Origin of the sequence: [Micrococcus luteus] ATCC 49442 (genome assembly GCF_010367585.1) — a bacterium.
Taxonomy (GTDB): domain Bacteria; phylum Actinomycetota; class Actinomycetes; order Actinomycetales; family Micrococcaceae; genus Arthrobacter; species Arthrobacter luteus_A.
On the sequence record NZ_JAAAXP010000001.1, the window covers coordinates 570,777 to 799,494 of the forward strand.

At 65.2% G+C, this 228,718-nt stretch carries 218 protein-coding genes and 1 tRNA gene (1 of these 219 running past the window's edge); 123 read left to right on the forward strand and 96 right to left on the reverse strand.

The features are described from left to right. The first annotated feature begins 104 nt into the window (after nt 1-104). Nucleotides 105-1,361 carry a coiled-coil domain-containing protein gene (locus tag GUV69_RS02655; protein WP_244292595.1) on the forward strand — a complete coding sequence of 419 codons (1,257 nt, stop codon included), beginning with the start codon at nt 105-107 and terminating at the stop codon, nt 1,359-1,361. Nucleotides 1,362-1,394: 33 nt separating this feature from the next. On the opposite strand, the gene GUV69_RS02660 is transcribed toward GUV69_RS02655, so the two are convergent. Then, entirely contained in the window at nt 1,395-1,772 is a 378-nt protein-coding gene (locus tag GUV69_RS02660) for a cupin domain-containing protein (protein ID WP_164199474.1), read from the reverse strand. Between the two features lie 218 nt (nt 1,773-1,990). Here GUV69_RS02660 and GUV69_RS02665 point away from each other — a divergent pair, with 218 nt between their 5' ends. The 3 genes from GUV69_RS02665 to GUV69_RS02675 are packed head-to-tail and all read left to right on the forward strand — an operon-like array spanning nt 1,991 to nt 3,376. After that, a complete protein-coding gene (locus tag GUV69_RS02665) occupies nt 1,991-2,365 on the forward strand; it encodes a TraR/DksA family transcriptional regulator (protein WP_164199476.1) in 375 nt (124 codons plus the stop codon). Further along, nucleotides 2,362-2,904: a DNA alkylation repair protein gene (locus GUV69_RS02670; RefSeq protein WP_164199478.1), complete on the forward strand. Its 543-nt coding sequence runs from the start codon at nt 2,362-2,364 to the stop codon at nt 2,902-2,904. Before GUV69_RS02665 ends, GUV69_RS02670 begins: the two co-directional genes overlap by 4 nt. A 31-nt stretch (nt 2,905-2,935) precedes the next feature. Next, nucleotides 2,936-3,376 carry a DUF1810 domain-containing protein gene (locus GUV69_RS02675; protein ID WP_164199480.1) on the forward strand — a complete coding sequence of 147 codons (441 nt, stop codon included), beginning with the start codon at nt 2,936-2,938 and terminating at the stop codon, nt 3,374-3,376. Nucleotides 3,377-3,422: 46 nt separating this feature from the next. On the opposite strand, the gene GUV69_RS02680 is transcribed toward GUV69_RS02675, so the two are convergent. Then, on the reverse strand, nt 3,423-3,929 hold the full coding sequence (locus GUV69_RS02680; RefSeq protein ID WP_164199482.1) for a metallophosphoesterase family protein: 507 nt from the start codon (nt 3,927-3,929) through the stop codon (nt 3,423-3,425). 72 nt (nt 3,930-4,001) lie between these two features. Here GUV69_RS02680 and GUV69_RS02685 point away from each other — a divergent pair, with 72 nt between their 5' ends. Together GUV69_RS02685 and GUV69_RS02690 are read left to right on the forward strand one after the other, a co-directional pair. Further along, complete coding sequence (locus GUV69_RS02685) at nt 4,002-4,202, forward strand: DUF1918 domain-containing protein (RefSeq protein WP_164199484.1); 201 nt, start codon at nt 4,002-4,004, stop codon at nt 4,200-4,202. A gap of 53 nt (nt 4,203-4,255) precedes the next feature. Continuing rightward, the gene (locus GUV69_RS02690; protein WP_164199486.1) at nt 4,256-4,789 is read left to right on the forward strand and encodes an NUDIX domain-containing protein; all 534 of its coding nucleotides are present in this window, start codon (nt 4,256-4,258) and stop codon (nt 4,787-4,789) included. 6 nt (nt 4,790-4,795) lie between these two features. Here GUV69_RS02690 and GUV69_RS02695 read toward each other — a convergent pair whose 3' ends face one another. Next, complete coding sequence (locus GUV69_RS02695; RefSeq protein WP_164199488.1) at nt 4,796-5,473, reverse strand: endonuclease/exonuclease/phosphatase family protein; 678 nt, start codon at nt 5,471-5,473, stop codon at nt 4,796-4,798. Nucleotides 5,474-5,647: 174 nt separating this feature from the next. Between GUV69_RS02695 and GUV69_RS02700 the strand changes: the two genes are divergently transcribed. From GUV69_RS02700 to lepB, 4 genes are all read left to right on the forward strand, one after another. Next, nucleotides 5,648-6,451, forward strand: a complete 804-nt coding sequence (locus GUV69_RS02700; RefSeq protein WP_164199490.1) for a thioesterase family protein — start codon at nt 5,648-5,650, stop codon at nt 6,449-6,451. Between the two features lie 54 nt (nt 6,452-6,505). Continuing rightward, nucleotides 6,506-7,000 (forward strand): SRPBCC family protein, encoded by a 495-nt coding sequence (locus tag GUV69_RS02705; RefSeq protein WP_164199492.1) that lies wholly within the window; start codon nt 6,506-6,508, stop codon nt 6,998-7,000. 107 nt (nt 7,001-7,107) lie between these two features. Next, nucleotides 7,108-7,701, forward strand: coding sequence for a DUF6448 family protein (locus GUV69_RS02710; protein WP_164199494.1), 594 nt, complete (start codon nt 7,108-7,110; stop codon nt 7,699-7,701). A gap of 14 nt (nt 7,702-7,715) precedes the next feature. Beyond that, on the forward strand, nt 7,716-8,276 hold the full coding sequence (gene lepB / locus GUV69_RS02715) for a signal peptidase I (protein WP_164199496.1): 561 nt from the start codon (nt 7,716-7,718) through the stop codon (nt 8,274-8,276). On the opposite strand, the gene GUV69_RS02720 is transcribed toward lepB, so the two are convergent. The 3 genes from GUV69_RS02720 to GUV69_RS02730 form a co-directional block, all read right to left on the reverse strand. Further along, entirely contained in the window at nt 8,203-9,897 is a 1,695-nt protein-coding gene (locus GUV69_RS02720; protein WP_164199498.1) for a SulP family inorganic anion transporter, read from the reverse strand. The two genes, lepB and GUV69_RS02720, sit on opposite strands and share 74 nt — an antisense overlap. A gap of 22 nt (nt 9,898-9,919) precedes the next feature. Then, nucleotides 9,920-10,624, reverse strand: a complete 705-nt coding sequence (locus GUV69_RS02725) for an endonuclease/exonuclease/phosphatase family protein (RefSeq protein ID WP_164206165.1) — start codon at nt 10,622-10,624, stop codon at nt 9,920-9,922. A 122-nt stretch (nt 10,625-10,746) separates the two neighbouring features. Then, on the reverse strand, nt 10,747-11,136 hold the full coding sequence (locus GUV69_RS02730; protein ID WP_164199500.1) for a DUF2177 family protein: 390 nt from the start codon (nt 11,134-11,136) through the stop codon (nt 10,747-10,749). Here GUV69_RS02730 and GUV69_RS02735 point away from each other — a divergent pair. Continuing rightward, entirely contained in the window at nt 11,129-11,911 is a 783-nt protein-coding gene (locus GUV69_RS02735) for a lipoate--protein ligase family protein (RefSeq protein WP_431197092.1), read from the forward strand. The genes GUV69_RS02730 and GUV69_RS02735 overlap by 8 nt on opposite strands. 41 nt (nt 11,912-11,952) lie before the next feature. On the opposite strand, the gene GUV69_RS02740 is transcribed toward GUV69_RS02735, so the two are convergent. The 3 genes from GUV69_RS02740 to GUV69_RS02750 all read right to left on the reverse strand — a co-directional run bounded on the left by GUV69_RS02740 (nt 11,953) and on the right by GUV69_RS02750 (nt 14,057). Continuing rightward, complete coding sequence (locus tag GUV69_RS02740; protein ID WP_164199502.1) at nt 11,953-12,633, reverse strand: MBL fold metallo-hydrolase; 681 nt, start codon at nt 12,631-12,633, stop codon at nt 11,953-11,955. Next, nucleotides 12,630-13,715 (reverse strand): S-(hydroxymethyl)mycothiol dehydrogenase, encoded by a 1,086-nt coding sequence (locus GUV69_RS02745; protein ID WP_164199504.1) that lies wholly within the window; start codon nt 13,713-13,715, stop codon nt 12,630-12,632. The genes GUV69_RS02740 and GUV69_RS02745 overlap by 4 nt, the downstream gene beginning before the upstream one ends. Nucleotides 13,716-13,799: 84 nt before the next feature. Next, the gene (locus tag GUV69_RS02750) at nt 13,800-14,057 is read right to left on the reverse strand and encodes a mycoredoxin (protein WP_164199506.1); all 258 of its coding nucleotides are present in this window, start codon (nt 14,055-14,057) and stop codon (nt 13,800-13,802) included. A 131-nt stretch (nt 14,058-14,188) separates the two neighbouring features. Between GUV69_RS02750 and GUV69_RS02755 the strand changes: the two genes are divergently transcribed. After that, nucleotides 14,189-14,938 (forward strand): SOS response-associated peptidase, encoded by a 750-nt coding sequence (locus tag GUV69_RS02755; RefSeq protein ID WP_164199508.1) that lies wholly within the window; start codon nt 14,189-14,191, stop codon nt 14,936-14,938. Nucleotides 14,939-14,982: 44 nt separating this feature from the next. Here the strand turns inward: GUV69_RS02755 and GUV69_RS02760 are convergent, their stop codons facing one another. Continuing rightward, a complete protein-coding gene (locus GUV69_RS02760; RefSeq protein ID WP_164199510.1) occupies nt 14,983-15,405 on the reverse strand; it encodes a VOC family protein in 423 nt (140 codons plus the stop codon). Nucleotides 15,406-15,424: 19 nt separating this feature from the next. On the opposite strand from GUV69_RS02760, the gene GUV69_RS02765 reads away from it, so the two are divergent. Further along, entirely contained in the window at nt 15,425-15,745 is a 321-nt protein-coding gene (locus tag GUV69_RS02765; RefSeq protein ID WP_164199512.1) for a chorismate mutase, read from the forward strand. A gap of 2 nt (nt 15,746-15,747) precedes the next feature. Here GUV69_RS02765 and GUV69_RS02770 read toward each other — a convergent pair whose 3' ends face one another. After that, the gene (locus tag GUV69_RS02770) at nt 15,748-16,137 is read right to left on the reverse strand and encodes a hypothetical protein (RefSeq protein ID WP_164199515.1); all 390 of its coding nucleotides are present in this window, start codon (nt 16,135-16,137) and stop codon (nt 15,748-15,750) included. A gap of 166 nt (nt 16,138-16,303) precedes the next feature. Between GUV69_RS02770 and GUV69_RS02775 the strand changes: the two genes are divergently transcribed. The 6 genes from GUV69_RS02775 (at nt 16,304) to pdxS (ending at nt 24,567) form a co-directional block, all read left to right on the forward strand. Continuing rightward, nucleotides 16,304-16,624, forward strand: a complete 321-nt coding sequence (locus tag GUV69_RS02775) for a DUF6504 family protein (RefSeq protein WP_164199517.1) — start codon at nt 16,304-16,306, stop codon at nt 16,622-16,624. Continuing rightward, nucleotides 16,621-20,109 (forward strand): DNA polymerase III subunit alpha, encoded by a 3,489-nt coding sequence (locus GUV69_RS02780; RefSeq protein WP_164199519.1) that lies wholly within the window; start codon nt 16,621-16,623, stop codon nt 20,107-20,109. Before GUV69_RS02775 ends, GUV69_RS02780 begins: the two co-directional genes overlap by 4 nt. Nucleotides 20,110-20,267: 158 nt before the next feature. Beyond that, entirely contained in the window at nt 20,268-22,277 is a 2,010-nt protein-coding gene (thrS, locus tag GUV69_RS02785) for a threonine--tRNA ligase (protein WP_164199521.1), read from the forward strand. A gap of 20 nt (nt 22,278-22,297) precedes the next feature. Then, nucleotides 22,298-22,882 carry an HIT family protein gene (locus tag GUV69_RS02790; protein ID WP_164199523.1) on the forward strand — a complete coding sequence of 195 codons (585 nt, stop codon included), beginning with the start codon at nt 22,298-22,300 and terminating at the stop codon, nt 22,880-22,882. Further along, a complete protein-coding gene (pgsA, locus tag GUV69_RS02795) occupies nt 22,875-23,498 on the forward strand; it encodes a phosphatidylinositol phosphate synthase (RefSeq protein ID WP_164199525.1) in 624 nt (207 codons plus the stop codon). The genes GUV69_RS02790 and pgsA overlap by 8 nt, the downstream gene beginning before the upstream one ends. A gap of 142 nt (nt 23,499-23,640) precedes the next feature. Next, nucleotides 23,641-24,567, forward strand: a complete 927-nt coding sequence (pdxS, locus tag GUV69_RS02800; RefSeq protein WP_164199527.1) for a pyridoxal 5'-phosphate synthase lyase subunit PdxS — start codon at nt 23,641-23,643, stop codon at nt 24,565-24,567. Between the two features lie 222 nt (nt 24,568-24,789). Here the strand turns inward: pdxS and GUV69_RS02805 are convergent, their stop codons facing one another. After that, nucleotides 24,790-26,802, reverse strand: a complete 2,013-nt coding sequence (locus GUV69_RS02805; RefSeq protein ID WP_164199529.1) for a M3 family metallopeptidase — start codon at nt 26,800-26,802, stop codon at nt 24,790-24,792. A gap of 82 nt (nt 26,803-26,884) precedes the next feature. Here GUV69_RS02805 and GUV69_RS02810 point away from each other — a divergent pair, with 82 nt between their 5' ends. Beyond that, nucleotides 26,885-28,174 carry a CapA family protein gene (locus GUV69_RS02810; RefSeq protein WP_244292596.1) on the forward strand — a complete coding sequence of 430 codons (1,290 nt, stop codon included), beginning with the start codon at nt 26,885-26,887 and terminating at the stop codon, nt 28,172-28,174. A gap of 4 nt (nt 28,175-28,178) precedes the next feature. Here GUV69_RS02810 and GUV69_RS02815 read toward each other — a convergent pair whose 3' ends face one another. Both GUV69_RS02815 and GUV69_RS02820 read right to left on the reverse strand, forming a co-directional pair. Continuing rightward, on the reverse strand, nt 28,179-28,931 hold the full coding sequence (locus GUV69_RS02815; RefSeq protein ID WP_164199531.1) for a type 1 glutamine amidotransferase: 753 nt from the start codon (nt 28,929-28,931) through the stop codon (nt 28,179-28,181). Then, nucleotides 28,928-30,223, reverse strand: a complete 1,296-nt coding sequence (locus tag GUV69_RS02820) for a Mur ligase family protein (RefSeq protein WP_164199533.1) — start codon at nt 30,221-30,223, stop codon at nt 28,928-28,930. Before GUV69_RS02820 ends, GUV69_RS02815 begins: the two co-directional genes overlap by 4 nt. 91 nt (nt 30,224-30,314) lie before the next feature. Here GUV69_RS02820 and pdxT point away from each other — a divergent pair, with 91 nt between their 5' ends. The 9 genes from pdxT (at nt 30,315) to GUV69_RS02865 (ending at nt 40,213) form a co-directional block, all read left to right on the forward strand. After that, complete coding sequence (pdxT, locus tag GUV69_RS02825; protein ID WP_164199535.1) at nt 30,315-31,025, forward strand: pyridoxal 5'-phosphate synthase glutaminase subunit PdxT; 711 nt, start codon at nt 30,315-30,317, stop codon at nt 31,023-31,025. A gap of 3 nt (nt 31,026-31,028) precedes the next feature. Next, nucleotides 31,029-31,784, forward strand: coding sequence for a YebC/PmpR family DNA-binding transcriptional regulator (locus tag GUV69_RS02830; protein ID WP_164199537.1), 756 nt, complete (start codon nt 31,029-31,031; stop codon nt 31,782-31,784). A gap of 35 nt (nt 31,785-31,819) precedes the next feature. After that, nucleotides 31,820-32,398 (forward strand): crossover junction endodeoxyribonuclease RuvC, encoded by a 579-nt coding sequence (ruvC, locus tag GUV69_RS02835; protein ID WP_164199539.1) that lies wholly within the window; start codon nt 31,820-31,822, stop codon nt 32,396-32,398. 91 nt (nt 32,399-32,489) lie between these two features. Beyond that, complete coding sequence (ruvA, locus tag GUV69_RS02840; RefSeq protein WP_164199541.1) at nt 32,490-33,134, forward strand: Holliday junction branch migration protein RuvA; 645 nt, start codon at nt 32,490-32,492, stop codon at nt 33,132-33,134. Next, nucleotides 33,127-34,215, forward strand: a complete 1,089-nt coding sequence (gene ruvB, locus GUV69_RS02845) for a Holliday junction branch migration DNA helicase RuvB (protein WP_164199543.1) — start codon at nt 33,127-33,129, stop codon at nt 34,213-34,215. Before ruvA ends, ruvB begins: the two co-directional genes overlap by 8 nt. Nucleotides 34,216-34,398: 183 nt before the next feature. Then, complete coding sequence (yajC, locus tag GUV69_RS02850) at nt 34,399-34,794, forward strand: preprotein translocase subunit YajC (protein ID WP_164199545.1); 396 nt, start codon at nt 34,399-34,401, stop codon at nt 34,792-34,794. 114 nt (nt 34,795-34,908) lie between these two features. Beyond that, the gene (gene secD, locus GUV69_RS02855; RefSeq protein WP_164199547.1) at nt 34,909-36,666 is read left to right on the forward strand and encodes a protein translocase subunit SecD; all 1,758 of its coding nucleotides are present in this window, start codon (nt 34,909-34,911) and stop codon (nt 36,664-36,666) included. Further along, nucleotides 36,666-37,685: a protein translocase subunit SecF gene (gene secF, locus GUV69_RS02860; RefSeq protein WP_164199549.1), complete on the forward strand. Its 1,020-nt coding sequence runs from the start codon at nt 36,666-36,668 to the stop codon at nt 37,683-37,685. Before secD ends, secF begins: the two co-directional genes overlap by 1 nt. A 134-nt stretch (nt 37,686-37,819) precedes the next feature. Next, the gene (locus tag GUV69_RS02865; RefSeq protein ID WP_164199551.1) at nt 37,820-40,213 is read left to right on the forward strand and encodes a RelA/SpoT family protein; all 2,394 of its coding nucleotides are present in this window, start codon (nt 37,820-37,822) and stop codon (nt 40,211-40,213) included. On the opposite strand, the gene GUV69_RS02870 is transcribed toward GUV69_RS02865, so the two are convergent. The 3 genes from GUV69_RS02870 to GUV69_RS02880 all read right to left on the reverse strand — a co-directional run bounded on the left by GUV69_RS02870 (nt 40,094) and on the right by GUV69_RS02880 (nt 43,460). After that, a complete protein-coding gene (locus GUV69_RS02870; RefSeq protein WP_164199553.1) occupies nt 40,094-40,780 on the reverse strand; it encodes a type IV toxin-antitoxin system AbiEi family antitoxin in 687 nt (228 codons plus the stop codon). The genes GUV69_RS02865 and GUV69_RS02870 overlap by 120 nt on opposite strands. A gap of 94 nt (nt 40,781-40,874) precedes the next feature. After that, nucleotides 40,875-42,587 (reverse strand): DUF349 domain-containing protein, encoded by a 1,713-nt coding sequence (locus GUV69_RS02875; RefSeq protein ID WP_244292597.1) that lies wholly within the window; start codon nt 42,585-42,587, stop codon nt 40,875-40,877. A gap of 66 nt (nt 42,588-42,653) precedes the next feature. Next, nucleotides 42,654-43,460, reverse strand: a complete 807-nt coding sequence (locus tag GUV69_RS02880; protein ID WP_164199555.1) for a peptidylprolyl isomerase — start codon at nt 43,458-43,460, stop codon at nt 42,654-42,656. A gap of 233 nt (nt 43,461-43,693) precedes the next feature. Between GUV69_RS02880 and hisS the strand changes: the two genes are divergently transcribed. Then, nucleotides 43,694-45,064: a histidine--tRNA ligase gene (hisS, locus tag GUV69_RS02885; RefSeq protein WP_164199557.1), complete on the forward strand. Its 1,371-nt coding sequence runs from the start codon at nt 43,694-43,696 to the stop codon at nt 45,062-45,064. A gap of 34 nt (nt 45,065-45,098) precedes the next feature. Here the strand turns inward: hisS and GUV69_RS02890 are convergent, their stop codons facing one another. Next, nucleotides 45,099-46,346 carry an APC family permease gene (locus tag GUV69_RS02890; RefSeq protein WP_164199559.1) on the reverse strand — a complete coding sequence of 416 codons (1,248 nt, stop codon included), beginning with the start codon at nt 46,344-46,346 and terminating at the stop codon, nt 45,099-45,101. A 112-nt stretch (nt 46,347-46,458) separates the two neighbouring features. Between GUV69_RS02890 and aspS the strand changes: the two genes are divergently transcribed. From aspS to GUV69_RS02905, 3 genes are all read left to right on the forward strand, one after another. Further along, nucleotides 46,459-48,246 carry an aspartate--tRNA ligase gene (gene aspS / locus GUV69_RS02895; RefSeq protein WP_164199560.1) on the forward strand — a complete coding sequence of 596 codons (1,788 nt, stop codon included), beginning with the start codon at nt 46,459-46,461 and terminating at the stop codon, nt 48,244-48,246. Between the two features lie 81 nt (nt 48,247-48,327). After that, nucleotides 48,328-49,239: a GNAT family N-acetyltransferase gene (locus GUV69_RS02900; RefSeq protein ID WP_164199563.1), complete on the forward strand. Its 912-nt coding sequence runs from the start codon at nt 48,328-48,330 to the stop codon at nt 49,237-49,239. 146 nt (nt 49,240-49,385) lie between these two features. Continuing rightward, a complete protein-coding gene (locus GUV69_RS02905; RefSeq protein WP_164199565.1) occupies nt 49,386-50,183 on the forward strand; it encodes a dioxygenase family protein in 798 nt (265 codons plus the stop codon). Between the two features lie 3 nt (nt 50,184-50,186). Here the strand turns inward: GUV69_RS02905 and GUV69_RS02910 are convergent, their stop codons facing one another. After that, nucleotides 50,187-50,885 (reverse strand): acVLRF1 family peptidyl-tRNA hydrolase, encoded by a 699-nt coding sequence (locus GUV69_RS02910; RefSeq protein ID WP_164199566.1) that lies wholly within the window; start codon nt 50,883-50,885, stop codon nt 50,187-50,189. Between the two features lie 56 nt (nt 50,886-50,941). Here GUV69_RS02910 and GUV69_RS02915 point away from each other — a divergent pair, with 56 nt between their 5' ends. From GUV69_RS02915 to nusB, 14 genes are all read left to right on the forward strand, one after another. Beyond that, nucleotides 50,942-52,357 (forward strand): replication-associated recombination protein A, encoded by a 1,416-nt coding sequence (locus GUV69_RS02915; RefSeq protein ID WP_164199568.1) that lies wholly within the window; start codon nt 50,942-50,944, stop codon nt 52,355-52,357. A 222-nt stretch (nt 52,358-52,579) separates the two neighbouring features. Next, nucleotides 52,580-53,206 (forward strand): 30S ribosomal protein S4, encoded by a 627-nt coding sequence (gene rpsD / locus GUV69_RS02920; RefSeq protein ID WP_111905420.1) that lies wholly within the window; start codon nt 52,580-52,582, stop codon nt 53,204-53,206. Between the two features lie 145 nt (nt 53,207-53,351). Continuing rightward, on the forward strand, nt 53,352-53,726 hold the full coding sequence (locus GUV69_RS02925) for a DUF948 domain-containing protein (RefSeq protein ID WP_164199570.1): 375 nt from the start codon (nt 53,352-53,354) through the stop codon (nt 53,724-53,726). Between the two features lie 18 nt (nt 53,727-53,744). Next, the gene (locus GUV69_RS02930) at nt 53,745-53,975 is read left to right on the forward strand and encodes a DUF6167 family protein (RefSeq protein WP_223883678.1); all 231 of its coding nucleotides are present in this window, start codon (nt 53,745-53,747) and stop codon (nt 53,973-53,975) included. 114 nt (nt 53,976-54,089) lie between these two features. Then, nucleotides 54,090-56,768, forward strand: a complete 2,679-nt coding sequence (alaS, locus tag GUV69_RS02935; protein WP_164199572.1) for an alanine--tRNA ligase — start codon at nt 54,090-54,092, stop codon at nt 56,766-56,768. A 6-nt stretch (nt 56,769-56,774) separates the two neighbouring features. Next, entirely contained in the window at nt 56,775-57,386 is a 612-nt protein-coding gene (gene ruvX, locus GUV69_RS02940) for a Holliday junction resolvase RuvX (RefSeq protein ID WP_164199574.1), read from the forward strand. After that, on the forward strand, nt 57,370-59,091 hold the full coding sequence (gene mltG / locus GUV69_RS02945; RefSeq protein ID WP_164199575.1) for an endolytic transglycosylase MltG: 1,722 nt from the start codon (nt 57,370-57,372) through the stop codon (nt 59,089-59,091). Before ruvX ends, mltG begins: the two co-directional genes overlap by 17 nt. Next, on the forward strand, nt 59,088-59,948 hold the full coding sequence (locus GUV69_RS02950; RefSeq protein ID WP_164199577.1) for a shikimate dehydrogenase: 861 nt from the start codon (nt 59,088-59,090) through the stop codon (nt 59,946-59,948). Before mltG ends, GUV69_RS02950 begins: the two co-directional genes overlap by 4 nt. Before the next feature lie 26 nt (nt 59,949-59,974). Continuing rightward, nucleotides 59,975-61,174, forward strand: a complete 1,200-nt coding sequence (gene aroC / locus GUV69_RS02955) for a chorismate synthase (protein WP_164199579.1) — start codon at nt 59,975-59,977, stop codon at nt 61,172-61,174. Then, nucleotides 61,174-61,743, forward strand: coding sequence for a shikimate kinase (locus GUV69_RS02960; RefSeq protein ID WP_488759601.1), 570 nt, complete (start codon nt 61,174-61,176; stop codon nt 61,741-61,743). The genes aroC and GUV69_RS02960 overlap by 1 nt, the downstream gene beginning before the upstream one ends. Continuing rightward, the gene (gene aroB, locus GUV69_RS02965) at nt 61,740-62,831 is read left to right on the forward strand and encodes a 3-dehydroquinate synthase (protein ID WP_164199581.1); all 1,092 of its coding nucleotides are present in this window, start codon (nt 61,740-61,742) and stop codon (nt 62,829-62,831) included. The genes GUV69_RS02960 and aroB overlap by 4 nt, the downstream gene beginning before the upstream one ends. After that, nucleotides 62,831-63,349, forward strand: coding sequence for a tetratricopeptide repeat protein (locus GUV69_RS02970; RefSeq protein ID WP_164199583.1), 519 nt, complete (start codon nt 62,831-62,833; stop codon nt 63,347-63,349). The genes aroB and GUV69_RS02970 overlap by 1 nt, the downstream gene beginning before the upstream one ends. Nucleotides 63,350-63,502: 153 nt before the next feature. Next, nucleotides 63,503-64,066 carry an elongation factor P gene (gene efp, locus GUV69_RS02975; RefSeq protein WP_164199584.1) on the forward strand — a complete coding sequence of 188 codons (564 nt, stop codon included), beginning with the start codon at nt 63,503-63,505 and terminating at the stop codon, nt 64,064-64,066. After that, nucleotides 64,066-64,476 carry a transcription antitermination factor NusB gene (nusB, locus tag GUV69_RS02980; protein ID WP_164199586.1) on the forward strand — a complete coding sequence of 137 codons (411 nt, stop codon included), beginning with the start codon at nt 64,066-64,068 and terminating at the stop codon, nt 64,474-64,476. Before efp ends, nusB begins: the two co-directional genes overlap by 1 nt. A gap of 87 nt (nt 64,477-64,563) precedes the next feature. Here the strand turns inward: nusB and GUV69_RS02985 are convergent, their stop codons facing one another. After that, nucleotides 64,564-65,832: a PrsW family intramembrane metalloprotease gene (locus tag GUV69_RS02985; RefSeq protein WP_164199588.1), complete on the reverse strand. Its 1,269-nt coding sequence runs from the start codon at nt 65,830-65,832 to the stop codon at nt 64,564-64,566. 99 nt (nt 65,833-65,931) lie between these two features. Here GUV69_RS02985 and pyrR point away from each other — a divergent pair, with 99 nt between their 5' ends. The 13 genes from pyrR (at nt 65,932) to GUV69_RS03050 (ending at nt 81,013) form a co-directional block, all read left to right on the forward strand. After that, nucleotides 65,932-66,519 (forward strand): bifunctional pyr operon transcriptional regulator/uracil phosphoribosyltransferase PyrR, encoded by a 588-nt coding sequence (pyrR, locus tag GUV69_RS02990; protein ID WP_164199590.1) that lies wholly within the window; start codon nt 65,932-65,934, stop codon nt 66,517-66,519. Continuing rightward, complete coding sequence (locus GUV69_RS02995) at nt 66,516-67,556, forward strand: aspartate carbamoyltransferase catalytic subunit (protein ID WP_223883677.1); 1,041 nt, start codon at nt 66,516-66,518, stop codon at nt 67,554-67,556. The genes pyrR and GUV69_RS02995 overlap by 4 nt, the downstream gene beginning before the upstream one ends. After that, on the forward strand, nt 67,556-68,908 hold the full coding sequence (locus tag GUV69_RS03000; protein ID WP_164199592.1) for a dihydroorotase: 1,353 nt from the start codon (nt 67,556-67,558) through the stop codon (nt 68,906-68,908). The genes GUV69_RS02995 and GUV69_RS03000 overlap by 1 nt, the downstream gene beginning before the upstream one ends. Next, nucleotides 68,908-69,438 (forward strand): PH-like domain-containing protein, encoded by a 531-nt coding sequence (locus tag GUV69_RS03005; protein ID WP_164199594.1) that lies wholly within the window; start codon nt 68,908-68,910, stop codon nt 69,436-69,438. Before GUV69_RS03000 ends, GUV69_RS03005 begins: the two co-directional genes overlap by 1 nt. Next, on the forward strand, nt 69,419-70,678 hold the full coding sequence (gene carA / locus GUV69_RS03010; protein ID WP_164206177.1) for a glutamine-hydrolyzing carbamoyl-phosphate synthase small subunit: 1,260 nt from the start codon (nt 69,419-69,421) through the stop codon (nt 70,676-70,678). The genes GUV69_RS03005 and carA overlap by 20 nt, the downstream gene beginning before the upstream one ends. Then, nucleotides 70,678-74,010, forward strand: a complete 3,333-nt coding sequence (gene carB, locus GUV69_RS03015) for a carbamoyl-phosphate synthase large subunit (protein WP_164199595.1) — start codon at nt 70,678-70,680, stop codon at nt 74,008-74,010. Before carA ends, carB begins: the two co-directional genes overlap by 1 nt. Continuing rightward, the gene (gene pyrF / locus GUV69_RS03020; RefSeq protein WP_164199597.1) at nt 74,003-74,875 is read left to right on the forward strand and encodes an orotidine-5'-phosphate decarboxylase; all 873 of its coding nucleotides are present in this window, start codon (nt 74,003-74,005) and stop codon (nt 74,873-74,875) included. The genes carB and pyrF overlap by 8 nt, the downstream gene beginning before the upstream one ends. A 135-nt stretch (nt 74,876-75,010) precedes the next feature. Beyond that, complete coding sequence (gene mihF, locus GUV69_RS03025; protein ID WP_191078979.1) at nt 75,011-75,328, forward strand: integration host factor, actinobacterial type; 318 nt, start codon at nt 75,011-75,013, stop codon at nt 75,326-75,328. 45 nt (nt 75,329-75,373) lie between these two features. Beyond that, on the forward strand, nt 75,374-75,949 hold the full coding sequence (gene gmk / locus GUV69_RS03030) for a guanylate kinase (protein ID WP_164199601.1): 576 nt from the start codon (nt 75,374-75,376) through the stop codon (nt 75,947-75,949). A gap of 36 nt (nt 75,950-75,985) precedes the next feature. Further along, on the forward strand, nt 75,986-76,246 hold the full coding sequence (gene rpoZ / locus GUV69_RS03035; protein ID WP_003800778.1) for a DNA-directed RNA polymerase subunit omega: 261 nt from the start codon (nt 75,986-75,988) through the stop codon (nt 76,244-76,246). Between the two features lie 27 nt (nt 76,247-76,273). Continuing rightward, entirely contained in the window at nt 76,274-77,521 is a 1,248-nt protein-coding gene (gene coaBC / locus GUV69_RS03040) for a bifunctional phosphopantothenoylcysteine decarboxylase/phosphopantothenate--cysteine ligase CoaBC (protein WP_164199603.1), read from the forward strand. 79 nt (nt 77,522-77,600) lie between these two features. After that, the gene (gene metK, locus GUV69_RS03045; protein ID WP_164199605.1) at nt 77,601-78,836 is read left to right on the forward strand and encodes a methionine adenosyltransferase; all 1,236 of its coding nucleotides are present in this window, start codon (nt 77,601-77,603) and stop codon (nt 78,834-78,836) included. Between the two features lie 11 nt (nt 78,837-78,847). Then, complete coding sequence (locus GUV69_RS03050) at nt 78,848-81,013, forward strand: primosomal protein N' (RefSeq protein WP_164199607.1); 2,166 nt, start codon at nt 78,848-78,850, stop codon at nt 81,011-81,013. On the opposite strand, the gene GUV69_RS03055 is transcribed toward GUV69_RS03050, so the two are convergent. Genes GUV69_RS03055 through GUV69_RS03070 form a run of 4 tightly spaced genes read right to left on the reverse strand, consistent with a single transcriptional unit; the run spans nt 81,010 to nt 84,893 of the window. Continuing rightward, nucleotides 81,010-82,101, reverse strand: a complete 1,092-nt coding sequence (locus GUV69_RS03055; protein ID WP_164199608.1) for a glycosyltransferase family 4 protein — start codon at nt 82,099-82,101, stop codon at nt 81,010-81,012. The genes GUV69_RS03050 and GUV69_RS03055 overlap by 4 nt on opposite strands. Next, nucleotides 82,098-83,027 carry an alpha/beta fold hydrolase gene (locus GUV69_RS03060; protein ID WP_164199610.1) on the reverse strand — a complete coding sequence of 310 codons (930 nt, stop codon included), beginning with the start codon at nt 83,025-83,027 and terminating at the stop codon, nt 82,098-82,100. The genes GUV69_RS03055 and GUV69_RS03060 overlap by 4 nt, the downstream gene beginning before the upstream one ends. Before the next feature lie 11 nt (nt 83,028-83,038). Continuing rightward, complete coding sequence (locus GUV69_RS03065) at nt 83,039-83,908, reverse strand: aldo/keto reductase (RefSeq protein WP_164199612.1); 870 nt, start codon at nt 83,906-83,908, stop codon at nt 83,039-83,041. 10 nt (nt 83,909-83,918) lie between these two features. After that, nucleotides 83,919-84,893 carry a sugar-binding transcriptional regulator gene (locus tag GUV69_RS03070; protein WP_164199614.1) on the reverse strand — a complete coding sequence of 325 codons (975 nt, stop codon included), beginning with the start codon at nt 84,891-84,893 and terminating at the stop codon, nt 83,919-83,921. A gap of 161 nt (nt 84,894-85,054) precedes the next feature. Between GUV69_RS03070 and GUV69_RS03075 the strand changes: the two genes are divergently transcribed. The 7 genes from GUV69_RS03075 to GUV69_RS03105 all read left to right on the forward strand — a co-directional run bounded on the left by GUV69_RS03075 (nt 85,055) and on the right by GUV69_RS03105 (nt 96,006). Beyond that, entirely contained in the window at nt 85,055-86,830 is a 1,776-nt protein-coding gene (locus tag GUV69_RS03075; protein WP_164199616.1) for a glycerol-3-phosphate dehydrogenase/oxidase, read from the forward strand. A gap of 95 nt (nt 86,831-86,925) precedes the next feature. Next, the gene (locus tag GUV69_RS03080) at nt 86,926-87,675 is read left to right on the forward strand and encodes an MIP/aquaporin family protein (RefSeq protein WP_164206179.1); all 750 of its coding nucleotides are present in this window, start codon (nt 86,926-86,928) and stop codon (nt 87,673-87,675) included. A 42-nt stretch (nt 87,676-87,717) separates the two neighbouring features. Continuing rightward, the gene (gene glpK, locus GUV69_RS03085) at nt 87,718-89,232 is read left to right on the forward strand and encodes a glycerol kinase GlpK (protein WP_164199618.1); all 1,515 of its coding nucleotides are present in this window, start codon (nt 87,718-87,720) and stop codon (nt 89,230-89,232) included. Nucleotides 89,233-89,580: 348 nt separating this feature from the next. Next, a complete protein-coding gene (leuS, locus tag GUV69_RS03090; protein ID WP_164199620.1) occupies nt 89,581-92,112 on the forward strand; it encodes a leucine--tRNA ligase in 2,532 nt (843 codons plus the stop codon). Nucleotides 92,113-92,179: 67 nt separating this feature from the next. Continuing rightward, nucleotides 92,180-93,181 carry a DegV family protein gene (locus GUV69_RS03095; protein ID WP_164199622.1) on the forward strand — a complete coding sequence of 334 codons (1,002 nt, stop codon included), beginning with the start codon at nt 92,180-92,182 and terminating at the stop codon, nt 93,179-93,181. A gap of 49 nt (nt 93,182-93,230) precedes the next feature. Next, nucleotides 93,231-94,112, forward strand: coding sequence for a ComEA family DNA-binding protein (locus GUV69_RS03100; protein WP_164199624.1), 882 nt, complete (start codon nt 93,231-93,233; stop codon nt 94,110-94,112). Nucleotides 94,113-94,233: 121 nt separating this feature from the next. Next, nucleotides 94,234-96,006 carry a ComEC/Rec2 family competence protein gene (locus GUV69_RS03105; protein WP_244292598.1) on the forward strand — a complete coding sequence of 591 codons (1,773 nt, stop codon included), beginning with the start codon at nt 94,234-94,236 and terminating at the stop codon, nt 96,004-96,006. Between the two features lie 46 nt (nt 96,007-96,052). Here GUV69_RS03105 and GUV69_RS03110 read toward each other — a convergent pair whose 3' ends face one another. Both GUV69_RS03110 and GUV69_RS03115 read right to left on the reverse strand, forming a co-directional pair. Then, a complete protein-coding gene (locus tag GUV69_RS03110; RefSeq protein ID WP_164199628.1) occupies nt 96,053-96,274 on the reverse strand; it encodes a hypothetical protein in 222 nt (73 codons plus the stop codon). 419 nt (nt 96,275-96,693) lie between these two features. Further along, nucleotides 96,694-98,901 (reverse strand): M1 family metallopeptidase, encoded by a 2,208-nt coding sequence (locus GUV69_RS03115; RefSeq protein ID WP_208786571.1) that lies wholly within the window; start codon nt 98,899-98,901, stop codon nt 96,694-96,696. A gap of 267 nt (nt 98,902-99,168) precedes the next feature. Between GUV69_RS03115 and holA the strand changes: the two genes are divergently transcribed. Further along, complete coding sequence (gene holA, locus GUV69_RS03120; protein ID WP_164199630.1) at nt 99,169-100,185, forward strand: DNA polymerase III subunit delta; 1,017 nt, start codon at nt 99,169-99,171, stop codon at nt 100,183-100,185. A gap of 116 nt (nt 100,186-100,301) precedes the next feature. Here the strand turns inward: holA and rpsT are convergent, their stop codons facing one another. Then, nucleotides 100,302-100,562: a 30S ribosomal protein S20 gene (rpsT, locus tag GUV69_RS03125; RefSeq protein WP_011692086.1), complete on the reverse strand. Its 261-nt coding sequence runs from the start codon at nt 100,560-100,562 to the stop codon at nt 100,302-100,304. A gap of 169 nt (nt 100,563-100,731) precedes the next feature. Then, nucleotides 100,732-101,280 (reverse strand): type II toxin-antitoxin system PemK/MazF family toxin, encoded by a 549-nt coding sequence (locus GUV69_RS03130; protein WP_164199632.1) that lies wholly within the window; start codon nt 101,278-101,280, stop codon nt 100,732-100,734. 163 nt (nt 101,281-101,443) lie between these two features. Between GUV69_RS03130 and lepA the strand changes: the two genes are divergently transcribed. Further along, a complete protein-coding gene (gene lepA, locus GUV69_RS03135; protein ID WP_191081741.1) occupies nt 101,444-103,300 on the forward strand; it encodes a translation elongation factor 4 in 1,857 nt (618 codons plus the stop codon). Nucleotides 103,301-103,324: 24 nt separating this feature from the next. Beyond that, on the forward strand, nt 103,325-104,554 hold the full coding sequence (hemW, locus tag GUV69_RS03140) for a radical SAM family heme chaperone HemW (RefSeq protein WP_164199634.1): 1,230 nt from the start codon (nt 103,325-103,327) through the stop codon (nt 104,552-104,554). A gap of 146 nt (nt 104,555-104,700) precedes the next feature. Here the strand turns inward: hemW and GUV69_RS03145 are convergent, their stop codons facing one another. Beyond that, entirely contained in the window at nt 104,701-105,111 is a 411-nt protein-coding gene (locus GUV69_RS03145) for a DUF4870 domain-containing protein (protein ID WP_164199636.1), read from the reverse strand. Between the two features lie 146 nt (nt 105,112-105,257). After that, entirely contained in the window at nt 105,258-106,106 is an 849-nt protein-coding gene (locus tag GUV69_RS03150) for a DUF3097 domain-containing protein (protein ID WP_164199638.1), read from the reverse strand. Nucleotides 106,107-106,279: 173 nt separating this feature from the next. Between GUV69_RS03150 and hrcA the strand changes: the two genes are divergently transcribed. The 3 genes from hrcA to GUV69_RS03165 all read left to right on the forward strand — a co-directional run bounded on the left by hrcA (nt 106,280) and on the right by GUV69_RS03165 (nt 109,279). Beyond that, on the forward strand, nt 106,280-107,293 hold the full coding sequence (gene hrcA / locus GUV69_RS03155) for a heat-inducible transcriptional repressor HrcA (RefSeq protein ID WP_164199639.1): 1,014 nt from the start codon (nt 106,280-106,282) through the stop codon (nt 107,291-107,293). 73 nt (nt 107,294-107,366) lie between these two features. Continuing rightward, nucleotides 107,367-108,494: a molecular chaperone DnaJ gene (gene dnaJ, locus GUV69_RS03160; protein ID WP_164199641.1), complete on the forward strand. Its 1,128-nt coding sequence runs from the start codon at nt 107,367-107,369 to the stop codon at nt 108,492-108,494. Between the two features lie 2 nt (nt 108,495-108,496). Then, nucleotides 108,497-109,279, forward strand: coding sequence for a 16S rRNA (uracil(1498)-N(3))-methyltransferase (locus tag GUV69_RS03165; RefSeq protein WP_164199643.1), 783 nt, complete (start codon nt 108,497-108,499; stop codon nt 109,277-109,279). A gap of 3 nt (nt 109,280-109,282) precedes the next feature. Here GUV69_RS03165 and GUV69_RS03170 read toward each other — a convergent pair whose 3' ends face one another. Further along, entirely contained in the window at nt 109,283-110,242 is a 960-nt protein-coding gene (locus GUV69_RS03170) for a GerMN domain-containing protein (protein ID WP_244292599.1), read from the reverse strand. Between the two features lie 371 nt (nt 110,243-110,613). Here GUV69_RS03170 and GUV69_RS03175 point away from each other — a divergent pair, with 371 nt between their 5' ends. The 5 genes from GUV69_RS03175 (at nt 110,614) to GUV69_RS03195 (ending at nt 116,122) form a co-directional block, all read left to right on the forward strand. Further along, nucleotides 110,614-111,699, forward strand: a complete 1,086-nt coding sequence (locus tag GUV69_RS03175) for a PhoH family protein (protein ID WP_164199645.1) — start codon at nt 110,614-110,616, stop codon at nt 111,697-111,699. Next, nucleotides 111,696-112,169 (forward strand): rRNA maturation RNase YbeY, encoded by a 474-nt coding sequence (ybeY, locus tag GUV69_RS03180; RefSeq protein ID WP_164199647.1) that lies wholly within the window; start codon nt 111,696-111,698, stop codon nt 112,167-112,169. Before GUV69_RS03175 ends, ybeY begins: the two co-directional genes overlap by 4 nt. Continuing rightward, nucleotides 112,166-113,497 (forward strand): hemolysin family protein, encoded by a 1,332-nt coding sequence (locus tag GUV69_RS03185; protein ID WP_164199650.1) that lies wholly within the window; start codon nt 112,166-112,168, stop codon nt 113,495-113,497. The genes ybeY and GUV69_RS03185 overlap by 4 nt, the downstream gene beginning before the upstream one ends. Continuing rightward, nucleotides 113,481-114,455 carry a GTPase Era gene (gene era, locus GUV69_RS03190; RefSeq protein WP_164199652.1) on the forward strand — a complete coding sequence of 325 codons (975 nt, stop codon included), beginning with the start codon at nt 113,481-113,483 and terminating at the stop codon, nt 114,453-114,455. Before GUV69_RS03185 ends, era begins: the two co-directional genes overlap by 17 nt. 95 nt (nt 114,456-114,550) lie before the next feature. Next, complete coding sequence (locus GUV69_RS03195; protein WP_164199654.1) at nt 114,551-116,122, forward strand: LCP family protein; 1,572 nt, start codon at nt 114,551-114,553, stop codon at nt 116,120-116,122. Nucleotides 116,123-116,182: 60 nt separating this feature from the next. Here GUV69_RS03195 and GUV69_RS03200 read toward each other — a convergent pair whose 3' ends face one another. Continuing rightward, a complete protein-coding gene (locus GUV69_RS03200) occupies nt 116,183-118,135 on the reverse strand; it encodes a M13 family metallopeptidase (RefSeq protein WP_164199656.1) in 1,953 nt (650 codons plus the stop codon). A gap of 254 nt (nt 118,136-118,389) precedes the next feature. Here GUV69_RS03200 and leuA point away from each other — a divergent pair, with 254 nt between their 5' ends. From leuA to GUV69_RS03215, 3 genes are all read left to right on the forward strand, one after another. Further along, entirely contained in the window at nt 118,390-120,132 is a 1,743-nt protein-coding gene (leuA, locus tag GUV69_RS03205) for a 2-isopropylmalate synthase (RefSeq protein ID WP_164199658.1), read from the forward strand. Nucleotides 120,133-120,218: 86 nt separating this feature from the next. Then, entirely contained in the window at nt 120,219-120,971 is a 753-nt protein-coding gene (gene recO / locus GUV69_RS03210) for a DNA repair protein RecO (protein ID WP_164199660.1), read from the forward strand. 2 nt (nt 120,972-120,973) lie between these two features. Then, nucleotides 120,974-121,798: an isoprenyl transferase gene (locus tag GUV69_RS03215; RefSeq protein ID WP_164199662.1), complete on the forward strand. Its 825-nt coding sequence runs from the start codon at nt 120,974-120,976 to the stop codon at nt 121,796-121,798. Here GUV69_RS03215 and GUV69_RS03220 read toward each other — a convergent pair. Further along, nucleotides 121,759-122,835 (reverse strand): alpha/beta hydrolase, encoded by a 1,077-nt coding sequence (locus tag GUV69_RS03220; RefSeq protein ID WP_164199664.1) that lies wholly within the window; start codon nt 122,833-122,835, stop codon nt 121,759-121,761. The two genes, GUV69_RS03215 and GUV69_RS03220, sit on opposite strands and share 40 nt — an antisense overlap. Then, a complete protein-coding gene (locus GUV69_RS03225) occupies nt 122,832-123,902 on the reverse strand; it encodes an alpha/beta hydrolase (protein ID WP_164199666.1) in 1,071 nt (356 codons plus the stop codon). Before GUV69_RS03225 ends, GUV69_RS03220 begins: the two co-directional genes overlap by 4 nt. 75 nt (nt 123,903-123,977) lie before the next feature. On the opposite strand from GUV69_RS03225, the gene GUV69_RS03230 reads away from it, so the two are divergent. Then, entirely contained in the window at nt 123,978-125,048 is a 1,071-nt protein-coding gene (locus GUV69_RS03230) for a quinone-dependent dihydroorotate dehydrogenase (protein WP_164199668.1), read from the forward strand. Nucleotides 125,049-125,162: 114 nt separating this feature from the next. On the opposite strand, the gene GUV69_RS03235 is transcribed toward GUV69_RS03230, so the two are convergent. Further along, nucleotides 125,163-125,765 carry a DUF3043 domain-containing protein gene (locus GUV69_RS03235; protein WP_164199670.1) on the reverse strand — a complete coding sequence of 201 codons (603 nt, stop codon included), beginning with the start codon at nt 125,763-125,765 and terminating at the stop codon, nt 125,163-125,165. A 53-nt stretch (nt 125,766-125,818) separates the two neighbouring features. Here GUV69_RS03235 and GUV69_RS03240 point away from each other — a divergent pair, with 53 nt between their 5' ends. The 5 genes from GUV69_RS03240 to GUV69_RS03260 all read left to right on the forward strand — a co-directional run bounded on the left by GUV69_RS03240 (nt 125,819) and on the right by GUV69_RS03260 (nt 131,030). After that, the gene (locus tag GUV69_RS03240; RefSeq protein ID WP_164199672.1) at nt 125,819-127,255 is read left to right on the forward strand and encodes a dipeptidase; all 1,437 of its coding nucleotides are present in this window, start codon (nt 125,819-125,821) and stop codon (nt 127,253-127,255) included. 186 nt (nt 127,256-127,441) lie between these two features. Beyond that, nucleotides 127,442-127,831, forward strand: coding sequence for a HesB/IscA family protein (locus tag GUV69_RS03245; RefSeq protein ID WP_164199674.1), 390 nt, complete (start codon nt 127,442-127,444; stop codon nt 127,829-127,831). 190 nt (nt 127,832-128,021) lie between these two features. Then, a complete protein-coding gene (gene ctaC, locus GUV69_RS03250) occupies nt 128,022-128,894 on the forward strand; it encodes an aa3-type cytochrome oxidase subunit II (RefSeq protein ID WP_164199676.1) in 873 nt (290 codons plus the stop codon). A 10-nt stretch (nt 128,895-128,904) separates the two neighbouring features. Next, nucleotides 128,905-130,632, forward strand: coding sequence for an aa3-type cytochrome oxidase subunit I (ctaD, locus tag GUV69_RS03255; protein WP_164199679.1), 1,728 nt, complete (start codon nt 128,905-128,907; stop codon nt 130,630-130,632). Next, entirely contained in the window at nt 130,629-131,030 is a 402-nt protein-coding gene (locus GUV69_RS03260) for a cytochrome c oxidase subunit 4 (RefSeq protein ID WP_164199681.1), read from the forward strand. The genes ctaD and GUV69_RS03260 overlap by 4 nt, the downstream gene beginning before the upstream one ends. 146 nt (nt 131,031-131,176) lie before the next feature. On the opposite strand, the gene GUV69_RS03265 is transcribed toward GUV69_RS03260, so the two are convergent. Next, nucleotides 131,177-131,470 carry an HPr family phosphocarrier protein gene (locus tag GUV69_RS03265; RefSeq protein WP_164199683.1) on the reverse strand — a complete coding sequence of 98 codons (294 nt, stop codon included), beginning with the start codon at nt 131,468-131,470 and terminating at the stop codon, nt 131,177-131,179. A gap of 179 nt (nt 131,471-131,649) precedes the next feature. Here GUV69_RS03265 and GUV69_RS03270 point away from each other — a divergent pair, with 179 nt between their 5' ends. Further along, the gene (locus GUV69_RS03270; protein ID WP_164199685.1) at nt 131,650-132,441 is read left to right on the forward strand and encodes a GntR family transcriptional regulator; all 792 of its coding nucleotides are present in this window, start codon (nt 131,650-131,652) and stop codon (nt 132,439-132,441) included. A gap of 62 nt (nt 132,442-132,503) precedes the next feature. Here GUV69_RS03270 and qcrB read toward each other — a convergent pair whose 3' ends face one another. From qcrB to ctaE, 4 genes are all read right to left on the reverse strand, one after another. Next, on the reverse strand, nt 132,504-134,177 hold the full coding sequence (gene qcrB / locus GUV69_RS03275) for a cytochrome bc1 complex cytochrome b subunit (RefSeq protein ID WP_164199687.1): 1,674 nt from the start codon (nt 134,175-134,177) through the stop codon (nt 132,504-132,506). Beyond that, complete coding sequence (qcrA, locus tag GUV69_RS03280; protein ID WP_164199689.1) at nt 134,155-135,231, reverse strand: cytochrome bc1 complex Rieske iron-sulfur subunit; 1,077 nt, start codon at nt 135,229-135,231, stop codon at nt 134,155-134,157. Before qcrA ends, qcrB begins: the two co-directional genes overlap by 23 nt. A gap of 99 nt (nt 135,232-135,330) precedes the next feature. Continuing rightward, a complete protein-coding gene (gene qcrC, locus GUV69_RS03285) occupies nt 135,331-136,119 on the reverse strand; it encodes a cytochrome bc1 complex diheme cytochrome c subunit (RefSeq protein WP_164199690.1) in 789 nt (262 codons plus the stop codon). Nucleotides 136,120-136,206: 87 nt separating this feature from the next. After that, entirely contained in the window at nt 136,207-136,845 is a 639-nt protein-coding gene (ctaE, locus tag GUV69_RS03290) for an aa3-type cytochrome oxidase subunit III (protein ID WP_191081727.1), read from the reverse strand. 147 nt (nt 136,846-136,992) lie between these two features. Between ctaE and trpD the strand changes: the two genes are divergently transcribed. After that, nucleotides 136,993-138,051 carry an anthranilate phosphoribosyltransferase gene (gene trpD / locus GUV69_RS03295; RefSeq protein WP_164199692.1) on the forward strand — a complete coding sequence of 353 codons (1,059 nt, stop codon included), beginning with the start codon at nt 136,993-136,995 and terminating at the stop codon, nt 138,049-138,051. Nucleotides 138,052-138,120: 69 nt separating this feature from the next. Here trpD and GUV69_RS03300 read toward each other — a convergent pair whose 3' ends face one another. The 5 genes from GUV69_RS03300 to GUV69_RS03320 all read right to left on the reverse strand — a co-directional run bounded on the left by GUV69_RS03300 (nt 138,121) and on the right by GUV69_RS03320 (nt 141,731). Next, nucleotides 138,121-138,402 (reverse strand): Lrp/AsnC family transcriptional regulator, encoded by a 282-nt coding sequence (locus GUV69_RS03300; protein WP_056340053.1) that lies wholly within the window; start codon nt 138,400-138,402, stop codon nt 138,121-138,123. Between the two features lie 112 nt (nt 138,403-138,514). Then, nucleotides 138,515-138,913, reverse strand: a complete 399-nt coding sequence (locus GUV69_RS03305; protein ID WP_164199694.1) for a DUF3054 domain-containing protein — start codon at nt 138,911-138,913, stop codon at nt 138,515-138,517. Nucleotides 138,914-139,002: 89 nt separating this feature from the next. Continuing rightward, a complete protein-coding gene (locus GUV69_RS03310; RefSeq protein WP_164199696.1) occupies nt 139,003-139,254 on the reverse strand; it encodes a hypothetical protein in 252 nt (83 codons plus the stop codon). A gap of 238 nt (nt 139,255-139,492) precedes the next feature. Beyond that, nucleotides 139,493-140,527, reverse strand: coding sequence for an NAD-dependent epimerase/dehydratase family protein (locus GUV69_RS03315; protein ID WP_164199698.1), 1,035 nt, complete (start codon nt 140,525-140,527; stop codon nt 139,493-139,495). Nucleotides 140,528-140,636: 109 nt separating this feature from the next. Then, nucleotides 140,637-141,731 (reverse strand): ATP-binding protein, encoded by a 1,095-nt coding sequence (locus tag GUV69_RS03320; RefSeq protein ID WP_164199700.1) that lies wholly within the window; start codon nt 141,729-141,731, stop codon nt 140,637-140,639. A gap of 277 nt (nt 141,732-142,008) precedes the next feature. On the opposite strand from GUV69_RS03320, the gene GUV69_RS03325 reads away from it, so the two are divergent. From GUV69_RS03325 to GUV69_RS03335, 3 genes are read left to right on the forward strand one after another with little or no spacing between them, the layout of a single operon-like run. Further along, nucleotides 142,009-143,226, forward strand: a complete 1,218-nt coding sequence (locus GUV69_RS03325) for a type III polyketide synthase (protein WP_164199702.1) — start codon at nt 142,009-142,011, stop codon at nt 143,224-143,226. 13 nt (nt 143,227-143,239) lie between these two features. Beyond that, nucleotides 143,240-143,932 carry a methyltransferase domain-containing protein gene (locus GUV69_RS03330; RefSeq protein WP_164206189.1) on the forward strand — a complete coding sequence of 231 codons (693 nt, stop codon included), beginning with the start codon at nt 143,240-143,242 and terminating at the stop codon, nt 143,930-143,932. Then, entirely contained in the window at nt 143,895-145,067 is a 1,173-nt protein-coding gene (locus tag GUV69_RS03335; RefSeq protein WP_244292600.1) for an FAD-dependent oxidoreductase, read from the forward strand. The genes GUV69_RS03330 and GUV69_RS03335 overlap by 38 nt, the downstream gene beginning before the upstream one ends. A 57-nt stretch (nt 145,068-145,124) precedes the next feature. On the opposite strand, the gene GUV69_RS03340 is transcribed toward GUV69_RS03335, so the two are convergent. Further along, entirely contained in the window at nt 145,125-145,544 is a 420-nt protein-coding gene (locus GUV69_RS03340) for a nuclear transport factor 2 family protein (RefSeq protein ID WP_164199704.1), read from the reverse strand. 59 nt (nt 145,545-145,603) lie between these two features. Here GUV69_RS03340 and GUV69_RS03345 point away from each other — a divergent pair, with 59 nt between their 5' ends. Continuing rightward, complete coding sequence (locus GUV69_RS03345) at nt 145,604-146,269, forward strand: peptide deformylase (protein WP_164199706.1); 666 nt, start codon at nt 145,604-145,606, stop codon at nt 146,267-146,269. A gap of 13 nt (nt 146,270-146,282) precedes the next feature. On the opposite strand, the gene GUV69_RS03350 is transcribed toward GUV69_RS03345, so the two are convergent. Further along, a complete protein-coding gene (locus GUV69_RS03350; RefSeq protein WP_164199708.1) occupies nt 146,283-148,265 on the reverse strand; it encodes a S9 family peptidase in 1,983 nt (660 codons plus the stop codon). Between the two features lie 110 nt (nt 148,266-148,375). On the opposite strand from GUV69_RS03350, the gene GUV69_RS03355 reads away from it, so the two are divergent. The 4 genes from GUV69_RS03355 to GUV69_RS03370 all read left to right on the forward strand — a co-directional run bounded on the left by GUV69_RS03355 (nt 148,376) and on the right by GUV69_RS03370 (nt 151,446). Next, entirely contained in the window at nt 148,376-149,260 is an 885-nt protein-coding gene (locus GUV69_RS03355; protein ID WP_164199710.1) for a putative RNA methyltransferase, read from the forward strand. A 103-nt stretch (nt 149,261-149,363) separates the two neighbouring features. Then, nucleotides 149,364-149,828 carry an NfeD family protein gene (locus GUV69_RS03360; RefSeq protein WP_164199712.1) on the forward strand — a complete coding sequence of 155 codons (465 nt, stop codon included), beginning with the start codon at nt 149,364-149,366 and terminating at the stop codon, nt 149,826-149,828. Nucleotides 149,829-149,883: 55 nt separating this feature from the next. Further along, nucleotides 149,884-150,825, forward strand: coding sequence for an SPFH domain-containing protein (locus GUV69_RS03365; protein WP_164199714.1), 942 nt, complete (start codon nt 149,884-149,886; stop codon nt 150,823-150,825). A 273-nt stretch (nt 150,826-151,098) separates the two neighbouring features. Beyond that, complete coding sequence (locus tag GUV69_RS03370) at nt 151,099-151,446, forward strand: RNA polymerase-binding protein RbpA (protein ID WP_003802221.1); 348 nt, start codon at nt 151,099-151,101, stop codon at nt 151,444-151,446. 154 nt (nt 151,447-151,600) lie between these two features. On the opposite strand, the gene GUV69_RS03375 is transcribed toward GUV69_RS03370, so the two are convergent. The 18 genes from GUV69_RS03375 to GUV69_RS03460 all read right to left on the reverse strand — a co-directional run bounded on the left by GUV69_RS03375 (nt 151,601) and on the right by GUV69_RS03460 (nt 172,030). After that, nucleotides 151,601-152,344: a polyprenol monophosphomannose synthase gene (locus GUV69_RS03375; protein WP_164199716.1), complete on the reverse strand. Its 744-nt coding sequence runs from the start codon at nt 152,342-152,344 to the stop codon at nt 151,601-151,603. Between the two features lie 105 nt (nt 152,345-152,449). Beyond that, the gene (locus GUV69_RS03380; RefSeq protein WP_164199718.1) at nt 152,450-154,108 is read right to left on the reverse strand and encodes an amidohydrolase; all 1,659 of its coding nucleotides are present in this window, start codon (nt 154,106-154,108) and stop codon (nt 152,450-152,452) included. 63 nt (nt 154,109-154,171) lie between these two features. Continuing rightward, nucleotides 154,172-157,111 (reverse strand): DEAD/DEAH box helicase, encoded by a 2,940-nt coding sequence (locus GUV69_RS03385; RefSeq protein ID WP_164199721.1) that lies wholly within the window; start codon nt 157,109-157,111, stop codon nt 154,172-154,174. Nucleotides 157,112-157,135: 24 nt separating this feature from the next. After that, nucleotides 157,136-157,930 carry a twin-arginine translocase subunit TatC gene (gene tatC, locus GUV69_RS03390; RefSeq protein WP_164199723.1) on the reverse strand — a complete coding sequence of 265 codons (795 nt, stop codon included), beginning with the start codon at nt 157,928-157,930 and terminating at the stop codon, nt 157,136-157,138. Between the two features lie 48 nt (nt 157,931-157,978). Then, nucleotides 157,979-158,269, reverse strand: coding sequence for a Sec-independent protein translocase subunit TatA (tatA, locus tag GUV69_RS03395; RefSeq protein ID WP_164199725.1), 291 nt, complete (start codon nt 158,267-158,269; stop codon nt 157,979-157,981). 32 nt (nt 158,270-158,301) lie between these two features. Further along, nucleotides 158,302-158,646: a hypothetical protein gene (locus GUV69_RS03400; protein ID WP_164199727.1), complete on the reverse strand. Its 345-nt coding sequence runs from the start codon at nt 158,644-158,646 to the stop codon at nt 158,302-158,304. Between the two features lie 10 nt (nt 158,647-158,656). Further along, nucleotides 158,657-160,642, reverse strand: a complete 1,986-nt coding sequence (locus GUV69_RS03405; protein ID WP_164199729.1) for a helix-turn-helix transcriptional regulator — start codon at nt 160,640-160,642, stop codon at nt 158,657-158,659. 106 nt (nt 160,643-160,748) lie between these two features. After that, nucleotides 160,749-161,144, reverse strand: coding sequence for an FKBP-type peptidyl-prolyl cis-trans isomerase (locus tag GUV69_RS03410; RefSeq protein WP_164199731.1), 396 nt, complete (start codon nt 161,142-161,144; stop codon nt 160,749-160,751). A 60-nt stretch (nt 161,145-161,204) separates the two neighbouring features. Then, nucleotides 161,205-162,116: an FKBP-type peptidyl-prolyl cis-trans isomerase gene (locus GUV69_RS03415; RefSeq protein ID WP_164199733.1), complete on the reverse strand. Its 912-nt coding sequence runs from the start codon at nt 162,114-162,116 to the stop codon at nt 161,205-161,207. Between the two features lie 110 nt (nt 162,117-162,226). Next, nucleotides 162,227-163,591 (reverse strand): Pup--protein ligase, encoded by a 1,365-nt coding sequence (gene pafA / locus GUV69_RS03420; protein WP_164199735.1) that lies wholly within the window; start codon nt 163,589-163,591, stop codon nt 162,227-162,229. A 1-nt stretch (nt 163,592) separates the two neighbouring features. Further along, nucleotides 163,593-164,312: a proteasome subunit alpha gene (gene prcA, locus GUV69_RS03425; protein ID WP_164199737.1), complete on the reverse strand. Its 720-nt coding sequence runs from the start codon at nt 164,310-164,312 to the stop codon at nt 163,593-163,595. Between the two features lies 1 nt (nt 164,313). Further along, a complete protein-coding gene (gene prcB, locus GUV69_RS03430) occupies nt 164,314-165,135 on the reverse strand; it encodes a proteasome subunit beta (RefSeq protein WP_164199739.1) in 822 nt (273 codons plus the stop codon). 80 nt (nt 165,136-165,215) lie between these two features. Continuing rightward, nucleotides 165,216-165,419, reverse strand: a complete 204-nt coding sequence (locus GUV69_RS03435) for a ubiquitin-like protein Pup (protein WP_164199741.1) — start codon at nt 165,417-165,419, stop codon at nt 165,216-165,218. Nucleotides 165,420-165,504: 85 nt separating this feature from the next. Further along, nucleotides 165,505-167,181, reverse strand: coding sequence for a depupylase/deamidase Dop (gene dop, locus GUV69_RS03440; protein ID WP_164199744.1), 1,677 nt, complete (start codon nt 167,179-167,181; stop codon nt 165,505-165,507). After that, the gene (gene arc, locus GUV69_RS03445; protein ID WP_164199745.1) at nt 167,178-168,929 is read right to left on the reverse strand and encodes a proteasome ATPase; all 1,752 of its coding nucleotides are present in this window, start codon (nt 168,927-168,929) and stop codon (nt 167,178-167,180) included. Before arc ends, dop begins: the two co-directional genes overlap by 4 nt. 83 nt (nt 168,930-169,012) lie before the next feature. After that, on the reverse strand, nt 169,013-170,074 hold the full coding sequence (locus tag GUV69_RS03450; protein WP_164199747.1) for a tRNA (adenine-N1)-methyltransferase: 1,062 nt from the start codon (nt 170,072-170,074) through the stop codon (nt 169,013-169,015). A gap of 106 nt (nt 170,075-170,180) precedes the next feature. After that, entirely contained in the window at nt 170,181-171,347 is a 1,167-nt protein-coding gene (locus GUV69_RS03455) for a site-2 protease family protein (protein ID WP_244292601.1), read from the reverse strand. Beyond that, nucleotides 171,344-172,030, reverse strand: a complete 687-nt coding sequence (locus GUV69_RS03460; RefSeq protein WP_244292834.1) for an HAD family hydrolase — start codon at nt 172,028-172,030, stop codon at nt 171,344-171,346. Before GUV69_RS03460 ends, GUV69_RS03455 begins: the two co-directional genes overlap by 4 nt. A gap of 196 nt (nt 172,031-172,226) precedes the next feature. Here GUV69_RS03460 and GUV69_RS03465 point away from each other — a divergent pair, with 196 nt between their 5' ends. Further along, the gene (locus GUV69_RS03465; protein ID WP_164199751.1) at nt 172,227-173,132 is read left to right on the forward strand and encodes a PAC2 family protein; all 906 of its coding nucleotides are present in this window, start codon (nt 172,227-172,229) and stop codon (nt 173,130-173,132) included. A gap of 49 nt (nt 173,133-173,181) precedes the next feature. On the opposite strand, the gene mshC is transcribed toward GUV69_RS03465, so the two are convergent. Continuing rightward, the gene (gene mshC, locus GUV69_RS03470; RefSeq protein WP_164199753.1) at nt 173,182-174,453 is read right to left on the reverse strand and encodes a cysteine--1-D-myo-inosityl 2-amino-2-deoxy-alpha-D-glucopyranoside ligase; all 1,272 of its coding nucleotides are present in this window, start codon (nt 174,451-174,453) and stop codon (nt 173,182-173,184) included. A 15-nt stretch (nt 174,454-174,468) separates the two neighbouring features. Next, the gene (locus GUV69_RS03475; RefSeq protein ID WP_164199755.1) at nt 174,469-175,302 is read right to left on the reverse strand and encodes an undecaprenyl-diphosphate phosphatase; all 834 of its coding nucleotides are present in this window, start codon (nt 175,300-175,302) and stop codon (nt 174,469-174,471) included. Nucleotides 175,303-175,352: 50 nt separating this feature from the next. Here GUV69_RS03475 and GUV69_RS03480 point away from each other — a divergent pair, with 50 nt between their 5' ends. Continuing rightward, complete coding sequence (locus GUV69_RS03480; protein ID WP_164199757.1) at nt 175,353-176,288, forward strand: aldo/keto reductase; 936 nt, start codon at nt 175,353-175,355, stop codon at nt 176,286-176,288. A gap of 24 nt (nt 176,289-176,312) precedes the next feature. Here GUV69_RS03480 and GUV69_RS03485 read toward each other — a convergent pair whose 3' ends face one another. Beyond that, nucleotides 176,313-176,579 carry a hypothetical protein gene (locus GUV69_RS03485; RefSeq protein WP_164199759.1) on the reverse strand — a complete coding sequence of 89 codons (267 nt, stop codon included), beginning with the start codon at nt 176,577-176,579 and terminating at the stop codon, nt 176,313-176,315. Between the two features lie 39 nt (nt 176,580-176,618). Between GUV69_RS03485 and GUV69_RS03490 the strand changes: the two genes are divergently transcribed. After that, on the forward strand, nt 176,619-176,852 hold the full coding sequence (locus GUV69_RS03490; protein WP_164199761.1) for a DUF5703 family protein: 234 nt from the start codon (nt 176,619-176,621) through the stop codon (nt 176,850-176,852). A 22-nt stretch (nt 176,853-176,874) separates the two neighbouring features. On the opposite strand, the gene GUV69_RS03495 is transcribed toward GUV69_RS03490, so the two are convergent. Next, a complete protein-coding gene (locus GUV69_RS03495; protein WP_164199763.1) occupies nt 176,875-178,035 on the reverse strand; it encodes an acyl-CoA dehydrogenase family protein in 1,161 nt (386 codons plus the stop codon). 12 nt (nt 178,036-178,047) lie between these two features. Further along, on the reverse strand, nt 178,048-179,352 hold the full coding sequence (locus GUV69_RS03500) for a M20/M25/M40 family metallo-hydrolase (protein WP_164199765.1): 1,305 nt from the start codon (nt 179,350-179,352) through the stop codon (nt 178,048-178,050). A gap of 172 nt (nt 179,353-179,524) precedes the next feature. Here GUV69_RS03500 and GUV69_RS03505 point away from each other — a divergent pair. Then, nucleotides 179,525-179,607 (forward strand) — tRNA-Leu (locus GUV69_RS03505). Between the two features lie 80 nt (nt 179,608-179,687). Here the strand turns inward: GUV69_RS03505 and GUV69_RS03510 are convergent. The 5 genes from GUV69_RS03510 to GUV69_RS03530 are packed head-to-tail and all read right to left on the reverse strand — an operon-like array spanning nt 179,688 to nt 185,558. Beyond that, nucleotides 179,688-180,545, reverse strand: a complete 858-nt coding sequence (locus GUV69_RS03510; protein ID WP_164199768.1) for a sugar phosphate isomerase/epimerase family protein — start codon at nt 180,543-180,545, stop codon at nt 179,688-179,690. Nucleotides 180,546-180,578: 33 nt separating this feature from the next. Then, nucleotides 180,579-181,799, reverse strand: a complete 1,221-nt coding sequence (locus GUV69_RS03515) for a substrate-binding domain-containing protein (RefSeq protein WP_164199770.1) — start codon at nt 181,797-181,799, stop codon at nt 180,579-180,581. After that, nucleotides 181,799-182,911, reverse strand: a complete 1,113-nt coding sequence (locus GUV69_RS03520) for an ABC transporter permease (RefSeq protein ID WP_164199772.1) — start codon at nt 182,909-182,911, stop codon at nt 181,799-181,801. The genes GUV69_RS03515 and GUV69_RS03520 overlap by 1 nt, the downstream gene beginning before the upstream one ends. Further along, the gene (locus GUV69_RS03525) at nt 182,908-183,945 is read right to left on the reverse strand and encodes an ABC transporter permease (RefSeq protein ID WP_164199774.1); all 1,038 of its coding nucleotides are present in this window, start codon (nt 183,943-183,945) and stop codon (nt 182,908-182,910) included. Before GUV69_RS03525 ends, GUV69_RS03520 begins: the two co-directional genes overlap by 4 nt. Further along, the gene (locus GUV69_RS03530; RefSeq protein ID WP_164199775.1) at nt 183,942-185,558 is read right to left on the reverse strand and encodes a sugar ABC transporter ATP-binding protein; all 1,617 of its coding nucleotides are present in this window, start codon (nt 185,556-185,558) and stop codon (nt 183,942-183,944) included. Before GUV69_RS03530 ends, GUV69_RS03525 begins: the two co-directional genes overlap by 4 nt. Nucleotides 185,559-186,023: 465 nt before the next feature. On the opposite strand from GUV69_RS03530, the gene GUV69_RS03535 reads away from it, so the two are divergent. Continuing rightward, the gene (locus GUV69_RS03535) at nt 186,024-186,326 is read left to right on the forward strand and encodes a DUF4193 domain-containing protein (RefSeq protein WP_056339942.1); all 303 of its coding nucleotides are present in this window, start codon (nt 186,024-186,026) and stop codon (nt 186,324-186,326) included. 135 nt (nt 186,327-186,461) lie between these two features. Here GUV69_RS03535 and GUV69_RS03540 read toward each other — a convergent pair whose 3' ends face one another. Further along, nucleotides 186,462-186,926, reverse strand: a complete 465-nt coding sequence (locus GUV69_RS03540; protein WP_164199777.1) for a GatB/YqeY domain-containing protein — start codon at nt 186,924-186,926, stop codon at nt 186,462-186,464. 110 nt (nt 186,927-187,036) lie between these two features. Between GUV69_RS03540 and GUV69_RS03545 the strand changes: the two genes are divergently transcribed. The 4 genes from GUV69_RS03545 to GUV69_RS03560 all read left to right on the forward strand — a co-directional run bounded on the left by GUV69_RS03545 (nt 187,037) and on the right by GUV69_RS03560 (nt 191,206). Continuing rightward, nucleotides 187,037-187,780: a M50 family metallopeptidase gene (locus tag GUV69_RS03545; protein WP_164199779.1), complete on the forward strand. Its 744-nt coding sequence runs from the start codon at nt 187,037-187,039 to the stop codon at nt 187,778-187,780. Between the two features lie 58 nt (nt 187,781-187,838). Beyond that, nucleotides 187,839-188,933: a glutathione S-transferase family protein gene (locus GUV69_RS03550; RefSeq protein WP_244292835.1), complete on the forward strand. Its 1,095-nt coding sequence runs from the start codon at nt 187,839-187,841 to the stop codon at nt 188,931-188,933. Nucleotides 188,934-188,950: 17 nt separating this feature from the next. Beyond that, nucleotides 188,951-190,060, forward strand: a complete 1,110-nt coding sequence (locus GUV69_RS03555) for a serine hydrolase domain-containing protein (protein ID WP_164199783.1) — start codon at nt 188,951-188,953, stop codon at nt 190,058-190,060. A 93-nt stretch (nt 190,061-190,153) separates the two neighbouring features. Then, nucleotides 190,154-191,206 (forward strand): FUSC family protein, encoded by a 1,053-nt coding sequence (locus tag GUV69_RS03560; RefSeq protein WP_164206195.1) that lies wholly within the window; start codon nt 190,154-190,156, stop codon nt 191,204-191,206. On the opposite strand, the gene GUV69_RS03565 is transcribed toward GUV69_RS03560, so the two are convergent. From GUV69_RS03565 to GUV69_RS03575, 3 genes are read right to left on the reverse strand one after another with little or no spacing between them, the layout of a single operon-like run. After that, on the reverse strand, nt 191,203-192,117 hold the full coding sequence (locus GUV69_RS03565; RefSeq protein WP_164199785.1) for a MaoC family dehydratase: 915 nt from the start codon (nt 192,115-192,117) through the stop codon (nt 191,203-191,205). The genes GUV69_RS03560 and GUV69_RS03565 overlap by 4 nt on opposite strands. Next, nucleotides 192,114-193,454 (reverse strand): 3-oxoacyl-ACP reductase, encoded by a 1,341-nt coding sequence (locus tag GUV69_RS03570; RefSeq protein ID WP_164199787.1) that lies wholly within the window; start codon nt 193,452-193,454, stop codon nt 192,114-192,116. Before GUV69_RS03570 ends, GUV69_RS03565 begins: the two co-directional genes overlap by 4 nt. A 9-nt stretch (nt 193,455-193,463) precedes the next feature. Beyond that, nucleotides 193,464-194,831: an acetyl-CoA C-acetyltransferase gene (locus tag GUV69_RS03575; RefSeq protein ID WP_164199789.1), complete on the reverse strand. Its 1,368-nt coding sequence runs from the start codon at nt 194,829-194,831 to the stop codon at nt 193,464-193,466. Between GUV69_RS03575 and GUV69_RS03580 the strand changes: the two genes are divergently transcribed. Next, on the forward strand, nt 194,830-195,618 hold the full coding sequence (locus GUV69_RS03580) for a TetR/AcrR family transcriptional regulator (RefSeq protein ID WP_164199791.1): 789 nt from the start codon (nt 194,830-194,832) through the stop codon (nt 195,616-195,618). The genes GUV69_RS03575 and GUV69_RS03580 overlap by 2 nt on opposite strands. 1 nt (nt 195,619) lies before the next feature. Beyond that, nucleotides 195,620-197,746, forward strand: a complete 2,127-nt coding sequence (locus GUV69_RS03585) for an acyl-CoA dehydrogenase family protein (protein WP_164199793.1) — start codon at nt 195,620-195,622, stop codon at nt 197,744-197,746. Nucleotides 197,747-197,842: 96 nt separating this feature from the next. Here the strand turns inward: GUV69_RS03585 and glgA are convergent, their stop codons facing one another. After that, nucleotides 197,843-199,036, reverse strand: coding sequence for a glycogen synthase (gene glgA, locus GUV69_RS03590; protein WP_164199795.1), 1,194 nt, complete (start codon nt 199,034-199,036; stop codon nt 197,843-197,845). 102 nt (nt 199,037-199,138) lie between these two features. On the opposite strand from glgA, the gene glgC reads away from it, so the two are divergent. The 3 genes from glgC (at nt 199,139) to GUV69_RS03605 (ending at nt 202,597) form a co-directional block, all read left to right on the forward strand. Further along, on the forward strand, nt 199,139-200,551 hold the full coding sequence (gene glgC / locus GUV69_RS03595; RefSeq protein WP_164199797.1) for a glucose-1-phosphate adenylyltransferase: 1,413 nt from the start codon (nt 199,139-199,141) through the stop codon (nt 200,549-200,551). A 65-nt stretch (nt 200,552-200,616) separates the two neighbouring features. Beyond that, the gene (locus GUV69_RS03600) at nt 200,617-202,080 is read left to right on the forward strand and encodes an SDR family NAD(P)-dependent oxidoreductase (RefSeq protein ID WP_164199799.1); all 1,464 of its coding nucleotides are present in this window, start codon (nt 200,617-200,619) and stop codon (nt 202,078-202,080) included. Nucleotides 202,081-202,129: 49 nt separating this feature from the next. Beyond that, entirely contained in the window at nt 202,130-202,597 is a 468-nt protein-coding gene (locus GUV69_RS03605; protein ID WP_164199801.1) for a pyridoxamine 5'-phosphate oxidase family protein, read from the forward strand. 18 nt (nt 202,598-202,615) lie between these two features. Here GUV69_RS03605 and GUV69_RS03610 read toward each other — a convergent pair whose 3' ends face one another. From GUV69_RS03610 to GUV69_RS03620, 3 genes are all read right to left on the reverse strand, one after another. Next, a complete protein-coding gene (locus tag GUV69_RS03610; protein ID WP_164199803.1) occupies nt 202,616-203,467 on the reverse strand; it encodes a transglutaminase family protein in 852 nt (283 codons plus the stop codon). After that, complete coding sequence (locus GUV69_RS03615) at nt 203,464-204,390, reverse strand: alpha-E domain-containing protein (RefSeq protein WP_164199804.1); 927 nt, start codon at nt 204,388-204,390, stop codon at nt 203,464-203,466. The genes GUV69_RS03610 and GUV69_RS03615 overlap by 4 nt, the downstream gene beginning before the upstream one ends. Nucleotides 204,391-204,465: 75 nt before the next feature. Further along, the gene (locus GUV69_RS03620) at nt 204,466-206,022 is read right to left on the reverse strand and encodes a circularly permuted type 2 ATP-grasp protein (protein ID WP_164199806.1); all 1,557 of its coding nucleotides are present in this window, start codon (nt 206,020-206,022) and stop codon (nt 204,466-204,468) included. A 179-nt stretch (nt 206,023-206,201) separates the two neighbouring features. Between GUV69_RS03620 and GUV69_RS03625 the strand changes: the two genes are divergently transcribed. Together GUV69_RS03625 and pepN are read left to right on the forward strand one after the other, a co-directional pair. Next, entirely contained in the window at nt 206,202-207,200 is a 999-nt protein-coding gene (locus GUV69_RS03625) for a YeiH family protein (protein ID WP_280113776.1), read from the forward strand. A gap of 62 nt (nt 207,201-207,262) precedes the next feature. Next, complete coding sequence (pepN, locus tag GUV69_RS03630; RefSeq protein ID WP_164199809.1) at nt 207,263-209,941, forward strand: aminopeptidase N; 2,679 nt, start codon at nt 207,263-207,265, stop codon at nt 209,939-209,941. Between the two features lie 101 nt (nt 209,942-210,042). On the opposite strand, the gene lplAB is transcribed toward pepN, so the two are convergent. The 5 genes from lplAB to GUV69_RS03655 all read right to left on the reverse strand — a co-directional run bounded on the left by lplAB (nt 210,043) and on the right by GUV69_RS03655 (nt 214,041). Next, the gene (gene lplAB / locus GUV69_RS03635) at nt 210,043-211,137 is read right to left on the reverse strand and encodes a lipoate-protein ligase LplAB (RefSeq protein WP_208786573.1); all 1,095 of its coding nucleotides are present in this window, start codon (nt 211,135-211,137) and stop codon (nt 210,043-210,045) included. A 106-nt stretch (nt 211,138-211,243) separates the two neighbouring features. After that, the gene (locus tag GUV69_RS03640) at nt 211,244-211,501 is read right to left on the reverse strand and encodes a type B 50S ribosomal protein L31 (RefSeq protein ID WP_028267311.1); all 258 of its coding nucleotides are present in this window, start codon (nt 211,499-211,501) and stop codon (nt 211,244-211,246) included. Between the two features lie 121 nt (nt 211,502-211,622). After that, nucleotides 211,623-212,447 (reverse strand): TrmH family RNA methyltransferase, encoded by an 825-nt coding sequence (locus GUV69_RS03645; RefSeq protein WP_164199813.1) that lies wholly within the window; start codon nt 212,445-212,447, stop codon nt 211,623-211,625. A gap of 7 nt (nt 212,448-212,454) precedes the next feature. After that, a complete protein-coding gene (locus GUV69_RS03650) occupies nt 212,455-213,240 on the reverse strand; it encodes a sulfite exporter TauE/SafE family protein (protein ID WP_164199815.1) in 786 nt (261 codons plus the stop codon). 15 nt (nt 213,241-213,255) lie between these two features. After that, nucleotides 213,256-214,041, reverse strand: a complete 786-nt coding sequence (locus GUV69_RS03655; RefSeq protein WP_164199817.1) for an ABC transporter ATP-binding protein — start codon at nt 214,039-214,041, stop codon at nt 213,256-213,258. Nucleotides 214,042-214,173: 132 nt separating this feature from the next. On the opposite strand from GUV69_RS03655, the gene serB reads away from it, so the two are divergent. Further along, nucleotides 214,174-215,067 (forward strand): phosphoserine phosphatase SerB, encoded by an 894-nt coding sequence (gene serB, locus GUV69_RS03660; protein ID WP_164199819.1) that lies wholly within the window; start codon nt 214,174-214,176, stop codon nt 215,065-215,067. Between the two features lie 74 nt (nt 215,068-215,141). Here the strand turns inward: serB and GUV69_RS03665 are convergent, their stop codons facing one another. After that, entirely contained in the window at nt 215,142-215,894 is a 753-nt protein-coding gene (locus tag GUV69_RS03665) for an SDR family oxidoreductase (protein WP_164199821.1), read from the reverse strand. A 159-nt stretch (nt 215,895-216,053) separates the two neighbouring features. Between GUV69_RS03665 and GUV69_RS23075 the strand changes: the two genes are divergently transcribed. After that, a complete protein-coding gene (locus tag GUV69_RS23075) occupies nt 216,054-216,425 on the forward strand; it encodes a DUF5655 domain-containing protein (protein WP_164199823.1) in 372 nt (123 codons plus the stop codon). Between the two features lie 35 nt (nt 216,426-216,460). Here GUV69_RS23075 and GUV69_RS03675 read toward each other — a convergent pair whose 3' ends face one another. Beyond that, nucleotides 216,461-217,186, reverse strand: coding sequence for a beta-ketoacyl-ACP reductase (locus GUV69_RS03675; RefSeq protein ID WP_164199825.1), 726 nt, complete (start codon nt 217,184-217,186; stop codon nt 216,461-216,463). Nucleotides 217,187-217,329: 143 nt separating this feature from the next. On the opposite strand from GUV69_RS03675, the gene GUV69_RS03680 reads away from it, so the two are divergent. Genes GUV69_RS03680 through GUV69_RS03690 form a run of 3 tightly spaced genes read left to right on the forward strand, consistent with a single transcriptional unit; the run spans nt 217,330 to nt 218,930 of the window. Then, nucleotides 217,330-217,764, forward strand: a complete 435-nt coding sequence (locus tag GUV69_RS03680) for a DUF3099 domain-containing protein (RefSeq protein WP_208786574.1) — start codon at nt 217,330-217,332, stop codon at nt 217,762-217,764. Further along, nucleotides 217,761-218,036, forward strand: coding sequence for a hypothetical protein (locus GUV69_RS03685; protein ID WP_164199829.1), 276 nt, complete (start codon nt 217,761-217,763; stop codon nt 218,034-218,036). The genes GUV69_RS03680 and GUV69_RS03685 overlap by 4 nt, the downstream gene beginning before the upstream one ends. Next, nucleotides 218,037-218,930: an SURF1 family cytochrome oxidase biogenesis protein gene (locus tag GUV69_RS03690; protein WP_164199832.1), complete on the forward strand. Its 894-nt coding sequence runs from the start codon at nt 218,037-218,039 to the stop codon at nt 218,928-218,930. A gap of 87 nt (nt 218,931-219,017) precedes the next feature. Here the strand turns inward: GUV69_RS03690 and GUV69_RS03695 are convergent, their stop codons facing one another. Continuing rightward, on the reverse strand, nt 219,018-219,317 hold the full coding sequence (locus tag GUV69_RS03695) for a helix-turn-helix domain-containing protein (protein ID WP_164199834.1): 300 nt from the start codon (nt 219,315-219,317) through the stop codon (nt 219,018-219,020). A gap of 67 nt (nt 219,318-219,384) precedes the next feature. Here GUV69_RS03695 and map point away from each other — a divergent pair, with 67 nt between their 5' ends. Further along, nucleotides 219,385-220,164 carry a type I methionyl aminopeptidase gene (gene map, locus GUV69_RS03700; RefSeq protein ID WP_164199836.1) on the forward strand — a complete coding sequence of 260 codons (780 nt, stop codon included), beginning with the start codon at nt 219,385-219,387 and terminating at the stop codon, nt 220,162-220,164. Here the strand turns inward: map and GUV69_RS03705 are convergent. Continuing rightward, a complete protein-coding gene (locus GUV69_RS03705) occupies nt 220,161-221,759 on the reverse strand; it encodes an ABC-F family ATP-binding cassette domain-containing protein (protein ID WP_164199838.1) in 1,599 nt (532 codons plus the stop codon). The two genes, map and GUV69_RS03705, sit on opposite strands and share 4 nt — an antisense overlap. A gap of 271 nt (nt 221,760-222,030) precedes the next feature. Here GUV69_RS03705 and GUV69_RS03710 point away from each other — a divergent pair, with 271 nt between their 5' ends. From GUV69_RS03710 to GUV69_RS03720, 3 genes are read left to right on the forward strand one after another with little or no spacing between them, the layout of a single operon-like run. Then, nucleotides 222,031-222,660, forward strand: a complete 630-nt coding sequence (locus GUV69_RS03710) for a biotin transporter BioY (protein ID WP_164199840.1) — start codon at nt 222,031-222,033, stop codon at nt 222,658-222,660. 7 nt (nt 222,661-222,667) lie between these two features. Then, nucleotides 222,668-223,384: an energy-coupling factor ABC transporter ATP-binding protein gene (locus tag GUV69_RS03715; protein WP_164199842.1), complete on the forward strand. Its 717-nt coding sequence runs from the start codon at nt 222,668-222,670 to the stop codon at nt 223,382-223,384. Then, nucleotides 223,381-224,004, forward strand: a complete 624-nt coding sequence (locus tag GUV69_RS03720) for an energy-coupling factor transporter transmembrane component T family protein (protein WP_164199844.1) — start codon at nt 223,381-223,383, stop codon at nt 224,002-224,004. The genes GUV69_RS03715 and GUV69_RS03720 overlap by 4 nt, the downstream gene beginning before the upstream one ends. 72 nt (nt 224,005-224,076) lie before the next feature. Here GUV69_RS03720 and GUV69_RS03725 read toward each other — a convergent pair whose 3' ends face one another. Both GUV69_RS03725 and GUV69_RS03730 read right to left on the reverse strand, forming a co-directional pair. After that, nucleotides 224,077-225,258, reverse strand: a complete 1,182-nt coding sequence (locus GUV69_RS03725) for a thiolase family protein (RefSeq protein ID WP_164199846.1) — start codon at nt 225,256-225,258, stop codon at nt 224,077-224,079. Continuing rightward, nucleotides 225,248-226,651 (reverse strand): class I adenylate-forming enzyme family protein, encoded by a 1,404-nt coding sequence (locus GUV69_RS03730; RefSeq protein ID WP_164199848.1) that lies wholly within the window; start codon nt 226,649-226,651, stop codon nt 225,248-225,250. Before GUV69_RS03730 ends, GUV69_RS03725 begins: the two co-directional genes overlap by 11 nt. 61 nt (nt 226,652-226,712) lie before the next feature. Here GUV69_RS03730 and ypfJ point away from each other — a divergent pair, with 61 nt between their 5' ends. After that, complete coding sequence (gene ypfJ / locus GUV69_RS03735; RefSeq protein ID WP_164199850.1) at nt 226,713-227,594, forward strand: KPN_02809 family neutral zinc metallopeptidase; 882 nt, start codon at nt 226,713-226,715, stop codon at nt 227,592-227,594. Between the two features lie 96 nt (nt 227,595-227,690). Here ypfJ and GUV69_RS03740 read toward each other — a convergent pair whose 3' ends face one another. Together GUV69_RS03740 and sufC are read right to left on the reverse strand one after the other, a co-directional pair. Beyond that, entirely contained in the window at nt 227,691-228,023 is a 333-nt protein-coding gene (locus GUV69_RS03740; protein ID WP_164199852.1) for a metal-sulfur cluster assembly factor, read from the reverse strand. Between the two features lie 12 nt (nt 228,024-228,035). Continuing rightward, on the reverse strand, nt 228,036-228,718 hold the 3' portion of the coding sequence (gene sufC, locus GUV69_RS03745; protein WP_164199854.1) for a Fe-S cluster assembly ATPase SufC. 103 nt of this gene lie beyond the right edge of the window; only the last 683 of its 786 coding nucleotides appear in the window; its start codon lies off the right edge, out of view; it ends in the stop codon at nt 228,036-228,038.

Genomic DNA, 228,718 nt, shown 5'->3' on the forward strand with positions numbered 1-228,718 from the left:
CCTGGTTGTGGTAATAGCATCGCAGGTCAGGCCCCGAAACCGATATATGCCCGGTAAGCTCACCAACTATGTGTCCGATCCCACAAAACAGGCGGCCGTCCGCAGTGGCCGCAGTCCTCGTACTGGCCGTCGCCGGTTCGTTATGCGGCACGCATGCATACGCGGCAGCCGACACCCCGCCCGATGGATACCCCTCATGGCAGGACGTGGAGAAAGCCAGGCAAACCGAGGCCGGCACCGCAGCGGAAGTCGCCAGGATTGGCGACCTGCTGGGCGGATTGCAGACCCGGTCCGAAGCCCTCGGAAATGCCGCCGTCACCGCCGCCGCCGAGTATGCGGTGACCGGGGCTGAGCTTCAGGCGGTCAGTTCGAGGGTGGATGCCCTGGCCGCGCAGGTGGCCCGTGCGCAGGAGGATGCAACCCGTCATAAGAAGGAAATTGGTGCGCTCGCAGCACAGTCGTACAAGACCGGCGGGACAAACATCGGGTTCTTCGTGGCGCTCGACGCCGTGCAGACCAACAGCATGCACGGGCTGAACATCGTCCGGATCGTCAGCGACAGGACGGCGTCCCTGGTCCACAAATCAGCAGAGGCTGAGAAGGCGGCGGAGGCGCTCGCCGGCCAGGAGCGCGCGGCCAAAGCCGAACGCGAACGGCTGGCCGGGGAAGCGCAAACGAAGCTGGCCGCAGCCCGGTCGGCCCAGCAGGCGATGTCGCAGCAGGTCGCGGAGCAACAGGAACGCAGCACCGAACTCACCGCCCAGCTCGCCTCGCTCAAGGGAACAACGGCTGCAGTGGAGGGTGAGTTCCGTCAGGGTCAGGCCGCGCTGGCAGCCTTCGAAGTGTCGCAGGCGGCAAAGCGTGCGGCGGCGGAAGAGCAGGCACGCCGCCAGGCAGCGACCGCAGCGGCCCAGACCCCGGCGAAGCCAGCCCCGGCCGCCCCTGCCCCGCAGAATCCTGCTCCCGGAGTGCCTGCCCCGGCACCTCCTGCTGAAAGTCCGACGCCGAAGCCGCCGCCCGTCGTCGTCCCCTCTGTTCCGGGCGGCGGGGTCAACGACCCCGCAGGCGCCAGGAGCTACGCTGCCGGGAGGCTGTCCGCCTACGGGTGGGGCCAGGACCAGTTCCAGTGCCTGGCGCAGCTCTGGACGAAGGAATCCAACTGGCTGACCACGGCCACCAACCCGGACTCAGGTGCGTACGGCATCGCCCAGGCGCTGCCGGCCAGTAAGTATGCGAGCGCGGGAAGCGACTGGCTCACCAGCTACCGGACCCAGGTGGACTGGGGACTCGCCTATATCCTTGACCGCTACAATTCACCTTGCGCCGCGTGGAACCACTCGATAATCAGGAACTGGTACTGACCGCCTCCCGCCGCCGACCGATCCCGGCCGCGCTCAGCCGCCGGCCGGCTTGGCGAACTCCGCAGCGCTGAGGAATTCGATGCCGACGAATGGCTGGTCGCCGTCTACCCAGGCGTCATGGCCGGGCGGGATGGTGTACGAATCACCGGCGCTGATATTGATCTGGCTGTCTTCGGTTTTTACCGCAAGGGCCCCGGACACGCAGTACCCCACATGGCTGTTCTGGCACGATTCGGTTTTCACCACCGGCTTGATGCACTCCGACCAGCGCCAGCCGGGCTGGAACGTAAACCGGCCAATGGTGTAATCGCCGAGGTTGACGACGTCCACTTCTGTTTTGTCCGGGCGGCGCTTCTCGTCGGGAGCGTCATGGGATTTCGATGCCAGCTGGTTGACGTGGTTTATAGGCATGGTGTGCCGACCTTTTCCTGGGATGGTGCGCTTGCCCGCCGCCTGTCCCTGGCTGCCAGACGGTATCTGCGGCTCTTACGAGTGCCAGCATGCTCCGTGGCGGGACGCTTGTCGATCCCCAATTTCCGCCGGCGCTTCCGCGGGCACTTTCGCGGGCGCGCGATCGTTTGCGGCACAGGATGGGAGAACGGCGGACGGGGCCGCGTTAGGCTTTTCCCATGGCTGACTTCGAACGGTTCCGGGTCCTGCTGGAGGAAGAGCGCGGCAGGAAACTGGCGCTGCTTCCGGCCCTCCGCGCGGACATCTCGTCGGCCAATGCCGCCCGCCAGGATTCCAATGTTGACGATGAACATGATCCGGAGGGTGCCACCATAGCCTTCGAGCTGTCCCAGGCCTCGGCACTGCTGGATCAGAGCAGCGCCGGGCTGGCTGAGGTTGAATCCGCGCTGCAGAGAATTTCCGAGGGCACGTATGGGATGTGTGCCGTCTGCGGCCGGCCGATCGCCGAGGGCCGCCTGGAGGCGCGCCCGTGGACGCCGTACTGCATTGAGCACGCCGCAGCCGGGCGCCGGGACCGGTACGGGCACCCATGAACCAGACAGTCCAGGACGCTGCAGGTTTTATCGACGCCACCCTGCAGAACGAGGGCGCCTGGTACCGGGCTGAGGAAGTGGAATCCCGCCTGGGCGGCACACTGGGTTCCTACGGGTCGTCTGTGGGGGCTGTGCGGGGAACCATCCGGGACGCCGGCAGGAAGTTCAAAGGCCTAGGCCACGACGACGTGACAGCGCTGGCATCGCGCCTCTGGGGACAGCCGGGTCCCGGCCGCCGGCCCGTTTATGAGCGCCGGCTCGCCGCCGTGGTCCTGCTGCAGTCACGGGCGGCACTGCTTCGCCACTCCGACCTGACCCGGCTGGAGGGTTTTATCCGGTCGGCACACACTGCCGAGCTGGTGAACCCCCTGACCGCCGACGTCGTTATTCCCCTGCTTGCAGCGCTCGATGGTGCCGACCGCCAGCGGGCCGCCGTGGTGATGGCGCGCTGGCACGATGACCCTGACCCCTGGGTCCGCCACGCGGCGGCCCTGATCGATGGGATCACCGCTGGAACTGCCCGGCCACGCACCGCCTGAGACCACGCACGCCGACGACAAGGAGACGCACATGGAACACCCCTTCAACATGGAACGCTTCGTTGAGGCCCAAGACAGCGGAGGAACATACCAACAGGCACTGTCCGAGCTGCAAATCGGCGACAAGAGGGGCCACTGGATGTGGTTCGTCTTTCCGCAGATTGCAGGCCTCGGCAGCAGCCCCACGTCCCGGAAGTACGCCATCTCCTCCCTCGCCGAGGCACAGGCGTACTTGGAGCATGACGTCCTGGGGCCGCGGCTGCTCGAGTGCAGCACGGCAATAGCCGCCCACACAGGGCGCTCCGCCGTCGACATCCTCGGCAGGACTGACGCCATGAAGCTGCACTCCTCCATGACGCTGTTTCTGCGGGCGGCACCCGGCGAGACTGTTTTCAAAACGGTCCTGGCGAGGTTCTTTGACGGCGAACCTGATGCCGCCACCGACGAACTGCTCGCCGCGGCCAGGGACTGACCCGCGCGTTCAGGTCAGCCCTTTTCCGCAGGGCTGCGAAGCCGGATCAGTCCTTCCGGACTTCCACCAGTTGAACCTGCCGCAGGCGTCCTGCGTCGACCAGCGCAGTCATGTACGTGCACACAGGCTGCCTCCGGCGGTCAGTGGGGGAGCCGGGGTTGAGCAGACGCAGTCCCCGCGGCGACGTTGTGTCCCACGGGATGTGGCTGTGGCCGAAAACCAGCACATCCGAATCCGGGAAGAGTTCCTCCGCGCGTTCGTTCCTGCCCTTCGCCGTGCCTGTCTCATGCACCATGGCGAACCGCACGCCTTCCAGCACTACGCTCACTGTTTCGGGAAGCCGCCGGCGGAGTTCCTGGCCGTCATTGTTGCCGTAGACCGCCACGAGGCGGCGGCTCCGCCGTTCGAACCCGTCCAGCAATTCCGTGTTCACCCAGTCACCGGCATGGAACACCACATCAGCGCTGTCGACGGCGGCCCACACCTGGGCGGGCAGTTCACGGGCCCGCTTGGGGACGTGCGTGTCTGAGACGAGGAGGAGGCGCAGCGGCATATCTGAATCCTGCCATGCAGCCCCTGTTACTGCCCGCTGCGGCGTCGTACTCTGGGGCTGGAGGTGATTGCCATGGAGGCAGCGCAGGGCGACAGGATCATTGTTCACGGACGGACAGTCGGCTCGTCGGACCGGCACGGGGTGATCGTGGAAGTTCGCGGTCAGGAGGGACACCCGCCGTACGTCGTCCGCTTCGACGACGGACACGAAACTGTAATGTACCCCGGCGGTGATTTCGCCGTCGAACGCGGTCAGGGAGGCCAGCCGGGCTGAGCCAGTGTGACAGGTGCCCGGCACAGCGGCCGGGCACCTGTCAGACTGGAGCTATGGATCACTCCCTGACTGTCACGACCCCTGACGCTAACCGCCAGTCTCCGCCGCCGCACAAGGGTCCGCGGAATCCCGGTGATGCATGGGTGGAGGGGGACCGCGGCAGGTTCTGGGGCAGGTTCGGCGCGGCAGGTGTCCTGGCCTACGATCCCCGCAAGGGGGTCCTCCTCCAGCACCGCGCCCTATGGAGCCACAACGGCGGAACCTGGGGGCTGCCCGGCGGTGCCCTGCACCAGGGTGAGGATGCCGTGATCGGCGCCCTCCGCGAAGCATACGAGGAGGCTGCAGTGCCGGCGGATAATGTGGACGTGCTTTGGACCTCGGTGCTGGACCTCGGCTACTGGAGCTACACCACCGTTGTGGTCCTGGTGACTGAGCCCTTTGATCCCGTGATCAGCGATCCGGAAAGTCTCGAACTGGAGTGGGTCCCGCTGGATGACGTGGAAGGCAAGGAACTGCATCCCGGTTTCGCCAAAGCCTGGCCGGATCTGCGGCCCGGCCTCCTGAATCATTCGGGGCGTGGCCTGTAGCCGGCGTCAGTGGTCTTCGCCGTACTCAGCATTAACCAGGATGGGCAAATGATCGGACTTGCCCCGCGGAAGGGTTTCAACGCTTGTGATGTCCAGTCCCAGTGACGTGGCAAAGTCGAAGTGCCCCTTGAACACCTTGTAGCGGGTGTAGGTCCGGCGGTTGCTGAGCGAGAGCGCGTACCCGGAGTTCTTCATGTGCGCGTGCAGGTTCCTGGTGAAGAACGGGTAGTTGAAGTCGCCAACCATCAGTGTCATCAGGCCGCTGCCCATGCTGAGCAGCTCCGCATGGGCGGCGTGGATCTGTTTCCGGCGCAGCGAATTTGACGCGGTCAGCGGCGCCGCATGGAACGAGCCGATCACCAGCTCGTGCCGGGTCTCGTTGTCCACTACCCGCGTGCCGATCAGGCGTTCATGGGCTGGTGCAAGCACCCTGTCGTGGACGGATTTCTTCAGAGCGAAGGACTGCGTGTCAAGCGCTGTGAACCGGCTGCTGCGGTAGTAGATGGCCAGGCCCAGCCGGTTGCCCTTGGTGGTGTCCGCCAGGTGCAGCGGCCCCAGCGTGTCCGGCAGGTCGGCCGAGTCGACTTCCTGGAGGCACAGCGCGTCGATGGCAAAATTCCGTGCAAGCGCGAGGAGTTCGCCGCTCGCTTTGTGCTTGCGAAGGTTGTAGCTGATGACGCGCATTGGTGGGAGCACCTCGCTTCGAGGGTCGCGGACAGGGCCAGTTTCAGAGTCTAGCGCCAGAGCTTTCCTCTGGCCGCCTGTTTCTTGTCGTCTTTGCCGCCCTCGTCACCGCGGCTCCGTTGGCACCGGGTTAGAGTTAATAATCATTCACCCAACCGTCAGAAGGGGTCACCGTTGACCAAGGAACTGCCTGAGCTTGCCCAGGGAAACTTCTACTACGAGTTGCTGGGCGACGGCCGCTTCCGTTCCACCATCCACGCCCAGGGGGCATGGAACGAGCACGAACAGCACATGGCGCCGGCCGCAGGACTGATGGCTGACAGCCTGGAGCGGCACGAGCCCCGCACGGACATGCGGATGGCCCGGTTGAGCTACGAGATCCTGGGCCTCATTCCCGGAGGCTCCTTCCACATCGAAACCACCACGCTCCGCCCCGGCCGGACCATTGAGCTGCTGCAGGCAGAACTCGTGGCGAACGGGCGTGTGGCCATCCGGGCGACAGCATGGCGGATGATCACCAGTGACACGTCGGCGGTGGCCGCCGTCGAGGACATCACTATCCCCGCGCCGGATGACTGCAAGCCGTTCGACGGCGCCGTCATCTGGCCCGGCGGCTACATCCGGTCATTGGAGATGCGCGTGGCCGAGGGGCACCGGCACGGAGCCGGCACAGTGTGGCTGAGGACCGGGCACCCGCTGACGGACAAGGCGGACAGCAGCGACTTTGTCCGCCTGATGGGCCTGGTGGACACGGCCAACGGGATCGCCGCCAGGGTTATGCCGGGCGAGGGGAGCTATGCCTTCCCCAACCTGGACCTGCAGATCCACATGTACCGCAGGCCCGGCGGCCAGTGGCTTGGGCTGGACAATGCCGTCTCCTTCGGCAACGACGGTATCGGCCTCACGTCCACTGTCCTCCATGACCTCCAGGGACCCTTTGGCCGTGCCGAACAGATCCTGACCCTCCGCCGTACCTGACCTTACTGAACGAACTCCACAAGAACCCCGTCATTCCATCACGCAGGGGCGCTCATGCTGGCCGTCACATCAAAAGTTAAGGTTCCAGGGCTGACAGGCCGCGATGTCAGTGGCTTCATGATGTCCTGCACGGATGAGCAGTACCGGCAGTGGTGGCCGGGCACCCACCTCCGGCTGCATGTGCTCAACGGCGCCACGGGCGGCGAAGGGGATGTCATGGTGATGGACGAATTCGTCGGCCGGCGCCGGCTGCGCCTGCGCGGAGTTGTGGAGGCCTTCGAGCCGGGACGGCGGATAGTGTGGCGGTTCCATAAGATCGTGCCTCTTCCCGCGAGGTTGTCCCTGGCGTTCTCGCCGACACAGGACGGCGTGTGTGTGCAGCACACCGTGACAGCCGGCTGGCCAGGGATCGGACGGGTGCTGGATCCGCTTCTTCGGCTGTACTTCACAGCCGAATTCACGGCGGACCTGGACGACCATGTGCGAATCGAATTCCCCCTGCTGCGTAAGTACCTCCGTGACCGGCCCAAACCTGAAACCCATGATTGAGGCCCGGTCCGGTGGATTGTTGGGCGAGGGCCAGGGACTGGTCGCAGCGGTGAGATCGATGCACACTGATAGCACCTGCCGGTCCCACTCAGGTGAGGAGAAGACACGTGACGGCTCTGTTCCTGGTTCTTATTGCATCCGTGGTAATCATTGCGGTGGTGGTCCTCAGCCCGGTGCGGGCCAGTGCGCACTGCGACACCCTTGACGGGCCCGCCGCCCAGGACGGCAGGCGGGCGCTGGAGACCGGCAATCCCAATCACGCCCTGAAATGGATCGACGCAGGCCATGAGGGCGAGCTGCTCGAGATTTTCACTCTCGCGAAGGCGGCACGGGCACACGGTCAGGAAGCTCAACAGGTTGCCGACCGCTGGTTCCTGGAGAATCTTGTGCGCATCCACCGTGCTGGTGAAGGCGAACCCTATACGGGCCTGAAACCTTCGGACGGGTCCATCGATGAAAAGGTGCTCGCCGCGGACCGCTGCGTCGAAACCGGAACCCTGCAGGCCTTGGACGGCCTGATGCCGGCTGAACGACTCCGGCAATTGGAGGCGCCCCTGGCGACGGTGCTGGCGCACAGGAATTACGACGTGGACGATCTTGACGCCGGCCGGGCCTACGTCGGTGCCTACGTCAGCTTCGTTAAGCTTGCTGAAGGCGAGGAAGCCGGCGGCCACCACGTACACGCCGGACACGGGCACTGACGGGATGGTGGCCCGTGGTTGTTGAGCCGGCCATTGCTTCAGCCGTCGTGCTGGCCGCCTTGCTGACCGCCGTCCTGGCCGGACTGGCGGTGCGCCGGTGGCTGGTGTTTCTGACGAAAATAGAGTCGGTATCAATGGTCCCCGCCCTGGCACCGGGACGTTACGTGCTGACCCGGCGTCTGACGCATCCGGGGCTGATCCGGCGCGGTGATGTCCTTGTGGTCAGTTCCCAGGAGCTGGGCCGAACCGTCGTTAAGCGGGTCCTGGGCCTGCCCGGGGAGCAGGTGGTGATCGAGGCCGCCGGCGGCATCCGGGTCAATGGGCGCCTCTTCCCCGAGCCTTATGTTATGCACACCGGAGGCCCGTGCGGCACTTTCCGGATCCCGCCCGGGCACCTGCTGCTGCTTGGCGACAACCGCGCCTGCTCCAGCGACGGCCGGCATTGGCAGGCCCCCTATCTGCCCCTGGATGCCGTCCAAGGGACAGTTATTATGGGTGGACCTAATCCATTCCTGTCGCTTCCCGGTAAGCGCGGACGGCGTTGTGGACAGTGGGATAGAAATGGTCTGCGCTGAACCTTGAACTGGCGCCGAAGCGGACCAGACGGTCCTTAATGGGTCCCTTCATTTCGGCAAAGACCAGGCTAATGCCTTCCCGGGCAAGTTCATCGTCCAGTTGCACCACCTCCTCAAGTGCAGTTGTGTCCAGGCCGGTGATGGGCTCGGCGGCCACAAGCACCCATTTCACCGGCCACGGGGCACCGTCCACCAGGCTGCGGATGTGGTCCGCGAACACTTCGCCGTTGGCAAAAAACAACGGGGCGTCGAAGCGTGCGATCACCAGGCCCTTAACCCGCTTCCCCTCAGGGTGCCGGTCGAGGTCGTGGAAGCCGGGGATGCCGTCAACGCTGGCGAGTTCGGTCCGGTACGGATCCCAGGCGCGCCGGACGAAGGCCACCAGGGACAGCCCGATCGCCACCACGATTCCCTCCAGGACCCCCACAAAGGCGACGCCCAGGAAGGTGACCACCAGCAGGAGCGTTTCCATCCGGCTCATCCTGACCAGCCGGATGAGCGTCTTGACGTCTACGAGCGACGCAGCGGCGACGATCACCAAGGCAGCGAGCGTCGCGGTGGGCAGGAAAGCCGTGATGCCCGGGATGAGGATCATGAACAGCACCACCAACAGAGCCGCTACCACTCCGCTGAGCGGTGACTTCCCGCCCGCATCGAGCACAATGGGCGTGCGCGATGAGCTTCCGCTGACCGGGAAGCCACTAAGCAGGCCGGTGGCAATGTTGGCGATCCCCAGTGCGCCCATTTCCTCGTTGCCGTTGACTCTCAGTCCGCGCCGCGCCGCGAGGCTCTTGGACAGAGTTGAGGTGTCCGCGAAGGCGATCAGGGCGATGCCCGCTGCCGGGCCCAGGAGCGAGAGGACATCGTCCATTCCAATGCCACCCAGGGAAGGGTTAGGAAGTCCTTGCGGCAGTGCGCCGACTATGGGGAGTTGTCCGGCCAGTCCCATGGCTGCCACCACGGCGATGGAGCCTCCGACGGCAAACAGCACGCTCGGTACTTTCCATGGGAGGAATCGTCCGGCCACAATGACGGCCAGGCTCCCTGCTCCGACGGCCAATGCGACGGGGTTGATGCCGCCGCTGAGGACGGCCCCGGCCAGGGAGCCGAGGCGATCCACCAGGGAATCTCCGGAGCTGTCGATGCCCAGCAGCCTCGGAAGCTGGCTGACCGTGACGGCCAGCGCAATGCCGTTCAGGTAGCCGACCCGGATCGGTTTGGAGAGCAGGCCGGTGACGAATCCCAGATTGAACAGACGCCCGGCAAACAGGAAAGCGCCGATCAGGATAGCGAGGACTCCTGCCATGGGTACGGCCTGCTCCGGGTCACGTCCGGCCAAGGGAAGAATTGCGGCGGCGATCATGGGTGCCAGCGATGAGTCAGGCCCAACAATGACCACCCGTGACGGTCCGAACAGCGCGTAGAAGATCATCGGCACCACGGAGGCGTACAGCCCGTTTACCGCCGGAAGGCCGCTGGCCTCGGCGTAGGCCATGCCGGCTGGCACAAGGGCCGCGCTCAAGGCTGCCCCGGCCACCAGATCAGGCTTCAGCCAGGCCTTCTTATAGCTGCGGGCCACGCCAACGCCAGGAACCGCCCTGCTGATCCAGTCGCGCCGCACGCCCGCCTCCAAACAGATTAGGTCAGGAAGCCAGGGGCTCCTGCGCGGGACTTGATTCCTGACCGTATTCGGCCGCGACCAGGATGGGCAAGTGGTCGGAGGCGCCGCGGGGCAGCGTTTCCACGTTGTCAATGTTCAGGCCCAGGGAGGTGGCGAAGTCGAAGTGGCCCTTGAACATTTTGTACCGCGTATACGTCCGGCGGTTGCTCAGGGAGAGTTCGTAGCCGGAGTCCTTCATGTGTTCGGTGAGGTTCTTCGTAAAGAACGGGTAGTTGAAGTCACCCACCATGAGCGTCATCAGGCCCGTCCCCATGCCCAGCAGCTCCTTGTGCGCGGCGTTGATTTGGTTCCGCCGCAGCGAGTTGGTGGCCGTCAGCGGCGCGGCGTGGAACGAGCCGATGACAAGCTCGTGATCGGTCTCGTTGTCCCTAACCCGGGTGCCGATCAGCCGCTCATGCGCAGGGGCCAGCACCATGTCATGCAGTGATTTCTTCAGCGCAAAGGTCCTGGTGCCGTGAGAGGTGAACCGGTCCTTGCGGTAGTAGATGGCAAGCCCGAGCCGGTTTCCCTTGGTTGAATCGGCCAGCTGCAGCTGACCCAGGGTGTCCGGCAGGTCGGTGGTGTCGCATTCCTGCAGGCACAGCGCGTCCACGCCGAAGTCCTCGGCCAAGGCAACCAGCTCCCCGCTGGCCTTGTGCTTACGAAGGTTGTAGCTAATGACTCGTATCAGTGGATTGCCTCTCCTGAGGGAGTATGTGGGGTTGCATCCGGTTTCCGAGTTTAGTCACCGGGCGATGGGATAAAGCGTAAAAGTCCGTTCGTGTCAGGCCGCTTTTGCCGGGAGTACCGTCAGGCGGTGCGGAACACCAGCCAGCCTGCGAGCGTGGACAGCGCGGTTAGTACGGCGCCCCAGAGGATGTCCACCACGATGAGCTGTAGCGGCCACGTCTTAAGCGTGGCGGCGTTGGTGAGGTCATAAGTGGCGTAGGCGAAGGCGCCCAGGGCCGCTCCGTAGCCGAGGGCAGTCAGCCAGCTGCCGCCGTCGAGCGCCGGCCGCAGTGCGAAGAAGAGGATCCCGGCGATGTACATGACATAGAAAGCCACGGCGTAACCTAAGTGTGGCTTGTCAGCGAGCAGGTCACCGGTGTGGCTGCGGTAGAACGGGTTCATTGTCTTGAGCCAGATGGCATCAATAACCGCGAATGCCGCGGCGACAACAAGGAATTGCAAAATGACCATAAGGGAGCTTAGCAACATGCAGGACGTCGAAGCGGGACTCCGGACGCTCACCGTGGTGCGGCAGGATCATACGCTGGGCGCCGCCCGGGACTTGGAATTCGGCCTCGAACTGCTGGCCATGGCGAAGACCGGCAGGATCGGCCCCACCCTTCGGCTGTACCGTCCGGCCCCGACTGTCGCCTTCGGCCAGCGCGACACGCGGCTGCCGGGCTTTGATGCGGCCGCCCGTGCCTGCCGGGACCACGGCTTTGAACCCCTGGTGCGGAAGGCCGGCGGCCGGGCCGCCGCCTACCATGAGGGCACCCTGGTGGTAGACCACATCATGCCCGACGCGGATGCGATAGCCGGTTCCCGGAGCCGGTTCAGTTTCTTTGGTGAGCTGCTGGCCACGGCCCTGCGGAACGTCGGGGTGCAGGCCGCCGTCGGGGAGATCCCGGGCGAATACTGCCCGGGGGAGTACAGCGTCCACGGCGCCGGCACCGCCGACCCCGCGCACCGGATCAAACTGATCGGCACCGCCCAGCGTGTGGTGAGCGGCGGCTGGCTGTTCAGCTCAGTGATTGTGGTGGAGAATTCCGCCCCCATTCGCGCTGTCCTGACGGACAGCTATGCGGCGCTGGGCCTGGACTGGGACCCGGCCACTGCCGGGGCAGCGAACGATCTTGTGCCCGGGCTCACTGTGGGGGCTGTCGAAGATGCGGTGCTGGCCGAGTACGCGGGCCACGCTTCCCTTCGCCACGCCGACTTCAGCAGCGTGTACGGCAGGGAAGCGTAGCCCGCTTCGGCTGGCCCTCTGTGAGGGGCATTTCGCCCGGCCTAGTGGCCGCGGGCGATCCACTCCTCCAGGTGCGGGGCTTCGGCCCCGATGGTGGTGGTGTCTCCGTGCCCGGTCCGGACCACCGTGCCGGCCGGGAGCGGCAGCAGCCACGTCCTGATCGATTCGATGATGGTGGGGAAGTCGCTGTAGGACCTTCCGGTGGCTCCCGGGCCGCCCTGGAACAGAGTGTCGCCGCTGAAAACGGTGCCCTCGCCGTCGGGTCCGTCAGCCAGGTGGAAGGACACCGAACCCGGCGAGTGCCCCGGCGTGTGCAGGGCGGTCAGGCTGGCGCCGGCCACGTCCACCACGTCGCCGTGGCTGATGCGGACATCCGGTTCCATATCCGGGTAGACGTTCTTCCAGAGCATCCAGTCCGCCTCGTGCAGGTGGATGGGTGCCTGGACGAGGTCCCGGAAGTCGGCCACCGAGCGGATGTGGTCGTCGTGGCCATGGGTCAGCAGGATGGCCTTGAGCTTTCGGCCGGCCACCGCCCCGGCAACGGCTTTGGCATCGTGTGCCGGGTCGATCACGACGCATTCGGCGTCGTTGCCCACGATCCAGACGTTGTTGTCCACATCCCAGGTGCCGCCGTCGAGGGAAAACGTGCCGGAGGTGACCAGGCGGTCGATCCGGAGCGGGCCGCCGGTGCCGGCCGCGCCGCCGGCAGCGGGTGCGGTCACAGCTCTACCACCGAACGCAGTACCGAACCTGAATGCATCTTCCCGAACGCTTCCTCCACCTGGTCGATGGTGATCCGCTCGGTCACAAAGGCATCCAGATCGAGCTTGCCCTGCCGGTAGAGGCTGATCAGCATGGGGAAGTCCCGGGACGGCAGGCAGTCACCGTACCAGGAGGACTTCAGCGAACCGCCGCGGCCGAAGACATCCAGGAGGGGCAGCTCGAGGGTCATGTCCGGCGTCGGGACGCCCACCAGTACTACAGTGCCGGCGAGGTCGCGGGCGTAGAACGCCTGCTTGTACGTTTCCGGGCGGCCGACGGCGTCGATCACCACGTCAGCGCCGAACCCGCCGGTAAGCTCCCGGATTTTCTCCACCGGGTCAGAGTTCGAGGAGTCCACGGTGTGGGTGGCGCCAAGTTCAAGGGCGCGGTCCAGCTTCTTGGCGTCGATGTCGACGGCGATAATGGTGGTGGCGCCGGCGAGCGCGGCGCCGGCGATGGCCGCAACGCCCACGCCGCCGCAGCCGATGACGGCGACGGAATCGCCGCGCTTGACGCCGCCGGTGTTAATGGCGGCGCCGATGCCGGCCATCACGCCGCACCCGAGCAGGCCGATGGCGGCAGCATCGGCGTCGGGATCCACTTTGGTGCACTGGCCGGCGGCCACGAGGGTCTTCTCGATGAACGCACCGATGCCGAGAGCGGCAGAGAGTTCTGTGCCGTCCTCAAGGGTCATCTTCTGGGTGGCGTTGTGGGTGTTGAAGCAGTACTGGGGCTGTCCCTTGGCGCAGGCGCGGCATTCCCCGCAGACGGCGCGCCAGTTCAGGACAACACGGTCGCCCGGGGCCACGTTGGTGACGTCGGGTCCTACGGCGCTGACCACGCCGGTGGCCTCGTGTCCCAGGAGGAACGGGAAATCATCGCTGATTCCGCCGAGTTTGTAATGCAGGTCGGTGTGGCAGACGCCGCTGGTGAGGATGTCCACCAGGGCCTCGCCCGGACCCGGCTCCGGGACCAGGATGGTCTCCAGAGTGACCGGGGCGCCCTTGGTACGGGCTACGACACCTTTGACTTTATGGACCACGGAAGGCTCCCTCAATGCAGATAGACAAGAACGGGACCAACGCTGAAGTTGGTCCCGTTCTGTCTACCACATGAGCTGACGGACTCAGGCTGCGAGGCGGCTCTTTACCTCAGCCAGGGAAGGGTTGGTGGCGGCGGTGCCGTCCGGGAAGAGCACGGTGGGGACGGTCTGGTTGCCGCCGTTGAGCTGTTCCACGAGTTCGGCGGTGCCGTCCACCTCTTCGATATTGATTTCCGTGTAACCGATGCCCTGGGCGTCCAGCTGCTTCTTCAGCCGGGTGCAGTAGCCGCACCAGGTGGTGGAAAACATGGTGATGGTGCCGTTCTCGGGGGTAAAGTCCACGGAGCTCTCCTGTGTAAGTTGAAGGGGTTCAGTCTCCACAACCGTAACCCGGGGCAGGCTATTCCCCCGCGGCAGCGACGACGGATGACAGCAACGCTGACAAGGCATACCGGTAATGGCATGCTGGATCCATGTGTGGACGCTATGTGATGGCCCGGGCCGTGGGTGACCTGCTGGCCGAATTTGATGCCGGCCTGGAGGAGGATGTTCACCTTCCTCCATCGTGGAATGTGGCGCCCACCGACGATGTGCCCATTGTCCTGGAGCGGCTGATCGAGGACAACACGGTGCGGCAGCTGCATGTGGCCCGCTGGGGCCTGGTGCCCTCCTGGGCCAAGGATCCGCGAATCGGTGCCAAGATGATCAACGCCCGGAGCGAGAGCGTGCTGGAAAAGCCGGCGTTCCGCAAAGCCGTCAAGTCACGCCGGTGCGCTGTGCCGGCCGATGGATATTACGAGTGGAAGCAGGGGACCGGGAAGGCGAAGCAGCCCTACTACGTGCATCCGGGGTCTGAGCAGGGGCTGGTTTTCGCCGGCCTCTATGAGTGGTGGAAGGACCCTTCCAAGGCCGACGGCGATCCTGGCCGGTGGCTGCTCTCCACATCCATCCTGACGGCTGACACCCCGCCGCCGGGTGCCGAGTCCACGGTGTTTGGCAAACTCACGGAGCTGCATGACCGGGTGCCGCTGCCAATGGACCGGGCCACGATGGCGTCGTGGCTGGACCCGCAGATCGATGACGCCGCCTTCCTCGTGGACCTGGTCCGGGCCCATGTGAAGGAAGTCGCCGCCGACTGGCATGTGGACTCAGTAGGTACCGAGGTAGGGAACGTACGTAACAATTCCCCGGAGCTCATCCGGCCGGTAGAGGCGCTTTTCTGATCCGCTGACCGTTGCCGCCGGCAGGCTGCGGACGCTCCCTGTTTCTAGACGGTGACCTTGCCGTCGTCGTCCACTGCCCACGCGGGGTTGTACGCAACCTCCCAGCGGAAGCCGTCCGGATCAGCGAAATAGCCGCTGTACCCTCCCCACGGCTGGGTGACAGGATCGGCAACGATCTCCGCGCCGGCCGCCCGGGCTTCGGCCATCACCTGGTCCACTTCCTCCGTGGTGGCCAGGTTATGGCTAAGGGTGATGCACGGGACCGGTCCCGGGGTGCCAACCCCGGCTTCGGCGTGCATCTGCCCGGCATCCCACAGGGACAGAATGAGGCCGTGGTTGACCTGGATGAACACCACATCGCCGGGCATTTCACGGTGCACCGGCCACCCGAGTCCCTCCACATAGAAGCGGCGGGAGGCGTCAACGCTGCGGACGCCTAGTGAGATGAAGTCGACTCTGGGCTGCATGCTTCGATACTGTCAGAAGATGGCAACTATTCAAGGAAACGACCGGGATGCTTTGGCGGACAAAGAGCAGCTCGCTGCCGTGCGGATTGCGGTGGATGAAGTTGACGATCAGATTGTCACCCTCATTGCCCGGCGGGAACGCCTGATCCGGATCGCCGGAACCCTCAAGGGGGACGACGCTGAAGTCCGGGCCCCGGGCAGGGTGGAGCGGGTCATTGAGCACGTCCGCGGTGCCGCAGAAAAGAAGGACATCGACCCGGACATCGTTGAATCAACATACCGGGCCATGATCTCGGGGTTCATTGAACTCGAGATGAAGGTCCACAAAGAGAACAGCTGAAGCTAGAGCGCTTCTTCGACCGGGACGCCGCCCTGGAAATCGCGGCCATCAGCCTCGCTGAACGCTGTCATGTTGTGCCCTTTGCCCAGCCCCTGAATGGCTGCCATGGGAAAGTTTCCAGTGATGGTGTTGCCTGAATGGGTCACTCCGGACAGGTCATAGTTTTCTTCGGTGGTCTGGTCATGGCAGAACGAGTAGAAGGCGATCGCCTCCCCGTTCAAGAATTCAATGCCTAGCCGTCTTTGGGACGAATAGTCCGGGCTTGAAGCCACCAGTCCCACTACGTACGCACCTGCCCCCGGTATGTTGCCGTCGATATCAAAGTTGGCCACGAGCGTGTTGTCCTGGGCTTTGATGCTTACGTGCTTGAGGAGTGCGTTCTGGGAGCTCATGCCACAATCCTGCCCCCCTGTTGGCCGTCCGTCCACCCCTGTCTAGGTTTTGCCGGGGTGCCGTCGTAGACTGGATTTATTCGAACATGTATTCGAATGCCTGTTTTTTGCGGCAGCCTTGTGCAGCAGCATTTTGCATCGGCTCAGTTCAGTTCAGGAGGCGCCCATGGGTATGTTCAGCGAGTCCCTGGATGTCGTCTGCACCCCTGCAGGGCAGCCGCTTGAACTTCAATGGGCCGGGCGGCACTATACGGTGTGCGCCGAACCTGTGCGGTGGTACGAACGCAGGCAGTGGTGGGCTGAGGAGCGTCGGGCTCCGCTGGGCAGCGGACCGGGACTGGTGGACCATGAGATCTGGCGCGTCCAGGTACGGGCAGATTCCCTCGATACCGCGGAGACGCTAACCCTGGACCTCAGCAGGCACCTGGGCAGCGGCCGCTGGCGGCTCATGCGTCTCCACGACGGACTCCACCCCAAAACCGCATGAGCTTCACCCATCTCCACGTTTCCACCGCCTTCAGCGCGCACTATGGAGTGTCCTGGCCTGAGGAACTGGCCCAGGCAGCCGCCGCGGACGGCGCCACAGCGCTTGCCTGCACGGACCGGGACGGACTGTACGGCACAGTCAAGCACCTCAAAGCCTGCATGGAGGCAGGCATCGACCCCATAGCGGGGGTGGACCTTGCGGTCTTCGACGACGACGGCGACCACCGTACGCAGCTCGCCGGCCGGGTGGTGGTACTCGCCCGGGGCAATAACAACGGAGCGGGCTACCGCGCCCTGTGCAGGCTTGTCTCCGATGCCCATGCCCGCACCACAGGAAAAGCCGGGGGAGCGGTGCCTGTTGCGGTCACCCGTGCCGAACTCGCCTCACGGACGCTTGACCCCAACACCTTGAAGCCGGTGCTGACAGTCCTGATCGGACCGGATTCCGACGTCGGACGAGCCATGGGCGGGCGGCGCTACCTTCGCCCGCGCACACTGTTCAAACGATGGCTTGACGCCATGCCGGCAGGAACCCTCGTTGCCGAAGTGGTTTCCCAGCTGACTGCCCCGGGAGCGCCCCTGAGCACTGCCCATGCGGTGCGGATGCTCAAACTCGCCGAAGAACACCATGTCCCGGCTGTGCTGACCAACGCAGTCCGTTATTGCGCCGAAGACGGTGCCGCCACGGCTGACGTCCTCGACTCCGCCCGGACCCTGAAATCACTGCCGGAACTTGCTGCCGAACCGCTGCTGCAGCCCAACGGGCAGGGCTGGCTCAAATCCGCAGGGCAAATGCTTCTGCTGGGCAAGGAAATCATCCGCGCTGCGGGGTATGGCACAGCAGACCTAAAACAGCTCATGGCCCAGACCGAGGCGCTCGCCGACTTCTGCAGGATAGACCCGGTGGCTGATATGGGATGGAAGCAGCCTGTGGTCCCTGAGGCATCAGTCATAGGCATCAGCCAGGATCCGCATAGAGAATTGGTCCAGCGCTGTGAGGCCGGGATCAGCAGGCGGTTCCCGGGAATATCCGGCGCGGCCGGCAAGGACATGCGCTCGCGGCTGGAGCACGAGCTGGGGATCATCCGGAACCTCGGCTTCTCCTCCTACTTCCTGACTGTCGCCGAGGTCTCCCGGATGATCCTGGATATGGGGGTCAGGGCGGCTGCCCGCGGCTCGGGTGCCTCCAGCCTGGTCAATTATCTGATCGACGTCAGCCAGGTGGACCCCCTGCAGCACGATCTGATCTTTGAACGCTTCCTGTCGCAGGACCGGGCCACACTGCCTGACATTGACATCGACGTCGAAAGCGCCGAGCGGCACAACGTGTACCGGAGGATCTTTGACCGGTTTGGTGCCGAGCGGGTGACCCTGATGAGCATGCAGAACGGGTACCGGGCCCGCGGTGCCGTCCGGGATGCAGGCATGGCGCTGGGCATGGATGATGGCGACGTCGGTGAGATCGCCAAGCAGCTGTGGCGGTTCTCAGCCCGCAAATTCCGTGAAGCCCTGGTGGAAAAACCTGAGCTGCGGGAGTTCGCCGGCAGGGTGGAGCAGCGCGGCAAGGCTGAAAACCAGCAGCTTGACCTGCTGGTGGACCTCACCGAACGGCTGGACCGGCTGCCCCGCCATATTTCCATGCATCCCTGCGGGGTGATCCTGGGCGACGCCACTCTCCTTGACCGGACCCCTGTCCAGCCCAGCGGGCTCGGGCTGCCCATGAGCCAGTTCGACAAACACGACATGGATCCCATGGGCATGCTCAAGCTGGATGTTTTGGGGGTGAGGATGCAGAGCGCCATGGCGTTTGCCGTCCGGGAAGTCATCCGGATCCATCCATCCAAAGCAGAAGTGGTCGCGGCCGGGGCCCACCCCGCCGGGCCTGAAGGTACAGGTCCGGACTACATCGCCGACAACGGCCACATCGATCTGAACGCCGTGCCGCTGGATGATGAGCCCACCTTCGAACTGATCCGCAGCACCCACACCCTGGGATGCTTCCAGATCGAGTCACCGGGACAGCGTGAGCTGATCGGCAAGATGGCCCCGCGTGACTTCAATGACCTCATCATCGACATTTCGCTGTTCCGGCCAGGGCCGATGAAATCTGACATGGTGCGGCCGTTCCTGGAACACAGGCACGGATTTGCGCCGGAGGTCTATCCGCATCCTGACCTGAAACCCGTGCTGCAGGAGACACATGGTGTCACCGTCTTCCATGAGCAAATCCTGAAAACGTTCAACGTGATGACCGGGTGCGGGCTGGCAAAGGCAGACGAGTTCCGGCGGGCTCTCGGTAACGAGGTCCTCGAACTGAAAGTGGAAGAGTTCTTCCGCAGGGAGGCCAGGATCAAGGGCTATTCCCCGGACGTGGTGGACAAGGTCTGGGGGACCTTGAAGGCTTTTGGGAGTTTTGGTTTCTGCAAGGCGCATGGAGCGGCCTTTGCCGTCCCCACCTACCAGTCAGCCTGGCTGAAAACGCATCATCCCGAGGCGTTCCTGGCCGGGCTGTGGGAGCACGATCCCGGGATGTATCCAAAGCGGCTGCTGGTTGCCGAAGCCCGAAGGCTTGGAATACCCATCCTGCCGCTGGATATCAACCGCAGCCATGCCGAGTACCGGGTGGAACGGGTTGCGGACGGGCCGGATGCGGGCAAGCTGGGGATCAGGCTGAGCCTCAACGGGATTTACGGCCTCTCCGGGGCTGAGCTCAAGAGGATTGTCGCCGGCCAGCCCTACGACTCCCTGGCGGATCTCCGGGCACGGTCCAGGCTGAGCAAACCGAGCATTAAGCGGCTCGCCCAATTAGGCGCCTTTGATTCCCTGCACCGGGAGGCGGGCAGCGGGGCAAACCGTGCAGACCTCGTCCAGCATCTGAACCAACTCCATGCTGCCGGCGGTACCCGTAAGGGCGCTGAGGTCATGGAAGGGCAGCTCTCATTGCCGCTGGGGGACGTGGAACTGCGCAACGTCAAGCCCGGGCTTCCCGAGCCAACCCTGGTGGAAAACGTCCGGGCCGAACTCGACCTTATGGCCCTCGACGTCAGCGGCCACCTGATGGAAAGCCACCGCCCCATGTTGAACAGGCTGGGGGTCACCACTGCGGACAAACTGCTCAGCCTCCGCAACGGCACCGAGGTGCTGGTGGCCGGCGTGCGCATTGCCACCCAGACCCCTCCCATGCGCGGCGGCCGCCGGGTGGTGTTCATCAGCATCGATGACGGCACGGGCTGCATCGACTCCGTGTTCTTCCACGAAGCCCAGGAACAGGCGGGCCAGCTCCTGTTCGGAACCAGGCTGCTGCTCATCCGCGGCACCACACGCCGGACCGGTCCACGCGGAATCAGCCTGAGTGCCAGCATGGCCTGGGACCTTAGCCGCGTGGAATCCCTGCCGTTCCCCGGCAACCCGGTGGAAAGCACGGATGTCCCGCATCCGTTGGACGGGATCAGCCGGAGCCTCTCCATCACCGGGATGGGCGGCTGAGGCGCTGCTGCCACGCTGGAAAGGTCATCCTGTAGGTCGGCGGAGCCCGCGGGTCCCGTTGGTCGGCCTCTGGCGGAACCGATAGCATTGACGATGGCTGGCTGTGGTCCCCGTATGCCGCAAGCTATGAAGCCTAAAACTTTGAATAGGAGACACCCGTGTCAGATGCCCAGCAGATCACCCTCATCGTCGATGGCGAAGAGACCAAGGTGACTACCGGGACAACCGGTGCGGAACTCTTCTTTGAGCGCCGCGAAGTTGTTGTGGCCCGCGTTAATGGCGAGCTGAAGGACCTGGACCAGGAGCTGCCCGAGGGCGCGGAGGTTGAGGGCGTCACCATCGATTCCCCGGACGGCCTGAACGTGCTGCGCCACTCCACCGCCCACGTCATGGCCCAGGCCGTACAGCAGCTCCGACCCGATGCCAGGCTTGGCATCGGGCCGTACATCACCGACGGTTTCTACTTCGACTTCGACGTTGCCGAGCCGTTCACCCCCGAGGACCTCAAAACCCTCGAGAAGATGATGCAGAAGATCATCAACCAGAACCAGAAGTTCGTCCGACGCGTGGTCAACGAGGATGAAGCCCGCGAGGCCATGAAAAACGAGCCCTACAAGCTCGAACTCCTGGGTAAAAAGAATGAGGCCGCCGAAGCAGCTGAAGGCGTTAACGTGGAGGTCGGGGCCGGCGACATCACCATCTACGACAATGTGGAGCGCAAGGAAGGGACGACCGTCTGGTGCGACCTCTGCCGCGGCCCGCACCTGCCCAACACCAAGCTCATCTCCAACGCGTTCGCCCTCACCAGGTCATCCTCCGCTTACTGGCTGGGCAACCAGAAGAACCAGCAGCTGCAGCGCATCTACGGCACAGCCTGGCCCACCAAGGACGCGCTGAAGGCCTACCAGGAGCGCATCGCCGAAGCTGAGCGGCGCGACCACCGCAAGCTCGGCGTCGAACTTGACCTTTTCTCCTTCCCGGACGAGCTTGGCTCCGGCCTGCCGGTCTTCCACCCCAGGGGCGGGATCATCCGCAAGGAAATGGAGGACTACTCCCGGCAGCGCCATGTCGACGCCGGGTACGAGTTCGTCTACACCCCGCACATCACCAAGGGCCACCTCTACGAAGTCTCGGGACACCTGGACTGGTACAAGGAGGGCATGTTCCCGGCCATGCGAGTGGACGAGGAACTCAACGCAGACGGTACGGTCCGCAAGCCTGCCCAGGACTACTACCTCAAGCCGATGAACTGCCCCATGCACAACCTGATCTTCCGTTCACGGGGACGTTCCTACCGTGAACTGCCGCTGCGGCTCTTCGAATTCGGCGCCGTCTACCGGTACGAAAAATCCGGTGTAGTGCACGGCCTGACCCGCGTCCGGGGCATGACACAGGACGACGCCCACATCTACTGCACCCGCGAGCAGATGAAGGATGAACTCACCAAGACCCTGACGTTTGTGCTTGACCTGCTGAAGGACTACGGCCTGAACGACTTCTACCTCGAGCTCTCCACCAAGGACCCGGAGAAGTTCGTCGGCGAGGACGCCGCATGGGACGAAGCCACCCGGACCCTGGCCGAGGTGGCCGAGGAATCCGGCCTGGAATTGGTCGCCGATCCGGGCGGGGCTGCCTTCTACGGTCCAAAAATCTCCGTCCAGGCGAAGGACGCCCTCGGCCGGACCTGGCAGATGTCCACCATCCAGCTGGACTTCAACCTGCCCGAACGGTTCGAGCTGGAATTCCAGGCAGCCGACGGCACCCGCCAGCGGCCCGTCATGATCCACCGCGCACTCTTCGGTTCCATCGAGCGGTTCATGGGTGTGCTCACGGAGCACTACGCCGGTGCCTTCCCGGCGTGGCTTTCCCCCGTCCAGGTGGTGGGCATCCCGGTGGCCGAAACCTTCAACGAGTACATGTTCGACGTCGTTGACCAGCTCAAGGCGGCGGGCATCCGCGCCGAGGTGGACACGTCGTCGGACAGGTTCCCCAAGAAGATCCGCACCGCCAGCAAGGACAAGATTCCCTTTGTCCTGATCGCCGGCGGAGACGACGCCGAGGCCGGGGCGGTGTCCTTCCGGTTCCGGGACGGCAGCCAGGACAACGGCGTGCCCGTGGCCGAGGCCGTCAAGCGGATCACGGAAGCCGTCCGTAACCGGACCAGCTAGCGGAAACGGAAAAGAACACGGTGCAGGAGAACACAGGCGCAGGATATCCAGGGGATGCCGGCGTGACCGATGACTTTGATCTCGCGGGCGTACCGGACGCGTTCCAGCGCCTGTGGACTCCCCACCGGATGGCCTATATCAAGGGCGGGCAGCACCAGTTCAAGAGCGAGGATGACTGCCCGTTCTGCGTGGGGCCGCGAAGGACCGACGAGGAAGCCCTCATCGTCTACAGGGGCAAGACCTGCTATGTGGTCCTCAACCTGTTCCCGTACAACCCGGGCCACCTCCTGGTCTGTCCGTACCGGCACGTCCCGGATTACACGGACCTCACCGTGGAGGAGACTGCGGAGTTTGCTGACATCACCCAGACGGCCATGCGGGTCCTCCGTAAAGTCTCCAACCCGGGCGGCTTCAACCTGGGCATGAACCAGGGGGTGGTGGGTGGCGCCGGCATCGCAGCCCACCTGCACCAGCACATCGTTCCGCGGTGGGGCGGCGACGGGAACTTCTTCCCGATCATCGCCCAGACCAAGGCCATCACGCAGACCCTCGATGAGGTACGTCAGCTAGTTGCCGAAGCCTGGCCCGGGGAGACGGATGCTTAATAGGCACGCGCGCGGGTTTTTCACCGCGCTGTTCACTCCTCTTGCCCGCTGGCTCCTGAAAATCGGTGTTTCTCCGGATGCGGTGACCATCATCGGCACCGCCGGCGTGGTGGTAGGCGCCCTGGTGTTCTACCCCCTTGGCCAGCTCTGGTGGGGCACGCTGTTCATTACGGCGTTCATCTTCTCGGATGTGCTTGACGGCATCATGGCCCGCATGCGTGACGCCGGGGGACGGTGGGGCAATTTCCTGGATTCCACGCTGGACCGGATCGCTGACGGCGCGCTGTTTGCGGGCGTGGCTATCTGGTTCTTCACCGGGGGAGCGGACTACGCGATCGCCGTCGCGGCCATGCTGTGCCTCGTTTTGGGCATGGTGGTCTCGTACGCACGGTCCAAAGCTGAGTCCCTGGGCTTCACGGCAAATGTAGGCATCGCCGAGCGCGCCGAGAGGCTCGTGTCGGTTCTTGTGGTCACCGGGTTCACCGGCCTCGGGCTGCCTCCGGTGGTTCTGCTTGTGACACTCGGACTGCTGGCCCTGGCAAGCCTCATCACAATTTGCCAGCGCATAGGGACCGTTCACCGCCAGGCCATGGCAGCATCCGCCGCCTCTGATTAAGCGTGATTAAGTCCGCTGCCCGCGGTGGGACTAGTATTGTGACTGCCCGGTCAATGGATCCGGCAACCCGGTGCGTGTACTCCTCGGCTTCCTGCCGCCTTCACGTCCGGCGAAGATCATCTATCTACCCATAGGGGTTTTTGTGTCTACACCTGATGTAAGCAGCGACGCCGGTTCGTCCGCGAACGGCGTCACGGGCAGCAACCGCGTCAAGCGGGGCATGGCTGAGATGCTCAAGGGCGGCGTCATTATGGACGTCGTTAACGTCGAACAGGCCCGCATCGCCGAAGATGCCGGTGCCGTTGCAGTGATGGCGCTGGAACGCGTTCCGGCCGATATCCGAGCCCAGGGTGGCGTGTCCCGCATGTCCGATCCGGACATGATCGACAAGATCATCGACGCCGTCTCCGTCCCGGTCATGGCCAAGGCCAGGATCGGCCACTTCGTGGAGGCGCAGGTCCTGCAGTCCTTGGGCGTGGACTACATTGACGAGTCCGAGGTCCTGACGCCGGCCGACTACGTCCACCACATCGACAAGTGGAACTTCAAGGTTCCCTTCGTCTGTGGCGCCACCAACCTCGGTGAGGCGCTGCGCCGCATTAACGAGGGCGCGGCCATGATCCGATCCAAGGGCGAGGCCGGCACCGGCGACGTCTCCAATGCCACCGGCCACATGCGCCAGATCCGCGCCGAGATCGCCAAACTCGCAGCCCTGCCCGAGGATGAGCTCTACGTCGCGGCCAAGGAACTGCAGGCCCCGTACGAACTGGTCAAGGAAGTCGCCGCCGCCGGCAAGCTCCCCGTGGTGCTGTTCACCGCGGGCGGCATCGCCACCCCGGCCGACGCAGCCATGATGATGCAGCTCGGCGCCGACGGCGTGTTCGTCGGATCCGGCATCTTCAAGTCCGGCAACCCGGCCCAGCGTGCCGCTGCCGTGGTCAAGGCCACCACGTTCTTCGATGACCCCGACGTCATCGCCAAGGCATCCCGCGGCCTGGGCGAGGCCATGGTGGGCATCAACGTGGACGAGATCCCGCAGCCGCACCGCCTCGCTGAGCGCGGCTGGTAACTCGCGCCTTTGGTGCTAGGAGCGGCGTCATCCTCGGCGCGCTATTCCCCGCGCGTTGTTGGCAGCTGAGTAGCTGCTTCCGGCGCGGGGCCCCTTTTACGCGCGCTGCCGGATAACGCCGTCCCTTGCCTTTTCCGCTCCTTATGTACGAAGCCGGGTGGTCGCCTTTTCGAAGGCGGCCACCCGGCGTCGTTGTTGGTTGAGCTTGTCGAAACCTGGGTTTTAGTCGAGGCCGCGGCGCTTGAGGAGAGGCTCCAACGTCGCTTCGCGGCCCCGGAGCGTTCGGAAGGATTCCAGCGGGTCCCGGCTGTTGCCTCGGGAGAGGAGTTCCTGGCGGAAGCGTTCGCCATTGGTGCGGTCCAGGCCGCCGTTCTCGGTGAACCAGTCCACTGTTTCAGCGTCCAGGACCTCGCTCCAGATGTACGAGTAGTAGCCGGCAGCATAGCCGTCGCCCGCGAAGATGTGCTGGAAATAGCCCGTCCGGTAGCGCGGTGGAATCAAGGCGTGGGCCACGCCCGCTGCGGCCAGCGACTTAGCCTCGAAGGCCACCACATCGTCCGGGACTCCCGCTTCATCCAGCACATGCCAGGCCAGGTCCAGCAGCGCTGCGCCCAGGTATTCGGTGGTGGCGAACCCTTCGCCCCACAGCCGGGATTCATTGAGCCGGTCCACGGTGTCCTGGGGGAGCGCCTCGCCCGTGAGATGGTGCCGGGCATAGTTCGCCAGCACCTCAGGCCAGAGGATCCACATCTCGTTGACCTGCGAGGGGTATTCCACGAAGTCCCGGGGGACCGCGGTTCCGGAGAACCGCGGATACGTCACATTGGAAAACAGGCCATGGAGCGCGTGGCCGAACTCATGGAAGGTGGTCCGCAGCTCGTCCAGCGTCAGGAGGGTCGGCTCATCCGCCGGGGGCTTGGAGATGTTGAGGTTGTTGATCACCACAGGTTTATTGCCGAGCAGGGCCGACTGTTCCACCAGCGAATTCATCCACGCGCCGCCCCGCTTGGTTTCGCGGGTGTAGTAGTCGCCCAGGAACAGTCCGAGGCCCTCACCGTCCTGGTCCCGAACCTCCCAGACCCGGACGTCGGGGTGGTATCCGTCAAGGTCATGGCGTTCATGGAAGGTAATGCCGAAGAGGGATGTGGCAGCGAAAAAGACGCCGTCCCGGAGGACGCGGTCCAGCTCGAAGTAGGGGCGGAGCCCCTGCTCGTCCACGGAGTATTTCTCCCGGCGGACTTTCGCTGAGTAGAACGCCCAGTCCCAGGCCTCCAGCGGGTGCCCGGCAACCTCGGCCAGGGCGGCCGCCTCTGCGTCGGCATTGCGGACGGCTGCAGGGGCCATCCTGTTCAGCATGGACTGGACCGCCTCGAAGCTGGGGGCCGTCTGGCGTTCCACCACGAGTTCGGCATAGTTGGCGAAGCCAAGAAGGGCGGCCTTTTCAGCCCGCAGCCCGGCCATGGACCTGACCAGGTCCAGGACGTCCAGGGTGCCGCCGTCGCTGCCCCGGGCCAGCGATGCTTCAAACAGCCGACGGCGGACGTCCCGGTTTTCGAGCGCAGCCATCGCGGGCTGGTTGCTGGGCTGGATCAGTGTCAGGAGGAATTTGTCCCCGTGGCCGGCCTCGCGGGCCGCCTCAGCGGCGCTGGCGAGATCGTCCGCGGGCAGCCCCGCCAGTTCCCCGGCGCTGTCCACCAGCAGGGCCGCGGACTTCATGCCTTCCTTGACCCGCTGGCCAAACTCCGTGCCAAGCCGTGACAGCTCTGCGTTGATTCCTTTCAGCCGCTCCTGCCCGGGCGGATCGAGCTGGATGCCGGTCTGGCGGAACTCTTTCAGGTATTCCTCCACGAGGCGTACGGATTCAGGATCCAGACCGGAGACATCAATGGCGGCGAACCGGTCAAAGAGGGCCCGGTTGAGGTAGACCTCGTCCTGGTGGGCAGAGAACCGGGGGGAAAGTTCGGTCTCCAGGTCCCGGATCGCGTCAGTTGCATCGGCGGAGACAAGGGTGAAGAAAGCAGCCGCGGCCCGCTGCAGCAGCTGGCCGGATTTCTCCATGGCCACGGCGGTGTTTTCGAAGGTCACGTCCGCGGTGTTGTCCACGATCGCCTGGATTTCGGCCAGGTGTTCTGCAAAACCGGCGGCCACTGCCTCGGAGTATTCGGCTGGTTCGAGCCGGGCAAACGGCGGCAGCCCGTAGGGCAGGTCACTGGTGCTGAGGAGTGGATTCGTCATCACGCTAACCTTTCATACCGGCGCATCCTTCTCAATGCGCGGCGTCCCGGTTTTGCGGGTGGCCAAACCTACAATGGCGCGTATGGGGAACACATCCGGCACTGCCGCTGCCCGAATCCGGGCCGTGCTCATGGCTGTCACGATGGCCGTGCTGCTTGCGGCGTGCGGCCTGGTTGCCGAACCGAACCCGCCGTCCTCCAGCACGGTGCCAGGCGCCCGTTCCGGGACGGAACAACAAACCCCGACGCCCTCACCGGTTCCGACCCCCACCCCCACGCCGGGTGCAGGACCGGCGTGCCCAACGCTCCGGTGCACGTCCGTCCTGATGACCGGGGACATGCTGGTCCATGCCGGGCTCTGGCAGCAGGCCGGCGACGACGCCGCTGCGGCAGGCAAACCCGGCCTCGATTTCACCCCGCTCCTGGCAGGCCAGCGCCGGTACATCCGGGGAAGCGACCTGGCCATCTGCCATCAGGAGACACCCGTGGCCGGGCCCGACGGCCCGTTCGCGGCGTACCCGTCCTTCAACGTTCCGCCGCAGGTCATCACTGCCGCAAAGGCGGTGGGGTACCGGGCCTGTACCACCGCGAGCGAGCACAGCATCGGCCGGAGCACGGACGGACTGCTGCGCACCCTGGACGCTTTGGACGCTGCCGGGCTTAAACACACCGGATCCTACCGCACCGAAACCGAATCGGAGGGGATCCTGATTCTGCAGACCGGAGCCGCGAAAGTCGCCATCATCCAAGGAACTTACGGGCTCAACGGGGTGTACCCGGAGTACAGCTGGCAGGTGGACATGCTGGACGCGCCCACCATGATAGCCAAGGCCGTCAAGGCACGTGCCCTCGGCGCCGACATTGTGCTGGGCGCCATGCACGCGGGGGATGAGTACGCCGGCGCAGCGAATACCCAGCAGCAGGAAACGGCCCGCGCCCTGGTGGACAGCGGCCAGTTCAGCATGATCTACGGCCATCACACACATTCGGTGCTGCCGATCGAGAACTACAAGGGCACATGGATCGCCTACGGCCTGGGCAACGGGGTGACCGAACTGTCGCCTTGGTACGCGGTGAACAACGAGGGCCTGCTGGTCCGTGCGCAGTTCAGCCAGGATGCGGCCGGCAACTGGACGGCGTCGGACCTTGCCTGGGCTCCGTCGGTCATCGTCCGCGATCCGTACCGCTGGTGTTCAGTGGCATCCGACGCCCCACAGGGTGTCTGCGCAGCGCCCGATTCTGACGCCGCCACGAGGCTGCGGACCAGCACCGTGGTGGAGTCGATGGGCGCGGCGGCTGCCGGTGCGCACGAACTGCTGATCACCAAGGAACCCGCAGCCCAGCCCCGTGTGCGGCCCGAACCGCTGCCCTAAAGAGTCAGCGCGGACGCCGGGCGGCGTGTTCGCGGGCCAGCACCGCGAAGCTGTCATCAGGAGTGCCCGGGGCGAAAGCCCCGAACTTGCGTTCCGCAGCGGTACGGATCAGGAAGTCGGCGATGGCGGGGTTCTTGGGCAACAGGGAACCGTGCAGGTAGCTGGCCACCACATTCTTGTAGCGGGCGCCTTCGTGGCCGTCACTGCTGTTATTGCCGGTCCCCTTGGCCACGGTTCCGAGGGGCCGGACGCCGGGCCCGAGCGTTGTCTGACCGCTGTGGTTTTCGTAGCCCAGCACCTCGCCGAACTCCGGGGTGGACACCTTGACGTTGCCGATCAGGCGTTCGTCCGTGCCGTGGGTTTCGACATCCAGGATACCGATGCCCGGAATGACCGTACCCAGGTGGGTCTTGAAAAAGCGCCCGAACAGTTGGTAAAGCCCGCAGATCACCAGTATGGGTGCGCCGTCCTCGGCGAGTCCGGTCAGGACGTCGGCCCGTGAATGCAGGTCATTCTGGATGACCAGCTGACCGCTGTCCTGGCCGCCGCCGCCCACGATGAGGTCCACGTCGGCGGGAAAGTCGTCACCCACGTTGTACTCAAGCAGTTCAGGCGTATAGCCGTGCCAGCTGATCCGCTGCTTCAGGACCAGGGCGTTGCCCCAGTCACCGTAGATGTTCATGTCGCGCGGATACAGCTGCAGGACGCGAAGGGTGCCCTTGCTCTCCGGAGCGGTTCCGCTTGGTTCGATGCTCACGAGACCACCTCCACTTCGGTTATTTTGGACAGCTCGCGGCGGATGGCCAGCATGGCTGTGTACGTGCAGAAAATCCGCTTCGGCTTGCCCCTGCCTTCACGGATGAAAGCAGCAAGTGCCGGGGCGATGTCCGTCTGGACCGCGCCGATCGGCACCTCGTCATACTGCAGCCGCAGGGCCATGTCGTACGCTCGGGATCCGGTCAGCTGGTCAACGCCGCCCTCGCGAAGTGAATCGAACTCCACGTCCCACAGCCAGGACATGTCCCGGCCGTCGGCGTAGTTGTCGTTGATGGCGATCATGGTGGCGTAGCCGCCTGCGGGGAATGACTTCAGTCCCAGCCGGAAACCGCTGGGGTTTTTGACCAGCACCAGGTCCAGGGGCTGGCCGTCCACCGTGAGGCTTTCGCCGCGGCCGAACGCGGGCTCCACCTGGGAGAGCGCGGTCAGCAGTGTTGCGTGGTCTGCCGTGGCGGCGCCGCCGCCGCAGATGCTGCGCGCCAGGACCAGCGCCGCCGCGGCATTAAAGATGTTGTAGACGCCGCGGAGCTTCATCGCTGTGGTGACGGTGACGCCGTCGTACTCGAAATCTGCGGTGTCCGGACCCACCCTCCGGAGTACGACGTCGGCGGGCGGCTTGTGGGAGGGCGCTGCGGGAGCGGGGCTGCCGGGGGCTGCCCGCATGTCGTCGTCGTTCGGAAAGGTGCTGAGGAGCGAATCGTCGAGGCCGAAGTACTGGACGTCCTGGCCGCCGGTCAGTGTGTCCGCGATGCGGGCCACGCGCGGGTCCTCCCGGTTGAGGACCACCGTTCCGGTGGTTTTGGCAGCGATGTGCTGCAGGAGCTGGGCCGTTTTGTCGATTTCACCAAAGCGGTCCAGCTGGTCCCGCAGGACGTTGAGCAGGAGGCTGTAGCGCGGCGGGACACGGTTCACGAAATGCACGGCGTGGGCTTCGTCCAGTTCCAGGACGGCGACATCGGCCTTGAGCCGGCCGCGCCAGTCCACCTCGCCGAGCAGCGCAGCCGCCACGCCACGGGTGAAGTTACTGCCGGTGCGGTTGGTGAATACCTTCAGGCCCTGGCTTTCCAGGAGTTCCACCACCATTTTGGTGGTGGTGGTCTTGCCGTTGGTTCCGCTCACGACGGCCACGCCGTGAGGGAGGGTGGCGAGTGTCCGCTGCATAAAGCCGGGGTCGATTTTTTCGACCACCAGCCCGGGCAGGGCGGAGCCGCCACCCCTGAGCCGGGACACCCGGCGGACCAGCTTGCCGAGCGGAACACTGATGTAAAGCATGCTCTGTAATATATCCCAGCAACGGCATAGAACCCTGCGCGGGGAGGGCGGCCCGCACGGTTCCGGGCCGATGGCACATTATGCTGAATGGATGACAAACCCCCTTTCGGCCGCTTCCGCACGCCTGGGCGCAGGCCTTCGGATCGGTGTCCTGGCGCTCCAGGGTGACTTCCGCGAACACCTGCGTGCCGTCGAAGCGTCCGGCGCTGCCGGCGTCGGGATCCGCAGGCCCAAGGAACTGGACGGCCTGGACGGGCTCATCATTCCGGGCGGCGAATCCACAGCCATCGACAAGCTGGCGCGCGCCTTTGAACTGGCCGAACCCCTGAAGGACCGCATCCGTGAAGGACTGCCGGTGTACGGTTCCTGCGCCGGCATGATCCTCCTGGCCAACGACATCGCAGATCCGGCCACGGACCTTGCCGGCAACCCGCAGCAGACCTTCGGCGGCCTGGACATTACGGTGCGGCGTAACGCGTTCGGCCGGCAGCGCGAATCATTCGAAACCGACCTGGACTTCAAGGGCCTGGACTTCAGCGCCACCGAATCAGGCGTGGCGCCGGTGCACGCGGTGTTCATCCGTGGACCGTGGGTGGAGCGGGTCGGAGCGGGCGTGGACGTGCTCGCCCAAGTGGAACCGGCGGATCCTGAACACGCGTCCCACGCCGCGGCCCTGCCCGGGACAGCTAGAATTGTTGCAGTGCGTTCCGGCCACCTGCTGGCCACCTCCTTCCACCCGGAAGTGACTGGGGAGAAACGCGTACACGAACTTTTTATCCGGATGATCAGAGGAGACGCGTAAAGCATGTCGGGCCACTCCAAATGGGCAACAACAAAGCATAAGAAGGCCATCCTCGATAGCCGCCGCGCCAAATCGTTCGCCAAGCTGATCAAGAACATCGAAGTTGCCGCCCGGATGGGCGGCCCCGACCTCCAGGGCAACCCGGGGCTGGAACTGGCCGTGACCAAGGCCAAAAAGACCTCAGTACCCGCGGACAACATCGACCGCGCCATCAAACGTGGCGCCGGGCTTACCGGTGAAGTAGTCGACTACACCGAAATCATGTACGAATGCCGTGGCCCGCAGGGCTCGGCACTGCTCATCGAATGCCTGACGGACAACAAGAACCGTGCGGCCTCCGAGGTCCGCCTGGCGATTTCGCGCAACGGCGGCACCATCGCGGATCCCGGTTCCGTCAGCTACCTGTTTAGCCGCAAGGGCGTGGTAACCCTGCCCAAGAAGGACCTCACCGAGGACGACGTCCTGATGGCAGTCCTGGACGCCGGCGCCGAGGAAGTCAAGGACAACGGCGAGACCTTCGAAATCCATTCGGATCCCAAGGACCTCCAGGCCGTCCGCGACGCCCTCACCGAGGCCGGGATCGAGTACGACACCGACGAGGCCGAGTTCGTCCCGTCCATGGAAGTGCCCCTTGATCTTGAGGCCGCCAAGAAATTCATGAAACTGGTTGACGCACTCGAAGAGCTCGACGACGTCCAGAACGTCTATAGCAACGCCGACCTCAGCGACGAAGTCCAGGCCGCCCTGGAATCTGAGTGAACCACCGCCTTGCAGCCTAGGGCGGTTGGGGGAGCGTGACGCTGCGCGTACTCGGCGTTGACCCGGGCCTGACCCGCTGCGGCATCGGTGTGGTGGACGTCGAGCGGAACAGGCGGGCCACGATGGGGGCCGTCGGCGTAGTGGGAACCTCCCCGGAGGAAACCCTTGACCAGCGGCTTCTTGTCATTGCCCTCGCCATCGACGACTGGCTGGACCGCTACGAACCCCAGGTCCTCGCCGTCGAACGCGTCTTCTCACAGCTGAATGTCAGTACCGTGATGGGCGTGGCGCAGGCGTCCGGCGTGGTGATTGCCGCGGCGGCCCGCCGCGGGATCCCGGTGGCGCTCCACACGCCGTCGGAAGTTAAAGCGGCTGTCACCGGCAGCGGCACGTCCAATAAGGACGCGGTGACCAAGCTCGTCACCAAGATTCTCCGGCTGGATGCGCCGCCCCGCCCGGCCGATGCCGCGGATGCACTGGCGCTGGCCATCACCCACGCCTGGCGGGCCGGCAGCGGGGCCGCCATAGCGACAACCGGCCCGGGCAGCATGTCCCTGACACCGGCGCAGCGCGCATGGGCCGATGCCGAGGCGAAGGCGCGCCGCGCACGCTGAATGTCCGCGGTGCTTGCTAGGGTATTCGTAGATATGTTCGGATAGCCGGTTGCGCCCCTCGGGACCCGGCAGTACACCAGGAGCCAGGGTTTTGATCAGTTTCCTTCGCGGGACCGTGGCGCACGTTGGCCTTTCCACAGCAGTGATTGACCTCAACGGCGCCGGAATGAGTGTCAACGCAACGCCCCAGACGCTGAGCGGCCTCCGTACCGGCGAAGAGGGCAAGCTCTTCACGTCGCTGATCGTGCGCGAGGATTCGCTGACCCTGTTCGGTTTTGCCTCCGACGACGAACGCGAAGTCTTCGATGTCCTGCTCAGCGTCAGCGGCGTGGGTCCGCGTCTTGCGCTTGCCGTCCTTGCGGTCCACGAGCCCGAAGCCATCCGGGTTGCGGCCCACACCGGCGACAGCAAAACGTTCACCAAGGTGCCCGGTATCGGTCCGAAAGTGGCTGGCCGGATTGTGCTGGAACTCGCCGGCAAGCTGGTGCCGCACGGCACTGCCGGTACGGCCGCGCCGGCCACCGCTGCCGAAGCCGCCTGGAAGCCCCAGGTGGTGGCCGCCATGACCAGCCTCGGCTGGTCCGAAAAAGATGCCACGGCCAGTATCGACAAGGCCCTGGCTGACGATCCCGAGGTGTCGTTCCGCGGAAATGTCGCTGAAATCCTGCGGACCACGCTCCGCTGGCTCGGCCAGGATGGCGCGCGGGCCGGCAACCGCGTAGGCAGCCGTGGCTGAGCCGTCCGTTGTGGCGGCGGGGGAAGAGCCCGAGGAACGGGTCATCGAAGCTGCCCTCCGGCCAAAGAACCTTGACGATTTTGTGGGCCAGCACCGGGTCCGCAAGCAACTCTCCCTGGTGCTCCAGGCCTCCCGGATGCGCAACCGCAGCGCGGACCACGTGCTGTTTTCCGGCCCGCCCGGGCTGGGTAAAACCACCCTTGCCATGATCGTGGCGGCCGAGATGAACGCGCCCCTGCGGATCAGCAGCGGCCCGGCCATCCAGCATGCCGGTGACCTCGCAGCCATCCTCTCCTCCCTATCGGAAGGGGAGGTCCTCTTCCTGGACGAAATCCACCGGATGTCCCGGCCTGCTGAGGAAATGCTCTACATGGCCATGGAAGATTTCCGGGTGGACATCGTGGTGGGCAAAGGGGCCGGGGCCACCGCCATCCCGCTGGAACTCCCGCCCTTCACCCTGGTGGGAGCAACCACCCGCGCCGGGCTGCTGCCGGGCCCGCTGCGGGACAGGTTCGGCTTCACCGGGCACCTGGAGTTTTACAGCGTGGCTGAACTCGAGCTGGTGCTTCGCCGTTCCGCCGGCCTGCTGGATCTCAAGGTCAACTCCGCGGGGTTCAGCGAAATAGCCGGCCGTTCCCGCGGCACGCCCCGAATCGCCAACCGCCTGCTGCGCCGGGTCCGGGACTGGGCCCTGGTGCACGGGATAGAGCAGATCGATTCACGTGCAGCATCAGCAGCCCTGGACATGTACGAAGTGGACAAACGGGGCCTGGACCGGCTGGACCGTGCCGTCCTCGAAGCCCTGATCACCAAATTCGGCGGCGGGCCCGTCGGACTGTCCACCCTGGCCATCGCCGTGGGGGAGGAAACCGAGACCGTCGAAACCGTGGCCGAGCCGTTTCTGGTCCGTGAAGGACTCCTGGGCCGGACACCCCGGGGCCGCATCGCCATGGCCCCGGCCTGGACCCATCTGGGTTACGCCGTACCGGCCGGTGTGTTCGGCCAGGAACCCCTGGACCTCTTCGAAACGGACCCGGACAGCAGTGACGTCGAGGCCGGCTGGGCGCCGAACAGCCAATAAGCCCGTCCTTTCAGCTTTTCCCTTTAGACTGGGTATGACACCCGGCACGTTCGGGTCTTTGTTCCCGCCGGCGGCTCCGAGGGGCCGTAGCCGGCCAGCACGAACATCTGCATGGCGGAACGAAGCGGACGCTGCCACACACCAGATACGCCAGTACAGATCGGAAACTTCCCTGTGGATCCCATGAACATCGTCTTGTTCGCAATGCTCGGCATCTTTATCTTTATGATGTTCCGCCGCAACAAGAAGACCAAGGAGCAGCAGGCCACGCTGCAGTCCCAGTTCGCTCCCGGTGTCGAGGTCATGACCAGCTTTGGCCTCTTCGGCCGGATCGTCTCCATGGACGACGCCGAAAACAAGGTGGTCCTGGAGCTTTCTCCCGGAAACCTCGCCACAGTTCACCGCCAGGCAGTAACCAAGATCGTGGAACCTGCCGTCGTCGCCGAGGACGAGCCCGCTGTTGTTCCCGATGACGCTTCGTCACTGACTTCCCAGGACCTGGGCACGCCGGCCGCGACCGCCGAAACCCCGGACGAGACCCTGAAGCGCCTCAATGACGAGGGCAAAAAGGACAACTAGCCCCGCTGCCTCCCGGCACCAGGCTTCACAACACCTCTACGGCCGCGGACCCGCCGCCGGTGGGAGCAACAGGCTCGCATCGGCGGTTCCTCCGTAATAAGAGAAAGATCGACAATGGCACGAACTGGCCCCAAAATCCCAGGCCTGCGGGTACTGGTGTGGCTCGGCGTAATCCTCGCCGTGCTGACCGCTGTCCTGGCAGGTGGCAACCTCGCCGGTCAGGCCAGCTGGGCACCAAAGCTCGCCCTGGACCTCGAAGGCGGCACCCAGATGATCCTGGCGCCCAAGGTTGAGGGCGGTTCGGACATTAACGAAGAGCAGCTCAACCAGGCCGTGGCCATCATCCGTCAGCGCGTTGACGGCTCCGGTGTTGCCGAAGCCGAGATCAGCACCCAGTCCGGACGCAACGTGGTGGTCAGCCTTCCCGGCACACCCACCAAGGAAACCCGCGACCTCATCCAGGCTTCCGCGGACATGAATTTCCGCCCGGTCCTGCTCAACGGTGACGGCGCAGCCGTCCCTACTGAGGCCCTGACGCCCGAGGACCAACTGCCCAAGCCCACTGCGGAACCCGCCAACAGCAGCGACGTCAACTGGATCACCCCCGAGGTGTACCGTCAGTTTGAAACCCTGGACTGCAACAACCCCGGACCGGAAAGCCCTGAGGCCTCCGATCCCGCCAAGCCCCTTGTGACCTGCGAACCGGCTACCGCCACGACGCCTGCGATCAAGTACATCCTTGGACCTGTGGAGGTAAAGGGCGGCAACATCGTCACGTCCTCCTTCCAGCTGCAGCAGGGTGCCCAGGGCGCCGTCACCAACGAGTGGGCCGTCAACATCCAGTTCGACGACGAAGGCACCGCCAAGTTCAAAGAGGTCACCGAGCGGCTGAACCAGTTCTACGTGGCCGCCGGCGGCGAGACCGGCACCGATCCGAAGGCGCAGTTCGCCATTGTGCTCGATGACCAGGTCATTTCCGCGCCCCGGTCGCTTGCAGTCATCACCGACGGTCGTCCGCAGATCACCGGTGGCTTCACCGAGCAGACGGCCAAGGCCCTCTCGGACCAGCTTCGCTTCGGTGCGCTGCCCATCAGCTTCGAAATCCAGAGCGACCAGCAGATCTCCGCAACACTCGGTGGCGAACAGCTGCGCATGGGCCTCCTCGCCGGCGTCATCGGTTTGCTCCTGGTTGTGGTCTACTCCCTCTTCCAGTACCGCGCCCTGGGCTTTGTCACTATCGCCTCCCTCGTGGTGGCAGGGGCACTGACCTACCTGGCCATCGCCATCCTGGGCTGGACGGAGAATTACCGGCTGTCTCTCGCCGGCGTGGCCGGCATCATCGTGGCCATCGGCCAGACCGCTGACTCGTTCATTGTGTACTTCGAACGCATCCGTGATGAGCTCCGCGAAGGCCGCGGCCTTGTCTCCGCAGTGGAGAACGGGTGGAAGCGAGCCAAGCGGACCGTGCTGGCCTCCAAGGCCGTCAACCTGCTCGCCGCCCTGGTGCTCTACTTTGTGGCCGTCGGGAACGTCCGCGGGTTCGCCTTTACGCTGGGCCTGACAGCCATCGCCGACCTCATCGTGGTCTTCATGTTCACCCACCCGACCCTGCAGCTCCTGGCCCGTACCAAGTTCTTTGGGGAAGGCCACCCGTTCTCCGGCCTTGACCCCAAGCGCCTCGGTGCCGTCCCGCTGTACCGCGGCGCAGGCCGCCTCCGTACGCCGGAGGCAAAGCCTGCCGTGGTCCGGGCAAAGAACACCGGCGCGGCCGCGGAAGCTGAGCGGCGCATGACCATCGCGGAACGCCGCCTCGCGGAAAAGCAGGAGCAGCTCACCGGCTCCTCCAAGAGCGCAGCCAAGGAGAACAAGTAATGTCCAGCTTTTCCACATTCGGTAACGAGCTCTACACGGGCAAGCGCTCCTACAACTTCGTGGGGGCCAAGAAGATCTGGTTCCTGATCGCGGCTGTCCTGGTTGCGCTGTCCATTCTGATTCCCCTGGTCAAAGGCGGCTTCAACCTGGGCATCGAATTCCGGGGCGGTTCGGAATTCACCGTGTCCAACGTGAAGGACACCGACTCCGCGCTTGGGGAAACTGTGGTCGAAGACGTGGTGGCCGGCAGCGTGCCCCGGGTTGCGAATGTCGCAGGCACCACCATGCGGATCCAGACCGACAAGCTCACTGATGACGAGACGCTCAGGATCAAGGAAGGCCTCGCTTCCGCCTACGGCGTCACGGACAACGAAGTGACCTCGACCTTCATCGGCCCCACATGGGGTGCGGATGTGACAAAGCAGGCGCTGATGGGTCTGCTCGTCTTTGTGGCCCTCGCGGCCGTGCTGATGGCCCTCTACTTCCGGACCTGGAAGATGTCGGTGTCAGCCCTGACGGCCATGCTCGTCACCATGTTCGTGACCGCGGGCGTGTACGCCCTGAGCGACTTCGAGGTGACACCCTCAGCCATCATCGGGTTCCTGACGGTGCTTAGCTATTCGCTGTATGACACGGTGGTGGTCTTTGACAAGATCCGGGAAAACACCGCCGACCTGGATGCGTCGACGCGCCGGACCTTCGCAGAGGAGGTCAACCTCGCGGTGAACCAGACCCTGGTCCGTTCCATCAACACCATGATGGTGGCCATCCTTCCGGTCGGCGCCATCCTGTTCATCGGAGCCGGCCTCCTCGGGGCGGGCACGCTGCGTGACTTGTCGCTTGCCCTGTTCGTTGGCATCTTCATCGGAACGGCTGCAACGATCTTTGTGGCAGCCCCCATGTATGCGTGGCTGCGCCAGAACGAACCCGACCTGGTGAAGCAGGCCAAACGCGTTGAACACCGCCGCGCCGGGACCGCTGTCCGGACGGAAGAACCGGCAGCACCCGCAGGGGCCTGACGACAAAAAACGCTACGGGCCGGGCGGCGATGGAAACCACGCTGCCTGGCCCGTACGCATTTAAGCGCCGGTTACAGAAGTGAACGGGCGGAGGAATAGACTGGGTAGTTAAACAGGTCGTGAGGGGTGCTTCATTGGAAGAACGTTCGGCATCGGTGCCAATGGCAGGCGGGGACGAGACATCCGGCCGCGGAGTACAGGCCGGGTTGACGGCTTCCCCACGCCCTGCTCCGGTTGTCCCGGTGGACAATTCGGGTGCCCGGCCAACGTTCCCCGGCCGGCGGGAACGCACGCGCTCCCGCTTGGCCCGCCTGACCGGCCGCGGAGCCCCCACGTATTCACCCATCCTTGAGCCGCTGCTCCGTACCGTCCGGGCGAACAACCCCAAAGAGGATTTCGACCTGATCCAGCGCGCCTTTGACGTCGCTGAGAACAGCCACCGCGGGCAGAAGCGCAAGAGCGGTGATCCGTATATCACCCACCCCGTCGCTGTCGCCACCATCCTTGCCGAACTGGGCCTCAGCGGCACCACCCTGGCCGCTGCCCTGCTCCATGACACGGTTGAGGACACCCCGTACACCCTGGCGGACCTCAAAAGGGACTTCGGGCCCGAAGTCGCCATGCTGGTGGACGGCGTCACCAAACTGGACAAGGTCAGCTTCGGTGAGGCCGCCCAGTCCGAGACCGTCCGCAAGATGGTTGTGGCGATGGCCAAGGACATCCGGGTCCTGATGATCAAGCTTGCGGACAGGCTCCACAACGCCCGGACCTGGCGTTTTGTCTCAGCAGAGTCATCGGCCCGCAAAGCACGTGAAACCCTGGAAATTTTCGCGCCCCTTGCCCACCGCCTCGGCATGAACACCATCAAGTGGGAGTTGGAGGATCTGTCCTTCGCTGCGCTGTACCCGAAGGTGTACGAAGAGATCGTCCGGATGGTGGGGGACCGCACGCCGGAGCGTGAGAAGAGCCTCGGCGTCATCCGTGACCAGATTACCGAGGACCTCCGGGAAGCACGGATCAAGGCCACTATCACCGGCCGGCCGAAGCACTATTACTCGATCTACCAGAAGATGGTGGTCCGGGACAAGGACTTCGACGATATCAACGACCTCATGGGCGTCCGTGTGCTGGTCGATTCGGTGCGGGACTGCTATGCAGCGCTGGGCACCATGCATTCTCGTTGGAACCCGCTGCCGGGGCGGTTCAAGGATTACATTGCCATGCCCAAGTTCAACATGTACCAGTCCCTGCACACCACGGTGATCGGCCCGGGCGGCAAGCCTGTTGAGATCCAGATCCGCACGCACGAGATGCACCGCAGGGCAGAGTATGGTGTGGCCGCACACTGGAAGTACAAGGACCAGCCCAACCGCACGGCCGTTGGCCCCGGAAGCCCCCGCGACGGCGACATGGGGTGGCTGAGGTCCCTGGTTGACTGGCAGCAGGAGACCTCGGATCCGGGTGAGTTCCTGGATTCCCTGCGGTTCGAGATCAACGCGCGTGAAGTGTTTGTCTTTACTCCCAAGGGTGAAGTCATGGCCCTGCCTGCCGGCTCAACCCCCGTCGATTTCGCGTACGCCGTCCATACCGAAGTGGGCCACCGGACCATCGGCGCACGGGTCAACGGCAAACTGGTTCCGTTGAACAGCGAGCTCAACCACGGCGACTGGGTGGAGATCTTCACGTCCAAGGCCGAGGGCGCCGGCCCGAGCCAGGACTGGCAGCATTTCGTCAAGAGTGCCCGCGCACGGAACAAAATCCGTCAATGGTTCAGCAAGGAACGCCGCGAAGAGGCAATCGACCGGGGGAAGGAGCTCCTCACCCGGGCCATGCGGAAGCAGAACCTCCCCCTGCAGCGCCTGATGACACACGAGGCCCTCGCCACGGTGGCCGCCGAGTTCAAGTATGTGGACATCTCCGGCCTCTATGCCGGTGTTGGCGATGGACACACCTCAGCCCAGTCCGTCATGGAGAAGCTTGTCGAAAGCCTGGGCGGCAACGAGAGCACCGATGAGGACATCACCGAAGTCAGCATCCCGACGCAGGTGGCCAAGACCAAGTTCTCGGACTCCGGCGTGGTGGTGCGGGGCGTCGGCGATGTCTGGGTAAAGCTCGCCCGCTGCTGCACGCCCGTTCCGCCGGACCCGATCCTGGGATTCGTCACCCGCGGCTCCGGTGTTTCGGTGCACCGTACGGACTGCACCAACATCTCGGACCTCAAGGACCAGCCGGACCGGATCGTGGATGTTGACTGGGCCCCCACGCAGTCGAGCGTTTTCCTGGTGGAGATCCAGGTTGAGGCGCTGGACCGTAAGTCGCTGCTCTCGGACGTGACGCGGGTCCTGTCGGAGAACCACGTAAACATCCTGGCCGCCAGCGTGAACACCTCCAGCGACCGGGTGGCCATCTCACGGTTCGCTTTCGAGATGGGCGACCCCAAGTACCTCAGCCACGTCCTGAGCGCCGTCCGGCGCATCGACGGGGTGTTCGACGTCTACCGGACGACCGGCAACAAGCGCCGGAGCTAGCAGGGCGAGCTTCTCCAGGGCTGCGCGCTTGTGCGGGACCCGGGGCGTAGCTTCGATGGCGAGGACGAGCAGGCGGAGCCGTACGTCCTTTTGCGGGCGCGCCAGCAGTCCCGCCAGTGCGGGTATGGCGCGGTGTGCGTCAACGTGCAGCGCAATATCCACGGCCGTCCTCAGCGGGCTTGAGACCATCAGCCCGCCCATGCTGACGACGTCGAAAGGGCCGAGCCTGACTTCATGGAGTGTGCAGCCCCGGGTGTTGCGGAGACTCGAAATCCGCCGTTTCGCATCCACAAGCAGCGCCAACCGGTCCGGTTCGTCAGCGCAGCCGTAGATCCAGGCCGCCGTCATCCTGCCGGCCACTACCCGCTGCCGGACAGCAGCCGGGACCGCAGCGGCCGCGGCCCTGGCCCTGAGCTGGGCTGAGACCTGGACATCGGGCAGGGTGTAGCCCTGGTGGTGGAACTTCGACAGGACACCATCCGTCGCCAACGTCTGCAGTTCGGTCCACGTAAAGGGTTGCCCTGGCGAGTACATGTCCGGGTGCTGGGGCAGTGACGTGGTGGCCATTCACCCATCCTGCCGCGCGGGTCCTTAAACACACAGGCCCCGTTCCGGTTATGTGGATAACCGGAAGGGGGCCTGTGCGGTACTGCCTGGCGCGTTAGGAGAGCTCGCTGGCGGAACGCTGGATCTGGTCAAGCCAGGCCTGCCTCGCCTCGAGGGCTTCGCGGGCTGCCTTGATCTTGCGCTGGTCGCCGGCGTTCTCTGCCTTGGCGAGATCGTCCTGGAGGCCGGAGATTGCTGCTTCCAACTGCGAGAGTGCGCTGTTGGTGCGCGCTTTGGTCTCTGGGTTGGAGCGCTGCCAGTTTTCCTCTTCAGCGTGACGGACAGCGTCCTCCACCTTGCGCAGGCCGGCTTCGATCCGTCCCATGTCGGCGCGGGGAACCTTCCCGGCCTCTTCCCAGCGGTCACGGATGGACTGGAGCGCCTTCTTGGCGGCGTTCAGGTCCTTGACCGGCAGGATGGCGCCGGCCTCCACCAGGAGGGCTTCTTTCACAGTCAGGTTGGCCGCGTATTCCTGGTCGATCTCCTCGTTGGCTGCCTGCCGGGACGTGAAGAACACGTCCTGGGCCGCCCGGAACCGTGCCCACAGGGCGTCATCGTCCTTGCGGCTCGCGCGCGGCGACGCCTTCCACTCGTCCATCAGCCTGCGGTACTCGCCGGCGGCGAAGCCCCAGTCGGTGGATGAGGACAGTGCCTCCGCCTCGGCGATGAGCTTTTCCTTGGCCGACTTCGCCGCGGAGTTGGTGCTGTCCAGCTGAGAGAAGTACGCGCGGCGGTGGCGGTCGAAAACAGTCCGTGCAGCACGGAACCGCTTCCACAGTGCGTCCTCGTTGCTGCGGCCAAGCCGGACGCCGCTCTTCTGGGCCGTCTTCCAGCTTTCGAAAAGTTCATTCATGCGCGCGCTGGAGGTTTTCCACTGGATCTGCGCCGGATCCTGGCCGGAGATGCTTTCGGCTTCGGCAACGATTGCTTCGCGGGCTGCCAGCTCGGCAGTGCGAACGGCATCATGCTCCGCCTTCTCTGTCTTCTCCAGCTCGGTGATCTGGGCGGAAACGGCATCCAGGCGGGCTTCCGCCGAGCGGAGATCCCCCACCATGTTCCGCTCTGCAAGCTGCTCACGCAGGTGGGTGACAGTCTTTTGCATGTCGGTGCTGGGCGCCTTGGAACTGACACGCTGCTCGAGGAGCAGGACCTGCGCCACGATGTCGTCATATTTCCGCGCGAAATACCCCAGCGCCTCGTCATTGCTTACGCCGGGGTACTGGCCCACCGGGTGCTCTTCGCCGTCGATCGTCAGGAACACGTGGCCGTCGCCTTCGACGCGGCCCCAGCGTGCAGCTTCGGCCAGCGAGGTCGCAGACGCGACGGGCGCAGCGGCTGCAGCCGGTGCGGCAGCGGCCGGCTTGGGCCTGGCGGCGAAGGCGGCAGGTGACGGAGCCGGACGGGGAGCGGGGGCGGGTGCAGCGGGCTGCCCAGCCGCGGGCTCTTCCGCGACGGACGCGTCAGCTGCGGACTCTTCGGCCGCAGGCTCTCCACCCACGGACGCGTCAGTGGCGGCCTCTTCGACCACCGCTTCGTCCGCCGTGGCTTCGTCAGCCGCTGTTTCGTCAGCCGCAGGCTTGTCAGCGACGGGCGCCTCAACTGGTGCTTCCTCAGTCACCGCCTCATGGGCCACGGGTGCCTCCGCGGCGGCGTCATCGGCCGTTGCGTTATCGGCCACTGCCTGGTCAGCTACTGACTGCTCGGCCCCGGGGGCCGTTGCGTCGGTCAGGTCTGCTGCTGTTTCGTCGGATTTCTGACTGTCTGTCACCGCTAAAAGTCTTTCGCTTGGAGGAAAATACTCACATACTGCACCGCAGCCGTGAGGCCGGGCTTCCTACTTCAGAGAGAACGAGTCTATCGTGACTGGTTCGACGGGGGCGCCGTCCGTGTCGCTGCTGCCCGGAGTAATACCTGCCGCAGCGATTCCGGACACCACATCCAGTCCCGACGTCACCCTGCCCACCACGCTATAGCCGCCGGCAGCATCCGCGGGAATCGTTGTGTCTTTATAGACGATGAAGAACTGCGTCCCGTTTCCGTAGGCATTGTTGCCGGTCCTCGCAACGGCGATGGTGCCGGCGGGATAGACGTTGTCGGCCGGGACGTTTTCCAGCGGACCCCAGGTATAGTCGGGATTTCCGCTGCCTTGGCCATCGGCGGATCCGCACTGCAGGACGCCGAAGCTTTCACTGGTGGTCAGCCGGTGGCACGTTTTGCCGGTGAAGTAGCCTTCGTCGCTGAGGGACTTGAAGACTGCGGCAGCCTGGGGCGCTTTGGTGCCGTCAAGTTCGACGCCCACCGCACCCCGGTTCAACGCCAACTCCCCGGTGAACACCTTCCCGGCGGCTGTTTCAGGTGCCGGTATGTTGGCAGCATTGGTGGGCGGCGCCGAGGCAGTGGGGGAAGCTGAGGGCGTGGTGAGCCCTGCCTCAAGAGCTGCGAATTCGTCTTCCGTGGGGTTGCCTGCAAAGGCAGTGAGTTGAAGCACGACGGCGAGCACCACGGCGGCGGTTCCGGCACCGGCCGCGATAATATTGTCGCGTTTACGCCGTGCTTCCTGGTCCCGCCGCAGCCCGCGCTTCGCCTCCATCTGCTGGATGCGCCGTTTGGCCTCGCGTGCACTGCGTGAACTGGCCGCCAAGGGTCCTCCTGTATGTCGGTCTGCGGCCCGGCCGGCAAGGTCCGGGCACAGTTGTCTGCCGGCAGTCATCGCAGCACCCTGCCGGCGTATTAGAGATGCAGGCGGAAGGCGCATAAACTGACTGCCGCACATAGTTTATGCACGAGTTGCTGGACAGCCGCCGTTCCTGGCCCGTTTCGGGCGGAATGCCGGGAAAGTCCCAGGCGCCCTTCATCAAGAGGAGAACTTCCACCATGGCACGCACCGCCTCCCTGTCCGGATTCCCAGAGTGGCTTCCCGAGGAGCGGCTGGTGGAGCTGCACGTGCTGGACACCCTGCGCAAGGTTTTTGAATTGCACGGGTTCGCGTCCATCGAGACCCGCGCCGTGGAAACCGTCAGCCAGTTGCTCCGCAAGGGCGAGATCGACAAAGAGGTTTATGGCCTCAGCCGGCTCCAGGATGACGAGGCTGACTCGGCAGAAGGAACCAAGGCGGGAAAGTCCGATCCGCACGCCCTGGCCCTGCACTTCGACCTGACGGTGCCCTTTGCCCGCTACGTCGTCGAAAATGCCGGCTACCTGGCGTTCCCGTTCAGGCGTTACCAGATCCAGAAAGTCTGGCGCGGCGAACGCCCGCAGGAAGGCCGCGCCCGTGAATTCACGCAGGCTGACATCGACGTCGTAGGGGACGGCGAGCTGCCCTTCCGCTATGACGTGGAGATTGCACTGGTGATTGCCGAGGCCCTCAGTGCCCTCCCCATCCCGGACTTCCGCCTGCGCATCAACAACCGTAAACTCGCCGAAGGCTTCTACCGCGGGATCGGCCTGGACGACACCGCCGGCGTGCTTCGCAGCATCGACAAGCTCGAAAAAATCGGTCCGGCCAAGGTCGCTGAACTGCTCAAATCGGAGCTCGGTGCCACCGACGGGCAGGCAGAGCTGGCCCTGAAGCTGGCCGGGATCCGCACTGAAGACGCTTCGTTTGTGGCACAGGTCCGCGCGCTCGGCGTAACCAATGACCTGCTGGAAGAGGGCCTCAACGAACTGGAGCAGGTCATCGACGCCGCCGTGCAGCGCGCGCCCGGCAAGGTGATTGCCGACCTCAGCATTGCCCGCGGGCTGGACTACTACACGGGCACCGTGGTTGAGACTGTCCTGGTGGGCCACGAGCAGCTCGGATCGATTTGCTCCGGCGGCCGCTATGACGCCTTGGCGAGCAAGGGTAACCGCAAGTTCCCCGGCGTCGGACTCTCCATCGGCGTCACCCGGCTGGTGTCGCGCATCCTCAGCCAGGACCTGGCCAAGGCCTCGCGGTCCGTTCCCACCGCCGTGCTGGTGGCATTGACCACGGACGATAGCTGGGGCGCCGCGCAGGATGTCGCGGCTCAGCTCCGAAGCCGGGGCATCGCCACGGAAGTTGCGGCGAAGGCTGAGAAGTTCGGCAAGCAAATCAAGTTCGCGGACCGCCGGGGCATCCCGTTCGTCTGGTTCACGGACGACGACGGCAATCACCAGGTCAAGGACATCCGCTCCGGAGACCAGACCCCTGCCGATCCCGCACTATGGACACCGCCGTCGGAAGACCTGACCGTTCAGGTAACAACGGCAGCAGCCCTCCCCGCCTGACCAGACGGTTCCTGCGGCGCGCCCATAACGCCGGCTAGCGGCGCAGCTTGAGCACGAGGAACCTCACGGCCACCCCCAAGGCAAGGACTGCCGCCATCCCCAGCACCGAAGCGGGCGGCAGTGTGAACGCCAGCAGCAGGCAGCTGGCAAAGCCAACAACGTTCAGCCATCTGGGCGCATGGTAGGGGTGTTCATCCAGTGTGTAGGCCGCAGCGTTGGTGACGGCGTAATAGATCAGTACACCGAAGCTGGAGAAGCCCACCACGGTCATCACGTCGGTGGTCAGGAGCAGCAGGATGACGATGGCGGCTACCGCGAGTTCCGCGACGAACGGCACCGTGTGCCTGCCGCCCACCCGCGCCAGCGGCGAAGGCAGGTCCCGCTCCCGTGCCATCGCCAATGCAGTTCTGCCCACCCCTGTGATGAGCGCCAGCAGTGCTCCGAGGCACGCCGCTGCGGCGCCGGCCTGGACCAGCGGGGCACCGGCCTCGAACCGTGAATTGACCACGGCCTCCAGAAGCGGAACCGCGCTTGCCGCCAGGCGGCCGTCCGGCAAGTGGGTTTGAAGCACAACGGCAAGTCCCAGATAGATGACGAACGCCCCGCCCAACGCGGCAAGGATGGCGCGTGGAATGGTCTTGGCCGGATCCTTGACTTCCTCGCCCAGCGTGGCGATGCGGGCGTAGCCGGCAAAAGCGAAGAACATCAGGCCGGCCGCCGGCAGAACGCCGCCGAGCCCGCCCGTGGAACGGCCCGGGGCGGAGGGGGCCCCGGATGGCTGCGGCCCCACGAGGGCGGCGACAGCCACGAACACCAGGGTTGCCAGCACCACGCACAGTAGGATCCGCGTGAGCAATGCCGTGCGTGTGATCCCGAAGAGATTGACCGCCGTCAGCACAACCACTGCTGCCACCGCAACGGGAACCGCGTAGCCAGGGGCGACGTAGTGGCCGAAGGTGAGGGCCATGGCAGCGCAGGAAGCCGTCTTTCCGCTGACAAATCCCCAGCCGGCCACGAATCCGGGCCACTCGCCGAGCCGCTCCCGGCCGTAAACGTAGGTCCCGCCGCTGGCCGGATAGCGGGCAGCCAATTCAGCCGACGCCACAGCGTTGCAGTACGCAACGGCTCCCGCGAGGAGTACGGCCAGCACAAGGAAATTTCCGGCCAGGCCGGCCGCCGGGGCGAAGACAACAAAAACTCCGGCGCCGAGCATGGAGCCGAGTCCGATGGAGGTGGCGTCAAACACGCCGAGCCTCCGTTGAAGCTGGCGGTGCTGGTTCATGGGGGAGGCGGGCCTTTCCAGCGGGTAAACTCGAACGGGATTGTTCCCGGAATGATCCTATGCATCTTTAAGTCTTTAGTTTTCCCTGCTGTCTCTTTCAGAAAGGCGTGCTGTGCTGCGCACACATGACCTCGGATCGCTTCGCTCCGAGCACATTGGACAAACCGTAACCCTGGCCGGCTGGGTAGGCCGCCGCCGCGATCACGGTGGTGTTGCATTCGTGGATCTCCGCGATGCGTCCGGCGTGGCCCAGGTTGTGGTCCGTGAAGAAGAGGTCTTCCACGGCCTGCGCAACGAGTACGTTCTGCAGGTCACGGGCACCGTTTCCCAGCGCCCCGAGGGCAACGAGAACCCCGCCCTGGCCACCGGCAGCATCGAGGTCATGGCGGATAAGGTGGTCATCCTGAACACCGCTGATCCGCTGCCGTTCCAGATCGACGAGCACGTCGAAGTAGGCGAGGAAGCCCGCCTGAAGCACCGCTACCTGGACCTTCGCCGCCCCGGCCCCGCCCGGAACCTGCGGCTGCGCTCCGAAGCCAACCGGGTTGCCCGCGAACTGCTGCACCAGGACGGTTTCGTCGAGATCGAGACGCCCACGCTGACGCGTTCGACGCCGGAAGGCGCCCGCGACTTCGTGGTCCCCGCACGCCTGGCACCGGGTTCCTGGTATGCACTGCCGCAGTCCCCGCAGCTTTTCAAGCAGCTGCTGCAGGTGGGCGGTTTCGAGAAGTATTACCAGATCGCGCGCTGCTACCGCGATGAGGACTTCCGCGCCGACCGCCAGCCGGAATTCACCCAGTTGGACATCGAAGCCAGCTTCGTGGACCAGGACGACATCATTGCCCTCGGCGAAAACATCGTCAAGGCCCTGTGGAAGCTGATCGACGTCGAGATCCCCACGCCTATCCAGCGCATCACGTACGCGGATGCGATGGCACGGTACGGCTCGGACAAGCCCGACCTTCGCTTCGGCGTGGAGCTGACGGAGCTTACGGACTTCTTCAAGGACACCAACTTCGGCGTTTTCAAGGCCCCGTATGTCGGTGCAGTGGTGATGCCCGGCGGTGCTTCCCAGCCCCGCCGCACCCTGGATGGCTGGCAGGAATTTGCCAAGCAGCGCGGCCACAAGGGCCTGGCATATGTCCTCTTCAAGGAGGACGGCGAACTGGCTGGTCCGGTAGCCAAGAACCTGACAGACACTGAGCGTGCCGGCCTGGCCGACGCCGTGGGCGCCAAGCCGGGCGACTGCATCTTCTTCGCCGCGGGCGAGAAATCTGCCGCCCGCGGCCTTCTCGGCGCCGCGCGCGTGGAGATCGGCCACCGCACCGGCCTGATTGACCCCGAGGCATGGGCCTTCTGCTGGGTGGTGGACGCGCCGATGTTCGAGCCTGCTGCCGCTGCGGTTGCCTCCGGCGACGTGGCCGTTGGCGGCGGCTCCTGGACTGCCGTCCACCATGCCTTCACGTCGCCCAAGCCGGAGTTCATGGACACGTTCGACAAGGACCCGGAATCGGCGCTGTCCTACGCTTACGACATTGTCTGCAACGGCAACGAAATCGGCGGCGGCTCCATCCGTATCCACGAGCGCGACGTCCAGGAACGCGTGTTCGAACTTATGGGACTGGACCGGGCAGACGCACAGACGAAGTTCGGATTCCTGCTCGAAGGCTTCAAGTTCGGCGCCCCTCCGCACGGTGGCATCGCTTTCGGCTGGGACCGCGTTGTGGCACTGCTGGCCGGCGTCGAGTCGATCCGCGACGTCATCGCGTTCCCGAAGACCGGCAACGGCTATGACCCGCTGACCCAGGCTCCGGCGCCCATCACGGCGCAGCAGCGCAAGGAAGCCGGCGTGGACTTCAAGCCACAGACGAAACCGGACGAGCCCAAAAAGGCCGAGTAATTCAGGCACGGTAATGACCAAGCCCCCGGGTGTGAACTGGACCAGTTCACACCCGGGGGCTTTTCGCCGCGGAAGGATCACATGACAGCTCCATCTTTGCGGGACCTTGAAGCGCTGATGGACGCTGCCTGGCCTGCTCCGGACCGTGCTGAAGCCAACGGCTGGGTGTTGCGGGCGGCATCGGGAGTGACGCAGCGTGCCAACTCGGTCTGGCCGCGCGAGCCGGGCAGCGATTCCCCTGGTCGCCATGCGGCACTGCGGGCGGCCCGGCTTTGGTACCGCGACCGCCGGCTGCCGCTGATCTTCCAGCTGTTTGATGATCCCCGCTCCGCCGGGCTGCATGCTTTCCTGGACGCGGAAGGCTTCACCCGCCAATCCGAAACCCTGGTGATGTGGCGGGACGCGGGGACAACACCCGCCAGCGCGGACAGCGCCGTGCCCCAACCAGCCGTGCCCCAACCAGCCGTGCCGCAACCAGCCGTGCCCCAACCAGCCGTGCCCCAACCGGCGGTGCCGGTGTCCGGCGTCGAACTCTCCGCAGAACCCTCGCCCGAGTGGCTGGAACTGTGGTGGCAGGTGGACGGCCGCGGCGGCGGTGCCGAGCTCGCCACTGCGCGCACGATTCTGACGGGCTGCCCCGCGATATACGCGCTGGTGAGGTCCGATGACGGGGTTGCCGCCGCCGTCGGCCGCCTCGCCCTGCCGCCTGGCCGGCCCGGTGGCAGGGGAGAGGTCCTTGGCGGCGAAGCAGCTCGTTGGGGCGGGCTGTATGGCATGGCCACCCGCCCCGATGCCCGGCGCCGCGGCTACGCCCGTCAGATCATGCGGGCACTCCTGAACGAAGGCACTGCACGCCGGCTGGCCGGGTACTGGCTGCTGGTCACTGCCGCGAACCAGGGAGCGCAGCAGCTCTACGCCGGCGCGGGATTCAGCGAAGCCGGGCGCTATCTCTACCGCCAGGACCGGCTGAAGCGGCACCTGACCGGCTGCTGAAACCGGGCCGGCGCCCGCTGTCGGATGCAACCCGGGGTCACTTTCCGCCCCCTAAGCACCGCCTATCCGGCGACAAATGACTCCGCATTGGATGAGGGGATCTTCTTATACTTGAAGCTTCAATGAAAACCGGCTAGTATGAATCCATGACACAGACACTTGGCCAGCCCCCGGTTCTCTTCCTCAGCCACGGTGCGCCGCCGCTTGCCGACGACGCCACCTGGACCCGCCAGCTGCACGACTGGTCCGGCACCTTCACGAAGCCCAAGGACATCCTGATGGTCTCGGCACACTGGGAGAATGCCCCCGTAACCCTGAGTGCAACGCAGCGGGATCCCGGCCTTGTGTATGACTTTGGCGGTTTCGCCCAGAAGTACTACGAGGTTCAATACGACGCGCCGCAGGCTCCGGAGCTCGCTGCGGAGGTGGAGCGGCTTGTTGCCGTCCACGGCCACCACGTCGAGCGCGATGAGAGCCGCGGGCTCGACCACGGCGCCTACGTGCCGCTCAAGGAGATGTTCCCGGACGCCGATGTGCCGGTCGTCCAGATGTCCATGCCCACGCTGGATCCGCAGGGCCTGTTCAACCTCGGCATGACGCTGGCACCGCTGCGCGATCGCGGCACCCTGATCGTTGGTTCGGGGTTCACGACGCACAACCTGCGCTGGTTCAACCCTGCCGGCGGCCCGGACAGTGCTCCGCCGGCGGCCTCCAGCGAGTTTGACCACTGGGCTGAAGAAGCCATGGCGCGGGGCGACGTTGATGCAATCCTCGACTTCCTGAACAAGGCCCCGGCCGCCCGTCAGGCGCACCCGCGCAGTGAGCACTGGGCTCCGCTGTACGTGGCGCTCGGCGCAGCCTACGGCTCCGGTGACCTCAATGCTAAAACTGCCATCGACGGCTTCTGGTACGGCTTGTCGAAGCGCTCCTGGACCCTGACGTAGGAGTCACGGGTCCGTAACCTGGATCCGCACGGCGCAGACATCCGATGCGGCCTTCTTCAGGACTGAGCCGTTGGGGTCGGCCACATCCAGGAACGCCAGCCGGGAGAGTGAGGCGCAGGGCCTCATGACAGGTTCGTCCATGACCAGACCCGCCAGGGTCCGGTCACCGCCGGGGGCCAGGTACTCGATGACGTGGCCGCCAAAGACTGCTGCCGCGTGGACTGCCACCTTCTCCACCAGCCCGTCGGCCTGATTGGCCCGGCGGCGGGCTAACCGCTGCTGGGACTGGCCGCCGGCCGCGGACCGCGACTGCACATAGCCGGACCCGGTCTTTGACGCCAGCACGGCGCCTTCCTGCACCACGGCCGCTGCATAGCCGCCGCGCCGCACCAGCACCAGGCCCACAGTCCGGGGCTGGCCGGCCGCGGACGCCAGGCGCTCCAGCGGATCGGCGCCGCGACCCGGCCGCCCGTCTGCCGGCCACGGTGCCTGGAGCAGCGCGACGGTGCCGTCGGCCGCCAGAAGCCGCACGCCGTCGTCGTCATCGCTGAGCCGAAAGCCGCCGTGCGCGGCGCTGAAGCGCCCGGTCCACCCGGCGAGGCGCGCGGCCGGCACAAAAGCCGTCCTGACCGACCCCGCGCGGCCGGAGCCCGCGCCACCGAATCCCGCACGGCGCGGACTGTCGGTGCTGCGAGCGGTCATGGCGGTCCTTTGAGGGGTGCGAAATCGTAGTGGTGAACTATGAGTAGCCTATCTATGTGGATGATCTCTTCGGCCAAGTGCCCGGCAATGACGACGACGGCAGTGACGAACCGTCGCCGGCCGACCGCGCGGCGGCAAGCCGCAGTGCGGCGCAGCGCAGCCCGCTGGCCGTCAGGATGCGGCCGCGCACCCTTGACGACGTTGTGGGACAGCAGCACCTCCTCGGCCAGGGCTCGCCACTTCGTCAGCTTGCGGCCGGTACCGACGCCGTTGGGCCTGCGGGACCGAGCTCGCTGATCCTCTGGGGACCTCCGGGGACCGGAAAGACCACGCTGGCGCATGTCATTGCCAAGGGCAAGGGCCGGAAATTCGTGGAACTCTCCGCGATCACCGCCGGTGTCAAGGATGTCCGGCGCGTGATGGACGAAGCCCTCACTGCGCGTGACCTCTACAAGACCACCACCGTGCTGTTCCTGGATGAGATCCACCGATTCAACAAAGCACAGCAGGATGCGCTCCTGCCCGGCGTGGAAAACCGCTGGGTTGTCCTCGTGGCGGCAACGACGGAGAACCCTTCCTTCTCAGTGGTCTCGCCGCTTCTGTCCAGGTCGCTCCTGCTCACGCTGAAACCACTGACGGACGCGGACATCGAGGGGCTTTTGCAGCGCGCCGTCGCGGACGGGCGGGGCCTGAACGGGAAGGTGGAGCTCAGCCCGGAGGCGCTGGGCCACCTCGTCAGGCTGTCCGGCGGCGACGCCCGGCGGGCGCTGACCGCCCTGGAGGCAGCCGCCGGAGTCGCATTCGGTGACGCCGATGACGCCGACGCGGACTCGCCGGTCACCGTTGAGCTCAAGCACACCGAACGCGCCCTGGATGTGGCGGCCGTGCGGTACGACCGGGCCGGCGACCAGCATTACGACGTGGCAAGCGCCTTCATCAAATCAGTCCGCGGCTCCGACGTGGACGCCGCCCTGCACTACCTGGCCAGAATGCTTGAGGCGGGGGAGGACCCCCGCTTTATTGCCCGGCGCATTGTGATTTCCGCCGCAGAGGACGTGGGCATGGCCGACCCCACCGCCTTGCAGACGGCCGTGGCCGCGGCCACCGCCGTGCAGCTGATCGGCATGCCTGAAGGCCGGATCGTCCTGGCCGAAGCCGTGGTGCATCTCGCCACGGCACCGAAATCGAACGCTGCGTACATGGGGATAAACAAGGCCATCGCGGACGTCCGCGCGGGCCTGGGCAATGGAATTCCGGCGCACCTGCGCGATGCGCATTACCCGGGCTCGAAACAGCTCGGCCACGGCAAGGGCTACAAGTACGCCCACGACGCGCCGCACTCAGTGGCAAGCCAGCAGTACCCGCCGGACGACCTCGTGGGCCGTGACTACTATGAGCCCACCGCCAACGGCGCGGAGCGGGACATCGCAGTCCGCCTGGACCGGCTGCGGAAGATCATCCGCGGCACCTGAGCCTGGCAGCACCTGGCAGGGGCGAATGGGGGATTGCAGGGGAATCCTGCTAAGATGGTTCGTTGTCTGGCAAGGCACGGACGCAATCTCCCACATTTTTCAGTATTCACTGCTTCATGTCGGGGTAGCACTGTGCCCAGTAGCAAAAGGCAGCGGTTGGCCGATGCTCTCCATCGTGGAGGCCAGTAACACTGACACACCGCAGATATTGGAAGGACACAAGTGGCTAACAACACTCGTGCTCGCCGTACAGCACGCCTCTCGCGTGCACTCGGCATTGCTCTGACCCCCAAGGCCGCCAAGTACATGGAGCGCCGCCCGTACGGCCCCGGTGAGCATGGCCGTGCCCGCAAGAAGCAGGACTCCGACTACGCCGTACGCCTGCGCGAAAAGCAGCGTCTGCGCGCCCAGTACGGCATTCGCGAAGCCCAGATGACCCGTGCCTTCGAAGAAGCACGCCGCACCAAGGGCCTGACCGGTGAAAACCTGATCGAACTGCTCGAAATGCGTCTCGACGCCCTCGTGCTGCGTGCCGGCTTCGCCCGCACCATCGCCCAGGCCCGCCAGCTGGTTGTGCACCGCCACATCCTGGTTGACGGCATCCGCGTTGACCGCCCGTCCTTCCGCGTCGGCGAGGGCCAGCTGGTCCACGTCCACAGCCGCAGCGAAACCATGGTTCCGCTCCAGGTTGCAGCAGCCGGCGCGCACCGCGACGTCCTGCCCCAGGTTCCGGCCTACCTGGACGTCAAGCTTGACGCCCTGCAGGCACGCCTGGTCCGTCGCCCGAAGCGCTCCGAGGTTCCCGTAACCTGCGAAGAGCAGCTCGTCGTCGAATTCTACGCACGCTAAATCCCAGCAGCGTATACAAAGAAGCCCGTGGCAAGCGCCACGGGCTTCTTTGTATGTAAGGTACTTGGGGGACATCTGCGGAACGCAAAAAGGCAGCGTGCGCGGTGCGAAGAAATCCACGTCAGTTTCAAGGAGTTGAACGTCTATGTCTGGTGGCGATATTGCCGGCCTGATCGCGGCCGGGGTGTTTGCACTCCTGGTGCTGCTGCTCGCCGTACCGATCCTGAAGCTGGGCAGTGTCCTGGAAGAGATCCGGACCTCCATCCGGTCCATCAGCGACGGCGCCACGCCCCTGATGGACGAGGTCACCGCCACAGTCACCACCACAAACCAGCAGCTGAAGAAGGTGGACGGCATCGCCTCCAACGTTTCTGATGCGTCAGCAAACCTCTCCGCGCTGTCCTCCCTCGTTGCAGCGACGGTGGGCTCGCCGCTGATCAAGGTGGCCGCCTTCAGCTACGGCGTGCGCACAGCCCTTGCCAACCGCAAGAAGCCCGCGGCCGGCCGCCGCAGCCGCTAAGCGACGGAAGAACAGAACATGAAACGACTTGTCTGGATGGGAATCGGCGTCGCGATCGGAGTCATCGCGTTCCGAAAGGTCACCGAAGCCCAATCGAATTTGGGGCCCGAGGGCCTGAACAGGGCTGTGGGCCGCCTGGCCGACGGCCTCTACGACTTTGCCGACGCCGTCCGGTCCGGCATGCACGAGCGTGAAGCGGACCTCCGTACCGCCCTTGGTGTTGAATCCCAGGAAGTGGCCCGGCGCTAAGCGGCCGGAAAACGCGCGAGAATTAAACCAGCAGTTTCCGGTTGCCGGTACTGCCGTCTGAATCAAACCGTCACGCGTCTGTCCGCGTGATCCAAGAAGGGTAATAAACAGCTCATGAAGTCGCAGGAGATCACAAAGCGCTGGGTGGACTTTTTTGTCAGCAAAGGCCACACAGCGGTTCCCTCCGCCTCGCTGGTCTCCAGCGACCCCTCCCTGCTGTTCACCGTTGCCGGCATGGTTCCGTTCATTCCGTACCTGACTGCCCGCGAAGAGGCCCCGTACTCGCGCGCCACCAGCATCCAGAAGTGCATCCGCACCGGTGACATCGAGGAAGTGGGCAAGACTGCCCGCCACGGCACGTTCTTCCAGATGTGCGGCAACTTCTCCTTCGGCGATTACTTCAAGGAAGACGCCATTAAGTTCGCCTGGGAACTGCTCACCAAGAGCGTGGACGACGGCGGCTACGGCCTGCCGCCCGAACTCCTGTGGGTCACCGTCTACCAGGATGATGACGAAGCCCGGGACCTGTGGCTGAAGAACACCGGCGTCCCGTCTGAGCGGATCCAGCGCATGGGCAAGGCTGACAACTACTGGCACACCGGCCAGCCCGGCCCCGCCGGCCCGTGCTCGGAAATCTACTACGACCGCGGACCCGCGTACGGCGCTGAAGGCGGCCCGCTCGCGGACGAGAACCGCTACGTCGAAATCTGGAACCTCGTCTTTATGCAGTACCAGATCGACAATGTCCGCTCCAAGGACGACTTCGACATTGTGGGTGAACTGCCCAAGAAGAACATCGACACCGGCCTGGGCATGGAACGACTTGCCATGATCCTGCAGGGCGTCGAGAACATGTACGAGACCGACCAGGTCCGGCCTGTGATCGACAAGGCCGCCGAGCTGTCCGGCCGGGAGTACACCTCAGCCGAAACGGCGGACGATCCGCACCACACGGACGATGTCCGCATGCGTGTAGTGGGCGACCATGTCCGCTCCGCCCTGATGCTGATCGCCGACGGCGTGACGCCCTCCAACGAAGGCCGTGGTTACGTCCTGCGCCGCCTCATCAGGCGTGCAGTCCGCTCGATGCGCCTGCTCGGCGTCGAAAAGGCCTGCCTGCCGGACCTTCTGCCCGCCTCGCGCGATGCGATGAAGGGCGTCTACCCGATCGTGGAGACGGACTTCGACCGCATCAGCCGGATTGCCTATGCCGAAGAGCGGGCCTTCCTGCGGACCATTGCTTCGGGCACGGCCCGCCTCGAGGATGCCGTGACGGTATCCAAGGCCGCCGGCACACCGCTGTCCGGCGCCGATGCGTTCGCCCTGCACGATACCTATGGCTTCCCGATCGACCTCACCCTGGAGATGGCTGAGGAAGCCGGGCTCAAGGTGGACGAGGCCGGTTTCCGCGCCCTCATGCTGGAACAGCGCCAGCGCGCCCAGGCCGATGCCAAGGGCAAAAAGGGCGGCCACGCCGACCTCAGCGCGTACCAGGAGATGCTGGGGGAGGGCGAGACCGTCTTCACCGGCTACGGAGAGCTCGACGGCGAATCCCGCGTCCGCGGACTCCTCAGCGGCGGCCAGCGTGTTGCCCACGCCGCTACCGGAGACGAAATTGAACTCGTCCTCAACGAAACCCCCTTCTATGCCGAAGCCGGTGGCCAGTCCGCTGACACCGGGCTCATCACCGGAGACGGCTTCGTCGTGGAAGTCCTGGACGTCCAGCGCCCCGTCAAGGGCCTGAGCGTGCACAAAGCGATTGTCCGCGAAGGCGAGATCTCCTCGGACGCCCTGGTGCGCGCCGCCGTCGACCGTGAACGCCGCCACGCTGCAGAGCAGGCCCACACCGGTACGCACATCGTGCATGCAGCCCTCCACCAGATCCTCGGCCCGCAGGCCACCCAGCGCGGTTCCTACAACAAGGCCGGGTACCTGCGCTTCGACTTCGCCTGGGGCGAAGGCCTGAGCACCGCCACCCGCTCGGAAATCGAGGAAGTGTCCAACCTGGCCATCCGCAACAACTTCCGGGTGGACACCAAGGTCATGGGCCTGGCCGAGGCCAAGGCCCTGGGCGCCATGGCGCTGTTCGGCGAGAACTACGGCAGCGAAGTACGTGTTGTGGAGATCGACGGCGCGTGGTCCCGTGAGCTCTGTGGTGGCACGCATGTTGCCAACACGTCACTGATCGGCAGCCTGTCGCTGCTCGGTGAACAGTCGGTCGGTTCAGGCAACCGCCGTGTTGAAGCCTTCGTGGGCATGGATGCCTTCCGCCACCTGGCCGCCGAGCGCGCGCTGGTGACCGAGCTCACCGAGATGCTCAAAGTCCCGTCCGGGCAGCTCGCCGACCGGATCGCCAGCACGCTGAACAAGCTCAAGGCCACCGAGAAGGAACTTGACCGTCTCCGCAAGGAACAGCTCACCGCTGCGGCAGCCAACCTTGTGGGCACGGCCAGGGATGCCGCCGGGGTTAAGGTCATCGCGCACGACGCCGGCCAGATTGGCGGTGCCGACGACGTCCGCAACCTTGCCCTTGACCTGCGCAACCGGCTCGGTTCCGAAGCGTCCACCGTGGCAGTGGCCGGTGTCAGCAATGACCGTCCCATGATCCTGGTGGCCACCAACGAGGCCGCCCGGGCAGCAGGCGTGAAAGCAGGCGCCCTGGTGCGGCTCGCGGCAGGAATCCTGGGCGGCGGCGGCGGCGGCAAGGACGATGTGGCCCAGGGTGGCGGCACTGACGCTACCAAGGTTGCCCCGGCGCTTACCGCCGTCGTGGACGCCATTACCCGGCGCTAGGGCCCCATGACTGAACCCGTTGCAGCCGTCGGCTACCCCCAGGGCATCAAACTGGGGGTAGACGTGGGCACCGTCCGGGTGGGTGTCGCCATCTGCGACCGCGATGCCATCCTGGCCACGCCGTACAAGACCCTGGACCGGAATGCGAAAAAGAACTCCGACGTCAGGGTGATCGCCTCGCTCGCGCAGGAACTCGGCGCCCGCCAGATCTTCGTGGGACTGCCCCGCACCATGAAGGGGGAGGAGCACGCCTCCGCCCGGATGGCCACCGAGTACGCGGAGCTGCTTGTTGCGGAACTGGCAGGCCGCGGCCTGGACGTGCCCGTCAACCTCGTTGACGAGAGGCTCAGCAGTGTCACGGCCCACCGTAACCTGCACGAAGCTGGCATGAGCAGCCGGAACCACCGTAAAGTAGTGGATCAGGTTGCAGCGGCAGGTATTCTCCAGCACGCCATTGACATGCAAAAAGCCAGGGGAACGGACGTTGGGAGCCGCGTGAGCGTGCCGCCCCGTCCGCAGCCTTCCGGGCCGGGGGAGTCAGCGCACGCTGGCACCGCGGCCGCCGAAGGCAAGTCTCGATCTCAGAACACGGAAGGCTACAGTGAGCCCGTCCAATAACGACGACGCCTCAGGCGCCACCAACCACGATGGCGCCAGGCCGCTGACCCGAAAAGAGCTCCGCGCATTGGAGAAGCACACCGACGACACCAACGCGGTTCCGGAACAGGCCTACCAGACAGGCCAGTACCCGCCGGTACCAGCGCACGAGCCTGACGCTTTCGACGCTCCAGCTCCAGCTCCAGAGGATGCTGCACCGGAGGTGCCGGCGCGCGAACCTGCTGTGCCTGCCCAGCCGGTTGCCGAGACGGTGGCAGGGCAGGTCGCCGAGCCCGTTCAGGCACCCCAGCCGGTTGTGCCCTCGTTGCCGGATACTCAGCCGTCCATCCAGGAAACCGCACCCGGCGGGGAAGACCACCAACCGGAAACCGTTCATGATGTCCACCCTGAGCCTGTGGAGGAATTCCACGCCGGGCCGGCCGCCTACGCCCGGGATGCCGAGCCCTTCGAGGGGCACCCGACCGGCTACGCCCACGCTGAGGACGGTCACGTCTACCAGGACCCGCACTACGCTGACGCCCATTACGAGGACCACCATTACGACGAACACGATCCCCATGGGCATTTCGTCGACGACACACATGAGACCCACCCTGACACCGGGCTTCTCGGCGGTGCGGCCGGTGCGGCAGTGGTAACAAAGCCCTCGAAGAAGGTACGGCGCAGGCGGCGTCTCCTGGCCCTGTTCCTGACGCTGGTGGTGTTTGTGGCCGCTATTGCCGTGGGTGCGCAGTTCCTGAAGCCCCTGCTGGGAAGTGACAAGGCGAGTGACTATCCCGGGCCCGGCTCCGGCGAAGTCATGGTTTCGGTCGAGCCCGGCGAGGGCACGCGCTCGTTGGCCGCCAAACTGGAAGCCAACAGGGTCGTGGCAAATGCAGACACTTTCCTGCAGGCATTCACAGCCTCAGGCGCGACGCTGTCACCGGGGGACTTCACCTTCAAGTCTGAGATGAAGAACTCCGATGCTGTAGACGTGCTGCTTGGCCAGGACAAGGCCAAGGTCATCTACTTCGCCCTGAGCGCGGGCCTGCGGATTGACGAATCCCTGCAGGCGATTTCCGATGGATCAGGCATCCGGGTGCAGCAGCTGAAGGAATTCAGCGACTCCCCGCAGCAGTTTGGCCTCCCGGCCGGCGCGAAGAACCTGGAAGGCTTCCTCCACCCCGGGGAGTACAGGTTCCCGCTGGGTACGCCGGCAAAGGACATCCTCCAGACCCTGGTCAAGACGACCACCGACGAACTGGTGGCCCAGGGCATCACCGATCCCGCCAAGCAGTACGAGGCGGTCATTGTGGCCAGTATTGTTCAGGCCGAAGGCGGCCAGGCCGAGTACGGCGACGTCGCCGGTGCCATCTACAACCGGCTCAAGCCCAATGACCAGACGTCCGGTTTCCTGCAGGTGGACTCCGCCGTGACCTACGGCCTGGGAACCAGGAGCTTCAACTTCACGGAAGAAGAACGCCAGGACAAGTCCAACGTCTACAACACGTATGCCAACCCGGGCCTGCCGCCGGGCCCCATCGGCTCGCCCGGCAAGACCGCTATCGATGCCGCTGCAAAGCCGAAGACCAACGACTACCTGTACTGGGTGACCATTAACCTGGACACCAAGGAGACGAAATTCTCCAAGACCCTCGCTGAGCACAACACGTACGTCGAGCAGTACAACACCTGGTGCAAGGCCAACGTGGGCCGCTGCGCATGAGCCTGCGGGCTGCCGTCCTGGGCCATCCGATCAGCCACTCCAAGTCACCGGCCCTGCACCTGGCGGCGTACGCCAAACTGGGGGTGGACATCGGGTACACGGCTGTGGACCTGACCGAGCAGGCGTTGCCGGCCTTTATGCAGCGGGTAAGGAACCAGGACGGGTGGTGCGGACTTTCAGTCACCATGCCGCTGAAAACCGGCATGGTTTCGGAAGTCGACGAAGTCCGCGGCGTGGCCGGCACCCTGGGCGTGGTCAACACTGTGGCCTTTGAGGAAGCCGGCGGTTCCGTCCGGCGGATCGGCTACAACACCGACGTCGCGGGAATCGTCAACGCGGTCCTCAACGCCGGGGTGGTCTCCAGCCCGTCAGCCGTCATCCTGGGCGGCGGCGGAACGGCGGCGGCCGCGGTCGCCGCGCTGAAGGAGCTGGGTACGGCAAAGGCTCAGGTGTTCGTCCGGGACACGTCGCGGGCAGCCGAAGCGCGGGCTGCCGCCGCAGGCGTCGGCCTTGCCATCGACGTCCGGCCGATGACGCAGGCTGCCACGCCCACGGCCAGTGCCGACGTCGTCATCTCCACGCTCCCGCCGCGCGCAGCGGACAGCCTGGCTGATGAGATCGCCGGATTGGGAACCGGAACCCACGGCGTCCTGCTCGACGTGGCCTACGATCCCTGGCCCAGCCGGATTGCCACGGTGTGGCAGGAAGGCGGCGGTGCTGTGGTGCCGGGCCTGGAAATGCTGCTTTACCAGGCGGTGGAACAGGTTCGCCTGTTCACTGGCCGCGGCGAAGAGGTTAATGCGGCTGTCATAGATGTGATGTGCGACTCAGTCGGCCTTCCCCGACGGGCGTTCTAACGGCCATACGTGGCAGGATGGAAATTATGTTGCGTTGGTTGACAGCCGGTGAATCCCATGGTCCGGCTCTGATGGGAATTATTGAAGGCGTCCCCGCCGGTGTTGAGATCACCAGCGGTCAGATCGCCGAATCACTGGCTCGCCGCCGCCTGGGCTATGGCCGGGGCGCCCGGATGAAGTTTGAGCAGGACGTGGTGACTATTTTGGGCGGCGTCCGCCACGGCCTCACGCAGGGCGGGCCGGTTGCCGTCCAGGTGGCCAACACCGAGTGGCCCAAGTGGGAACAGATCATGGCTGCCGACCCCGTTGACCCTGAGATCCTTGCCGACCAGGCGCGCAACGCACCGCTGACCCGGCCCCGCCCGGGCCACGCAGATTTCACCGGTATGCAGAAGTATGGCTTCGACGAAGCCCGTCCGGTGCTGGAGCGCGCCAGCGCCCGGGAAACGGCAACCCGGGTGGCCATGGGGACCGTGGCGTCCCGGTTCCTCAAGCAACTGGGGATCGAACTGGTCAGCCACACCGTCTCGATCGCCAGCGTCACCGTTCCGGAAGGCCGTCCGCTGCCTGTTCCGGCTAACGTGATCGCCCTCGACGCAGACCCGTTGCGCTGCTTTGACCGCGAGACCTCCGACGCCATGGTGGCCGAGGTGGACGCCGCCCACAAGGAAGGCGAAACCCTCGGCGGAGTGGTAGAGGTCCTCGCATACGGCCTGCCGCCGGGACTGGGCAGCTACGTCCATTGGGACCGGCGGCTCGATTCACGGTTGGCAGCCGCCCTCATGGGCATCCAAGCGATCAAGGGCGTGGAAGTCGGCGACGGGTTCCTGACAGCGGCGCGCCGCGGCTCGGCTGCCCACGACGAAATCGTCAAGGATTCGGACGGCCGGATTATCCGCACCAGCAACCGTGCGGGCGGCATCGAAGGCGGCATGAGCATCGGCGATGTCCTGCGCGTCCGCGCCGCCATGAAGCCGATCGCAACGGTGCCGCGCGCCCTGCGCACCGTCGACGTCAGCACAGGGGAGCCCGCCAAAGCCCATCACCAGCGTTCCGACGTGTGTGCCGTCCCGGCTGCCGGCGTGGTCGCCGAGGCGATGGTGGCCCTGGTCCTCGCGGAAGCCGTGACGGAAAAGTTTGGCGGCGACTCCGTTGCGGAGACCGCACGCAACATCAAGGGTTACCTGGACAACATTCCGGCATCCCTGGACTCGATCGGCCAGTAGTGCCCCGGGGCAGCAAAAACGGTGTGCCGGGTAACCGGCCCATCGTCCTCATCGGGCCCATGGCAGTGGGCAAGTCCGCGATTGCCCACGAACTGGCCAAACGCCTGGACGTGCCGCACGTCGATACGGATGTTCTCATCGTGGAGGCTCATGGCAGCATCCCGTCCATCTTCGCCGGCCGCGGTGAGCACGCATTCCGGGAAATTGAAGCCCGGACAGTTGCCGGCGCCGTGGAGCATGCTGAGGTCACACCCGCCGTGATTTCCCTTGGCGGCGGGGCCGTGCTTGACTCCGGGACCCAGCAGGTCCTGGCCCGCTGCACCGTGGTGTATCTCGAATGTGATGCGCAGACCGTTGCTTCGAGGATCGCCAGGAACTCGGGGCGCCCGCTGCTGGCGGGCGATGCCATGGCCCGCTGGTCAGCACTCTTTGCCACCAGGAAACCGGTCTACGAACGGCTGGCCGACCTGGTCCTGGACGTCCGTCACGGCTCCATCACCGAGTTGGGACACCGGCTTGAAGTTGCGCTGCGTGAATACGCAGCTGCCAAACAGGAAGTTGAACATTGAGCGTCGAATCAACCATCATCAAGGTCACCGGCGAATCCGCAGGGCAGAATTACGACGTCGTCGTCGGCCGCGGCCTGCTGGGAGACCTTCCGGCCCTGCTGGGCGAGCGGGTCCGCCGGGTGCTGGTTATCCACCCCCGCGCTCTGCGCCTCACCGGGGATACCGTCCGTGATGAACTGGCAGCTGCGGGTTTCACCTCGCTGACCGCCGAAATTCCGGATGCCGAAGAGGGCAAGCACGTCCAGGTTGCCGCGTTCTGCTGGCAGGTACTGGGACAAAACGACTTCACCCGCTCCGACGCCATCGTGGCCGTGGGCGGCGGTGCTGTCACGGACCTCGCCGGATTTGTGGCGGCAACGTGGCTGCGCGGCGTGAAGGTCATCCACATGCCCACCAGCCTGCTGGGCATGGTGGACGCTTCCGTGGGCGGCAAGACCGGCATCAACACCGCAGAAGGCAAAAACCTGGTGGGCTCCTTCCACCCGCCGGCCGGAGTGCTGGTGGACCTGGACACGCTGAATACCCTGCCCCGGAACGAGATCATCTCCGGGATGGCCGAAGTCATCAAATGCGGCTTCATTGCAGATCCCGCCATCCTCGAGCTTGTGGAAAAGGATGCCGCGGCGGCCACCGATCCGGGATCGGATGTCCTGCGTGAACTTATTGAACGGGCTATCGCCGTCAAGGCAAAAGTGGTTTCCGAAGACCTCAAGGAATCCGGCCTGCGCGAGATCCTGAACTACGGCCACACCCTGGGCCACGCCATCGAGCTGGTGGAGCGCTACTCCTGGCGGCACGGTGCGGCCGTGTCTGTGGGCATGATGTTTGCCGCTGAGCTTGCACGCAGCGTGGGCCGCCTCAGCGACGCCGACGCCGACCGCCACCGCAGCATCCTTGATACCCTCGGGCTCCCGGTCACGTACCGCAGGGACCGCTGGCAGGGGCTTTTGGACGGCATGCGCCGGGACAAAAAGTCGCGTGGAGACCTCCTCAGGTTCGTGGTGCTCGACGGAATCGCCAAGCCGGGCATCCTGGATGTCCCGGACACCTCCCTGCTTTTTGCCGCCTATCAGGAAATTGCCTCCTGATGCAGGGCGACCTGGCCGGCACCAGCGAATGGCCTGAGGCAGGTTTCCCGGGCGTCAGGATCAACCCGATGACCCTGCTGCCCGAGGTCGTCAACGAGGATGCCTGCAGCGCGGCCCTCGCGGGGTCCACCGACCCCGCGGACCACATCTTCGTCCTCATTGTGGAAGGACATGCCGCCGAGGCAGCCGAGCTGCTGGCGGAAGCCCGGTTCAAGGACCCCGAGTCGTTCCGGCTGAGGGCTTTTGAGGCCGAAGTCCTGCGCGTCTCGCACCGCCCTGACCGTGCACTGGAGCTGTTCCGCCAGCTGCTTGCGGAGTTCCAGGGAACCGACCGCGAAGCACTGATCCTGCACTACATGGGGAAGGTCCAGTACTCCTCGGGCCACATCGCCGCCGCCGTGGAGGCCTTCGCCCGGGCTTTGGACCTGCGTGTGGCGCAGTCGGCAGATGCCGCCCAGATTTACTCGTCCACGGTGGCTTTGCAGCGGGCCCGTGACGTCCTGGACCTCGCCTGCTGAGCAGCCCCCGGACCCCGGAACACGGGCACTACCCGTTTTACCGGTAGAATAGTTCTTGGATTTTTGACAAACACGCGCTGGCTGGCCTTCTGGCTTGTCCGGCCGGCATAAACGTCTGATAACTCACCGGACTGTAGAAACCAAAGGAAACCTGTGGCAACCACTAACGACATCAAGAACGGCACCGTCCTGAAGCTCGAGGGCCAGCTTTGGAACGTCATCGAATTCCAGCACGTCAAGCCCGGCAAGGGTGGCGCCTTCGTACGGACCAAGATGCGGAACGTGATGTCCGGCAAGGTTGTGGACAAGACGTTCAACGCCGGCCTCAAGATCGAGACCGCCACGGTTGACCGCCGCGATTACCAGTACCTGTACCAGGACGGCGCCGACTTCGTGTTCATGGACACCTCCGACTACGACCAGATCACCGTTCCCGGTGCAACTGTGGGCGATGCCACCAACTTCATGCTGGAAAACCAGATGGTCAACATTGCCATCCACGAAGGCAACCCGCTCTACATCGAACTCCCTGCCAGCGTTGTCCTGGAGATCACCTACACCGAACCCGGCCTGCAGGGAGACCGCTCCTCGGCCGGCACCAAGCCCGCAACCCTGGAAACCGGTTACGAAATCCAGGTTCCGCTGTTCGTCGAGAACAACACCAAGGTCAAGGTTGATACCCGCGACGGAAGCTACCTCGGCCGGGTCAGCGAGTAGTGAGCGCCCGCGGTAAGGCCCGGAACCGGGCTCTGGATGTACTTTTCGAAGCTGAGCAGCGCTCGGTTTCGGCTTTTGACGTGCTGCGGGCGCGGCGGGAAAAGACTGATCAGATCATCAACCCGTACACCCTCGAAATCGTCGAGGGCGTCGTCTCACAGCAGACCGCCATTGACGAATTCCTGGAAACCTATTCCCAGGGCTGGACACTGGAACGGATGCCTTCTGTGGACCGGATCATCCTGCGGATCGGCACCTGGGAACTGCTCTACAACGACGACGTGCCCGACGGCGTTGCCGTCAGCGAGGCAGTGGCATTGGCCAAGACGCTCTCAACTGACGAATCGCCGTCGTTCATCAACGGCCTCCTGGGCCGCCTGCAGCAGCTGAAGCCCTCACTGCTCGCCTGAGGATTCTTCAGAACCACAACACCACAAATAGGGACCAGTGGCCACCGCACGGTGGACGCTGGTCCCTTCTGTTTGGGTGGGCGGGGTTTAGCCCGCGACGGCGGCGCGCAACGCCAGGATCCGCTGCAGCTGCTGCTGTTCCTCGGCCTGGTGGAGCGGGACGTCCCGGCCGCTCAGGATCCGCTGCCTGATGAACGCAAGCTGGGTTGCGGCGTGCAGGAAGGCCTTCATCTGGGGCCTGCGGTTGTAGCCGGCTGCCCAATGCAGGGCGGTACGCCGCCCGCGTGGCGTTGCCAGCAGGTCCACCTCCGCGGGGCTGAACCAACCGGCCGCGGAGTACTCCATAAGCCGCTGGCGCGTGAGCCGGTTTTCCGCGACGCGCAGCAGGATGATTCCCACCACGGCCAGCACAAAAATGGGCACCTGGATGAGGATGTACTCGGCCAGGAACCCTGCACCCATGCTGTTCCACCGGTTGTGCAGGATCATCGCCGGGACCAGTCCTACGAAAAAGGCCAGCACAGAGGCCCCCGAATGCCAGCGCCGTGCCGCGAAACCCATGATGAGGCCCGTTGTCCCCGTGAAGATCGCGTGCGCAAAGGGCGACATCACACCTCGAAGCAGGAAGATCTGGGCCAGGTCAGTGGCCGGGCTCACTGATTCCGCGATGGCGCGGCCAAAGTAGAGGATGTTTTCCGTGAAGGCGAAACCGCCGGCGATGGTAAAAGCGAATACCACACCGTCCACCGGGCCGTCGAAGTGTTTCCGGGCCAGCAGCAGGAGCAGCAGAAGGCCCGAAGCCTTGGCGAACTCCTCCACCACCGGGGCCTGGACTGTGGCCATGTAGGTCGGCAGGTCAGCCACGTCACTGAACTGAAAGGTCAGGGCAAAGAACGGCTGGATCAGGAGTGTGACGGCAACTGACACCGCCGCGCCCCAGGTGAACGCGAAGAAGAGGAGCCGTTTGGGTTCCGGTTCCCAGCGGTCGATGGCGTGGACGGTCAGGAGCACAGCGGACAGCGGGATGAGCGAAACCACAAAGCCCACAATGAACCCGCCCACACCGGTGTTCGCCACCAGGAACGGAACCACCAGCAGCAGGCTCAGGAACGCCAGCATGGCGCCCCCTATCGTGAGGGCCAGCAGGCCGCCCGCCCGCATGCCTGAGCCGGCCCTGCCTGGCTGCGGAGGTCCCAGGGCGGGCAGGGGAGCCGTGTAGGTTCCCGGCGCCGGCCGGTAGTACTCGGGCTCGATCCGGCCCATCCAGCTGGGGTTCGCCTGGCCGGGGAAAGGTTCCCGGGGTCCGGCGGGGCCGCCTGGCTGGCCGGGGCCCTGCTGATAAGGGTTGGTGGACATACGGGAAAGCCTAATGCCCGGCGCCAATGTGGTAATTTTGAACCGCACATGATCCTTTTTTAATTCCGTCCTGTGAGGCGGGGAAAGGGGAGACGAGCGTTGACTTCAGTCACAAGCGCACCGGTTCCAGCCAGGGTTGTCCTCAACCAGGCCGATATTGACCGTGCCCTTACTCGTATCGCCCACGAAATCCTCGAAGCCAACAAAGGCTCCAAGGACCTGGTCCTGCTGGGCATCCCGCGCCGCGGTTACCCGCTGGCACTTCGCCTGGCCCGCAAGATCGCAGCAGCGGACCCCACCGTGGACGCCACGGCAATTGTTGGCCAACTCGATGTCACCATGTTCCGCGACGACCTCTCGCACCAGCCCACCAGGCCGCCGTACCCCACCCAGCTCCCGCGCACGGGAATCGATAACAAGGTTGTGGTGCTCATTGATGACGTCCTGTACTCAGGCCGCACCATCCGGGCCGCCCTGGACGCCATCATCGACCTGGGCCGTCCCAGGATTGTCAGGCTTGCCGTGCTGATCGACCGCGGCCACCGTGAACTTCCCATCCGGGCCGACCACGTGGGAAAGAACCTTCCCACCTCGTCCGCCGAGAAGGTACGGGTCCGGCTCGAGGAAACGGACACCGCCGCTGACGGTGCCAAGGTCAACGAAGTGGTCATTGAGGGCGGCGCGTGAAACACCTCCTCTCCACCGAAGACCTCAGCCTCACCAACGCCATCCGTATCCTCGACACCGCCGAAGAAATGGCAGCCGTAGGGGACCGCGAAGTCAAGAAGCTCCCGGCCCTGCGCGGTCGCACCGTGGTGAACCTCTTCTTCGAAGACTCCACCCGGACGCGGATCTCCTTCGAAGCGGCCGCCAAACGGCTCTCCGCTGACGTCATCAACTTCGCCGCCAAGGGCTCCTCCGTCTCCAAGGGCGAATCCCTCAAGGACACCGCCCAGACGCTGGCAGCAATGGGCGCGGACGCCGTCGTCATCCGTCACTGGGCCTCCGGCGCCCCGCACCGGCTCGCCGCGACCGACTGGATCGACGCCGCCGTGATCAATGCCGGCGACGGCACCCACGAGCACCCTACCCAGGCCCTCCTGGACGCCTTCACCATGCGCCGCCACTGGGCCAGGCTGTCCGGCAACGGGTCCATCGGTGCGGACCTCAAGGGAATGCGCGTCGCCATCGCCGGCGACGTCCTGCATTCCCGCGTGGCGCGCTCCAATGTCTGGCTGCTCCGCACACTGGGTGCCAAGGTGACCCTCGTGGCGCCGCCCACCCTGCTGCCCATCGGCGTCGGGCACTGGCCCTGCAAGGTCAGCTACAACATGGACGAGACCCTCGAAAAGGGCGTGGACGCGGTGATGATGCTCCGTGTGCAGGGCGAGCGGATGAACGCCTCATTCTTCCCGTCCACCCGCGAATACTCCCGCCGCTGGGGCTTTGACGACAACAGGCTCCGGGCCCTGGACAGCCTCGGGCTGAAGGACACCATCATCATGCATCCCGGCCCGATGAACCGCGGCCTGGAAATTTCAGCAGCGGCCGCCGATTCGCCCCGCTCCACCGTGCTCGCACAGGTGCGCAACGGCGTCTCGGTCCGCATGGCCGCCCTGTATCTGCTGCTTTCCGGGGACACCCGCGAGCCGGCCACAGCGGGCGCAGCCCACATCGGCACAGCCCCCACCAACGCATACCGTTCCACAGAGAAGAGCAACTAATGGCAGTCAACAACGGAACGTACCTGATCCGCGGTGCGGCCATCCTGGGCGGCGACGCCGAGGACCTGCTCATCCGTGACGGCGTGATCGCCGCCCGCGGCGCCGTCGCGGCCACGCACCCCGACGCTAAGGACGCCACCGTCATCGAAGCCGCCGGCCTGGTAGCCCTGCCCGGCATGGTGGACGTGCACACCCACCTGCGCGAACCCGGCCGGGAAGACGCTGAAACCGTCGAGACCGGAACGCGCGCCGCAGCCCTGGGCGGCTTCACCGCCGTCCACGCCATGGCCAACAGCAACCCGGTGGCAGACACGGCCGGCGTGGTGGAACAGGTCCACAGCCTGGGCCGCGCAGCCGGCTGGGTGGACGTCCGTCCGGTCGGTGCCGTGACCGTTGGCCTGGCGGGGGAGCAGCTCGCCGAACTTGGCGCCATGGCTGATTCCCGCGCGCAGGTACGGATGTTCTCCGACGACGGCATCTGCGTCCACGATCCGGTGCTGATGCGCCGCGCCCTGGAGTACGTCAAAGCGTTCGACGGCGTGGTGGCCCAGCATGCGCAGGAACCCCGCCTCACCGCCGGGGCACAGATGAACGAGGGCGCCGTCTCCGCAGTCCTGGGCCTCACCGGCTGGCCCGCAGTGGCTGAGGAAAGCATCATCGCCCGCGATGTCCTGCTGGCACAGCACGTGGACTCCCGCCTGCACGTCTGCCACGTGTCCACCGCCGGTTCCGTGGAGATCATCCGCTGGGCCAAAGAACGCGGCATCAACGTCACGGCCGAAGTCACCCCGCACCATCTGCTGCTGACCGATGACCTGGTCCGCAGCTACAACCCCGTCTACAAGGTCAACCCGCCGCTGCGCACGGACGCCGATGTGCAGGCCCTGCGCGCCGGCCTGGCCGACGGAACCATCGACGTGGTGGGCACCGACCACGCCCCGCACCCCAGCGAGCATAAGGAATGCGAGTGGGCGCAGGCCGCCATGGGCATGACCGGACTGGAAACTGCCCTGTCCGTCGTCCAGCACACCATGATCGAGACCGGCCTGATGACCTGGGCCGACTTCGCCCGCGTAACCTCCAGCGCGGCCGCCAGGATTGGCCGGGTAGCGGACCAGGGCCGTCCGCTGGACGCCGGCGAGCCCGCCAACGTCATCCTGGTGGACCCCGCCGCACGCTGGACCGTTGACCCCGCCACCATGGCAACCATGGGCCGCAACTCCCCGTTTGCCGGCCTGGAGCTGCCGGGCAAGGTGGTGGCCACCTTCTACAAGGGCCACCCCACTGTGCTGGACGGCCGCCTCAACACCCCGTACCGGGAATCGGCGGCAGCTGCGGCAGGCGCCTCCTGATGGACACCCAAATGCTTACGCTGGTCAGCACCCTGGCGATCATCGCCGTTGTGCTGGTCATGATCGGGTTCGGCTGGCGCAACCGCCTCAGGCGGCAGGCGGACGTCGACCCCTTGCCCGAGGTGCCCCTGGAACCGGGCGTGCCAAGCGCCCGGGCCGAAGGCCAGTACGTTGCCTCCACCACCGCCGGTGACTGGCTTGACCGGATCGCCGTGCACAGCCTCGGCATCAGGACCAACGCCGTACTCAGCGTGTACTCTCACGGCGTGCTCCTGGACCGGTCCGGTGCCCCCGCCGTTTACATCCCGGCCGCGAGCCTGACCGGTGTCCGCCAGGAAAGCGGCATGGCCGGCAAGTTCGTGGAAAAGGAAGGCCTCCTGGTCCTGACCTGGGACCTCGGAACCCACACCCTTGACACCGGCTTCCGGACCCGCAGGGCGGCCGACAAAGAAGCCCTCCATGACTCCCTGCGGCAATTGATCGCCGCAGCCCGCCAGGAACATTCCCAGGATCCCCAGAGTGGAAAGTAAGACAGTGACAGAAACAGTGACAGCAAACCCAGCGGCTTCGGCTCCGTCCACCCCGGCGGTTTTCGTCCTGGAAGACGGCCGCATGTTCCGCGGCACCAGCTACGGCGCCCAAGGCACCGCCCTGGGCGAGGCCGTGTTCGCCACCGGCATGACCGGCTACCAGGAAACCATCACGGATCCGTCCTACGCCCGCCAGCTCGTAGTCCAGACGGCCCCGCACATTGGCAACACCGGCGTCAACAGTGACGACGCCGAATCGCGCCGGATCTGGGTGGCCGGCTACATCGTGCGCGACGCCGCCCGGCGCCCCTCCAACTGGCGCTCCGAACGGCCCCTGGACGAGGAACTCATTGAGCAGGGGATCGTGGGCATCCAGGGTGTGGACACCCGCGCCATCACCCGCCACCTGCGCGAGCACAAGACCATGCGCGCCGGCATCTTCTCCGGCGACGCAGCCAAGGTCGCGGACAAGGAACTCCTGGACGCGGTCCTGGCCAGTGCCCCGATGGAAGGCGCCCGCCTCGCCGAGGAAGTAAGCGTCGATGAGGCCTACGTTGTGGACCCCAAGGACCACGGCTGGGAAGGCGAGCCCGCCTTCAGCATCGCCGCGGTGGACCTGGGCATTAAATCCATGACCCCCGTCCGCTTCGCCGAGCGCGGCGTGCGTGTCCACGTGCTGCCCGCCACGGCCACCCTTGAGGACGTCAAGGCCGTCAGCCCTGACGGTTTCTTTATGTCCAACGGGCCCGGCGACCCCGCCACCGCCGACCCGCAGGTCAAGCTGCTCCGCTCGGTCCTGGACGCGAGAATCCCGTACTTCGGGATCTGCTTCGGCAACCAGATCCTTGGCCGCGCGCTCGGTTTCGGCACCTACAAGCTCCGCTACGGCCACCGCGGCATCAACCAGCCTGTGATGGACCGCCGCACCGGCAAGGTGGAGATCACCTCCCAGAACCATGGCTTCGCCGTCGATGCCCCGCTGGACGGCGCCACCCAGGCCCCTGAAGAGCGTTACGGCCGGGTTGAGGTCAGCCACATCAGCCTGAACGACGACGTCGTGGAAGGCCTCGCCTGCCTGGACATCCCCGCCTTCTCGGTCCAGTACCACCCGGAAGCCGCCGCCGGCCCGCACGACGCCGCCTACCTGTTCGACCGCTTTATCGACCTGATGGCGGAAACCAAAGCAATTACCGACGGCGCAAAGAACACCACCGACTCCAAGACTGAGGACAAGAAGTAATGCCGAAACGTACAGATCTCAAGAGCGTCCTCGTCATTGGTTCCGGCCCCATCGTCATCGGCCAGGCCGCTGAGTTCGATTACTCCGGCACTCAGGCACTGCGTGTCCTGAAAGAGGAGGGCCTCCGGGTCATCCTGGTGAACTCCAACCCGGCCACCATCATGACGGACCCCGAGTTTGCCGACGCCACGTACATCGAGCCCATCACCCCCGAGGTGGTGGAGAAGATCATCGCCAAGGAACGGCCGGACGCCATCCTGCCCACCCTGGGTGGCCAGACCGCGCTGAACACCGCCATCGCGCTGGACAAGAACGGTGTGCTGGAAAAGTACAACGTGGAGCTCATCGGCGCCAACATCGCCGCCATCGAGCTCGGGGAGGACCGCGAAAAGTTCAAGGGCGTGGTGGAACGCTGCGGCGCCGAATCGGCCCGCAGCCACATCATCCACACCATCGACGAGGCACTCAAGGCGGCCGAGGACCTCGGCTACCCCATGGTGGTCCGTCCCTCCTTCACCATGGGCGGCCTCGGCTCCGGCCTGGCCTATGACGAAGGCGACCTCCGCCGGATCGTCGGCCAGGGCCTGCAGTACAGCCCCACGTCCGAGGTGCTGCTCGAAGAGAGCATCCTCGGCTGGAAGGAGTACGAGCTCGAGATGATGCGGGACAAGAACGACAACGTGGTGGTTGTCTGTTCCATCGAGAACTTCGATCCCGTAGGCGTCCACACCGGCGACTCCATCACCGTGGCCCCCGCGCTGACCCTCACCGACCGCGAATACCAGCGGCTGCGTGACATCTCCATCGCCGTCATCCGCGAAGTGGGCGTAGACACCGGCGGCTGCAACATCCAGTTCGCCGTCGAGCCCGACACCGGCCGTGTTGTGGTCATCGAAATGAACCCGCGCGTTTCCCGCTCCTCTGCGCTGGCCTCGAAGGCCACGGGGTTTGCGATTGCCAAGATCGCCACCAAGCTCTCCCTCGGCTACACGCTGGATGAGATCCCGAACGACATCACTCAGAAGACCCCCGCGTCCTTCGAGCCCACCCTGGACTACGTCGTGGTCAAGGTCCCGCGTTTCGCCTTCGAGAAGTTCCCGGCGGCAGACGACACCCTGACAACCACCATGAAGTCGGTCGGCGAAGCGATGGCCATGGGCCGCAACTTCACCGAAGCCCTGCAGAAGGCACTGCGCTCCCTCGAACAGAAGGGCTCGCAGCTGGACTTCAGCTCCGTCCCCGAATGGGAAGTCCCTGAGCTCATCGAGAAGGCCAAGCGCCCCACCACGGAGCGCCTCCACCAGGTCCAGCGCGCCATGCTGGGCGGTGCCACTGTGGAACAGCTCTTCGAAGCCACCAAGATCGATCCCTGGTACCTGGACCAGCTGCAGCTGCTCAACGAAATCTCGCACGAGATCCGCAAGGCCGGGGCCCTGACCGTGGAGATGCTCCAGCGCGCCAAGCGCCACGGCTTCTCGGACGAGCAGATCGGTGCCCTGACGCACAACTCCGAAGCCGTGGTCCGCGGTGTCCGCCAGGCCCTCGGCATCCGCCCGGTCTACAAGACTGTGGACACCTGCGCCGCCGAGTTCGCTGCGTACACCCCGTACCACTACTCGTCCTACGACGAGGAGGACGAGATTGCGCTGCACTCCAAGCCCTCCATCCTGATCCTGGGCTCCGGGCCCAACCGCATCGGGCAGGGCATCGAGTTCGACTACTCCTGCGTGCACGCCTCCATGGCGCTGCGCAAGGCCGGCTACGAGACCGTGATGGTTAACTGCAACCCGGAGACCGTCTCCACCGACTACGACGTCTCCACCCGCCTGTACTTCGAGCCGCTGACGCTCGAAGACGTCCTGGAGGTCATCGCCGCCGAAGAGCGCACCGGCGGCGTGATGGGTGTGTTTGTCCAGCTGGGCGGCCAGACCCCGCTGAAGCTGGCGCAGCAGCTTGCCGACGCCGGCGTCCCCATCCTGGGCACGTCCCCGGAAGCGATCGACCTCGCCGAGCACCGCGGCGAATTCTCCCGCGTCCTGGACAACGCCGGCCTGATTGCCCCGAAGAACGGCACCGCCGTGTCCTTCGAAGACGCCAAGAAGATCGCCGACGAAATCGGCTACCCGGTCCTGGTCCGTCCGTCCTACGTTCTTGGCGGCCGCGGCATGGAGATCGTCTACGACGAGCCCAACCTCTCCCGCTACATCGCGAACGCCACCGAAATCACCCCGGACCACCCGGTCCTGATCGACCGGTTCCTGGAAGACGCCGTCGAAATCGACGTCGACGCACTCTTCGACGGCACGGACATGTACCTCGGCGGCATCATGGAGCACATCGAGGAAGCCGGTATCCACTCCGGTGACTCCGCCTGCGTGCTGCCCCCGATCACCTTGGGCAACAACGTGATCGAGCGTGTCCGGACGGCAACCCGCGCCATCGCCGAGGGTGTGGGCGTGCGTGGCCTGATCAACATCCAGTTCGCGCTGGCCTCGGACGTGCTCTACGTCCTGGAAGCGAACCCGCGTGCTTCCCGGACCGTGCCGTTCGTCTCCAAGGCCACCGGCGTACAGATGGCCAAGGCCGCTGCCCTGATCGGCACCGGCGTCACCATCAACCAGCTGCGCACCGCGTACAAGATGCTGCCGGAGACCGGCGACGGCTCCACACTGCCGCTGGACGCTCCCGTCTCGGTCAAGGAAGCCGTGCTGCCGTTCAGCCGCTTCCGCACGCCTGAGGGCAAGGTGGTGGATTCGCTGCTCGGCCCTGAGATGCGTTCCACCGGTGAAGTCATGGGCATCGACAAGCACTTCGACACCGCTTTCGCCAAGAGCCAGGCAGCCGCAAACAACGCGCTGCCCACTGAGGGCAAGATCTTTGTCTCCGTGGCCAACCGGGACAAGCGTGCGGTCATCATGGCCATCAAGCGCCTTTCGGATCTTGGCTTCGAGATTGTCTCCACCGGCGGCACCGCCGATGTCCTGCGCCGTAACGGCATCCAGGCCAGCACGGTCCGCAAGGTCGCCGAAGGCAGCAGCGCCGAAGGCGAGGGCACCATCGCGGACCTGGTGATCGCCGGCGAGATCGACATGGTGTTCAACACGCCCTCCGGCGGGGAAGCGCGCAGCGACGGCTATGCCCTGCGCGCCGCGGCGACGTCCATCGGCATTCCCTGCATCACCACGGTGGCCGAGATCAACGCAGCGGTGCAGGCCATCGAGGCCATGCGCACGTACGAGTGGTCAGTGACCAGCCTTCAGGAGCACGCGGCCGCGCTGATCGCGTCCACGGCCGCTGCGCAGTCCGCCGCCCGGGTAACGCAGAATGCCTGAGCACGGCTTCCCACCGGCAGCTGCCCCCGGCCGGGAGTCCTTCGGCTCCCGGCTGCGGGCAGCCATGGCTGCCCGCGGCCCGCTCTGTGTGGGCATTGACCCGCACCCCGCACTGCTGAAGAGCTGGGGACTGGACGACGACGCCGCCGGGCTGCGGCGGTTTTCGCTGACCGTCCTGGAGGCGGTGGGTTCGCTCGCTGCCGCGGTCAAGCCGCAGGTGGCGCTTTACGAGCGCCACGGATCTGCTGGGATGGCCGTCCTTGAGGAACTCCTTGCCGAAGCCCGGGACGCATCGGTGCTCACCATCGCCGACGCCAAGCGCGGAGACATTGGCTCCACGATGGCCGCCTACGCGGATGCGTGGCTCCGGGACAGCTCGCCGCTGGCCGCCGACTCGGTGACACTCAGCCCGTACCTGGGCTTTGAGTCACTCCGCCCGGCCCTGGACCTGGCAGCGGAGTCCGGCCGGGGTGTGTTTGTCCTGGCCTTGACCTCCAACCCGGAGGGCGCCTCCGTCCAGCACGTTGGCGGCAGCGATTCCGTGGCGCGCCGGATCACGGAAGCGGCCGCAGCAGAAAACGGCCGGTACGAAGGGTCCTTGGGCTCGGTGGGACTGGTAGTCGGCGCAACAGTGGGCTCTGCATTGACTGACCTGCAGTTGGACCTGGAAGCCGTCCGCGGCCCCATCCTGGCGCCGGGGCTGGGCGCACAGGGGGCAACCCCGGCCGACCTTCGCCGAACGTTCGGCGCTGCGTACCCGCAGGTACTGGGAACATCGAGCCGGGACATCCTGGCCGCCGGTCCTGGTGTCCAGGGCCTCCAGAGTGCGGCGCGGCGGACCCTGGATGGGCTTTGCGCGGGCTGACCTGCGGTTGTGCCGCTTGACGCCCTCCCCGTTATTGCCGCGGTCCATTGATTCAAAGGGCACCAAAGGGTAGTTTCAGGACATGTCCAACGGCGGCCGCCTTGGACGCATCTGAACTCCCCGGGGGTGTCCGCCATGAGCCTGCGACCCTTATCCGCGTCAGAACGCGCTGATGCCTTGCAGAAGGCTGCTGCGGCCCGGGCAGCCCGTGCCGCAGTCAAGGAGCGACTCAAGAACGGTGAGACCTCAGCAGCGGACATCATCAGCTCGGCAGCCACGGACGATGCCTTGGCCCGGATGCGGGTGGCCGAACTGTTGGAGGCCCTGCCCGGCATTGGCAAAGTCAGGGCAGCGGCAATCATGGAACAGCTGGGGATCGCGGCGTCCCGGCGGGTCCGGGGCCTGGGCATCCACCAACGCCAGGCGCTGGTAGATTTTATAGACGAGAAGTAGGGCGAACCACTCTTCGCCGATTCATATACCGCCGCAAAGGAATACGTGAGCAAGAAACCGGGACTGACAGTCCTCGCTGGTCCGACGGCTGTTGGCAAAGGCACCGTGTCCACCTACATCCGGGATAACTACCCCGAAGTCTGGCTTTCCGTATCAGCCACCACGCGCGCTCCGCGCCCCGGTGAGCAGGACGGGGTCCATTACTTCTTCAAGTCCAAGGAAGAGTTTGAAGCCCTCGTGGCGGCGGGCGAACTGCTGGAGTGGGCTGTGGTCCACGGCGAGAACACGTACGGCACACTCAAGAGCACGGTGAACCAGGCCATTGCGGATGGAAAGTCCGTGCTGCTGGAAATAGACCTGCAAGGTGCCCGCCAGGTCAAAGCGGCCGTTCCGGACGCGCAGTTCGTCTTCCTGGCGCCACCCACGTGGGATGAAATGGTGCGCCGGCTTGTGGGCCGCGGCACCGAAAGTGCCGACGAGCAGCAGCGACGCCTGGAAACCGCTAAACTGGAACTTGCCGCTGAGCCGGAGTTTGACTACACCGTTATTAACGATGACATTCGCCGGGCAGCGGACGAGCTTGTTTCACTCATGGGGCTGACCCCGCACCCGCACCAGTAGCCGGTCCGGGCCAGCCCGTTAGAATTTGGAGAATTCGTGTCCACGAACCTTGAAGGCATCATCAACCCGCCGATCGACTCACTGCTGGAGGCAGCTGATTCCAAGTACGGCCTGGTGATCTTCGGCGCCAAGCGTGCACGTCAGATCAACGCTTACTACGCGCAGCTGCACGAGGGCCTGTTCGAGTACGTTGGCCCCCTGGTCGACACCAAGCTGAACGAGAAGTCGCTGTCCATCGCCCTGCGCGAGATCAACGAAGGCAAGCTCGTTTCCACGCCGATCGAAGCTGCAGAGTAAGTAAGACTGCCTGTTGACGGAGGTCACGTGCGCATAGTCCTCGGAGTCGGGGGAGGGATTGCGGCCTACAAGGTCGCATCGCTCCTCCGGCTTTTTACTGAAGCCGGCCACAACGTCACTGTGATTCCCACCGAGGCGGCCACCCGCTTCGTGGGTGTCGCAACGTGGGAGGCTTTGTCCGGCAACCCGGTCAGCAACAGCGTCTTCGACGACGTCCACCAGGTCAACCACGTCCGGCTCGGCCATGAAGCCGACCTGATCGTGGTGGCACCGGCAACGGCTGACCTGCTGGCCCGCGCTGCAACCGGGCAGGCCAATGACCTCCTCACCAACACGCTCCTCATGGCGGGCGGACCAGTCCTTTTCGCGCCGGCAATGCATACCGAAATGTGGCAGCACGCCGCTACCCGCGCCAACGTTGAAACCCTGCGGAGCAGGGGCGTCGCCGTCCTGGAACCGGCCAGCGGCCGGCTCACCGGTACGGATTCCGGTCCCGGCCGCCTGCCCGAGCCGGAGGCCATCTTCGACGCCGCCATGGCCCTTGCCCATGGCCAGGCCGATTACCAGCTGCCACTGGCGGGCCGGACAGTGACCATCAGCGCCGGCGGCACCAGGGAACCCCTGGATCCCGTCCGCTTCCTCGGCAACCGCTCCTCAGGCAAGCAGGGCGTCGCACTGGCCGTAGCGGCCCGCAACGCCGGTGCCACCGTGCGGCTCATCACCGCCCACATGGATGTACCGGCCCCGGCCGGCGTCGACGTGATCAGGGTCGAAACGGCCCTGCAGCTTCGCGAAGCCGCGCTGGCGGCGGCTGCCGGTTCCGACGTCGTAATCATGGCTGCCGCGGTGGCGGACTTCCGCCCGGCGGAGATCTCCGGCACAAAAATCAAAAAACGCGATGACACTGCGGACCCGGTCATTACCTTGGTCCGCAACCCGGACATCCTGCAGGAGCTGGTGGAGGCGCGCAACGCCCCGGAAAACCAGGCAGCCCGGCGCAGCCAGCTGATTGTGGGTTTTGCGGCGGAAACCGGTGACGGGCAGGGAGATGTCCTGGCCTATGCCGAGGCGAAGCTGAAGCGTAAAGGCTGTGACCTCCTGGTGGTCAACCATGTGGGCACAGACAAGGTCTTTGGCCAGGACACCAACTCGGTAGTCATCCTTGCCCGCTCGGGCGCCGAACCACAACAGACGGCCGGCTCCAAAGCGGAGGTCTCGGCCGCCGTGATCGCGAGGGTCAGCCAGGAGCTGGCCCACGTTTCACCCCGCGCCTAACCGGACCGCCATGCCACGTTTCCTTAGCACGGGGACACACGCCGCCGGACGCCCGGTTCCCAACCAGTAAGGTAGTTGAGTGACTTTACCGCTGCACATTCCCCACACCCACGGGGCCACGCCCTCCGCCCTCCGGCTCTTCACGTCCGAGTCCGTGACCGAGGGCCATCCGGACAAGATCTGCGATCAGATCAGTGACGCCATCCTCGATGCCCTGCTGGCCGCCGATCCCGAGTCGCGCGTTGCCGTCGAGACCATGGCCACCACCGGCCTGGTCCATGTTGCCGGTGAGGTTACCACCGACGCCTACGTCGAAATTCCGCAGATTGTCCGCGAGACCATCCTCGGCATCGGCTACGATTCCTCGGCGAACGGCTTCGACGGCGCCCGGTGCGGTGTCTCCGTGTCCATCGGCCAGCAGTCCAACGACATCGCAGGCGGCGTCTTCAACTCCCTTGAAGCCCGCGAAGGCCGCCAGGAGGACGACTACGACCTCCAGGGCGCCGGCGACCAGGGCCTGATGTTCGGGTACGCAAGCGACGAAACCCCCTCGTACATGCCGACGCCGATCTGGCTGGCGCACCGCCTCTCCGAACGCCTCACCGAAGTGCGCAAGTCCGGTGAACTGTCCTACCTCCGTCCCGACGGCAAAACCCAGGTCACCGTCGGCTACGACAAAGACGTGCCCGTCTCCGTTGAGACGGTTGTCATTTCCAGCCAGCATGCCGAAGGCACCAGCCTGGACAGGCTGCGCGCCGACCTCGCCTCGTTCGTGATTGCGCCCGTGCTGGCCGCCGCCAACCTGGACATCTCCCGGGCAGCCAACATCCTCAACCCGGCCGGCGAGTTTGTCATCGGCGGACCCGTGGGTGACGCGGGCCTGACCGGCCGCAAGATCATCGTGGACACCTACGGCGGCATGGCCCGCCATGGCGGTGGCGCCTTCTCCGGCAAGGACCCGTCGAAGGTGGACCGTTCCGCGGCCTACGCGATGCGGTGGGTTGCGAAAAACGTGGTGGCTGCCGGCCTGGCCAAGCGCGCCGAGATCCAGATCGCCTACGCGATCGGCCAGGCCCGCCCGGTGGGTACCTATGTGGAGACCTTCGGTACGGAAACTGTGGACCCCGCACGGATCAGTGCTGCCATCGCGGAAATCTTCGACCTCCGCCCGCGCGCCATCATCGACGCTTTGGACCTCAAGCGCCCCATCTACGCCAAGACTGCCGCCCACGGCCACTTCGGCCGCGACGATCCCGATTTCACCTGGGAGCGGCTGGACCGCGTGGACGACCTGAAGGCCTTCTTTAACGCGTAGGCTGCGCTGTTATGGCCTCTCGTGAGACTGCCCTTCCCGGCTTAGCCCAGCCGTCGCTGCTGCAGGGGTTTCCGTCCGCCGCCCGATCGGACGGACCCCTGCTGGCCGCGCACCTTCCGGTTGCCAGGGTCATCGTCGAGACGCCCCTGCCGCACCTGGACCGGCCGTTTGATTACAGTGTGCCCGCCGACCTCGATCAGGCTGCGCAGGCGGGTGTCCGCGTCAAGGTCCGGTTCAGTGGCCAAGAACTCAGCGGCTTCATTATTGAACGGACCGCAGAGTCCGACGCCGGCCACACCCTGGTGCCGCTGCAGAAAGTGATTTCCCCGGTCGCCGTCCTCACGCCCGCCGTGCGGGATCTGGTGTCCGCTGTTGCGGCCCGGTACGCCGGAACGGTGAGCGACGTCCTGCGCGTTGCCGTGCCGCCGAGGATGGCACGGCTGGAGAAGGACTTCCTCGCCGGTGCTGCGCCGTACGGTGCCGTGCCTTACGGCGCTGCGGAAAACGCATCCGAAGCAACCGCCGCACCGGAAGCATCAGCAGTATCCGCTGGCCCCGCCGCCGATGCCCCGCCCGCCACTGGCTGGACGGGCTACCGCAACGGGCCCGCCTTTGTCCGCCACCTGCGGGAGGGCGGATCCCCGCGGGCAGTCTTCAACCCTCTCCAGGGGTACGGTCCCGGCGCCTGGCCGCGGCTGATCGCGGAGGCAGTGGCCGCGGTGCGTGCCTCCGGCCGCGGCGCCGTGGTGGTGGTGCCCGACTACCGCGATCTCAACCAACTCGAACAGGCACTCCTCGAGGTGCTGCCCGAAACTGACATCGCGCGCTTGACCGCAGACGACGGACCAACTCCCCGCTACCGGAATTTCCTGCGCCTGCTGGCCGGATCCGCGCGGGTGGCTATCGGGACCCGTTCCGCAGCGTTCGCTCCCGTCCGGGACCTCGGCCTTGTGGCCTGCTGGGATGACGGCAACGACCTCCACATCGAACAGCGGGCCCCGTACGCCCACGCCCGGGAGGTACTCCTGCTGCGCGCTGACCAGGACGGCACGGCCTGCCTGATGGCAGGTCACGCACGGAGCACCGAACTGCAGCGGCTGGTGGAGGCTGGATGGGCAATGCCCGTCGAGGCGGAGCGGACCATCGTCCGCCGGACGGTTCCGCGCGTCCTGAACACCGCCGACAGTTTTGAACAGGAACGCGACCCGCTGGCCCTGGTGGCGCGTCTTCCCGGCGCCGCCTGGCGGGCCGCCAAGGACGGCCTGGAGCGCGGGCCGGTGCTGGTCCAGGTGGCCAGGGCCGGCTATGCGCCCTCGCTGGTGTGTGAGACGTGCCGCGAGCCTTCGCGCTGCCAGTCCTGCCAAGGGCCACTGGCCCTGGCCGGCGCCACGGGGAGCTCGGCCATCCCGCAGTGCCGCTGGTGTTCAACCCCGGCTCCGGCCTGGCAGTGCCCGCACTGCTCGGGGCGCAGGCTGCGCAAAGGCGCCACCGGAGTCCTGCGGACCGCCGAGGAACTGGGCCGTGCGTTCCCGGGAAAGCCCGTCATCACATCCTCCGGCGACCATGTCAAGGCCGCTGTCGGCAGCGCCGGTGCGCTGGTGGTGGCCACCGTCGGAGCCGAGCCCGTCGCGTTGGGCGGCTACGCTGCTGCGCTGCTGCTCGACGGCGACTCGCTGCTGCGCCGGGAGAACCTCAGGGCCGGCGAGGACACCGTGCGCCGCTGGTTCAACGCCGCAGCGCTGGTCCGTCCGGCATCCGACGGTGGCCTGGTGGTCATCACGGCAACGGAGAGCGCAGCCGTGGGTGCGCTGCTGCGGTGGGACCCGGCCGGGTACGCCAGGCGTGAGCTGGAGCTCCGGATGGAACTCCAGCTGCCGCCTGCTGTCCGGATTGCTTCCGTAACGGGCCCGCGGACCGCCGTCGCGCATTTCACTGCGGCGGTGCAAAAGCAGCTGGCCGGGTCCGGCGTGACGCTGCGGAGCGTCGGTCCGGCACCGGTGATCCTCGTCGGCCCTGCGGCGGCTCTGCAGGGTGACGACGTCCGCACCCTGCTGTTCTTTCCCTACGGCCAGGCCGGGACGGTAACGCGTGTACTGCGCGCCACAAAGGCTGCCGCGGCCGCCAAGAGGAGCGACGAACCGGTGCAGGTCCGGCTCGACGGCGTGGACGTCCTTTAGCGCGGAAGCTTGCGGGGTGAACGGGTGGCCACAATGTCGCGGGCCACGTCAACGAGCTGACGGGCCGACTCGTCCCAGCTGAACTCCGCCGCGCGGGCCACGGAACGGCGTGACACGTCCTGCCAGTGCTCTTCATCCCGCAGGGTCTTGACGGCGGCTGCGAAGTCCGTGGCGGAGCCGGGCTCAACGTAGGAGGCCGCGTCGCCGCCGACTTCCCGAAAAATCGGGATATCGCTGGCGATCACGGGTGTGCCCAAGGACATGGCCTCCACCAGGGGCAGCCCGTACCCTTCGGCGCGGGAGAGGCTCACCAAGGCGGTGGCGCGCTTGAGCAGGACAGCGTATTCGTCGTCAGTAACACCGTTGTGGAAGACCACCTTGGCGCCGGCGGGAACCATGATTTCCAGCTGGGCCCGCCGTTCAGGCGTGATCCTGCTCAGCAGGTGCAGGGTGAAGTCGGGCAGCCCGGCCATGCCGGCCACCATGGTCTCCACGTTTTTGTAGGGCATAAACGAACCCATGTACACGAGCGAATGGTCCGCCCCGGCCGCAGGATCACGAGGGTCCTGCGCTGGCTGGGGAGCATTGCTGATGATCCGCACGGGCCGCTTCGTCAGCCGGTATTTGGCCATCAGCGCTTCAGTGGTGCGGCTGATGGTGGCCACGGTGTCTGCGCGGTTGAGCAGGAGGCGCTGGGGCCAGAAGGCCTTGTGGTACAGCCGCCACAGCACCCGCACCGGTGCCGGAAGGAAGCCCGGGGGAGCGGGGTGCTCATAGTAGATGAGGTCGTGCAGGGTCAGCACCAGGCCGTACCTGCGTCCCCAGCTGCCCATGGTCTGCATGGGGCAGACCACCACATCCGCGCCGAGGGGATTGATTTTGCGTGCCACAAACAGCTCCAGCGGAGACAGCGGACTGTTGATCAGCGTGTACGGAACGTCGGGGAGCAGGGGCAGCTGCCGCGTATCGCTGATCAGCATGGAGACGTCGGCCAGCTTGGCCGCCGCGGCAATCAGGCTGGCCCCGTAACGGCTGATGCCGTCATGGTGGTCAAGCCTGGTGAACCGTGCATCGATGACAATCTTCACGCGGGGTGGTCCTTAAGGAAGCTGCGGATGAAACCGGCGGCGGGTCCCGGCGTCTCGTAGTGAATGAGATGGCCGACGCCGGGAATGACTTTGAGGACCCCGTCCGGGAGGAGCGTGGCAAGGTGGTGCTGGTCCGGGAGGGTGGCAATTTCGTCTTTTTCCCCGGCCACCAGCAGGACGGGCAGCGTGAGCTTCGCTGCGACTTCAGCGACGTGGCCGCTGACAGAGGCCGTAAATGACTCAAGCAGGCTGTCCCGGTCCGCGAATGCGCTGAAGTAGGAGTGGTGCTGGCCATGGATGAACCGGCGCAGGTCCTTGTCGCCGGTCTTGGCCATGGCCTCGCTCATGACCCGGACAATCAGCGGGCTGCGCAGCAGCGCCAGCCCCAGTGTGCGGGGCAGGCGGGCAGCCAGCCGGTAATAGAGCACGGCGAGCTTGGTCATAATGCCCTTGGGGCCTTCCAGGGCCGGCGCGGCGATTGGATTGATGAGGATCAGCGGCGTGACCGTCCCGGGATGGGCAGCCACGAAGTGGGCGGCGACGATTGAGCCAAAGGAATGCCCCAGCAGGACGGTTTCGGGTCCCAGCCCCAGCGCAGCCATGAACCTGCTGATGAACGCGCCGTACTGTTCCACCGAATGTTCAACGGCCGCGAACGCGGCGGAGCTGCCGAAGCCCGGGAGGTCGGGCATGATGATGCGCATTTCCGGCAGCCGGTCTGCCACGCGGAGCAGGCCGTGGTGGTCGCCACGGAATCCATGGATGACAAGGATGGTGCGGGTGTCGTCGGTGGCCTGCACTGGTTCGTAGGTCCAGTAGGCCACGGTGCTGCCGTTAAGTTCGATCTCGGCGGCCCGGGTGCGGGCTGCCAGCCCGGCACTGAAGTAGGACGGCGCGTCGGATGGCCGGTGGGCAGTTGTTTTCATGACCCTCGGTCCTAGTTGACGTTATCAGGGTGGGAGCCGGTGCGCTGCCCGCGGTCAAGTTCAGCCAGGGCTGCCATGTCGCGGTCTGACAGGGCAAAGCCGAAGACGTCCAGGTTTTCCCGGATCCGGGCCTCGGAGCTTGCTTTGGGGATGGCGATGTTCCCGAGCTGGATGTGCCATCGAAGGATGATCTGGGCAGCTGTCCTGCGGTGTTCAGCCGCCAGGGCCAGCACCACGGGATCTGCCAGCACCTGCCCGCGGCCCAGCGGGCTCCAGGCTTCCGTCAGGATCCCCAGACTGTGGTGCTTTTCCCTGAGTTCCGCCTGCTGCAGCCAGGGGTGCAGTTCAATCTGGTTTACCGCCGGCACCACTTCAGCGCTCTCGAGCAGCCGGTCCAGGTGCACCGGCTGGAAGTTGCAGACCCCGATGGCCCGGACCTTCCCTTCACGGTAAAGCGTTTCCATGGCCCTGTACGTCTCGGCGAAAAGACCCCGCCGGGCGCAGGGCCAATGGATCAGGTACATGTCCACGTAATCCAGGCCCAGGTTGATCATGGAGGTGTCAAAGGCCCGGAGCGTGGCGTCGTACCCGTGGTCATCGTTCCAGACCTTGGTGGTGACAAAGACGTCCTCACGCCGGAGCCCCGGCGAGGCTTCCCCGGAACCTCCGCTGCCGCCGTCGGCATCAATCGCCGCGCCCAGTGCTTTCGCCACACCGCTTTCGTTGCCGTACATCGCGGCGGTGTCGAGATGGCGGTAGCCGGTGCCCAGGGCAATGGCCACCAGCGATGACGCGTCGTGGGCCGGAACCTTGTAGAGCCCGTAACCCAACTGGTCGATCAGCACGCCGTTGTTGAGACTGAGGCGGGGAGAGGGTTTCATACGACTGACTTTACCCATTCGATGACAAGACCCCGCCGAAACCCACCAGTCGGCGCGCTGTGGCTTCGTCCAGGATCAGGTCCGTGGCGAGGCCTGCGGAGAGTGCACCACGGAGCCCGTTGATCTTCGATGCCCCGGACACAACGCAGATCCGGCGCCGGACCTGCCGCAGCTCCGAGAGTGCCGGTCCTGTTGAGCGTTCGTTGAGCACAATGCCGTGGGAGGATCCGTCGCGCCGGAAGAACACGGTGGCAACATCGCCCACCACATCCGAACTGGCCAGCATCCGAAGGTCGTTTTCGTCCAGGTAGCCGCCGGCGTATACGTGGCTGGGGTAGTCGGCTTCAACGGAACCAACCCCGAAAATGGCGATGCTCATCCGGGCCTGCAGGGCAAGGATGCGCTGCACACTGCGCTCATTCCACATGGCGGTCTTGGTGGCGGCGTGGTCAAAAAAGGCCGGCACGGGGAACTGTTCCACCCGGGCGCCATAGGCACTGCCAAAGCGGCGCATGATGTCGCTGGCGTATGTAATGCCAGTGGTGTGCATGTTTCCGGCTCCGTTCAGCTGGACCACCACCGTGTCATGGGTGATCTTCCGTGTCAGGTGCCTGCTGACGGCGCTGAGCGTGGACCCCCAGGCGACGCCGATGATCGCGTTGGAGTCGACGAGCGGGCCGATGGTGCGCGCGGCCTGCAGGGCCACCCGGTCCAGGGTTTCGGCCTCGTTGAGGGATTCAAGCACCGGGACAACGTGGACGTCCACGTTGTACTCCCTGCGGATGATGCTCTCCAGCTCGGGGCCCGTGTCCAGGGGGTTGCGGATCTGGATCTGGACAAGGCCTGTGTCGCGGGCGGCGGAAAGGAGCCTGGAAACAGTGGACCGGGACGTTCGGAGCTCCCTGGCGATCGCATCCATGGTCAGGTCCTGCAGGTAATACATCTGTGCAGCCCGGAGCGCATCCGAGTGGCGTGAGAGCGTCATATCGCTTCCATTCTGCACGTTTGTGCATAGAGCTTGACTCCATTTTCCATTAGTCCAAACAATAGTTGAAGAAGGGCGGCTGACCTGCGAAGGTAGCCCCAAGGACTAAACCCAAGGAGCAGTTTTTGGGACCCAGGAACTTATTCGGCCACGGTGGAGCCATGCCGTCTCCCGCCAAAAATGCACGAGCCTCGCTGGAGGCACTCCGGGATCGGCCGCACGCTAAAGTGCTGATCATCGGCGGCGGTATTAACGGCGTCGGCACGTTCCGGGACCTGGCCCTGCAGGGTGTGGATGTTGCCCTGGTTGAGCGCGGCGACTACTGCCAAGGTGCCAGCGGCGCCTCGTCCCACATGATCCACGGCGGCATCCGCTACCTCGAGAACGGTGAATTCCGCCTGGTCCAGGAATCGGTGGTGGAGCGTAACCGGCTCCTGCGGATTGCCCCCCACTACGTCAAGCCGCTCCAGACCACCATTCCCATCTTCAGCACCTTCTCCGGCGTACTTTCGGCACCCGTGCGGTTCCTGACCCACAAACAGGGCAAGCCGAAGGAGCGCGGCGCTTTCCTGATCAAGCTGGGGCTCAGCCTGTACGACTCGTTTTCCCGCGACGGCGACACCGTCCCGCGCCACCAGTTCCGCGGCCGGAAGCGTGCCCTGGCCGAACTCCCGCGCCTCCACCCCGGCATCAAATACGCCGCAACCTACTTTGATGCCTCCGTGCACAATCCCGAGCGGCTCACCCTCGACGTGCTCCAGGACGGCGAAAAGGCCGGACAGTCCCGCGGTGTTTCCGCGCAGACCGGGGCGCGGGCCAGCAACTATGTGTCGCTCCAGTCCATGGTTCCGGGCACCGCCGGGGCTGCTGCCGGCAGCAGCCCCTCCGGCAGCACGGTCCGGCTCCGTGACGAACTCACCGGCGGCGTCTTTGATTTCACGGCGGACGTCATCGTCAACACCACCGGGGCGTGGGTGGACCTGACCAACCAGGCCATGGGCGCCGCGTCGACGTTCATGGGCGGCACCAAGGGATCGCACATCGTGCTGGACCACCCGGAACTTCTTGACGCGTGCCAGGGCCGGGAGATCTTCTTTGAACACACCGACGGCCGGATTGTCCTGATCTATCCCATGGGGGACCGGGTCCTCGTGGGCACCACCGACGTGGATGCCGACATGGGCGAGGACGCAGTGTGCACGGACGGGGAAATCGACTACTTCCTCGAACTCATTGGCCACGTCTTCCCGGACATCCCGGTAAAGCCTGAAGATATCGTCTACACGTTTTCGGGTGTCCGCCCGCTGCCGCGCCACGACGCAACCCAGCCCGGATTTGTCTCCCGGGACTACCGCATCGAGCGGCAGGACAGCGTCACAGGCGCCGTCGTACTCAGCCTGGTGGGCGGCAAGTGGACAACCTTCCGCGCCCTCGCCGAACACCTGACAGACAAGGTGCTGGCAGAGCTGGGAACCGAACGGACCGTATCGACGGCGTCGCTGGCCATCGGCGGCGGCGCCGGATTCCCCGCGGACCAGGCCGGGATCCAGAAATGGATCAAGGCCCACGTATCGGAGACCCGCGACGCCGCAAGGACTGAGGTCCTGCTGACGCGCTACGGCACCCGTGCCGGAGACGTCATCCGCTACCTGGACGGCGGTCCTGACCGGATGCTCTCCTCAACCCGTGAGCTCAGCGTCCGCGAACTGGAGTACATGGCCGGGCATGAGCAGGTCGGACATCTTGTTGATGTCCTCATCCGACGTACGTCCCTTGCCTTTCGGGGGCTGGTCACGGGCGAGCTGCTCAACGAGGTGTGTGAGGTGCTCGCCGGTCCGCTGGGCTGGGACGCAGAAAAACGCTGGGCCGAAATCCGTCACGCCAGGGAGGTGCTAGAGCGGTTCCACCGCGTACAGATCCACAGCCTGGTTGCCTAGGCGGTTCCAGGCTGCAACCGGCACGCTAAAGCGCGTTCCGGTGAACGGTCCTTCAACCCGCGAGGGACCGCAACAGAAAACAAAAGGAGTCAATGATGTCTCTTGGAATTGTGTTTCTATCCGAGGTGTTCGGAACTATGATGCTCACCCTGCTGGGTTGCGGCGTCGTAGCCAATGTGGCGCTAAAAGGCACCAAAGGTAACAGCGGCGGATTCCTGATGGTCACCTGGGGATGGGGTATTGCCGTCTTCGCGGGCGTTTTCGTCGCAGCCAAGTCCGGTGCGCACCTGAATCCCGCCGTGACCCTGGGGCTGCTGGTCAATGGCAAGGCGGAGTATGCGCCGGACGTACCCGTCGACGTGGCGTCTACGCTGACCTACTTTGGCGGCGAGATGCTGGGTGCCTTCCTGGGTGCAGTGGTGTGCTGGCTCGCCTATAAGCAGCACTTCGACGCCGAAGAGGCGGTCGCCAGCAAGCTCGCTGTGTTCTCCACCGGCCCCGCGATCCGCTCCACCCCGTGGAACCTGATCACCGAAATCATCGGCACGTTCGTCCTGGTGTTCGTGATCCTCACCTTTGGCGGGACACCCTCCGGCCTGGGGCCGCTCGCAGTAGCACTCCTGGTGGTCGGCATCGGCGTTTCCCTGGGCGGGCCTACCGGCTATGCCATCAACCCCGCCCGTGACCTCGGTCCGCGCATCGCCCACGCCCTGCTGCCCATCCGGGGCAAAGGCTCAAGCGACTGGGGCTACTCCTGGATCCCGGTCGTCGGCCCGCTCGTTGGCGGCGCCCTGGGCGGAATCGTTGCCAAGCTTGCTCCGATCATCATCACCGCCGCAGCCTGACCGTTCAGCAACCAAACCCTGCATACAGACAAGGACGTCACCATGAACCAGTACGTAATCGCCATCGACCAGGGCACCACCAGCTCACGCGCCATCATCTTCGACCACAGCGGCACCATCGTTTCGTCCGGCCAGATGGAGCACGAACAGATCTTCCCGCAGGCGGGCTGGGTGGAGCACAACCCCGCCGAGATCTGGAACAACACCCGGGAGGTCATCGGTTCAGCCCTCTCCAAGGCGAACCTGACGCGTCACGATATCGCCGCCGTCGGGATCACCAACCAACGCGAAACCGCGGTGGTGTGGGATAAGACCACCGGCGAAGCCGTATACAACGCCATCGTGTGGCAGGACACCCGTACGCAGAGCATCGTGGACGAACTGGCGAAAGACGGCGGTCCGGAACGGTTCAAGCAGAAGGTGGGCCTTCCCCTGGCAACCTACTTCTCCGGAACCAAGATCAAGTGGATTCTGGATAACGTGGATGGTGCCAGGGCCAAGGCAGAGGCCGGTGACCTGGTCTTCGGCAATACGGACTCCTGGGTCCTCTGGAACCTGACCGGCGGCGTGGACGGCGGAGTGCACGTGACAGACGTCACCAACGCTTCCCGCACCATGTTTATGGACCTCGAGACCCTGAGCTGGGACGAAGAGATCCTGGGGATCTTCGGAGTTCCGCTGAGCATGATGCCGGCCATCAAGTCCTCCTCCGAGGTCTACGGCACCGTGCACACATCCCAATTGCTGCGCGAGGTGCCGGTAGCCGGCATCCTCGGTGACCAGCAGGCTGCGACGTTCGGCCAGGCGGCCTTCGAAGCCGGTGAGGCTAAAAACACGTACGGGACCGGCTGCTTCCTGATCTTCAACACGGGCGAAGAGATCATCCACTCGAAGAACGGCCTGCTGACCACTGTGGGGTACAAGCTCGGCGACGCCCCGACGCACTATGCGCTGGAAGGCTCCATCGCGGTCACCGGTTCCCTGATCCAGTGGCTGCGCGACAACCTTGGCCTGATCAGCAGCGCCCCGGAAGTGGAGACCCTGGCAGCCTCCGTCAAGGACAACGGCGGTGTCTACATCGTTCCGGCATTCTCGGGGCTCTTCGCGCCGTACTGGCGTTCGGATGCCCGCGGCGCCATTGTGGGCCTCACCCGGTTCGTCAACAAGAACCACATTGCCCGCGCCGCGCTTGAGGCCACTGCGTTCCAGACCCGCGAGGTGCTCGACGCCGTCAACGCGGACTCCGGCGTGCCGCTTACAGAGTTGAAGGTCGACGGCGGCATGGTGGCCAACGATGCGCTGATGCAGTTCCAGGCTGACATCCTGGGCGTTCCGGTGATCCGGCCCAAGGTTGTGGAAACCACTGCCCTCGGTGCCGCCTACGCTGCGGGACTCGCCGTCGGGTTCTGGAAGGACCTCGGCGAGCTGTCGGCCAACTGGTCCGAGGACAAGCGCTGGGAACCGCAGCTTGACCAGGCCGAGCAGGACCGCCAGATGCGCCTGTGGAAGAAGGCCGTCACGAAGTCCATGGACTGGGTCGACGAGGACGTGAAGTAGTCCCGGCGAGCCTATGCCTTCGCTGTTAAGGGGGCCCCGCCCGCTTCGCGGACGCCCGAAGCCGCTCCCGGGCCCCCTTAACAGCTCGGCATGTCCGAGCCGGTCTATTCAGCCGCTCGGGGCGACTTACGTTTAGGGGAAGGGGCGGGTGCGCTAAAGTGGTTGCATGCGTGCGATCCTTCTGCTTAGCTAGCCGCCCGGTATCCGGAAACAACCGGAATGCCGAGCGGCCGCCCCTCCATGGAGAGGGGCTTTTGTGTGTCCGGGCATGTTTGCCGGGCCGGCAGCAGAAGGGATCAGAGAAGTTGGGGCAGCACAGATGCCGCAACAGAACAGAAGAGGGCAGCAGTGAGCGTTCAGCCGGAGACAGAGACCGGAACAGCAGCAGTGGCGGAGGATACACCCGAGGAGGGTGCCTACAGCTTCGCGGCGATGGAGGCCAAGTGGCCGCAGGTGTGGGAAGACCTCAAGGTCTTCACCCCCGCGGATGACGGTTCCCGCGAGCGCCGCTACGTGCTGGACATGTTCCCCTACCCCTCGGGTGACCTCCACATGGGCCACGCCGAGGCGTTCGCCATGGGCGACGTTGTGGCGCGCTACCTGCGGCAGCAGGGCTACGATGTCCTGCACCCGATCGGCTGGGACTCCTTCGGCCTGCCCGCCGAGAACGCGGCCATCAAGCGCAACGCCCACCCCAGTGAGTGGACGTACGCCAACATCGAGACGCAGGCGGCCTCCTTCAAGCGTTATGCCATCTCCGCGGACTGGTCCCGTCGGGTGCACACCTCGGACCCCGAGTACTACCGCTGGACCCAGTGGCTGTTCAAGCGCTTCTACGAACGTGGGCTGGCGTACCGCAAGGATTCCCCGGTCAACTGGTGCCCCAAGGACCAGACTGTGCTGGCCAACGAACAGGTTGTCAACGGCGCCTGCGAACGCTGCGGCACTCCGGTCACCAAGAAGTCCCTGAACCAGTGGTACTTCAAGATCACCGAGTACGCCGACCGGCTGCTCGATGACATGGACGAACTGCGCGGCCACTGGCCCGAGCGCGTCTTGGCCATGCAGAAGAACTGGATCGGCCGGTCCGAAGGTGCGCACGTCAACTTTGTGATCGAGGCCGACGGCGGCAAGCCTGCCAAGGACGTCACAGTCTTCACCACCCGCCCGGACACCCTGTATGGCGCAACGTTCTTCGTGGTGGCGGCCGACGCGCCGATCGCCGTCGAACTCGTCACGGATGAGCACGCAGCCGCGCTGGACGCGTACCGCGAACAGGTCAAGGCGCTGACTGAGATTGAGCGCCAGTCCACCGAACGCGAAAAGACGGGCGTCTTCACCGGCCGCTACGCGGTCAACCCCCTGAACGGCGAGAAGCTGCCGGTCTGGGCCGCGGACTATGTCCTGGCCGATTACGGCACCGGGGCCATCATGGCCGTCCCGGCACACGACCAGCGGGACCTCGACTTCGCGAAGACGTTCGATCTGCCCGTCCGTGCGGTGCTGGACACCGGCGAAGAGGATCCCGCTGTTTCCGGCAAGGCGACGGCAGGGGAGGGGACCCTGATCAATTCGGGAGTCCTGGACGGCATGCCGAAAACCGAAGCCATCCCTGCCGCCATCGACATGCTGGAGAAGCAGGGCACGGGCGAGAAGTTCGTCAACTTCCGGCTCCGTGACTGGCTCCTGAGCCGCCAGCGGTTCTGGGGAACCCCCATCCCGATCATTCACTGCCCCGCCTGCGGCGAGGTTCCCGTCCCGGACGAGCAGCTGCCCGTGACGCTGCCGGCTGACCTGCGCGGCGAGGACCTGTCACCGAAGGGCACATCGCCGCTGGCTGCAGCCGAGGCCTGGGTCAACGTGGACTGCCCCAACTGCCACGGTCCTGCGAAGCGCGACACCGACACCATGGACACCTTCGTGGACTCGTCATGGTACTTCCTGCGGTTCGTCTCGCCGCAGTACACCGAGGGTCCCTTCGACCCGGACAAGATCAACGAGTGGATGCCGGTTGGCCAGTACGTGGGCGGCGTGGAGCACGCCATCCTGCACCTGCTCTATGCCCGGTTCTTCACCAAGGTGATCCATGACCTCGGCATGCTCGACGCCGACGAGCCCTTCAAGGCGCTGCTGAACCAGGGCCAGGTCCTCAACGGGGGCAAAGCCATGAGCAAGTCCCTCGGCAACGGCGTTGACCTCGGCGAGCAGCTGGACAAGTACGGCGTGGACGCAGTGCGGCTCACCATGATCTTTGCCTCCCCGCCGGAGGACGACGTCGACTGGGCGGACGTTTCGCCGTCGGGCTCCGCCAAGTTCCTTGCCCGCGCCTGGCGCCTCGCGCAGGATGTCACCAGCGAGCCCGGTGCTGACGCCGGGTCCGGTGACCGTGCGCTGCGGTCCGTCACACACCGCACCATCGCCGACGCCGCCGCGCTGCTGGACACCAACAAGTTCAACGTGGTGGTGGCCAAGCTGATGGAGCTGGTCAACGCAACCCGCAAAACTATCGATGCAGCCACCGGCGCCGGCGGGGCCGATCCCGCCGTCCGCGAGGCAGCCGAGGCCGTAGCGGTGATCCTGAGCCTCTTCGCACCGTACACCGCGGAGGACATGTGGAACGTCCTGGGCCACCCGGCCTCCGTGGCGAACGCCGGCTGGCCGGCCCACGACGAAGCGCTGCTGGTCCAGGACACCGTCACCGCTGTGGTCCAGGTCCAGGGCAAGGTCCGTGACCGGCTCGAGGTCTCCCCGGACATCTCCGAGGACGAGCTGCGCGAACTGGCCCTGGCCAGCGAAAACGTTCAGCGTGCCCTGGATGGCCGCGGCATCCGCACGGTGATCGTGCGGGCGCCTAAACTGGTGAACATCGTCCCGGCCTGAATATCAGGCAAGGGCTGCGCACCGGCCGCCGGATCCTTCCGGCGGCCGGCCTAAACCAGGAGGCCCCTTGCCCGACCGCGACGCCGCCGCTTGGCTCTGGCTCCGGGAGCGGCTCGCTGCCCTCCGCCCGGCCGCGCGCCCGGGTGCACCCGCGGGTCCGCCCGCCGCGGTGGTCCGTACCGCGGTGGTGACCGATTCTGCGTCTGCGCTGCCGGCCGAGTGGGTTGCGGCCTGTGCCTCCGACGGCTTGCTGACCGTCATTCCGATGCCCGTCATGGTGGGCGAGGAAATCTACGGCGAGGGCGAAGACGACATCACCGAAACGATTGCCCTGGCCCTCGCCAGCGGCAAGTCGGTCAAAACGTCCCGCCCGTCACCTGGCCAGTTTGAGCACGCCTTCCTCGCCGCCGAGCGCCGGGGGTACGAGGCCGTTGTCTGCCTGCACATTTCCGGCGGCCTGTCCGGCACCGCGGACGCTGCCAGGCTCGCAGCGGAACGTGTGAAGATTCCGGTGGAAGTCATCGACTCCGGCACTGTGGGGATGGCGCTGGGGATGGGCGTCCAGAGCGCCGTCGAGGCTGCGGCCGCGGGGCTGGATGCAGCGGAGGTCAGCGACGCCGCGGCGGCCCGGCTCGCCCGCACGAAGGTCTATTTCTACGTTCCCAGCCTCGAGCAGCTGCGCCGGGGCGGACGGATCGGGGCTGCGGCCTCGCTGTTGGGCACAATGTTCGCCATCAAGCCCATCCTCGCCGTGGATGGCGGGAAAATTGTGCCGCTGGAAAAGGTCAGGTCAGCAGCGAAGGCCATCGCACGGCTTGAGGAGATCGCCGCCGCGGACGCGAAGGCCCGTCCCGACGGGCTGGTCCGCCTGGCCGTGCACCATTTCGGCAATCCGGCAGAGGCCGAAGCACTGGCTGGGCGGCTGGCCGCCGCCCTGCCCGCCTGTCCGCCGGCCCAGATCAGTTCACTGCCCGCCGTGCTCGCCGCCCACGCGGGGCTTGGTGTGCTCGCGGTCATCGTGGGGGAGAGCGCACCTCCTCCGGTGGAACTCGAGACGCTTTCCACATAGGGCAGATCCTGCCTGTCACGGGCGGCTGTGGATCCATAGCGTTGGTTGCATGTCACGCCGGGACCCTGGAGCACGCCATGGGGCCCGGCATGCCCGGGAACGCCTGCAGTCCGCCCTGGGAGAGGGGACGGGACTTCTGGCCGACGGCGGCGGGAAGGTCTTTGAGTACGACGGCGGCGCTCAGGATGGCGGCGCGGGTCCTGTTTCCGGATCCGGTGACCACAACGCGGCCGGTGCGGGCAGGGCAGGCCCGGCCCTCAGATTTCGGGTCGGCCTGCCCGTAGCCCTGCTGATCGCAGCCCTCGCGGTAGCGGCCGGCGCGTGGTTCTGGACGCAGGTGGCTGCCGGTCAACCCCACGTACTGCCACTCAGTGAGGTGACGGAGCAGGAAAGCGGGCCCTCCGTTGACGGGGAAACGCCGGGACAGGGAACAGACCGCGCAGGGCCGCCTGACATGCCCCCAGAGAGTCCTCACGCCGGCACGGTCATCATCCATGTGGCCGGTGCCGTCGCCCTGCCCGGGGTGGTGCAGCTGCCCGCCGGCAGCCGGGTGCATCAGGCCATCGCCGAGGCGGGCGGGGGCACGCCCTCCGCGGACCTGAACCGCCTCAACCTCGCTGCTGTGCTGGAGGACGGGCAAAAGCTCTACGTACCGGTGCCGGGAGAGGACCTGCCGGCGGCCCCCGGCGGATCTGGATCCGAGGCGGAGGATCCCGGCGGTGGCGCCGCCTCAGATGGGGCCAAGGTCAACCTCAACTCGGCCAGTGTCGAAGAACTGGACGCCCTGCCCAAAGTCGGACCCGTCCTTGCCCAACGGATCGTGGACTGGCGCAAGGAACACGGGCTCTTCAAATCCGTTGAGGAACTCGACGCCGTCGATGGGGTGGGACCCAAAATGCTTGAAACCCTTCTCCCTCTAGTGGGTATCTGAGATGGCCCGGCGCAGCCCGTGGAGCCGGTTTGTGGACTCAGCAGTGCGGGGGCCGGCAGCAGACGATCCGGCAGTTCAGGATCAGTCCATTCAGAGGCGGACCGGGCCCACACAGGGATCCGTGCCTGCCTCAGGAGCCTCCCAAAGGCAGGTCCCGGCTGCGGCATCCCGGCACCCGGCGGTCCGCCGGGAGAGTGCCAGGCTTGCAGATCAAGTCCGCAGGAAACTGCGCGGTAAAGAGCAGGCGGCCGCTCCTGCTGAAACGCCCCGTCGGCGCACCGACGTCCGGCTGGGGCTGCCCGCACTGCTTGTCTGGGGCGCGGCCGTGGCCGGGGTCTGGCTCACCCCGGCAATGCTGGCGGTGTTGTGCATGGTGTTGGTGGTCCTGGCCGTCGTGCTGCTGGCCCGGGCTGCACGCGGCAAGACTCTGCTGGCCCGCCGCAGGAGCTTCCTGATCACCGCGGCTGTGGCCCTGATGCTGGCCGCAGCTGCGGCAGCGCACTCAGCGGTCTCCTCCTCGCAGCGTCACGACGGACCCTTTGCGGAAGCGGCCGCGGCCGGGAAATCGGTGGTGGCCATTGTGGAAATCACGGGTTCCCCTCGCGGCCTGACGCTCCCCGGACAGGCCGGGACGCCCGAACGGTGGTCGGTTGCGGCCCGGACGGAGGAAGTCACGCTCAACGGCAGCGTCATCCGCACCCGCGCTGACCTGGTGGTTATGGGCAGCAGCGGCTGGGAGAACGTCATTCCGGGGCAACTGGTCCGGACGGCCGGCAAGCTGAGGCCGCCCGAGCCAGGGCAGCAGGAGGCAGCCATCCTGGCAGCATCCATGGCACCGGGTGCCGCCGCCTCCGCAGATGCCGGCCGGGGTGCTGATGCCGCTACGGGGCCTGCCTGGCAGATGGCGGCCAAGGAGCTGCGCGGCCGGTACGTTGCCGCGGCAGGTTTCCTGGCGCCCGATCCCCGGGGCCTCCTGCCGGGGATGGTCACGGGCGACACATCGGCGCTGGACGAAGGGCTCAACGGGGCCATGAAAACGGTGGGGATGACGCACCTGACCGCGGTCAGCGGGGCCAATTGCAGCCTGGTTTTGGGCGCCCTGCTTATCGCCGCGCGTAGCCTCAGGCTACCCAGGCTCGTGGCGGGAGGACTGGCGTTGGGCGGTCTCGGGATGTTCGTGGTGCTCGTTGGACCTGATGCCAGTGTGCTGCGCGCTGCGCTCATGGGTTCCATCGCCATCGCCTCGCTGGCCGGTGGGCGGGCGGGACGCGGGTTGAGCTTCCTTTGCCTCGCAGTGATGGGCCTGCTGCTGATCGATCCTGGCCTTGCGATCAGCTTCGGTTTTCTGCTGTCCGTGCTCGCAACGCTCGGCATCATCGTCCTGGGCCCCCGGATGATGGAATGGACCCCTGCGATTGTGCCCCGCTGGGCAGCCGCCGCCTGGGCCGTGCCGCTCTCGGCGCAGCTGCTGTGCGGTCCTGTCATCGTGCTGCTGCAGCCGCAGTTCTCCACCTATTCCTTGCTGGCGAACATCGTAGCGGCGCCGCTGGTGGCGCCTGTGACGCTGCTTGGCACGGCGGCCGTGCCCTTGGTGCTGTGGATGCCTTGGCTGGCCACAGCACTGATAGCCGTCGCTGGAACGTTCAGCGCAGGCGTGGCAGGGGTTGCCCGGACGGCTGCGGCATTGCCAGGGGCGTCCCTGTCCTGGCCCGAGGGTCCGTTTGGCTTCCTCACGATGGTGCTGCTGTCGGCGCTGACCTTTGCCGGCGTCCTGGCGGCCGTCCGGCCGCGCAGGCTCGTGTGCCTGGTCCTGGCCTGGCACGGCCAGCTGGTTTCCCTGATTGAGACCCTGGAGGCGTTGCCCACGAAAACATTGCGCCACCGTGGCAGGTGAGCACTCAATTGGGCGGGCCCAATTCGCAGGTAGGAAAATTCAGTCCCTAGTCACGCTGCATCTGAATGGTGACCTCGTAGGAATCAGAGCCCTCCGGGGACTCGTTGATGCAGAGTGACTCTCCGCTTACCCCGTCAAACTCTGCCTTGATGCAACCCACGTAGAGCCCTGTGTCCGGGCCGTCCAACCCGGACTTCATCCCGAACCTCTCTGCTGCCTCGTCGAGGCTGACCTTGTGGTCCACGGACCACCGCGCGGTCAAACGCAAGCACGATGTGTCGATGGAGAGGCATCCTGGATCGACCTTGGGTTGCGACGGAAGACCTCAACCCAGTCATCCTCCGGTACGTTGTCAGCCCTGGCCATCAGTTCATTGGCCTTCTCCTTTTGGGAGCCGCCGCCACCATTGATCTCCTGAGCCAGGGCCGAGCACCCTACGAATCCCAGAACGCAGAGCAGCGTCACGGCCAGTGCAATTCCACCGAGTATCCAGCCAAACCTGCTTTTCTTCTGCGGCGGAGGCCCCTGCCACCCGGGCTGTGGCGCTCCGTAGTAAGGCTGTGGCGGATACTGCCCCCGGGGAGAGTGGGGCGGAGTTCGATCCGGTGGCCGGGGCTGTTGGTACTAGAACGCCCTTCCCGGCGGCCGGGAAGGGCGTTCTCTGGGCACTGGAGCAGGTTTACGTGCTCAGCGGGTCTTGCCTCCGTTCCTCCGGTCGAGGTTACCGACGGCGGGCGGCACATCCGGCGCGCCCGGTGCCGTGCTGAGGGCCGGCGTGGGATCAAGACCGGCCGGTTTCGCCGCGGTGAACAGCCATACGTCGAATAGCGGGTTCAGTTCCTGGCCGGAGATTTTTTCGGCGAGGGTAATGAAACCATCTGTGGTGACGCTGCCGCCGGCATTGAGTTGCGGCCACTCGCGCAGGATGCTGAAGAAATCCTCGTCGCCTACCGCCTGGCGTAGCGCGTGCAGGGTCATGGCGCCCCGGGCGTAGACCGCGGAGTCGAATAAAGCGTCGGGCCCGGGATCCCCGATCCTGACCTTCCAGAACGGGTGATCGGCCGGGAGTGAGGCAACGGAATCGAAGATTGCCTGGACGGTTCGCAGGCCCTCGTTTTCACTCCACAGCCATTCGGCAAAGGTGGCGAATCCCTCGTTGAGCCAGATATGCTGCCAGGCCTGCACGGAGACACTGTCCCCGACCCACTGGTGGGCCAATTCGTGCACCACCACTGCATCGCCTTGCAGCCGGTCGTGGAAGAAGTCCATGGAGTAGATAGGCCGCGTCTGGTTCTCCAAGGCGAAGCCGAGGCCCCGGAGGTCGTCGACGGTCCCGCCGGCGTCCCGGAACGGATACCGGCCGAAGTAGCCTTCGAGGAATTCGATGATTTCCGGCTGCCTGTCGAATGAAGCCCGGACGTTTTCGCCGATTCCCGGGGGAGGCTCGGCCGTGACGATCCAGTCGTTCACGTTGCCAGGGCTGCCCGTCGGCTGACCGGGGACGGTCCAGCCGTCCAGGGTGTCGCCGTCGTCCTCGAAGGATGTGCTGCCCTCGCCCGTGGAGACCACCACGTCGTCGACAAACACGCCGGGATTCTGGGTGATGTCGTCACTGACGTAGCTGATGGAGACTTCGACGCTAGTGCCGGCAAAGCCGGTCAGATCGGCCGTCCACTGTTCCCAGCCGCCGCTGGTGCCGCTGGCCGCCCGCCACACGCCGGAGCTGCCCGCCGCCGTGCAGCCGCCCGCGCCGTCGCCCGTCTGGTAGTGGGTCAGGAACGGATGCAGGTTGTGCCACCCGGGGCAGGAAAGGCCTGTCCCTGCTGAGGTGTGCCCGTTGGCATCGGGCAGGGTGGTCCAGTCCTCAGCGCCGGCGGTGCGGGCCTCCACGAAGGTGAAATCCCAGTTGGTCTCGGTATCGCGGTGCAGCCAGAAGGACAGCTGCGCCCCGCCGGCCGGGACGGCGATGGTTCGGGTAAGCCGTTTGTAGGAATTGTGTGCTGCCTGGGACCAAACGGAATGTGTTCCGGTCCGCGGTTCCGCCACCGGGTCAAAGAGGTCGGGGTCCAGCGCATCAAGATAGTTAATGCGCCCGACCTGGTACTCACTGAAGTCCCATTGCCCCACGCTGGCCGTGGCAAGATAGGACGCCATCGGTTCGCGCGCTTCCCAAGTCCAGGTGGTCAGGCCGTCCCGGGTCCGGTTGTCAACCAGACGCCCGTTGGCCACCACTTCGAGACCTTCCGGAACCGATATCCGGAAGGTGTACGAAGCTTTGTCCAGCGGATGGTCGTTGACCGGGAACCAGGTCGCTGCCACATGCGGCTGCCCGATGACCAGGGAGCCGTCGTCGGTGTGGAAGAAACCGGATTGCCCGAACAGGTCGGTGAGGGTTTCCGGAACGCCGTCGTAGCGTACCTCGGTGGTGAAGCGGCTGTTGTCCCTGATGCCCCGCTGCGGAGTAACGGTCAGTTCACCGGCGTCGCGCGTGAATTGCGCCGAACGGTCGTTGACCGTCACGCCGCGGACCGTTAGGCCGTCCAGGTCAAGATTAAATGCCGAGAGGTCCTGCGTGGCTTTGGCGATGATGGTCGCCGTCCCGCCCAGGACGTCGGTCACCGGATCATAGCTGAGGTCCAGCACATATTCGTCGACGTCATAGCCGCCGTTGCCGTCCAGCGGAAAGTAGGGATCACCCAGCCCGGGCGCCCCTGGCCGGAAATCGGCTCCCCCCGGGATAGACCCTTCCTGGGCCGAATCCGGGGATGTTTCGGTGGCCGCGGCGGGGACAGGCAGCGCGGCACAGCACAGCAGCAGTGCCGCAAGCGCGGCCGTGCGCCGGCGTCCGCCGGCGGCATGAGGGCCGGGTCCGGCGGCCGGGTGTTGGTGCGACATCGGCAATTCCTGCTTTCCTGAGTAGTCAGCGGAAGATGCTGCTGCCCACAACCGTGTATCTGTGTGTTCGCAGCCACCTTGGCACCGGCCCACACGCGGGCGCGGTGTTCCATTGCACCGCCGGTGGCGTTACTGTGCCGTTACATCCCGGCCGTTTCCACGACGGGCCCGCCAACCGCCTTCACCCGAACAGTGGCCGCGGTTGGAGGGAGGGGCCTGCCATGGCAGGCTTAGACACTGCACCAGAATTTCCGGGAGGAATCCAGCATGGCCGCTGCCCAAACCACACGAACCAGGACGACGGCGTCGAACGTTGCCTCCTGGCGCGACGTAACCCCCGCCGGAGTCGTCCTTGTGGGCGGACCGGAGGAATACCTCGGTATCCGCGCCATGGACCACATCCGCTCACAGGTACGGTCAGCGTTCCCCGACGTGGAGGTCACCCGCCTGACCGCCGGCAGTTACGAGCCGGGCTCACTGGCCATGAACGTCAGCCCGTCCCTCTTCGGTGAGCGCAAGCTGATCGAAGTCGAAGGCGTTGAGAGCATGAACGATGCGTTCCTCGCCGACGCCCTCAAGTACCTGGCGCATCCCGAACCCGACGCGGTCCTGGTCCTGCGCCACGGCGGGGGAGTCCGCGGCAAGAAACTCCTCGATGCCGTCAAAGCCGGCGGATGGCCCGTAGTGGACTGCCAGCCCATGAAAAAAGACGCCGAGAAGGCAGCGTTCGTCGCCGCAGAGTTCAGGGCTGCAGGAAGGAAGATCACCTCCGACGCAGTGCAGGCGCTGGTGAACGCGGTCGGAGCCAACCTGTCCGAACTGGCAGCAGCCTGCAGTCAGCTGATAGCCGATGCCACGGGTGCCGTGACGCCCGAGCTGGTGGACCGCTACTACGGCGGCAGGATCGAGGCCACGGCTTTCAAGGTGGCCGATGCCGCGATGGCCGGGAACGGTCCCGTGGCGTTGTCCACGCTCCGGCACGCTTTGGCTACCGGAGCCGATCCGGTTCCCCTGGTTGCGGCGCTGGCGGCAAAGCTGCGGACGGTGGCCAAAGTGGCCGGCGCCCATGGTTCTTCCGCGCAGATAGCCAGGGAGCTTGGCATGCAGCCCTGGCTGGTGGAGCAGGCCCAGCGTGATGTCCGTCGCTGGACGCCCGAAGGCTTGGTCCGCGCCATCCAGGCAACGGCCGAGGCTGATGCGCAGGTGAAAGGGCTCTCGCGTGACCCGGTGTACGCAGTGGAACATGCGGTGACGATCATTGCCACCTCCGTGCAGCGTCACTGACTCACGCCAGGCGGCCGGAACGGCACGATCCTCAGGGCAGGACTCTGGGCTTAAAGAGTTGAGGCCGGCACCTGTCAGGTGCCGGCCTCAATCATCAGTTCAGTGAACTGGAAACCTTACAGTGCGTTGACCTTCTTGGAGATCGCCGACTTGCGGTTCGCTGCGTTGTTCTTGTGCAGAACACCCTTGCTGACAGCCTTGTCCAGCTTGCGGCTGGCGGCAACCAGGGCAGCAGCGGCTGCATCCTTGTCAGTGGACTCAACGGCGGTGTTGACGGCGCGGATGGCCGTCTTCAGCTCAGACTTGACTGCGTTGTTGCGCAGGCGTGCCTTCTCGTTGGTGAGGATGCGCTTCTTCTGGGACTTGATATTAGCCACGTGTGAACTCTCTTTTTAATGCGGAAATGGTCTAGAGGGCTTTCAGATTGGCCATTGACTGAGCGGCGTGGGGATACCTATGGCGACCAACCATGAGTGGCCGTCGACCTGCACGGACACACAGCTATAAAGAATAGCAGAACCCCTGGTGGCTGGCCATTTAGGCGGGCTACTTCCAGCCGTGTCGCCGGCACAGCCCCGCAGCCACCAGATCGAAGCGCTTCCGGTCCAGGACTGCACCGTCGCGCCGTATGGCATCCGGGGCGATCTGCAGGATCCGGCTGAGGTTGGCTTCGCTGGGCCGCCGCTGCCGGTCCCAACTGCCGGTGCCAATGTCCACATAGTCCTCGGACCGGCGGCCGTCCTGGTCGTGGTCCCTGCTGGTGAGCATCAGCGCGAGCAGGTATCGCCCGCTCTTGCCCACCAGCAGGACCGGCCGGTCCTTGCCCCGCGAGTGGTCCTCTTCGTACGGGACCCAGGCCCACACGATCTCACCGGGGTCGGCGCTCCCGTCGGGGTGGGGCGCGTAGCGGACAGAGGAGGCTCCGCTGAAGTCCCCGGGATAGGCCGTGGCGATGGCAGATGGTGCGGGCGGAGATTGGCGGGCCTTCCCCGGGGAGCGCTGTGGCGCAGGCGCGGCTACCCCGGACCGTATCTTTTGCAGCACCCTGATGGATGTCCGTACGGCGTTGGCCAGTGAGCGGAGGTTGATAGGCATGGGAAAAACAATATCGCCGACCGGCACCGCGCGTTTGCTGCTGAATGCAGTGCGTTGCCCCCGGACGTGGGACACTTGAGGTTCAAAATGTGCGGTCCGGCCGCAGGGTGCCTTTGGTGCGTCCTGGTGGCGGCCGCGTGACTGCCAACAGTAAGGACCCTGCGTGTCTCCCATGGCCCGCACCGCCCCGGTGCCCGCCGCGACAGATCCGGCAACCATTCGGAATTTCTGCATCATCGCGCACATTGACCACGGTAAGTCCACCCTGGCCGACCGGATGCTGCAGTTGACCGGCGTGGTTCAGCCGCGCGATATGAAGGCCCAGTACCTGGATCGCATGGATATCGAACGCGAGCGCGGCATCACCATCAAGTCCCAGGCCGTTCGTATGCCGTGGGAACTCGATGGCAGCAGCTACGCCCTGAACATGATCGACACCCCGGGCCACGTGGACTTCACCTATGAGGTATCCCGCTCCCTGGCAGCCTGCGAGGGCGCGGTCCTGCTCGTGGATGCGGCCCAGGGCATTGAGGCGCAGACCCTCGCCAACCTCTACCTGGCGATGGAGAATAACCTCACCATCATTCCGGTGCTGAACAAGATCGACCTTCCGGCGGCCCAGCCCGAGAAGTACGCGGCCGAGCTCGCAAGCCTGATCGGTGGTGACCCCGAAGATGTCCTCCGGGTTTCGGGCAAAACGGGGATGGGCGTCGAGGCCCTGCTGGACAAAATTGTCCGGGACCTGCCGGCCCCCGTGGGCGACCCCAATGCTCCCGCGCGCGCCATGATTTTTGATTCGGTCTACGACACCTACCGCGGCGTCGTCACTTATGTCCGTGTGGTTGACGGCATGCTGCATCCCCGTGAGCGCATCCAGATGATGTCCACACGGGCCACGCACGAACTCCTCGAGATCGGGGTGAGTTCCCCGGAACCCACCCCGTCCAAGGGTCTGGGCGTCGGCGAAGTGGGGTACCTCATTACGGGAGTGAAGGACGTCCGCCTGTCCAAGGTCGGCGATACCGTCACCAACCTTGCCAAGCCGGCCGCTGTTTCGCTCCCGGGCTACGCCGATGCGAAGCCCATGGTGTTCTCCGGACTTTATCCGCTGGACGGCACGGATTATCCGGTGCTCCGCGACGCACTGGAGAAGCTGATGCTCAACGACGCCGCGCTGGTCTACGAGCCTGAAACGTCGGCTGCGCTGGGCTTCGGCTTCCGTGTGGGTTTCCTGGGCCTGCTCCACCTGGAGATCACCCGGGAGCGCCTCGAACGTGAATACAACCTCGACCTCATCTCCACGGCACCCAACGTGGAATACGAGGTGACGCTGGAGGACAAGAAGGTTGTCCATGTGACCAACCCGAGCGAGTACCCCTCCGGTAAGATCGCCGAAGTCCGCGAGCCGATGGTTTCCGCCACCATTTTGGCGCCGAACGAGTTCGTTGGTGCCATCATGGAACTCTGCCAGAGCCGGCGCGGCGTGTTGGGCGGCATGGACTACCTCTCCGAGGACCGGGTTGAGATCCGGTATCGCCTGCCCCTGGCCGAGATTGTCTTCGACTTCTTCGACATCCTTAAATCCAAGACCCGGGGCTACGGCTCGCTGGACTGGAAGGCCGACGGCGATCAGGTGGCCGATCTGGTCAAGGTGGACATCATGCTGCAGGGCGAGCAGGTGGATGCATTCTCCGCCATCACGCACCGGGAGAAGGCCTACGCCTACGGCGTGATGATGACCACCAAGCTGCGCGAGCTGATTCCCCGCCAGCAGTTCGAAGTGCCCATCCAAGCGGCGATTGGCTCACGCATCATTGCCCGCGAAAGCATCCGGGCCATCCGCAAGGACGTCCTGGCCAAGTGCTACGGCGGTGACATCTCGCGTAAACGCAAGCTGTTGGAGAAGCAAAAAGAAGGCAAGAAGCGCATGAAGATGGTGGGCACGGTGGAGGTGCCGCAGGAAGCATTCATTGCCGCCCTCACCACCGACGAATCAAAGGACAAGGCCAAGAAGAAGTGACCCACGCGCAGCGAGGCCACCGCAATGCCTAGCGTCCTTCCCCTTGGTGACCCGGCGCCGTCGGACGGTCTGCTGCCTGCCCAGGCAGCAGAGGGTGCGACGGCCCGGAACTTCGGGCTCTACGTGCACATCCCGTTCTGCGCTGTCCGCTGCGGATACTGCGACTTCAACACGTACACGGCCACCGAACTCGGCGGGGGCGCGTCCCAGGACGCGTACGCGGACACTGCCATCTCCGAAGTCAGGCTCGCCGCGCGGGCGCTGGCTGAGTCAGGCCTCCCTGCCCGGCCCATGAGCACGGTGTTCTTCGGCGGCGGCACGCCCACGCTGCTTCCGGCCGAAGACCTGGCCCGCATCCTCGGTGCCGCAATCGGAGAGTGGGGGCTTGAGGCCGGTGCCGAAGTCACCACTGAAGCCAACCCCGATTCCGTCACCCCAGAATCGCTGGCGCTGCTGAAGAACGCAGGCTTCACCCGTGTCTCCTTCGGTATGCAGTCCGCCGTCCCGCACGTGCTCAAAGTCCTGGACCGCACGCACACGCCCAGCCGCGTGCCGCAGGTGGTGCAGTGGGCGCGCGAGGCAGGACTGGCCGTGAGCCTGGACCTGATCTACGGAACACCGGGCGAGTCCCTCGATGACTGGCGGTACTCCCTGGAAACCGCATTGTCCTACGAGCCGGATCACATCAGTGCCTATGCCCTGATTGTGGAGGACGGCACAAAACTGGCCGCACAGATCCGGCGGGGCGAAGTCCCCGGGATTGACGACGACGACCACGCCGACAAATACGAGCTCGCCGACCAGCTGATCGGCGATGCAGGGCTGGCCTGGTATGAGGTCAGCAACTGGTCACGGACGCCGGAGCAGGCGTGCCGGCACAACCTGGCCTACTGGCGCGGGGATGACTGGTGGGGGATCGGACCGGGCGCGCATTCGCACGTGGGCGGGGTCCGCTGGTGGAATGTCAAGCATCCCACCGCTTACGCGGGGCGGCTGGCGCAGGGGCTGTCACCCGCCGCAGGGAGGGAAACGCTCGACGCCGAAACCCGGGATATGGAGCGCGTGATGCTTGAGGCGCGGCTCGTCTCGGGGCTGGCCGTCGCCTCGCTGGGAGAGTCGGGCCGCCATGCTGTTGCCGGGCTGATTGCCGAGGGCCTCGTGGAGCCGCGTGCCGCCTTCGCCGGCACGTTGATCCTGACCCTGAAGGGTCGGCTGCTGGCGGACGCCGTGGTCCGAAGGGTCCTGCCGGACTGACCGGCCCAACCAGCGCAGGGTCACTTGTTAACACTCGCAGGCTCGCGTCGGGGCCCTCGGGACGCCGTTTAGCGGGGTGCATGTGGATGGGCCCACGCCTGCAGGGTTCCCTGGCCGAGCTTGCGAGGCGAGGGTGCAGGTGGGGATTACTTAATCCAGCGCAGGTTGTACTGGTAGCGGTGCGGCTGGCCCTTATTAACGTGGATGCCGGCGGCCACCGAGAAGCAGGTCAGGGCAATCCAGATGAGGGTGGCAATGACGGCGAAGATGTTGCCCACCACAGGAATGAACACCAGCAGGTTGGCCACCAGTGCCGCGATGGTGGGCGGCAGGCTGAAGTTCAGCGCTTCCTTGGATTCCTGCGCGGTGAAAGGCCCGCGTTCACGGAAAATCAGGTAGATCAGCAGGGACGGCACGCAACCGAGGATCCCGCCAAAGTGTGCCAGTGTGGCCCATTGGCGGTCTTCACTGGCCGTCAGGGGCAGCGCATTTGCGGGAACGCCCTGGTACTCGGAACGGCCTTGGTCGTCCCGGTGCTCGCGTGCGTTTTGTGCCACGGTTTCATCCTTCGAAAGTGCAATGGTGCTGGTTTGGAAACGACCGGTCTGGTGAAAAGGCAGTCTCCGCAGTACCAAGAATACTGGCTGTGGCGCCAAATGCCGCCGTCGGCTGTACGGGCCGGGCCCTGCCGGGCTGTGAAGAGCTAGGGTGCCGTCAGGAAGTCGATGACTTCCTCCACCCGCCCGAGCAGCGACGCTTCCAGATCGGCGTAGCTGCGGACTGCCCCTAACAGCTTCTGCCAGCCAAGGCCAATGTCCTCCTTGGTGGAGTGCGGCCAGCCGAACGCTGCAAGGATGCCGGTCTTCCAGTCCTGGCCCCGCGGCACCACCGGCCACTGCTCAATACCAAGAACTGCCGGCCGGATCGCCTGCCACACATCGACATAGGGGTGCCCGACGATCAGCACATTGCCGGCAGCCCCGGGGGAAGACATTACAGCCGAAGCGATGCGCCATTCCTTGGAGTCCGGCACCAGGTGGTCTACCAGGACCCCCAACCGCCGGCCGGGGCCGGGGCCGAACGCGGCAACCGCCCCCGCGAGGTCGTCGATACCGTGCAAAGGCTCCACGACGATGCCCTCCACGCGGAGATCATCACCCCACACCTTTTCGACGAGTTCGGCGTCGTGCTTTCCTTCCACCCAGATCCGGCTCGCCTTGGCCACCTGGGCACGCTGGCCCGCCACGCGGACGGAACCGGATGCTGTCCGGCCGGCAGGCACAGCGGCGGCCTGCCGGGGCGCCGGAGGCATCAGCCTGATCGGCCGGCCTTCCAGCAGGAACCCGTACCCCAGCTTGAAAGAACGAGACTTGCCCCGCCGGTCTTCGAGCGCAACCACATGCATGCCACCGGACTTCTCCACCCGGGTGACCGCTCCAACCCAGCCGGACTGGGCATCCTCCAGGACCATGCCGCGTTCCACAGCAACCTCGGGAAGTTCGTTCCGAACGGGCGCGGTAATCTCCTGCGGACCCCAGTTCTGGTAATGCATGGATTGATTCCGCCTCGCGCTAGATCGGGCCCCGGCATGTTCGCCCGGAGCGGTACCAATGCTAACAACGGGGTGAGTCATATTAGACTGTTAGCACTTAGGCATGTCGAGTGCTAACGAGCCTCGACCCGTGCCCTGCCAACTCAGGGCGCAACCATGGATGGAGGTGGAGTGTGAGCGAGCCGCGCAAACTGGAAGTACTGCGGGCCATCGTGGAGGACTATGTGCACTCCCGCGAGCCCGTGGGTTCCAAAGCCCTGGTTGAACGCCACCATCTGGGCGTGTCCAGTGCAACCATCCGCAACGACATGGCTGCCCTCGAGGACGAGGGCCTGATTACTGCACCGCACACCAGCGCCGGCCGGATCCCCACGGATAAGGGCTACCGGCTGTTTGTGGACCAGATTTCGGCAGTCAAGCCGCTGTCCCCGGCAGAACGGAAGGCCATCCAGTCCCTCCTCGAGGGCTCGGATGACCTCGACGACGTCCTGGACCGGACCGTCAGGCTCCTGTCCCAGCTGACCAACCAGGTGGCCGTGGTCCAGTACCCGCACCTGAGCCGGGCCACCATCCGCCATATCGAATTTGTGCTCCTGGCCCCGCGCCAGGTCCTGCTGGTACTCATCGCCACCACCGGCAAGGTGGAACAGCGCGTGATCGACATCGGCCAGGATCTTGGTGAGGACGCTATTGCCGCCCTGCGCTCACACTTCCTCGGGTCGCTGGCCGGCACGCAGCTGAGCCGGCTGGCGCAGTCGCTCCCGGCCGTTGTCTTCTCCGTCGCGCCCGGACAGCGGGCAGCTGCCCAGGCGCTGGCTCACGGGCTGGAAACGCTGGCCCACAACAGCCGTGAGGAGCGCATGGTGATGGCCGGAACAGCGAACCTGGCCAGATCCAATGTGGATTTCCCCCTCAGCATCGGTCCGGTGCTTGAGGCGCTGGAGGAACAGGTGGTTTTGCTCCGTCTGCTCAGCGAGATGGCGCAGGACCCGCGTGGTGTGGCCGTCAGTATCGGCCGGGAAAATCCCTACGACGGGCTGGCCGAAGCCTCCGTGGTGGCCACAGCATACGGGCCGGACAGTACGGCCAAGGTCGGCGTCCTGGGTCCCACCCGGATGGACTACCCGACCACCATGGCCGCCGTCAGGGCAGTAGCCCGTTATCTGTCAAGAATTCTGGGTCCGTAACAGCCGGTCCAGGCACGAAGAGCAATGCCAGCAGCCCCGCTGCCGGCAGTACAACAGGGAAGAGATACGAACTTTGAGCAGCCACTACGACGTCCTCGGAGTCTCGCCGGAAGCCACCGGAGAAGAGATCAAGAAGGCCTACCGCAAGCTGGCCCGCACCCTTCACCCGGACGTGAACCCCGGGGACGATGCGTCGGACCGCTTCAAGGCCGTGACCCACGCCTACGAGGTACTTTCGGACCCCCAGAAGCGCCGCGTCTATGACACCACCGGCAATGAGAACGGTACGGACAACGGTTTCGGCGGCGGTGGATACGCCGGCCAGGGCTTCGCCTTCCAGGACATCTTCGATACGTTCTTTGGTGCCGGCGGAACGTCGGGCCCGGCGTCCCGGGTACGGCGGGGCCAGGACGCGCTGATCAGCGTTCGGATCGAACTCCGCGACGCCGTGTTTGGTGTCAACCGGAAACTTGAGGTGGACACCGCCGTTACCTGCCCCACCTGCAACGGCTCCTGCTGCCGCGAGGGCAGCCACCCCGTCCGCTGTGATGTCTGCGGCGGCAGCGGCCAGGTCCAGCGGGCTGTGCGGTCCATCCTGGGCCAGGTCATGACGGCAGCCCCGTGTGGCAGCTGCGAAGGCTTCGGGACTGTCATCAAGGATCCCTGCAACGAATGCAGCGGCCAGGGCCGCATCCGCAGCCGCCGGTCACTGACCATCAAGGTTCCTGCCGGCGTCGCAACAGGTACCCGGATCCAGTTGTCCGGGCAGGGCGAAGCCGGTCCGGCCGGGGGACCATCCGGCGATCTGTACGTCGAGATCCGGGTCAACAACGACCCCACCTACGTCCGTGACGGTGATGACCTGCACGCAACGCTCCACATTCCGATGACCGCCGCTGCCTTGGGCACCGAAGTGTCGCTGGAAACCTTCGACGGGCTGCAGGAGATCGACGTCAAGGCGGGGACTCAGGCCGGCGAGGTCATCACGCTGCGCGGCCTCGGCGTCACCCACCTTCGCGGCTACGGCCGCGGTGACCTGATGGTCCACCTGCAGGTTGAGACGCCCTCGAAGCTGGACGCCGCGCAGGAGGATCTCCTCCGGCAGCTGGCCAAGCTGCGCGGGGAACAGTTCACTGAGGGCAAGCTGACTGCAAGCGGCGGCGTCTTCGCCAAGCTTCGGGACCGGCTCGGTAACCTGTAGCGGTGAGTAATCCCGTTTTCTTCAGCGGTGCCGGGTCGCTGGACCAGCTGGTGCCCGGTGCCCGCTACACGCTTGGCGGTCCCGAGGCCCGCCACGCCGTAACGGTCAAACGGCTGGCGCCGGGGGAGTTCGTGGACATTGCGGACGGCGCCGGAAAGCGGCTGACCGGAACGGTTGTGGCAGCATCACCGGCCGAACTCACCGTTGAATGCGCCGAACTGGTTGTGGAGCAACAGCCCGACATCCGGCTGGTCCTGGTCCAGGCCCTGGCCAAGGGCGACCGCGATGAACTTGCCGTGGAAACTGCCACTGAATTAGGGATCGACGCCGTTATTCCCTGGCAGTCGGAACGCTCGATTGTGCGCTGGAAGGGTGAGCGCGCGGCCAAGGCCCATGCCAAATGGCAGTCCGTGGTCACGGCAGCCGCCAAGCAGGCCCGGCGGGCGTGGATCCCGGAGGTGCGCGCCGCCGTCGAAACCCCCGGCCTGGTTTCCGCCGTGGCAGCAGCGGACCTCGCCGTGATCCTCCACGAGGACGCGGTCCGGCCGCTCCGCTCGGTGCTGGAGGCCTGGCACGCATCCGGTCCCGTTGCCGGCCCCCGGGAAATCCTGCTCATTGTCGGACCCGAGGGGGGAATCAGCCCCCGCGAAGTCACCAGGCTGTGCGGTGCAGGGGCCGTGACCGCGCTCCTGGGTCATCATGTCCTGAGGTCATCCACTGCGGGACCGGCGGCCGTGGTGCTGGCCAGCGACGTGCTTGGACGCTGGGGCGCCCCGGCACCCTGAGCATTAGCTGACGTTGAACTTCCGCGTGTCCACGTTCAGCTCTTCCTGGCCGGTGCCGCCGTCATCTGCCTGTGAGACGCGGAGTTCATAGCTGCCGGAGGAGAGGCTCAGGGCCAGGGTGAAGACGCCGGACTGGGCGGCGTCGGTGCCTGCTGTCGTCTCGCCGGTCAGGTAAGGCGTCTTATCCCCGTTCCCTGCCGTACGCAGGATCTGCCAGCGGAGCTTGCTTCCGGCAACGGTACTGCGGCCGGTGATCTTGACGCTGCCGCCGGCAATGTTCGTACCCTCCTGCGGATCAATGATCCACACCGGAGCCACCATGCCGGCGGCACGGGACATGGGAGCACCCAACTGGATGTGGCCGAAAGCAACATAGTCAGTGTGGCTGTCCACCAGGACCCTGACCTGGATCTGCTGGCCCGAATCGATCAGGCCGGAACTTGCCGCCGCGGCGGTGGCGGTGAAGACCAGCTGCTGGACGGCTCGGACGGCCATATCGGCGTCGAGATTGCTGTTAAAGGCGTCCTCGGAGACATCGACCGTGATGACGTTCTTTCCCGAAATCGATGTTGCGAGCTTTGCCGGAGACTGCCATGGGGTGAAGAAGTCGGGGTCCAGCGGCTTTTCGGACATCATGGCGCGCAGTGCACGCGTTACGGGGTTCTCCTGTTCCGGGACGTCGCGGAACTCCCGGTACAGGAAGGCGTTGCCATCGTTCCGGCCGATCCAGTACACAGGAGCTTTGTTTGAGGACTGGGTGGTCTCCAGGGGAGCGCTGGTGGAAGGCGCTCCGGGCAAACCGGTGGCGGCAGTGCCGGAGTTTGCTGTCATGGTCGGCTCGGGGCCGGCGTCTGCAATGCAGCCGGTCAGCAGGAGGAGCGCTGGCAGGAGCCCCAGGGCACCCCGGATGCGGACAGGCCGTGAAGCGCGTCCGGCTGTGCGGGGGGTGGGTGATTCCGGCACTCTGATGGCTTGCCCTTCCTGGCTCTGAATGATGAGGCCGCAGCCTCCTGAGCCGGTCCCCCGACGGCCTGAATTTCAAGCATTGCATAGTGCTGCACACCCGGAGCGTCCCATTTGGCTGTTGCGCCTAACTGCAACGGGAACGATATGAGCCCGATATGAAGTTGATATCTAATGACGTCACACGCCGCATCCGAGCGGCCCCGGGCTTCCTTGCCGCCGGGTCCGTTCTGTCGCCGCGGCAGGGGTGTCCTGGCGTAAGATGGAAGGAATCCGCTGGCTCCCGCGTGCACGGCCACAGCCCGCCCATGCAGCATCCAGCGGTATTTAAGTCCGAACTGGAGGAGACCACGGGCCCGCGGGCCAGCACCATGACTGAATCAACGAACGGAAAGCGCCGGCTGAATACCGACCGCGCCGCCGGAGAATTCCCCCATTCCCTTCCCGGTGTCCGGACGGAGGTGGTTCTCTTTGACAACTCCGATCAGATGGTCCAATCCCTCGGTAGCCATGATGAGGCCCTGCGGTACATCGAAGAACAGTTCCCGGCCGTCAACTTCCACGTCCGCGGAAACGAACTTTCCATCAGCGGTCCCGCCAACGAGGTGCCCCGCATTATGCGGCTGCTGCACGAAGTGCGCGGCCTCGTTGCCCGCGGCACAGTCATCAGTCCGGCGGTCCTGCAGCAGCTTGTCGCGCTGCTCCGCAGCCAGTCCCTGCAGAATCCGGTGGATGTCCTCACTCACGACATCCTCTCCAGCCGCGGGAAGACCATCCGGCCCAAGACGCTGAACCAGAAGAATTACGTTGACGCGATCGACGCCAACACCGTGATTTTCGGGATCGGCCCTGCCGGCACCGGCAAGACGTACCTTGCCATGGCCAAGGCCGTCCAGGCGCTGCAGCAGAAGGAAGTCAGCCGCATCATCCTGACCCGGCCTGCCGTCGAAGCCGGCGAGCGGCTGGGGTTCCTGCCTGGAACGCTCAGCGACAAAATTGATCCGTACCTGCGCCCGCTGTATGACGCCCTCCACGACATGATGGACCCCGAATCGATCCCGCGCCTGATGGCCGCCGGAACCATCGAGGTGGCGCCCCTGGCCTACATGCGCGGACGTACCCTGAACGACGCCTTCATCATCCTTGACGAGGCGCAAAACACCACGCCTGAACAGATGAAGATGTTCCTGACCCGCCTTGGCTTCGGATCCAAGATGGTGGTCACCGGGGATGTCACCCAGGTTGACCTGCCCTTCGGCACCCGGTCGGGGCTGCGGATTGTGGAGGAGATCCTGCAGGGAATCGAGGATGTCAATTTCACGATCCTGGATTCCACGGACGTGGTCCGCCACCGCCTTGTGGGTGACATCGTCCAGGCCTACAGCGTCTGGGACGAGGTTCAACGGAACAAGGTCAAACACTCGGTAAGCCGGGAAAAGCGGGGGGAGCACGCATGAGCATCGAAGTGAACAACGAATCCGGCATCCACGTGGATGAGGCCGCGCTCGTCGCGTTGTCCCGCTACATTTTTGAGCAGTTGTATATCCATCCGCAGGCTGAGCTTTCCATCCTGCTGGTGGACGAACCCGCCATGGAAAAACTGCACATCGAACTCATGGACGAGCCCGGCTCTACTGACGTGCTCTCGGTGCCCATGGACGAACTGACCCCTGGCACGCCGGACAGGCCCACGCCGCAAGGAATGCTGGGGGACATTGCCGTGTGCCCCCAGGTGGCGCAGGTCCAGGCCGCCAACGCCGGGCACGCCCTGCAGGACGAGATGCTGCTCCTGACCACCCACGGCATCCTCCACCTCCTGGGCTACGACCATGCTGAGCCCGAGGAAAAAGAAGAGATGTTTGGCCTCCAGCGTCAACTGCTTTCCGGATTCACCGGCAAGGACGCACCTGCAGAGACGACGCAGTGACGCCCCTGCTCCTTGTTGGCATGGCCTTGGTATTTCTCAGCACTGCCGCCCTCCTGACAGCTGCGGACGCCGCATTCACCTTCCTCCCGCGGCATGACGCCGAAGACGCGCTCCTGAAAAGCCGCGGCACCGCCATGAGACGTATCCTGGCCCAGCCGGTGGCGCACATCCGGGCCCTGCGTTTCTGGCGGATCTGGTTCGAAATGGCGTCGGCCGTGGCCGTCGCCGTTCTGCTGCACAGCTTGCTGGACAACGTGTGGCTTGCCGGCCTGGCAGCCACCGGCATCATGGCCCTGCTGGGCTTCGTGATTGTCGGAGTCTCCCCGCGCCAGATCGGCAGGCTCCATTCCGCAGCGGTAGTCCGCTACACGGCGCCAATGATCCGGTTCCTGACCTGGATCCTTGGCCCCATCCCGGGGTGGCTCGTGGCGATCGGCAGCGCCGCCGCACCTGGCGCTCCGGCGGGAGATGAGGCGTTCTTCAGCGAACAGGAATTCCGCGAGCTCGTGGACCGTGCCTCCGAATCAGACATGATCGAAGACACCGAAGCGGAGATGATCCAGTCAGTCTTTGATTTCGGCGACACACTGGTGCGGGCCGTTATGGTCCCCAGGACGGACATCCTCAGTATCGACGCCGGTTCCAGCCTCAGGCGGGCCATGTCGCTGTTCCTGCGCTCCGGCTATTCCCGGATCCCCGTCATCCGGGACAACACGGACCAGATCCTGGGAATTGTCTACCTGAAGGACGTCGCTGCCACCCTGCACGAGCTCGGACCCGGTGACGAACCGCCTCCCGTCGAGGCACTGGCCCGCGACGTCCGGTACGTTCCGGAGTCCAAGCCGGTCAGCGACCTGCTGCGGGAACTGCAGAAGGAATCAACCCACGTGGCCATTGTCATTGACGAATACGGCGGCACGGCGGGTTTGGTGACGCTGGAAGATCTCATCGAGGAGATCGTCGGCGAAATCGTGGATGAGTATGACACCGAAAGCGCGGAAGCTGTGGCCCTGGGCGACGGCTCGTTCCGCGTCAGCGCCCGGATGAGCATTGATGACCTCGGCGAACTTTTCGATCTCGAGCTCGACGACGACGAAGTGGACACCGTGGGCGGGCTCCTGGCCAAAGCCCTCGGCCGGGTGCCCATCGTCGGCAGCCATGTGGAAGTGGACGGCATCTCGCTGCGCGCTGAACGGCTTGAGGGCCGGCGCAACCGGGTCAGCCACATCATTGCAGCGGCCGTACCAAAAGTAGACACTGACCTTGAAGACCTCTTCGACGAGGCGGAAGCAACCCAGCAGGGAGTTCCACGTGAGCAAGAAAAATAGCCGCCCGGTCAACCAGGGTTCCGACAAGCCGGACTACGGCGGCTACCGGGCAGGGTTTTCCGTCCTGGTGGGGCGCCCGAACGCCGGCAAATCAACCCTGACCAACGCGTTGGTAGGACAGAAGGTGGCCATCACTTCTGCGAAACCGCAGACAACGAGGCACACCATCAGGGGAATCGTCCACCGCGACGACGCCCAGCTGATCCTGGTGGACACCCCCGGCCTCCACCGGCCCCGCACGCTGCTGGGAAAACGGCTGAACGACCTGGTGGCCGACACCCTGGCTGAGGTGGATGCCATCGGCTTCTGCCTGCCTGCCAACGAGAAGATCGGCCCCGGCGACAAGTTCATCGCCGGCCAGCTTGCCCAGGTGGGGAACAAGCCGGTCATTGCCATCGTGACCAAGGCGGACCTTGTGGACCGCCAGGCCCTTACCGAGCAGCTCCTCGCTGTCGCTGCCTTGGGCCGTGAGGTCTTTGGTGAGGACGGCTGGAAGGACATTGTTCCCGTCTCCGCCGCCGACGGCTTCCAGGTCGAGACCCTCGCCGACGTCCTGATCGGCCACATGCCGCCGTCGCCCCCGCTGTACCCGGACGGGCACCTGACGGACGAACCGGAAGCGGTGATGATCGCCGAACTCATCCGTGAGGCCGCCCTCGAGGGCGTCCGCGACGAATTGCCGCACTCCCTGGCCGTCGTCGTCGATGAAATCGTTCCGCGGGAAGGCCGTCCCGAAGACCGGCCGTTCCTTGATGTGCGGGTTAACCTGTACGTGGAACGCCCGTCGCAGAAAGCGATCATCATCGGCAAGGGCGGCGCCCGGCTTCGCGAGGTCGGCACCAATGCCCGCAAGGGGATCGAAGCGCTGCTTGGCGCCCGGATCTACCTGGACCTCCATGTCAAGGTGGCCAAGGACTGGCAGCGGGACCCAAAGCAGCTGGTTAAGCTCGGCTTCTGACTCAGCGCCACGCCCTGACCCGGCCGTCACCGGGAAGTTCCCAGATTGGGCAACTAAAATAGGCCGGATGGAATTTTTCGAGGAAGGTACACCACATGGGGCGAAGCCGCGACTATCGCGAGCACGGAGCTGACGCGTCTGCCGGATCAGGACCGGTCTCCCGGCACGGGGACGCGGGCGCCGTCGGCGTTGCACGGCATTTCGGTGCGCAACAGCGCCGGATGCCGGTGTGGCTGAAGGCTACGACTGCCGTGCTGACTGTTGTGCTGCTCGGTGGCCTGGGCTTCGCCGGCTACTGGTACTTCCGGCTGCAGTCCAATATCACGACTGCACCGCTCAATGCCGGAGACGCGGGAAGCGGGTCGGATGACGCCAAGGGCAGGATGCAGATCCTGATCCTGGGCTCGGATACCAGGGACGGCAAAAACGCCGTGTACGGCGCGGTGGAGGACTCCGTGGGCTACGGCAAGTCCGACGTCATGATGCTGATGGATATCTCCGCTGACAACAAGCGTGTCAGCGTGATCAGCTTCCCCCGCGACCTCCTCGTGGACATTCCGGAATGCACCGACCAGAAAACCAAGTCGTCGTACCCGGCCCGCAGCGGCATGATGATCAATGAGGCCATGGCGGAAGCCGGCATTGGCTGCGCTGTGGATACGGTCAACAAACTCACGGGCCTGGAAATCGATCATTTCATGATGGCTGACTTCAACGCCGTCAAGGAACTCTCCAACACTGTAGGCGGTGTTGAGGTCTGCATCAGCGACGCCGTCTACGATCCGGATTCACGCCTTCGCCTCCCCGCGGGCACATCGACTGTGCAGGGTGAAATGGCTCTCGCCTTCCTGCGGACCCGGCACGCCTTTGCCGACGGCGGCGACCTCGGCCGAATCAAGGCGCAGCAGGGATTCCTCTCATCCCTGACCAGGAAGATCAAGGACGACGGCACGCTGTCCAACCCGGCGAAAATGCTGAACATTGCAGACACAGTCACCCAGAACCTCACCGTCGATGACGGGCTCGCGTCCGTGCCGTCGCTGCTGACCATCGGCAACCGGCTGAAGGACATTGACATCGGCAAGGTGGCGTTTGTGGCGGTCCCCACCACTCCGGCACTCTCAGACCCCAACCGCCTGCAGATTGCCGAACCCGCCGGTTCCCAGCTGTTCACCGCCCTCCAGCAGGATATTGACCTGACCGATCCGACGGCGCCGGCCACCCCGTCGCCCTCGGAAACGGCAGCCCCCTCGGCGGAGCCTACCGAAACCGTTCCGGCCGTACCGCCGTATGAGAAGGCCATCCAGCCCGTGACCGTGGCCAACGGCACCGGCGTGCAGGGCCGTGCCCAGGAAATCGTGCAGGCCCTTGTGGCCGGCGGCTTCACGCAGACCGGCCAGTTCGCGGCCACCCCGGTAACACAAAGTGCGGTCTACTACGGCACGGGCTTCGAGGACGTCGCTGCCGACGTCGCCGCCCTGCTGGGTATCCCCGCCGCGCAGGTTCAGCCGGCACCCGGCGTGACAGGCGTTCAGGCTTACCTGGGCACGGACTTTACGTCCGGTACCACCTACGGCGCCGTCGCACTGCCCGAGGACATCGTCAACCAGACCGCCGGCGATACCATGTGCCAGCAGGCGAATCCGTTCCTGATCGTCCAGGAGTGAGTGAGCGGAACGGAAAAGAGGCGGGGCCCGCGGGCCCCGCCTCTTTCGTTTGGAACCGGTCTACCAGATGCTGACGCGGGCTTCCTGCGGCATCCACATGCCGTCCTGATCGGTTACGTCAAAGGCCTCATGAAACGCATCCAGGTTCTTGGCGATGGCGTTGGTCCTGAACTCGTTGGGGGAGTGCGGATCAGTGGCCAGCCGCCGGATGGCTTCCTCGGACCTGATGACCTGGCGCCAGCCGGCCGCCCAGGAAGCGAAGAAGCGCTGCTGTCCTGTCAGCCCGTCCAGCACCTCAGGTTCCTTTCCGCCGAGGCTCAGAAGATAGGCCTTGTAAGCGATGGTCAGGCCGCCGAGGTCGCCGATGTTTTCCCCCAGGGTCAGCTTGCCGTTGACGTTGTGCCCGGGGGCGGCGTAGGGGGACAACGCATCAAACTGTGCCACCAGCTTCGCCGTGCGTTCTTCAAACGCCTTGCGGTCATCTTCAGTCCACCAGTTGCGGAGGGCGCCGCTGCCGTCGAACTGGGAGCCCTGGTCATCAAACCCATGGCCAATCTCGTGTCCAATGACTGCACCGATTCCGCCGTAATTCACGGCGTCGTCCGCGTCGGCCGTGAAGAACGGCGGCTGCAGGATGGCAGCCGGGAACACGATTTCGTTGAGCATCGGGTGGTAATAGGCGTTCACCGTCTGCGGAGTCATGAGCCATTTGTTGAGGTCCACAGGTTTGCCCACCTCGTCGAGGTGGCGGTCGACGTCGGCGTTATGGGCCCGCTCCACGTTGCCCAGGAGGTCGGCGGGGTCGATCTCCACCGCCGAGTAGTCGATCCACTTGTCGGGGTACCCGATCTTGGCGCGGAATGCCTCCAGTTTCCGGAGCGCTTCAGCCTTGGTCTCCTCACCCATCCATTCCAGTCCGGCGATGCTCTGCCGGTAGGCCTCGATCAGGTTGGCCACAAGGGTCTGCATGCGGGCCTTGTGCGACTCGGGGAAGTGCTTGGACACGTAGATCTGTCCCACTGCTTCGCCCAGGCCTGCCTCGACGACGGCGACAGCCCGCTTCCAGCGGTCCTTGTTCCGGGGGGTGCCGCTGATGGTGGTTCCGTAGAAGGCAAAGCTGGCATCAACGAATTCCGCCGACAGGTAGGGCGCCGCGGCATTGATGATCCGCAGGGCCAGCCATTCCTGCCAGACCGGCAGCGGTTCGGAGTCCAGCAAAGCCGCCGCACCGCTGAAAAAGTCGGGGGTGCTGACGACGATTTCGTCCCGTTTGCCGGCGTCGATCCCCGCGGCGTCGAACCAGGTGCCCAGGAGGGGAAAGAGAGCGGCCGCTTCCTCCGACGATTTGAGGTTGTAGGTTTTCTGCGGATCGCGCAGCGTGACATTGTCCCAGTGGTGGGAAGCCAGGCTGGTTTCCAGATCCACCACCCGGCCTGCCGCCGCCTCGGCGTCCGCGATCCCGGCGAGGGTGAACATGGTCCGGACATGGTCCCGGTACGCAGAGACCATGGGGGCGAACTTTTCTTCGCGGTAATAAGACTCATCGGGCAGGCCCAGGCCGCCTTGGCCGGTGTAGAGCAGGACCCGGTCCGGGTTGCCGGCGTCCGGGGCGGGGTAGATGTAAAAGAGTCCCGACACGTCAGCCCGGAAGAGCCTGCCGGCCAAAGCCACGAGTTCGGGCACGGTGGTGGTGGCAAATACCTCCGCGAGCCGTCCCCGGATGGGATCCATGCCCTTGGCCTCTACGGCGGCTTCGTCCATGAAGCTGTTGTAGAGATCGCCCACCTTCCGTTCGATGCCGCTGGCGGCTTCACCTTTGGCGGCCGCCTCTTCGATGATGTCCCGTACCGCGATTTCAGCTCCGTCGCGCAGGGCTGTGAACGTTCCTTCAAGCGGGCGGTCATCCGGAATTTCGGTGGCCTTGAGCCAGGACCCGTTCACATGCTGGTACAGGTCATCCTGCGGCCTGACGGTGTGGTCAATGTTGGACAAGTCGATCCCCGAGATGGGCACAGAGGCTCCTTCGTGTGACGTGCCGCGGCGGCGCTGGCACCGGCGCGGCGTCTGCATGGTGGACGGTGCTGGAGGTGTTGCTCCTTCATCTTACGCACCCGTGTTACTCTCAAATGGTGCGCGCAGAACTGCTTCTTCTTAGCTGCCGCGGCGAGGCCTCAGACGCGATCTAGCGCAAGGCCCATCCTCGTCGCGGAGATTGTGTTGCCCGGCCACCCTTTCAGATATGAACCACAGAAAAGGCCCCGATAGTAATGCGAAACGCACAGAAGCCCTCCGGAATGCCCGCCCACCGGTACCTGCCCTTCCAGGACCAGATCACCGTCGAAATGCCGGACCGCACCTGGCCGGATAAAGTCATCACCGAGGCGCCGCGCTGGTGCGCCGTCGATTTGCGTGACGGCAACCAGGCCCTGATTGACCCCATGAGCCCGGCACGCAAGATGAAGATGTTCGACCTGCTGGTCCGGATGGGCTACAAGGAGATCGAAGTGGGCTTCCCGTCCGCCTCGCAGACCGACTTCGACTTCGTCCGCCAGCTCATCGAGGGCAACCACATCCCGGACGACGTCACCATCCAGGTGCTCACCCAGGCCCGGGAGCAGCTGATCGAGCGGACGTACGAATCGCTGATGGGCGCCAAGCAGGCCATCGTGCACCTCTACAACTCCACTTCCGTCCTGCAGCGCCGCGTGGTGTTCAACCAGGACGAGGACGGCATCCTGGACATCGCGCTGCAGGGTGCGCGGCTGTGCAAGAAGTACGAGGAAACCCTCGTTGACACGCACATCACCTACGAATACTCCCCGGAGTCATTCACCGGTACCGAACTGGAATACGCCGTCCGGGTCTGCAACGCCATTGCCGATGTGTTTGAGGCCTCCGCCGACCGCCAGGTCATCATCAACCTGCCCGCCACGGTGGAGATGGCCACCCCGAACGTGTACGCGGATTCAATCGAGTGGATGCACCGCCACCTGCACCCCCGCGAAGGCATCATCCTGTCCCTGCACCCGCACAATGACCGCGGCACGGGTGTCGCCGCGGCCGAGCTGGGTTACCTGGCCGGCGCGGACCGGATCGAAGGCTGCCTGTTCGGCAACGGGGAGCGGACCGGCAACGTGGACCTGGTCACCCTGGGCCTGAACATGTTCGTCCAGGGCATTGATCCCATGATTGACTTCTCCGACATCGACGAGATCCGGCGCACGGTGGAGTACTGCAACCAGCTGCCGGTGGCCGAGCGCACCCCGTACGGCGGAGACCTCGTCTTCACTGCTTTTTCCGGCTCGCACCAGGACGCCATCAAGAAGGGCTTCGAGGCGCTGGAGCGCGATGCGGCGGCCGCCGGCAAGGACGTCGCCGACTTCACGTGGGCCGTTCCGTACCTGCCCGTTGACCCGAAGGACCTGGGCCGCAGCTACGAGGCCGTTATCCGGGTCAACTCGCAGTCCGGCAAGGGAGGCGTTGCCTACCTGCTCAAGAACGAGCACAGCCTGGACCTGCCCCGCCGCGCCCAGATCGAATTCTCCGGCGTGATCCAGAAGCGCACCGACACCGTAGGCGGTGAGGTCACGGGATCGCAGCTGTGGCAGATTTTCCAGGACGAGTACCTGCCCTCCAGCGAAGCGGACGGTCAGTGGGGCCGCTACTCCCTGGGCTCCTTCAGCACTGAAACCGATGACGACGGCGGGCTGACCACCCTGCATGCCTCCCTCACCGTGGACGGCGTCCAGGTCCGCCGCACCGGCACCGGAAACGGTCCGATCGCGGCATTGCTGAGCATCCTGCACGACGACGGTGTGGACGTCAGGGTCCTGGACTACTCTGAGCACGCACTCTCCGAAGGCGGCAGCGCCACCGCCGCAGCGTACGTCGAGTGCGCAGTGGGGGAGCGGGTCCTCTGGGGCGTCGGCATGGATGCCAACACCAGCACGTCCTCGCTGAAGGCTGTCATCTCCGCAGTCAACCGGGCCATCCGGGATTCGCGCGCCTGATCCGGAAGTAGCGTTGCGCGCCGGACGTCACGGCGCGCAACGCACCGGCCTGGCCGGCTTTCCGGAACACAATGCGAAGATTAACCGTGGTCCAACAATCTTTTGCCGCCCGGTCCTACCGGGACGATGCCGTAGTACTCCGAACCCACAAACTGGGTGAGGCTGACCGCATCATCACGTTGCTGACCAAGCATCACGGCCAGATCCGGGCGGTCGCCAAAGGCGTACGGCGCACCAGCAGCAAATTCGGTGCCCGGCTGGAGCCCTTTATGGTCGCGGACCTGCAGCTGGTCTCCGGGAAAACGCTGGACATCGTCACCCAGGCAGTGGCCAAAGGCTCTTACGGCGGCAACATTGCAGCGGACTACGGACGCTACACGGTTGCCGCGGCCATGACGGAAACAGCCGAAAAACTGACCGATGTGGACGGCGAAGCGGGCACTGCCCAATACAACCTGCTGGTGGGGGCACTGGCCTCCCTCAGCAGGGGCGACCACGCTCCGGGGCTGATCCTGGATTCCTATCTGCTCCGCGCCCTCGCCACCGGCGGGTGGGCTCCGAGCTTCACGGCCTGCGCCCGCTGCGGCAGGCCCGGGCCGCACACGGCGTTTTCGGCTCCTATCGGCGGCATGGTCTGTGCCGACTGCCGGCCGCCCGGCTCACCTGCCCCTGCCGCGGAAACCGTAACGCTGTTGGGCGCGCTGCTGACCGGTGACTGGACGACGGCGGATGGTTCCCAGGTGCCGCACCGCCGGGAAGCCTCCGGGCTGGTAGCCGCATACCTGCAATGGCACCTTGAACGTGTGCTGAAATCCCTCAAACATGTGGAGCGTGGCTGACAGTGGCCTTGGGAAAAAAGAACAACCCCGTACGGAAGCGGACCGCCCCCGTGGTGGCGCCGTATCCGCATCCGTCCGGGGCGGTTGCGCCGGTGATCCCTGCCGAGTTCATCCCCCGCCACGTAGCGATTGTTATGGACGGCAACGGGCGCTGGGCCAACCAGCGCGGACTTCCGCGGATCGAAGGCCACAAAGCGGGCGAACCCGCCCTTCTCGATGTGATGGCCGGCGCCATCGAACTCGGGATTGAATACGTCAGTGTTTATGCCTTCTCCACGGAGAACTGGCGGCGGTCCCCGGAGGAAGTCCGCTTCCTGATGGGATTTAACAAGGATGTGCTGCGACGGCAGCGGAACCAGCTGGATGACTGGGGCGTCCGCGTCCGCTGGTCCGGGCGTAGGCCGAAGCTGTGGGGTTCGGTCATTCGCGAGCTTGAAGAGGCTGAGGAATTCACGGTCGGCAACAGCACGTGCACGTTGACCATGTGTGTTAATTACGGGGGCCGGGCGGAGATCACCGATGCGGTATCGGCCATCGCCGCAGAGGTGGCGGCCGGCCGCCTAAAGCCCGGCGCCATCACCGAGAAGACCATTCAGAAGTACCTGGACGAACCGGACCTGCCGGATGTTGACCTGTTCCTGCGAAGCTCGGGGGAACAGCGGCTCTCGAACTTTTTGCTTTGGCAGTCTGCCTACGCGGAGTTCGTTTTCCTGGACACCCTGTGGCCGGACGTTGACCGCAGGACGCTCTGGGAAGCGGTGGAAATCTACGCCCGGCGTGACCGGCGCTACGGGGGCGCCGTCGACGCCGCTGCTCCGCAAGGGTAGGACTTCAGCCAGCACGCGACGTCCTGATAGGCCTCCTGGCGGATCCCTCGCTCGGAGAGGAAAACGTCGTGGATCGCGCCGGGATATCGAAACACCGTGACCCTGCGCCCGAGCCGGAGCGCCCGTGAGGCGGTTTCCTCAACATCGATCACGGCATCCGCATGCATCAGTTCTTCGCTCCATTCAGCCTGGATCCTTGTCCGGTCCGAAAGCATGACGAGTACGGGCGCTGTGATGTCCAGCCCCCTCGCCACGGCGGCGTGCCCGGCCAGGACTGCCTTCGCCCAGCCGGCCCTGATGGGAAACGACGCGGCCGGCCGCCAGACGGGATGGAGCTGCCACTCACCGTGTGCTTCACTGCTGACGCTTTGCCAATAGCCGGGCATCTCGGGCAAGTGGAAGGGACGCTTCGGGTCCGCCCGGGCTACCGGCTCCACCAGGTGCATTGCCAGGTTCCGTATCAGGCTGCTGCCCTGGAGCTCCAGCCACGGTGAGTTGAGGGTGAGGGTGGCGAGTTCGCCGGGATGGCGGTCCGCCCACAGTGCCGCGATGAGGCCGCCGAAGGAATGAGCCAGGACGTGCACCGCGGGCGCGCTGTCCGGCCCCGTCACCTGCGGGAGGTCTGCCCTGATGGCCGCCAGTGCCGCACCCAGATCCTCGTCGTACATGCGGAGGTCCGTCGCGTAGCCGGGGGTCTGGCCCAACCGCAGGCTCCGCCCGAACTTCCGGAGGTCCACGGCGTAGAAGTAGAGACCCCGGGCCGAGAGCTGTTCCGCCAATTCCGCCTGGAGAAAGTAATCGGCCCAGCCGTGCAGGTAAAGCACCGCGTGGGCCCGGCCGTTGATGCCTCCGGCGTAGCCTGGCGGTCTGGCAGTGTGCCGGATGAGGGTGGCGGCAACGTCGCCTTCATCATCGGGAGTCAGGGGCAGCGATTGATACTGGAATGAGGGCCCCAGGAAGTCTTCGGCCCACGCCGCTGCGCCGGGATCCTGACGCGGTTCGGTGGCCGGTTGAGTGCCCGGTGTCTGCCCGGTCATGCGCCGTGCCCGGGCCCTGTGTGCCCGGGATCAGAGGCACCGTACCCGCGCAGCCAACGGGACAGGCGCGCATAAGCATCCTCCCGGACCTTGGCAGGGGAGAGGAAGACGTCGTGCAGGGCGCCCTCAACCCGCTCTACGGTAATGCTTCGCCCCAGCGTCAGCGCCCGGAGCGCGATGATGTTGACGTCCAGCACAGCGTCGGAACGCCGCATTTCCTCGGACCAGAACGGTCCGGTGGCGCTGCCCCGGGACAGCATAACCAGGATGGGTATGTCGATTTCCAGTCCCCGGGCCACTTTGGCCTGGCCCGCCAGGATGGCACTCAGCCAGCCGGCCCGAAGGGGAAAAGCCATCGGTGGCCGGAACTTGTCGTCCAGCGCCCACTCTCCATCGGCTGACTTGCTGATGGTGCGCCAATAGAATCCCCGCTCCGGCAGGCGCAGAACAGCTTCGGGGCGGAAACGTGCCACGGGTCCCACCATCGTGGAGGCGGCATAACGCACCAGGGCACTGCCGTGCATCTCCAGCCAGGGACTGTTCAGCACCAGGTGCGAGGCCCTGCCGGGGTGGCTGCTGACCCAGAGGGCGGCCACGAGTCCGCCCGTGGAATGGCCCATCAGGGTCAGATCCGGTTCCGTATTGTCCCCGCCGTCAACCGGATCGGTCGTGTGACCGGCGTCCGCTCCTGTCGGATGGTCTGCTTGCGCGGTGTCTGCACGGATGATGGCCAGGGCCTGGTCGATTTCGGCGTCATAGTCCGCCAGGTTCCCCACATAGCCGCCGGGCGTTCCGGGACGGAGGCTGCGGCCATGGTTGTGCATGTCCAAGGCGTAGAACGCGTACCCGTTGCGCGCCCAGAACCGGGCAAGGTCAACGTTGAAGAAGTAGTCGCTCCAGCCATGCAGGAAAAGAACCGTTCGCCGCGGGCCGGGCGATAAGACGGCCTGCTCTGCGGCTGGACGGAACCGCACCAGCGTCGCGGTCCGCCGGACGCCGTCGGCCCCGGCGGCCTCAAAGGTGCAGGCCTCGAAGCCTGTACCCAGAATGTCCGGCTGCCACTCCATGGCTTTATGGTAGCCGGGCAACCAACTGTGGCGGCCCGGTTTGGTCTGGACCGTCCAAGGCGGAAAACTAGAGCCATGCGCGTATATCCGACATTCTTCAAGCTGGCCTTCTCATGGATGGACGCCGAACGCGCCCACAAGATCGGGTTCAAGGGGATCAAGCTTGCCCACACTTCCGGCGCCGGGCGGCTCATCCAGCGGTTTACGGCGCCTGCACCGTCCCTGCAGACCACGGCCTTCGGTGTCACGTTCCCCTCGCCGTTCGGCCTGGCCGCCGGCTTCGACAAGGAGGGGCTGGGCATCGAAGCCCTCACGGAACTTGGCTTCGGCCACGTCGAAGTGGGTACGATTACCGGCCAGGCACAGCCTGGCAATGAAAAACCGCGCCTCTTCCGCCTGATCGAGGACCGCGCCGTGATCAACAGGATGGGTTTCAACAATGACGGCGCCGCCGCCGTCGAGCCCCGCCTCAAAGCTGCGCGTGCCGCCCTGCAGCGCAAACACCCCACCGTGCGTCCGGTGATCGGGGTGAACATCGGGAAGAGCAAAGTGGTGGAACTGGACGACGCCGTGGCGGACTACCTCATCAGCGCGCGAAGCCTCGCCCCCGCTGCAGACTATCTGGTAGTCAACGTCAGCTCACCCAACACACCCGGGCTGCGCCTCCTCCAGGATGTCCAGACACTTCGCCCCTTGCTGGCCGCTGTGGGGGACGAAGCTGACAAGGCCGCCGGTCGCCACGTACCCCTGCTTGTCAAGATCGCCCCGGACCTGAGCGACGAGGACATCGACGACGTCGCACGGCTGGCACTGGACCTGAAGCTTGACGGGATCATCGCCACGAACACCACGATCGGCCGCGCCGGCCTCAAGTCGCCGGCGGCAAAGGTAGCGGAATGCGGGGCCGGGGGTCTGTCCGGGGCGCCGCTGAAGCAAAGGTCGCTGGAAGTCCTTCGCCGGCTGAAGGAAGCTACCGGGGGAGCGGTCACCCTGGTTGCCGTTGGCGGCGTCGAGACTGCGAAGGATGTCCAGGAACGCCTGGATGCCGGGGCCACCCTGGTCCAGGGCTACACGGCGTTCCTGTACGAGGGGCCCTTCTGGGCGGCACGGATCAACCGCCAACTGGCCAGGAATCGCCGGCGCTGACAGCTATAGGTGCAACAGAAAATCCCCGGCGGGTCGTCCGCCGGGGATTTTCTGTTTGGAGCGTGGCGTGGCCGGCCTGACGGCCGTCAGGAGCCAAATGTCAGGACCTGTCCGTTAAGAGGGGTACTGGCCGCGCTTGACCAGTGGCTTGGGCAGCCGCAGTTTACGGAACTGCAGTGAACGCATGGATCCGTACCAGACGGTGCCGCGCTCCACTTCACCGAACTTCGCCGTCAGCTTCTTGCGGAGCTGGCGGGACAGAATGAATACGTCCACAAAGACGGCCAGGAACATCACCCAGAATCCACCGAGGACGTAAATCATCTGTTCGCTGGAAGCCGGCACGATCAGGGAGATGATGACAAAAACGAGGGCGCCGAACATAAGGTATTCGCCCAGGCTGAAGCGGGCGTCCACATAGTCGCGGGCAAACCGCTTCTGCGGGCCCCTGTCACGGAGCGGCAGGAACTTCTCGTCACCGGTTTCCAGGGCCTGGCGCATTTTGGCGCGTTGATCCTGGATGGCCTGGCGCTCAGCTGCTTTGGACGCCTTCCGGTCTTCCGGCACCAAGGGGCGTTTGCGGGCCGCTTCCTGTGCTTTGCGTTTGGGAGTGGGTGCACCCTTGCCAAACGCCGCATCCTGCCGGGCTGCCGCTTCAGCGGCCTGCTGGTCTATTGTTTCCTGCGCCGTGGGCGCTTCTTTTTTACGTCCGAACACCCCAACAGAATACCTTGCAGCCTGGCGCATCCGGCGCGGGTAGTGTGTTCGCCATGACACCAACTTCACCGGCAACGACAAACAGCGCCGGCACGCCTGGCCCCGCAGGCGCTATCGACGCCGAAGGACTCCGACTGAGCGTTGAGCGGTCTTTCGAAGCAACGATCGAACGGCTCAGCGAACTTGTGGCCATCCCGGGCATCGCCTGGCCGAGTTTCGACCCCGCCCCCTTGGACGCCAGCGCGGCAGCCGTGGCCGGCTTGCTCAGTGCCGCAGGACTGGAAGACGTGCAGATCCTGCGCAGTCCGAAGGACGACGGCACCCCGGGCGGGCCGGCCGTCGTCGCCCGCCGCCCCGCTGCGGACGGGAAGCCCACCATCCTGCTATACGCCCACCACGACGTTCAGCCGCCCGGCGATCCGGCGCTGTGGGATTCGGAGCCGTTCACCGCCGTCGAACGTCATGGCCGTCTGTACGGGCGGGGTGCTGCTGACGACAAAGCAGGCATCATGGCGCACGTGGCTGCCTACACTGCCGTAGCCGAGGTTCTTGGCGCCGGACTTGGCCTCGGTGTCACGTTCTTCTTTGAAGGCGAAGAGGAGGCCGGATCTCCGACGTTCCGCACCTTCCTTGAAGCGCACCGCCAGCTGCTGAGCGCCGACGTGATTGTTGTTGCCGACTCCAGCAACTGGAAAGTTGGCGTACCGGCCCTGACCACCAGCCTTCGCGGCCTCGTGGACGGCACCATCGAGGTCCAGGTGCTCGATCATGCTGTGCACTCCGGGATGTTCGGCGGCCCGGTGCTGGATGCTCCCACCCTTCTGTCGCGGCTCATCGCGACGCTCCATGATGCAGACGGCAACGTGGCCATCGAAGGCCTGGTCTCTTACGACAATGCAGTTGTGGACCTCACCGAGGCGGAGTACCGGGCTGATGCCTCAGTGCTCGACGGCGTCCGGCTGGCCGGCACCGGGAGTATCGCGTCACGGATGTGGACCAAGCCGGCCCTGTCAATCATCGGCTTTGATGCCCCGGCGGTTGATGTCGCTTCGAATACCCTCCTGCCGCGCGCACGCGCCAAGTTCAGCCTTCGCCTTGCCCCCGGCCAGGACCCCGCAACGGCGATGGAGGCCGTGCGGCGGCACGTCGAGGCGAATGCCCCCTTCGGTGCCAGGGTTGTGTTCACGCCGGGGGAGAGCGGCAACTCGTTTCGCGCCGATACGTCCTCGACGGCGGCGCAGTTGGCCATGTGGGCGCTTGGGGAAGCCTGGGGTGTCCCCGCTGTGGAGATGGGCATCGGAGGATCCATCCCCTTCATTTCCGACCTTGTGGATATCTACCCGGACGTCCAGATCCTTGTGACGGGCGTCGAGGATCCTGACTCCCGGGCCCACAGTGCCAACGAGTCCCTCCACCTGGGCGATTTCAAGAACGCCGTTCTTGCAGAGGCGCTCCTCCTCGCACGGCTTAATGCAGACGGGCTCAGCTGAGGGGCCTCCGGCTCTGACGACTTGTCACCAACCCGTGCCGGGAACAAAATGCCGGGCAGCCATAGTTACGTCTGGAGTTAGAGCTACACGTCTGACCGACGTAGCATGTAGCTATAGCCCGTACCGTATCCGTAGGGGCAGGCACCGCTGAAGCGGGGCCGCCAGGACCGTCCTAAGGTAGGCCAAATGAGCACCGCAACCAACGAGAACACCACCGAGACCGTAGCCGCTGCCAGCGACGAACTGCCCGTGCACGAGGTCAAACTGACCGACGTCGCTGCCGGCAAGGTCCGCAGCCTGCTGGAGCAGGAAGGCCGCACCGACCTCCGCCTCCGCGTTGCTGTCCAGCCCGGCGGCTGCTCGGGCCTGATCTACCAGCTCTACTTCGACGAACGCCTCCTGGATGGAGACGCAGTCCGTGACTACGACGGCGTTGAAGTTGTGGTTGACAAGATGAGTGTGCCGTACCTCAGCGGGGCCAGCATCGATTTCGAAGACACCATCTCGAAGCAGGGTTTCACCATCGACAACCCCAACGCCGGTGGCTCCTGCGCATGCGGTGATTCGTTCCACTGACCCGGTTCTTTCGCCCGATGCCGGCGCCGGCCCCCCGTCCGTAAAAAACGGCGCGGAGGCACGGCGCCGACATGTGGGCGAAACGCCCGGCGGAGCGGTAAGCTCTACACCGAGTAGTAAAACTTTTAGTGTGCCCGGAAGGCCATTGAGGCAGCCGGGCAACAGCAGCAACAAGTAGGAAGGGCCGTCTGTGAGTTCGCAGAACCGAACCGGCAGCCGACGCAAAACGATCACATCGATCTCAGGCTTGGCAGTCGCCGGCGCGTTGGTTTTGACTGGATGTTCGCCAGAGGTATCGAGGGGGTGGCTGCCCACCGAGCGTGGCACCACCAATCACACTGACCGGATCATGGACCTCTGGGTCAACTCATGGATTGCCGCCCTTGTTGTGGGCATCATTACGTGGGGCTTGATCGTCTGGTGCCTCGTTGCCTACCGCCGCCGCAAGGGAACCGTAGGGTTCCCGAAGCAGCTCAGCTTTAACCTCCCGCTCGAGGTGTTCTACCTGACCATCCCTGTTTTCATGGTTCTGGTGTTCTTCTACTTCACCGACCGCGACCAGCGGGCCATCGATGACCGCTCAGAGGCGGCCGACGTCGTTGTTGACGTCCGCGGCAAGCAGTGGGCCTGGGACTTCAACTACAAGTCCGGCGAAGTTATCGAAGAAGACGTCTACGAGGCCGGAGTCCAGGCACACCTGACAGGCAACACCATCGACAAGGAAGCTCTTCCGACGCTTTACTTGCCGGTTAACAAGTCGGTTGACCTCGAGCTCAACTCCCGCGACGTCATCCACTCCTTCTGGGTTCCCGCCTTCCTGCAAAAGCGCGACATGATCCCGGGCAAGACCAATTACATCCGGTTCACCCCCACTAAAGAGGGAACCTACGACGGCAAGTGCGCAGAGCTCTGCGGCGAGTACCACTCAGAAATGCTGTTCCGGGTGAAGGTTGTCTCGGAGACTGAATTCCAGGCTCACATGGACAAGCTCAAGGCAGCCGGCAACACGGGACTCCTCGGTGAAGAGTACGACCGTAACCCCAACCTGAACGAAATTAAGTAAGGGGAGCGACGTGGCTACTTACACCCAGTCCGCACCTGTGGAGACCCTCGAGGCTCCCGTAGTTCCTAAGTCCAAGGGACGCATCGTCGTCAACTGGATCACCTCTACCGACCACAAGACCATCGGGTACATGTACCTGATCGCGTCCTTTGTGTTCTTCTGCTTCGGCGGCGTCATGGCGCTGCTGATCCGTGCCGAGCTGTTCGAGCCCGGCATGCAGATCCTGCAGACCAAAGAGCAGTACAACCAGATGTTCACGATGCACGGCACCGTGATGCTGCTGATGTTCGCTACGCCGCTTTTCGCGGGCTTCACGAACGTGATCATGCCCCTGCAGATCGGCGCTCCCGATGTCGCCTTCCCGCGGCTGAACGCACTGGCCTTCTGGTTCTTCCTGTTCGGCTCCACCATCGCCGTCTCAGGCTTCATTACCCCCCAGGGCGCTGCCTCCTTCGGCTGGTTCGCGTACGCACCGTTGTCCAACACCACCTTCAGCCCCGGCGTCGGCGGTGACCTGTGGGTCTTCGGCCTGGCGCTGTCCGGCTTCGGCACCATCCTTGGTGCGGTCAACTTCATCACCACCATCATCTGCATGCGCGCCCCGGGCATGACCATGTGGCGCATGCCCATCTTCACTTGGAACGCGCTCATCACGTCCATCCTGGTACTGATGGCATTCCCGCCGCTGGCTGCAGCGCTCTTCGCCCTCGGCGCGGACCGCCGCTTCGGAGCCCACATCTTCGACCCGGAGAACGGCGGCGCAGTCCTCTGGCAGCACCTGTTCTGGTTCTTCGGCCACCCCGAGGTCTACATCATCGCGCTGCCGTTCTTCGGCATCGTCTCGGAGATCTTCCCGGTCTTCAGCCGCAAGCCGATCTTCGGCTACAAGGGCCTGGTCTACGCCACCATCGCCATCGCCGCCCTGTCCGTGACCGTGTGGGCCCACCACATGTACGTCACAGGTTCTGTGCTGCTGCCGTTCTTCGCGTTTATGACCATGCTGATCGCGGTGCCCACCGGCGTGAAGTTCTTCAACTGGATCGGCACCATGTGGCGGGGGTCGCTGACCTTCGAAACCCCGATGCTGTGGAGCATCGGCTTCTTGGTGACGTTCCTCTTCGGCGGCCTGACCGGCATCATCCTGGCCTCCCCGCCGCTGGACTTCCACGTCTCGGACTCCTACTTTGTGGTGGCGCACTTCCACTACGTGGTGTTCGGCACCGTGGTGTTCGCGATGTTTGCCGGCTTCTACTTCTGGTGGCCGAAGTGGACGGGCAAGATGCTCAACGAGCGCCTTGGCAAGATCCACTTCTGGCTCCTGTTCCTGGGCTTCCACGGAACGTTCCTCATCCAGCACTGGCTTGGTGTTGAGGGCATGCCCCGCCGTTACGCGGACTACCTGGTGGAGGACAACTTCACCTGGATGAACCAGTTCTCCACCATCGCTTCGTTTGTTCTCGGCGCATCACTGATCCCGTTCTTCTGGAACGTGTACATCACGTGGCGCAGCACCGAGCGCGTAGAAGTGGATGACCCGTGGGGCTTCGGCGCCTCGCTGGAATGGGCTACATCCTGCCCGCCGCCGCGCCACAACTTCACCTCGCTGCCCCGGATCCGTTCAGAGCGTCCCGCACTGGACCTGCACCACCCGGAGCTTTCACAGGTACACACCGTTGAGTCGCCGTCTGCCGCAGCGGCAGTGCTCGGTAACGCTGACCAGAAGGACACCGCCAAGTGAAAATCGAAGCATGGATCTTTGGAGCCGGAGTCTTTTTCTTCGTACCGGTCGCACTGGTTTATGGGTTCCTGACGGACTGGAACGAGCCCGTCGGCCTGCTGGGCGTGCTGCTCATTGCCGGTCTGTCGGGCATGATCGGCGGCTACCTCGGTTTCACCGCCAAGCGGGTCGGGCCGCGTCCTGAAGACCGCAACGACGCCGAGATCCACGAAGGTGCCGGCGAACAGGGGCACTTCAGCCCGTGGAGCTGGTGGCCGCTGGTGCTTGGCCTTGCCGCCGCAGGTGGCTTCCTCGGCCTGGCAGTCGGTTGGTGGATTGTCTTCATCGCCGCCGGTCTCGCCCTGGTTGCCCTCGTGGGCTGGGTCTTCGAGTACAGCCGTGGCGACCACGCACACTAGGACTGCCTAGCGCGTTTCCTGGATTTACCGCATAAAAGACGTTGGGCCCCACCTCCGGGTGGGGCCCAACGTCTTTCTGTTTACCGGGTCAAGGCAACGATGCCGCGCCTTGATGTGGCCCCGCCCGATCGCCCCGGCAGGAGGGCCTAGGCGGCCCCCTGCGACTCGAGAAGCGATCCGAGCATCTCCAGGACCTCAGCGGCCGCCGAATCTCCTGAAGGACCCTCCAGGCCGTTCTCCGCGACGGAGAGCTCGACCTCGCATCCGAACGGGAAATCAGCCGTCATGACTTCCAGGAGCGACCGCGCATCCACCGCCTGGATCCCTGCCTTCCGGATTGTGACAGCGAGGCCGGTGGCTGTTACCGCCCGGACGAATTCCGCCGCCGGGCGGGCATGCAAGCCTATCGAAGCCGAAACCACGGCCTTGTGCACTGGCAAAGGGTCTCCTCTATCCGGACGGCCCCCACCGTCAGTTGCTGAAATTTCCAATCCAATATAGCTGTCACGTCGTCCCTCCCGCTAAACACAGGACCGATGCGCCGGTTCGCGGCTGGTCTAGACCTGCCGCTCGTTGACTTAAGATTGGAGGGTGAAGTACTCAGCAGGGAACATGCTCCGTGGCCGCTAGCGCCGACGGCATCCGTGGCGAGATTGACCGCGGCAGCGGCGTCGCCATCTACATTCAGCTCCGGGAGATCCTGCGGGCCTATATCAGTGAATCCTGTCCACCGGGATCGGCCCTGCCCTCCGAGCGTGATCTCGCCGTCCGGTTCGGACTGGCGCGCATGACAGTCCGGCAGGCCATTGATGCCCTCGTCGGTGAGGAAGTCATTGAACGCGTCGTTGGCCTGGGCACGTTCGTCCGGAAGCCCAAACTGGACCTTCAGGTCAAGCTGACGTCCTATAGCGAGGAGATGCAGCGCCGCGGGATGGTCCCGGCTGCCAAGGTCCTGAGTTTCGAACAGATCGGCGCCAGCGCATTCCTGGCACGTGAACTTCAGGTGGAGGAGGGCACGCCGCTGGTCCGGTTCCGGCGGTTGTTGCTGGCCGACGGTGAGCCCATGAGCGTGGACGAGAACTTCATCCCGGCGCAGCGCGTACCCGGGTTGCTGGACGGCGAACCGCCCACCTCCCTCTACAACGTGCTCAGCGAGCAGTTCGGCCTGGTGATGGAGTGGGGGGAGGACATGATCGAAGCCACTGCCGCATCGCCGTCCACCGCGCGCCTGCTGAACGTTGACGTGGGAACACCCTTATTGAAGATCCAGCGGCACGCCTTTGTGGCGAGGGCCATGGTGGACTACTCGGTTTCCTACTACCGCGCGGACCGCTACAAACTGTGGGTTCCGCTCCAGCGGCCCGGAGCGCGCACGGCAAGGAACCATTCCTCCGGATACCGCAGCTCCTGACTGCAACGCAAAATGCCCGGTCCAATGGACCGGGCATTTTGCGTTGGAACCGAGAGCTGCTGCTAGTGGCTGAGGCTCTTGGTTTCCTCTGCCGCTGCTACGGCCGGAGCGTGGTGGCCGTGAGCGGCTTCCAGTTCGGCGGGCGTAGCAGGTGCAACGCGGTCCTCGAAGAACCACTTGGACAGGAAGGCGCGACGCTTTTCCTTGCTGGTGACGACCCCGTGCTCGTTGGGAACCGCCGGCAACGGAGCGGGGGACTCGAAGCCCACCAGCTTGTAGCGCTTGTACTCATCAAGGGGTGCGTGTACCTCGATGAACTCGCCGTGGGGGAGGCGCACGATGCGGCCGGTTTCGCGGCCATGAAGTGCGATCTCCCGGTCCTTGCGCTGGAGAGCCAGTGCAACACGCTTGGTGACGATGAACGCGATGATCGGGCCGATGAAGAACAGGGCCCGGAGCCAGTACGTCACATCGTTCAGGGAGACGTGGAAGTGCGTGGCAATGAGGTCAGAACCAGCAGCAGCCCACATCACGCTGTACCAGACGAAGCCGGCCACACCGATAGCAGTCCGGGTGGGCGCGTTCCGCGGACGGTCCAGGACGTGGTGCTCGCGGTTGTCCTTGGTGATCCAGCTTTCGATCCACGGGTACATAAACATCACGGTGAAGAGGATTCCTGCCGGCACGAGGGCCGGGAGGAGGACGTTCAGCGTAAGGGTGTACCCGAAGATGACGTACTCGAAGCCGAAGTCCCCGATGACACCGGGCATCAGACGGAGCGCGCCGTCAACGAAGCCGATGTACCAGTCGGGCTGGGTACCGGCAGAGACGGGGGAAGGATCGTACGGGCCGTAGTTCCAGATCGGGTTGATCGTGAAGAAGGCCGCCATGAGGGCGATCACACCGAAGACGATGAAGAAGAAGCCGCCAGCCTTCGCCGCGTATACCGGGCCCAGGGGGTAGCCGACGACGTTTCCGTCGTTGCGGCCCGGGCCGGGGTACTGGGTGTGCTTGTGCACAACCACCATAAAGAGGTGGAGGACGATCATCAGGAGGATCAGGGCGGGCACGAGCAGGATGTGGAGCATGTACAGGCGGCCAATGACTGCGGTGCCCGGGAACTCGCCGCCGAAGAGGAAGAACGAGATGTACGTGCCGACCACGGGAATGGCCTTGATGACACCATCGATGATGCGCAGGCCGTTGCCGGAGAGCAGGTCATCGGGGAGCGAGTAACCGGTGAAGCCGGCTGCCATGGCCAGGATCAGGAGGACGCTGCCAACAACCCAGTTCATTTCACGCGGTTTGCGGAAGGCTCCGGTGAAGAAGACACGCAGCATGTGCACAGCGATGGAGGCCACGAACAACAGGGCGGACCAGTGGTGTACCTGGCGCATGAACAGGCCGCCGCGGATGTCAAAGGAGATGTTCAGCGAGGAGCTGTAAGCTACCGACATTTCCACGTTCTTCAACGGCACGTAGGAACCCGTGTAGTGGGTTTCAGCCATTGACGGATCAAACCAGAAGGTCAGGAACGTGCCTGACAGCAGCAGGATGACGAAGGAGTAGAGCGCCACTTCACCGAACATAAACGACCAGTGGTCGGGGAAGACTTTGCGCCCAAACTCGCGGAGGATTCCGGAACCGCCAACCCGGGCGTCAACAAAATCAGTGATGCGTCCGGTCTTGGTCTTGGCTACGAAGGCGGGGGCTTCAGCTGTTGATGCTGCGCTCATGCTCATCACGCTCCCAGTAACTCGGTCCTACAGGTTCTTTGAAGTCGCTGGTTGCGACCAGGTAGCCCTCGTTGTCCACCGCGATAGGCAGCTGGGGGAGGGGCCGGCTGGCCGGGCCAAAGATCACTTTGCACTCTTGTGTGAGGTCAAAGGTGGACTGGTGGCACGGGCACAGCAGGTGGTGCGTCTGCTGCTCATAAAGGGCAACAGGGCAACCGACGTGGGTGCAGATCTTGGAGTAGGCAACAATGCCGTTGTAGCTCCAGTCCTCGCGGCCCGCTGAAGGCTTCAGGGACGCAGGATCAAGACGCATGAGGAGCACAACAGCCTTGGCCTTTTCGTTGAGCTTGCCTTCGTGCAGCTCGTTCAGACCTTCGGGAATGACGTGGAAGGCGGATCCCAGGGTGACATCGGAGGCCTTGATGGGCGTGCCGTCAGGGTCCCGGGTGAGCCGCTTGAGCTTGCCTTCCTGGGGAGCCCACATGGTGTGGGCCAGTTTCTTGTCCGGGCGGGGCCCAAGGTCACCGAAAACCGCGATGGCGGGCAAGGGTGCCAGGGCAACGGCGCCAAGCAGCGTGTTGCGGATGAGCGGGCGGCGCTTGATGCCGGTCTCTTCCACAATGTCGTCAACGATGCGTACTGCCGCCTGGCGGTCCTCTTCGGTGCGGATTGCGTGGCGCTCTTCCGACACTTCGTGGTCTGGCATCAGGGCCTTGGCCCAGTGCACAATGCCAGTGCCGATGCCGAGCATGGCAAACGCCGTGCCCAGTCCCAGGAGGGCGTTCTGCAGGCGGATCGAGTCAATGCCTGCACCCGACCCTTCGCCCAGATCGATGGCGAAGTACGCCACCAGGAAGATCAGGGTGCCAACAACGGAGACGCCGAAAAGTACAGCCACCTGCCGTTCTGCCCGTTTGGCGGCCTTCGGGTCCGTGTCAGCCAGGCGCAAACGATGCGGGGGAAGTCCAGGATCCTGGAATTTCTCCACCTCATTCTGACCAGCCGTAGCTACGGTGCCCGAGTGGTTCGGACTGCCGTCACTATGGTTGCCCATAATTCGCCTCATCCTTCTCTCGTCCCGGCGACTGCCGGGTTAGTTTTCAATTTCAAAACTGCTGACTGGGCAGCAGAAGTTCTTAGGGATCCCGTTGTCCTAGGACGTTCGGGATGTCAGCCAGATCGTGAAGGCGATGATGACGCCAAGCCCTGCGATCCAGACGAAGAGGCCTTCAGCGACCGGCCCAAGCGAGCCCAGGTCCGCGCCGCCGGGTGAACCGTTGGCTTCGATCTGCTTCAGGAAGGTGATGATGTCGCGCTTGCCTTCGGGAGTTACGTTCGCGTCACTGAAGACGGGCATGTTCTGCGGTCCCGTTACCATGGCTTCGTAGATGTGCTTGCCGGACACGTCGGCGAGGGCAGGAGCGAACTTGCCCCGGGTCAACGCACCGCCGGCGGCAGCAGCGTTGTGGCACATGGCGCAGTTCACGCGGAAGAGCTCGCCGCCCACGGCAGCATCACCCTTCTCGTCCAACAGGCCTTCTTCAGGAATTGCCGGGCCTGCTCCCAGGGAAGCGACATAACCTGAAAGCTGGTGGGTCTGCTCATCGTTGAACTGGGCCGGCTTCTTGTAGGCCTGGGGGCCGTTCATCTGCATGGGCATGCGGCCGGTTCCAACCTGGAAGTCAACTGCCGCGGCACCAACACCCACCAGCGACGGCCCGTCCTGCGTGCCGCCGGCGCCCATTCCGTGGCAAGTAGCGCAGTTGGCTTCAAAGAGCTTTTCGCCCTCGGCGGTGTCACTTGCGCTGAAGCTGGTGGTTGACGCCTTGGCCTCGTTGACCGTGGTGGCAACGGCATAGAGCCCACCAGTGACGAGTAGTCCCATCAGGAGCAGCGCTATGACTGCGAGTGGGTGACGCCGCTTTTGCGAGAGAGCCTTCACGTGGTGGTTCCTTTATTCGATCCTGCGCCGGCTCCGTGAGCCGCTTCTTGAAATTCTGCCTCTTGTAGAAAAGGAATCAAAGCTTGACTACATCAGCACGTAGATGACCAGGAAGAGGCCAATCCAGACAACGTCGACAAAGTGCCAGTAGTACGAGGTCACGATTGCCGAGGTGGCTTCAAAGTGGCCAAACTTCTTCGCTGCGAACGAGCGTCCGATGATGAAGAGGAAGGCTACGAGGCCGCCGATAACGTGCAGGCCGTGGAAGCCTGTGGTGATGTAGAAGGCCGAGCCATAGGCGTTTGATGAGAGCGAGACGTGCTCTGACACCAGCATGGCGTATTCCGTGGTCTGGCCTGCGACGAAGAATGCCCCCATGATGAAAGTCAGGGTGAACCATTCGTTCATGCCCCAGCGGGAGAACTGGAAGAGTCCGCCCGTCTTGCGGGGCTGCAGCCGTTCGGCGGCGAAGACGCCCATCTGGCAAGTAAACGAACTTGCCACAAGGACGATGGTGTTAACGAGCGCAAAGGGGAAGTTGAGCTTGGCTGTCTCTTCGGCCCACATCTCGCCGCTCGTGGAGCGGAGCGTGAAGTACATGGCAAAGAGACCGGCGAAGAACATCAACTCACTGGACAGCCAGACTACGGTTCCAACAGAAACCATATTGGGGCGGTTCAGCGTGGGGTGCGCCGGGGTACTGGGGGCATGGGTCGCAGATGTCACATAGACATTATGTCTATAAAACTCCGTAGTTCCCAACGCGAACCGCCTTTTCGGGGGACTTTTTCTACAAAGACGCGAAATCACTGCGAAAAGTTCCCGGGGACGTTCACATTGGTCAGGGCTTGGGTGGCTCGATAGCATCAGGAGGTGACTTCTCAGGCAACCGCGCCGGCGGCCGGCAACACGTGGCCCCGGCTTATTTCAGCGCTCATCAACGGCACGGATCTCACGGCGGACAGCACCGCGTGGGCGATGGACAGGATTATGTCCGGGGAGGCGACGCCGGCCCAGATAGCCGGGTTCCTCGTGGCCCTCAGTTCCAAGGGTGAGACCGTCAACGAAATCTCGGGGCTGGTGGAAGCGATGCTGCGGCACGCCACACCCATCAGCATTCCCGGCGAGAAACTCGACATCGTGGGCACGGGTGGTGATCAGCTCAACACCATCAATATCTCCACCATGGCCGCGCTGGTGGCTGCCGGCGCCGGAGCGAAGGTGGTGAAGCACGGGAACCGGGCGGCGTCGTCGTCGTCGGGGTCTGCCGATGTGCTTGAGGCGCTGGGTGTCCGGCTGGATCTCCCGGTGGAGCAGGTTGCCAGGAACGCGGGGGAGGCCGGTATCACGTTCTGCTTCGCGCAGGTGTTCCACCCGTCCTTCCGCCACACGGCCGTTCCCCGTAAGGAACTGGCCATTCCCACGGCGTTCAACTTCTTGGGCCCGCTGACCAACCCGGCGTTGGTGCAGGCATCAGCAGTAGGCGTGGCCAATGCACGGATGGCTCCGCTTGTTGCCGGCGTCCTGGCGCAGCGGGGGAGCCGCGGCCTCGTCTTCCGCGGGAACGACGGGCTCGACGAACTGACCACAACGGGACCATCCACCGTTTGGGAGATCCGCGGCGGCACCGTCACCGAGCTGGACTTTTCCCCGGCCGAGCTCGGCATCCGTCCCGCAACTGTGGAGGAACTCCGTGGCGGGGACGCCAAAGCGAACGCCGCCGTCGTGCGTGATGTCCTTGCCGGTAAGACCGGAGCCGCCCGCGACGCCGTACTGCTCAATGCGGCCGCCGGACTGGTCGCCTTCGATGCGACGGCGGAGGGCCCGTTCCTCGAGCGTATGCGCGCGGCCCTGGGCCGGGCCGCCGAGTCGATCGACTCCGGTGCTGCGGCAGCGGTCCTGGATAAGTGGGTGGCCCTGACCCGGCCGTGACTTATCGCACTGAAGGAAAATGGCGGGCCCGGCTGATCAGCCGGGCCCGCCATTTTCCTTCAGCGCGTGCTACTGCTCGAAACCCAGTGCAAAGGCTGCATCGAGATCGTGCTGGGAGTACGCGCGGAAGGCGATGTGGGTGGTGGTGTGGACAACGGCGGGAACCTTGGAGAGTTTGTCGGCAATGACGTCCGCCAGGTCCTCGTGCCGTGCTACCCGGGCAACGGCGATCAGGTCCCACTCCCCGGTCACGGAGTAGACCTCGCTGATACCCGGAATCGCGGAAATTTCCTCAGCGGTTTCCGGGATGCGTGCGGCGTCGGTCTTGATCAGAACGAATGCGGTGATCACTTTTCAATCCTTCCGGATCAGTTGGCCGTAGCTGTGCCCGGCAAAACCCAATGGTGATGTCAGCCTATTACATGACCACCAAGGGCCAGGCCCGGGCCCCGGTGGTGCCCGGTCAGGACTTCCGGAGCCTGCCCGCCAGAGCGATGAGTGCCCGGTAACCCAGCAGCCCCAGGCCAAGGCTAAGAAGGGCCACAATGACGAAGGGAAGCACCACTGTCTGGCCGGTCAGGGCGCGCAGAGCCATGCCGACGACAACCGCTCCGAGCCAGATGGCGACGCCGGATTTTATGGACAGCGGCCGCCGCCATGCCCGGGCGGCCAGCCACGCAAGGGCGGCACCGGCGAGGAACGGCCAAGCCGTGAGGAAGACTCCGGCGAGGACGTCGGAGCGCTGGTGCGTGTCACGGCCGATTGCGGCGAAGACCAGAATCAGGACGGCATCGGCCAGAGCCGACGCCGTAATCGTTCGCGTGCCGGCGGAAGTGGAGTGCTCATGCGTCGGGAAAGTCATGGTTTCGAGCCTAGCGCGGGCTCCCCGCAACGAACGACGGGGGAGCGGGCTGGGCCGGCCAGGGCCGTAATGCTCTGCCGCGGTGTTTCTCAGGAGCTTTCTTCGACCCGCCGAACCAGCCAGGAGGCCTCCCACCGGACCTTGTACTGTTCATCGGCAGTCCACTCAACCAAAACGTGCGTGACGGTGTAGGCGATGGCATGTCCAAGGATGGAGCGGACTTTGACCGGAGCCGGTCTGAGCATGATCACAGGCCTCCCCGGGGCTTCCTTCAGCGCCTGCTCCCGGGCCTGGGGAATTACCGAGGGGGAGAAGGCGGGGGAAATGAGGGATTGCAGCATATGACGTCCTAAGAGTCAGAACTGAACAATGCCGTCTTCTCCAAGGTGGCGGAAGGATCGACACTGATCTGCCCGGTGATGCATGGAAAGCTGACGTACCCCAGCGTGCCGCCATGAAAAGACCTTAGGAGCCGTGCACCCGTCCCTGCATGCGTAGGACGTACTCGAGTTTTCCGGACGGGCTACTTGCCCGTGGTGTGTCTGGCCACGCCCCGGGTTGATGCATCGCCGGTCCGGGTTAGCGGGGCGTGAGCGGGGGAGAGGCCGGCCGTCCCTTTCCGGCTCCCAGACCGTCCAGCATTTCAGTCAGCGACTCAAGTGATGTTCGTTGTGCCGTCCAGCCGAGGACCGCGTGCGCACGTGTTGTGTCCATGATGGGCGCGCCGGCGGCCATGTCGATCCACCCGCCGTCGGTCGCCTGCAGCCGCAGGCGCCAACTCATTTCGACGGCGGCGCGCAGCACCGGGAGCGGCAGCGGCAGCAGCCGGCGGGTCTTCAGGAGCCAACCGAGTACATTCGGATCAAGGACGGGTTCGGCCGCGATGTTGAAGGCACCCGGCGACCGCCGCTCCAGGACGCGCCAATAGGCGTCTGCGACGTCGTCGGCGTGCACTGCCTGGAAAACCAGCTCCTTCGGAACGGGCAAAAAGGGCAGCCGGGGTTCACGGGGCACGAGCCTCGCTAAGACCTTGCCGAGGAAGTACCTTCCCACCTCGCTGCCCGCCTCGGCGCTGAACGTTAATGCAGGTCGGAGCCGTGCCACAACGACGTGGGGGTTTTCCTTGGCAAAGCCGTCGAGGAGCCGCTCCTGGGCCGCTTTGTCCACACTGTAATGGGACCGCCGAATGCCGTCTGTCGGCCACTCCTCGTCGATTCGAGGGTCTTTGGGAGCCGGCGAGTAGGCGCCCACTGACGAAGCGCACACGATATGGCCCACGCCGGCCGTACGGGCCGCATTGAGAACGTGGGCCGTTCCCTCCACATTGGTCCGTCGAAGCAGTTCCCGGTCATGATTGGGCTGAATGAGCCAGGCCAGATGCACCACTGCGTCCGCCCCGGCGAAGGCCCTCGCCAGTGCCGGCAGGGCGCCTTGATCCCCGATATCCACGCTGTGCCACTCGATGTCGCGGTACGGTGCCGCATTCTGGTCGGGTTTCCGGCGGGCAATACCAACGATCTGCAGGTCAGCGCTCTGCTGGGAACGTGCTTCTCGAAGACGCTTCAGGAGTGCCGTGCCAACGTGGCCGGTGGCGCCCGTAACGACTATGCGCATGGTGTCCTCCTTGATATCGAGCTCTGGACCGTCAGTTGCCTTACGTCCATTGAAGACCGTGCATGGTCATTCGGGAACCTTCCGGCTGGTGACGGGCGGACGCCTTCTCCTACGTGTTGCGGCCCCGGAGATGCTGCCGGAGGCCAGGGATCGCGAAATCGACCTTTCCGTGGGCGGTGGATTCGATGAGACCCGCCGCCAACAGCCTGGAACGGTAGTTGGCGACGAGGTTTGTCCTGGCTCCGAGACGCCGGCCGATGTCTCCGGCAACAGAAGGTCCGTCGTCTTCGGCCATTGCCTGAAGGAAATCGAGGTCTTTGGGGGAGGCAGCGGCGAGGGCTGCTTCGATGACGGTGCGCCCGTTGCGGCGGTTTGCCGCCTCGATGGCGCGTTCAACTGATTCGGGGCTGAGGCTTCCCTGGTTGTTCTCCGCTTCCTTCCAGAGGAAGTAACCGACCAGTTGGATGAGGAAGGGGTACCCTCCGGTGGCCTCCGCTGAGCGGCGGACGAGGCCGGGGGAGACGTCGAAGCCTGCCTCGGCGAAGGTGCTGGCGAAGGACTCCTCCACTTCCCGGACGGCTGCGGCGTGGAGATCGATTTTGTCGGCCCTGCGGAGAAAAGTTGCCACTCCTTCGTTGAGCAGGTCGGAAACGGCAGCGGGCAGCCCGGCGAAGACCAGGCCGATGGGCAGCCTGTCCTGGATGAAGTGCTGGACGCTGGCAGCCAGCTGGGCGAGTTCGCTGCGGTCGGCAGCATGGATCTCATCCACCGTAATGACCAGTCCGTTGCCGCGTTCGTCCAGTAGCCTCAGCAGGCCTTCGCCCAACGTCCGCCACGCTACCTGGCGTTCGGGCGGGAGTCGGGTGGTGATGCTGAAGCCGGCGGCGGCGATCGCAGTGATCCGTCGGTTGGCCGGGCCGGTGCCCAGCTCCTCAGCGAGCTGACGCATGGACTCACCGATGCGGCCCATGAAGCCTGCGGTGGCGGTCTCGGAGACCACTGCCCAGCCCTTTTCGCGGGCGATGTCGTGTGCGGCGCCGATCATAACTGTCTTGCCGATGCCGCGGGCACCGGTAAAGATGGTCAGCAAGCCAGGGGCGCCGGAGCCTAGCCGGAGCCCATACTCGAACTCATCCAGCACGCCGGCCCGGCCGAGGATTTCCGGCGGCGTTGCTCCGGCCGAGGGACGAAACGGGTTTTCCATTGATTGCGGCTCCTGTGAGTGCTTGTGTGCCTTGTGAGTTTGCAGCGCTGTGAGTTTATATGAGTTTTGTGTGTTTGATGCCTTCGGGTTGTCAGCCCGGCTGCTGTCCGGGCCGTGGGGGACATCGGCGGGAGAGGATCCGCCAGTGCCTAAATAAGCATTACTTGACATAATGTAGATTATCGGCGTTTTTCCACGGTGCCCGAAAGGGGCCTGGGAAGGCGTTCGCGGCCCTCCCGCCATTGTCATATTCCCGGTGCTCGCCAAGAATGAACCAATGACGGTCTACGTGCGTTCACTGGAAACTGCTGTCCCGCCCACTGTGCTGATCCAGGCCGAAGCGCGGGACGTCTTCGCAGCTCAGCCCGGGCTGACCAGGCTGGGCTCACGCCTGGTGAACACGTGTTTCGATTCGGCCGCCATTGACACCCGGCACACCGCTGTGGACGAAATGACAATGGCCTTCCGCGCGGACGATCCCCAGTTCTTTGACCCCGCCACAGGCCTCCTCCTGAACCCGTCAACCAAGGCGCGGAACGAGATCTTCGCCGAGCAGGCCACCAAGCTGTTCATCGAGTCCGCGCGGGCTGCTGTGGACGCCTGCCCGGACTTAACGTTGCTTGACATAAGTCATGTCATCACCGTTTCCTGCACCGGATTCTTCAACCCGGGTCCCGATTACAAGATCGTCCGGGCGCTGGGCCTTGACCCTGCCGTGCAGCGTTACCACCTCGGTTTTATGGGGTGCTACGCCGCCTTCCCGGCGCTGCGGGCCGCCAAATCGTTCTGTGAGGCAGATCCGCAAGCTGTTGTGCTGGTTGTCTGCGCCGAGCTGTGCTCCCTGCACGTCCGGACCTCCAACGATCCGGACACCATCATGGGATCCGCACTGTTTGCCGACGGCGCCGCCGCTGCAATCGTCACTGCGCGGACGGATGCAGATGCACCGGCGCTGCTCCAGCTGGACCACTTCGAGACCGTGCTGACTCCGGTGGGCGAAGAATCCATGGCGTGGAACATCGGCGATCACGGCTTCGAGATGATCCTGGGCAACTACGTGCCGCACATCATCGATGACCACATCATCGGCGCCCTCGAGCCGCTCCTGTCCCGCGACCGGTCCCTGCTCGGACTCCCCTACCGCGACATCCGCCACTGGGCCATACACCCCGGCGGCCGGAGCATCCTGGACAAGGTCCAGTCGCGGCTCGAACTCACCGACGAGCAGCTGATACCCGCACGGGAAACGCTGCGGAGGTACGGCAACATGAGCAGTGCCACCGTGCTGTTCGTCCTCAAGCACATCCTGGACCAGCCGCCCGTGGACGGCGACGAACGCATCTGCTCCATGGCGTTCGGTCCAGGGCTCACCGTGGAAACCGGGCTCTTCACCAAACTCCGCCAATCCGCCGGGGCCGTCCCCGGCGTTGCCCCGGGAAGCACCCGTTCCGCTGAACAGCTCCCGGACCGGGCGGCGGCAGCCTCCCGGGCCTGATTCCGTGGTGCTGATGCCCGTGCGGGATGCAGCCGCTGTGGAACTGATGGACGCGCCGGACTGCGATCCGCTGAAGCTGGAACGAACCTACCGGCAGTTCGGCCTGGTCAACAGGCTGTTTTCCGGCTGGCGGCTGCTATATGTCCAGGAGCTGCGCCCCCTGCTCTCCCCCCGGACCGTCACCACTGTCCTGGACATCGGCAGCGGCGGCGGCGACCTCGCACTATTGCTCGCGCAGTGGTCGCGCCGGGACAGGCTGCTGCTCCAGGTCACCGGCGCGGACCCGGACGCCAGGGCCTGCAGCTTCGCAGCCCGCCGTCCCCACCACCCGCGCGTCAGTTTCTTTCAGGCGGACAGCAGCGACCTGGTCCGCGAAGGGCGGCAGTTCGACGTCGTGATTTCCAACCATGTCATCCATCACCTGCAACCAGGAGACCTGGCCCGACTCCTGGCCGACTCGCAGGCCCTGGCCCGGCAGCTATGCCTCCATAACGACCTCCGCCGAAGCGCGGCTGCCTACGGCCTGTTCTCCCTGGCCGCCCTGCCGTTTCGTGGATCGTTCATCCGCGCCGACGGCCTGGTTTCCATCCGGCGCAGCTACACCCCTGCCGAACTTGCCGCCGCCGCTCCCCCGGGCTGGCTGGTCCGCCGCCACCCGCCGTTCCACCATGTCCTCGTCCACCGCCCGGTGCACTCCCGTGGATGACGTGGTGATCTGTGGCGGCGGACCCGTGGGCCTCTATCTTGCCGCGTTGCTCCTCCAGCAAGGCGTGAAGGTCCGGGTCCTTGAACAGCGGCCCAGGCGTGAGGATCATTCAAGGGCCATCGGCATTCACCCCCCGGCCCTGGCAGCCCTGGACGGCGTGGGCGTGGCACGGGACATGGTGGATGCCGGCGTGCCAATCCGGCGCGGAACTGCCCTCAGCCGTGGCCGGACGGTCGGCTCCATGTCCTTCGCCACCGTTTCAGACCGCTTCCCGTTCATCCTGTCCCTCCCGCAGTCCGTGACGGAATTCCTGCTCGAACGCCGCGTGCACCAACTGGACGGTTCCGCACTGCTCCGGGGAACCCGGGTTACGGACGTAACGGACGACGGCGGTGCGGTCACCGTCGCCGTTGCCGCACCTGAGGGCGGCGGTGCGGGCAGCCGGATCACCGCACGTTTACTGGTAGCCGCTGACGGAGCCCGGTCAGTGCTCCGCAGCCGGCTCGGGATCAAGGTGCTGTCCAGGTCCTACCCCGATCACTACCTGATGGGTGATTTCGCGGCCGACGGATACCACGGCCAGGAAGCGGTGCTGTATCTCGAACGGGGAGGCATCGTGGAATCTTTTCCACTCCCGGGCGGGCAGCGGCGCTGGGTGGCACGGCTGGGCAGCCCGGCACCGAACGCGGACGCAGGCGAGCTGGCACGGCTGGTGCACGGCCGCACCGGCGTCCGGCCGGATCCTGACACCAACACCATGCTGAGTGCCTTCAGTCCCGGGTCCGCCATCGCGGCCCGCCTGGTGGCAGGACGGACCGTGCTGATCGGAGATGCTGCACATGAGATCAGCCCTATTGGCGGCCAGGGCATGAACCTCGGCTGGCTTGACGCAGCGGAGCTCGCACCGATCATCTGTGCATCCCTGGCGGGCAGGCCTGTGGGCCGGCGTCTCCGGGATTACGAGGTTGGCCGCCGCCGGGCGGCCGGTCGTGCACGCTGGCAGGCCGAGGTGAACATGTCCTTGGGGCGCCCGTTGGGGCCGCCGTTCCTGGACGCAAGGAATCTGGTCCTCGGCGCGGTGGCGGGGGCTCCGGCCGCGAACAGGCTAGTGGCCCGGCGGTTCACCATGCAGTGAACCGCAGGGAACCGCACCGGGGAGTGCCTGCAGGGCGCGGAGCCCCGCCACTTCCCGTCAGGTGTTCCGGAAGTAGCAGTCGTAGCTGTCCTGGCTGACAATCAACCCGTCGCGGACCTCGAAGACTGATGACGTCCGGGCCCGGATGGTCTCGCCGGCGTCCCAGTATTTCAGGTCCATCAGGATGGTGGCCGACCAATCGGCCTCAAGGACAACGCGGCCACCTTCGCAGGTTGTGCGACGGATCTCGAACTTCTGGTCGGCTACCACCTCGCCGCTTTGCTCGGCACCTGCAAGGACCTGTTCCAGAGTGCGCGTGGAGCCTTCGGGGGCGAGCAGGTGCGGCGCCTCGAACAGGCGGAATTCCGAGGCTAGGAAGGGCCGGAGGGCGTCTCCGCCGCCTCCGGCTTCGAGGGTGCTGACAAAATCCAGGACGCATTTCAGTGCGACGGGATCGGAGGAAATCGGTTCTGACATGGCATCGACACTAACTGACGTGGCCTGCAGCCCCGTCCTTCCGCCGTTAGGCTTTCCCCATGACTGCCGTATCGCCGCCGACACCGTTCACACCCCGGCACCTTCGGGAACGGGTCCAGGAGATGCTGGCCGCCGATGCGTTGCCACCGATCGTGCAGGCCGGGCATCCCGTGCTCCGCCAGCCTGCCGCCGCCTTTGACGGCCAGATCCCCGCCGCCGAGCTGGACCAGCTGATCGCCCTGATGCGCCGGGTGATGCACGAGGCGCCGGGCGTAGGGCTCGCCGCCCCGCAGATCGGGATTCCGCTCCAGCTCGCGGTACTCGAGGACCGGTTCGATGTCGACCCGGACGTGGCTGCCGTGCGGCACCGCACCCCGTTGGACTTCCTGGCCGTCCTCAACCCGCGCTACACGCCCGTCGGCGGGGAAACCGCTGCCTTCTTTGAAGGGTGCCTGTCGCTCAGCGGTCTGCAGGCTGTCGTGGTGCGCCACGAACGTGTGCGGCTCCAGTTTGAAACGCCCGGCGGCCTGGGCATGGAACAGGAATTCGAGGGCTGGCAGGCCCGGATCGTGCAGCACGAAACCGATCACCTGCACGGCACCCTCTACATTGACCGTGCCGAGCTGCGGTCCTTGAGCAGCAACGCTGAGTATGCCGCCAACTGGTCTGAACCCGGTATCGGCAAGGCCCGCGCTGCGTTGGGCTTCCTCCCCGACGCTTCCTGAGGGGGTCGGCCGATCAACCCTGTGGGACCTCCGCAGGGTTGGACGCTGTCGGAAGGTACCGGGCCCACCAACGCAGGATGTGCTCGAACCGCTGCCGCCGGTGCCGGGGACGTCCTGACCGGGAGAGTTCGTGGTCCTCGCCGGGGAATATCAGCAGCCGGGCTTCCGTCCCCTGCCGTTTCAGAGCCGTGTAGTAGCGCTGGCCCTGTTCCAACGGGCAGCGAAGGTCGTCCTCGCTGTGGATCACGAGGGTTGGTGTCCGGACCCGGGCTACGTGTCCGAGCGGGCTTTGGGCCGCAAGCGCCTCCGCTGAGTCACCCAGATATTCGCCGCCGAAGTACCAGCCGATGTCCGCCGAGCCCTCGAAGCTGACCGGGTCCAGGAATCCCCGCTCGACGATGGCTGCCTTGAACCTGTGGTGGTGCGCGATGGTCCAGGCCGTGAGGTAGCCGCCGTAGGAGCCGCCCATGATGCCCAGGCGGCCTGCGTCGAGCGTTGGAAATCGTGCCAGGGAGCCGTCCAGGAATGCCAGGACGTCCCGCATGTCATCGGTGCCAAACCGGCCCCGGATGGCCAGCCCATGGTCCCGGCCGTAGCCGGCAGAGCCGCGCGGATTGCACATCAGAACGGCATAGCCTGCCGCCACGTAGACCTGGGCCTCGTCAAACAAAGCCACAGTAAACTGGCTGAAGGGACCACCGTGGATGTTCAGCAGGACGGGGTGCGGACCCTTGCCCGCGGGCCGAACCAGCCATCCGTGAACGGGATAGCCGTCCGGCGCATCGAACGTCAGCTCCTGCGGCACCACAAGGTCCGCCTGGGTCCTCAGGGCCGCCGAAAAGTCTGTCAGGATCCGTAGCTGGCCGTCATCAAGCACTGCGAGATCCCCGTGGGTAGAGGGATCGGCGAAGGAGACAAAAAGCGAACCACCCGACCAGGCGGCTCCGGTCACGGCCTTGTCCCCATGCACCAGCAGAGAATGATCACCCGTTGCTCCCAGCTCCAGGAGTTCCACTGTGCCCTGCGCGTTGTTGAGGACCAGAACACGGTCCGGGCCGCGAAGCTCGATCCGGCTGCCGGGAGCGGCGACGTCCATCATCTCCGGGTCCGTCAACGGAACAGGCCGGCCGCCGCCCGCAGGTACACAGCACAGCACGGCGTTGCGCGCCACAAAATCCCTGCCCGACCCGCCAAGGTCCCGGGCAATGAAGAACAGCCACTGGCCGTCCCTGGATTCGCGGACATCCAGTACTGACTGCGGCGGGGCGGCCGGAAGATCGACTTCCGCGGGTTCGCCGCCCGTTGCCGACACCCGGTAGATGCTGGTGGCCAGCACGTCGTCGCCGTCCGAAGGTGCCGCAGCGAAGTAGACGGCAGACCCGTCGGCACTGAAGGTCCCGCTGGCGGTATCCGTGGTGAAGCGGGTCAGCTGAACGGACTCCGGGAGCCGCGCAGCCGGCTCGCCGCCGAGCTCAGGAACGTCCAGAAGGAACAATTGCCTTGGCCTGTCGCGGGTGTAGCCCACCCCGTTGAGCCTGTACTGGAGCGTCGAAATAAGCCGCGGCTCCTCTGCGTCCGCCGCGACGTCTTCCACGCTGCCATAGCGCCCGGCCTCCGGCTCGCGGGAACTGAAAACGATCCGGTGTGAGTCAGGTGACCACGAGAAAGATTCCACTCCGAGAAGCCGCTCCGTGATGACCTGCGGTTCCCCGCCGTCGGCCTCCACCACACAGAGCTGAGCTTTCGACGACGCCCCGTCCGACCGCAGGAAGGCCAGCACCAGCCCGTCGGGTGAGAAAGCCGGGGCCGTGTCCCGGAAGCCCCGCGTGATCCGGCGCGGCAGTTTCTCCTGGTCCAGCGGAACATTCCACAACTGGCCCGTGTAGGCGTCAGCGTCGAATTCCGGCCGGGTCACCGAAACCACCGCGCGGCTGCCGTCCGGGTGGACGGCCGGGGGCGACACGGAGTTGAGCAGCGGGAGGTGTTCTGGCTTCACCCACGTGAGCCTAACCTGAGGCGGGGCCGCGACCGAACAGCAACGCCCCGTTATGCCCGGGAGGCACCTGCGCCGGTGGAACCGCGCCGGTGCCGCCCTAAGATGGTGCAATGCCGTCTTCCGTTCCCCCTCCGCTGCGCTGCCCCCTGTGCGGCGGAAGGCTAAAGGTCCCCACCCCCGGTGAGGCGGGCCGCCGTGCCTTGGTGTGCGGAGCCGGGCACAGCTTCGATGCGGCCAAGCAGGGCTACTTCAATCTGCTGGTCGGCAAGGGAACCGTCTTCGAAGCCGACTCTGCGGAGATGGTGGCGGCCCGGTTCACGTTTCTCGACGCCGGACACTACCGTCCCCTGGCGGAAGCTGTTTCAGACGCCGTCCTCGCCATGGTCCGCCCCGGAACGCCGTTCACGGTCCTGGATTCGGGCACCGGCACGGGTCACTACCTCCGGGCAGTGCTCGACGACGTCAGCCGGATCAGCGACGACGTCACGGCCATCGGACTCGACATCTCCAAATTCGCCCTGCGGCGCGCAGCCCGCCTCAACCCCGAGGCCATCAACCTCGCCTGCGACGTCTGGCAGCCGCTCCCGGTGGCAGACGCCGCCGTCGACGTCGTGACGGTCATCTTTGCGCCCCGGAACGCCGCCGGGTTCGCCCGTGTCCTCCGCCCCGGTGGCCGCCTGGTGGTGGTCACGCCGCGTCCGGGACACCTGGCGGCCCTGGCCGGCCAAACCGGGATGCTGGCCATTGAAAACGAGAAGGATGCCAGGCTGGCGGAATCCCTCGCCGGCCATTTCGTGCCTGAATCAACCCGGGATGTTGATATCCGGATGATGCTGACACCCGCGGAAATGGCCGACTTGGCGTACATGGGGCCCGCGGGCCATCACCTGGACAGGGCAACGATTGCCGCCAGACTTACTGGGAGGGAGCCGGTCTCCGCGGTGGATGCGCTGTTCCGGATCTCGGTCTTCCGGCAGGCACGGCCTTCCCCGTAACGACTTGGCCACGTTCGGGTGCCTCCTCCGCCAGCGACCTGCCGCCCGGCTTTCGGGCGGACTAGGATAGATAGACAGCTACCGGAAGGTCAAGGGGGACGGAATGTTTGAATGGCTCGGTGAAAACTGGTGGGCGTTATGGCTCACAGCTTTCCTCGCATTCGCGGTGATCGAGATGATCACGCTTGACCTGTTCTTCATCATGCTCGGCGGCGGTACGCTCGCCGCCATTGTGGCGGATTTCGCCGGCGCCGACCTGTGGCTGCAGATCGTGGTTTTCTGTGTGGTGTCCCTGCTGATGATCGCCTTTGTCCGCCCGGTTGCCCTCAGCCATTTGAAAAAGGGGCCTGCCGAGCAGCGCACCAACGTGGACCGGCTGATCGGTGAGCAGGCACTGGTCATGGAAGCCGTGACCTCTACTGGCGGCCTGGTGAAAATCGGCGGAGATGTATGGAGCGCCCGGTCCGCCGGCGATGTCCTGCCCGCCGGCCAAAAAGCGGTGGTCTCCGCCATCGACGGCGCCACTGCCGTGGTATCTGCACCGCAGGAGCAAACAGACCAGTCCTAGGTCAGCGTCACCAAGAGTGTTTTATACAGCCTAATAATTGGGGTTAAGGAGATGTATGGATAACGCAGGAGGAGTCGCCTTGGCCATTGTGCTGGTGGTCCTGATCGTGTTCGTGATAATTGTTCTGGTCCGCTCGGTGCGGATCATTCCGCAGGCGAGGGCGGGCGTCGTTGAGCGGCTGGGTAAGTACCAGCGCACGCTGAACCCGGGCCTGACCATTTTGATCCCGTTTGTGGACCGGCTCCTGCCGCTCCTGGACCTCCGGGAACAGGTGGTGTCCTTTCCGCCGCAGCCGGTCATCACCGAGGACAACCTGGTGGTTTCCATCGACACGGTGGTCTATTTCCAGGTCACGGATCCACGTGCAGCGACCTACGAAATCGCCAACTACATCCAGGCCGTGGAGCAGCTCACCACCACCACGCTGCGTAACGTCGTGGGTGGCTTGAATCTTGAAGAGGCGCTGACTTCCCGCGACCAGATCAACGGTCAGCTGCGCGGCGTCCTTGATGAGGCAACCGGCCGTTGGGGAATCAGGGTTTCCCGTGTCGAGCTGAAGGCCATCGACCCGCCCCACTCGATCCAGGATTCGATGGAGAAGCAGATGCGGGCCGAGCGTGACCGCCGCGCAGCGATCCTCACTGCGGAAGGCACCAAGCAGTCAGCCATCCTGACGGCCGAGGGACAGCGGCAGGCCTCCATCCTCGCGGCGGAAGGTGACGCCAAGGCCGCCATCCTCCGCGCGGACGGTGAAGCGCAGGCCATCCAAAAGGTCTTCGACGCGATCCACAAGGGAAACCCCGATCAGAAACTGCTGGCCTACCAGTACCTGCAGACGCTTCCCAAGCTCGCCGAAGGATCCTCCAACAAGCTGTGGATCATCCCCAGCGAGGTCGGGGAAGCACTCAAGGGCATTGGCAACGCATTAGGCGGCACTAACCCTGATCCCCGGGCCGGCGGCGGACTCTTCGATGAGGAACCCGCCAAGCAGCCCTAACCCGGCTACGCCTTCAGGAGGCCGTGCTGCCCTACCAGGCGGCACGGCCTCCTGGCGTTCCGCGGTATGCAGTTCACCGCCACCGTTTGGCGGCGGGCATGCATACCGGTATAATTGAGTGTTTGTCCGGTCGGACCAGATCCGCTGGAACAAGAACGCTTCGCAATGCGTTGAATCTTATGATGCAGCACAGTGCACACAACAGTCCGGTGCGGTTACGTCGCATCGGATGGCGTGGGGCCTTGCTCCGCGAACCGACCAGAGGGAGAAAACATGAGCGATCGCAGCCTGCGGGGTATGCGCCTTGGCGCGCAGAGCATGGAGACCGAGTCCGGCGTCGAGCCGGCTCCGCGTCAGCGTGTGGAATACCGGTGCGAGGACGGCGAGCAGGTTTTCGTCACGTTCTCTTCAGAGGCTGAAATTCCTCCCGTGTGGGTCTCCAAGACCGGCAAGGAAGCGCTCCTGGTTGATGGCGAACGTCCTGACACCAGCAACGAAAAGGCTGTCCGTACCCACTGGGACATGCTGCTGGAGCGCCGTTCCCTCCCCGAGCTGGAGCAGATCCTCGAGGACCGGCTGACCATCCTGCGCGAACGCCGCGGTGAACGGCGCAGCGCCTGACCCACTGGCAGTTATGCCTCACTGAGGCGCACTGAGACTCCGGTGTCCTCAACGATCCGGAGCTGAACGCAAAGCAAAGGCCGGCCCGGCAACGTGATCCACGTTGCCGGGCCGGCCTTCCGCACTTAACCGGCTGCCAAGCAGCCATAGGGTATTAACCCTGAGCCGGGGCTTTCTTGCCCGTTAGTTTGTTCCAGCGTGCCTGAAGACCCCACCTGGTGACATTGATCATGGCCTCGACCACAATGTTGCCGCTCATCTTGGAGGCGCCGAGTTCGCGCTCGACGAAGGTGATGGGCCGCTCCTCGATCCTGAGGCCCATCTTGGCAACACGCCATGCCAGGTCCACCTGGAAGCCATACCCCACTGAATCAACCTGATCGAGGTTCAGTCTTTCGAGCGTGGTTCTGCGGAAGGCGCGGTAGCCGCCGGTGACGTCCTTGATCTTCAGGCCCAGCATCAGCCGTGCGTAAGTGCTGCCCACGCGCGAAATAGCCTGCCGGTACAGCGGCCAGTTAACCACGCTGCCCCCCGGGACCCAGCGGGAACCCATCGCAAGGTCAGCGCCCTGCTCCACGGCTTCGAGCAGTTGCGGCAGCTGTTCGGGCTGGTGGGAGCCGTCGGCATCCATTTCCACCAGGACGTCGTAACCTGCTTCCAGGCCCCACTTGAACCCGGCAATGTAGGCGGCACCGAGTCCTTCCTTGCCCTTGCGGTGCAGGACGTGGACCTGGGAATCGTCGGCAGCAATGCGGTCCGCCAGGTGCCCGGTACCGTCGGGGCTGTTGTCGTCCACCACCAGAACGTCCGAGGCGGGTACGGCTGCCCGCAGGCGCTGGAGCGTTTTGGGCAGCGATTCCAGCTCGTTGTAAGTCGGAATAATGGTAAGGACGCGCACAAAGGGCCTTTCCTGGACGGGAGCGGTCGGAGCGGCTGACCACCCATGAAGTCGCTGGATGGCAGGCGCAACTACCCATTATAGGGCGGTGACCTGCGCTTCGGATCAGGAACGCAGGGCCGCACTGGAAAATAGCTCATGGCCATCCCGGACGGTCTGGAGGCAAACCGGATCGGTGCCGGTGTCCAGCGCCGGCAGCAGGGGCGTGCGGGCGCGCGGATCCGTACTCCAGGACTGCACCCTTCCGTCCGCCACCTGGACCATCAGTTCCTCAACGTCCCAAACAGCGAAACTCGCCGGGCCGCCGGGAACCAGCTGGCCGGCCATCGGGTTGTGATACCTGGCTGCACGCCAGCCTGCCCGGGTGTGGCCCAGGAACGCAGCGCGGGCTGAGATCCGTTCGCCGACGTTGTGGTGTTCCAGGCAGGCGCGCACGCTGGACCAGGGCCGCAGCGGCGTCACCGGGCTGTCGCTGCCGAAGCAGATGGGGACGCCGGCCGAATAGAAGGACGCAAAGGGGTTCATGGCCCGGCTGCGGTCACCCAGGCGCTGCTGGTACATCCCGCCGTCGTTCCCCCACGCGGCGTCAAAGCCGGGCTGTGCGCTTACTGTGACGGAGAACCGGGCCAGCTGCGCGATGGCGCCGGCATCCGCTACTTCCACATGTTCGAAGCGGTGGCCGACGGCGCGGATCCGTTGTTCGCCCACTTCCGCGGCGGCGATGTCCAGTGCCTCGAGCGCGGCATCGAGGCCGGCATCGCCGATGACATGGAAACCGCCCTGGATGCCCAGCAGCGAGCACGCTGCCAGGTGCGCGCCTGCCTGCGCAGCCGTGAGATACAGGCTGCCCTGCTCCCGCTCAGCGTCGCTGTAGCCGGACCGCAGGGCCGCGGTCCGCGAGCCCAGGGAACCGTCGATATTCAGGTCGCCGGCCAGTCCCCGCACGGGGACGCCAAGGCCGTCCAGCAGTTGCCGGGCGTGCTCCTCCGATGTGGCAAGTTCACCCCAGTACGGCAGGACTTCCGGCACAGGGTGTTCCCCTGGTGCGTTGTTCCAGGCCGCGGCAAGGCGGAGATCTTCGACCCCGCCAATGTGTGACGCCGCCATCTCCGCCAGCGCCACGTAGCCGTTTTCGGCTGCCTCGGTCAGGGCGCGCTGCTGGTAGACGCGGAGGCTGGCATCGGGAAGCCGCCGGGCTTCCCTGCGGGCGGCGGTGTGCGCAGCACGCGACACCTGCGCTCCGGCGGTAGCGCCGTCCAGGCCGGCAAGTCCGGCGGCAGCAGCAAGCGAGGAGGACACCAACGCCGAATGCGCGTCCACCCTGGACAGGAACACGTGCCGGCCGCCGGCCGCGCGCTCAAGTTCCTCGGCACCGGGCAGGGAAGAGTCCGCCCAGGTGGACTCGTCCCAGCCGTGCCCCAGTACCGGCCCTTCTCCCCGGGACGCAGACACGGCGTCCAGCAACTGCGCCGCGGAACGGACACCGCCCAGTTGCAGGGAGCTCAGTGCGATGCCGGTCTCCGTGAGGTGGACATGGGAGTCAACAAACCCCGGCGCCACGAGTGCACCGCGCAGGTCGATGATCTCCATGGAGGAATCCGCAATGGACGAGGCCGCCTGCTCGGAGCCCACCCAGGCGACTGTGTCGCCGTCCACCACCATGGCGGTGGCCAATGGATCTGCTGCCGAATACACAGAGCCGTTGCGGTAGAGGACCACCTTTCGCTCGGGCGGGGCGGGCACGGCGGATTGTTCAGCGGTCATGCGGGCGGAGCTCCTGGGGTAGGGGTAGGCAGCGCGTGCTGCGGTACATCAAGGACTGCTGGGTCAAAGGACCGAAGAGTAGGCGACAACGCCGCGGCGGATCAGCGAAATGGCTTCGGAGCAAAGGCGTGCCAGGCGTGGTTCGAGGCCGGGAATCTTGGCCAGCTGGTCCAGGAGGTCGATGACCTGCTTGACCCAGCGGACAAAGTCTCCCGCAGCCAGGTCCGTGCCGCTCAGGACGTCCTGGAGGTGCCGCCCCTTTGCCCACTTGTACATCGGCCAGACGAGTCCCAGCTCGGGTTCCCCCGTCAGCGGCAGCTTGTTCTGCTCTTCGATGTCCTCCAGCGCTGACCATTCACGGACCACCAGGTCCACGGCGGATTCCAGCGAGATGCTCGGCATCCGTGGGCGGAGGCCCCTGTCCTCGCGCTTGGCCTGGTAGACCAGGACACTGGCCAGGGCCGCAACTTCGACGGCATCAAGGTCACCGAAGGCCCCCAGCCGCAGTGACTGCGAAATCAGCAGGTCCTTCTCGCCGTAGATCCGGCGGAGACGCTGGCCGTCGGCATTAATGGTCAGGCGGCCGTCGGCTCCGGTTTCGAGGTAGCCGTAGGAGGACAGGACGTCACACACGCGGTCAAAGGTTTTGGCGATGGTGTTGGTCCGGCCCTGGATCTGACGGACCAGTGCGTCCGTTTCGCGGCGCAGCTTCCACCAGCGCTCCGACCAGCGGGCGTGGTCTTCACGCTCGCTGCAGCCGTGGCAGGGATGGGCACGCAGTGCCTTTCGAAGCTCCGTGATCCGCTTTTCCTGATTGGGCATGGCCTTTCCCAAGCCAAAGTCCGTGGAGCGGCCGGGCGCAGGCGGCCGGTTCTCCCGCAAGGCGTTCCGCACCGACGAGGCAAGGTCGCGCCGCGACTTGGGAACCTTGGCATTGAACGATTTCGGAATCCGGATCCGCGTGACAGGCGCAATGGGGCCTTCCAGGTCCTCGGTGCCGATCCGGCGGAGCTGGTTATCCAGCGTGAGGACGGCCGGGCGCGGCTCCCGGCCGCTGTGGTCCGAACTCAGCACCACGGCCAGCCCCGGAGCCCGGCCGCCCGGAACGTCAACGACGTCTCCGGGCATCAGCCGGGCAAGGGAATCTTCGTTCAGGGACTTCCGCGCCCGGGACTTGGTCCGCGACGTGATATTTTCGGCGTCCGACAGCTCACGGCGTAACCGGGCGTACTCGGTGAAGTCGCCCAGATGGCAGGTCATGGACTTGGCATAGCCGGCGAGGGATTCCTCGCGGCTGCGCACCTGCTTGGCGAGTCCGACAACCGACCTGTCGGCTTGGAACTGGGCGAACGAGGACTCGAGGATTTCCCTCGCGCGGGCACGGCCAAACTGTGCCAGCAGGTTGATGCTCATGTTGTAGGTGGGGCGGAAGCTTGAATTCAAGGGATATGTCCGGCGGGAGGCGAGCCCGGCAACGGCGGTCGGATCTGTTCCCGGCTGCCAGAGCACCACCGCATGGCCCTCGACGTCGATGCCGCGGCGGCCGGCCCGGCCGGTCAGCTGGGTGTACTCCCCCGCGGTGATGTCCACATGTGCTTCGCCATTGAACTTGTCCAGCTTCTCCAGGACCACTGAGCGGGCAGGCATGTTCACGCCCAGGGCAAGTGTTTCGGTGGCGAATACAGCCTTCACCAGCCCCTCAACGAAGAGTTTCTCCACCACTTCCTTGAAGGTAGGCAGCATGCCGGCGTGATGCGCGGCAAAACCCCGCAGCAGGCCGTCCCGCCAGGTCCAGAAGCCCAGGATGTCCAGGTCCTCGGAAGGGATGTCCTGCCCCGCTTCGTCAACACGCCGGGCGATGATGCGCTGCTCTTTCTCCGTGGTCAGCCAAAGCCCGGAGGAGACGCACTGGGCCACGGCGGCGTCGCAGCCCGCACGGGAGAAGATGAACGTGATGGCAGGCAGCAGGTCCTGCCGGTCCAGGCTGGCGATCACCTGGGGCCGGCTGGCCCTCCGTGCCGCGCCCGGCTGGGCTCCGTGTGCCGGACGGGCATCCTGCCGTTGCTTGTGCTGCCGGCGCTGGCTCCGCCCGCCGTGCCCGAACCGTCCGCGGAAGCTTTCCTGGCTCTCGTTGCGTGCCATCGCCAGCAGGTCAGGGTTGACTTCGAACCCCCGGCTTTGCCCGTCGTCGCGGCCTTCCCGGCCGTCGGGGGTGACGGCATCCAGCGCGCGGCGCCCATCGTCCGCCGGCAGGGGGGCGCCGGTCCCGGCATCGGCCGGCGGCGCGATTTCGTCGAAAGTGGTTTCACCCGCGAACAGGTCCACAATTTGCCGCCCCACCATCACGTGCTGCCACAGGGGCACCGGCCGGTGCTCGGAAACGATGATGTCAGTATCGCCGCGCACGGTGTCCAGCCACGCGCCGAACTCCTCTGCATTGGAGACAGTGGCGCTCAGCGACACCACCTGGACTTCACTGGGAAGGTGGATGATCACTTCCTCCCACACGGCACCGCGGAAGCGGTCGGCGAGGTAGTGGACCTCGTCCATGACCACAAAGCCAAGGTCCCCCAGGGTGGCGGAGTCGGCATAGAGCATGTTCCGGAGGACCTCGGTGGTCATGACCACCACCGGGGCGTCACCATTGATGCTGGTGTCACCGGTCAGGAGCCCGACGTTTTCCGACCCGTATTTTTCGGCGAGTTCGGTGAATTTCTGGTTGCTCAGGGCTTTGATGGGCGTGGTGTAGAACGCCTTGAGGCGGCGCTCCAGCGCCAGATAGATGGCAAATTCACCAACGATGGTTTTGCCGGCGCCGGTAGGGGCTGCCACCAGCACCCCCCTGCCTTCCTGCAGGGAAAGGCAGGCGAGGCGCTGGAATTCGTCAAGTTCAAAATCGAGGGTGCGGACAAAACCACCAAAGTGGGATCGCGCCTCGGCTGTGCGTTCCGCGCTGGCCCGGTAACTTTCGGAGGGCGAGAGCGGCCCGGAGATAGAGGACATGCTTCAAGCCTAGTGCGCCGCGCCCTACAGGTTCTTCAGTTCAGTGCCCGGGGTAGCAATATCCGCTGTTGCGTCCGTCTCGGCGGCACGTTTCGCTTCCCGCTTGTCTTTGCGCTTGTCGTTGAAAATACACAACGCAATTGCGGCGAAAAACAGGACCAGCAGGGGTGCTGCCAGAAGGAACATGGACAACGCGTCCGTTCCGGGTGCGGCCAGTGCGGCCAGGACGAAGACCAGGAACACGATGATCCGCCACGCCTTGAGGATGGTCCGTCCGCGCACAACCCCCGCCAGGTTGATCCCAACCAAAATCACCGGAACCAGGAAGGAGATACCCAGGATCAGCAGCATCTGGGTGGCAAACGTCAGGTAGTCAGTGGCCGAGATGTTGTTGGCACCGGTCTGGGGCGTGAACTGAAGCAGGGCCCGGACCACCGTGGGGAAAACCAGCCAGGCAACATAGACGCCCGCGAGGAAGAGGGGAACGGCGGCGGCCATAAAGCCGAGCGTGTACCCGCGCTCCTTTTTGGTCAGGCCCGGGGTGATGAAGGCCCACACCTGGTAGATCCACACCGGGCTCGAAATCACCAGCCCGATCTGGATGGCGATTTGGATCTTGAAGGCAAACGGATCCGCGATGGTGGCAAAGTTCAGGACGGCCGTTCGGCCGGTTTCCTGGGCAATCGAAATAAGGGGAGCCGACAGGCTGGACACGACGGGGTCGTAAAGGAACCAGCCGCCCACAGCCGCGAGCAGCACAGCGATTGCCGATTTGATCAGCCGGTTCTTTAGCTCCTTGAGATGGTCCCAAAGAGCCATCCGCCCCTCAGGGTTGGACTTGCGGCCCCGCGTCAGTGCCACTGTCCGTTATGCGCGGTTCGACGGCGGAACGTCGGTGCCGTCAGTCGGCTCACCGTGCTGGGTAGGTGCGGGCTTTGCCTGCGGGTGGTTGACGATCTTGCCTTCCACCGGACCGGAGGCGTCGTCGGTGGATTCAGTCTTGCCGTCGTTCTTCATCTCCTTGACCTCGGATTTGATGATCCGCATGGACTGGCCGAGGCTGCGGGCCATGGCAGGGAGTTTGGGCGCAGCGAAAAGAAGCAGCGCAACGACGATGATAATGACAATTGGCCACGGGCCATCAAAGAGTCTTCCCACGGGAATTCCTTTCCTCTTACAACATCCTACGTCTAACTGAGATCCAGATCGCTAAGTGACTGGGGCTGGCCCCGGTCGTGCTTGCGCTGTACCCGCCTCTGGCGGCGGTCTTCCTGGCGGGAGGACTTGGATGCGTCGTAATCATGTCGCATCTGCGCTGGTGAGGCAAAAACGGCGTCACCTGGCCGGCCACCTGCGGGAGCCTGTGTCCCGCCCGCTACCGCCGGGGAGAGGTGGCCAAGTTTCGCACTGGCGGCACCAAGGTCCTTCAGCGCAGCCATGGCCTGGCGGTACAGGCGGATGCCCAGCAGGACATAAAAGAGCAGGGACAACGCAACGAGCGCTATCCAGATCAGGATCCAGGACCACCAAGGCATGCTGACGAGTCTAGCCGCCGTAACGGGCCACGGCTGCCTCGACCCAACTCCGCGCCGCGGCCGCAAGCTCTGCCGGTTCCAGGATCCGTGCTGCTCCGCCATGCTGTGCCACGAACATTGGAAGCCAGGTTGTGCTGCCAAACCGGATTTCGGCCACGAGACCGCCGTCCGGCAGCGGTGCCACACGCTCGGCGTAGTAGTCGTCAGCCAGTCCCCTGCCCTGCCTGGTGAGCTGGACCAGGACCACGGTGTCGTCGTCGTTCGGCGTGAACAGTTTGGCCGGGAACCCTTCCTCCGGCCGTATCTGCGTGGCTGCAGGGTTTCCGTTCGGCTGGATTTCCTGGACCCGGTCCAGCCGGAAGTTCCGTAGTCCCCGGGCGGAATGGCAGTACGCCTCGAAGTACCAGGTGTTGTCCATCGAGTAGAGGCGCAGGGGGTCAACGTCACGGTTGGAGACCTGGTCCCGCTGGGCGGAAAAGTAGACCAGCCGCAGCTGCAAGTGGTCCCGGATGGCCTGGCGGACAACGTCCAGGACGGCCGAATCAGCGGGCCCCACCTCAGGGCCGGCCAGTGATGCTGCCCGCAGCCCTTCTTGGCCGGCCGCCGCCATTAGTTTGAGGGTCACGGATTCCAGGGCGCCGCCCTCGGCCAGCTCAGGCAGGCCGTTCAGCGTCTCCAGGCCGGTCAGGAGCGCACAGGCCTCATCGACGGTGAACCGGACGGGCCGGGTGAGGTCCAGGTCCTGGGTGATGTAGACATGCCCTTCCTCCCAATGGATGTCCAGGAGGTCGTCCGGGTATCCCCCGGGCAGCCCGGAACAGATCAGGATCCGCAGGTCGTCCTCCAGCTCGGCCGGCGTGATCCCGAACCGTGCGGCGACGTCGTGGATGTGCAGGCCCTGGTTGTGGACGAGGAACGGCACCAGCTGCAGCATGCGCTTGAGCTGGTCCTCCGAGGTGCGTTTGCGGACAGTCCGGCCCCGGTGGGGCTCGTCAAACCGGTAGTCAGGGACCGGAGCCGCGCAAAACGCTGCCGCCGCGCGCAGCCGGTGCTGCACGGCCGCCACCAGCTCTTCGGGCTCCCGGGCCACGGCGTCGGGACCGTAGGAGGCAAGCTCTTCGGCCAGCACCCCGGTGTCACGGAATTCCACCTGCAGCCGATCGTCACCGCCGTCGGGCGTTTCCGCGCTTCCGGCGGGTACGGGAACGGCGCGGCGGCGCAGGCCCAGCAGGCGGTCCTTCCGGACGTCCACGACGGCGGTGCGCAGCGGAAGCTCGGGGAGCCGGTCCAGTTCTGCACGGATGTTGAAACCGGCCGGCGGTGTGTAGGTTTCCTTCTCCAGAACAGTGACGGGACCGGTAAACCGGGACAGCCGGAAGTGCCGGGGTGCGTTGCGCGTCCGGTCGTAGCCTGTCAGGTACCACTGGCCGAACCGGCTTCCGAGGCCCCACGGTTCCACCGTTCGCTGCTCTTCCCTGCCGGTGGTTCCGGCCAGGTACGGAAAGCTGACCGGATGCTGGGCGTGCATGGCGGCCACCACATCGTCGAACGCCTGGCCGGCCGGCCGGATCCGCGGTTGCACTCCCTCGGGAAGTTCGACGTCGGACAGGGTCCCCGATGCCTGGAGCTTGCGAAGGGCGTTGGCGGCAGCGGTTCCCAGCGCGGCGCGTTCCCACAGCTGGGACGCGAGGAGGAGCACTGTCCACTCCCCCGGGCTGAGCTGGACATCGGGGAGGCGGTTGGATTCCTTGCCGATGCGGTAGCGGGTGGTGGCGGGGTCATCTTCACTCCAGCCATGGTCAGTCACAGTTTCCACGTCGAAACCGAACTGGCGGAGATCGTTTTTGTCCCGCTCGAACATTCGGCCGAATGCGACGTCGTTGCCGGACGTGTCGTGGTAGACCTTCACCCGCAGCTCGGACCGGCGCAGGCCGTATTTGGTGTTCAGGAGAGCTATCAGGAGGTTCAGCAGGCGTTCAGTACGGGATACGGGCACGCCGCCTACGTTACTAAACTCATCGGCGGAAAGCAGAAGAGCGCGGCAACAACGGGAAAACAGCTCCTGTTGTTGCCGCGCCTCTTCGGCGTTAGGGGTCCGGGGGTCAGCGGACGCCGACGAGGTCCACAACAAAGATCAGGGCCTCGTTGGGGCCGATCGCTCCACCGGCGCCGCGGGAGCCGTAGGCCAGCTCCGAGGGAATTTCGAGGCGACGGCGGCCGCCCACCTTCATGCCCAGCAGGCCCTGGTCCCACCCCTGGATGACCTGGCCGACGCCGACGCGGAAGTCCAGCGGCGCGCCCCGTCCCCAGGAAGCGTCGAATTCTTCGCCGGTGGACCAGGCCACGCCGACGTAGTGGGTCGACACGGTGTCGCCCTTCTTAGCCTCGGCGCCGTCACCCTCGATGAGGTCGGTGATGACCAGTTCGGTGGGGACGTCGCCCTGCGGGAAGTCAATCTCGGGCTTTTCGCGGTCAAAATCGCGCTGACCAAATGACATGGTTGCTCCTGACGTTGGTTGGTGTGGATTACGTGGCATGGATGCCCAGGCGTGGATTACTTACCTGACACCGAGGATATCAACGACGAACACCAGGTCGCCCTTTTCGGCGCCGTAGGCCTTGTCTGCCGGGATGGACAGGAGAACCCTGGAGCCGACCGTCTTCCCGGCCAGGCCTTCCTGCCAGCCCTGGATGAGGCCGCTCAGCGGGCTGGTCAGCGGCTGGCTGGTGAAGCTTGATTCCAGCTGCTTCTTCTCGTTGAAGGAGTACAGGACGTAGTTGACCACCACGGTGTCCGTGGCCTTCACCTCGGGGCCGTTGCCCTTGATGAGGTCCTGTGCCACGAGGGCGGTGGGTGCGGCAGCGCCCTCGAGGGAGATTTCCGGGACGCCCTGGTCATTTTCCGTGACCGTCGGCAGTCCGGCCGGCGGGGTGACGGTCTCGCCTTCAGGCTTCTCGAGCGGGGGCGTGACGTCTGTCGCGGAGACCAGTTTGATCAGCAGAAGCTGTGTGGGCTGGGCGGCAGCGCCCTCCGCGCCCGACTGGCCGGGTGCAGCGAGTGCCAGGGTGGAACCAATTTTGGCGCCGACAAACGCGTTGTAGACGATGGGATTTCCGGTCTTGAGGTCATCGCTGAGCTCGAGGGCCTCCGGATCGGTGGGGAAGGTGTCTTCCAGCGTGGATCCGTCAGTTCCGTTTACGGCCAGGTATGAGAAGTTGGCGACCTGGTTTGCTTTGACGCGGTCGCCGTTGCCCTCGGTGACCACCTTGATCGTGGGCTCGGTCACTTCAAGCGGCTTGGTGAACTCAACACCCGGGGCTTTTTTGTCCCCGTTGTCCGTCAGTTTCAGGGAGTCGAACTTTGCAGTGTCACCGGCCGACTGGCTGGTGGGTTCCGGTGCCGCGGGCGTACCGCCGCAAGCGGTCAGCAGCAGCAGACCGGGGAGAAGGATTGCTAGGAGTCGGCGCACGTAAGAGAACTTTCGTCGGGGCAGGGTGGACGCGGTGCAGGACACAGGTGCCCGGCACCGCTTCAGGACCACATAATGGCCCTGTCAAGGATAGCCGCTGAACCTGAACGTCAGCCCATAGAGCCCAGGAGGGCATCCACCCGGTCATCGACGCTGCGGAACGGATCCTTGCACAGGATGGTCTGGTGGGCACGGTCATTGAGCTTCAGGTGCACCCAGTCCACGGTGTAGTCCCGGCCAAGTTCCTGCGCCCGCCGGACGAAGTCCCCCCGGAGTTTCGCCCGGGTGGTCTGCGGCGGCGCGTCCACAGCGTCCTTGATGACGGTGTCATCCACAACGCGCCGTACAGCTCCCCTGGACTGCAGCAGGTAATACAGGCCGCGCGTCCGGGAGATGTCGTGGTACGTGAGGTCGAGCTGGGCGATCCGGGGTGCATCCATGCCCAGGCTGTGCCGCTCCCGGTAGTTATCCATCAGCTTCTTTTTGATGGCCCAGTCGATTTCGGTATCGATAGTGCTGGTGTTGCCGCTTTCGATGGCTTTCAGCGTCCGTTCCCAAAGATCGAGAATGAGCGGAACGTGGGGGTTGTGCGCCCCATGTTCCTGCACAAAGGCGGTGACCTTGGTCAGGTATTCCTGCTGGATCTCCAGCGCGGTGAGCTGGCGGCCGTTGGCGAGCCGGACAAGCGCCCGCCCGCTGAGGTCGTGGGAGATCTCGCGGATGCTGCGGATGGGGTTTTCCATCCGCATGTCACGCATGATTACCCCTGCCTCGATCATGCGCAGAATGAGGTCCACAGTTCCCACTTTGAGCAGGGCCGTGGTTTCGGACATGTTGGAATCGCCCACAATCACGTGAAGCCGGCGGAAGAACTCGGCGTCGGCGTGCGGTTCGTCCCTGGTGTTGATGATGGGACGGGACCGTGTGGTGGCTGAGGAGACACCCTCCCAGATGTGGTCGGCCCGTTGCGAAAATGCATAGGTGGCCCCGTGCGGTGTCTTCAGGATCTTGCCGGCACCGGCAATCAGCTGCCGCGTGACCAGGAACGGGATAAGGATCTCCGCGAGCCGGGAGAATTCACCGCGCCGCGGGATCAGGTAGTTTTCGTGGCTTCCGTAGGAGTTCCCGGCGGAATCGGTGTTGTTCTTGAACAGGTAGACGGTCCCGTTGAACCCCTCTGCGGCGAGCCGCGCCTGCGCCTCATCCACGAGGTCGTCAAGGATCAGCTCGCCGGCGCGGTCATGGGCAACCAGCTGGGCGAGGTCGTCACATTCTGCGGTGGCGTACTCGGGGTGCGAGCCGACATCGAGATACAGCCGTGATCCGTTGGTCAGGAACACGTTGGAGGACCGGCCCCAGCTGACAACTTTGCGGAACAGGTACCGTGCCACTTCCTCAGGTGCCAGGGGCCGTGAATCGGGGCTCGAGTACGAGATACCGAACTCGGTCTCAATACCGAAGATTCTCTTGTCCATCTCAGTCCTCCTCCGCAAGCAGCGCCGTGATATCGGCGTCGTTAAGTCGCCGGAAGGCCCGGCGGAAACCCCTCGCGGTCTCCGACTGCCTGTCCAGGACGGCAACCTCTACGGCCTTGGCCGGCGGGGTTGCGTCCGCTTCGCTCTGCTCCGTGCCGCCCGCCAGGCTGCTGATGGCCAGCCGGACAGCCCCGGCGAACCGCAGGGATGAGCGCCAGCCTTCGGCGATGACGGACGAGACGCGCTCCGCCTGGCCACCCATCACAATGAAGCCGTGTTCGTCGGCAATGGACCCGTCGAATGTCAGCCGGTACAGGTGGTCCTGTTCCGGCTGAGGACCCACCTCGGCCACGGCAAGTTCCACTTCGAATGGTTTCTGCTCGGCGGTGAAGACGGCACCGAGGCTTTGCGCGTAGACGCTGGCGAGACCGCGGGCGGTGACGTCTTCACGGTCGTACGAGTAGCCCCGGACATCCGCGTACCGGACCCCGGCCTGGCGGAGGCTTTCGAATTCGTTGTATTTTCCTACTGCGGCGAAGGCGATCTTGTCGTAGATTTCGCCGATTTTGTGCAGTGACGGTGACGGATTTTCCGCCACGAGGGCGATCCCGTCCTGGCAACTGATTACCACCACTGACCTGCCGCGGGCGATGCCCTTCCGTGCGAAGTCCGCACGGTCCTTCATCAGCTGTTCAGGCGAGACATAAAACTGCTGTGTCATCTCAGGCCTCCCGTCGTTCGGCGGAGCGGGCGTCGATGATGCGGCCGGACACGGCCGCCAGCTCGGTTTCGGGGACGCGCCGGGCACCGGCCCTGTTCACGGTGTACACCACGGGCCACAACTGGCGGACCGGATCCGGGCCGCCCGTGGCGGAGTCGTCGTCGGCCGCGTCGTAGAGGGACTCCACGGCAACGGACACCGCCTCGGCTTCTGTCAGGTTGGGGCGCCAGAGTTTTTTCAGCGCTCCGCGGGCGAAAACCGAACCCGAGCCAACAGTGTGGTGCTCGCGTTCCTCATACCGGCCGCCCGTGACGTCATAGGAGAACAGCCGTCCCACTCCCGCGGTGGTGTCGAACCCGGCGAAGAGCGGAACCACCGCCAGTCCCTGCAGGGCCATGGGCAGGTTGCCGCGGATCATGGCACCGAGGCGGTTGGCCTTGCCGTCGAGGCTTAGGAGCGTTCCCTCGATTTTTTCGTAGTGTTCCAGCTCAACCTGGAAGAGCCGCGTCAGGTCGATCGCGATCCCGGCGGTGCCGGCGATCCCGAGGACCGAGTACCTGTCTGCCGGGAAGACCTTCTCGATGTGCCGGCTGGCAATCATGTTGCCCATGGTTGCCCGCCGGTCACCGGCCATCAGCACCCCTCCGCCGTAACTCATCGCCACGATGGTGGTGGCATGCGGCACTTGGAGCGGAGTGGCGCCGGCTGCGGCCGCCGGGAGTGCGCGGTTGTACGGAAGCAGGTCCGGGCGGTCCCGCTGCAGATGCTCGGTAAATGACGACGTCGCGTTGCCGGCTACCTGGTTGGCGGTTGATTCCTGCACTGATGAACTCCTTGAACGTGGTCCTTCTACGTCGGTACAGCTTCCGGCCGGCGCGGCGTCCGCCACCATCCGGGTCCGGGTTACTGGCCGCCTTTTTGAACGAAGGCGCGGACGAACTCCTCCGCGTTGGACTCAAGGACGCCGTCAATTTCGTCCAGGAGGTCATCAACGCCTTGGGTAGCGTCCGAGGCCTGGGCTTCGGGGGCCGCCGGGGGCGTCGCGGGGATGTCTTCCTCGACCTCGGTATCGCGCGATTGTGGCTGCTGCTGTTCCTGGCCTGCCATTGTGATCTCTCCTTCGGGAATCATCGGATCCGGGCGGATCTGCTGATACGCCCATATTGCCACGCTGAACGCCTGCCGGCGCGGTTTACGCCGGAGGCGGAGGGGTGTTATGCCCGAGGAGTTCAGCGAGGAACGGTCCGGCCGTGCGGTGGCGGGCAAAGAGCCCTCCCGTGAGGGCTTTGGTGCCTCGCAGTGGCTCCCGTGTTGGCACGCGCTGCAACCGGCCGTAGCCCGGGACATCGAAGATGACGGAGTCCCAGCTGGCCCCCACCACATCTTTGCCGAAGCGGCTGATGCAGTGTCCGCGGAAGAAAGCACGCGTGTCCGACGGCGGTTCGGTCACCGCTGCGGCGATCGCCGAGTCCTCTACAAGCCGCTGCATGCGGTTCCTGGCCAGGAAGCGGTAGTAAAGACCCTTCTCCGGCCTGATGTCGGCCCACTGGAGGTCCACGAGGCCAAGCCTCGCGTCATTCCAGGCCAGGTTGTCCCGGTCGCGGTAGCCCTCCAGAAGCGAGAGTTTCGCGAGCCATTCGACGGATGTGGCTGCAGCGCCCCTGTCTGAATCGAGCTGAGTCAGGGTGGTGGCCCAGCGCTCCAGTACCTCGTGGGTGTGGCCGTCCCCGTCCACAGCGTCGGCTACACCGGTGTCCTGCGCCAGTTTGGCGGCTGCCTCGTGGTAGATCCACTGCAAGTCCAGGGCCGTTACCCGACGGCCGTCCAGCAGCCTGAGCTTTGCCGTCAGCGAGGTGTCGTGGCTGACCGCCTGCAAGGCGGACACAGGTTCGTGGACTTCGACCTTCGGAGCCAGGCCCGCCTCGATGAGGCTCAGGACCAACGCCGTTGTGCCGAATTTGAGGTAGTTCGAGGACTGGCTGAGGTTGGCGTCGCCGATGATGACATGCAGGCGGCGATATTTGTCGGCCGTGGCGTGGGGTTCATCACGGGTATTGATAATGGGCCGGCGAATAGTGGTTTCCAAGCCGACTTCGGCTTCGAAGAAGTCAGCCCGCTGGCTGATCTGGTATCCGGGGGTGGAACTGTCCTGTCCCAGCCCGACGCGCCCCGCCCCGCAGATGATCTGGCGGGTGATGAAGAACGGCGTCAGTCCCCGAACGATGTCCCCGAACGGCACGGACCGCGGCATGAGGTAGTTCTCGTGCGAACCGTAGGAGACGGACTTGTTGTCCGTGTTGTTTTTATAGAGATTGACCGGGGGCAGCTCGGGATCTGCTGCCAGGCGCCGCACGGCTGCCAGCGCCACGAGGTCCCCGGCGGCGTCCCAGATCACCGCATCGCGGGGATTGGTTACCTCGGCGCTGGAGTACTCCGGGTGGGCGTGGTCGACGTAAAGGCGGGCGCCGTTTCCAAGCACCATGTTCATCAGCAGGCTGCCGGCCTCGTCCTCACCGTCCAGCTCGAGCTCCTCGCGGCCGTAGGCCAGGGCCACTGCCTCCGCGTCGAGTACCGGAGGCTGGTCCGTCAGCTGGCTCGGGTGCGCTGAAGCGCGCTCGAGGGTCCAGCCGCGGGCATCGTGCAGAGGTTCCTCATCGGTGTAGTCCCAGCGCGTCTCAGCACCACCGGCAGCCCGCTGCCGCGTCACCTGGGCATACGCCTGGACAACACGAGCGGACATCATCGTGGCGTTGGCCCCCGGGGCGGACGGGGCGTGGATGCCGTACTCGGTCTCTGCCCCCATCACCCGCATGGCCCCGCCGACCGGCAGCGACTCCCCCGTGGAGGGGCGTTCGGGCACTGCTGTCATAGGTACTGTCCCGTGCTGGGCATCGTTTCGATGGACTTGCCTGGCTCCTGTCCCGCTTTGCCCTGGACGATGGTGCGGATATAGGTGATCCGCTCCCCCTTCTTGCCCGAGATCCGCGCCCAGTCGTCCGGGTTGGTGGTGTTCGGCATATCCTCGTGTTCACGGAATTCGTCCACCACTGCCCGCAGCAGATGCTCGATACGGAGGCCCTTTTGATGCAGGGTCAGGAGGTCTTTGATGGCGTACTTCTTGGCCCGGTCCACAACATTCTGGACCACGGCGCCGGAGTTGAAGTCCTTGAAGTAGAGCATCTCGGTATCACCGTTGGCGTAGGTGACCTCCAGGTACTCGTTGGACTTTTCCGTGGAGTACATGGCTTCGACAGTCCGCTGGACCATGGCGTCCACCGTGGCCTGGACATCACCGCTGTGCTCTGCGAGATCCGACTCGTGGAAGGGCAGGTCAGTAGTGATGTACTTGTTGAAAATATCAGCCGCGGCCTCGGCATCGGGGCGCTGGATCTTGACCTTCACGTCCAGCCGGCCGGGACGGAGAATGGCGGGGTCGATCATGTCCTCACGGTTGGAGGCACCGATAACAATGACGTTATCCAGCCGCTCCACGCCGTCGATCTCGCTCAGGAGCTGGGGCACGATGGTGGTTTCGACGTCGGAAGATATGCCCGTTCCGCGGGTGCGGAAGAGCGAATCCATCTCATCAAAGAAAACCACGACGGGGCTGCCGTCCGAGGCCTTCTCCCGCGCCCGCGAGAAGATCAGGCGGATATGGCGCTCCGTCTCCCCCACATACTTGTCCAGGAGTTCGGGGCCCTTGATGTTGAGGAAGTAGCTTTTCAGATCGACATTGCCGGACCGTTCGGCCGCCCGCGCGGCAAGGGAGTTGGCCACAGCCTTGGCGATCAGGGTCTTCCCGCACCCTGGCGGGCCGTACAGGAGAATGCCCTTGGGCGCCTTCAGGCCGTGTTCGCGGTAGAGGTCCGGGTGCAGGAACGGCAGTTCCACGGCGTCGCGGATCTGCTCGATCTGCGGGCCGAGGCCACCAATGTCTTCATAGGTGATATCCGGGACTTCTTCGAGGACGAGGTTTTCCACCTCGGAGCGGGGCACCTTTTCGAGGGCATACCCTGTGCGCGAATCGATGGACAGGGCGTCCCCCACCCGCAGCTTTTCGCTGAGCAGGGCGCCGGAGAGCCGGATGACCCGTTCCTCATCAGCGCGGCCCACCACCAGTGCGCGGTCCGTGCCCAGCATTTCCTTGAGGGTTGCCAGCTCGCCGGCACGCTCGTAACCGAGGCCGGCGACAATCAGCAGTGCCTCGTTGAGCAGGACTTCCTGGCCGACGGCCAACTGGTTGATGTTGACCAGCGGGCTGATGCCCACCCGCATCTTCCGTCCGGCGTTGAAGATGTCCGCGGATTCCTCCGTGGCGGCCTGCCCGCTGTTCCCCGCCGACGGCATGCGGCGGGGATTCAGCTGCAGGATGGTGCCGAAGCTGTACGGGGGCTGTCCTTCCTGGTCCAGGGCGTTTTTCAGGCGCAGGATCTCGGCTTTCGCCGCTTCCAGCATGCTGACCAGCTTGGCGTTGTTCTGCGTGGCGGCAGCCAGCTGGCGGTCTATGTGCCTGAGTTTGTCCCGGAGGACGTTGACCTGCCGGTCCGCGACCGACAGTTCGTTGGCGGCAGCCTGCTCCGCCGGTGTACGTCCGGAGTCCTGATTCGGCGTCTCCATGATGCATCAGCCCCTTCCTGCTCTTCTTCTTAAGACCTTAGCCCCAAGATGGCAGGTACTGCTGGAGACTCCCGAAATGTGGACTAGTTCGTGATCTCCGGTGTGTCCTTGACGTTGGTTCCGGCGATGGCATCACGCGCGGCCCGGCGGAGTTTTTTGTCCGAGACGAGCCGCTCGCCCACCGCACCGGGCGTCCAGGCATTGACGTCTTCCTCGTTGAAATCCGTTTTGGAGGGGCGCCGCTTGACCGAGATCCCGGTAACGCCGTCGGCGAGCCGGCGGGTGACCAGGAGGAAGCCCGTGTGGGCCACCATCCGGTGGTCCGGGCGCACGGCCAGGCCCTCCAGGTGCCAGCCGCGGACCATGGACTCCCAGGCATCGGGTTCGGTGAAGCGGCCGTCCGCCCGGATGGCCTCCGCGGTCCGGGAAAGCTGCGTGACCGTGGCGACATAATTGATCCACACACCGCCCGGCGCCAGCACTGTGGCTACCGCATCAAGGCATTCCCAGGGGGCCAGCATGTCCAGCACCACCCGATCCACGGAACCGGGGGCCTCGTTGCGGACTACCTCCTCCTGGAAGTCACCCAGCGAAATTTTCCAGGCCGGGTGCGGGCCGCCGAAAATGGTTTCGACGTTGCCCCGGGCGATGTCGGCGAATTCTTCGCGGCGTTCAAAAGAATGCAGGTAGCCGTTGTCGCCCACAGCCCGCAGCAGCGAAATGGACAGGGCACCGGAGCCCACGCCGGCCTCCACCACCCTGGCACCGGGGAAAATGTCAGCCATGGTGACAATCTGGCCGGCGTCCTTCGGGTAGACCACAGCGGCGCCCCGGGGCATGGACAGGACGAAATCCGAAAGCAGCGGACGCAGCGTCTGATACTGCTGGCCAACGTTGTTTACGACAACAGAGCCGTCAGCCTTGCCGATGATCTCGTCGTGATTCAGGAATCCGCGGTGGGTGTGGAAGGCGCCGCCGCTTTCGAGCGTGATGGTGTTCATGCGGCCACGCTCGTCGGTCAGTTGTACCCGCTCGCCTTCGCGGAAAGGCCCGCGGCGGCGGGCCGCTCCCACCGGCTGGACGCCGTCGGCGGCGGCCCCGGTTGTGGATGGTGCTGCGGTTGCGGCGGCAGATTCGCTGCTCATGAAATTTCCTCGCTCTTGTAAGACTGTGGGGCCACACACGATGAGTCCGCATGATGCGTGCAGCACGGGCGGCCATGCGGCGGCAGTGCACGGCCGGCACGTAACTCTACCGGCTCTGGCCCTGCGCGTGCTTATTGGGCCGGCCTTCCTTGCCGGTAATGGCCACTACTACCGCGTTTTGCGAGAGCAGGCCGGTCACGGTGCCGTTGTGGTCCACCACGGCATACTCGTGTCCCTCAAGCTGGGAGAGGTACTGGATCAGTTCCTGTCCCTGCGACCATTCAGGCACATAGGCGCCCGCCGCAAGGGCGTAGGACACCGCCGTCGCTGGAGTTGACTCGGCGGCGGACTCCGGAACGGCAGCCAGGGCGCGGCTGTCCACCACGCCTTGCGGGCGCCCCTCCGGACCGCACACAACAACCGCGGGAGTCCCGTTTACGGACACCCGGCGGATATCGGCGACGGTGGCTGTGGCTGGAATTCCGACGGCGGGAGCAGCCAGGGCGGTGGCGCTCACCAGATGCAGCCTGCCGCGCATGGTTCCCTGCCGGATAGCGGCGCTGGCGCCCATCCAGAGGAAGCCGGCAACGAGGACTGTGATCATGAGGAGGCTGAAGTCCGGCGTCACCCCGGCAAGCAGGGGCATAGCGATGAACCACAGGCCCAGGCCCACAACGATGACACGGCCGGCCCAGCCGGCAGCCACCGTGCCTTTGGCCTGGCTGCCGGTGGCCTTCCAGACGGCAGATTCAACAATTCGTCCGCCGTCCAGCGGCAGGCCTGGCAGGACGTTGAAGATGCCAATGACGAAGTTGGCCCACATAAAGATGTTGGTCAGGGTGTCTGCCACAACGCCCATGCTCGCGCCGGACAGGACCAGCCAGGCTGCTCCCGCCAGGACCAGGTTGGCTGCCGGCCCTGCCAGCGCCACGATCACTGACCGTGCCGGGGTGGCCGTGAAGTTTTCGAACTGCGTGTGGCCGCCCCAGAGGTTCAGCACGATTTTCTGGGTGGGCCAGCCGTAGGCCTTGGCGGTAAGGGCATGCGCCAACTCGTGGACCAGGACCGAAATGAGCAGCAGTAAGGCGTAGGCGAACGCCACATAGTAGGCGGTAATGCCGAATCCGGGATTGCGTTCCAGCAGCACCGGTCCGTAGACGATGACAGTGAACGCTGCAATCACAAACCAGGAGTACGCCAGAATGATGGGGATCCCGGCGATGCGGCCGAGGCGGATTCCTTCCCGACGTGCGGGAGCGGGCGATTCACTCACGATGTTCTCCCGGGCGTCGCCGCCAACGTGGCCGCGAATTCGGTCATGCTTGCGGCCGCGATCGCTTCCAGCTCGGAAACCGTCCGCCCTGCCAGTGAGTCCCACGTGGTGTGCCGGGGATCGGCCGGCAGCGGGACAATATGGGGAATGGCCACGGTGGCCACTCCGGATGCCACCGCCGCTGCGACACCCGGTCCCGAATCTTCCAGTGCAACACAGTGGCCGATGGTCAGGCCGGGATCTGAGTCCTGGAGCAGTTCCACGGCCTTCAGGTAAGCCTCGGGGTGGGGTTTGCCATGCGTCACGGTATCGCCGGTGACCATGAACTCGAAATACGGTCTGGGCAGGCTCGCCACGATCTCGCGGGCAAGGGGCCCCTCCGACATGGTGACCAGCGCACACCTGACACCTGCCTGGTGCAGGCCGTCAAGCAGCTCCCGGGCGCCCGGACGCCACGGGACAGACCGTTGAACGTTCCTGATGACTTCCGCGGTCAACGTGTCGATGATTTGGCGGGTGTCCAGCCGGACACCGGCCTCCTGCAGGATTCCGGCGGAAAACGTCAGGGCCTGCCCCACGAGCTGGGTGGCCTGTTCGTGTGACCAGGTTCCGCCATGGGCTTCCACGAGGGAGCGCTCAGCGGCGATCCAATAGGGTTCCGTGTCCACGATGGTCCCGTCCATATCCCAAAGAACAGCACGGAGCGGGGAAACAGAAGGTGAGGGTCGCATGGCGTAAGTCTACGGTGCCGGCCTGAACGCCGGCCGTGCGTACGCCCTTGGCGAATATGGCCGCGGCAGCAGGTGCGGAAGCGGACCGGGGACACTTTTGGCGTTGCATTGAATGCACCGCCACCGTTCTTGGACGTAGGGTGAAGAAATGAATAGCTTCGACGGAGACACCACAGAACCGGGTGCCGTGCCTGAACAGGAGCAGTTCCTGCTGCCAGTGGCCGAGGGGCAGCGCATCACCGTGATGCTGGCCGCTTTTGAAGGCTGGAACGACGCCGGGGAAGCAGCCAGTGACTCGTTGCGCTATCTCAACAAAGTGTGGGGCGGCAAGAAAGTTGCGTCCATCGACGCCGACGAATACTACGATTTCCAGTTCACCCGTCCCACCGTCCGCCGGACCGCGTCCGGGGAACGCAAGATCAAGTGGCCGGCCACGCGCATCTACAAGGCCAGTGCACCTGATTCGAACATTGACGTCATTTTTGTCCAGGGCACGGAGCCCTCGTACAAGTGGCGGGCCTACACCGCGGAACTTCTGGTCCATGCAGAAGCACTCAAAGTGGACTACGTGATCCTCGTGGGTGCCTTGCTGGCTGATGTTCCGCACAGCAGGCCCATCCCCGTGAGCACGTCATCCGATGACGCCCCGCTGCGGGAACGGCTGAACCTGGAACCGTCCCAGTACGAGGGTCCGGTCGGCATTGTCGGGGTGCTCTCCGAAGTAGCCCTTCTGGCCGGCATTCCCACGGTTTCGCTGTGGGCCGCAGTCCCCCACTACGTTGCCCAGGCACCATCGCCGAAGGCCCAACTGGCCCTCCTGCACCGGATAGAGGAACTGCTCCAGGTTCCGCTGGACACCCACGAGCTGGCGGAGGAGTCAGCCGCCTGGGAACGTGGGGTGGACGAACTGGCCACCGAGGATCCGGAAATCGCCGCGTACGTCCGCCAGCTTGAAGAAGCGAAGGACACCGCCGACCTTCCGGAAGCCAGCGGAGAGTCCATCGCGCGTGAATTCGAGCGGTACCTGAAGCGCCGGGGCCGCGACAAAAACTAAGTAGCGGCTGCGTCCGCCTGCGGTTTCCGGCAGGCGGACGCGCACAGCGCTAGAGTACGACGCCGAGCAATGCCTCGACTGCGTCACTGACCAGTGCTTCATCCTGCGGGCTGCCCGCTGCCGCGGTGGCCGCAGCGGCCCACCGGTCGACGGCTTCGAGTGCTGCCGGAGCGTTCAGATCGGCGGCCAGGGCCGACCGCATGTCGCCAATCACGCCGGCAGCCGATCCGGCAGGTGCGGCGGCGAGGGCCTGGCGCCAGGCGGCGAGCCTTTCCTTGGCCGCTGCGAAGCCTTCCGGCGTCCAGGACCAGTCTGAACGGTAGTGGTGGGCCAGGATTGCCAGCCGTATCGCGGCCGGCTCTTCACCGTCTGCGCGCAGCTTGGAGACGAGGACCAGGTTGCCCTTGGACTTGCTCATCTTTTCACCGTCCAGGCCCACCATGCCGGCGTGGGCGTAGTGGCGGGCCAACGGGACACCTGCCAGGGAATAGGCGTGGCCGGCTCCCATCTCGTGGTGCGGGAAGATCAGGTCTGAGCCGCCGCCCTGAACCGTGAAGGGTGCCGGCAGGTACCGCTGGGCGATGACCGTGCATTCGATGTGCCATCCGGGCCTGCCCTGGCCCAGTTCTCCGCCGGGCCAGCTGGGCTCGCCGTCACGGGCAACCCGCCAGAGGAGCGGGTCAAGGGCCTGGCGCTTGCCGGCCCTGCCAGGGTCGCCGCCGCGTTCGGCGAACAGCTCAAGCATTTCAGCTTCCCCAAGGTGCGAGATCGATCCCAGGGTCCAGGCGTCAGGGGCGATCGACTGCTTGCCGGCGGCTTCGACATCGTAGTAGACATCACCGTCCGGCTCCCCCGCGGCGCCGGCGACGCGGTAAGCCAGGCCCTGCCTGATCAGGCGCTCAATGGCCGGGACGATCAGGTCCACGGACTCAACAGCGCCGACATAGTGGTCCGGCGCAATAACGTTGAGGGCTTCCATGTCCGTCTGGAAAAGTTCGATCTGGCTGGCCGCCAGGTCCTGCCAGTCCACACCGGTGGCTGTGGCGCGCTCCAGCAAGGGGTCATCCACGTCTGTGACGTTCTGGACGTACGCAACCTTGTGGCCGGCGTCGCGCCAGGCCCTGTTCAGGAGATCAAAGGCCACGTAGCTGGCAGCATGGCCCATGTGCGTAGCGTCGTACGGGGTGATGCCGCAGACATACATCGACTGCTCACCGCTGACAGGCAGGCCGATTTCCTGTCCCATGGCGGTGTCGAACAGACGGATGGCCGGCATGGAGCCGGGCAGCACAGGAACAGGTCTAGAAGTCCAGGATTTCACAGCCCAAGCCTACTTCTAGGCATCGATGACATTGAAACCGAGCAGAAGATACAGGGCGAGGCCCAGGAGAATCCGGTACCAGACAAAGAGCCGGTAGCTCCGCGTGGAGATGAATTTAAGGAACCAGCCAATGATCACGTAGCCCACAACCAGGGCGATGACGGTGGCCAGCGCTGTCTCCGGAAGGCCATACGGTCCGGTAATGCCGTCCTTGGAAACCACTTTGTACAGCTGGTACAGGCCGCTGCCGAACACGGCCGGAATGGCCAGCAGGAACGAGTAACGGGCCGCTGCTTCGCGGGTATAGCCCATCAGGAGGCCGGCCGTAATGGTACCGCCGGACCGTGAGACGCCAGGGATGAGCGCCAACGCCTGGGCGAACCCGTACAAAATGCCGTGCTTGTAGGAAAGCTGGGAGAGTTCGCGTTCCTGCTTTCCGACGGCGTCCGCCACGGCCAGGATCAAACCAAAAACGATCAGCATGGTGGCGACGATCCACAGGCTTCGCAGCACCGATTCAATCTGGTCCTGGAACAGCAGGCCCAGCACGATGATGGGCAGGCTGCCGAGGATTACCAGCCAGCCCATGCGGGCGTCAGGATCCTGCCGGGAGACTTTTCCTGTCAGGGAACCCGCCCAGGCCTTGATGATTCGGACGATGTCCCGCCAGAAATAGATCACCACCGCCGTTTCGGTTCCGAGCTGGGTGATGGCCGTAAATGCTGCCCCCGGATCGGACGCGTTGGGCAGGAACTGACCCACGATCCGCAGGTGCGCGCTTGATGAAATCGGTAGAAATTCGGTCAGACCCTGTATTAGCCCGAGCAGGGCCGCCTCAATCCAGTTCACGCTAAGACACTACGTCATGCGCCCTGTTGATTCCCCGTAAGCTTGCAGCTATGCAGCAGCGTTACGTCGGCAACAGTGGATTGCGAGTCTCCGCCCTTTCCCTCGGCACCATGTCCTGGGCCGGCGAAACCGACGAACAGGACGCCTCCGAGATCTTGCGCACATTTGTTGATGGCGGCGGAAAACTCATCGACACGGCCGCCTCCTACGCTGATGGCCGCGCCGAAGCAATGATCGGGTCCTTGCTGGGCGACGTTGTCTCACGCACGGAAGTCTGCATTTCCACGAAGGCGGGGACATCGACGTCGGAGGGCCGGCGGACTGTGGACACGTCGCGCAGTGCGATGCTGAGCAGCCTGGACGCCAGCCTGGCGAGGCTCGGGACCGACTACGTGGACCTCTGGTTTGCGCAGGCATGGGACGGCAACGTCCCCTTGGACGAAACGCTGTCCGCGCTCGAGTTCGCTGTCCGCAGCGGGCGCGCCCGCTATGCGGGCATCGCCAACTTCAACGGCTGGCAGAGCGCCAAGGCAGCAGCAGTGGCCGGATTCCCGCTCGTTGCTGCCCAGGCCGAATACTCGCTGCTCCAACGGAAACCGGAGGCGGAACTGATTCCCGCCGTCGAAGACGCAGGCCTGGGACTCATGGCGTGGGCGCCGCTGGGCCGCGGCGTGCTCACCGGCAAGTACCGCAGCAGTATCCCCGTGGACTCCCGGGCAGCGCGCAGTGATTCTGCACCCTATGTTGAGCCGTATTTGGAGCAGCAGCCTTCCAGTGTCGTGGAAGCGGTGGCGATGGCTGCCAAAGGCCTGGGCCGGACGGCACTGGATGTGTCGCTGAGCTGGCTGCTGGCCCAGCACGGGGTGGCCACCGCCGTTGTCGGGCCCCGGACTCCGGTCCAGGCCAAGGAGATCATGGCCGCCCAGCTGACGCGGCTTCCCCCGGAGATTGCACGGGCGCTGGAGGATGTGTCCCAGCCGGCCTGAGCCTGCGCTCAGCTGTGCGCTGCTTCAATCCTCGACGATTTCGAGGTCCTCTTCTTCGTCGATGCCGGATTCTTCATCCTCGTCCTCGTCGTCGTCAAACACCTGCAGGGGTGTGACCTCGCTGTAAGCCTCGTAGAGTGCGTCTTCATACACCTCGAACGCATCTGCGACCGCGAAAAAAGCGGCTTCGACGGCGGGATCCCCATCATCGCGCCGGTTGGATGCTGCTATAAGGTGTTCTTCCAAGGCGGTTGTCAAAGACTGAAGCGCGACACGCGGATCGATGCTCATGACTTCACGTTAGCCGGAAAAGGACGAAAATGGAGAGCAATGAAGGAACATTTTCTGACCAGCTCGGTCCAACGGGAACGGGACTTTATCAAGCAGTACGAGTACCTCGTACTGACGGTGAGCCCTCTCGATTCCCTGCCTGAGGCCAGGCGCAGGCTTGTGGAGCACTCCGAGTACGGCAAGTGGGAACTGGAACGCAGTGTGCTGTACATGGGCGGCGGCAGGCGCTTCTGGCTGCGCCGCCGGGTGATGCAGGTCCAGCGGACCGTTTAGGACTTCGGAGCCAGCGGACCGTTTAGGAGTCCAGCGGCCCCAGCCACGCGTTCGCTACCGTGTTGTGCGCAGACTCATCATCTGACGGGTGGAACATCCCGGCCAGGACATCCCGGTACAGGCGTTCAAGTTCGGACCCGCGAAAGTAGCTGGAACCGCCGCTGACCCTGATGGCCAGATCCACAACGCGGCGTGCGGTCTCCGTCGCATTCACCTTCAGGCCAACGAGCTTTGGGAACCACTGGGATCCGTGGTCCGTGAGGGCATCGACGTCGCGGGTGACCGCCAGGAGGTGCGGGTAAAGGCTGTCCATGGCCATCGCGGCCTCGGCCACCTTCCAGCGGATGTCCGGATCCTGTGCATAGCTTCGGCCGGCGTTCTTGAAGGACGTCCGCCGCTTTACCGCCTCCACGCCGAGCGTCAGGGCACGCTCACCAATGCCGGTGTACACCGCCGCCAGCAGCGACTCAAAGCAGGCAAAGATGGCGAAGATCAGTGGATCGGCGTTGGGGCCCACCGGCAGCTTACGGAAGATCCGGTCCGGCCCCACCTCGACCCCGTCCAGGACCGTGGTGTTGGACTGGCTGGCCCGCATGCCAAGGGTGTCCCAGTCGTCCAGGATGGTGTAGCCCGCCGCGTCCCGCCGGATGAATCCGTGCACCAGTTCGCCCTCGCCGGACCGGGCCCGGGCGTCCTTGCCAAAGATGCCCAGCCGGGTCCACGCCGGTGAGAGGCTGGTGAAGATCTTGGTTCCGGTGAAACTGTAGCCGCCGCCGGGCAGCGGAACGGCTGCCGTCTTTGAATCAAAGAGGACCGAATCATTCCCGGCCTCGGAATTGCCGAAGGCAAAGATCTCACCGCGGGCAGCGTCTTCCAGGACGAAGCCCAGCGAATCATCGCCGCGGGCGGCCAGGACCTGCGCGACGCCGGTCCAGACCAGGTGCATGTTGATGGCCAGGGCGGTGGCCGGGGCTGCCGTTGCCAGCCTGCGCTGGCACTGTGCTGCCGCCTCGAGCCCAAGCCCCATGCCGCCGTCGGACGCTGGAACAAAAAGCTTAAGGTAACCGGCGGCGGTCAACTCAGCCAGGTCCTCCGCGAAAAACGCATTGTCCCGGTCGTAGCGGACTGCGCGGCCGCGGATGCCCTCCAGCAGGCGGTCCGGTAGCACTTCTTCGGGTGTCATGTCCTGCGCAGCTCAGTAGTTGGTGAGGAGCGTGTTGAGGACGCGGGCGCCGAACTTCAGCGAATCCACGGGCACCCGCTCGTCCACGCCGTGGAACATTCCAGTGAAGTCGAGGTCGTCAGGCAGCATGAGGGGCGCAAAGCCGTAGCCGGTGATCCCCAGCCTGCTCAGGGATTTGTTGTCCGTGCCGCCGGAGAGCGTGTACGGCAGGACCTTGGCCCCGGGGTCCTCGGAATGCAGGGCATCGATCATGGAGTCCACCAGGTTTCCGGCGAACGGCACCTCCAGCGAGACGTCGTTGTGCACATAGCTCACTTCAACCCCGGTGCCTGCGAGCTCCCGGACGATTTCCAGGACCTGTTCCTCCTGGCCGGGAAGCGTGCGGCAGTCCACCAGGGCCTCTGCCGATTCAGGAATGACGTTGTGTTTGTACCCGCCCTTCAGCAGCGTGGGGTTGGTCGTGTTCTGGAGGGTTGCCCCCACGAAGCGGGCCACCGTGCCGAGCTGGTCCAGGAGCCGGTCCGGGTTGTCCGGATCGAATTCGACGCCCGTGAGTTCGGTCACGCCGTCAAGGAACTGCCGCGTGGTGGGAGTGAGCTCGATAGGCCACTTGTACTCGCCGATCCGGGTGACCGCCGCTGCGAGGCGGGTGACGGCGTTGTCCGTGTTGATCTGGGAGCCGTGGCCTGCCCGGCCGTGGGCGACAAGGCGAAGCCAGGAGATGCCCTTCTCGGCGGTCTGCAGCAGATATGTGCGCTGCCCTCCGATAGTTGCCGAGAATCCGCCCACTTCCGAGATGGCTTCGGTGGCACCCTCGAAAAGCTCCGGCCGTTTGTCGACGGCGTACCGGGCACCGTATTCGCCGCCGGCTTCCTCGTCGGCAAAGAAGGCAAAAATGAGGTCGCGTTTGGGTTTCCGCCCGGACCGGGCCAAATCCCGCATAACGGACAGGATCATGGCATCCATGTCCTTCATGTCCACCGCTCCGCGGCCCCAGATGAGTCCGTCCTTGAGTTCTGCACCGAAGGGATCCACCGACCACTGTTCGCGCAGGGCTGGCACAACATCCAGGTGCCCATGCACTACAAGGGCGCTTGCAGAGGGGTCTTCGCCCGCCATCCGCGTTACAACACTGGCGCGGCCCGGCGCCGACTCGAAGATTTCGGCGGAGAGTCCCACTTCCTCGATCAGTCCGGCAGTGTACTCGGCGGCCACCCGCTCCCCCGGCCCCGAACCGTCGCCGTAGTTCGATGTATCTATCTGGATGAGTTCCTGGCAGATCCGTACAACTTCATCCTCGGCGCGGACGTCAGACATAGATACTCCTTGGGCGATGGGAAGGCTGCAAAGAACCTGCGTTTTCGTGTGCCTTCAGCCTACCCATGAGTCCCGATTCGATCTTTCCCGAAAGTTCGTGTTAGAGTCTTTCTCGCTGCTTCGGAGAAAAGCGAAACGCTGAAAGGCGGAATCGGACTCCGAATTACCACCTGCGCGGGTGGCGGAATGGCAGACGCGCTAGCTTGAGGTGCTAGTCCTCGAAAGGGGGTGGGGGTTCAAGTCCCCCTCCGCGCACAATGGGAATACCCCCGGAATCCAAGGATTCCGGGGGTTTTTCGTCATTAGTGAGTAGGCGCTGCGTGGACGCGGGCCGTTCAGTGCCGTTGTACGCCCAGGAGGAAGGCCAGTCCCCTGACAGCCAGCTCGTCCTGGCTAGGGGCCAACGGCCGCCAGATTGACGCCGCCACGGCGATCGCGGCATTGTCCGCAGTAAAACTTTCGATGTTCAGCGGTCCGCTGTAACCCACCTCGTCCAAGGCATGCAGGAAGTTTTCCCAATCGGTCTGGTCCCCGCCGGGGGCGCCGCGGTCGTTCCCGGAAACCTGGACGTGAACCACGTGTTCACCGGCCGCCCGGACCGCGGCGGCCAGCGAACGCTCCTCGATGTGAAGGTGGTAGCTGTCCAGGGCAAGGCCCACGCCGTTGCCCAGCAAGGGCCCCAGCGCCTCAAGTGCCTGGTCCACCGTGTTGAGCAGCGATGTTTCGTACCGGTTCAGCGGTTCGATGCCCAGGACGACGCCCGCTTCCCGGGCCCTCGCCGCCACCGGCTGCAGATTGTGCCGCAGCTCGGCGTCGGCCTCCCGCCGCTGGCCCGGCGACATCCGCCAGACGCGGCCGGTCCGGGCGTAGAAGGGACCGCACACAGTGGGCGAACCGATGCCGGCTGCCATGGTGATGCAGTCCATGAGATAGGCCTGCGTCTTTTCCACGGTGGCCGGGGCAGCCGCGACAAGGTCCCGGCCCGGCGACATGGCACCGACAACAAACGGCCTCAGCCCCGTGGACTCCAGGGCTTCGCGCACCGCGTCGGCCGTGAAGTCGCCGGCGTTTTCCAGCGGAAGTTCCACGGCGTCAAACCCCAGCGCAGCGATCCTCGCCAAGTGTCCGCGCAGGTTGGCATCGGTCAACGGAGAATCCCAGACCCAGGTGCTGATCCCGATGAGACGCTTCAAGCTGCTCCTTCCAACGCTGCGCGGAGGCCAGGGTCAGGGCATCTGCCGCTGCTGCCAGACCTGCGGATAGCCGGGGAGGTCTTCGCCGCCGAACTTGGCGTAGTGGCCGCCGGGCATCCCCTGGTTGCGCTGCAGCCAGGAGTCCAGTTCGTCCGCGAGGATGGGTTTCTGCGGGAGAATCCATTCGGCCGGGATCTGCTCGCCCTTGAAGATCCTCTCCAGGGCCAGCAGCGGAGTCCGCCACTGGAAGTTGGAGTAGACCGGGGCCATGGCATCGATTCCGGTTTCCTTCCACTTGGTCAGGAAGCTCATCTCATCCTCGCCGGTCATCACCGGCAGGTTCTTCCCGGCATCCTCGAAGGCCTCGAGGGCAGCCACGGCACCGTCGCCGGCGTCCATCCAGACGCCCTGGACATCGCCGGTGGCCAGTTCGTCGGAGATGATTTTCTTGATCTCGGTGGGGTCTGCTCCGGTGAAGTAGTCCCTTGCCTGGATTCCCTTCTCCTCAAAGATCTTCTTCGCCGCCGCCCACCGGTGTTCCAGCACATCCACGCCGGGAAGGATGCGGAGGGCCACCACCTTGTCACCGGACTTCAGCCTGTCGGTCAGGAACGTGGCGGTGTCGATGCCCCAGGCGAAGCCTCCGATCGGGTGGATGAACGTGGTGGCGCAGTCGGTTTCGACGCCGCGGTCAAACACCACCACAGGCTTGCCTGTCTGGCAGGCACGCTCCACGGCCTGGGTCAGGGCCGCCGTCGAGTTGGGCGAGATGACGAACGCATCGCAGTTTCCCTCGCCGATGAAGTAATCAATGTCCGCGATCTGCGTGTTGTCGTTGTCCTTGGCATCCCGGGTCTCCATTTCGGAAACGACTCCCGAGCCCTGGAGGACCTTGAGTTGCTGGTTCATGGTAATCCAGCCGGTCTGGCGCCACGGGTTCGAGATGGAGGCATTGGCGAAGCAGACCTTCTTTGGCCCGGAGGAGGCGAACTTTGCGGTGTCGGTCATGTCGCCGGCGATGTACTGAAGGTAGGGCTGCTCAGCGTTTCCTTCGAAGGTCGCCGAACGTTGCGTGAACTGGTCATCGTAAAGCGTCTGGTCAAACCATTCCTGGCTGGCCGGAGTGGTGGCCGGCGAGCCGGTGTCCGGTGCCGTTGTTTCGGTAACGGACGGATCCGTGGTGGTACAGGCAGTCAAAACCACCAGCGGCAATACTGCGCCAAGTGCGATCGCGCGAATAGGGTGTTTACGCATCAGAATCGATCTCCTCCTTGTTCGGTGCCCTCGTGGGGCGTGGGTGCTGCGCTTAGCCGGTGCCGTTCGTCATGGGCGGCGGAAGTGGCTCCCTTGCGCTTGCGCTGCCATGACGTGGACGCTGCTGCCACGGCGATGATGATGATGACGCCCTGGACTGTGTCCCGCCAGGTCGCCTGGATGCCCATGAAATTCAAGAGGGTGAACAGCGCCTCCAGGGCGAACGCGCCGGCCGCCGCGGACAGGACCCAGCCGCGTCCGCCGCCGAGCACCACGCCACCGAGGACGACGGCGGTGATCGCCGTGAACTCGTAACCCCGCCCCACCGACGGATGTACTCCCGCGTAGCCCACGAGGAGGATGCCGGCCACGGTGGCCGACAGTGACGAGATGATGAACGCCCGCGTCCGCACCCACCAGACACGGGAGCCGGACAGTTCGGCAGCCCGGGGGTTATCGCCGACGGCGATGAGCATACGGCCGAAGGGGCGGCGCATCAGGACAACCGCCAGGACGGTCACCGCCGCCAGGATGATGACAGGGTAAGGAATGATGTCCAGGACCGGGACGTCCTGGATCCCGCCGCGCCCTATCTGGCGGAAGCTGTCCGCAGGGTTTCCCTGGGCCGCGCCGCCGGTCCAGTAGAGGACCAGTCCGAGCAGGGCCAGCATCATGCCCAGCGTCACGATGAAGCTGGGCACCTTCAGCAGTGTCGAGATCAGTCCGTTCACGAGCCCGATGAAGGCGCCGAGCACAAACATCAGGATCAGGACCGGAATCACCCTGGAATCGTCCTGCCGGATGAGGTTGCCGGCAACGATGACCTGCATGGTCACGACCGATCCCATCGACAGGTCGAATTCGCCGCTGACAATAACGAAGTACTGGCCGACGGCCGCGATGGCGATCGGGGCCGTCCTGCCGATGAACCGGATGAAGGAGCCAGGCTCCCCGAAGGACGGGTTCAGCACGATGATGGCCGCCAAAAGGCTGATCAACAGGATGAAGACAGCGCCGCCGGGAGTACGCACAGCGCGCAGGAGACGCTGGGAACGGCTGGCGCGGTTCTGCCGGAGGACTGCGCTGCGCCCGGAGGGCAGTGCCGTGCTCATGGCCGCTCCGAGGGCGGAACCTGTGCGGCAGGGGCTTCGACGGAACCCTTCGGGCCGAACCGCTCGGGTCGGTTGACGATCCTGCGGCGCGCATACACAGCGACGGCGACGACAATGACCACGCCCCTGACCACGTCCTTGAGGAAGGGGTTGATCTGCATAACGGACATGATGTTGTCCAGCATGGCGAAGATGAGGACGCCGCCCAGGGTGCCGGTGATGGTTCCTTTGCCGCCTGCCAGAAGTGTGCCGCCGAGGACCACGGCGGCGATGGAGAGGAGATCGTACCCGCCCTGGGAGCCCACCGTCGGGCTGCCCACACCCAGCCGGCTGGCGAGGAGCAGGCCCGCCATTCCTGACAGCACCGAACAGATCACGTGGGCCGTGATGACCGGCAGGTCGACGCGGATGCCCGAGGTCCGGGCTACGGAAATGTCACCGCCGACGGCGTAGAGGTGGTGGCCCGTTCTGGTGCGGTGGAGCAGCAGCATGGCCAGGGCCGCACAGGCCAGCATAATGATGGTCGAGATGGGCACAGGCCCCAGACCGGTCGCCCCGATCAGGCGGAACGAGAGCGGTGTCTGCCCGAAGCTGCCCTTGAAGTTGGTGGCGAGGTAGCCGCTGATGATCAGGCCCATGCCCAGCGTGGCAATGAACCCGTGTACGTTGAGGCGGGCCACGATCAGCCCGTTGGCCAGGCCGATGACCGCCGCGGCACCAAGCGTGAGCAGGACGCCGGGCAGGACGTTGCCCGGGTTGTTGGCCATCACACCGGCGGCAATGAGGCTGGCAAGGCTGGCGACATAGGGAACCGAGAGGTCCAGGCTGCCGGCCAGGATGACAAGGGTCTGTCCGATTGCGATGAAACCCAGGACGCTGGTTCCGGTCAGGATGCTGGAGATATTTCCCGAGCTGAAAAAATTCCGTCCGATCGTGCTGACGAGTACGGCACCGGCGATAAGCGTCAGCAGGGCCACCAGGTAGACGATCTGTGTGGAGGACAGGCGATCGACGAAGCTGACACGCTGTTTCATGCCCCGTCTCCCGATGCAATCCTGGCACCCGTTGCGAGCTGCAGGACGGCTTCCTCTGACGTTCCGGCCGGAAGCTCGCCGGCGAGACGCCCGTCGCGCATGACGAGGATCCGGTCGGACATGCCGATGACCTCCGGTAATTCGCTGGAGACCATCAGGATGGCTTTGCCTTCGGCTGCCAGCTTGCGCATGAGCCGGTAGACGGCCACCTTGGCTCCCACATCTATGCCGCGGGTAGGTTCATCCAGCAGGACCAGGCTGGGGCGGATTGCCAGCCATTTGGCCAGGACCACCTTCTGCTGGTTCCCGCCGGAGAGGTACTGCACCTCCTGGTCCAAGTCCCGTGCCACTACCTCCAGCGAGGAAAACACGCCGGGAACCTCCGTTTTGACGGTTCTTGTACGGCGCGGAAAGACCGACCTGATGACGGTCAGTGCGTTGTCCAGGATGGACTGGTTCAGGCTGAGGCCCTCGGCTTTGCGGTCTTCCGTGATGAGGGCCATGCGGGCCCGGACGCCCTCCCTCGGGGACTTGGGCAGAAGCTCCCGGCCTTCCACCTTCATGGTGCCGCGGTGGAAGGGTGCGGCACCGAAAATGGCGTGAAGCAGTTCAGTCCGGCCGGAGCCCTGAAGACCGGCCAGCCCGACAATCTCACCCGGCCGAACGCTGAAGCTGATCCCGTCCAGCTGGCCGTTGCCGGCACCCAGCAGTTCCAGGATCGGCCTGACGGGGACGTTAGCACCGTCAACGTTCCTGACTTCAACGTTTTTGCCTTTGGAGTCCCCGTCTGGCAGGGGCAGCTTTTCCGGAAAGAACGCCGAGATAGGCCGGCCAACCATCAGCCGGACCAGCCCTGCATCATCGAGTTCTGAGGCCGGTGCGGTGCTGACCACGCGGCCGTCCTTCAGGACGGTGATGACATCGCAGAGATCAAAAAGTTCCCGAAGCCGGTGGGAGACGTAGAGAATTGCGGTTCCGCGGTCCCGGAGGCGGGACACGATCTGGTAAAGGAGCTCAACTTCGGCGCCGGCCAGCGCGGCGGTTGGCTCGTCCATGGCGACGATCCGGGCGTCGTAGCTGACAGCTTTTGCAATCTCCACTATCTGCTGCTCCGCCACGGTCAGGCTCCGCACCTGTGCGGTGGGCCGGATGGTGGTGATCCCGAGCGACTGCAGCAGCTCGGCCGTTTGCACGTTCATGAGCGCCTTGTTAACCAGGACCCCGCGGCGGGGTTCCCGGCCCAGGAAGATGTTCTCGGCCACCGTCCGGTCCGGAAGGAGATTAAACTCCTGGAAGACCGACGACAGCCCTGCCTCATGAGCTTTCGTTGGGTGGCCGAAACTGACTTCCCGGCCGTCCAAAAGTACCGTTCCCGCGTCAGGCTGGTAGACCCCTGCGAGCACTTTCATCAGGGTGGACTTCCCGGCCCCGTTTTCGCCTACGAGCCCGTGAACCTGGCTCCGGTGAAGGGTGAGGTGGGCGTTTTCCAGCACGGGAATACCGAAGAAGCTCTTTGTCAGTCCGCGGACTTCCAGAAGGGGCGGCGGGTCCGTGCTGCTATGGGGGAACCCGCCGGGGATTGACGCCGCGCCAGTCCCTTCGTGGTTCTCCATCGATCCGCCCACGACTAACTGTTACAGGGCGGGTTCTGATCCGTCAAGGGATAAACGATTGCTGACTACCAGGGCTGTTTCGCTGCGTTTTGTGGTTGTTGCGCGGCGGTGCAGACGTGTGTCTCTCACCACGCGTCGGCCGCGAACAGGCGGCCGAAGAGCCTCATGTCACCGAAGCTGCGGTTGGCGCGGCTGAATTGGCGTACTCTTGTGGTTCACCTGTGGCTCATCCGGGACATGAAGCCTTGATTCCAGGCACTTCTGGCCGAGGCAAGACCCGGGATGGTTGAAGTCCAGGACCGCTGACAAACAGGAAAACTCCCCCGATCCTTGGATGTTGGGATTTTTGCATGTCTGACCGCGGCGCCACAGACAAAGTTTTTCCGCCAGCCTATTGGGGAATAGCTGCCGGATGCTGTACGTTGCATACGCGACAGACGAACCAAAGAAAAGAGATACACCTAAGTGGCAACCGATTACGATGAACTTCGCTCCGACGTCAAGGAGTCGCAGGACAACTCGCTCGAGGCACTGCAGTCCGCCAATGCACCGGACGCCCGCAGCGTCGTGCTCGAGCTCGATGAGGCCGACGGACTGGATGGCGCCGGCGTCCCCGGCGGCGAATTCGTTGCCGAGGAACTGGTTGTGCAGGTCATCCCCCAGGCGGAGGACGAGTTCACCTGCTACTCCTGCTTCCTGGTCCGGCACCGTTCGCAGATTGCACGCCAGAAGGATGGCCACAGCTACTGCACGGACTGCGAAGGCTGATTCCCAAACACGAGAGATCTATCCGTGCCGGCTGAGTTTTCCACCGGCAGGAAGCAAAGGCACGCCCACATCCTGTAGGCGTGCCTTTCCTGTTCACCGCATTGTTCCGGGCACCAACTCCGTTACCGTCAGGTGTCAGCCCAGACGGCTGCGCACCAGCTCGCTGACAGCCTTGCCGTCGAAGCGCCCGGCAACTTTCGCCGTAACGGGCTTCATGACAGCGCCCAGCTGACGCAGGCCGGGTTCCACTCCCCCGGCGCGCAGCCCGGCAATGGTTTCGTCCACGATCGCTTCGACTTCCTCAGCTGTCAGCGCACGCGGCAGGTATGCCTCTATGACTTCGGCCTCCGCAACCTCGGCCGCGGCCCGCTCAGCCTCGCCGGCATCGGTGTAGATCTTTGCCGTCTCGCGGCGTTTGGCAGCCTCCTTCTGCAGCAGCGACGTCACCTGGGCATCATCAAGTTCAATGGGTGATTTCCCGGACTTTTCCCGCGTCTCGATCTCGCCAAGGACGTTGCGAACCGTTGTCAGGGCGGTCTTGTTCCGATCCTTCATATGCGCCACGACGTCAGCGTGGAGACGTTCCTTCAAAGTGCTCACAGTATTCCTCATCTCATTCAGCGCCCGCAGGCTGCGGGGCAATGGTGAACCATCCCTCTAGTACCGTAGAGGCCTATGGCTGACAATAACTACTCCCTGTCCGGCGGGGAGTGAATGTGATTTCCGAGCAACTGTGGAACCGGATCGCGGAGGTTTTCAGCAGGACGGCCATCCCCCATGTCACGCTGATCGAACTGGGCGTGGTTCTGGCCCTTGCAACAGCCCTCTCCATTCCCCGTGCCACGTGGAAGTACTTCGGGCTTCTGGCCACCGCCACCCACGAACTGGGCCACGCTTTCGCCGCCGTCACAAGCGGTCAACGGCTGAGCGGGATCACCTTGAGGCTGGATCATTCCGGCACCACCACCAGTTTCGGCCGTGGCCGGCTTGCGGCCGTTTGGTCAGGCTTCTGGGGATACCCGGTTCCGGCCCTGACGGGGGCCGCGCTGGTCAGCTCCGGATTTGGTGGCTGGGGTCCGGCCGCGCTTGCTACCGGCACACTCATCCTGGCAGCATCGCTCATCTTCATCAGGAACTTCGCCGGGATCTTCATCACAGTCGCTGCCATTGCAGCCGGAGCAGTGCTGGTCCTTTTTGTTCCTGACCAGTTCACCGGCCACGTGGCCATCAGTCTCGGCGTGGCCCTGCTGGTTGCAGCCGTCAGGGACCTTGCCAAGCTCACCAACGTCCATCTGCGGCGACGGGACAGGCTGGCCAGTTCCGACGCGTACATCCTTTACCGCGCCACGGCTGTCCCGTCCGTGATATGGATAGCGCTGTTTATCGCAGTTGTTGCCGGTTGCTGGGTGGTGGCGTGGCAGCCGATCTCTGCAACTCTGGCTGCGGGAGCCTAGGCTTGTTCGCATGAGCCAGGATCCAACCGGCAGCCAGCCTGCCGCGACCACACAAACAATGAACAGCACGGACGGCAACTCCGGGCTAAACAATGCGCACAGTACCAAGGGCGCCTACGTCACCGGCGGAGCTGAGTTCACCAGGGACACCAACTACATCGAGGACCGCATCACCCGTGACGGACACCCGGGCGATAACGGCGAGCCCGGGTGGCCAGTCGAATCCGGCCGTTACCGGCTGATTGCAGCGCGCGCGTGCCCGTGGGCGAACCGAACCGTTATTGTGCGCCGGCTTCTGGGACTCGAGGACGCCATCTCGCTCGGCCAGCCTGGCCCCACCCACGACGCCCGCTCCTGGACCTTTGACCTGGATCCCGGGGGTGTGGATCCGGTCCTGGGCATCGAACGCATTCAGAGCGCCTACTTCAAGCGCTTCCCGGACTACCCGCGCGGCATCACGGTTCCAGCCATCGTGGATCTACCCAGCGGCGCCGTGGTCACCAACAACTTTCCCCAAATCACGTTGGACTTTGCCACCGAATGGGTGGACTTCCACCGGCCCGGCGCTCCCGACCTGTATCCCGAACACCTGCGGCAGGAAATCGATGCTGTCAACAAGCGCGTGTTTACCGAGATCAACAACGGCGTCTACCGGTGCGGGTTTGCCGGCTCCCAGGAGGCGTATAACTCCGCCTACACCCGGCTGTGGACCGCACTGGACTGGCTCGAGGAACGTCTCTCCGGCCAGCGGTACCTCGTTGGCGACACCATCACCGAGGCTGATGTCCGGCTGTTTACAACGTTGGCGCGGTTCGACGCCGTTTATCACGGACACTTCAAATGCAACCGGCAGAAGCTCACTGAGATGCCAGCCCTTTGGGGGTACGCACGCGACCTGTTCCAGACCCCGGGCTTCGGCGACACGATCGACTTTGTGCAGATCAAGCAGCACTACTACATTGTTCATGAGGACATTAATCCGACAGGGATTGTGCCGCAGGGGCCGGACCTCTCGGGCTGGCTAGAGCCCCATGGGCGGGACTCGCTGGGCGGCAGGCCGTTCGGCAATGGCACTCCCCCGGGCCCTGTCCGTCCCGGCGAAGAAGTTGCTCGGGGACACGGAGCGGACACGGCAGCGGAAAGCGCTTTCTGACGGGCTAAGCTCTCTCCATGCAGAAAAGTCATGGCCTGGCAGCGCCCGGATTCGAAGCCGTCACCGATTTGTTCGAGGCCTTCCTTGCAGCCGATCCCCAGTACAGTGCGCAAGTGGCGGCCTACCGGCACGGCGTGAAAGTGCTGGACCTTCATGGAGGCCCGCACATCGCGGCGGCATCCATCACAGGCGCCTACTCGGTCTCCAAGGGAGCTGCAGGCCTGGTCATGTCCCTGCTTGTTCAGGAGGGACTCCTGGACCTCGACCGGCCGGTGGCCAGCTACTGGCCCGAATTCGGTGCCCACGGCAAGGACCGGCTCCTGGTCCGGGAGGCGCTGTCCCACCAGGCCGGGCTGATGGGCGTCGAGGGCGGCTTTGCCCTCGACGAGTTCACCACGCCCGAGGCGGCCGCGCGCCTCGCCGCGTCGCCGCCGTTATGGCGCCCCGGGAGCTGCTTCGGGTACCACGCCCTCACTATCGGAATCATGATGGAGGAACTCTGCCGGCGGGTCACCGGAACCAGCCTGCAGAGCCTCTTTGACCTCCGCATCCGCGTGGCTTACGGCGTTGACTTCTTCCTGGGCCTGCCGGCGGAACTCGAATTTCGGTACCGGGATGTGCTGTACGACGTCGATCCCGGCCAGCCGTGGCTTGATCCGCTGAGCCTGGGCGGGCTTAACGGGAATGCGGCGGTGGGTTCCATCATGGAGCTTCCCAACCGGCGGGCCGTGCGTGCCGCCGGGATGAGCGCCGCCGGCGGCGTGGGGACCGCTGAGGGGCTGGCGCGGCTGTATGCCGCGGCGACAACGGGCGTGCACGGCCTGGACGCTTTCCTCACACCGGAAACGATCGATCAGATGTCCCAGGAACAGGTGTGGGGCCTGGACCGCAGCTCCGGCCTGGACAACGCCTTTGCCGTGGTGTTTATGAAGCCTCACCCATCGCGGAATTTCGGCAGCCACCGTGCGTTCGGCCACGAAGGGGCAAACGCGGCCCTCGGTTTCGCCGATCCTGCCTATGCCCTCAGTTTTGGCTATATCCCGCAGCGGGCGGAGGACGGCCGGACGCCCGGCAGGGCGCACAGGCTCGCAGCGGAGGTCCGGCGGGCCGGCGCCGGCTTGTCCTAGCCCCGGCCTGCACCTAACGTGGGCGGGATGGGTGACACTCACACACAGTCAGGGCCCCCGCGCGCCAAGGGCTCCCTTCTGCTAAAGAACGCCGTGTCCGGTGTCGCCGCCGCCTTCACGCTCCAGCGCCTGCTGCTGGCGGCCAAGGCGGCCCTCGCGGCCGGGCTGGCCTTTGCCATAGCGCCCCTCATGCCAGGGCCGGCGGCAGAGTATCCGTACTACGCGCCGCTGGGCGCCCTGGTCTCGATGTACCACAACGTGGCAGGATCCGTCCGGCAGGGGTTCCAGGCACTGGTAGGCCTCGCCATTGGTATCGGTCTCGCGTTTGCGCTCGTCAGCATCAGTGATCCCTCACCGGTGTCCGTCGCGGTCTTCATGGGGCTGGGAATCCTGCTCGGCGGACTGCCCAGGATCGGTTCAGGCAGTGATTGGATTCCGACGGCGGCGCTTCTGGTCCTGCTGGTGGGAGGAAGCAACGCGGACGACTTTTCGTTTGGGTACCTTATCCAGATGGGCGCGGGAGTCGCCGTCGGAATCGCCGTCAACTTCCTGATCTTCCCGCCCCTGCACTTTAGTGCGGCCGCCGACAGCCTGGGCGAGCTACGGCTGGCACTGGGAAAGCAGCTGACTGACATGGGGGCAGCGCTGACGGAAAAGTGGCCGCCAGAGCACGAGGACTGGTCCCGCCGCTCGGACGAACTGTCGGAAGCAGCCAGGACTGTCCGCCACCTTGTCCAGGAGGCGGACGCAAGCCGTCGCGCCAACCCCCGCCGGCGGCTCCATCCGCGGGACGTGGACCTCGACTACCGGAATCTGCGCGATCTTGAGCGGGTGACCTTCCACATCCAGGACATGACCGAAGTCCTTTCGGACGTCATCTGGTCAGAGGACGTGCCGTATACGGTTCCGTTCCAGGACAGCGCGCCGCTGGCAGCCGCCATGAACGCTGCCGGAGAGCTGCTGGCCTCGTTCCGTGGGGAGGACACGGCTGAGCAAAAGCGCCTGTACGCTGCGGCGGAGTCAGCCGTGGAGGCCTGCATGGCTGCCACGTTGCAGCGGGACCAGGAAGATGCCGCCGTCACGGCGTCGGAGTCCATCCTCCTGAGCCTCCACCGCATTCTCCGGGCCGTGCGCCCGGCGGCCTAGAGCGGTGTCACCGAGCCGCTGAAGTGTTTTCGGCCGGAGCGCGGGTTCCACGCTACAAAGTCCGAGCGCTGCCAGCCTTCACCCGGCGTTTGATCAGTGAATTCCAGCGCTACCCGGCCCGGCAGGAACACCGGGGCCTCAAAGGTCACCGCCCACGTGAATGCTTCGCCCTTCACCGGTCCGACGTCCGCCAGCGCCCTGGACGCCAGGTACATCCCGTGGGCGATGGAGCGGCGCATCCCCAGCGCCTTGGCCGAAAGCACACTCAGGTGGATCGGGTTGAAGTCACCTGACACCGCAGCGTATGCACGTCCCGTGTCCACGCCCAGCTGCCACACCGCAGTCGGGTCCGGGGGCGTGAAACCGGCCTGTCCGTTGCTGTTGTTGGGTGAGGGTTTATCGATTCCCGGCAGGAAAACCCCCTTCGCCAGGTAGGTGGAACGGCCGGTCCAGCGGACGTCCGCGGTCCCCCCGCCACGGACCTCGGCAACCACGTCGAGCTGCGTCCCCGCCCGGTGGCCCCGGAGGTTCTCCACCCGGGCTTCGATGTCCAGGAGCTCCGTGAAAAGTACCGGGGCACGCTGCTCAACATAGTTGCTCAGGTGGATCATGCCCAGCAAAGGCAATGGGAAATCGTCGCGGTTCATCACGCTGATGGCCAGTGGAAACGAAAGCGCGTGGAGGTAACCGGCGGGAAGGGTATCCCGGGCAGTCAGGCCAATAAGGTGCTGGTACGCGGTGAGATTACCGACGTCGGCCCTGACGCCTCTTACTTCGTGTCCGGTGGTTGGCAGGACTGAAGCAGTGTGGGTCCCCAGCACGCGGCGGCGTGCCGCCTGGGCGGCCGCATTGACGTAGAGCTTGGACAGCGCGGGCATCTCCCCCAGGATGACCGGCTGTGCAGCACTCACGCTCCCACCAGGTTCTGTCCACAGACACGCAGGATGTTCCCGTTGATGCCGCCCGCAGCATCACTGGCAAGGAACGCGATCGCCTCGGCCACGTCGGTCGGCAGGCCCCCTTGCTGCAGGGCATTGAGCCGCCGGCCCACTTCCCGGACGGCAAAGGGGATCCGCGCCGTCATCTCGGTTTCGATGAAGCCCGGCGCCACCGCGTTGATGGTTCCTCCCCGCTCCGCCAGCAGGGGTGCCGTGGCCCTCACCATCCCCATAACGCCGCCCTTGGATGCGGCATAGTTCGTCTGGCCGCGGTTGCCGGCGATCCCGCTCGTGGAGGCAACCGACACGATCCGCGGTGCATTGCGGAAGCGGTCCGAGGCCAATAAAGCGTCGTTGATCCTGAGCTGCGCCGCGATGTTGATGTTGAGCACTGAGTGCCAGCGCGCGTGGTCCATGTTGGCCAGGAGCTTGTCCCGCGTGATGCCGGCGTTGTGAACCAGGATGTCCAGGTGCCCGTGGCGCTGCACCGCATGCTCAAGGATTCGCTGGCCCGCATCCTCCCGGCTGATGTCCAACTGCAGGGCAGTGCCGTGTACGTCGTTGGCCACTGCCGCCAGGTGATCCCCCGCCGCCGGGATGTCAACCAGGACCAGTGTGGCCCCGTCCCGGTGAAGGGTCCTGGCGATGGCCGCGCCGATGCCCCTCGCCGCGCCGGTGACTACAGCCACCTTGCCGGCCAGTGGCTTCTCAACATCGTCCGGCAGTGTGCCGTCCCCTGTGCTGACCGTCAGGAACTGGCCGTCCACGAATGCCGACCGGCCTGACAGGAAGAATTGCAGGGCCGCCAAGGCACTCGGACTCGTGGTCCCGACGGCGTCGGCCAGGAGGACTCCGTTGGCCGTCGCGCCGACACGCAGTTCCTTGGCCAAGGACCGCAGAAAACCGTCCACCCCTTGCCGTGCCGCCGCCATCGCCGGACTGGTGGCCTCTGCGGCAGGACGGGAGATGGTGACAAACCGGGCGCCGGGAGCAAGATCACGCAGCGACGAAGCGGCGGACAGTACGGGCTTTTCGAGGTCTTCCGGGGTGGCCAGGGCCTCCAGGACCAGGATGATGGCCCCGAGTTTTTCGCGGGGCACGGCATGGCGGCGCACGTCCAGGTTCCAGGACAGCAGCGTGGCGGCCAATTCATCCGCGCCTGCGGTGTTGCCCTGCACCAGGACGGGGCCGGTTACCAAAGGCTGGCCCGGTGTGTAGCGGCGCAACACCGCCGGCTGGGGAAGCCCCAGCCGCTTCGCGAGATCTTTGCCCACGCCTTGGCTGACAAGGCGGGTGTATGTGTCTGTCATCCGGTGCTCCTACGCGGCTTCGAGAATTGCGACGACGCCCTGGCCGCCGGCGGCGCAGATGGAAATAAGGCCTCGTGCGGGCCTTCCGTTCACCGTGCCCTTCTCCTGCAGCATCTTGGCCAAGGAGGCGACGATGCGCCCGCCGGTCGCCGCAAACGGATGGCCCGCTGCCAGGGATGAGCCGTTGACGTTGAGCCTGGCCCTGTCGATGCTGCCGAAGGCTCCGTCCAGGCCAAGCCGGGTGCGGCCGAATTCCTCGTCTTCCCATGCGGCCAAAGTGCTCAGGACAGTCCCGGCGAAAGCTTCGTGGATCTCAAAGAAGTCGAAGTCTTCCAGGGTCAGTCCGTTGCGGGCAAGCAGCCGCGGGACAGCGAAGGCCGGCGCCATCAGCAGGCCGTCTTTGCCGTGGACGAAGTCCACAGCGGCGGCTTCACCATCCACCACAGTTGCGAGCATCGGCAGATCGTGTGCTTGGGCCCATTCCGCAGATGCAAGCAGGACAGTGGATGCCCCGTCGGTCAGAGGGGTGGAGTTCCCCGCGGTCATTGTTGCTTCAGCGCCCAGGTTCTTGCCGAAGACAGGCTTGAGGGTTGCCAGCTTCTCCAACGTGGTGTCCGGCCGAAGGTTCGAGTCCTTTGCCAGCCCCCGGTAGGGCGTGAGGAGGTCGTCAAAGAATCCTGCGTCGTAGGCGGCGGCCAGGTTGCGGTGGCTGTTGAAGGCGAGTTCATCCTGCGCCTCGCGCGAAATGTTCCACTGGGCCGTGGTGAGGGCCTGGTGCTCCCCCATGGACAGGCCCGTCCTGGGTTCGCCGGTACTGGGGGCGTCCGGGGCGAGGTCCTTGGGCCGCAGCCGGCTGAGTACCTGCAGGCGCTGTGGCAGGGTCTTGGCGCGGCTGAGGTCCAGGAGGACCCCGCGCAGGCCTTCGCTGACAGCAATGGGGGCATCCGAGGCCGAGTCCACGCCACCGGCGATGGCTGACTCGATCTGGCCCAGCTTGATCTTGTTGGCCAGGCCCAGGACCGTCTCCAGTCCCGTGGCGCATGCCTGCTGGAGGTCGTAGGCGGGGGTCTCCGCTGACAGGGCTGAACCCAGGACTGCTTCGCGGGTGAGGTTGAAATCGCGGGAGTGCTTCAGCACCGCACCGGCGGCCACTTCGCCGATCCGCTCATCCTGGAGCCCGAACCTGGCAATCAGGCCGTCCAGCGCAGCCGTCAGCATGTCCTGGTTGGAGGACTTGGTGTAGGCCCCGCCCGACCGGGCGAAAGGAATCCTGTTACCGCCCACGATCACGGCCTGGCGGGTTGGCCGCCCTGCCCCCGATACCGAGGGGCTGGTGGATTCCTGGGGTCCGGTTGCGGACTGTCCGTTGACGGACATGGGTGTCTCCTCTGATCTGCGACGGTTACCGATACCCAGCGTACCTGATACGCTGGGTATCGTGAACAACCTCCCCCCTGAACTTCCGACGCCGGCTGACGGCGCCAGTGCCGACGGCCGCTCAGCCCGCTGGCAATCCCACCGGGAAGAACGCCGTCGGGAGCTCATCAAATCCGCACGGCGTGCTGTCCATGCGCTGGGCAGCGACGCCTCCATGGAGGAGATTGCTGCCGCGGCCGGAACATCGAAGTCTGTGTTTTACCGCTATTTCGGCGACAAAGCAGGCCTCCAGCAGGCGGTGGGGGAAGTTGTCCTCAGCCAGATGCAGCGCAAGATCCGCGAGGCCGCCCAGAGTGCACAGACACCGAGGGAGGGCCTTCTGGCGATGATTTCGGCCTACCTCCAGATGGCAGAAACGAGCCCCAATGTCTACAGCTTCGTCACCCGCTATGCGCCCGTGGACGCGGACGGCCGGCACGGGTCGGCCGCAATTTCTGGAGCCCTGGGGCACTTTTTTGACTCCATCGCCGAGATGATCGCCGCTCCGATGCGGACGCATCTGGGCGACGGACGGGAGGCGGTCATCGGCTACTGGCCCACCGCTGCCATCGGACTGGTCCGGAATGCCGGGGAACAATGGCTCAGCACTGCGGACTCGCCAGCCAAACCGGACCAGGAAGCCATGGCGCAGCAAATCACTTCCTGGCTCTGCGTGGGAATCGCGCCTGAACTTTCACAAACACCTGAGCTTTCAGAAACAACTGTCAGAACCAACGAAGGACATTGACATGACTGAAGTAGTGGACCGGCCAGGCGGCCAGGACGCGGGAATCAAAGCAGCTGCCGCAGCCCCGGGCACTCCGCGGCCGGCCGGGAAGCCCGCCGTCGACGTCGCCGCCCTTGGTGAACAGCTCCTAGGCAAGTGGGCCCAATCCCGCCTGCACGCGCGCGCTTTGGCGGGTGACCCTGCACTGTTCAAGACAGAGGGCCTGACGCACACTGAGCACCGCAAGCGGACGTTCGGGCAGCTCAGGTTCCTCGTGGAGCACGGTGCCGTGCACCGTGCCTTCCCTGCGGCACTGGGCGGCGCCGATGACCACGGCGGGAACGTGGCAGGTTTCGAGGAGCTGGTCACAGCGGACCCGTCGCTGCAGATCAAGGCCGGGGTCCAGTGGGGCCTCTTCGGCTCGGCCGTGATGCACCTGGGCACGGCCGAACACCACGCCAAGTGGCTGCCGGGCATCATGAACCTGGACATCCCCGGCTGCTTCGCCATGACCGAGACCGGCCATGGCTCCGACGTTGCCAGCATCGCCACCACCGCCACGTACGACGCCGAATCCCGGGAATTTGTGATCCACACACCGTTCCGGGCGGCATGGAAGGATTACATCGGGAACGCAGCGATCGACGGCCTGGGCGCGGTGGTGTTCGCCCAGCTTGTGACCAAAGGTGTCAACCATGGCGTACACGCGTTCTACGTGGACCTCCGGGATCCGCTGACCAAGGCCTTCCTGCCGGGCATCGGCGGCGAGGACGACGGCGTCAAGGGCGGCCTCAACGGTATCGACAATGGCCGGCTGCACTTCGACCATGTCCGCATCCCGCGGACGAACCTCCTGAACCGCTACGGCGACGTGGCAGCCGATGGCACCTACACATCCTCCATCGCCAGCCCGGGCCGCCGCTTCTTCACCATGCTGGGCACCCTCGTCCAGGGCCGCGTGTCCCTGGACGGAGCGGCCGTTGCAGCATCGAAGATAGCCCTGACCGCCGCCATCCGTTACGCCACCGAGCGGCGCCAGTTCAACGCGTCCTCCCACACGGATGAAGAAGTCCTCCTGGACTACCAGCGGCACCAGCGCCGCCTCTTCACGCGACTGGCAACCACCTACGCCGCGGGCTTCGCCCATGAGAAGTTGCTCCGGAAGTTCGACGACGTCTTCTCCGGGGCGCACGACACGGATGAAGACCGCCAGGACCTCGAGACTCTCGCGGCCGCGCTCAAGCCGCTCAGCACCTGGCATGCGCTCGATACCCTGCAGGAATGCCGCGAGGCCTGCGGCGGGGCAGGCTTCCTGATCGAAAACCGCTTCGCGTCCCTGCGGGCAGACCTGGATGTGTACGTCACGTTTGAGGGTGACAACACGGTGCTGCTGCAACTCGTGGCCAAGCGCCTCCTGGCTGACTACGCCAAGGAATTCAGGAACGTGGATTTCGGCGTGCTGGCCCGCTATGTCGTGGCACAGGCAACGGGCGCGGCGATCCACCGCACGGGGCTCCGGCAGGTGGCGCAGTTTGTGGCCGATACCGGATCCGTTCAGAAGGCAGCCATTGCCCTCCGCGACGCGGAAGGCCAGCGAGAGCTCCTGACGGACCGCGTCCAGACAATGGTGGCGGACGTTGGGGCCGCTTTGAAGGGCGCCAACAGGCTGCCCCTTGAGAAGGGCGCCGCCCTGTTCAACCAGCACCAGAACGAGTTGATCGACGCAGCCCAGGCACACGCGGAACTCCTGCAGTGGGAGGCCTTTACGGAAGCCCTGGCAGAAGTCAGGGATCCGGGCACAAAGATGGTGCTCACGTGGCTCCGCGACCTGTTCGGTTTGTCGCTGATCGAAAAGAACCTCGCCTGGTACCTCATGAACGGCCGGCTCTCCATGCAGCGGGCCCGAACCGTGGGTGACTACATCAACCGTCTCCTGGTCAAAATCCGGCCACACGCCCTGGACCTCGTTGACGCTTTCGGGTACGGCGATGAGCACGTGCGGTCTGCGATCTTCACGGGCGCCGAAAAGACCCGGCAGGACGAGGCCCGGGCCTACGTCAGGGGACAGCGGGCCAGTGGCAACGCCCCCGTCGACGAGAAGGTGTTGCTGGCACGTGCGGCGGCCGCCCTGCGCACCACGCAGCACTGACCGCTACAACATGACTTAAGCGCGTACGACGGCGCCGCTCCCCTTGTGTGGGGAGCGGCGCCGTCGTACGTTAACTGGTTTGTCACCGACCCGGCGTCAGAGCACCGAGCGGTAGACCTCCAGGGTTGTTTCCGTGATGGACTCCCACGAGAAGTGCTCCTCGGCACGCCGGCGGCCTGCCTCCCCCATGGCACGCGCCCGCGCAGGATCGGACACCACCTCGGTCAGGGCCGCAGCGAACTCGGTGACAAACTTCTCCGGATCCAGCGGCGTGCCGGTACCGTCGGTGACCTGCTCGAGGTCAACCAGCAGGCCGGTTTCACCGTGCTGGACCACCTCCGGGATGCCGCCGGTGGCGCTGGCAACCACGGCAGCACCGCAGGCCATGGCTTCGAGGTTCACAATGCCGAGCGGCTCATAGATCGACGGGCACGCGAACGCCGTTGCGTGGCTCAGGACCTGGATGAGTTCGTTGCGTGGCAGCATCCGCTCGATGAGGATGACGCCGGTGCGCTGTTGCTGCAGCTCCTCGATGAGCCGCGCCGTTTCGGCAGCGAGCTCGGGGGTATCCGCTGCGCCCAGGCAGAGAACCAGCTGAACGTCGGCGGGCAGCTTGGCGGCGGCCCGCAGCAGGTACGGGACCCCCTTCTGGCGGGTGTTGCGGCCAACAAAGACCACGCTCGGCTTCTGCGGGTCGATTCCGAGCGCACGTACGCCGTCTTCGGATTCATCGCGCTGCCAGAGCCCGACGTCGATGCCGTTGTGGACCACCTTGACTTTGGCAGGGTCAACGTCCGGGTAGCTGCGCAGGATGTCCTGGCGCATGCCCTCCGAGACGGCGATAATGGCCGCCGCTGCCTCATAGGCGGTCTTCTCCACCCAGGAGGACAGGGCATAGCCGCCGCCGAGCTGCTCGGCCTTCCACGGCCGCAGCGGCTCCAGGCTGTGCGCGCTGAGCACGTGCGGGATGCCGTGCAGCAGTGACGCCAGATGCCCCGCCATGTTCGCGTACCAAGTGTGGGAGTGGACCAGATCGGCTCCCTCGATGTCCGGCACGATCCGCAGATCGACACCCAGTGTCTGGACGGCCGCGTTGGCCGAACCCAGATCCTCTGGCACGGCGTAGGAGGTCACCCCGGCACCGTGGTAGTCAGCGTCGCGGGGCGCCCCGAAAGCGCGAACCTGCAGGTCAACATGCTTACTAAGCACCCTGCTCAACTCGGCCACGTGGACTCCGGCGCCACCGTAAATCTCCGGCGGGAATTCTTTAGTCACAATATCTATTCGCACGTTACCCAAGGTAGTCCTTCCGCAGTATCTGTTCTAGTGTGAAGGAGTCCGGGCATGCCGGACTGTTTTGGGGAGTTACGAAGGCGTACAGGAGCGACCACTATGCCGTTGAACAAAAAAGTCCTGGCCATTGTCCTTGCAGGCGGCGAGGGAAACCGGCTTATGCCACTGACGGCAGACCGGGCCAAGCCTGCTGTGCCCTTTGCCGGCAGTTACCGCCTGATCGATTTTGCGATTTCCAACCTGGTGAATTCGCGTTATTTGCAGATCGTGGTCCTGACGCAATATAAATCCCACAGCCTTGACCGGCATATTTCCGAAGCGTGGCGGATGTCCACGCAGCTCGGCAACTACGTCGCTTCCGTGCCCGCGCAGCAGCGCGTGGGGAAGAGCTGGTTCCTGGGCAGCGCAAACGCCATCTATCAGTCCCTGAACCTGATCCACGACGCCAACCCCGACATCGTCGTCGTTGTTGGCGCGGACCACGTCTACCGCATGGACTTCGCCCAAATGGTGGAACAGCACGTGCAGAGCGGGGCCAAAGCCACCGTGGCCGCCGTGCGCCAGCCGCTGAACATGGCCAACCAGTTCGGTGTGATCGAAGTGGACCAGAACGATGCGCAGAAGATTGCGGCATTCGTGGAGAAGCCCGCCACCACACCCGGCCTTGCAGCCGATCCCAGCCAGTTCCTGGCTTCCATGGGCAACTACGTCTTCGATGCCGACGCCCTGGTGGAAGCGTTGCACGTTGACGCCGAACGACTTGATACCAAGCACGACATGGGCGGTGACATCATCCCCTACTTCGTCAGCCAGGGTGAGGCCGGTGTCTACGACTTCACGCTCAATGACATTCCCGGCTCCACCGAACGTGACCGTACGTACTGGCGCGATGTCGGCACCATCGACTCTTTCTACGATGCGCACATGGACCTCATCTCGCCGGTGCCGATCTTCAACCTGTACAACTCGGAATGGCCCATCTACACGCGGCAGAGCATCTCGCCGCCCGCTAAGTTCGTCCGCGGCGAGGGCAATACGGTCGGCTCGGCATTGGATTCCATTGTTGCTAGCGGCTGCGTGATCTCCGGCGGCATCGTGGAAGGCTCGGTGCTCTCCAACGATGTCTTTGTCGGCAGGTCCAGCCGCGTGCTCGACTCGGTGCTGATGGACAAGGTCAATATCGGGGAAGGCGCCGTCGTCAAGCGCGCCATCCTCGACAAAAACGTCAAGGTCCCGGCGGGCGCCACGATCGGCCTTGATCACGACCTCGACCGGGCCCGCGGGTTCAAGGTCACCGACTCCGGCATCACCGTACTGTCGAAGGGGCAGGTAGTCCCCGAACCGGACGACGCCGAGCGCGCCCTGGCCGCTGCCAATCTTGTCATCGTGCCGGACGCAGTCAAGGCCGCGACCGAAAAGTGGTCCGAGTTGCGTGAGTCAGTGGACAAGGTCGCCGAAGTACAGGCAGCCGCCGTCGGTGTCTCAATGCAGGGCAACTCCACCAAGTCCTAGAGCCCGCCGGGAGCCCGGTAACCCACCGTTGGGCCGGGCTCCTTACAGGCTGTAAAATTGGGGCAATGAGCTCCCCCGATCTGTCAGCCGGGCTGACGCCTGAAGAAATTCAGGCCTGCCTCAAGGTTCTGAACACCATCCACGTCTACGACGAGGAACATCCGGACTATGTTTCGGTGCGCCGTGCCACCGGGAAAATGTTCAAGGCTGTGAAGCGTCACCGCCGTGTGACCAAGCGGGACCTAATCTCGGAAGCAGACCGGGCAGTAATCGCCCAGACGGCAACGGCGGCGCCGGACCGTATCGACGATGAGACGCGCGGCAACAAACTGGCCACCTCTGCCACAGGCCAGATCGCCGGGCACCTCATCCGGTCCCGGCCTTGCTATATCTGCAAACAGCACTACACCCAGGTGGATGCGTTCTATCACCAGCTCTGCCCTGAATGTGCCGCCTTCAGCCACAGCAAGCGGGACGCCCGCACGGACCTTACGGGCCGGCGGGCGCTGCTCACCGGCGGCCGGGCGAAGATCGGCATGTACATCGCCCTCCGCCTGCTCCGGGACGGCGCCCACACCACCATCACCACCAGGTTCCCCAAGGATGCCGCTCGCAGGTTCGCCGCCATGGAAGACAGCGGCGAGTGGCTGCACCGGCTCCGCATTGTGGGCATCGACCTTCGCGACCCGTCCCAGGTCATGGCCCTGACGGATTCGCTGAACGCCGCCGGCCCGCTGGACATCATCATCAACAACGCCGCCCAGACCGTCCGCCGCTCCGGCAACGCCTACAAGCCGCTGGTTGACGCTGAGGACGAGGCACTGCCGCCCGAACTGGAGCCCGCCAACGGCGGCCCGGAGCTGCTGACGTTCGGCCACGCCCACGACAAGCACCCGCTTGCCCTTGCCAGCACAGTCACTGACCATCCCGTACTGGCGGGCGACGCCATCACGTCGCTGGCGCTCTCCACCGGTTCGGCCTCCCTGGAGCGAATCGCCTCAGGAACAGCGATCGACGCCGGCGGGCTGGTTCCGGATCTTGCCACCATCAACAGCTGGACCCAGGTAGTGGACGAGGTGGATCCCCTGGAGATGCTCGAGGTTCAGCTCTGCAACGTGACGGCACCCTTCCTGCTGGTCAGCAGGCTCCGCGATGCGATGAAGCGCTCTACGGCCCACCGGAAATACATCGTGAACGTCTCCGCCATGGAAGGCCAGTTTTCGCGCGCGTACAAGGGGCCGGGCCACCCCCACACCAATATGGCCAAGGCGGCGCTGAATATGATGACGCGGACCAGCGCGCAGGAAATGCTGGACGCTGACGGGATCCTGATGACGGCCGTTGACACGGGCTGGATCACCGATGAACGCCCCCACTTTACCAAGGTCCGCCTGATGGACGAGGGCTTCCATGCGCCCCTGGACCTGGTGGACGGTGCCGCCAGGGTCTACGATCCGATCGTCATGGGCGAGAACGGCGAGGACCAGTACGGGGTCTTCCTCAAGGATTACAAGCCCAGCCCCTGGTAAGTCGAAGGGCACTGTGCTGACCGGTGCGGCACAGCGTAGGCTCGGCGTCATGAGCAGCGAATCAATTACCGAAGTACACAACCTGGAGCACCACGAGTGCTGGGAACTCCTCCGGACCGTCTCCGTGGGCCGGCTCGCCGTCCTCGTGGACGGCCATCCAGACATCTTCCCCATCAACTACACCGTGGACGGCGGAAGCATCGTCTTCCGTACCGGCCAAGGGACCAAGCTTTCCGCAGCCACCGGAGAATCTCCGGTGGCTGTTGAAGCTGACGGCGTGGACGCCGTCAGCGGCCTGGCCTGGAGCGTGGTGCTCAAAGGGCAGGCAAAGGAAATCAAGGGCACAGAGGGTGTCCTGGATACTGCTGCCCTCTTCCTCTTCCCCTGGCAGGCCGGCAAGAAGGACAGCTTCATCAGGGTGAGCCCTGACTCCCTGACGGGGCGGCGGTTCAAGGTCACCGCCCCGATGACGTGGTGGACTCAGCTGAGCGGGGCCGCCAAAGCCTCCCCCGAGTGACAGCCGTGGACACCCGGCTTACACAAGCCGGGTGATTTCCACGCTGACGCTCAACGCGGATCCCCCGCCGCCGGACAGGATGCCTTTCAGCGGCGGGACGTCGCGGTAGTCACGGCCCCTGGCCACAGTGACATGGAAGTCGCCGGCGGGTTTGTGGTTGGTGGGGTCCCAGCTGCGCCAGGCGCCGTCCCAGAACTCCAGCCATGCATGCGACTGGCCGGCGACTGTCTCGCCGATGTCCGCCGTCGACCGCGGGTGCAGGTAACCGGAGACATACCTGGCGGGGATGCCGCAGCTGCGCAGCGCACCGATGGCAAGATGCGCGAGGTCCTGGCAGACGCCCTGCCGCTGGCCCCAGGCTTCCTCAGCATTGGTGGTGACAGCTGTGGAACCCGACATGTACGTCATCTCGCCGCGCATCCACTCAAAGATGGCGATGGCAGCCTCGTGGGGGTTCTTGCCCGCAACCACGCCGGGAATGATTCCGAGCACCTCAGCGCCCGGGCCGCTGAGCTGCGACTGCGGCAGCCAGTCGCTGAAGGTGTTCAGCGTGTCCTGGGAGGACAGCACGTCCCAGCCAACGATGTCGGCGTCGGCCGGAATCTTCTCGGCACGGTGCACTTCAACCGTGATGTTGGAGACGACCTCTAGGTGCTCGTGCGGCATCTGCATATCAAAGGCGGTCACCCTGGTTCCCCAGTAATCCCGGTAGTTGCTCACGGCTGCCTGTGACGGCGAGACCTTGAGCACCGATTCGAGGACCACCTGCTGGGCATCCGTCAGCGGGGTCATCCGGGCTTCGTTGTACGACAGCGTGACGCGCTTGTTGTACTTGTAGGCCGTGGTGTGGATGATATTCAGCCGGGTCATGAAACTTCTCCCACCCAGGCCAGTTCGTCCGCCTGATTGAAGTATTTACGGGAAATGGCGTCCGAGGCCTGGGCCACAGCCTTCTGCACGCGTTCCATGTGCTCGGGCAGTTCGGACATCAGATCGTCTGTACGGTGGAACTCGAGGAACGTGCGGGCCTGGCCCACGATCCTGCGGGCATCGTTGATGAATCCCACGCGCTGCGCGGACGGATCCAGCTTCGCGAGGCACTCGTCGGCGTCCCGCAGTGCGTAGACGATTGACCGCGGGAACAGCCGGTCCAGGAGGAGGAACTCGGCGGCGTGCTGGTCCCCGAAGGCGGCGCGCCGGGTCCGCAGGAACGACTCATAGGCGCCGGCGCAGCGCAGCATGTTGACCCAGGACATGCCTGCGGACAGGACATCCCGGGTGGAGAGCATCCGGGCGGTCATGTCGGCGCGCTCCAGGGAGCGGCCAAGCACCAGGAACAGCCAGCTTTCGTCGTGGCTCACGGTGGTGTCGGCCAGGCCGCTGACCATGGCTGTCCGCTCCAGCGTCCAGTTGCAGAACCGGTAGGTGCCCACCACGTCCTTGCGGTGCTGGCTGAGCCCGTAGTAGGTGGTGTTGAGGCTTTCCCAGAGGCCCGAGGACACCGTTTCGCGGGCGCGGCGGGCGTTCTCACGCGCGGCCCCCAACGATCCGGCGATGGAGGTGGCACTGGTCTTGTCGTACGCCAGGGCGTGCAGGAGTTCAGGCAGGCCGAACTCCTCGCTCTGCGGACGGGCACCCATAACGGCGAGGAGTTCCTGCGCCACACGGCGGCGCTCATCCATGGGCAGGTGGTTGAGCCGTTCCAGGTGCACGTCCAGGATGCGTGCAGTACCGTCGGCCCGCTCCACATAGCGTCCGATCCAAAAAAGGGACTCAGCAATACGGCTAAGCATTCGCGGTGACCTCCTGCACGTCTGAAATCTGAGGGGATGAACCCGTGAACAATTCTGCCTGTTCCACAGCCCGGCTCACTGCTGCTGCTCCGACTGGCGGTCGCGCCAGTTGCTTTCCACTGGCCAGACCGACACCCGCTCGCGGATGGAAATCGAGGGCCGCGGAACCGTCTCCACAGGCACCTGGGGTGAACCTGCCAGGACCCAGGTGTCCTTCGAGCCACCGCCCTGGCTGGAATTCACAATCAGCGAGCCTTCCTTCAACGCAACCCTGGTCAGGCCGCCGGGCAGCACCCAGACGTCGTCGCCGTCGTTCACGGCGAAGGGGCGCAGGTCCACGTGCCGCGGGCCGAACTTATCGCCGCCCAGGGTGGGAACGGTGGAAAGCTGCAGGACCGGCTGGGCGATCCAGCCGCGCGGATCGGCAATGACCCGCTGGCGCAGGGCATCCAGTTCATCCTTCGAGGCGTCCGGACCGATCACAAGGCCTTTGCCGCCGGAGCCGTCCACAGGCTTGACTACAAGCTCGGCCAGGTTGTCCAGGACGTACTCCCGGGCTTCCTTTTCCTCAAGGCGGTAGGTGTCCACGTTCGCGATGACGGGTTCCTCGCTGAGGTAGTAACGGATGAGGTCAGGAACATAGCTGTAGACGAGTTTGTCATCGGCAACGCCGTTGCCCACGGCGTTGGCGATGGTTACTCCGCCGGCGCGTGCCGCGTTGACCAGCCCGGGGCAGCCGAGCATGGAGTCCGAGCGGAACTGCAGCGGGTCAAGGAATTCGTCGTCGATCCGTTTGTAGATCACGTCCACGCGCTGCTCGCCTGCCGTGGTGCGCATGTAGACGCGATTGCCGCGGCAGATGAGGTCCCGCCCTTCCACAAGCTCAACGCCCATCAGGCCGGCCAGCAGGGTGTGTTCAAAGTAGGCGCTGTTGAAGACCCCGGGGGTCAGAACCACCACGGTGGGATCGTCGACGCCGGCGGGGGCCGTTTTGCGCAGAGCCGACAGAAGCCGGCGCGGGTACTCTTCCACCGGGCGGATGAGCTGCTGCCCGAAGGCCTCCGGCAGGCCTTTGGCCATGGCGCGCCGGTTCTCCAGGACGTAGCTGACGCCGGACGGCACGCGCACGTTGTCTTCCAGGACACGGAACGTCCCCGCGGCGTCACGGACCACGTCGATGCCGGAAATGTGCACCCGGACGCCGCCGGCCGGTTCGAAGCCGTGCACCTGCCGGTGGAAGTGTGCGCTGGTGGTGACGAGCTGGCGCGGGATGACGCCATCGGCCACAACGTTCATTTTGTCGTAGACGTCGTTGAGGAAGGCTTCAAGGGCCCGGACGCGCTGTGCCACGCCTTTTTCCAGCACGGTCCACTCGTCGGCGGGAATAACGCGCGGCACGATGTCGAGCGGGAAGGGGCGCTCCTCCCCCGCGAAGTCAAAGGTCACGCCGCGGTCCAGGAACGTCCGCGCCATCGAGTCCGCCCGGGCGCTGACGTCGGCGAGGGACAGCTTGCCGAGGGCGTCCGCAACCTCCGCATATGACTCGCGGGCTTCCTGGCCGGGGGTGAACATCTCGTCGTAGGCGCCGGTGCGCCCGGCGGCCACGGAGTAATCCTGGAAAAGGTCTGACATGTTCTTTAGCCAACCATCTTTTTGTTTCGAATTCATTACCGCCATCCATTGTGGCGTGTTGCGGGGCCCGGGCCGGTTCGGTGAATACGCGCGGCATCCGGCAAGGTAGGTGAGTGCCAGAAAAGACTAACGCAGGGAGCCCCGGAAACGGCCGGAACGGGAGGCGCCGATGGGCCTGGCTGCCCTCGAATGCAGACAGGCTCCTCCCGGGCCTCGTGACAGCTGCCGTCGCTCTCGCCATGGCCTTCGCCCTGCACGCCGCAGTGCCCGTCCTTCCCGCCATGACGGTGGCGGTGGCCTTGGGACTGCTCGCAGCGAACCTGCCCGGCACGGCAGTCTGGATCGCGGGCCGGGCACGGCCGGGCCTGGACTTCGCGGGCAAGCACCTCATGCGCGGCGGCATCATCCTCCTGGGCCTCAAGGTGAGCATCATGGACATTGTGGGCCTTGGCTGGCTGGCCATGGTTTTGGTCACCGGGGTGGTGCTGCTGAGCTTCGCCGGCACCTACCTCCTGGTGCGCCTGTTCCGGCTGCCCCGTGAGACCGCGCTCCTGGTGGCCACGGGCTTTTCGATCTGCGGGGCATCAGCCATTGGCGCGATGGCGGCCGTGCGCCGGATCCGGCATGTGGACACCGTCCTGCCTGTGGCGCTCGTGACGCTGTGCGGCACGCTGGCGATCGGGCTGCTGCCGCTTCTGATGCATCCGCTGCAGCTTAGCCCGGAGGCATTCGGTGCCTGGACGGGCGCTTCCGTGCATGATGTCGGCCAGGTGGTGGCCACGGCTCAGACCGCAGGCACAGCGGCACTGGGGATTGCCGTCGTCGTCAAACTCACACGGGTGCTCCTGCTGGCACCGGTTGTGGCGGTGGCCGGGCTGCACCACCGCGCCAGCAGCACTGCGGACCAGCAGGCACTCCCGCCCGTCGTCCCTCTCTTCGTGATCGGGTTCGTGGCCATGGTGGGCCTGCGGTCCACAGGCTGGCTCTCCGCCGGCTGGCTTGAGGCAGGCGCCGGACTCCAGGACGTGCTGTTGGGCGCGGCACTGTTCGGACTCGGATCGGCAGTGCGGATCCGCACCCTCCTGCACACCGGAGCGCGGGCCCTGCTGGCGGCGCTTGCCGCATGGCTGCTGATCGCGCTGCTGGGCCTGGCGGCCGCATTGCTGATCACTGCCTAGCCATCCGCCCCGCCCCGGGCCGGCGTTGATCCGCTGCCGGGCTGTCGTGATTAGATGGCCGGGTGTCACATGAGAATCTGCAGCGCAGCGAGGCGGCGCAACGTTCAGCCCTGATCACCACCCACAGCTATGACGTCTCCCTTGACGTGAGGCAGGCCGCAGATCCGGACGTCGCGGGCTACACCAGCCGAAGCGTCATCAACTTCTCCGCCGCGCAACCGGCTGCGGAGGGGTCTGCGGGGCCCGTTGCGCAGGGGGCTGCGGGGCCCGGGCACGGGCCGGCGGCGTCGACCTTCCTGGACTTCATCTGCGACGACGTCCACAGCGTGATCCTCAACGGCAAGGAACTGCCGGTGGCGGACATTGCGGACGGATCCCGCATCCGGCTCGATAACCTCCAGGCGGAGAACCAGGTCACGGTCACCGGCACGGCCCTCTACAGCCGTTCCGGTGAAGGCATGCACCGCTTTGTGGATCCGGCAGACGGCCAGTGCTACCTCTACACACAGTACGAGCCCGCCGACGCGCGGCGCGTGTTCGCCAACTTCGAGCAGCCCGACCTGAAGGCCGAATTCACGTTCCATGTGACGGCGCCGTCGCACTGGGAGGTAGCCTCCAACGGCGCTGAGTCAGCCCGCACCCGGCTGACCGGCGATCCGGACACCAGCCGCTGGGACTTCGCCACGACCAAGCCGATGTCCACGTACATCACCACCGTGCTGGCCGGCCCGTACTTCAAGGCACGGGACCAGTGGAACGCAGTGCTCGACGACGGCACGCAACTGGACGTTCCCTTGGCACTTTACTGCCGGGCATCCATGGCGGATTCCTTCGATGCTGCGGAGCTCTTCCGCCTGACTAAGAGCGGGCTGGATTTCTTCAACAGGCTGTTCGGCTTCCCGTACCCGTGGGGCAAATACGACCAGGCGTTTGTGCCGGAATATAACCTCGGCGCCATGGAAAACCCCGGACTTGTCACCTTCACCGAAAGCTACGTCTTTACGTCGCGGGCCACCGACGCCCAGTACCAGGCACGCGCGAACACCCTGATGCACGAGATGGCCCATATGTGGTTCGGGGACCTGGTCACCATGCAGTGGTGGGACGACCTGTGGCTCAAGGAATCGTTCGCCGACTATATGGGTACGTTGGGCGTTGACCGGGCCACAGCCTGGGAGACCGCCTGGGTGAGCTTCGCGAACAAGCGCAAGGGCTGGGCCTATGCCCAGGACCAGCTGCCTACCACGCACCCGATCGTTGCGGACATCCCCGACCTTGAGGCCGCGAAGCAGAACTTCGACGGCATCACCTACGCCAAGGGCGCCTCAGCGCTCAAGCAGCTCGTGGCTTACGTGGGCTTTGATGCGTTCATCGCCGGTTCGAGGCAGTATTTCCAGGACCATGCCTACGGAAACACCACCCTTGCTGACCTGCTGGCCGCCCTGAGCGCCGCTTCCGGCCGGGATCTGGCGGGCTGGGCGGCGCAATGGCTTCAGACCTCGGGCATTTCCACGCTGTCGTTGGACATCACAGCCGACGACGGCGTCCTTGGCTCCGTGACGATCGTCCAGGATGCCCTGGACCCCGTCACCGGACGCGAGGAATTGAGGCCGCACCGGCTTCGTGTGGGCCTGTACAACACGAACGACGGCGGCACCCTGGTCCGGACGGGCAGCATCGAAACCGACGTTGTGGGCCGCCGGACGGAAGTCCCAGGGCTCGCCGGCCAACCGCGGCCGGAACTGCTGATCCTCAACGACGATGACCTGACATACGCCAAGGTCCGGCTGGACCCTGCATCCGAGGCCACCGTTCTGGCATCCCTGGACCGTCTCACGGACCCGATGGCGCGGGCGCTGTGCTGGACCGCGCTCTGGAACTCCGCCCGCGACGGCGAAAGCCCCGCCACCCGCTACGTGGACGCGGTCACGGCGTTCGGACCCTCCGAAACCGGAATCGGCGTTTTGCTGAACATCCTTGGCAACGCCTCCACCGCCGTCGAACGCTTCACCCCGCCGCTGCGGCGCAAAGCCGTGCGCAGTGCCTTCCTGGCAGCGGCCGACGCGCGGCTTGGCACGGCCGCTCCGGGCTCCGATCACCAGCTGGCCTGGGCACGGACTGTGGCGGACGTCAGCCGGCACGACCCCGCCCTCCTGCCTCGCCTCAGGGGCATCCTGGACGGCACGGTGGTACTTGAGGGTCTGGCGGTGGACGCCGAGCTGCGCTGGAACCTGTGGCATGCGCTGGCGGCCCACGGCCAGGCCTCCGTGGCGGAGCTGGACGCCGAGTTGGAGCGGGACACCACAGCCTCCGGCCGCGCCGGCCGCGCAACCGCACTCGCCGCCCGGCCGGATGCTGAAGTCAAGGCAACGGCGTGGAAGGAGGCCGTGCACGGGACGGAGTTGTCCAACCAACTCCTGAGCGCCACCATCGCCGGCTTTACCACCGCCCCGCCGGCACTGCTTGACCCCTACGTGGAGCCGTACTTCGAATGCCTTCGCGACGTCTGGGATAGCCGGAGCATCGAGATCGCCAGCCGGATTGTGCGAGGTTTGTACCCGCATGCACAGGACCTGCCTGCGGACGGCACCCGGCCGGAGCGGCACGCGGTGGTGCTGCGTACCGATGCCTGGCTGGATGCCAACACCGATGCACCCGGGGCCCTGCGCAGGATTATCGTGGAGCAGCGCAGCCACCTGCTGCGTGCGCTCACCGCGCAGGCCGCATCGATTGCTCCGTAACCCCCGTTTTGGGCGTCCAAAAGGGCGCGTGGGCCCACGCCGGCAGGGTTCCCTGGCCGAGCTTGCGAGGCGAGGGTGCCGGTGGGGAGCAATCGACGGGTTCAGGGGACGCGGTGCAGCCATTCGTGGGTGCCGAACTTGGTGGCGACCCGCTCGCGGGCGGTAGCCAGTTCGGCCGCTGTGAGTTCTGACGGGCTGGCAGCGTAGCGGTCGGTGAAGACGTCCATCATGGCCGCGATGATCTCGGTGCGGGCCAGGCCGGTCTGGCGCCGCAGCGGGTCCACGCGCTTCTTGGCACTGCGGGTGCCCTTGTCTGACAGCTTCTCCTTGCCGATGCGCAGCACCTCCACCATCTTGTCGGCGTCGATGTCGTAGCTCATGGTGACGTGGTGCAGCATGCCGCCGTTGGCCAGGCGTTTTTGCGCCGCCCCGCCGATTTTGCCCTGGTCCGTGGCGATGTCGTTCAAGGGGACGTAGAAGGCACTGATGCCCAGCTTCTCCAGCGCGGCCATCACCCAGGCGTCCAGGAAGGCATATGAATCCGCGAAGCTGATCCCGTCCACGAGGGTCTGCGGCACGTAAAGGGAGTATGTGATGCAGTTGCCGGCCTCCATGAACATGGCTCCCCCGCCGCTGATCCTGCGGACCACGCTGATGCCGTGCCGGGCAACGCCGTCGGGGTGCAGTTCGTTCCGGACCGACTGGAAGCTGCCGATCACAACGGACGGTTCTTCCCAGTCCCAAAAGCGCAGGGTGGGGTTACGCCGGCCCGCGCCCACCTCTTCAGTGAGGACTTCGTCCAGTGCAACGTTGACGTGGGTGGGCAGCACCGTAGGCGCGATGATGTTCCAGTGGTGGTCCGACCAGGACGTGGCATGCGCCAGGGCACGGCGGACGGTGACCGCAACGGCGTCCGCCGTAAAGCCGAACAGGACGGCGTCCGGCGGCAGCGAAGCGGTGACCGCGTCCGACAGGTCCGCCGCCGTCGTGCTTTCCGGCAGGCCGGTGAGGGCTTTGTTGATCTCCGGAAGCGCTTCGTCCGGTTCGAGGAAGAAGTCACCGCTCACGGACACATCCGCCAGGAGTCCGTCCACGACGTCGAGGTCCGCCACCACCAATTTGCCGCCGGGAACCTTGTACTCGCCGTGGAATCGGCTGGAGCGGTCTTCTTCTGCGGGTGGTGGTGTGATCGTCATGCCTTCCATCCTGCCGCACACCGCGGGCGTTTACTCAACTGCCGTTAACGCGAAAAGCCCGCACCGTTGCCGGTGCGGGCTTTCCAAAGAACCTTGGGGTGAAGTATTACTTCTTGCCGCCGAAGCCCTTGAAGCGAGCGTTGAAGCGCTCGACGCGGCCTGCAGAGTCCATGATGCGCTGCTTGCCCGTGTAGAACGGGTGGGACTCGGAGGAGATTTCGACGTCGATAACCGGGTAGGTGTTTCCGTCTTCCCACTCGATGGTCTTCTTGGAAGACACGGTGGACTTGGTCAGGAACTTGACGCCGGAAGCCAGGTCGTTGAAAACAACAGCTTCGTACTTCGGGTGGATATCAGACTTCATAATGGGACCTTTGTTCGCACAACTGGATTTTGCCAGCTGCCAGGTATGAATGGGATGGCTGGCGTCCGTTTCACTGCTCGAGGCAAAAAACGCGGGACAGCCAGCTGTTAATGATAGCGGATCAGGGTGAACCCTGCGAACCGCGGGGCCGGAGTTCCCAGAACGCCACTGCGGAGGCCGCGGCCACGTTGAGGGAGTCCACGCCGGAGCGCATGGGGATCCTGACGGCGAGGTCGACGGCGGCGAGTGTCTCCGCGCTCATTCCGGCGCCTTCGGTGCCGAGTACCAGTGCCAGCCGGTCCGGATTGCGGGCGGCCAGGTGGTCAACGTCGACGGCGTCGTCCGTCAGTTCCAGCGCCGCCACGGTGAAGCCGTTCTGCTTGAGGACGCTGAGGTCCTGCGGCCATGATTCCAGCCGCGCCCAGGGCACCTGGAAGACAGTGCCCATGCTGACGCGGACACTGCGGCGGTAGAGGGGATCACCGCAGCGCGGCGAAATCAGGACCGCGTCGATGTCCAGGGCGGCCGCGGAGCGGAAGATGGCGCCGACGTTGGTGTGGTCCACAATGTCTTCGAGGACCGCAACCCGGCGGGCGCCGGCCAGCAGCTCGTGGAGGGGCACCGGTGCCGGTCGCTGCATCGCTGCCATGGCGCCGCGGTGAAGATGGAAGCCGGTGATTTCCTCGAGCAGTGCGGCACTGCCGATGAAGGCCGGCACGTCAGGATAGGCGCCCAGGACATCCTGCAGGTCAGCCAGCCATTTTTCCGCCAGGAAAAATGACCTCGGCTGGTGGCCGGCAGCCAGGGCGCGGCGCAGGACCCGGGAGGATTCGGCGATGTACATCCCTTCAACCGGCTCGCGAAGCTTGCGCAGGTGGACGTCTGTCAGCTGCGTGTAATCGGACACGCGGGGGTCCGCCGCGGATTCAAGGTAGTGGATTGTCACCGGCTGATTATTTCAGCAGATTGGCGATCATAAAGCCCAGCGCCACCAGGCCGAGCGCGAAGATCACGCCGCGCAGGACCGGCGGGGACAGCCGGCGGCCCACCTTCGATCCGATGACGCCGCCGATCAGGGAACTGACCGCGATGATGGCCACCACGGCCCAGTTGATGCGGCCGAAGGCGAACAGCAGGTAGGACGCCGCCGCCACGATGTTTACGCCCAGCACCAGGATGTTCTTCATGGCGTTGGCGTTCTGGATGGTCCCGGTCATAAAGACGCCCAGGATCCCCACCAGCAGGATGCCCTGAGCTGCCACGAAATACCCGCCGTAGACGCCCGCCAGGTACACGAGGACGATCAGGAGAACGCCGTGGCTTTTGTCCTTGAGGGCGTGCTCCGGGTTTTCCTCCCGGGCCCGCACCCACCGCTGGAGACGGGGCTGGAAAACCACCATCAGCAGTGCAAGAACAATCAGGACGGGCGCAGCGTAGTGGAACACCTTTTCCGGGAGGTGCAGCAGAAGCCAGGCGCCGCTGATGCCTCCGAGCAGGGAGGCGGGCAGGAGCCTGAGCAGCTGCGGGCCCCGGCCCTTGAGCTCCTTCCGGTAACCCCAGGCGCCAGCCGCGTTGCCGGCCACCAGGCCCATGGCGTTACTGATGGACGCGGTGACCGGGGCAACACCGAGGGCAATCAGGACAGGAAAAGTGACCAGGGTGCCGGAGCCGACAACGGCGTTGATTGTGCCGGCCCACAGGCCGGCAAAAAACACAAGGATGCTGCTGAGAAGCTCCAACGGGGCGGGGCCGGGTTAGCGGCGTGCAGTGGCCGTGTACCGGCCGGCGTTTTCGGAGACATTCAGGGGAAGGCCGAAAGTGTTGCTGAGGTGCTCGTCGGTGAGGACGTCCTTGATGGGGCCGGCGGCCACTACGCCGCCGTCGCGCAGCAGCATGGCATGCGTGAACCCGGGAGGGACTTCCTCAAGGTGGTGGGTCACCAGGACCATGGCCGGGGACCCGTCATCGCTGGCGAGTTCGCCGAGCTTGTGGACGAGTTCCTCGCGACCGCCCAGGTCCAGTCCGGCGGCCGGTTCATCAAGCAGGAGCAGTTCGGGATCGGTCATGAGGGCGCGGGCGATCTGGACCCGCTTGCGCTCACCCTCGGAGAGCGTGGCGAAGGTCCGGTTCAGCAGCGGGCCCATGCCCCAGTCATTCAGCAGCCGGAAGGCCCGCCGTTCGTCCGGCCGCTCGTAGCCCTCGCGCCAGCGTCCGGTCACTCCGTAGGCAGCGGTGACCACAACGTTCAAGACGTTTTCGGACTCGGGGATCTGGCTGGCCAGGGCCGCGGACGACAGGCCGATCCGGGGACGCAGTTCGAAGACGTCCACCCGTCCCATGGTTTCGTCGAGAATTCCCGCCGTGCCGCTGCTGGGGTGAAGCCGCGCCGCGGCGACTTGCAGGAGAGTGGTCTTGCCGGCGCCATTAGGTCCCAGGATGACCCAGCGTTCCCCTTCATTGACTTGCCAGTCCACTTTGTCCAACAGGGTCTTTTTGCCTCGGACAACGCTGACGGCAGCCAATTCAAGAACATCACTCATAGGAGTAGACACTAGGACAAAATGCGGGCTGACTGATAACTGATGCAGCACTGGCGTCCCCGGCTTCATCCACGGACAGAGCGCCGTGCAACGAATTCGGGGGTCTGTTCCGCGCTGGCTAAGATTGCTGGCATGACTCCGAACGTGACTGCGGTCAGCTATGGCCGAAAACTGACCGACTCCGAACTCGAAGCACTGCGCTCACTCCTGGCAGGCAGCGGTGCCGCCGTGGAGTCGGAGTTGCGGGGCGGGGACAACCGCTTTGAGGTCCACACGGCCGAACTGGCCGTGGCTGACGCCACGGGTGCCGGCATCGCCGCCCTCCGCAGCGCCGTGGCAGGGGCTGCCCGGGAAGGGCTGGACACCGCGATCGTGCCCGCAGGCCTGCGCCAGGCGCCGCGGAAGTTCCTGATCATGGACGTGGACTCAACACTGATCCAGCAGGAAGTCATTGAACTCCTGGCCGCCTACGCCGGCAAACGCGAGGAAGTTGCGGCGGTCACCGAAGCCGCCATGCGCGGGGAACTGGACTTCGCACAGAGCCTCCACGCCCGGGTGGCGGTGCTCGCGGGACTGCCCGCCGCCGTCGTCGAGTCCGTCCGGGAGGAAGTGAAACTGAGCGAGGGGGCCGCCGAGCTGGTGGCCGCGTTCAAGGCGGCAGGCCATGTGGTAGCCGTGGTCTCGGGCGGTTTTAACCAGATCCTGCGTCCCATCGCCGAGGACCTCGGCCTGGATTACTGGATCGCCAACGAGCTTGAAATTGTCGACGGCGCCCTGACCGGCAAGGTGCTCGGTGCTGTGATCGACCGGGCTGCCAAGGAGAAGTACCTGCGCGAATGGGCCGCCGCCGAGGGCGTCCCGATGGAACACACCATCGCGGTGGGCGACGGCGCTAACGACCTCGACATGCTCGGAGCCGCCGGGATCGGGGTCGCATTCAACGCCAAGCCGGCGGTGCGCGCCGTGGCGGACTCCGTCATCAACATGCCCTACCTTGATGTTGTCCGGCACATCGCCGGGGTCTGATTCTTAAACAACGAAACGGCAGTCCGCGGCGGTGCTGAGGAAGCACTGCCGCGGACTGCCGTCCCAATGTGGTGTTAGTTGCCGCCCTTGCCGAAGTAGTCGGCGCCGCCGGCGTACTCGGTGTGGCCGGACTCGACGTCGGCGGTGGCCATGCTTGCCACCACCTCCGCGAACTCCTCCACGGAGTAGAGCTTGCCGGCCTCGGCGCGGCGCGCCTCGATGGCACCCGGGCTGGAGCGGTCCAGCAACGTGGCGGTGACAGTCCCCTCAATCATGTCGCCCGAAACGACCACCAGTGAGATGCCCTTTTCTGCCAGGTTCGGCACGAGCTCACGCAGTGCGTCCTCGCCGGCCCGCTTGCTGCGGGCCACCGGCTCGTATGACGGCATGGTGGGAACGGTGTTGATGAAGTGTGCCTGGTGGCTGGTTACGAAAACCACCCGGGAGCCCTCCTTCATCAGGGGCACGGCAGCGTTGAGCATGTTGACCTGGGCGTCGCGGTTGAGCTTCAGCGCGTAGTCCTCCTCCATGCCCGACTCCATCCCGCCGGATGCGTTGAGGACCAGCACGTCCAGTGAACCGAAGTTCTCCATGGCCGCACTGACCAGGGCCTGGACCCCTTCCAAGGTGGTCAGGTCAGCACCCACCGCTACGGCGCGGCCGCCGGCGGCTTCGATGCCCGCCACGACTTTGTTGGCGCGCGGCGCCTTCTGGCGGTAGTTCACCACAACGGCGGCGCCCTCGCCGGCCAGGATCTTTGCTACTTCGGCGCCGATCCCGCGGGAGGATCCGGTCACGATGGCTGTCTTGTTGTCCAGCAGTCCCACAAGGGCTCCTTTGTTCGATACGTCTAAATTCCTTGGGTCTGCAGTCCATCATGCCAGCGCACGCTGCAGGTTCGCTTGTGCGACCCCCACAAAGATGCGGTGCCCGCCTAGTTTGGCATAGGCCTGTCGGGCTCAAGGGCCGGGGCCTAAGCTCGCACCATGACAGCAGGCACGCCGTCCACACCCCAGGACCTCTTCCACAACTCCCCCGAGGGACTGGACCTGTGCCTGGCAGTGCAGGACTTCATCACCGCGCTTGTTGGGGCCACTCACCGCACCACCCTCAGCCAGATGGCCTTTCGGCATCGCCGCGCTTTCGCCTGGGTCTGGAATCCCCGGCAGCACCTGAAGACAGCCGTGCCGGCAGTTCTTTCGATTGCGCTGCCCCGGCGGGTGGACTCAGCCAGGTTCAAGGAAGTGGCGCATGTGTCCCCTGGAGAATGGATGCACCACCTCGAACTGCACAAAGCGAGCCAACTGGATGACGAGGTTGCGGGCTGGCTTAGGGAGGCGTTCGCGGCAGCTGCGTGACTCTTTGCCCCTACGGTGACTGGTCCGCAAAGGCGCTAGTGGCCCATGCCCAGCCCGCCGTCTACCGGGATGACGGCGCCGGAGATGTAGGCGGCCTCGTCGCTGGCAATCCAGCGGACTACGTTCGCTACCTCGGAAGCCTCGGCAAAACGGCCGGCCGGGATGCCGGCGAGGTAGTCCTTCTGCGTAGCTTCCGGAAGTTCGGCCGTCATATCGGTATTGATGAAGCCGGGCGCAACAACGTTGGCCGTGATGCCGCGGGACCCCAACTCCCTGGTGAGAGAGCGGGCCACACCCACCAGCCCGGCCTTGGACGCGGAGTAGTTGATCTGGCCCGGGGCACCGTACAGCCCGGAGACCGAGGAGATCAGGATCACGCGGCCCTTCCGCAGGCGGATCATGCCCCTTGACGCGCGCTTGATGACGCGGAATGCGCCGGTGAGGTTGGTGTCGATGACAGAGGTGAAGTCGTCCTCGCTCATGCGCAGCAGGAGGGTGTCCTTGGTAATTCCGGCGTTCGCCACCAGGACCTCCACCGGACCGTGGGCTGCCTCAACCTCGGTAAAGGCCGCATCAACGGATGCTTCGTCTGTGACGTCAGCCTTCACGCCAAGGATCCCGGCCGGCAGCTGCGACTCGCTCCGGTACGTCACGGCCACCTTGTCACCGTTGGCCAGGAAGGCCTCGGCGATGGCAAGGCCAATGCCACGGTTTCCTCCGGTGATCAGGACGCTTCGGGCGGTGGTGGCTGCTTCAGACATAAGACGCTCCGGGATTCTGCGGCAGGAGGCACCGCGGTAGAGAGTGGCGGGATTTTTACTGCCTCCGATCTTAGCCTCCGTTTGGGTGCTTCTGCCGATGGTGGGAGAATAGAGGCAAGCCTTTGGAGTGTGATCAATCAGCCGTGACCCGTATAAACAATGCTGGACATTCCGTGCCCGGAGACCCTCAGCGGTTCTCCGGCGATACCGGAGTCCACAGCATCACGGACGCCGCCACAGCACACTCCGAGGACATGCACCGGCGCATGGTGAAGTACGGGCTGGCCATGGGTATCCGGATGGTCTGCCTCATCCTCATTTTTGTGGTGGACGGATGGTTCAAGCTGCTTATGGTGGCCGGTGCGGTCTTCCTCCCCTGGATTGCAGTGGTCATTGCCAATGGCAGCGACAAAGCAGAAGTCCACAGCGATTCGCTGCTCGACTATGCACCTCTGGCGGAGCTGGAAAGCCCCGATTGGGTGCCCGCGCAGGACGAAGAGCAGTTAACGGTGCTCCAAGGCGAACTTATTGATGACGACGACGGACCAACGCACGGACAGGAACGGCGCGCTTCATGAACATCTTCGATCTGGCCGCAGGGACCGCCGGTCCCCCGCCGGCCACCGCTGCCATGTGCTCCCGGAAGGCCTGCCGCTCTGAAGCGTCGTGGCAACTGCTGTGGAACAACCCCAAGATCCACACGCCTGAGCGCCGCAAAATATGGCTGGCCTGCGGGGAACACCGCGGCTGGCTGGAGGACTACCTTCAGACCCGCGGGTTGTGGAAGGAAACGGTTGTCCTGCCGTCGGACAACGAACCCGGCCCGGCGCCGGATGGGCAGGACAGCTGAATGTACCGCTTCCTCTTTTCCAGCAAATGGGTGGGATACCTCCTGCTGGCCGCCATTTTTGCCGCCGCGTGTGTGTTCCTTGGCCGCTGGCAGATGGACCGCCGCGCCGAAACACTGGCAGAGATCAACCGCGTCCTCACCAACTACTCGGCCGCCCCCATCCCGTTCGACCAGGCGAAAGAAGAATTCGCCGGGCTGGACCCTGCCAGGGAATGGACCCAGGTAGAGCTCAAGGGCACGTACGACGTCGACGGCCAGCGGATCGTCCGAAACCGGCCGCTGAACGGACAGCCCGGGTACGAAGTGGTTGTCCCGTTCAAGCTCGACTCCGGCGAGACCGTCGTGATTGACCGCGGCTGGCTCCCCATCGGCAACAAAAACCCGGGCAGCCCCGACGCCATCCCGGCGCCCCCGTCCGGGCCCGTCACGGCGGTGGTCAGGCTTAAGCACGGCGAGCCTCGGCTGGACCGCGGTGCCCCCGAAGGCCAGCTGGCCTCCATCGACCTGCCCACCTACGCGGACCAGTTGCCCTACCCCGTGATGACGGGCGCCTACGGCCAGCTGGCATCAGAATCTCCCGCCCCCGCGGAGGCGCCGTTCCCCTTCCCGAAACCGGCAACGGAGGAGGGCACACACCTCTCCTACTCGTTGCAGTGGTTCGCGTTTGGGGTACTGATGTTTGTGGGATTTGGCTACGCCGCCCGGCAGCAGGCCCGCAATGCCGCCATCGACGCCGAAGACGAGGACGAAAGCGGTGAGGGGCCGCGTGATTCGGGCAGCCCCGTCCACTCCGCAGCCGCGGCAGCCCGCCGTCGTGCGCCGGTTGCCCGTAAACGCAAGCGGGCCACCTCTGAAGAAGAGGAAGATGCCCTTTTGGACGCGCAGGGGTACTGACGCGTGCAGCGGGTCGCCGCGGCCGCCCGCACGGCGTGGTGCAGCCCAGGAACTCACGGTGCGCTGACGTTCCGGGCAGCCCCCGACTTACGAGGCTAAACGCCGGGGGTTCTGACCCGAAGTGGTCGGTTCAGCGCCACGTTCGGGGTGGTTGATCTCGGCCCACACCCTGTCGAGTGAGAGCCCAAGGACTTCTGCGATGGCGGCGATCGTCGGAAATGCCGGGGTAGCTATACGCCCCGTCTCGATCTTCCGGAGGGTCTCCGGCGAGACACGGGCGTCGAGTGCGATTTCGAGCATCGAGCGTTCTCCACGGGCATGACGCAACAGTGAACCCAGGCGCTGTCCGAGTTGTATTTCTGCGTCTGTAAGCGGCAATCTGACCATGGATCCAAGTATAACCGGGATAATATGGCCGGTATAGTTATTGGATGATGAGTGAGGAAGGCCCGGCATGATCGAGATCCTGAACCCCGGCGAAGTGGCCCGTGCAAGAGAGACCGGCCTCCTGGTGGCTGATATTTTGCAGACCCTGAAGCGCCGCGCCACCGTGGGCACGAACCTGCTGGATATTGACCGGTGGGCCAAGGACATGATCCTCGAAGCCGGAGCGGTGTCCTGTTACGTCGACTACGCGCCGTCCTTCGGCCGTGGCCCTTTCGGTCACTACATCTGCACGGGTGTCAACGATGCCGTGCTCCACGGCCTGCCGCGCGACTACTCGCTTGCCGACGGCGACCTGCTGACACTCGACCTGGCCGTCACCAAGCGGGGAATCGCGGCGGACGCTGCCATCAGCTTTATCGTCGGAGAGTCACAGCCTGCAGAAAGCGCATTGATGATCAGCGCGACCGAACGCGCCCTGACCGCAGGGATAGCCGCCGCCCGTCCCGGGGCCCGCATCGGTGACATCTCCCATGCCATCGGCTCGGTCCTCACCGAAGCGGGGTACCCGGTCAACACCCGGTTCGGCGGCCACGGCATCGGATCGACGATGCATCAGGACCCGCATGTGCCGAACACCGGACGGCCCGGCCGTGGCTACAAACTCCGCCCCGGGCTGCTGCTCGCGCTGGAGCCGTGGGTCATGGCGGACACCGCCGAACTCGTCACCGACGCCGACGGGTGGACGCTCCGGAGTGCGACAGGCTGCCGGACGGCCCACACCGAGCACACCATCGCCATCACTGATGACGGAGCCGAAATCCTCACCCTGCCCGGCGTTGAGGCCTAAGCCAGCGTAATGAGGTCCAGGTAGTCTTCGTTCCAGTGGTCCTCGACCCCGTCAGGCAGCAGCACAACGCGCTCAGGGTTAAGGGCTTCGACTGCGCCTTCGTCGTGGCTGACCAGGACGACGGCGCCGCTGTAGTTACGCAGCGCGCCGAGGATTTCGGCGCGGCTGGCCGGGTCCAGGTTGTTGGTGGGTTCGTCAAGGAGGAGCACGTTGGCGCTGGACGCGACGATGGTGGCCAGGGCCAGGCGGGTCTTCTCACCGCCGGAGAGGACGCCGGCCGGCTTCTCGACGTCGTCGCCGGAGAAGAGGAACGAACCGAGGATGCCGCGGACTTCGGCGTCCTTCATGTCCGGGGCGGAGGAACGCATGTTCTCCAGCACGGTCCGGTTGACGTCCAGGGTGTCGTGCTCCTGGGCGTAGTAGCCCACCTTCAGGCCGTGGCCGGCGACAACTTCACCGGTGTCCGGCTTGTCCACCCCGGCGAGCATCCGCAGGAGCGTGGTCTTGCCGGCGCCGTTGAGGCCCAGGATAACCACCTTGGAGCCGCGGTCGATGGCAAGGTCAACGTCCGTGAAGATCTCGAGCGAACCGTAGGACTTGCTGAGGCCCTCCGCGGTGAGCGGGGTCTTCCCGCAGGGTGACGGGTCCGGGAAGCGCAGGGCGGCCACGCGGTCGTTCTCGCGGACTGCTTCCAGGCCGCTGAGCAGGCGCTCGGCCCGCTTGGCCATGTTCTGGGCAGCAACAGCCTTGGTGGCCTTGGCGCGCATCTTGTTGGCCTGGTCGAAAAGGACCTGGGCCTTCTTCTCGGCGTTGGCCCGTTCACGCTTGCGGGCACGCTCGTCCGTTTCACGCTGGGTGAGGTAGCGCTTCCAGTCCATGTTGTAGAAGTCGATCTGCGCGCGGTTGGCGTCGAGCAGGAAGACCTTGTTCACGGTGGCTTCCAGCAGTTCGGTGTCGTGGCTGATCACGATCAGTCCGCCCTGGTGGTTCTTGAGGAATTCGCGCAGCCACGCGATGGAGTCCGCATCAAGGTGGTTGGTGGGCTCATCGAGGAGCATGGTCTCGGCGTCCGAATACAGGATCCGGGCGAGTTCAACGCGGCGGCGCTGGCCGCCGGACAGTGTCTTCAGCGGCTGGTTCAGGATGCGGTCCGGCAGGGCCAGGTTGGAGCAGATCGCGGCCGCTTCAGCCTCGGCAGCGTAGCCGCCGGCAGCCAGGAACTCGGATTCGAGCCGGTCATAGCGGTTCATGGCTTTGCGCTGGACGTCGGCATCCTCGCTGGCCATTTCGTCGTGCGCCTTGCGGAGCTTGCCGACGGCGATGTCCAGGCCGCGTGCCGCCAGGATGCGGTCGCGGGCGAGCTGCTCCATGTCCGGGGTGCGGGGATCCTGCGGGAGGTAGCCGATCTCACCGGTACGGGTCACCTTGCCGCCCGCCGGCAGGCCTTCGCCGGCGAGGACACGCGTCAGGGTGGTCTTGCCTGCGCCGTTACGGCCCACCAGGCCGATCTTGTCGCCCTTGTCGATGCGGAAGCTCACCTGGTCCATAAGGAGCCGGGCGCCGGCGCGCAGTTCAAGATCCTGGACAGTAATCACAGCAGGTAAGGCCTTTCACAACAGGGAAACGCCGCAGCTCAACGGATGGTGTCTGGAGCAGCCGGGCAGAATGGCCGGACAGAGCGGCCTTTACAAGTCTACCGGCACCAGCTTCGGCCCATAACCGCGGCGTCCGGGACCCCCTTTGTGCCGAGCCTTCAGACTGCCGGTCCGCGCTTAGTAGGTCCCCTACAAAAACGTCCCTGACGGCGGCCGGTAACGTCAGGATGACCCCATGCTTCGCTTGTACAACCACGACAGGATCTCACCCATGAGCCAGACTGACACCGCCGTCAACGGCCCCGCCGCCTCCCCCGGCCGCACCCGCTGGAACGCCACCGACCTGGGCCTGATCGCCGTGTTCGCCGCACTCGTTGCCGGCGCCGCCCTTGTCCCGGGCATTTCGGCCAACGTGTTCGGCGTCCCCATCACCTTCCAGACCCTCGCGGTGATGCTGACCGGGCTCATGCTGGGCCCCGCCCGCGGCTTCGCCGCCGTCGGCCTCTACACGCTGCTGGGCCTCGCCGGCCTGCCGATCTTCAGCCAGGGCCGCAGCGGCCTCGGCATCCTGGCCGGCCCCTCTGCCGGCTACATCATCGCCTTCCCCCTGGCTGCGGCACTGGTGGGCTGGCTCGCCACGATCGTCATCCGCCGCACCTCCCGTGCACGCGCCCTGTGGTTCTTCCTCGCCGCAACCGTGACCAGTATCTCCCTGGTCCACACCCTCGGCGTCGTGGGGATGGCAGTTAACTCCAAAGCGACCCTTGGCGAGGCATTCCTGGCCGACCTGGTCTTCTACCCGGGCGACGTCATCAAGAATATTCTCGCCGCGGTCATCGCCGTTGCCCTGCACCGCGCCTTCCCCGACCTTCTGGTCCGCCGGGTCAAGCGGATCAAGTAGGCCGCGCGTGGTAACCATTTCCTTCCGGGACGCGTCTGTGGCCGTCGCGGTCGACAACCGGCCGGAGCCCAAGACGCTGCTGGCCGATGTCAGCCTGGACCTGACCGAACGGCGCATCGGCGTGATCGGGGCCAACGGCTCCGGCAAGTCGACGCTGTTGCGGCTGCTCAACGGCCTGGTCCAGCCGACCTCGGGCACTGTAACGGTGGACGGCGCCGACACCGTCCGGGCGGTACGCGCCGTCCGCCGGCAGGTGGGTTTCGTCTTCACCGACCCGTTGTCCCAGCTGGTCATGCCGACGGGCCGCGAGGATGTTGAGCTGTCGCTCCGGCGTTCTGTCCGCAACGGGAGGGAGCGCCGGAGCCTCGCCGAGGCCGCCCTGGACAGGTTCGGGCTGCTGGGCCTGGCAGACCAAAGCATCTACGAGCTGTCCGGCGGCGAACGCCAGCTGATGGCACTTGCCGCCGTGCTGGCCGTGGACCCGTCGGTCCTGGTGCTTGATGAGCCGTCCACGCTGCTGGACCTGCGGAACCGGGAACTGCTCCGCCGCACCCTGTCCGGCCTGGAGCAGCAGATCATCATGTCCACGCACGACCTTGAACTTGCCCTGGAAATGGACCGTGTGCTGGTGGTCGAGGACGGACGTGTGATGTTCGACGGCGGTCCGGCAGCCGCCGTCGGGACCTACCGGGAGCTGTGCGCCACCGGGCTGGCGGCGCCGTGAGAGGGCACGGTTTCCTGCTCGCCAACTACGTACCCGGTACTTCGGTTGTCCACCGGGCGCCGCTGGCCCTGAAGTTCCTGCTGGTGGTGGGTTGCGGCCTGGCGTCGTTCCTGGTGGTGGACTGGCTGGTTTCCGCGGTGGTCCTCGCCGTGATGTGCGGGCTCTTCCTGCTGACGGGGGCCGGTCCGGGCCGCCTCCTCGGCGCGGTTAAGCCGCTGCTGCTTGTCCTCCTGGTCATCGGCCTCTTCCAGTGGTGGCAGCTCGGCGGACCCACCGCTGCCCGGATTGTCCTGAACATCCTGGTGTGTGTGGTGGCGGCGTCCCTCCTGACAGCCACCACGCCCATGCAGCGGCTGCTGGACGGTGTGGTGTCACTGGCTACACCCTTCCGCCGGTTCGGTGCCGATCCCGAACGCTTTGCCCTGACAATCGGCGTCATGCTCCGCAGCATCCCCTACATCGCCGGGGCCTTCGCGGACGTCCGGGATTCCGCCCGGGCACGTGGTCTGGAGCGCAATCCGCGGGCGCTCGTGCTGCCCGTCTTCATCACCACGGTGGCGTACGCGCGCCAGACCGGCGAGGCGTTGGCGGCCCGGGGACTTGGCGAGGCGGAGGACTGACCGGTCCGCCGTCGTCGAACGGCGACGTCTCGGCGCTAAGACGGCCCTTTAGCGCCGAGAGGTCGCCGCTCGTTACGTGACGGCTTCGTAGCGCAGCAGCGCGGCCGTCCCCATGCCGCCGGCGATGCTGATCATGGCCAGCGCCAGCGCACCGTCATTTCCGGCCCGCCGCGACTGCGCCAGCAGCCGGGTCACCAGGACCGCACCCGAGGCTCCGTAAGCGTGGCCAAATGCCAGGGCGCCGCCGTCGAGGTTCACCCGTTCCGGGTCGATGTCCAGGCGGTCCAGGCACGCCAGCGTCTGTGATGCGAAGGCTTCGTTGAATTCCACCAGGTCCACCCGGTCCGCGGTGATGCCCCGGGAAGCCAGCATCCTCCCGGCAGCAACGGCCGCGCCGATGCCGAGCAATTCCGGGTCGACGCCCGCCGTCTCCGTAGCCAGCACCAGCAGCCCGTCGGCGGCACCAAGTTCACGGGCCCGCTGCAGGGAAGTGATCACGACGGCGGAGGCTGCGTCCGCGTCGAAGCACGAGTTTCCGGCGGTGACCGTCCCGCCGGCCACAAACGCCGCGGGGAACCGCTTGAGGACCGCTGCGTTCAGTCCCCGCCGCGGTCCGTCGTCTGTGCTGACGGTTCCGGCGGGGGTCTCAAGACGCGTGATTTCGCCACTGAAGTGGCCCGCCGCCGCTGCAGCCAGGGCCCGCTGATGGCTGCGGAGGGCCAGGGCGTCCTGCCGCTCCCGGCTGACCTTACAACGGGCTCCGACGTTCTCTGCCGCCACGCCCATGTCCGGGTCGCCGTAGCTGAGCGGCACAAACTGGGCCCGCGCGAAAAAGTCCGGTTCGCCGTCGTCATTCCGGTACGCGCGCAGCGGCGCGGTGCTGATGCTTTCCACTCCCCCGGCGAGGTACACAGGGTTTCCGCCGGCAGCGACCAGCCTGGCGGCGAGGACGATCGCGTCCAGGCCCGAGCCGCACTGCCGGTCCACTGTCAGTCCCGGAACGTCGACGGGAAGTCCGGCTTCCAGCAGGGCCAGCCGGGCCACGTTGCCGCCGCCGCCCACGGCATTGCCGATGACGACGTCGGACACTGCGGCCGGGGACAGGTGGCTGTCGGTCAGGAGCTGCTGCAGGACGGGGGCGAGCAGCTGGTGCGCCCGCAGCTCTTTGAGAGACCCGTTGGCCCGGCAGACCGGGGTGCGCCGGGCGGCGATGATCACCGGCTGCCGGTCGGCGGGCAGCACCTCATCGGTCAAGTTGCCGCACCCGCAGATCGTGGGATCCGATCCACTCCAGCAGGATATTACGGCTGACTTTGCCGCGGTTGCTGGTGGGCAGCTCCGTCAGGGAGAAGTACTGCACGGGACGCTTGTCGCGCGCCAGGATGTTTTCGAGGCCGGCCTTCAGCTGGGTTGCGCTGATGCCGCCGTGGGCCGGAACCACTCCTGCCACCACCCGCTGCCCGCGGATATCGTCGGGCATGCCGGCGGCGACGGCGGCAGCAACGCCGGGAACCGAAGCCAGCGCCAGTTCCACCTCGTGGGGGTACACGTTTTTCCCAGAGGTGAGGATCATGTCCGCGCGCCGGCCCAGGATGTGCAGTTCGCCATCAGCCAGGTAACCCTGGTCGCCCACCGTGTACCAGCCGTCGAAGGAACGGAGGGCCTCGCCGTCATCGCCCCAGAGGTAGCCGTTGCTGACCATGCCGCTGCGGACGCAGATATTGCCGATGTCACCGTCCGGCAGCCCGGTACCGTCGTCGTCGAGAATCCGGACGTCCACCCCTGGAAACGCACGGCCGATTCCCGTGCCCCCGGCGTCGAGTTCCCCGGCGGGCAGCCCCGCACCGGAGACAAAGCTCAGTTCGGATGCGCCGTAGTACTCGAAGATGGTGGCGTGGGGCGCCCAGCGGCGTGCGGCTTCCAGTGTGCGGGCGTCGAGTTTTGAGCCGGCGCAGATGATGGTCCGCACGCCCGTGGCATCGACGCCGCCGGTGAGGCCCCGCTCACTGAGCAGCCGCAGCATGGTGGGGACCAGCACCAGGCGGGTGACGCCGTCGTGCGTGATGGCCGCGTGCACATCGCCGACGTCGAAGCTTTCCAGGGTCTGGAACTCCGAGCCCGCATACAGGCACTCGGCCAGGGCATAAAGGTTCAGGCTGGCGGCGAGGGGGCCGGGTGCCAGCGTGACGTCGTCCTGACGGAGGCCAAAGAACTGGATGGACGCGTCAAAGGATTTACGCCAGGACTGCCTCGAGCGGGTAAACGCCTTGGGCACGGACGTGGTGCCGGACGTCAGCCCGACAAGGAAGGTCGATTCCGGCGAACCGTCAGCCAAGGCATCGTGTGAGGACACAGCGCCTGGCTGCGCCGCACTGTCCAGCCGTGCCCTGATTTCCTGGCGCAGGGTTTCGGGCCACGACGGGTCGAGGACCGCGCACTGCCGCTCCCCCGCCACCGCAGCGGCAAACCGGACAGCAAAGTCCACGGAGTTGGCTTCAGCCAGGACAGTGACCGCCGGCGCAGCCGGAACGGCCGCCGTGGCAGCCTCGCGAAGCTCCGCCCAGCGCACACGCCGGCCCGCAACCACGACGGCGGTGTCATGGGGGCGTTCGTCGGCCCAGCGCTGGATTTTGTCAAGAAAAGGCATCGTCCCAACTTTACCGGCCAGACACCCTTTCAGTGGTGGAGGCAAGGGCTATTGTGACTTCATGAGCTTCAATGACAACGTTCAACTGGACCCCTCCCAGGTGGAGGACCGTCGCGGCATGGGCCGCGGCGCGAAAATCGGCGGCGGAATCGGTGGCGGGCTCATCCTGCTCATTGCAACTCTGCTCGGCGTCAACCCCGCACTGCTGGAAGGCCTGACCGGAGGGGCGGGCACTCCTGACCAGAGCCAGGGCACGGCACCGGCCTGCGAAACCGGCGCGGACGCGGATGCCCGGCTCGACTGCCGGATCACCGGCACGGTCAACAGCCTCAACGCGTTCTGGCCTGCCTACCTCCAGGATTACGGCGTACAGTACCCCCAGCCTGAAACGGTCATCTTCGACGTCGGCGTCGATACTGCATGCGGGGCCGCCTCCAGTGCCGTGGGCCCGTTCTACTGCCCGACCGACAGGACTGCGTACTTTGACCCGGGCTTCTTCCAGGATCTCGTGGACAGGTTCGGCTCCTCCGGCGGGCCGCTGGCACAGGAGTATGTGGTGGCGCACGAATTCGGCCACCACATCCAGAACGTGCTCGGCTACCTGGACCGCGCCCAGCAGGATCCGCAGGGCCCCGAATCGGGTGCCGTCCGGGTGGAGCTCCAGGCCGACTGCTACGCCGGCCTCTGGGTGCGGCATGCATCAACCCAGGCAGGGCCTGACGGGCAGCCGTTCCTGGAACCGATCACCCAACAGGACCTGAACGATGCCCTGTCAGCCGCCTCGGCAGTGGGCGATGACAGGATCCAGGAAGCAGCCACCGGCCGCGTTTCCCCCGAAGCCTGGACGCACGGCTCCAGCGAGCAGCGGCAGAAGTGGTTCTACACGGGCTACCAAAGCGGCGACATCAACCAGTGCGACACGTTCTCGGCGGCCACCCTCTAGGGAGCCGGCGGGGAACGACGACGGCCGGCCACCTTCGCGGAGAAGGTGACCGGCCGTCGTCGTACTTTTGAGCAGGTGCCGTGCGGGCGGCGGGGATCAGATGTTGAAGCCGAGGGCCCGCATCTGGTCCTTGCCGTCGTCGGTGATCCGTTCCGGACCCCACGGCGGCATCCACACCCAGTTCAGGCGCCAGTCATCGACAACACCGTCAAGGGCCTTGCCGACCTGCTCCTCGATCACGTCGGTGAGCGGGCAGGCAGCCGTGGTGAGGGTCATGTCGATCAGCAGGGCGCCGTCGTCGTCCGAGTACTTCAGGCCGTACAGGAGTCCGAGGTCAACGATGTTCACGCCGAGCTCGGGGTCGATGACGTCCTTCAGTGCCTCTTCGATATCCTCGAGGCCCGTCCGGGCCGCTTTGATTTCGGTCATGGCAAGTCCTTACTAGGCCTGTGCTGCAGCGATGGTGGCTGCGCCGGCGCCCGTGGCGTAACGGTCGTAGCCTTCTTCTTCGAGGCGGTCGGCCAGTTCCGGGCCGCCCTCTTCGACAACCTGGCCGTCAACGAACACGTGGACGAAGTCAGGCTTGATGTAACGCAGGATGCGGGTGTAGTGCGTGATGAGCAGCGTACCCATGTTGCCTTCGGCGTGGGCACGGTTGACGCCTTCGGAAACAACCTTCAGGGCGTCAACGTCCAGGCCGGAGTCGGTCTCGTCCAGAATGGCGAACTTCGGCTTGAAGAGCTCCAGCTGGAGGATCTCCACGCGCTTCTTCTCGCCGCCGGAGAAGCCTTCGTTGACGTTGCGCTGGGCGAAGTCGGCGTCGATGCGCAGCTGGGCCATCGCGTCCTTGACTTCCTTGGTCCAGGTGCGCAGCTTGGGGGCTTCGCCGTCAATGGCGGTCTTCGCAGTGCGCAGGAAGTTGGTCATGCTGACTCCGGGGACCTCCACGGGGTACTGCATGGCCAGGAAGACGCCGGCGCGGGCACGCTCGTCGACGCTCATCGCCAGGACGTCTTCGCCGTCGAGGGTGATGGTGCCGCTGGTGACGTTGTAGCGCGGGTGGCCGGCGATGGTGGACGCCAGGGTGGACTTGCCGGAGCCGTTGGGGCCCATGATGGCGTGGG

Bases quoted from the DNA above. Each gene is read 5' to 3' on its own strand.
- GUV69_RS03600 (WP_164199799.1), top strand. From the start codon at position 200,617: ATGAGCTCCCCCGATCTGTCAGCCGGGCTGACGCCTGAAGAAATTCAG.
- GUV69_RS03330 (WP_164206189.1), top strand. From the start codon at position 143,240: ATGCCCGTGCGGGATGCAGCCGCTGTGGAACTGATGGACGCGCCGGAC.
- GUV69_RS23075 (WP_164199823.1), top strand. From the start codon at position 216,054: ATGACAGCAGGCACGCCGTCCACACCCCAGGACCTCTTCCACAACTCC.
- GUV69_RS02805 (WP_164199529.1), bottom strand. From the start codon at position 26,802: ATGACGAATCCACTCCTCAGCACCAGTGACCTGCCCTACGGGCTGCCG.
- GUV69_RS02730 (WP_164199500.1), bottom strand. From the start codon at position 11,136: ATGGTCATTTTGCAATTCCTTGTTGTCGCCGCGGCATTCGCGGTTATT.
- GUV69_RS03515 (WP_164199770.1), bottom strand. From the start codon at position 181,799: ATGCGTAAACACCCTATTCGCGCGATCGCACTTGGCGCAGTATTGCCG.
- qcrB (WP_164199687.1), bottom strand. From the start codon at position 134,177: ATGAGCGCAGCATCAACAGCTGAAGCCCCCGCCTTCGTAGCCAAGACC.
- GUV69_RS03690 (WP_164199832.1), top strand. From the start codon at position 218,037: ATGTACCGCTTCCTCTTTTCCAGCAAATGGGTGGGATACCTCCTGCTG.
- GUV69_RS03325 (WP_164199702.1), top strand. From the start codon at position 142,009: ATGACGGTCTACGTGCGTTCACTGGAAACTGCTGTCCCGCCCACTGTG.
- GUV69_RS03230 (WP_164199668.1), top strand. From the start codon at position 123,978: ATGCGCGTATATCCGACATTCTTCAAGCTGGCCTTCTCATGGATGGAC.
- GUV69_RS03195 (WP_164199654.1), top strand. From the start codon at position 114,551: ATGGGGCGAAGCCGCGACTATCGCGAGCACGGAGCTGACGCGTCTGCC.
- GUV69_RS03225 (WP_164199666.1), bottom strand. From the start codon at position 123,902: ATGGAGTGGCAGCCGGACATTCTGGGTACAGGCTTCGAGGCCTGCACC.
- leuA (WP_164199658.1), top strand. From the start codon at position 118,390: ATGCGAAACGCACAGAAGCCCTCCGGAATGCCCGCCCACCGGTACCTG.
- GUV69_RS02675 (WP_164199480.1), top strand. From the start codon at position 2,936: ATGGAACACCCCTTCAACATGGAACGCTTCGTTGAGGCCCAAGACAGC.
- yajC (WP_164199545.1), top strand. From the start codon at position 34,399: ATGAACATCGTCTTGTTCGCAATGCTCGGCATCTTTATCTTTATGATG.
- GUV69_RS03365 (WP_164199714.1), top strand. From the start codon at position 149,884: ATGGATAACGCAGGAGGAGTCGCCTTGGCCATTGTGCTGGTGGTCCTG.
- GUV69_RS03115 (WP_208786571.1), bottom strand. From the start codon at position 98,901: ATGTCGCACCAACACCCGGCCGCCGGACCCGGCCCTCATGCCGCCGGC.
- GUV69_RS02870 (WP_164199553.1), bottom strand. From the start codon at position 40,780: ATGGCCACCACGTCACTGCCCCAGCACCCGGACATGTACTCGCCAGGG.
- pgsA (WP_164199525.1), top strand. From the start codon at position 22,875: ATGCTTAATAGGCACGCGCGCGGGTTTTTCACCGCGCTGTTCACTCCT.
- GUV69_RS03175 (WP_164199645.1), top strand. From the start codon at position 110,614: ATGACTGAATCAACGAACGGAAAGCGCCGGCTGAATACCGACCGCGCC.
- GUV69_RS03460 (WP_244292834.1), bottom strand. From the start codon at position 172,030: ATGGACGGGACCATCGTGGACACGGAACCCTATTGGATCGCCGCTGAG.
- GUV69_RS03675 (WP_164199825.1), bottom strand. From the start codon at position 217,186: ATGTCTGAAGCAGCCACCACCGCCCGAAGCGTCCTGATCACCGGAGGA.
- GUV69_RS02735 (WP_431197092.1), top strand. From the start codon at position 11,129: ATGACCATAAGGGAGCTTAGCAACATGCAGGACGTCGAAGCGGGACTC.
- GUV69_RS03310 (WP_164199696.1), bottom strand. From the start codon at position 139,254: ATGCTGCAATCCCTCATTTCCCCCGCCTTCTCCCCCTCGGTAATTCCC.
- GUV69_RS03570 (WP_164199787.1), bottom strand. From the start codon at position 193,454: ATGACAGACACATACACCCGCCTTGTCAGCCAAGGCGTGGGCAAAGAT.
- GUV69_RS03575 (WP_164199789.1), bottom strand. From the start codon at position 194,831: ATGTCCGTCAACGGACAGTCCGCAACCGGACCCCAGGAATCCACCAGC.
- GUV69_RS03685 (WP_164199829.1), top strand. From the start codon at position 217,761: ATGAACATCTTCGATCTGGCCGCAGGGACCGCCGGTCCCCCGCCGGCC.
- GUV69_RS03065 (WP_164199612.1), bottom strand. From the start codon at position 83,908: ATGAAACCCTCTCCCCGCCTCAGTCTCAACAACGGCGTGCTGATCGAC.
- GUV69_RS03130 (WP_164199632.1), bottom strand. From the start codon at position 101,280: ATGCCTATCAACCTCCGCTCACTGGCCAACGCCGTACGGACATCCATC.
- GUV69_RS03320 (WP_164199700.1), bottom strand. From the start codon at position 141,731: ATGGAAAACCCGTTTCGTCCCTCGGCCGGAGCAACGCCGCCGGAAATC.
- GUV69_RS03695 (WP_164199834.1), bottom strand. From the start codon at position 219,317: ATGGTCAGATTGCCGCTTACAGACGCAGAAATACAACTCGGACAGCGC.
- GUV69_RS03305 (WP_164199694.1), bottom strand. From the start codon at position 138,913: ATGACTTTCCCGACGCATGAGCACTCCACTTCCGCCGGCACGCGAACG.
- GUV69_RS02690 (WP_164199486.1), top strand. From the start codon at position 4,256: ATGGATCACTCCCTGACTGTCACGACCCCTGACGCTAACCGCCAGTCT.
- GUV69_RS03345 (WP_164199706.1), top strand. From the start codon at position 145,604: ATGACTGCCGTATCGCCGCCGACACCGTTCACACCCCGGCACCTTCGG.
- prcA (WP_164199737.1), bottom strand. From the start codon at position 164,312: ATGACACAGCAGTTTTATGTCTCGCCTGAACAGCTGATGAAGGACCGT.
- GUV69_RS02930 (WP_223883678.1), top strand. From the start codon at position 53,745: ATGAAACGACTTGTCTGGATGGGAATCGGCGTCGCGATCGGAGTCATC.
- qcrA (WP_164199689.1), bottom strand. From the start codon at position 135,231: ATGGGCAACCATAGTGACGGCAGTCCGAACCACTCGGGCACCGTAGCT.
- pafA (WP_164199735.1), bottom strand. From the start codon at position 163,591: ATGGACAAGAGAATCTTCGGTATTGAGACCGAGTTCGGTATCTCGTAC.
- GUV69_RS03640 (WP_028267311.1), bottom strand. From the start codon at position 211,501: ATGAAGTCTGATATCCACCCGAAGTACGAAGCTGTTGTTTTCAACGAC.
- GUV69_RS02705 (WP_164199492.1), top strand. From the start codon at position 6,506: ATGCTGGCCGTCACATCAAAAGTTAAGGTTCCAGGGCTGACAGGCCGC.
- GUV69_RS03520 (WP_164199772.1), bottom strand. From the start codon at position 182,911: ATGAGCACGGCACTGCCCTCCGGGCGCAGCGCAGTCCTCCGGCAGAAC.
- GUV69_RS02765 (WP_164199512.1), top strand. From the start codon at position 15,425: ATGGCAACTATTCAAGGAAACGACCGGGATGCTTTGGCGGACAAAGAG.
- GUV69_RS03080 (WP_164206179.1), top strand. From the start codon at position 86,926: ATGTCTCTTGGAATTGTGTTTCTATCCGAGGTGTTCGGAACTATGATG.
- GUV69_RS03450 (WP_164199747.1), bottom strand. From the start codon at position 170,074: ATGAGCAGCGAATCTGCCGCCGCAACCGCAGCACCATCCACAACCGGG.
- ruvX (WP_164199574.1), top strand. From the start codon at position 56,775: ATGACTGAACCCGTTGCAGCCGTCGGCTACCCCCAGGGCATCAAACTG.
- GUV69_RS03385 (WP_164199721.1), bottom strand. From the start codon at position 157,111: ATGTCCTCTATCTCCGGGCCGCTCTCGCCCTCCGAAAGTTACCGGGCC.
- pyrF (WP_164199597.1), top strand. From the start codon at position 74,003: ATGCCTGAGCACGGCTTCCCACCGGCAGCTGCCCCCGGCCGGGAGTCC.
- GUV69_RS03380 (WP_164199718.1), bottom strand. From the start codon at position 154,108: ATGACCGCTGAACAATCCGCCGTGCCCGCCCCGCCCGAGCGAAAGGTG.
- GUV69_RS03710 (WP_164199840.1), top strand. From the start codon at position 222,031: ATGAGCCAGACTGACACCGCCGTCAACGGCCCCGCCGCCTCCCCCGGC.
- GUV69_RS02685 (WP_164199484.1), top strand. From the start codon at position 4,002: ATGGAGGCAGCGCAGGGCGACAGGATCATTGTTCACGGACGGACAGTC.
- lplAB (WP_208786573.1), bottom strand. From the start codon at position 211,137: ATGACGATCACACCACCACCCGCAGAAGAAGACCGCTCCAGCCGATTC.
- GUV69_RS02695 (WP_164199488.1), bottom strand. From the start codon at position 5,473: ATGCGCGTCATCAGCTACAACCTTCGCAAGCACAAAGCGAGCGGCGAA.
- ybeY (WP_164199647.1), top strand. From the start codon at position 111,696: ATGAGCATCGAAGTGAACAACGAATCCGGCATCCACGTGGATGAGGCC.
- GUV69_RS03355 (WP_164199710.1), top strand. From the start codon at position 148,376: ATGCCGTCTTCCGTTCCCCCTCCGCTGCGCTGCCCCCTGTGCGGCGGA.
- GUV69_RS03060 (WP_164199610.1), bottom strand. From the start codon at position 83,027: ATGAAAACAACTGCCCACCGGCCATCCGACGCGCCGTCCTACTTCAGT.
- GUV69_RS02910 (WP_164199566.1), bottom strand. From the start codon at position 50,885: ATGACCGCTCGCAGCACCGACAGTCCGCGCCGTGCGGGATTCGGTGGC.
- holA (WP_164199630.1), top strand. From the start codon at position 99,169: ATGGCCGCTGCCCAAACCACACGAACCAGGACGACGGCGTCGAACGTT.
- GUV69_RS03620 (WP_164199806.1), bottom strand. From the start codon at position 206,022: ATGTCAGACCTTTTCCAGGATTACTCCGTGGCCGCCGGGCGCACCGGC.
- GUV69_RS03495 (WP_164199763.1), bottom strand. From the start codon at position 178,035: ATGACACCCGAAGAAGTGCTACCGGACCGCCTGCTGGAGGGCATCCGC.
- GUV69_RS03075 (WP_164199616.1), top strand. From the start codon at position 85,055: ATGCCGTCTCCCGCCAAAAATGCACGAGCCTCGCTGGAGGCACTCCGG.
- GUV69_RS02670 (WP_164199478.1), top strand. From the start codon at position 2,362: ATGAACCAGACAGTCCAGGACGCTGCAGGTTTTATCGACGCCACCCTG.
- GUV69_RS03400 (WP_164199727.1), bottom strand. From the start codon at position 158,646: ATGCCTTGGTGGTCCTGGATCCTGATCTGGATAGCGCTCGTTGCGTTG.
- tatC (WP_164199723.1), bottom strand. From the start codon at position 157,930: ATGGCTCTTTGGGACCATCTCAAGGAGCTAAAGAACCGGCTGATCAAA.
- GUV69_RS03150 (WP_164199638.1), bottom strand. From the start codon at position 106,106: ATGCATTACCAGAACTGGGGTCCGCAGGAGATTACCGCGCCCGTTCGG.
- GUV69_RS02780 (WP_164199519.1), top strand. From the start codon at position 16,621: ATGAGCTTCACCCATCTCCACGTTTCCACCGCCTTCAGCGCGCACTAT.
- GUV69_RS03730 (WP_164199848.1), bottom strand. From the start codon at position 226,651: ATGCCTTTTCTTGACAAAATCCAGCGCTGGGCCGACGAACGCCCCCAT.
- GUV69_RS03655 (WP_164199817.1), bottom strand. From the start codon at position 214,041: ATGAGTGATGTTCTTGAATTGGCTGCCGTCAGCGTTGTCCGAGGCAAA.
- GUV69_RS02775 (WP_164199517.1), top strand. From the start codon at position 16,304: ATGGGTATGTTCAGCGAGTCCCTGGATGTCGTCTGCACCCCTGCAGGG.
- GUV69_RS02680 (WP_164199482.1), bottom strand. From the start codon at position 3,929: ATGCCGCTGCGCCTCCTCCTCGTCTCAGACACGCACGTCCCCAAGCGG.
- GUV69_RS03410 (WP_164199731.1), bottom strand. From the start codon at position 161,144: ATGTCATTTGGTCAGCGCGATTTTGACCGCGAAAAGCCCGAGATTGAC.
- GUV69_RS03100 (WP_164199624.1), top strand. From the start codon at position 93,231: ATGTCACGCCGGGACCCTGGAGCACGCCATGGGGCCCGGCATGCCCGG.
- hemW (WP_164199634.1), top strand. From the start codon at position 103,325: ATGCCTAGCGTCCTTCCCCTTGGTGACCCGGCGCCGTCGGACGGTCTG.
- arc (WP_164199745.1), bottom strand. From the start codon at position 168,929: ATGGAGACGCCGAATCAGGACTCCGGACGTACACCGGCGGAGCAGGCT.
- GUV69_RS02760 (WP_164199510.1), bottom strand. From the start codon at position 15,405: ATGCAGCCCAGAGTCGACTTCATCTCACTAGGCGTCCGCAGCGTTGAC.
- secD (WP_164199547.1), top strand. From the start codon at position 34,909: ATGGCACGAACTGGCCCCAAAATCCCAGGCCTGCGGGTACTGGTGTGG.
- alaS (WP_164199572.1), top strand. From the start codon at position 54,090: ATGAAGTCGCAGGAGATCACAAAGCGCTGGGTGGACTTTTTTGTCAGC.
- GUV69_RS02770 (WP_164199515.1), bottom strand. From the start codon at position 16,137: ATGAGCTCCCAGAACGCACTCCTCAAGCACGTAAGCATCAAAGCCCAG.
- GUV69_RS02970 (WP_164199583.1), top strand. From the start codon at position 62,831: ATGCAGGGCGACCTGGCCGGCACCAGCGAATGGCCTGAGGCAGGTTTC.
- GUV69_RS03740 (WP_164199852.1), bottom strand. From the start codon at position 228,023: ATGACCGAAATCAAAGCGGCCCGGACGGGCCTCGAGGATATCGAAGAG.
- GUV69_RS03610 (WP_164199803.1), bottom strand. From the start codon at position 203,467: ATGACCCGGCTGAATATCATCCACACCACGGCCTACAAGTACAACAAG.
- GUV69_RS03500 (WP_164199765.1), bottom strand. From the start codon at position 179,352: ATGTCTGACGTCCGCGCCGAGGATGAAGTTGTACGGATCTGCCAGGAA.
- GUV69_RS02755 (WP_164199508.1), top strand. From the start codon at position 14,189: ATGTGTGGACGCTATGTGATGGCCCGGGCCGTGGGTGACCTGCTGGCC.
- GUV69_RS03070 (WP_164199614.1), bottom strand. From the start codon at position 84,893: ATGACGCTCTCACGCCACTCGGATGCGCTCCGGGCTGCACAGATGTAT.
- GUV69_RS03000 (WP_164199592.1), top strand. From the start codon at position 67,556: ATGGCAGTCAACAACGGAACGTACCTGATCCGCGGTGCGGCCATCCTG.
- GUV69_RS03245 (WP_164199674.1), top strand. From the start codon at position 127,442: ATGAGCACCGCAACCAACGAGAACACCACCGAGACCGTAGCCGCTGCC.
- GUV69_RS03530 (WP_164199775.1), bottom strand. From the start codon at position 185,558: ATGGAGAACCACGAAGGGACTGGCGCGGCGTCAATCCCCGGCGGGTTC.
- GUV69_RS03485 (WP_164199759.1), bottom strand. From the start codon at position 176,579: ATGAGCATCGATCCGCGTGTCGCGCTTCAGTCTTTGACAACCGCCTTG.
- map (WP_164199836.1), top strand. From the start codon at position 219,385: ATGATCGAGATCCTGAACCCCGGCGAAGTGGCCCGTGCAAGAGAGACC.
- GUV69_RS03550 (WP_244292835.1), top strand. From the start codon at position 187,839: ATGAACAGCACGGACGGCAACTCCGGGCTAAACAATGCGCACAGTACC.
- GUV69_RS03370 (WP_003802221.1), top strand. From the start codon at position 151,099: ATGAGCGATCGCAGCCTGCGGGGTATGCGCCTTGGCGCGCAGAGCATG.
- GUV69_RS03340 (WP_164199704.1), bottom strand. From the start codon at position 145,544: ATGTCAGAACCGATTTCCTCCGATCCCGTCGCACTGAAATGCGTCCTG.
- GUV69_RS02925 (WP_164199570.1), top strand. From the start codon at position 53,352: ATGTCTGGTGGCGATATTGCCGGCCTGATCGCGGCCGGGGTGTTTGCA.
- GUV69_RS03490 (WP_164199761.1), top strand. From the start codon at position 176,619: ATGAAGGAACATTTTCTGACCAGCTCGGTCCAACGGGAACGGGACTTT.
- carB (WP_164199595.1), top strand. From the start codon at position 70,678: ATGCCGAAACGTACAGATCTCAAGAGCGTCCTCGTCATTGGTTCCGGC.
- GUV69_RS02985 (WP_164199588.1), bottom strand. From the start codon at position 65,832: ATGTCCACCAACCCTTATCAGCAGGGCCCCGGCCAGCCAGGCGGCCCC.
- glgC (WP_164199797.1), top strand. From the start codon at position 199,139: ATGCCGTTGAACAAAAAAGTCCTGGCCATTGTCCTTGCAGGCGGCGAG.
- serB (WP_164199819.1), top strand. From the start codon at position 214,174: ATGACTCCGAACGTGACTGCGGTCAGCTATGGCCGAAAACTGACCGAC.
- GUV69_RS02905 (WP_164199565.1), top strand. From the start codon at position 49,386: ATGACACAGACACTTGGCCAGCCCCCGGTTCTCTTCCTCAGCCACGGT.
- GUV69_RS02890 (WP_164199559.1), bottom strand. From the start codon at position 46,346: ATGAACCAGCACCGCCAGCTTCAACGGAGGCTCGGCGTGTTTGACGCC.
- glpK (WP_164199618.1), top strand. From the start codon at position 87,718: ATGAACCAGTACGTAATCGCCATCGACCAGGGCACCACCAGCTCACGC.
- pdxT (WP_164199535.1), top strand. From the start codon at position 30,315: ATGACAAACCCCCTTTCGGCCGCTTCCGCACGCCTGGGCGCAGGCCTT.
- GUV69_RS03240 (WP_164199672.1), top strand. From the start codon at position 125,819: ATGACACCAACTTCACCGGCAACGACAAACAGCGCCGGCACGCCTGGC.
- GUV69_RS02665 (WP_164199476.1), top strand. From the start codon at position 1,991: ATGGCTGACTTCGAACGGTTCCGGGTCCTGCTGGAGGAAGAGCGCGGC.
- GUV69_RS02660 (WP_164199474.1), bottom strand. From the start codon at position 1,772: ATGCCTATAAACCACGTCAACCAGCTGGCATCGAAATCCCATGACGCT.
- GUV69_RS03525 (WP_164199774.1), bottom strand. From the start codon at position 183,945: ATGAAACAGCGTGTCAGCTTCGTCGATCGCCTGTCCTCCACACAGATC.
- GUV69_RS03580 (WP_164199791.1), top strand. From the start codon at position 194,830: ATGGGTGTCTCCTCTGATCTGCGACGGTTACCGATACCCAGCGTACCT.
- GUV69_RS02820 (WP_164199533.1), bottom strand. From the start codon at position 30,223: ATGCTTTACATCAGTGTTCCGCTCGGCAAGCTGGTCCGCCGGGTGTCC.
- GUV69_RS03335 (WP_244292600.1), top strand. From the start codon at position 143,895: ATGTCCTCGTCCACCGCCCGGTGCACTCCCGTGGATGACGTGGTGATC.
- GUV69_RS03555 (WP_164199783.1), top strand. From the start codon at position 188,951: ATGCAGAAAAGTCATGGCCTGGCAGCGCCCGGATTCGAAGCCGTCACC.
- GUV69_RS03050 (WP_164199607.1), top strand. From the start codon at position 78,848: ATGGCCTCTCGTGAGACTGCCCTTCCCGGCTTAGCCCAGCCGTCGCTG.
- GUV69_RS02950 (WP_164199577.1), top strand. From the start codon at position 59,088: ATGAGCCTGCGGGCTGCCGTCCTGGGCCATCCGATCAGCCACTCCAAG.
- GUV69_RS03585 (WP_164199793.1), top strand. From the start codon at position 195,620: ATGACTGAAGTAGTGGACCGGCCAGGCGGCCAGGACGCGGGAATCAAA.
- GUV69_RS03465 (WP_164199751.1), top strand. From the start codon at position 172,227: ATGAATAGCTTCGACGGAGACACCACAGAACCGGGTGCCGTGCCTGAA.
- GUV69_RS03605 (WP_164199801.1), top strand. From the start codon at position 202,130: ATGAGCAGCGAATCAATTACCGAAGTACACAACCTGGAGCACCACGAG.
- GUV69_RS03615 (WP_164199804.1), bottom strand. From the start codon at position 204,390: ATGCTTAGCCGTATTGCTGAGTCCCTTTTTTGGATCGGACGCTATGTG.
- mihF (WP_191078979.1), top strand. From the start codon at position 75,011: ATGAGCCTGCGACCCTTATCCGCGTCAGAACGCGCTGATGCCTTGCAG.
- GUV69_RS02830 (WP_164199537.1), top strand. From the start codon at position 31,029: ATGTCGGGCCACTCCAAATGGGCAACAACAAAGCATAAGAAGGCCATC.
- aroC (WP_164199579.1), top strand. From the start codon at position 59,975: ATGTTGCGTTGGTTGACAGCCGGTGAATCCCATGGTCCGGCTCTGATG.
- GUV69_RS03315 (WP_164199698.1), bottom strand. From the start codon at position 140,527: ATGCGCATAGTCGTTACGGGCGCCACCGGCCACGTTGGCACGGCACTC.
- ypfJ (WP_164199850.1), top strand. From the start codon at position 226,713: ATGAGCTTCAATGACAACGTTCAACTGGACCCCTCCCAGGTGGAGGAC.
- GUV69_RS03360 (WP_164199712.1), top strand. From the start codon at position 149,364: ATGTTTGAATGGCTCGGTGAAAACTGGTGGGCGTTATGGCTCACAGCT.
- GUV69_RS02810 (WP_244292596.1), top strand. From the start codon at position 26,885: ATGGGGAACACATCCGGCACTGCCGCTGCCCGAATCCGGGCCGTGCTC.
- GUV69_RS03435 (WP_164199741.1), bottom strand. From the start codon at position 165,419: ATGGCAGGCCAGGAACAGCAGCAGCCACAATCGCGCGATACCGAGGTC.
- dop (WP_164199744.1), bottom strand. From the start codon at position 167,181: ATGACAGCAGTGCCCGAACGCCCCTCCACGGGGGAGTCGCTGCCGGTC.
- GUV69_RS03480 (WP_164199757.1), top strand. From the start codon at position 175,353: ATGCAGCAGCGTTACGTCGGCAACAGTGGATTGCGAGTCTCCGCCCTT.
- secF (WP_164199549.1), top strand. From the start codon at position 36,666: ATGTCCAGCTTTTCCACATTCGGTAACGAGCTCTACACGGGCAAGCGC.
- GUV69_RS02900 (WP_164199563.1), top strand. From the start codon at position 48,328: ATGACAGCTCCATCTTTGCGGGACCTTGAAGCGCTGATGGACGCTGCC.
- hisS (WP_164199557.1), top strand. From the start codon at position 43,694: ATGGCACGCACCGCCTCCCTGTCCGGATTCCCAGAGTGGCTTCCCGAG.
- GUV69_RS03220 (WP_164199664.1), bottom strand. From the start codon at position 122,835: ATGACCGGGCAGACACCGGGCACTCAACCGGCCACCGAACCGCGTCAG.
- GUV69_RS03005 (WP_164199594.1), top strand. From the start codon at position 68,908: ATGGACACCCAAATGCTTACGCTGGTCAGCACCCTGGCGATCATCGCC.